Origin of the sequence: Mesorhizobium sp. M0991 (assembly GCF_040318915.1) — a bacterium.
Taxonomy (GTDB): Bacteria; Pseudomonadota; Alphaproteobacteria; order Rhizobiales; family Rhizobiaceae; genus Mesorhizobium.
Map to the genome: position 1 here is coordinate 1 of NZ_JAMYNE010000002.1, position 227,156 is coordinate 227,156.

Below are 227,156 nucleotides of genomic sequence, written 5' to 3' on the forward strand. Positions count from 1 at the left end.
CTGGCCTCCACTCCAGCCAGCATCTTGAATCACAAAACAGATAAATCTGGAATCCCCTTTGATTCCGTCAAAGGGGGAACCGCTCTAGCTGTGAAAGCAGTTTGTGGATCAGCAAACGAGCCATCCATCCAGCCGACGGCTTGTCGCGGCTGCACGTAGCACTCGCGCGAAGGCCCGCTTCGACCCTGGATGGATGGACTGCTGGATTTAGGCGGCATAAGGCACCGTCGTCCAGGTCAAATCCTGAGCCTGGCGCAACGGTTTCGCCGGTCAGGCCGCCTGCAGGATCTGGATTCCGTGGCGTCCGGTAAGCTCGATCACGCGGTTAATCATGTCAGCGGTCGGCGGGCCGGAGGGCGCGTCCTTGGATGCAGCCTCTTCGAAGAATGCGATCATCTCGTCGTCGACGATCGCCATGAATATAACCGGCACGGGACCAGCATTGCGATAGCCATGGGGCGCGTTGCCCGGAATGGTGACGACATCACCGGGTTCCACCTCATATTCTTGCGCGACACCATCGATCACCGTCCACATCGTGAGAGTGCCCTCGAGAATGCGGAAAATTTCCGCGGAAGGATGCGTGTGGGGCGGCGTGCCGCTTCCAGGAGGTACCGTGACGTCGATCACGTTGAGTGCCGTCCCAGCGAGCTTTGCCCGGACAGCGACCTGATCGCCCATCACCCAGAAGCCTTGAACCGAATCGGCCGGATGGACCGTCGCTTTGGTCTTATGCCAAGTCACTTGCTTTTTCCCTTTCGAACAGCGCCCTGCTGCGATTTTGCCGCATTGAGCAAGGCGCGAATTGCCCAGGCGGCTGCCTCTCCGGCCTCACGGCCGGTAAGACCCCAGTAGTCTTTCATCGTCTGCCAGGCAGTGGCGCTGAACAGGAGCTGGATCACGGCCTCAAGCTGGCGCGCCGCCTTCGGGTCCATTCCGTTTGCGACTTGCGAAAGGCTGCTCCGAAAGGCACGTTGCCGCTCACCATTGGCTTGCAGGCGCATCTCGCGCCCGGTAGCGCTCGCATGCGAGGCCCTGACTACGCCTTCGATTGCGTCCAACGAAGCGAAAAGGTCGGGAGGAAGATCGATCAGATCCTGCTCCCGCTCAGGCCAGAACCGCACTCCCAGCGAGGCATTGGTGCTGGCCCAAAAGGCTTCCAGAAGCGCTTCCTTCGTCGGGAAGTGGCGGAAGATCGTCCTTCGGTTCACGCCCGAAACCTCGGCAACCTCATCGAAGCCAAGGAGGCTGTATGGATTTTGCTCCAGGATCGTTCGAATGGACGCGAGGATGCGCTCGCGCGTCGCCTGCGCCTGCTCTGCCCGCAGCGGGCTCTCGTATTTCTGAGTCATCATTTGTGAATTCATGTCACTGCTAGTGACACAAAGCTTCCCAGTCGTCAATGGACATTGCGAAGGCTACGCACCAGTCCGTTTCCCGCTGCGAGAAGCCAGCTGACGCTCAGCGAGGCGAGCGGGAAGGCTTGCGTGGCCAGGCTGGCTGAGGCCGGAAGAGCGCCAATGTCATGCAGGATCGACAATCCAGAAATTCCTCTTGTTAGATTGTCGACAATCTGCTTGTGTCGCTTTTGGTCTCCTGGAGCAGCCGGATGGCAAAGCTGGATTTCAATCCGATCGCCGATACGACACGCAGGGCAGAGATCGTCGCGCTGCTCCGGCGGGCGATCCTGACCGGCCAGCTGGAGCCGGGGCAGAAGCTCAACGAACTCAGGATTTCCGAGCAGATGCGGGTGAGCCGCGCGCCGCTGCGCGAGGCGATGCGCGAACTGGTGCAGGAAGGCATCCTGACCAGCATCCCCTACGCCGGAACCTTCGTCATCGACGTTACCGCCAAGGATATCGACGATGCCTATTCGCTCAACAAGGTGCTGGACGAATTCGCCATCGCGCGGACCTGGTCGCTTCGCGACCAGCGCTTCTTCGACGAACTCGACCGGCGCCATGCGGCGGTGAAGCAGGCGACGCGCGAACTGGACACGACGCGGCAGATCGAAACGGCGCTGCAACTGCATGGCCTGATCCACGAATGGGCCGACAATTCGGTGCTGCTTGAAACGTGGCAACGGCTGACCAGCCGGCTGCAGATGTACTTCGCGTTGCACCAGCGGGCGCGCAACGAGCCGGTGCCTGCCGAAGATGCTCACGAGACCTATGTGCGGCTGCTCAAGGGCACCGACATGCGCGCCGCCCAGCGCCATGCCAAGGAGCACATCGATTTCGATTTCGAGGCATTGCTCGCCTATGCGCGCGGGCTGGAGCAACGCGGCTCAAATGACGCTAGTCGTGCAAGTCTGACCCGCGGCCGGCCCGAAACCGCCTGATGAGCCCGATAAGTTTGGTGGGCCACCCTTAATATCGCAGATAACGGACAGAAAACGTGCAGATCAAAACCATTGAAGCCTACCATGTCGTCCAGCCCTTCGTTGACGGGCCTTATCGTATGTCCAAGGGGCGCGTCGCCGATGCGTTCGACGCGGTGATCGTCGCCGTCACCGCCGATAGCGGGCTCACCGGCTGGGGCGAGATGGCGCCGCTCGGCAATTTCTATTCGCCGGCCTTCGCCGCCGGTACGCGCGCCGGTGTCGTCGAGATCGCGCCGTATCTCATCGGCCATGATCCACGCGGGCTTGCCAGTATCAACAGGCTGATGGATACCGTGTTCAAGGGCCATCCCTACATCAAGTCGGCGCTCGACATGGCGTGCTCGGATCTTGCGGCGCGCGCCGCCGACGTGCCGCTGGTGACACTGCTTGGCGGACGCGAAAGCGAGACTGCCGAACTCTACAAGGTCGTCACCCACGGCACGGTCGACGCGATGGCAGCACTCGCCAAGCACATCGTCGACCAAGGATTTCACCGGCTGCAGGTCAAGGTCGGCGGCAACGTCCATGACGACATCGAACGCGTCACAGCCGTTGCCGCCGCGGTGCCGAAAGGCACCGTCATCTTCTGCGACGCCAATGCCGGCTGGACCCCTTACCAGGCGCGCCAGTTCGTGGATGCGACGCGCACCATCGACTATACGTTCGAGCAGCCCTGCACGACGATCGACGAATGTCTGTCGGTGCGCCGCTCGCTCGACAAGCCGATGGTGCTCGACGAATCCGTCGCCTCGCTGGATGATATGCTCGACATCCATCGCAAGGGCGCCGCCGACGGGCTGACGCTGAAGATCTCGCGGCTCGGAGGAGTAACCAAAACGCGCCAGATCCGCGACCTTGCCGTCGACCTGGGCTTCATGATCACGGTCGAGGACACTGGCGGCGCCGAGATCGACACATCGGCCATGGCGCATCTGTCGCTGTCGACGCCGGAGGAGCGCCGGCTGCACGCCATCGCCTTTCACGAATGGGTGACGGTGCGCACCGCATCCAACATGCCGCCAGTTTCGGGAAGCCGCATGGGCATTCCGGACGGGCCGGGACTTGGCATCGATGTCGTTCCCGACCTGCTCGGCGCGCCCTTCTTCGAGATCGGCAGCTGAGCGCAATAAGGCTGCACCCAATCGACCTGAATATGCCGCGTCCTTCTGACTGCAGAGGCACGGCCGTGTGGATTGACCGCTCATCCAATCGTCTTCGGCCGATTGCAGAGCGACAATGCCCAATTGCCGGTTGAAATATTTTTCATTTGGAAATAGAAATGTTCAAAACTGATTTGGACGCTGCGGCGCGTCAGGAACTGGAGGAAGCGACATGTCCCATCCGCAATTTGCAGCGGAACTTCTGCAGCGCGCTGAACAGCAGGGACCGATCACCATCGGGCTTGCCGGCGCCGGGCAGATGGGCACCGACATCGTCGTCCAGGTCGCGCTGATGCCGGGCATGCGGATCGGCGCCATCTCCGAAGTCAGGCCGCAGGCAGCGATCGACGCGGCGCTGCTCGCTGGCCACGACCGTTCCGACATCGTCCAGGCCGGCAATGCGGCGGCGATCGACCGCGCCATCGAGGCCGGCAAGATCGCGGTGACCGAAGATTTGCATGCGCTGGCGGCGGCCGGCCGTATCGACGTCATCATCGACGCGACGGGCAATCCCAATATCGGCACGCTGTTCGCGCTCGAAGTGATGAAGAATGGCAAGCACATCGTCATGCTCAATGTCGAGGCCGACATCACCATCGGCCGCTTCCTCAAGGAGGAGGCACGCAAGGCTGGCGTCGTCTATACCGGTGCGGCCGGCGACGAGCCCGCCTGCACGCTGGAGATCATCGGCTTTGCCAAAAGCCTCGGCTTCAACATCATCGCCGCCGGCAAGGGCAAGAACAATCCGCTGAAGATCGACGCCATGCCGGCCGACTACGAGAAGGAGGCGGCCGAGCGCAACATGAATGCGCGCATGCTGGTCGAATTCGTCGACGGCTCGAAGACGGCGATCGAAATGGTGGCGATCGCCAATGCGACCGGGCTGGTGCCCGACGTGCCGGGCATGCACGGCCCAACCGCGACGCTGGAGGAACTGGCCAGCGTGCTCTGCCCGCGCGAGAATGGCGGCGTGCTGCATCGCAAGGGCGTGGTCGACTATTCCATCGGCAAAGGCGTCGCGCCCGGCGTGTTCTGCATCATCGAGACCCGGCATCCGCGCGTGCTGGAGCGCATGATCGACCTCAAGGTCGGCAAAGGCCCCTATTTCACGATCTTCCGGCCCTATCATCTGACCAGCCTGGAAGTGCCGCTGTCGGCGGCGCGCGCGGTGGTCTACAAGCGCGCCGACATGGAGCCGCTCGACCGTCCGGTCGCCGAGGCGGTGGCGGTTGCCAAGAGCGATCTTGGTGTTGGCCAGTCGCTCGGCATGATCGGCGAGAACGACTATCGCGGCTTCGCCATGACGTGGGACGATGCTCGCGCCCGCGGCGCCCTGCCGCTCGGCCTTGCCGAACGCGCCAAGGTGGTCAAGCCGCTCAAGACCGGCGACTTCCTGACCTATGAAAATTGTGTACCCGACGATTCGATGGTGATAACCCAGATCCGCCGCCGTCTCGACCAATCGGACGGACGGTTCGCTACCAACGCAGCCTGACCCCGCCGGATCTCCGCCTGATGGACGATGTCGTAATCGGGATCGATGCCTCGACCACGGCCGTGAAGGCAATTGCCTTCACGCGCGACGGCGAAGAGCTGTTCCAGGCGCGCGAAGCCTATCCGCTTTCAAATCCGAAGCCTGGCCATTTCGAGCAGGACGCCGAACATTGGTGGACCGCGCTGCTTGGCGCATTGAAGCAGGTCACCGAGGCGGTCGGCGCTGCGCGGGTGGCGGCGATCTGCATTGCCCACCAGCGCGAGACCTTCACGCTGGTGGACAGCGCCGGCAACCCACTTATCCCTGCGATCCTGTGGCTCGACGAACGCGCCCGGCCTCACGTTATCAGGCTTTCGGCCGAACTCGGCCGCGAGGCGATCCGCGACTGGAGCGGCAAGCCGCCGGACCCGACGCCGGCGCTCTACGCCATTGCCTGGCTTGCCGAACACCAGCCCCAGGTGCTTCACCAGGCAGCGGCGGCGGTCGACGTGCACGGCTTCTTCGTTCAGCGGCTGACCGGGCGATTGGTCACCAGCACCGCAAGTGCGGATCCGCTCGGGTTGCTCGACGTCGAGAAAGGTACCTGGCATCCCCGTCTCGTTGCGGCCGCCGGACTGCAGATGGAGCAATTGCCCGAGCTGGTCGCGCCGGGCGCAATTTGCGGCGGGCTTTCCACAACCGCGGCGCAGCTGACCGGCCTGGAGGCTGGCACGCCGGTTGTGGCAGGAGCGGGTGACGGGCAAGCTATGGGCCTCGGCATGGGTGTCTATGGCGAGGGCAAGAGCTATCTCTCGCTCGGCTCCGGCGTGGTCAGCGGCTGCTATTCCGGCAAGGTGAAAACCTCGGACGCCTTTCGAACGCTGGTCTCGCCGACCGGGTCCGGTTTCATGCTGGAGACCGTGCTGCGCTCGGGCATGCAGCTGGTCGACTGGATCGTTCGCACGACCGGTTCGCCGTCGGCGGCAGCGCTGGAGAAAGCTGCGCTGGATGTTGCCGCGGGCAGCGAGGGCCTGCTCATCATGCCCTATTGGGCCGGCGTCATGAGCCCGTATTGGGACGGTGCGGCACGCGGCGCCATTGTCGGCCTGTCGCTGGACCACCGGCCGGAGCATCTCTTCCGCGCTGTCCTGGAAGGCATCGCCTTCGAGCAGGCCGTTGCCACCGAGGCCATGGAAGCCCGGGCCGGCGGCAGACCGGCAGCGATAATTGCCGCGGGCGGCGGCACCAATTGCGCGCTGCTCATGCAGATCATGGCAAGCGTGCTCGAGCGGCCGCTCTCGGTTTCGCCGGTCAACGAGGCCGCCGCACTCGGCGCTGCCATGCTGGCGGCTGCCGCCGTCGGCTGGTTTGCCTCGCCGGAAGCCGCCGCGAAGGCAATGGCCGCCACTCCCACCAGGCATGTCGATCCGGTCGACGGACTTGTCGCCGGCTATCGCGACCGCAAGGCAATCTACCGCGATCTTTATCAGGCGACGCGCGACATCCACACCCGCCTCGGCGCTCTCAGCCGGATCTAAAGCGCGTCGCGTTCGACCGGCCTCATGCGATGCGCTTTAGATTCTTGTTTTGATGCATGTCGTTACCGCAAAACCGCTGCACACTTTTGCGCGACATGCATTAGCGGTTGAGCAGGCCCTTGGCCGCGTCTTCGTCGGTGATCAGAACCGATACCTTGGTGTTGGCGAGTGCAGCCCGCATCACCGCAACCTTCTCGCTGCCTCCCGACACCAGGATGATGCTCGGGATATCCGATAGATCCTGCAGCGGATAGGCACAGACGCGGCGGTTGACCTCGTGGTCGACCGGGCGGCCCTCGGCGTCGATGAAATGACACAGAATATCGCCGACGGCGCCGGCCGCCTGCAGTTCCTCGAGTTCGCTGGGCTTGATGAAGCCGTAATTGGCGATCGGGCTGTCGTTGGAAAACGAGCCGACGCTGAGCACGGCGATGTTTGCCCGGCGTGCTCGGAAGACGACGTCCTGAACGCTGCGCTGGCTCATGAAAGCGTCGCGCTGCTCCGGCCTGTCGGCATAGACCGGCACCGGCAGCAGGAAGCACTCCGCACCGATCTTTTCGGCGAAATCCCAGGCGCTTTCTGTCGGGTTGAGCGGCTGGGCATGGGTCAGGCCGCCAAGCATCGAAACTACCGTCGTCCTGGCGATGGGCCGCCGCGGCAATTCATTGATGGCGAATTTCAGTGTCCGCCCCCAGCCCAGTGCGATAACATCGCCGGCATTCACGTGGTCGGCCAGGTAGGCGGCGGCGGCGTGGCCGATCATCAGCGGCGCGTTGCTTCGGTCGGCCGCCGACGGTACCACAACAGCTTGGCTGAGGCCGAACCGCTGCTTCAGGCTTTCCTCCAAAATCACACATTCGACGACGCTGTCGCGGATGCGGAACTGGACGACACCCTCTTCGCGGGCGGCGGAGAGAATGCGATGCACCTTGATGCGGCCGACGCCGAGAATTTCGGAAATCCGCTCCTGTGTAAGGCCCTCGACATAATAGTGCCAGGCGGCGCGGGCCTTGAGTTCGGCGTCGGGGAAGCGCGAGGCTCTTTCGTTCTCTACGATCGTCATCTGTTTGCCTTGCCGCAGCCGCCGGCTCTGCTCACGATATTCCAATCCGGCGACTTCGAAATGCCCAAGATTTCGGAGACCTTGCGTAAGGCAAACCGGCGGACAGCGCAAACCCGTCGTCGAATGAAGCGGCAGGCCTTGACAATTTTCCGACGAACAGTTTAGCTGAACAAAATTGCATACTAAAGATAAATTGTTCACAGGGAGGGGCCTGGTGAACAAAGTGGCCCGGTGATGCAGCGCCGGATTGCTGTGGAGGAGACAAAGTGGCTGTGAGCAACGACGCAAGCGAGTTGAAGGCAGGCTCTGGCGCGCAGGCTACGGCGGGCACAAGGTTTTCGGCTGTCTTTGCCGGAACCATGGGCCCGCTGATCGGGCTGGTTCTGCTGTGCCTGGCGCTCTCGCTGACTACCGACACCTTCCTGACTGTCCGCAACATCCTCAACGTGCTCGACCAGGTCACCGTGCTCGGCATCATGGCGATCGGCATGACGCTGGTCATCCTGATCGGCGGCATCGACCTGTCCGTCGGCTCGGTGCTGGCGCTGGCTTCCATGGTGATGGGCTTCGTCGCCCATCCGGACTATCTCAATCTCGGCCTGCCGGTCGGCATCGCCGCAGCCCTCGTCGTCGCTGGTCTTTGCGGGCTGGTTTCGGGCCTGCTGGTGACGGTCACCAAGCTGCCGCCCTTCATCGCCACGTTGGCGATGATGTCGGTGGCGCGCGGTCTCGCCAACATGATCACCGACGGCTCGCAGATCGTCGGCTTTCCCGACTGGTTCACCAGCCTGTCGATCATCCGCCATTTCGGCTTCCTGTCGGTCACCGTCGGGCTGATGATCGTGCTTGCCGTCATTTTCGCGATCTTCCTGAATTATCGCGCCACCGGACGCAGCCTCTACGCAATCGGCGGCAGCGCCGAAGTCGCCCGGCTTTCCGGCATACCGGTCAAGTCGCTGACCAACTGGGTCTATGCGATCTGCGCCGTGCTCGCCGGTCTCGCCGGCATCGTGCTTGCCGCCCGGCTCGATTCCGTCCAGCCAAGCTCCGGCCTCGGCTACGAACTCGACACGATCGCGGCAGTGGTGATCGGCGGCGCCAGCCTGTCGGGCGGCGTCGGTTCGATCGGCGGCACCGCCATCGGCGTCCTCATTATCGGCGTGCTGCGCAACGGGCTGAACCTGCTCGGCGTGTCGCCCTTCATCCAGCAAGTGGTTATCGGCGTGGTGATCGCGCTGGCGGTGGCCACCGACACCTGGCGCCGCCGAGCACAATGAAGAATGGGGCACAATGAAGAATTGGGCTCAATGAGATTCACCCGGATATTCGGGCGAAAACGGATCGGTGATCCGAAACTGGGAGTTGTTCGGCCAAGGGGCGCCGCGATGCGCGGGCAGGACAGATTGAACATCAACGGAGGAATAAACATGCTGACCAAACGTTCATTGCTGCTTGCCGCCGCGGCCGTCATCCCGCTGCTTGGTCTGTCCGACATGGCCTCGGCCAAAGAGGCCAAGAAGCTCGGCCTCGCCGTCGCCAATCTGCAGGCCGACTTCTTCAACCAGATCAAGCAGTCCGTCGAAGCCTACGGCAAGGAAAAGGGCATCGAGGTCGTCACCGTCGACGCCAAGGGCGATTCGGCGACCCAGGTCAGCCAGGTGCAGGACCTGATCACGCAGAACATCGATGCGCTGATCTACATTCCGGCCGGCGCCACAGCCGCCACCGTGCCGACCAAGACCGCCAAGGCTGCCAGCATCCCGGTCATCAATGTCGACCGCAACGCCGACGGCGCACCCGGCGACACCTTCATCGCCACCAACAGCGTGGCATCGGCCAAGGCGGTTTGCGACTACATCGCCAAGCAGGCCGGCGGCAAGGGCGAGTTGATCATCATCCACGGCCAGAAGGGTACGACGCCCGAGGTCGACCGCTCGAAAGGCTGCGGCGAAGCGTTGAAGGGCTATCCCGACATCAAGGTGGTCGGCGAATTGTGGAGCGAAGGCTGGCACCAGGACGAAGGCTTCAAGCTGACGCAGGATTTGTTGCAGTCGCATCCCGATGTGTCGATCGTCATCGGCCAGGCCGATGCGCTGGCGCTCGGTGCGGCGCAGGCCGTCAAGGTCGCCAATCCCGGCCACAAGGTCTGGGTTGCCGGCTTCGACGGTGACGTGGCGGCGCTCAAGGCACTGAAGGACGGCGTCTTCGACGTGACCGCGACGCAGCAGACCCAAGGCATGGGCCGGCTTGCCGTCGATGCAGCAATCAAGCTGGTGGCCGGCGAGACCATTCCCGCCGAACAGCTGCAGGATGCGACGCTGACCACCAAGGACAATGTCGAGCAGTTCATCGCCAAGCATCCCTGATTGAGACCAGTCCGGCAGTCGACGAGCGCAACGATGTCCACCGATCCTCGCCACACGCACAGCCTCCATAGCGGGCTCGTCGTCAGCGGCCTCTGCAAGAGCTACGGGCCGGTACAGGTCCTGGCCGATGCGAGCTTCGAGGTGCGGCCGGGCGAGGTCGTGGCGCTACTTGGCGAAAACGGCGCCGGCAAATCGACTGTCTCAAACATCATCGCCGGGTCGACCAAGCCCGATGCCGGCACCATCACCTGGCGGGGGAACCCTTATTCCCCCGCCAATCCTGCAGCGGCGATCGACGCCGGCATCGGCATGATCCATCAGGAGCTGAAGCTCTTGCCCGATCTGTCGGTCGCCGAAAACGTCTATGTCGGGCGCCTGCCGATGCGTGGCGGCCGCATCGACCGCGCGGCAATGAATGCACGGGCATCGGCCCAGTTGAAGCGTCTCGGCCTCGATGTCTCGCCCGAGCGCAAGGTGCGCACGCTGCGTATCGCCGCCCAGCAGCAGGTCGAGATCGCCAAGGCGCTGACGCTCAATGCCGAGCTGCTGATCTTCGACGAACCAACGGCAGCCCTCGGCGGCGAGGAGACGGAACTTCTGTTCCAGCAGATCCGCAAGCTCAAGGCGGAAGGCATGTCCTTCATCTATATCAGCCACCGGCTGGACGAGATCGCCCAAATCGCCGACCGCGTGGTGGTGATGCGCGACGGGCGCATCGTCGCCCGGCACGAGCGCGCCGACATTCCGGTGCGCACTGTCGTCGAGCAGATGGTCGGCCGCAGTGTCGAGCGGATGTTCCCTACGGTATCGGCGCCGGGCAACGACACGCTGCTCGAGGTCGAGAACCTGTCCTCGCCGGAACGCAGCTTCCAAAATGTCAGCTTTTCGGTGCGGGCCGGCGAAATCCTCGGCATTGCCGGGCTGATCGGCGCCGGACGCACGGAGCTGGTGCGGGCGATCGCCGGTGCCGATCCGATCTCATCGGGATCGGTGCGCGTCGCCGGCAAGCCGGTGCATCTCAATGGCCCGGCGGCGGCGATCAAGGCCGGCGTCGTTCTGGTACCGGAAGACCGCAAGGCGCAAGGCGTGGTGCTCGACCAGACGATCGGCGAGAACCTGGCGATCGGCAATTTCGACCATGTCGCGCCGAATGGCTGGGTGTTCCCGAAGGCGGTGCAGAAATTCGCCGAGGCTGGTATTCGCCGGCTCGGCGTCAAGGGACGGCCGAACCAGGCGGTCAGCAAGCTCTCCGGCGGCAACCAGCAGAAAGTGATCATTGCCAAATGGGTGTCGCGCCCGCCCAAGGTTTTCATTCTGGACGAGCCGACGCGCGGCATCGACGTCGGTGCACGCGCCGCGATCTATGATGTCATCGCCGACCTTGCCCGTTCCGGCATGGCGGTGGTGGTCGTGAGCTCCGACCTCGAGGAAGTGCTCGGCCTGTCGCATCGTGTGCTGGTGCTGAGCCGCGGCCGGCAACGCGGCATTCTTGACCGCAGCGAAGCAAGCAATGTCGCTGTGATGGAACTCGCCACGAGCTAGGACAGCCCATCGAAACAAAGCGCAGCAGGTGGTATCCTCCCAGGCACCAGACCGCGCGGGGCGCCAGCAACAGAGTTGGCGCCCCTTTATTTCCGGAGGACGGCGGTTGGAGCAAAGGGACCGACGATGAAACTATTCGAACTTCATGGTGACGTGGCACTTGTGACAGGCGCCGGCAGCGGCATCGGGCAAGCAATCGCCATTGGGCTGGCCGAGGCCGGCGCCGACATCGCTTGCTTCGGCCACGCCTCCAAAGGCGGGCTGGAGGAGACCGCACACCAGATCACCGCATTGGGCCGCAAAGCACTGGTGCTGACCGGCACGGTGACTGCAGAGGCCGATCTCGCGGCCGCGATCGAGCGTACGGAGGCGGAACTCGGCGCGCTGACGGTCGCCGTCAACAATGCCGGAATCGCCGGAGCTGAGCCGGCAGAGACGCTGTCGCTGGAAAAATGGCAGAAGCTCTATGACGTCAATGTCAGCGGCGTGTTCCTGTCCTGCCAGGCCGAGGCCCGCGCCATGCTGACGCGGCGCAAGGGCTCGATCATCAACATCGCCTCGATGTCGGGCTCGATCGCCAATCGCGGCCTGACCCAGGCGCATTACAATTCGTCGAAGGCCGCGGTCATCCACATGTCGAGGAGCCTCGCCATGGAATGGGCCGATCGCGGCCTGCGCGTCAACGTCGTCAGCCCCGGCTACACGCTGACGCCGATGAACAAGCGGCCGGAGGTCGCCGACCAGGTCAGGATCTTCGAGCGCGATACGCCGATGGGCCGCATGGCGGCGCCGGAAGAGATGGTCGGCCCGACCGTGTTCCTGGCCAGCCGCGCCGCGAGTTTCGTCACCGGCATCGACCTGATCGTCGATGGCGGCTTCGTCTGCTGGTAGGAGAAAAGATGCAGAAGCGATTCCAGGGAAAAACGGCGGTCATCACCGGCGCCAGCGGCGGCATCGGCGCGGCAATGGCCAGGCGCTTCGCGGCGGAAGGTGCCGCGGTCGTCGTCAGCGCCATCGACGCGCGCGTCGACGAGGTTGCCGCCGATCTGAAGGCTGCGGGCGCCAGGGTCGCATCGCTGCGCATGGACGTGACCAGGAAGGACGAGGTCGTTGCCCTCTACGACCTGGCCGAGCAACAGTTCGGACGCGTCGACATCTCCGTACAGAATGCCGGTGTCATCACCATCGCCAGGATCGAGGCGATGACCGAGGCCGAATGGGACAAGGTGATGGCGGTCAACACCAAGGGCGTGTTCCTGTGCTGCCAGGAGGCGATCGCGCGCATCCGCAAGCATGGCGATGGCGGCCGGCTGATCAACACCGCATCCGGCCAGGCGCGGCAGGGTTTTATCTACACGCCGCATTATGCGGCCTCGAAATTCGGCGTCGTTGGCATCACCCAGAGCCTCGCCAAGGAAGTGGCCAAGGAGAAGATCACCGTCAACGCGATCTGCCCCGGCATCATCGACACCGACATGTGGGCCTATAACGATGCCGCATGGGGCAAGTTGATGGGCGACTACAAGCCCGGCGAGCTGATGGCCGAATGGGTGAAGAACATCCCGATGGGCCGCGCCGGCAGCGGCGAGGATGTCTCCGGCCTGGTCAGTTTTCTGGCCAGTGACGATGCAGCCTACATCACCGGCCAGACCATCAATGTTGATGGCGGCCTGATCATGTCGTGAGCGGCGGCGCGGGCCAACGTACCATCGACCGGGATATGAAAGCCGCTTCGCTGCGTTCAGGCTGCTCGGCCCGCCCGTGCCAATCCATGTTCCACGAGCCGGTCGATGATTTCGGAATAGCTGACGCCGCTTGCCGCCATTGCCTTGGAATACATGCTGATATCGGTGAAGCCGGGGATGGTGTTGATTTCATTGACCAAGAACTGCATGTCCGGTATCAGGAAGAAGTCGATGCGCGCCATCCCGTCACAGCCGACGGCTCTGAAAGCCCTTGCGGCTACATCCCGCATGCTTGCCTCGACCTCCGGCGGCAGTTCGGCCGGCACTTTCAGCACCGCGCCGTTCTCGTCGATGTATTTGGCATCGTAGCTGTAGAAACCGTGGCTTTCCGCCGGCACGATCTCGCCTGGCCGCGAGACGAACAGGTCGCCTGCCGGGTCCTCCAGCACGCTATATTCGACCTCGCGCCCACGAATGAATTCCTCGGCCAACAGCTTGCAATCGTGCCGGAAGGCTTCAGCAAGCGCTCCATCGAATTCCTGGCTGGCATTGATCTTTCTGACGCCGACAGACGATCCCTGACGCGCCGGTTTGATGAAGAACGGCAGGCCGAGTTCGCTTTCCAGTGTAGCGAGGGCGGGTGCCGCACCTTCATGGATCGTCACTGAGCGCGCGATTGGCAGCCCCGCCGCTTTCAGGAGCCGCTTGGCGATATCCTTGTCCAGCGCGGTTGCTGAACCCAGGATGCCGCAGCCGGCGAGCGGCACCAGAGCCACCCCGGCCACCCCCTGTACCGAGCCGTCTTCGCCATGAGGGCCGTGCAGGACGGGAAACAGGATGTCGATCTTTGGCAGATCATAGGGCGTGCCGTCGGCCGGGATCGCCATCATCCGTCCGCGCCCACCCGGAACGAGGCAAACTTGCGTGCGGCCCGCAGGTTTTGCGAGCGTACCATCCTGGAAGCTGCTCAGCAGCCACTGTCCTTCGCGCGTGACGAAGATTGGGACGGCATCGTATTTGGCGGGCAGCAGAGCCCGCATGACATTGGTTGCTGAAAGCACCGAAACGTCATGCTCGGCGGAACGTCCACCAAAGAGCACGGCGATGCGCAGTCTGTTCAGGGTCATGAAAGCCTCGGATATGATCTGGTGTTGAAAAGGTCAGAAGCCGGTGGCGATACCGCGGTTCGCAAAGAAGTAAGGCGCTTTGGTCTGCTGCATTGTATCGGTACCCTGGCCTCGCGGCTCGCATAAGGGATGACTGGCAACCTTGGCTTTTTTCAAACCCATCTACGGGTCCATGCAAAAAGACGGGCCGTGAAATTGGCACCGGCGTTAATCGTTGCGCGACATGAACGTTGGTATATATAATTTCATCTCATGAAAGTGGCTCTGGGCGAGTTGCCGAGCCAACAGCCGAGATCATGGGACTTTGATGGTTTTTACCTCAAGACCGGCGATCGATCCGCGGATGACTGCTTCGGCAGCAATCCTTCAGCAGTCATGACGCGGCCGGTCCCGCGCCACATCTTCACCAATTTGGGCACCACCCCGTTTTGCGCCGGCATCCGCTTCGGCAGCATTGTGGCGCCTACGGCCTTGCGCAACGACCAGCTTTTCCAACACAATCAAAAAAAGACGCAAGAAGGGAACTAACGATAATTTCCACCAGAGCTTGACAGGAGAACAAGCATGTCACTTCGGAGCATGATTTCGAATTTCTCAATGGGAGCCTTAACACTTGTCGCCGCAAGTGCACTGACACCTTCGGCCTATGCGGCGGCGCCGGAATCCAACGACCCGATCAAGATCGCGCTGTTCGACTGGACCAGCGTCAATCTGAACGCCAAGATCCTCGGCGGCATCCTCGAAAAGCTCGGCTACACCGTCGAGTATCCGACCGCCGACTATCTCTCCAGCCTGACCACCGGCCTGACCAATGGCGACATCGATGTCGGCCTGGAATTCTGGGACACGACGGCCGGCGAGGCGATGAAGGCCTCGGACGCGACGGGCCAGACCGAACGCCTCGGCAAGCTCGGACCCAAGGCCAAGGAAGAATGGTGGTTTCCCGAATATATGAAAGAGAAATGCCCCGGCCTGCCGAACTGGGAGGCGCTGAAGGACCCGAAATGCGCCGAGGCCTTTTCGACGGCCGAAACCACACCGAAGGGGCGCTATCTCGGCGGCCCGGTGACATGGGAAGGTTTTGACGACGAACGCGTCGAGGCGCTGAAACTGCCCTTCACCGTCATCCATGCCGGCACCGATGCGGCGATGTTCGCCGAACTGGACTCGGCCTATCAGCGCAAGGCGCCGATCATGCTGTGGATCTATTCGCCGCATTGGGCGCCGGCCAAATACAAGGGCGAATGGGTCGAATTCCCTGACTATACGACAGAGTGCTACACCGACCCGAAATGGGGTGTGAACCCCGACGCGAAATATGACTGCGGTAAGCCGCATGGCGAGATCTGGAAATATTCCTGGGCCGGGATGAAGGACAAATGGCCGGTCGCCTACAAGGTCGCGAAAAACTATACGGTCGATACCGACGAGCTCAACAAGATGAGCGGCCAGATCGATCTCGAAGGCAAGACGCCGGAAGACGTCGCCGCCGCCTGGATCGCCGCCCACGAAGCCGACTGGAAAGCCTGGGCCGAGTGACCGTCTGACTGGAAATCCGACGACCCGGCCATTCGTGGCCGGGTCTCGATCCCGTGTTCCAGAAGGACGATCGCATGACCGATACGATTGAACAGGCGGCGAAAGCGGGCAACGATGCCCGCCCGATAAAGCTTGCCTGTCGCAATGTCTGGAAGCTGTTCGGGGCGGACGCGGCCAATTTCATCCGCCGGCGCGACGGCAAGGCCAGCACGGCGGACATCGCCGCGGCCGGACTGGTTGGCGCGGTGCGCGCGGTCGATCTCGAAATCCGCCAGGGCGAGATCTTCATCATCATGGGACTTTCCGGGTCCGGCAAATCGACGCTGGTGCGCTGCATGTCACGGCTGATCGAGCCGACCCACGGCAAGGTCGAGTTTGAAGGCAAGGACCTGCTCAAGATTTCCGATGCCGCGCTGATCGAGCTGCGACGCCATCGCATGGGCATGGTGTTCCAGAATTTTGCCTTGCTGCCACATCTCGACGTACTGGAGAACATCGCCTTTCCCTTGGGCATCCAGGGGCAGGACCGACCGACGCGCGAAAAGCGGGCTCGCGAGGTCATCGAGCTGGTCGGCTTGCGCGGCCGCGAGCATTTCTATCCGCGCGAGCTTTCCGGCGGACAGCAGCAGCGTGTCGGCATCGCCCGCAGCCTCGCCACGAAGCCGGAAATCTGGTTCCTCGACGAGCCGTTCTCGGCCCTCGATCCGCTGATCCGCCGCGAGATGCAGGACGAGCTGATGCGGCTGCAGACCATGCTGCACAAGACCATCGTCTTCATCACCCATGATTTCGACGAGGCCATCCGGCTGGCCGACCGGATCGCCATCATGAAGGACGGCGAGGTCATCCAGATCGGCACGCCGGAAGAGCTGGTGGTCAACCCGGCGACCGACTATGTCGCCGAATTCACCCGCGACGTCGATCGCGCCAAGGTGATATCGGCGCGCAGCCTGATGCGCGCCTGCGACGGCGCCGAACATGGCGGTGTGGTCGCGCCGGATGCCAAGGTATCAAGTTTTTCGGCTGATATCGTCTCCGCCGGCAAACCGTTCGCGGTGGTCAACGGCACCGGCAAGCCGATCGGCGAAGTCACGCCTCAAGCGGTGATCGATCTTCTGGCAGGCATCGAGCGTCGTGGGTCCGGCGCATGACGGTCACGGCAAGCGCCAGCGCAGCGAGGCCCCGGCCGGTTCAAACCTGGCTGGCGATCTGGGCCTGCGCGCTCGCCGCCGTGCTTATTGTCTTCCTGCTGCAGGAAAGCCTGCCCTGGGCGGTCAATTACCCGGCCGACTCGACCGTTCCTGTCGCCGACTGGGTCAGTGCGCTCATGAACTGGGTGAAGTCGAACTTCTCCTGGCTGACCCGCTCGATCACCGCGGTGCTCGGCGTGCCGCTCGATTTCGCGCTCAGTCTTCTGGCCAAGAATTTCAAGATCGGCCATGGCGGGAATATGATCGTCTTGCCGCGGCTGTCCTGGGTCGGCGTCTGCGCTGCCGCCTACCTTGCGGGGCGCGCCGCCGGCGGCTGGAAGCTGGGTGCGCTGGTCGGCGGCTGTTTTCTCTACACCGCGCTGTTCGGGCAGTGGACCAGCGCCATGCTGACGCTGGGCTTGATCTCGATCGCCGTACCGTTTTGCATTGTCACCGGGCTGTTCGCCGGCATCTGGGCATGGCGCAAGCCTTGGGTGGAGAGGCTGTTGATCTCCCCTGCCCTCGATCTGATGCAGACGATCCCGACCTTCGCCTATCTCATCCCGATGCTGCTTCTGTTCGGCAACAGCCCGGTTTCGGCAATGATCGCGACGGCAATTTTCGCGACACCGCCAATGGTGCGGGCGACGATGCTGGGCCTGTCGCGGGTGCCGTCGGAGATCGACGATTTCAGCGAGATGGCCGGCTGCACGGCACGGCAGAAACTGTGGCGGGTGCTGTTGCCGTCGGCGCGGCCGACATTGATGGTCGGCGTCAACCAGGTCATCATGCTGGCGCTCAATATGGTGATCATCGCCTCGATGATCGGCGCCGGTGGGCTCGGCTATGATGTGCTTTTGGCGTTGCGCGCGCTCAAGGTCGGCGAGGCGATGGAAGCTGGCCTCGCGATCGTCGCACTGGCAATTGCACTCGACCGGCTGAGCCAGGCGATCGCCCACAATCACGCCAAGGGCAATGTCCGCCATCAGCCCGGCACCAGCTTCTGGCGGCGCTATCCCAACCTGACGCTGGCCGTCGCCATCCTCGCCGTCACCACGCTGCTCGGCCTGTTCGTGCCGGCCTTCGCCGCGGTGCCGAAGGCGATCACCTTCACCACCGCGCCTTTGTGGAAGGCGGCGGTGAACTGGATCACCATCAACTTCTTCGACACGATCGAAGCGTTCCGCGTGGCGCTTATCCTCAACGTGCTGAACCCGGTGCGCGCCTTCTGCGAGGGCTTTCCGTGGCTGGGCGCGGTGTGTCTCCTCGGCCTTGCCGGCTACCAGCTCGGCGGCTTGCGCCTCGCCGCCCTGGTCGCGGCATTGACAGCGTTCTGCGCCGTCACTGGCCTTTGGGAAAAGACCATGGCGACGGTCTATCTGTGCGGCATCTCGGCCTTTATCGCCTGCCTGATCGGCATCCCGATCGGGCTGATGGCATCGCGCAGCGACCGCTTCGAAAAGATCGTCACGCCGGTCATCGACACGCTGCAGGTGCTGCCGTCGTTCTGCTTCATCATTCCGGTGGTCATGCTATTTAGAGTCGGCGACGTCACCGCGATGATCGCCACCGTCGCCTTCGCCGTGGTGCCGGCCATCCGCTACACCAATCACGGCATCCGGCAGGTGCCGCCGGCGCTGATCGAGGCGGCGAAGGTTTCCGGCTGTACCAGGCGCCAGACCTTCTTTCGCGTGCAGCTGCCGCTGGCGTTGCCCGAGATAATGCTCGGCGTCAACCAGACCATCCTGATGGCACTGGCGATGATCATCATCTGCGCCATGGTCGGCACGCGCGATCTCGGCCAGGAGGTGTTCATCGCCCTGTCCAAGGCCGATTCCGGTCGCGGCATCGTCGCCGGCCTGGCCATCGCCTTCATCGGCATCGTCGCCGACCGGCTGTTCAACGCCTGGACGGCGAAGGCTCGGGCAAGGCTGGGATAGTCCGGGACGTCGCTAATGGCGCGCCGGTGATGAGTTACCGATCCCTATGCCTAAAGACATAGCCCTTCGGGATTATTGCTCGCTCTAGCCTCACATCGTACGGCTGTCATGGGACGGGCAGGCTCAACAGGAGAGCGAACAATGTCTAAACGCGTTCCCTTTACTCCCGGTGATCTAACGGATCGTCAATGGGGCACTGATGACACCCTCGCAGGCGATCTAAATACAAATATCTTGATCGGCGATGCTGGCGGCAGCCTGCTAGATTTCTCGAGGGGCGGCAACGACACCTTCACGGGGCCGCCATCCTCCACCACCACTGCTTACGGCGATGCCGGCGAGGATAGCTCGGACCACAGCAAGGGCGGCAATGACACTTTCACAGGCGCCTCGCTAGGCACCTACATCTTCTTCGGTGACGTCGGCGGCAACATGTTCGTCCATGCTCAGGGCGGCGACGACAGTTTTAGGGCCGAGGGCGACTCCTTCAACACTTTTTACGGCGATGCCGGCGGCGACATGTCGGACCACAGCAAGGGCGGCAACGATACCTTGAGCAGTGAAGTGGGTAGACGGGTAGACAACACGTTCTACGGTGACGCCGGCGGCAACATGTTCGGCTTTGCTCAAGGCGGCGACGACATTTTCGTGACCAGCACTCGACAAGGAGCCGACCACACCTTTTACGGTGACGCGGGCGGCGAGATGTCCGATCATAGCAAGGGCGGCAACGACACCTTCCAGGGCTCGATAGAAGCCAATAACATTTTCTACGGTGACGCGGGCAGCAACATGTCCGGCAATGCGCAGGGCGGCGACGACAGTTTCACGAGCCGGACCGACTCCTTCAACACTTTCTACGGCGATGCCGGCGGCGATATGTCGGCCTACAGCAAGGGTGGCAACGATACCTTCACGGGTAGCTTCTTTTCCACCAACACCTTCTTCGGTGACGCCGGCGGCAACATGTCTGACCATGCTCAGGGCGGCGACGACCACTATACGGACCTGGGTGGGGAGATTGGGAGCAAAACTCTTTATGGCGATGCGGGTGGCGATCTTTCCGGTTTTGCCGCGGGCGGCAACGACAGCTTCACGAGCGCGGGTGGCTCGGAGATAACTTTCTACGGCGACGCGGGCGGCAGTATGTTCGACCATGCGCTTGGGGGCGACGACGTGGCCGTGCTGCAAGGCACTCATAATTTGGGGTACGGCGATGCGGTCACGATGCTCGGCAGCGCTGTGGGCGGCAATGATTCCCTGACTGGCGGCGACAGGAGCTCCGGTCCGGATGTTCTAAGCGAGTTGTACGGCGACGCCCTCGCTATGTCCGGTTCCGCCCAGGGCGGCAACGACATTCTTACCGGGGGCGACAACAACGAAAGCGGCCAGGTCCATAACTTCCTGTGCGGCGACGCTCTACAAATGTCCGGTTCGGCCAAAGGTGGAGATGATACCCTGTACGCCGGGAGCGCGGCACCTGGCTGCACGGTCATCAATGACATGTGGGGTGACGGACAACTGAGCGAGTTGGCTCAGGGCGGCGCAGACCAATTCATATTCAAGGACGATGGTTCAATGACGGTCGGAACCCAAAACACCATTTACGACTTCAGCCAGACCCAAGGCGACACTATCGTGTTTAGTGGCGTGGAGGGCGTCCAATCGTTCGATGATCTCACTATTTCGCAAAATGGAACCAGCACCATCATTACCGCGGGAGTCGATCAAGTTACTCTCGCAAACTTTACAAGCCCGCTGACGACGAGTGACTTTTTGTTCGTCTGAAAGCGAAGCTCTTATCGCATTCGAAGAGGGGGAATGGGTGAGAATTCGTTGAGCATCGTCGCGCGGCCGGTCGCCCCAATTCTGCTCGACCGGCCGATCGACAATCCAAGCCGCAGGTATGGCTCAAGCGGCCAGAAATCTCTCGGTCAATCGAGCCCAGAGCGCTGCGCCGACGGTCAAATTGCCGTCGTTGAAATCATATTTCGAGCTGTGCAGGATGGCTGAATCCTCGCCGTTGCCGAGGCGGAGGAAGCAACCAGGTTTGTGCTCAAGGAAATAGGAAAAGTCTTCGCTGCCGGGGATCAGCGGGCAGACGGACACCTTGTCCTGACCGACGAGTTCGACAGCGACGTCTGTCGCGAAGGACGTCTCGCCCTCGGAATTGATCAACACCGGGTAGCCGCGCTCGTAGTCGATCTCGACCGTTGCGCCATGTGCCTGCGCCACAAGTGCTGCGATACTGCGAATGCGCTTCTCAAGCGTGTCGCGAATCTCGGCCGAGAAGGAGCGGACGCTCAGCGTGATCTCGGCGTGTTCCGGGATGACGTTGGAGGCCGTGCCGCCATGAATGGTGCCGACGGTAACGACAGCCGTCTCGATCGGGTTGACGTTGCGCGACACCACCGTCTGCAGGGTCATCACGATGTTGGCGGCAGCGACGATCGGGTCAACCGTCAGGTGCGGACGCGAGGCGTGGCCGCCACGCCCGGTGATCTTGATCGTGACGGTATCGCTCGCCGCCATCAGCGGCCCGGCGCGCATCAGGAACGAACCCGTCGGCGCGCCCGGATGGTTGTGCAGCCCGAATATCGCATCGCAGGGAAAGCGCTCGAACAGGCCGTCGGCGATCATCGCCTGCGCCCCGCTTCCCTTGCCGGCTTCCTCGGCCGGCTGGAAGATAAGGTTCACCGTGCCGTTGAAATGCCGCGTGCGCGCCAGGTATTCGGCCGCGCCGAGCAGCATCGTGGTGTGGCCGTCATGGCCGCAGGCGTGCATCTTGCCGCTGGCTTGGCTGGCATAAGGGAGATTGGTCGCTTCGGTGATCGGCAGGGCGTCCATATCGGCGCGGATGGCGATGCTGCGGCCGCTGCCCTGGCGCAAGCGGCCGACGACCCCGAGCCCGCCGACATTGCGCGTCACCTCATAGCCCCAGCTTTCGAGGCGTTCGGCAACGTATGCAGCGGTTTCGTGCTCCTGGAAGGAAAGCTCGGGATGCGCGTGCAGGTGCTGGCGAGCCGCCGCAAGCTCGGCGGACTTGTCGGCGAAGTCGGAAACATCGGCGAACTGGTTGGAGGTCTTTGGCATCGAAGGTCCTTTGCCGGCCGAGCAGGTAATCGCGCCGGCTTTGCTTTAGATGAAACGGCTCAAGAAAGCCCGCGTACGCGGGTGCCTGGGTTTGGCGAGAACCTCGTCCGGAGGCCCGGCCTCGATCACATTGCCGTCGTCCATGAACACCACCCGATCCGCCGCTTCGCGCGCGAAGCCGATCTCATGCGTGACCACGATCATGGTCAAGCCCTGCCTGGCGAGATCACGCATGGTGGCGAGCACCTCGCCGACCAGCTCCGGATCGAGCGCCGACGTCGGCTCGTCGAAGAGCATCAATTTCGGGCGGATGGCGAGCGCACGGGCGATGGCGACGCGCTGCTGCTGGCCGCCTGAAAGCTGGCGCGGATAGGCGTCGATCTTGTCGGCGAGACCGACACGGGTCAGCAGTTCGCGGGCGTAGCCGATCGCCTCCTTGCGGTTCTCCCGGTGAACGCCGACCGGAGCCTCGATGACGTTCTGCAGGGTCGTCATGTGCGGATAGAGATTGAACTGCTGGAACACCATGCCGATCTTGCGCCGCTGCGCGGCGATCGCCCGGTCGGAAAGCTTGTCGAGGCGGCCGTCGTGCAACCGGTAACCGAGCTGCTCGCCGTCCACCTCGATCGACCCTTGGTCGATCGCCTCGAGATGATTGATGCATCGCAGGAAGGTCGACTTTCCGGAGCCGGACGGTCCGAGAACGACCACCACCTCGCCAGGCGCGACGTCCAGGTCAATGCCTTTCAGCACCTCGAGCGGGCCGAACGCCTTGTGAACGTTGCGCGCCCGGACCAGGGGCGTGTCATGCGCGCTCATTGGCGGCCTCCAGGGTGGCGGTCGCCGTCTTCTCGCGGTCGCCGCGGCTGTAGTGGCGTTCGATCGCGCCCTGCGCGACGTTGAGAATGGAGGTGATCAGCAGGTACCAAAGCACCGCAACCATCAGCAGCGGAATGATTTCGAAGGTGCGGTTGTAGATCGACTGCACCGAGTAGAGCAGGTCGGCCATGGCGATGACGCTGACTAGCGACGTCGCCTTGATCATGCTGATCAGCTGATTGCCGGTCGGCGGGACGATCGACCGCATCGCCTGCGGGATGATGATGCGCCGCAAGGCCCGCGGGCGGGTCATGCCGAAGGCTTCAGCCGTTTCGGCCTGTCCCTTGTCCACCGACAGCAGCCCGCCACGGATGATCTCGGCCATGTAGGCGGCCTCGTTCAGCGCCAGACCAAGAACCGCGGCCGTCAAAGGCGTGATCAGGTCGTTGGTGTTCCAGCTGGCGAAGCCGATGGAAATGCGCGGAAACAGCGTCGAAAGGTTGTACCACAAGATCAGTTGCACCAGCAGCGGCGTTCCCCGGAAGAACCAGATGAACAGGCCGGAGAGGAAGGATGCCAGCCTGTCCTTCGACATGCGCGCGATGGCGAGCAGCAGGCCGAGCACGATACCCAGGATCATCGCCACGACCGTCAGGCCGAGCGTTACGGAAAGCCCCTGCATGACCGTGGGATCGAAGAAATACTGGGCGACGACCGGCCAGCCGAAATTCGGGTTGACCGCAACGATATAGGCGAAGCCGGCCGCCACGGCGACGGTGAACGCCCAGAGCGCCAGCCGGACGAGCGGAAACGGCCGGTGGGCTCGTTTGACGTCGCGCAGCGCGTCGTCGGGACGTCGCGGCAGCCCGGCCGCGTAGGCAGCGGTCGCGTCGGTCATGGCAGCCTCTACTGGCCCTGGTTGATGCCGGGTGCATCGATCATGTTCTTCTCGAGACCCCACTTCTTCATGACCGCGGCATAGGTGCCGTTCTTCATCAGGATTTTGAAGGCGTCGAGCAGCACACCGCCCAGCGGCGAGCCCTTCTTGACGACGGCGCCTTGATAGATGTCCTTGAAGCCGTTGGCCTGGCCGACACCGGCGAGTTCCAGCTGGCCCTTCGCCTGCTCGACGAAATAGGTCAGCGGCGCCTGCGAGGAGAAGAATGCGTCGGAGCGCTTCGACCGGACGGCCAGTATCGAACTCGGCTGGTCGGTGAAGGATTGCACCTCGACGGCCGGCTTGCCGCCCTCGGTGCATTTCTGCGCCTGCTGCTTGATGACCTTTTCGGCCGACCCGCCCGACATGACGGCGATGCGCTTGCCGCAAGCGGTGTCGAGCGAGGTAATGTCTTGCGGATTGCCCTTCTCGACGGCGAAGACGACGTATTCGCGCACCCAATCGACGAAGTCGTTGGATTTCTGCCGGTCGGGATAGTCGCCGACAGGCCCCATCGCGAACTGATAACGGCCGGCATTGATGCCACTCAGCAACGCCGGCAGGCCGGCGACCGAGGCATGATCGACTTCGACGCCGAGCAGCTGGCCGATGGCGTCCGAAATGTCCTTGGTCGCCCCCGACAGTTCGGTGCCGGTGACGATCTCATAGGGCGGGAACGAACCGTTGTTGACGGCCGTGATCTTTCCCGCCGTGCGGATCTCTTCCGGCAGCCGGGCCCGCAAGTCTTCGTTCACCGATTGCTTTTGGACGTCCTGGGCAAAGCTGGCCTGCGCCAGCATGGTGACGAGCGAGGCGAATATGAAGCTGATTGTCCTCATGGCATTCTCCTTCGTGTTCTCCGTTGCGCGTTGTCAGGCTGCAGTGGCCCGCGACCTGGCCTCGAAAGGAAACAAGGCTTCGGCGGAAATCGGTTCCGTCAGAATGCCCTGGGCATGTAGCTCGGTGACGAAATCCTCGATCATGCGCCAGTTGGCAGGCAGGCCGCTGGCGTTCCAGGAGGCAGGCAGGTCGCGCCCCGCATGAAGCAGCTCCTCGAGGACCCAGGGCGAGGTATCGGCATATTTTCGGCGCTTTGCCGTCCAGACGCGCTGGCTTTCGTCGATCAGCCTGGCAAGTTCCTGCGGCAGCCAAGAGTGCTCCCTGGCTATTGCGGCCTTGACGGCGACCAGATGCATGCCCGGCACATAACCGACGTCGGCGAAATAGGCGCGTTCGGCCGCGCGAAAATCGCGCAGCACTTGCCGGAAGCCGGAAGCCGGGCCGAAAAAGCCGTCCGGCATGAAGGGCGTGAAAACGGCGTCGAGCTCGCCTTGCGCCAGCAGTTCCATCATCGGGCGCTCGCCCGGTGCCGCTTCGATGCGCCCCGGCCTGCCGAATCCGTCGAGGCGGTCGGCGACCGGGTGCTCGGATGTCAGCCTGCCGGCAAACCAATAGGCATCCTCGATGCCGACACCTTCCCGGCGAAGTGCTGCTCGCGTCCATGTGTTGCCGGAATCGCGCCAGCCGGTCACGCCGATGCGTTTGCCGGCAAGGTCGGAGAGCCGCTCCAGCGGGCTGGTCTCGACCGTTATGATGCAGCGATGGCGAAAGCCGCGCATGATGAAGCACGGTATTCCAACCACCGTATCCCGGCCCGACTCCATGGCCGACACATAACGGCTGAATGAGACCTCCGCCGCATCGTAGTTCGGATCGGTGCCGAGATCCGCGATCAGCGTGGCGACACGATCAACCTTCACCGACAAGCGGCTGGAGGCGACGTCACCCAAGACCAAGGGAGTGAGATAGTCCCAATCGCGGGTGGCTATAGTGATGGAGACGGGCATCGGCATGAACTTCAAAGCTATGTTTGACCGGCGATTGGTAAATGTTTATTTTTGGCCGATCAAATGTTATTATGTTACTGAACATTCACCCTGACAGTTGTTGATTCGATGGACTTCGATGCAGGATGGTTCGCTGAACGCCTTGGCGACCGCACGACGCGGGGCATCGCGCGCGAGACCAGTGCGCTGATCAGAAGCGGCGCGCTGCCTGTCGGCGCAAAACTTCCGCCGGTGCGCGATCTGGCCTATGTGCTTGGCGTCAGCCCGGCGACTGTCTCGCAGGCGTGGAGCGAGCTTCGGCGCTACAAGATCATCGGCGGCCGTGGGCGCAACGGCACCTGGATCATGGGCAACCGCTTTGCCGCCCGGCCCGAGCGCCACATGAGCGGCGGCAATTACGGTGCGGACGTTCTGAACCTGGCGATCGCGGAGCCCGATGTGATGCTGTTGCCGCCGCTCGACATCGCGCTGGCGCATGGCGCGCGCGCCGAAAAGCTCAACAGCTACGAGCGGGTGCGCATTCTGCCCGAGCTGGAGGCCGCCGTGCGCCCGTCATGGCCGTACGATCCTGGCGCGTTCCTGGCCACCAATGGCGGCTACAACGCCATCTACACCTTGCTGCATGCGCTGGTCCCGTCGGGGGCGCCGGTGGCTATCGAGAACCCGACGGCGCTTCGCCTTCTCGACATCCTCGAAGATCTCGACGTGCCGATCATCCCGGTGGACTGCGACAGTGAAGGTCCCTTGCCGGATGCACTTGCCAACGCTCTGCGGCAGCGGCCCGTCGCGTTCCTGTTCCAGCCGCGCGTCCATTCGGTGACCGGCGCCTGCATGTCGTCGGCGCGGCTGGAAGTCATCGGCGACCTGCTCGCCGGCACCGACGTACTGATCGTCGAAGATGACGGCGTCGGCGATATTGCCTCGGCGCCGCGCATTTCGCTGGGCCGGCGCTTTCCCGATCGCGTCGTCCACATCCTGTCCTATTCCAAGACCCATGGCCCGGACCTGCGGCTCGCCGTGCTGTCCGGATCGGCGACGATCGTCGAGCAGATCCAGTCCTATCGCAGCTTCAGCTCGGGATGGACCAGCCGTATCCTGCAGGCGGCCACCGCCTGGCTGCTACAGGATCCTGCCACGGCTGACCTCGTTGAGCAGGCGAAGGAGGTCTACCGCCGCCGTCGCGCACGGCTCGCCGGCGAACTGGCGAAACGCAATGTCGCGATCGACGCCGGACACGGTCTCAGCGTCCTCATTCCGGTTGCCTCGGAACCTTACGCGATGGTCACGCTGGCCGCGCACGGCATCGCGGTCCATGCCGGGGCGAAGTTTTCGACCGGAAAAACGAACGCCGTCCGCGTCGCGACCAGCATCCTGGACGAGGAGCACCTCGAGCACGTCGCAAATTCCCTGGCGCTGGCAGCCGACCCGGCGCGGGAGGTTAGCTGAAGGCAGGCCTCCGATGGATAGTCGCCGACTTGCTATATACAGGCCCTGTCCTCCGTCGCGCTCAACTGCCACTGGCGCTTCTCGAGATCATGCTCGGCGTCAACCAGTCCCTCGTGATGGCGCGGCGATGATCAGAAGATCTCACTAATCCGCCGTTCACCGAGACGAGGCTGCAGGTCTAGGCGGGGCCGTTTCCACGGCCCGCGGTGGAGCTTTCCACGCTGACGCACACGCCTGCTTCCATATCGCTGGCCGATGACAGCTTCGAAGAGATCCTTCGAGGGGCAAGAACATGTCGAATCGTCAAATATCACCAACTGCAGGCAGGGAGGTTCGGGACAGCACAATACGGCTGCGCGGCCTATTGGCCGCGGCCGGCGCCACGATCGCCATGGCTTTCGGATTTGGCAGCCTGGCACTCACATCCGTTTTCATCAGACCGCTTGAGGCGGAGTTTGGCTGGTCGCGAGCCGACATCAGCCTTGCCTACACGCTATCGAGCGTCGGCATGGCCCTGGGCGGGCTGTTCTGGGGCCGGCTTGTGGACCATTTGAATATCAGAACACTGCTATTCATCGGCTCGGCTGGCATGGTGGTCGCGCTCGCCGCGCTTTCCTTTGCCACTTCGCTCTGGCAGATCTATGCCGCCAACTTCGCTTTAGGCGGGCTAGGCTTTGCCTGTCTCTATGCGCCGGTACTTGCCGTGACCGGGCTCTGGTTCGACCGCCGCCGCGGCCTGGCGATAGGGATCGTCACAGCAGGCGGAGCCCTGGGCCAGGGCGTACTGCCCTACGCCGCAAATGCATTGATCGATGGCGTCGGCTGGCGCCTCGCATACGCGATCATGGCTGTGGCGACGACGGCTGCGCTGGCGATCTTCATGCCGGCGGTTCAGGCGCCGCCCGTCAATCGGATCCTTGCCGCACCGGCGCATTTTTCAGCGAGGCCAGGCTTCCAAGGTGGCCATCTTTCCCCGGTGACGCTGCTATCTGCCGCAGCCTTCCTCTGCTGCGCCTGCATGGGCGTCCCGCTGATGCACCTCACGAGCTTCGTCACGGCCGTGTGCGGATCTTCGGATGTCGGATCGCTCAGCCTGCTGATCGCCATGCTGTTCGGCGCCATCGGGCGGATCGTATTCGGGCTCCTCGCCGACCGGGCAGGCAACATTTCTGCCTACGCCCTGGCGTCGTTTATTCAGACGGCATGCGTTGCGATTTTTCCCGCGCTGGACCAGCAGCTGAGCCTGCTGGCGCTGTCGGCGGTTTTTGGCTTCGGCTTTGCCGGAAACATGACATGCCTGATCCTTTGCGTGCGCCAATTTGCGCCAGCCGAACGCTTTGGCCAGTCACTCGGCATCGTCATGCTGATCGCCTGGGTGGGGATGGGCGTGGCCGGATATTTCGGCGGCTTTGTCTATGACAGCTTCGGCAGCTATGGGCCCGCTTTCCTGGCGGCATTTGTCGCAGGCGCGGCCAGTCTCGTGGTTCTGGGCGCATTGGCGGCATCATCCAGCGCAAGAGCGCAGGTCCCATGCAGCCGCGTTCCGGATCCTGCGATGTGCCGCTGATTCAAACGTCGAAATCCATTTACTTCAACGTTGGTTCGAACGCTGCAAACCACGGCCTTCCTGCCAACCTCAGAGATCGAACGGACCGGCGGAGCACCGTCGTCACCAAGCAAGGACCAGCTGAGATGAGCAGTATCTACGACAGCATTCTCGACACGATCGGCAATACGCCGGTCGTCCGCCTTTCCCGCATCAACAACGGCGCCGCTTCGCTCTATGCCAAGCTCGAGGCGTTCAATCCTGGCGGCTCGGTCAAGGACCGGCTTGCCGCCGCGCTCATCGAAGAAGCGGAGAGTTCCGGCGCACTTCGGCCTGGCCAGACGGTGATCGAGGCGACGAGCGGCAACACGGGCATAGGACTCGCCATGGTTTGCGCGAGGAAAGGCTACCCTCTCGTCATCGTCATGCCGGAAAACGCCAGCCTCGAACGCCGCAAGCTGATGCGTTTTTTCGGGGCCAAGGTCGTGTTGACCCCTGCCGTCGAGCGCGGCAGCGGCATGCTCGCCAAGGCGGTCCAACTGGCCGGAGCGCACGGCTGGTTCCTGTGCCGGCAATTCGAGACGCCCGTCAACGCCGATATTCATGCCCGCACGACAGCGCTTGAAATCCTCGCGGCGTTCCAGAACCGTCCACTCGACTACTGGGTCACCGGCACCGGGACCGGCGGAACACTTGCCGGTGTGGCGCGAGTGCTCAAGCGCGAGCGGCCGGAAACGCGGATCATAGTCTGCGAGCCCGACAATTCGGCGCTGCTGTCGAGTGGCATTCCCCAAACTTTCGACGAACAGGGGCTGCCGACTCGGGCGCACACCCGCTTCCGGCCACATCCGATGCAGGGGTGGAGCCCTGATTTCATTCCGCAGATCGTCGGCAACGCGATGGCTGACGATCTTGTGGACGAGATCCTACCCGTTTCAGGCGCCAGCGCTCTGGAAGCCGCGCGCCGGCTTGCGACGGAAGAAGGAATACTGGCGGGCATCTCCGGCGGGGCAACCTTGAGCGGGGCACTGGAAATCGCTCGACGCGTCGGCCCGGACCGAAACGTGCTCTGTATGTTGCCTGATACGGGTGAGCGGTATCTCAGCACGATCCTGTTCGATCACATCAGCGAGGAAATGTCGCCCGCCGAAGAGGCGATCTCTCACTCCACACCCGGCTACCGCTTCGACCGGCCGCCATCCTTCGCCCTTTCATCGGCACCTGTAAACGAAATCCAAATCGATCAGTCGGCGCATGCGATGGTCGACAAGGCGATCCGTGATCCGGAGCGTCCGGTGGTCATGTTCGCGCTGACATGGTGCGAATTCTGCTGGACGGTAAGAAAGCTCTTCGACCGCGCGGGAATCGCCTACAGGTCCATCGAAATCGATGCTCCAGAATTCCAGAAGAACGGCCTGGACGGGGAAATCCGGAAGGCCCTGAGGGCCCGGATCGGTTCGCCTACAATTCCGCAGGTCTTTGTCGGCGGCGAGCATATCGGTGGCTGCATGGATACGCTTGCGGCCTGGCGGGACGGCACGCTCGCCGCCCGGCTGGAGTTCGTCGGGGCAAGCTACACGTCCAGCGCATGCGCAAATCCCGAGAGCCTGCTGCCTCGATGGGTGCGCGCGGCAGCGTGAGATCCCGCCTACGGGCTTTTCAGAGTGCCGTTACCAGCACTAGCCGAGCCGGAACGGGCGTGATCCCGTTTCCGGCTCGGCTTTCATCCGCACCTGTCCGTCCCGGCTCTCTCACGAAGAGAAGAGCAAATCAGCGCAGGCGGAAACCTCGCGCTCCGGAAACGAACGCTTTCGGCAGCGGCACGGACTTGATACAATCCATCGCTAATTTAGCAGGCGCACTAGGATCAACAAAGTGTCGCTCGAAATTCGCGTTCTCGGAGATCTGACCGTCCTTCGCCTTGGCGAGGTCGTTTCCTTGCCGCCTTCGAAAAAGACGCGGGCGCTGCTGGCCTATCTTGCCCTCGTAGAGCGCCCGCAGCGGCGCGAGCGCCTTTGCGAGATGTTCTGGGAGGTACCGGACGATCCTCGCGGCGCCCTGCGCTGGAGCCTCTCGAAGATCCGACAGGTTGTCGAGCTCGGGGACGGCGGGATCCTGGAAGCCGACCGTAACGCAGTTCGCCTGAACACCAGCGAAATCGTGCTGGACGTCGCGCCGCTCCGCGGCCTTGGCGCTCGCGACATAGAGGCTCTCGAAGGGGAGAAACTGGAGGCACTCGCCGGAGCGTTCCGCGGAGGTTTCCTGGATGACCTCTCATTGCCGCGCTGTCCGGAATTCGAAGCCTGGCGCATTGCGACCGCCGACGAACTGCACGTGACGCATCTGCGCATCCTTCGGGTGCTCGTCGACCGGCTGGCGGATGAGCCGGCGCGGGCGCTTCCGTACGCCCATGTCCTTCACGGGTTGGAGCCCGAAGACGAGGCTCTTCGAGCGGACATCCGCCGGCTGAGCGAGGCAGCACGGCAATCCGCCATGGTCCAGAGCCGCGCTTCGAGAACCGAACCCGCGGCCGCTCCCAGCGGAGAGACCGTCACTCCGCAGGTTTGGCCTGCAGCGGAGATACAGCTCCGTCCTCCGCCGGAGCGAGTCCTCGCGCAGGAGATCCGCCGGTGCACGACGCCCGATGGCGCGCGCCTGGCCTATTCCTTGAGTGGTCAAGGTCCCCCTTTGGTAAGGGCCGCGCACTGGATGTCCCATCTCGAGCTCGAATGGGACAGTCCGGTGTGGAAGCATTGGATCGAGGGCCTCTCGGCGCACTACCAGCTGATACGCTACGACCAGCGCGGCAACGGTCTGTCGGACCGGTATCCCGCCGACCTATCCTTCGAAGCCATGGTCGCCGACCTGGAGAGCATCATCGATGCGGCCGGTCTGCGCCGCGTTTCCCTGCTTGGCATTTCCCAAGGGTGCGCCGTTTCGATAGCCTATGCCGTCCGGCATCCCGAGCGCGTGGCCGGGATGGTGCTGTATGGCGGATTTACCAAAGGCTGGCGCAAACGGGGCAATCAGCGCGAAATAGCGCGCCGCGAAGCGATGGGATCGCTGATACAGGAAGGGTGGGGCCAAGACGACCCTGTGTTCCGGCAGATGTTCACCTCCCTCTTCATTCCTGAAGCAACGCCGGAACAGAGGAATTGGTACAACGAGCTGCAACGCAATACCGTCTCGCCGGAGATTGCCCATCGCATTTTCGAGGAAGGCGCCGTCATCGACGTGGACGAGCTGTTACCACGGGTCCGCGTTCCGACTCTGGTGATGCATGCCACGCGGGACGCAGTCATTCCGTTCGACCATGGCCAAGCGATGGCAGGGAAAATTCCCGGCGCGCGTTTCGTCGCGCTCGACAGCGCCAACCACGTGCTGCTTGGCCATGAACCGGCATTCGCGACCTTCGTGGAGGAAACGCGTCGTTTCCTTGCCGACCCTGAACAGACGCAGCAATTGGCCGGCCCTCCGGCGTCCTTGGGAATCAACCGCTCCCGGCAGTACATAACCGTACTAGCCACGGAAGTGGTCAGTCCCATGCATCTCCTCGAAACGGAGGATCCGGAAGTGGCGATCCGCGAATTCCAGCCCGTCGAGGATCGGGTGATAGAAGTCGTGGAGAGTCATGGCGGCGTCGTCACGTCGGCTGCTGACGGGACAATCACCGCAGCATTCGGCCTCGCTCGCGCCACGGAGGATCACGCTTATCTTGCATGCCGCGCCGCGCTTGCGGCCAAGCTGGCGGTGGAGGAGCTTTCCCAGGGCGGGATCCAGTTGAGGGTCGGAATAGACACCGGCGAGGTGATCGTACGGCAGCAATGGACGACCCAAGCCAGCAAGGTTGAACTGGCCGGAGCCGCGCCGCGTGCAGCCAACCGGCTGATGCGTGCCTTGCACCGTGCGACGATCGCCGCGACAGGCCGGGCGCGCGCAGCAGCCGGGGGCTATGTGCAGATGCACCGCTTGGCGCATTCGGAGCATCCACAACTTGGCCGCGACGAACGCGTTTACGAGCTGTTGGGCGAAAATCACGCTCTGTCGCGCTGGCACTTGAGGGCCAACCGCGGCCTCACCGGACTGGTGGCCCGCGAGCTCGAGCTCAAAATCCTTCTTGCAACCTGGCGCAGGGTCAGGGAGGGCCACGGCCAGGTCGTCGGGATCGTCGCGGACCCCGGCATGGGCAAGTCGAGGCTTGCCCATGAATTTCTCTCCCTCGACGAGGTGGCCGGTTTTACTGTGCTTGAATGCGGCGGTCTGGAATTTGATTCGTCAGTTGCTCTCGGGGCTGTAAAGAAGCTGCTGCTCTCGGCCTGTGGCATTCGCGGCGAAGACGGCTTGGCGGAAGCCGAGCGCCTGTTTGCCTTCAAACAGGCGGAGTTGAACCTGGATCCACGTCACACGGCGCCGCTCTCCTTCCTCGCGGACCTGCCGGTCAACGATTCTTCCTGGCGGCATCTCGATGCGCGGGAGCGGACCTCACGCGTATCCGAAGCGATGAGCGCTTTTCTCGTTGCCTTGAGCCGAGCCGCACCCGTCGCCGTGCTTATCGAGGATCTGCACTGGATCGATGCCGAGAGCGAGGCTGTAATGAACAGGCTGGTCGAAGTCATGGGTGCCAACCGCATCATGCTGCTCGCCACCTACAGGCTGCAGTATCGGCACGAATGGAATCGCCGCGGCTATTTCCAGCAGATAAGACTGGAGCGGTTCGCGCGAGATGAAATGGAGCAGTTCCTCACCGAATTGCTAGGATCCGATCCCAGCCTGGGGGAACTGCGGAAATCGCTTGCCGAGCGGGCCGAGGGCACACCGCTATTTCTGGAAGAAATGGTGCGCGGACTGGTGGCGGACGGCGTCCTTGCCGGCCAGTTGGGCCGCTACGAGCTCACGAGACCGGTGGAATCCATCACCGTCCCGTCGACGGTTCAATCGCTCATCGCCGCACGCATCCAGCAGCTAGGTGACTCGGAAAGGCAAGTACTCCAACTGGCTTCGGTTATCGGCAAGAATGTTCCGTTTCCGCTGCTGAGGGCGCTCTCGCCGCTCTCGGAGGCGGAGTTGGAGGCATGCCTGGCCAAACTGCAGAGTCTGGAATTCCTGTTCGAGGTCCAGAGCTATCCTCACGTGGAATATACCTTCAAGCACGCGTTGACGCTGAAGGTGACCAACGAATCTCTGCTGGCGGAGGACCGAAAGAGGCTGCATCGGGCTGCGTTGGTTGCGACGGAAAGACTCTATGCCGGGTCGCTGAACCACCACATCGAGCAATTGGCCGAACACGCTCTTCGTGCCGAGGCATGGGAATCTGCCGCGGATTATCTGCTGCAAGCGGCGGGTCGGGCGGAGGAACGTTCGGCCTATTCCGCCGCGGTCCAGTTCCTGGAAAGCGCCCGCAAGGCGGTCGCCGCGCTGCCCCGAAATCCGACAACCCTGGCCCAGGCGATCAACCTGCGGGTGCGGATGCGACCCGCCTACGGCGCCCTCGGGGCCTACCGGAAGGTGCTGCCGCAGCTGTTGGAAGCGCGCGAACTGGCCATGGAACTGGGCGATCCGCAACTCATTTCCGACGTGTTGCTCCACTTGAGTTATCTTAACAGCTCCCACGGCCGCTACGAGGAGGCGCTGGAACCGGCCGATACACTCAAGCGCGGCGCCACGGCAAACGGCGTGCAGCGCTGCATAAGCGAGTCGGATCTGGCCGCCTCACAGGCGCTTCTGATCCGCAGCGAGGCCCGGCAGGTGCTGGAGCGGCTTGTTCCGCATGAGGAGAGATTCACCAAAGCTTGGCGTCTGGAGCGTTTCGGACAGCTCGGTGCGCGTGCGGTTTGGTACCTGGGGCACCGTGCGCAAGCGGAAGCGCGCCTTGGCCGGTTTGACGATGCGGAGCGTTCGCTTGCCGAACTGCATAAGGTCGCCGCCGAAGTGGCGCGCCCGATCGACAGCTGCGCGGCCGCCTATTTCACCGGTGTGGTGGGCGTCCTGCGCGGACCCGAGCCGACGCTTGTCGAGGCGCTGCAATTGTGGTCCTCCGAAGCCGCGACCAGCGGATCTATCCTACTCCGGCCATGGCTGTTGACGGTGCTCGGGCATGCGGAATTCCTGCTGGGCCGCAACCACGACGCGGGCGCCACCTTGGAGATGGCGGTGACCGAGTCTGAGCGGCTCGATCTTGCCCAGTTCGAATGTCACGCGCGCGCTGTGCTCGCATGCGTGCGTGCGCGCCTCTGTGAGCCGGAAGCTGCGGCCAATCTCGGCCATGCGCTCGAGTTAGCACGGGGGCGCGGCGATCCGTGGAGCCAGATCATCGTACTGCGCGGCCTTGCCGAGCTGAAACCTTCCAGATCGGCGATTGGCTGGCTCGAACAGGCCTGCAATCTTGCCAGGCGGGTGGAATTGCGGCCGGAGCTTGCCCGCTCCTTGCTAGCTCTCGGGCTTGCGAAGCGGCGCGGCAAGATCGCTGGCGCGGATGCCACTCTCGCGGAAGCGGCCAAGCTCTACACAGAAATGCAGATGCGGGACGATTTCTTCGACACGGAGGAGCCGGCCGGAAATATGATACGCGATCGCATAGAAGCTACGGTGTGAATTCTCCGCACCCACGGATCTGCTTCGAAGGGTCGTGCTGCCTGTGGGACAGGCAAGTTGCGGTCATGCAGCTCGCGATCCCGCGGTGTCATGGGACAAAATCTGCCGGACCAAACGATCCGCCACCAGATCTGCGTGGGTCAGCGGCCCCATGTGTCCCGCGCCAGGAACAATCGTACCGATTGCGCCCTGAACGCGGGAAATGAGTTCCCGGGCGATGAGCCGCGTCGGAACTGAAGCAAATTCGCCGCGCAATACCAAGACCGAAAAGCCAAATCGGGCATATTCGCTTGCTGACATCGACTCATGGATCAATGCGTGGAAGTCGAGGCTGGCCTTCGGCAGAAACTGCACCAGTGCCGCCTGAACGCGTGCGGCGGCTGGGGTCACGCCCGGCAAACCAGGTGATCGAGTTGATCTCGAAGCGGGTGATGCCGACGTCGCGCAGGATGTAGTCCGGCAGCTCATTAAGCTGTCGACGGTCCCGCTGGATGCGAATGAAATGCCAGACTGCGGCCAGCATCGTTCCGCCGGCCCAGCGCAAACCTCGCGTTGTGGTGAGGGACAGGGAAGGGTTCATCATTGTACTCATTTCGATTTTCTCCATGGTTGCGGGCGCTAACTATGGCGCCAGTGGAGCCCTTGTCGTGGTCGGGCGTGAGCGTCAGCGTTGATGGCAACGTCGATTTTTGCCGCACCAGCGTTGTATTCGGCGGTCAGGCCGCGGCTCGGCGAGAGGCGTCGAGAAACATTGCCATGTGAGCCGCCAAAGCCTCGGCATCGCGGCCGACGCCGTCGAGGAAGCTGGAGCTTCGATGGCGCATGAAATTCAGGCCTAGCACGTAAAGTCCCGGATACGCGCAGACGCCGCCATCGTTCAGGATTTCGCCCCGGGCGTCGAACACATCCAACTTCAGCCATGGGTATTCGCGGCGATAGCCGGTGGCCCATATGATGGTCTCGATACCCTCGTCGATGAGGTCGATTTCGGTCGGTTCGGCGCTCAGGATCAGGCTCGGAATGGAACCGGGATCGATTGAGTAGCGGCCCTCGCCGGCGGCCGCGCGGTCTATGTTGGCCAGCACGCGCCTCAGTGTGCGTTCCGCCGCCGCGGTCGTGTCGGCGAGATCGCCATTGAACCGAATGCGTGTATCGCAAGCGGCAATGGCTCGACCAACAAGACGAACGCCTTGCTGCCGAAGGCCGGCGAGATCGAGCGACCTGCGCTCGGGTGTACCTATGAGCTGTAGCGAGGGCTGCCGCCGTGCCGCGGCGAGATCCGAGACTTCGGCGACGGGCTTGGCAAGCATTCCCAGCCGGTCGAGCCACCACAGGATGTCGTGCCCGCGGTAGAGCCTCGGCAGGCGTGTATGGCTGCCGACCGACAGGGTTACCGGGCGGCCGGACCGATTGATCTCCTCCGCAAGTTGTATGCCGGTCGCCGAGGCCCCGGCCACGAGAACGCCGCCCTGAGCCAGTTGCCGGGGATTGCGATAGTCCCGCGGCACGATCTGCCTGATGCGGGAGGAGATCTCCTTTGCCAGTGGCGGAATGCGTGGCCTGTCGCTGTATCCGGTCGCGATCACGACCGCACGCACGCTCCATTGGCCGCGATCGGTCAGCAGCCGGAAGCCTCCGTCGATCGTTTCGACCGAAAGCACCTCCACACCGTCCTCCACCGGCGCGGTGATCGAGCACGCGTAATCCTCCAGGAACCCGACGGTCTCAGCCATTGTCATGAAGCCGTTGGGATCGGCGCCGCGATAGCCGCCGCCGGGCAGGCGCGTCATCCAGTTGGGCGTCAGCAGGCGGAGCGAGTCCCACCGTTCGCTGCGCCAGCGCTCCGCGATCCGGCCGCGCTCCAGCACGACGTGGTCGACGCCGCGCTCGGACAGGCATCGGCTCATGGCTAGACCCGCCTGTCCGGCGCCGATAATGGCCACGTCTGTACGCTGCATGGAATCCGCGCCTTGCAAGCAGGGGCAACAGATCGCCGGCGCCATCCTTTTCCAGGACGAGGCCGGCGATATTGCTCTTCCGGACCGAAGTCAGCCTTTCACGACAACCGAGACCGGCACGCCGTTGGTCAGCACGTCGAACACGGCGGAACGGGCACGCGACTGCGTCACGATTTCCTCGAGCTTCTCAGCGGGAGCATCGCCCTTGATCTTGAAGGAGATACGGATGCCTTGGTAGCCGTTGCGGACCTCGTTCGAGATGCCGAGGATGCCGCGAAGGTCGATGTCGCCTTCGACGGTCGATTCCACCTCATGCAGCGTCACCCCGCGCACGCCCGCGATGTTCGCGATGCCGGCCGTGAGGCATGAAGCAAGCGCGTGGAGAAGATATTCGACCGGCGTCGGGCCGTTGTCTGTGCCGCACAGCACCGCTGGATGGTCGCTGTCAGCCTGGTAGGCCATCTTGTGAGACTGCTCGGTGCCAGCGCCGAAGAAATTGGCCATGGTGCTGCTGCTGTGCGTGCCGGCAATCCAGCGGCTCTTGGCACGGAACTGGAACTTGGCAAGCTCGGGCTGCCCCGCGACTGCGTTGATGGTGGCCAGAAGGGTGGGCGTGTCAACGCCGTTCCTTGGCTCCCGCGGCGCCTTCTTAACGGAAGACTTCTCCATGACCATTGTATCGTCCTGCATGTCATTCACTCCTGGTTCGGATGTTGCTCGACCGGGATTGCCCGGACGGCTAAACCTCGGCCGGCAGCGTTTGACGTGCAGTGGGAACAATAGTGGGAAAACGAGAGGTTTTTTGCGTCAGCCGGTAGTGAAGAGCGCCAGGACCGTAATCAGCGAAACGACGGGCCTTCAAACGCTTGCTTCCCGCGACACCGCGATCTCACGCAGCGCCGAGAAGGCGTCAAAACCGAAACCACAGGGTCAACTTGCGTCGTCCGGACCTCTGCGACGACGCAGCCCGTCCAAACGATTTGGGTATTCGACCCCTGGCCTACTCCGCCGCGACCCCCTTCACCTCGAGATAGCTTTCCATTGAATCGTCCATCGCCTGCAGCCAGGGCGTATGGTGCAGCGGCGCCATCGTGCCGGTCATCAGCGAGCGATAGGAATGGTCGCGGAAGCCCATGATGTCTTCCGCCTTGTGGTGCTCCCACTCCATGAAGGTCTGATTGACGGCCTCGACATCGAAGCCGGGATAATCGGTCTGCTCCATCAGCTTCCTGGTGTAGTCGCCCTGGAACCAGATCATCTGCTCGGCGTCTTCCAGCGTTTCCTCGCGTGCCCGCCACTTTTTGCCGTGCTCGGCCATCGCTTCGGCCGAGGGCAGCTTGATGCGACCCATGATGACGTCGCGGGCGAACCAGGCCTGCGCGTCGAACATGTTGAAGGTGTAGAACTGGTCCTGCATGCCGATATAGGACAGCTTGGGGTTTTTCTCCCAGACGACGCCTTCGTAAAGCCCGTCGGGCCACATGCGGTTGGCGGTCTTGAGCTTCAAATCCTCGGTGAGGAACGGGAAGGAATGGAGATAGCCGGTGCACAGAATGATGGCGTCGACGTCTTTGGTGCTGCCGTCCTTGAAATGCGCCGTCTTGCCGACGACCTTCTGCAGCAGCGGCACTTCCTTCCAATTCTCCGGCCATTTGAAGCCCATCGGCTTCGAGCGGTAACTGGAGGTGATCGATCTGGCGCCGTATTTGTAGCATTGCGAGCCGATGTCCTCGGCCGAATAAGAGCGGCCGATGATCAAAATGTCCTTGCCCTTGAATTCCATGGCGTCGCGGAAATCGTGGCTGTGCAGGATACGGCCGTTGAAGGTCGAAAAGCCCTCGAAATAGGGAACGTTGGGCACGGAGAAATGCCCCGAAGCGACGACGACATTGTCGAACTCTTCCGAATAGGTGAGGTCGTTGGTGCGGTCATGCGCGGTGACGGTGAATTTTTTTGTCGTTTCGGAAAAGGTGACCATGCGCACCGGGCTGTTGAAGCGTACCCATTGGCGCACGCCGGACTTTTCGACGCGGCCCTTGATGTAGTCCCACAGCACGGCGCGAGGCGGATAGGAGCCGATCGGCCGGCCGAAATGCTCCTCGAAGGTGTAGTCGGCGAATTCGAGGCATTCCTTCGGGCCGTTCGACCAGAGGTAACGGTACATCGAGCCATGCACGGGATCGCCGTGTTCGTCGAGGCCGGTGCGCCAGGTGTAGTTCCACAGGCCGCCCCAGTCGGACTGCTTTTCGAAGCAGACGATTTCGGGAATGTCGGCGCCCTTGTCGGCGGCCGACTTGAAGGCCCGGAGCTGGGCCATGCCGGACGGCCCGGCTCCGATGACGGCAACACGATCTTTCATTGCGGGCCTCCCGATCTCATTTCCCTAACGAAACAAATTTCACTGACAGGACAGTAATTGCCCCTTCGATGCTGTCAACAGGTCTTGTCGCGAAACCCTCGTTTCACCAAGCTGGATTTCCAAGCGACGTGGTAGCTCGGGCGAAATCCGGACATTGCGCAATTCGACACGGGTGGCTTGCCGTGAGAGTTGCGCTTCTGTATCGGCACCGAATATGTTCACCGTGAGTGAAATGAATCGGCAAGGTCCGGGGTGGCAACATGGCGAAAAAAGCATCCAGTCTAAAGCCTGCTGCAGCCGCCGCGGGCAAAGCCAAGCCGTCGGTTGCTGTAATCGATCCGCGCAAGATACGCGCGCCGCTCACACAAAACCCGCACGCCATTCGCGATACCCGCGAAAAAGTCCTGGAGGTCGCGATCGGCCGCGAGGTGCGGGCATTCCGCAAGAAGCTCGGCATTACGGTGGCCGATCTGGCTGCCGCCACCGACATTTCGTTGGGCATGCTGTCGAAGATCGAGAACGGCATCACCTCGCCGTCGCTGACCACGTTGCAGGCGCTGTCGCGGGCGCTAGGCGTTCCTGTCACCGCTTTCTTCCGCCGCTTCGAGGAAGAGCGCAGTGCCGTCTTCGTCAAGGCCGGCGAAGGGCTCGACGTCGAACGCCGCGGCACGCGCGCCGGCCACCAGTACAATCTGCTCGGCCATATCGGCTCCAACACCAGCGGCGTCGTCGTCGAACCCTATCTGATCACGCTCACCGAGGATTCCGACGTGTTTCCGACCTTCCAGCACGAGGGCATGGAGTTCCTCTATATGCTCGAAGGCGAAGTGGTTTACCGGCACGGCAGCAATCTCTACCCGATGAAGCCCGGCGACAGCCTGTTCTTCGACGCCGACGCGCCGCACGGACCGGAAGTGCTGAGCGTTCTGCCGATGCGCTATTTGTCGATCATCTGCTACCCGCAAAGCGCGGGTTAGCGGAGCTCGATCTCCCCCTTGGTCGCCTCGTGAGGGAGATCGGCGGCTTCGCGACGGCTACTCTTTTGCAGCATTGGGGATTGGCGAAAGCCGAAGTGACATTCGATCTCCCCCCTTGAGGGGGAGATGTCCGGCAGGACAGAGGGGGGCGAACCGCGATGACGCATAATCTAGTATCCGCCAACAACCGCCGCAATGCGCGCAGGATGCGCAAGGCGATGACCGATGCCGAACTCAAGCTTTGGAATGAGATCAGGGCACACAGGTTGATGGGACTGGGATTTCGACGCCAGATGCCTATCGCCGGCCATGTCGTCGATTTTGCATGCCCGGACAAAAAGCTGATCGTCGAGCTTGATGGTTCCCAGCATGGCCAGGCCGAAACGTCGGAATCGGACGCTGCAAGAACCGCGAAGTTCGAAGCGCTGGGCTGGACGGTCCTGCGCTTCTGGAACGACGATGTCATTCGCGATATCGACAATGTCTGTCAGCATGTCGTGATCGTGGCTGGGCTGGGCGGCGCGGCGTGAGCTTCGCGGAGGCGCTGGGGTGGGAGATTGGGCAAGGCCGGCGCTCCACGGCGCCCCCCTCTGCCCTGCCGGGCATCTCCCCCCTAGGGGGGAGATTGGCTGCTTTAGGGGCAGCGCCAACAGGGGCGAGAAAAACTCAATCCGGCCCGAACCCAGGCGACGTCGGGCTGCCATCATCCAACCTCGACAGCCACTCGACCAGTGTCGGCCGATAGCGCGTCAGGCCTTTGTAATTGGCGAGTTCCTCGGGCAGGTCGCGGATGACGCGGTGCAGGCGCCGTGCCCATTTCGGCTGCGTCACCAGCTCGTCCATCTTGATCAGGTAGCAGCGGATCGGGAAGACGATCGCGTTCGAGCGCGGCAGCCGCCAGAAGCTCTGCAGCTCAACGCGCAGATGCACTTTTTCGCCGACATTTTCCGGCGTCACCGTGGCGCGGTCCGAGCCCCATTTGTGGTAATTTTCCGGGCTGGTGTCGAGGCGCGGATTGATGGTCATCGTCCAGTTCAGCCGGCGCGCCGGCTTGCCCTGCTGAATGTTGGTGAGGAACTTCAGCGCCCGGACGAATATCCCCTTCTCATGCGCCAGCGGCACCGGCGCGTGCCATTCGAAGAAGTTCATGCCGATGTCGAAATCGAGCGACCAGTCGGCCTGGGTGGTGACCATGCCGGCATCCATCCACAGATTGCCGTCGCGCTGGTCGAGGATGCAGAAATCGCCCTGGCTCTGGCGGGTGATATATTCCATCGGCCCATAGGGCAGCGTCGAGACGTCACCGAAGGTGAAGCTGTCGTCGATGCCGAGCGGCCGGTTGATCCAGCGCCAGCGGTCGCCGTCGCGCGTCAGCGTGAAATGCTCGGGATAGCCCAGCGCCTGCTGCTCCATCAAAAGCTCGAGCAGATCCCAGCCGGCCAGCGTCATGTGCGGCAGCGACTGGCAGCGCAGCGGGTCTTCGGCCAGCACCAAAGCGCGGTCCTGCATTTCGGCGACATAGTGCTCGTCGACGTCGATCAAATTCTCCAGCACGCTGCCCTTCGGCCCGACGACATGCGGCTCGATATTGACCGCATACATGTAGCTGTCTTCATGGAACGGGAAAGGAAACCGCCTGATGTGCTCCGGGCTGTTCCTGAAGGTGAAGTCGTCGCGGAACGTTTCCTTGCGAAAGGTGATGCCCAAGCTCGCCTCCTATCTTTCCAGCACCAGCGACCGACCCTCGAAGCGCGACACGCAGGGCATGATCTTGCAGCCCGAACGGTGGTCTTCTTCGCTCAGCCAATGGTCGTTGTGGATGAATTTGCCGTCATGCGAAATGACGTTGGTCTCGCACTGGCCGCAGACGCCGCCACGGCAGAGATAGGGCGGATCGACGCCGGCCGCCTCGATTGCCTCGAGCAGGCTCTGCTGCTCGTCGACACGGATTGTCTTGCCGCTGAGCGCCAGCGTCACGTCGAAAGGCGCGCCGGGCTGCGGCGCCGCGAAATGCTCGAAATGCACGGTCTCGGGAGGCCAGCCGAGCGCCGCGGCACGCTCGCGCACCCAGCCGATCATGCCGGACGGGCCGCAGACATAGAGATGCGTGCCGAGCGGCTGCGACGACAGCAGCCGGTCGAGATCGACGCGCTCGTCGCGGTCGTCGTGATAGAACCTGACCCGGCGGTCGTAGCGCTCTCTCAGCAGATCGGCATAGGTGCCGAGCGAGGCGGTGCGGCAGGTGTAGTGCAGCTCGAAATTGCCGCCTTCCGCCGCCAGCTGCGCGGTCTGCGCCATGAACGGGGTGATGCCGATGCCGCCGGCCAGCATCAGATGCTTCCTGGCGCGCAGATCGAGCGAGAACAGGTTGACGGGATAGCTGACCACCATCTCCGTGCCCGGCCTGACCTGCCTGTGCATGAACAGCGAGCCGCCGCGGCCGGCGTCGTCGCGGCGCACCGAGATGGTGTATTCGCGGGTGTCTAGCGGCGAGCCCATCAGCGAATAGGGATTGAGCCTGGTGCGTTCGCCATCGCGCATCTCGACGACCACATGGGCGCCGCCGGAAAAGGTCGGCAAAAGCTCGCCGTCGCGCCTGCGGAAATGAAAGCGCGTCACCAGCTCGTTGACCGGAACGACATCGCTGACGACAACGTCGAGCTTGGTGGTGCCGGTGCTCATCGAAAGACCTCCTCGGTTGGAGGAATTTCGCTGCGGTCCTCGGCATTGATGCAGACGCCCTGGAACGCGGCGAGGCGCCGCGAATAGTGGTCGCGCACCAGAAGCAAGAGGCCGCAATGCGAACAGGTCGCCGGCTGCGTCGTGACGTTCTCGGTGATGCCCTTGCAATGGACGCACTGCATGCGGCGCGCCAGCGAGCCGCGATGCTCGGTCTGGATCGAGGTGTGGTCGATGCCGGCTTCGAGCGCCGCCTGCATGGCCTGGCCGATCAGGCCTTCGGTGCCGGCAAGATAGAGCCTGAGCCCCATATGCGCGTTGGCCAGCGTCTGCTTCAGCCGCGGCAGGGCGCTGGCAAAGGAATGGCCGAGGTAGAACTGCGCCGGCTTCAGTGCTTCGAGCACATCGGCATATTTGCCGTCGCGGCCGGGAATGAAGATGATGTGGGCGCCGCCGAAGAAATCCGCCGGGGCCTTAGCGGCCAGATCGGCAATCGCCAGCGCTCCCTCTGCATCCGCTATGAAAAGATGATGCTTGCCAGGCTGCGGAGACAGGGTCCCATAGACCGGGCGGCTGATGATGCTTTTCGCTGCCATACCCGCAGTATGCCTCAGCCTTTCGCCGTGCGCTTGGTCTTCTTCGGATCGTCGAAGGGAAGCGGCTCGGCCGTTGCGCTGATGGCGCCGCTCTTGTTGCGAATCTCAAGCCTGGTGCCCTGCACCGCGCAGTCGACGTCGAGCCGGGCGATGCCCATCGATTTCCTGACCAGCGGCGAATACATGGCGCAGGTCACCACGCCGACTTTTTTGCCGTCGCGATAGACCGGTGCGCCCTCGTCGGCTGGCTCCTTGCCTTCGAGCAGCACGCCGAAGATCTTGAAGCGTTCCTTGCCCTTGAGGCGATAGTGCTCCTCGGCGCCGCGAAAGCCCGTCTTGCCGGGGCTGACGGTGAAGTCGAGACCGAGCTCCCACAGCGTGTCGCCCGGGCCTTCGTTCTCGAACGGGTATTTCTGCGAATTGTCGTAGGGGTAAAACAGCAGGTAGCTCTCGACGCGCAGCATGTCGAGCGTGGTGAAGCGGCACGGAATGATGCCGGCGCTCTTGCCCTCGTCGAGGATCCTGTCCCAGATCGTGCCGGCGTCCTGGCCGCGGCAGAAGATCTCGTAGCCGCGCTCGCCGGTATAGCCGGTGCGCGAGATCATCACCGGAAAACCGAACAGTTGCGTCTGCATGTGGTGGAAATAGTTGAGGTCGCGAATGCCGGGCACATGCTTTGCCAGATAATCGATCGCCGTCGGGCCTTGCAGCGAAAGGTCGTGCAGATTGTCGTCGAAGCGCAGCGACACGTCACGACCGACCGATGCGCGCTGCAGCTCTTCATGGCCGGTGCCCGAGCCATGCACGACCATCCAGGAATTCGGGCCGGTGCGGTAGAGGATGCAGTCGTCGGTGAACTTGCCGGCCTCGTTGAGCATGCAGGCATAGGCCGACTTGCCGGGATAGATCTTTTCGACATCGCGCGTCGTCGCCAGGTCGATCAGGTGCGAGGCGTGCGGCCCGGTGATGTGGACCTTCTTCAAACCGGACACGTCCATCAGGCCGGCCTTGGTGCGGATGGCGATGTACTCTTCGTCGGCGTCCTTGTCGTAGGTCCAGGCGGTGCCCATGCCGCTCCAGTCCTCGAGCTTCGAGCCGAGCGCCCGGTGGCGGTCCGCAAGGGCCGAAAATCTCCAGGATGCCGTCATCCGCTGGTCCTCCGTTCGACAGAACTTTTTGCTTTCCCCTGCTCCCGGCACACAGGCGGGAGCGTTGCCGAATATTGATCGCAAACGCCGGGAGCCTGCAATACCCGTAAGCAAATAATTTCATTGTCAGGCAAATCCGCGGACCAAACAAACGGTTAACGCTGTGTAAAATCGTCTTGACAATTCCAAAATTCGGCCGGATTTTATGAAAAAAATTTCACTCTCTTGAAAGAGGGCAATGACCGGCCAATCCGGACCGGGCGTTGAAAAAGGGGAAAGCCGATGTCCGACCTGCAACAGCGCGTCGAAGCGTTGTACCGTTCCGACGTGCGTGGATCCATGCTCCTGATCGTCTGCCTGTGGGCGACGATCCTCTTTGTCCTGTTCATGACATGGCCGTACATTCCCGACGCCGGCATCAAGCTCGTTGTCGCGGTCGCCGCCGGCGCCGTGCTGATCTTCAACACGGCCGCGATCCTGGCGATGGTCAACCACTACAAGGAAGACAAGGACTTCATCTACGGCCTCGACATCAAGAATGCCGACGCCTACCGCAACCGCAAGTCCTGAGGGGGAGACGCATGGCCCGCTATACACCGCCCGAACAGAGCAAGGCCGGACAGGTTTTCGATATCGCCGTCGTCGTGGTCGCGATTTTCGTCGCGCTGTGGCTGCCGCTGAAACTAGGGCTGGCAGGGGCGGCAAAATCCATCGACGCGCTCGACGCCAAGACGTGGGAAGCGCTCGGACAAAACCCGACCATGGCCTCGATCTGGGAAAAGCTCGGCTACACGCCGGAAACCGCGCACGACATCATCCAGAACCGGTTCCACTACATCATCGACTGGCCGACGCTGATCATCATGGCCGCGGTGCTGATCGGCTATTTCATCTTTCTGTTCCGCGCATCGGACCGCGAATACCGCGACGTCATCGACGAAAAGTTCGGCGACAAATAGATAGGGAAGCATCGTCATGTGGGTGGCACTCTCTTACGCATGCTGGGGCATCTCGATCGTGCTCGCGCTGTGGATGCTCTACGACTGGTTCAAGATCGATACGACCTATTCCGAAGAGATGCTGACCTCGTCCAGGGAAGGCGAACTTGAAGCCGTGTCCGAAAAACACCGGATCTGAGTGGGGGATTGAACGATGACGATCACGGCTGAACCAGCGGTGCAAGTGCAAGGCGACAGGGTTTCGCTGCTCAGGGTGCTTGGCCCCGCCCATGTCTGGGCGCTCGGCGTCGGCATCGTTCTGGTCGGTGAATTCACCGGCTGGAATTTCGCGGCGGACAAGGGCGGCGCGCTGGCCGCGCTGATCGTCTGCTGGATCGTCGGGCTGCTCTACACGTCGGTGGCGATGATCGATTCCGAAGTCACCTCGACGGTCGCTGCCGCCGGCGGCCAATATGCCCAGGCAAAGCACATTGTCGGGCCGCTGATGGCCTTCAACGTCGCGCTTTTCCTGGTCTTTGCCTATACCATGCTCGAAGTGTCGGACGCGATCCTGCTCGGCGACACGATCGTCGCCAAGGCCGGCGTCGAGGGCCTCAACCACAATTCCTTCATCGCAGCGACCATCGTCGTTCTGGCGTGGCTGAACTATCGCGGCGTGCTGATGACGCTCAACGTCAACTTCGTCATCACCGCCGTCGCCTATGTCTCGATCGTCATCCTGTTCTTCTCGGTCAGCCCGTGGACGCAAGGCGCCGTGCTGAAGCTGAACGAGTTGGTGACCCCCGGCAACGCCCTGCCCTATGGCTGGATCGGCGTCATCGCCGCCTTCCAGTTCGGCATCTGGTACTATCTCGGCATCGAGGGCACCACGCAGGCCGCCGAGGAAGTGCGCTCGCCGGCGCGCTCGCTGCCCTACGGCACGATGGCCGGTATGATCACGCTTTTGATCGCCGCCGCCATGACCTGGTATGTCTGCGCCTCGCTGATGCCCTGGGAATATCTCGGCATCACCTACTATCCGCTGTGGGACGCAGGCAAACTGACCGGCAGTGCGCTGCTGGAGAACCTGTTGTTCATCGCGACGCTGCTTGCCGCACTCGCCTCCGCCAATGGCTGCATCAACGACGCCGCGCGCGCCTGGTTCTCGCTCGGCCGCGACCGCTATCTGCCGACCTGGTTCTCGGCGGTGCATCCGAAATACCGCACGCCCTACCGTTCGATCCTGTTCCTGCTGCCGATCGCGCTGGCCTTCGCCTTCATCGCCGACCTCAACCAGGCGATCACCTTCTCGATCCTGTCGGGCGTGCTGCAATACACCTTCATGAGCATCAACATCATCATGTTCAGGAAGAAGTGGCCGCTCGGCTCGATCCGCCGCGGCTACACCCATCCGTTCCATCCGCTGCCGGCGATCGTGCTGTTCTGCCTTTGCGTGGTCACCTTCTTTGCGATCTTCCTCGGCTTCGGTTCGCAGCTGATCGCCATGGTCGCTTTCTACTTCCTGATCTCGCTGTGGTTCCACTTCTACCGCTACAAATTCGTGCGCCGCGGCGCCCAGTTCACCATGCCGTGGCCGAAGCCGCAGGGGTACTGACGGGAGGCGCGCCCTGTCGGGCGGACATTTGCGTGACAAGGTGCGTTAGGTGATCTCAGCATTGCTCGCCGGGGCGGTTGCCCTGGCTCTCGTCCTTCATTTCGCCTGGCTTGCGCGCGCCAGCCGCATCAAGGCCTTGGCCGCGCTTGCCGCCGAGGAAGCCGGAATCCGCGCCGTCATCCCCGACGTCGCCAATATCTCGGACGGCACTACCGGCGTCGTCACCTTCGCCGGCTCGTGGAACGGCCGGCGGGTGCAGGTGCGGACCATCGTCGACACGCTGGCGATCAGGAAGCTGCCGGCGCGCTGGCTGAGCGTTTCGATCACCGAAAAGGTCGCGATACCAGGCACTTTCGACATGATGATGCGGCCAGGATCGCCGACGACTTTTTCCAATTTCGATCATCTCGACCATACGCTGCCGAAGGCGGCTGGATTTCCGGCCGAGGCGGTGCTGCGGAGCGACCGCAAGGGCGTGCGCTTCCCCGAAGCCGTCATCGCCGATCACCTCGATGTCTTTGCCGAGGGGCGCGCCAAGGAATTGCTGATCACACCGAACGGCGTGCGCATCGTCTGGCTTCTGGCCGAGGCCGAGCGGGCGCGCTACGGCGTATTCCGGCAAGCCGAATTCGGCACGGTCAGGCTCGATCCGGTGCTGATCGAGAGGCTGCTGTCGTCGGCTTCGGCGCTGCGCGATGCCATCAATCAAAGCGAACGGCAAGCGGCATGACCAGCCAGATCACCACCTCCCCCGCACCACCGAGCCCATATCTGGTTCTCGGCGCTGCGATCGTCTTGCCGGCGAGCGGGCATGTCGTTCTCGGCGTGCCGGTGCGCGGCCTGCAATTTCTGTTCTTCATGGTGATCTTCGCCTGGGTCACCGCCAAGATCGCGCCGCCCGACGCCAGCTTCATCGGACGCCATGCCGGCGGCTTCCTGATCTATGCCCTGTCGATCCTGGATGCCTACAAGATCGCGCGCATCCGCTATGCCAAATGGGTTCACAATGGCGGCGCGCGCGGCGATAGTGCGGTTGGCGGCGCCTCAGCCGATATATAACGACAGGAAAATTTTTTTCATACCAATTGAATTCCCCGGACGCATTCGATACATCTCCAAGGGAACAAATCTCGGGAGCCTGACATGTGCGGAATCGTCGGACTGTTTTTGAAGGACAAGTCGCTCGAGCCACAGCTTGGCGCGATGCTGTCGGAGATGCTGATCTCCCTCAGCGATCGCGGTCCCGACAGCGCCGGCATCGCCATCTATGGCGCGCCCTCCAATGAAGCCAAGATCACCATCCAGTCGGCTAAGCCGGAGCACGATTTCCGCGGCCTCGACGCCGAACTCGCCAAGGCGATCGGTGCGCCGGTGAGCATTGCTGCGAAGTCGACGCATGCGGTGGTCCGGACGACGCCTGCCAAGATCGACCAAGCGCGTGAGGCGATCCAGGCGCTGCGCCCCGACATCCGCATCATGGGTGCCGGCGACGTCGTCGAGATCTACAAGGAAGTCGGCTTGCCCGAAGCGGTCGTCGACCGTTTCGGCGTCCGCGAGATGACCGGCACGCACGGCATCGGCCATACCCGCATGGCGACCGAATCGGCGGTGACAACGATGGGCGCGCATCCGTTCTCGACCGGCGCCGACCAGTGCCTGGTGCATAATGGCTCGCTGTCCAACCACAACAATGTCCGCCGCGAGCTGATCCGCGAAGGCATGACATTCGAGACCGAGAACGATACCGAGGTCGCTGCCGCCTATCTCTCCTCGCAGATGGCGCATGGCAAGAATCTGGGCGAGGCGCTGGAAGGCACGCTGAGCGATCTCGACGGCTTTTTCACCTTCGTCGTCGGCACCAAGAACGGTTTCGGCGTGGTGCGCGATCCGATCGCCTGCAAGCCTGCCGTAATGGCCGAAACCGACCAGTATGTCGCCTTCGGCTCGGAATATCGTGCGCTCACCAAACTGCCCGGCATAGACAATGCGAAGGTCTGGGAACCCGAGCCCGCAACCGTCTATTTCTGGGAGCATTGAACCAATGCCGGCAATCAACCTCTCCAAGGCCGCGCGAGAGCCGGGCCAGGCATCGAGGGTCTTCGACCTGGCCGAAATGTCATTGCGCGAGCTCAACCAGGCGCTGCACGATCTGGCCCCCGGTTCAAATGAGACCGCCTGGGAGGTGCTGCACCCGCGAGGCAGCCATTCGGTCGCCGTCGGCGTCGACCAGCCTGTCGCCATCGATGTGCGCGGCAGCGTCGGCTATTATTGCGGCGGCATGAACGACGGCGGTACCATCACCGTGCATGGTTCGGCCGGACCCGGCGTCGGCGAGAACATGATGTCCGGCCAGATCATCGTCAAAGGCGATGCCAGCCAGTATGCCGGCGCCACCGGCCGGGGCGGGCTGCTGGTTATCGAAGGCAACGCGTCATCTCGCTGCGGCATCTCGATGAAAGGCATCGACATCGTCGTCCATGGCAATATCGGCCACATGTCGGCCTTCATGGCGCAATCCGGCAACCTCGTGGTGCTGGGCGACGCCGGCGATGCGCTCGGCGATTCAATCTACGAGGCGCGGCTTTTCGTGCGCGGCAAGGTCGAAAGCCTCGGTGCCGACTGCATCGCCAAGGAGATGCGGCCCGAGCATCTCGAATTGCTGCAAAACCTGCTCGACCGCGCCGGCGTGACCGGCGTCAAGGCGGCGGAGTTCAAGCGCTACGGCTCGGCGCGCACGCTTTACAATTTCAATATCGACAACGCCGACGCGTATTGAGGCTCAATGACCTATCGCAACCCGCCGACGACGCCGCGCAAATCCGCGACCTTCGACGACTACACGCTTTCCGAGATCCGCCGCGCCGCGGCGACCGGCATCTATGACATCCGCGGCGCCGGCGCCAAGCGCAAGCTGCCGCATTTCGACGACCTTCTGTTCCTCGGCGCCTCGATCTCGCGCTACCCGCTCGAAGGCTATCGCGAGCGCTGCGACACCAGCGTCGTGCTCGGTTCGCGCTATGCGAAAAAACCGATCGAATTGAAAATCCCGATCACCATTGCCGGCATGAGCTTCGGCTCGCTGTCCGGCCCGGCGAAGGAAGCGCTCGGCCGTGGCGCGACGCTGTCGGGCACCTCGACCACCACCGGCGACGGCGGCATGACCGAGGAAGAGCGCGGCCATTCGAAGACGCTGGTCTACCAGTATCTGCCGTCGCGCTACGGCATGAACCCGCGCGATCTGCGCCGCGCCGATGCGATCGAAGTCGTCGTTGGCCAGGGCGCCAAGCCCGGCGGCGGCGGCATGCTGCTTGGCCAGAAAATCTCCGACCGCGTCGCCGAAATGCGCACGCTGCCGAAAGGCATCGACCAGCGCTCGGCCTCGCGCCACCCCGATTGGACCGGGCCGGACGACCTCGAGATCAAGATCCTCGAACTGCGCGAGATTACCGACTGGGAAAAGCCGATCTACGTCAAGGTCGGCGGCGCGCGGCCCTATTACGATACCGCGCTTGCGGTGAAATCGGGCGCCGATGTCGTCGTCGTCGACGGCATGCAGGGCGGCACCGCCGCAACCCAGGAAGTGTTCATCGAAAATGTCGGCCAGCCGACGCTTGCCTGCATCAGGCCGGCGGTGCAGGCGCTGCAGGATCTCGGCATGCACCGCAAGGTGCAGCTGATCGTCTCCGGCGGCATCCGCAACGGCGCCGACGTCGCCAAGGCGCTGGCGCTCGGCGTCGACGCGGTGTCGATCGGCACGGCAGCGCTTGTCGCGCTCGGCGACAACGACCCGCGCTGGGAAGCGGAATACAACGAGCTCGGCACCACCGCCGGCGCTTATGACGACTGGCATGAGGGACGCGACCCGGCCGGCATCACCACGCAGGATCCCGAGCTAATGAAACGGGTCGATCCGATTGCGGCCGGACGACGGCTGGCGAATTATCTCAAGGTGATGACACTTGAGGCTCAGACAATCGCCCGCGCCTGCGGCAAGAACAGCCTGCACAATCTCGAGCCCGAGGATCTTGTGGCCTTGACGATCGAAGCCGCCGCCATGGCCGGCGTGCCGCTGGCCGGCACCAACTGGATACCGGGCAAGAACGGCTTCTAAGACAAACCAAAAATGCCAGTAAGCGAGGAATTATAATGGGGAACGATCTCGCCGCCTTCGCCAAGGAGAAGGGCGTCAAATATTTCATGATATCCTACACCGACCTGTTCGGTGGGCAGCGTGCCAAGCTGGTGCCGGCGCAGGCGATCGCCGACATGCAGCGGGACGGTGCCGGCTTTGCCGGCTTTGCCACCTGGCTCGACCTGACGCCGGCGCATCCCGACATGCTGGCGGTGCCGGATCCTGATTCGGTGATCCAGTTGCCGTGGAAGCCCGAAGTCGCCTGGGTCGCCGCCAACTGCATCATGGACGACAAATCGGTCGAGCAGGCGCCGCGCAACACGCTGAAGCGGCTGATTGCCGAGGCGGCCGGCGACGGCATGCACATCAAGACCGGCGTCGAGGCCGAGTTCTTCCTGATCTCGCCGGACGGCAAGACGATTTCGGACGAATACGACACGGCGTCGAAGCCCTGCTACGACCAGCAGGCGGTGATGCGCCGCTATGACGTCATCGCCGAGATCTGCGACCACATGCTGGCGCTCGGCTGGGGCGCCTATCAGAACGACCACGAGGACGCCAACGGCCAGTTCGAGATGAACTGGGCCTTCGACGATGCGCTGGCGACCGCCGACAAGCATTCCTTCTTCAAATTCATGGTGAAGTCGGTTGCCGAAAAGCACGGCCTGCGCGCCACCTTCATGCCGAAACCCTTCCAGGGCCTGACCGGCAATGGCTGCCATGCCCACATCTCGGTGTGGGACAGGGACGGCAAGACCAATGTCTTTGCCGACAATGCGATGGAGCTCGGCCTGTCGGCCAAGGGCAGGAATTTCCTTGGCGGCATCATGAAACATGCTTCCGCGCTTGCCGCCATCACCAACCCGACGGTCAATTCCTACAAGCGCATCAACGCACCGCGCACCATCTCCGGCGCCACCTGGGCGCCGAACACGGTGACCTGGACCGGCAACAACCGCACCCATATGGTGCGTGTGCCCGGCCCCGGCCGCTTCGAGCTGCGCCTGCCGGACGGGGCGGCAAACCCCTATCTGCTGCAGGCCGTCATCATCGCCGCCGGCCTTGACGGTGTCCGCTCGAAGGCCGATCCCGGCAGGCGCTACGACATCGACATGTACCAGTTCGGCCATACGGTGGAGGGCGCGCCGAAGCTGCCGCTCAACCTGCTCGACGCATTGCGCGAGTTTGACAACGACAAATCGCTCAAGGCGGCGCTGGGTGAGGAATTCTCGTCGGCCTATCTAAAGCTCAAGCAGCAGGAATGGAATTCCTATGCTTCCCACTTCACCCAGTGGGAGCGCGACCACACGCTCGACATCTGATCCGGAATTGTTGCACGCCCGGCGCGAAACAGGTTCATGAAATACTCGATCTTCTCCCTCGCCCGGGCGGCATTTTCCGGCCACAGGAACTGGCAGCGCACCTGGCGCGACGCCAGCCCGAAGAGCCACTACGACGTGGTGATCATCGGCGGCGGCGGCCATGGCCTGGCGACGGCATGGTTCCTCGCCAGCGAATACGGCATCAGGAATGTCGCGGTGCTGGAAAAGGGCTGGATCGGCTCCGGCAATGCCGGCCGTAACACCACCATCATCCGCTCCAATTACGGGCTGCCCGGCAATACCGGTTTCTACGAGCTTTCGATGAAGCTCTGGGAGCGCATGGAGCAGGACCTCAACTACAACACCATGGTCAGCCAGCGCGGCGTCATCAATCTCTACCATTCCGACGCGCAGCGTGACGCCTATGCGCGGCGCGGCAACACCATGCGCATCAACGGCATCGATGCCGAACTGCTCGATCTGGCGGCGGTCAGGAAGATGATGCCGTTCCTGAACTTCGACAATGCGCGCTTTCCGGTGCAGGGCGGGCTTTTGCAGCGACGCGGCGGCACGGCGCGCCACGACGCCGTGGTCTGGGGCTATGCGCATGCGGGGAGCGCGCTCGGCGTCGACATCATCCAGAACTGCGAAGTGACCGGCTTTGTCCGCGAGGCCAACGGCAAAGTGACGGGCGTCGAGACGAGCCGCGGCAGGATCGGTGCCGCCAAGGTCGGCATGGCCGTCGCCGGCTCCTCGTCGCGCGTTGCGGCGATGGCCGGCATGCGGCTGCCGATCGAAAGTCATGTGCTGCAGGCCTTCGTCTCGGAGGCGATCAAGCCGCTGATCCCCAATGTCATGACCTTCGGCGCGGGCCATTTCTACGTCAGCCAATCCGACAAGGGCGGGCTGGTCTTCGGCGGCGACATCGACGGCTACAATTCCTACGCCCAGCGCGGCAATCTGCCTGTGATGGAAGACGTCTGCGAGGGCGGCATGGCGCTGATGCCGATGATCGGCCGGATACGGCTTCTGCGCCAGTGGGGCGGCATCATGGACATGTCGATGGACGGCTCGCCGATCATCGACAAGACGCCGGTCGACGGGCTCTATCTCAACGCCGGCTGGTGTTATGGCGGCTTCAAGGCAACACCCGGCTCCGGCCTGGTCTTTGCCCACCTTCTGGCGCGCGACGAGCCGCACAACGAAGCCACCCGCTTCCGCCTCGACCGCTTCCGGCGAGGTGCGATGATCGACGAAAAGGGCCAAGGCGCCCAACCGAACCTGCATTGATGGCTGGCTGAAGAAGCATGCGTATTGTCTGTCCCTTCTGCGGCGAACGCGAACTCGGCGAGTTCACCTATCTCGGCGACGGCAAGCCGGCGCGCCCGGCAGCCGAGGCCTCCGAAGACGAGGTCTTCGACTACGTCTATCTGCGCGACAATGTCGCCGGGCCGATGAGCGAATTCTGGTATCATGGCGGCGGCTGCCGGGCCTGGCTGAAGGTCGCCCGCAACACGCTGACGCACGAGATTTCGGCGGTCGAACCGGCTGCAGGCGTTGGTGCCGCCGAGGTTGGGGCCTGATGGTTGGCCCCGCGCAGACACACCGGCTGGCGAGCGGCGGTCTCATCGATCGCGCCGCGCCGCTGGGCTTCCGCTTCGACGGCAAGAGCTTTGCCGGCTTCCAAGGCGACACGCTCGCCTCGGCGCTGATCGCCAATGGCATCAAGCTGGTCGGCCGCTCGTTCAAATACCATCGGCCGCGCGGCATCCTGACCGCTGGATCCGAAGAGCCCAACGCACTGGTTGAGTTGCGCACGGGAGCGCGGCGCGAGCCGAACACCAAGGCGACCACGGCCGAGCTTTATGACGGGCTCGAAGCCGCGAGCCAAAACCGCTGGCCATCGCTGCGCCACGATCTGATGGCGGTCAACCAGCTGTTTGCGCCGATCTTCGTCGCCGGCTTCTACTACAAGACCTTCATGTGGCCGGCGAAATTCTGGGAAGCGGTCTACGAGCCGGCGATCCGCCGCGCCGCCGGCCTCGGACGCGCTGCTGGCGTTGCTGATCCCGACCATTACGACAAGGCGTGGGCGCATTGCGACGTGCTGATCGCCGGTTCCGGCCCCGCCGGGCTCGCGGCGGCATTGGCGGCCGGGCGCAGCGGCGCCCGTGTCATCTTGTGCGAGGAAGATTTTGCGTTTGGCGGTCGCCTGCTCGCCGACGGCGGCATGATCGACGGCGAGCCGGCAGCCGAATGGATTTCACGCACGCTGGGGGAACTCGCAGCGCTCCCCGATGTCCGCATCATGAACCGCACGACACTGTTCGGCGTCTATGATGGCGGCACCTATGGCGCCATCGAGCGGGTCAACGACCACCTGCCCTCGCCGCCCGAGCACCAGGTGCGCCAGCGGCTGTGGCGGATCGTGGCCAAGCGCTGCGTCGTTGCCGCCGGCGCCATCGAGCGGCCGATCGTCTTTGCCGGCAACGACACGCCCGGCGTGATGATGGCTTCGGCTATGCGGACCTATGTCGCGCGTTACGCGGCGACGCCGGCAAAGCGGATCGCGCTGTTCACCAACCATGAGGACGGCTGGCGCACCGTCGAGACCGCACTTGCCGCCGGGTTGCAAATCGCGGCGGTCATCGATGCGCGCCCGGACGTGTCCGCCGCGCATCGCGCGCTCTCCGCCAAGGGCGGCTTTGCCGTGCTTAACGGTTCCGTCAGCGGAGTCGAGGGCGGCAAGGACGGCGTTCGGAAAATCGCGGTGGCGCTCACCGGCGGCGCACGGGCCGAGGTCGAGGCCGACGGGCTTGCCGTCTCCGGCGGTTGGAATCCGGCGGTCGGGTTGACCTCCTATCATCGCGGCCGGCCGAAATGGCAGGACGATATCGCCGCTTTCGTGCCCGATTGCCCGCCTCCGGGCATGGTGGCCGCCGGCGCCGCCAACGGCGCCTTCGGACTTGCCGAGTGCCTGCGCCAGGGCTTTGCCGCGGGTGCTGCGGCAGCGCAGAACGCTGGACGCAGCGGCAATGCCGGCACATCGCCGGTCGCCGACAGCGAGGCGTTTTCGCTAACGCCGCTCTGGCATGTGGCCGGCAAAGGGAAAGCCTTCGTCGATTACCAGCATGACGTGACAGCGTCCGACATCGAACTGGCGCAGCGCGAAGGCTTCGAGTCGGTCGAGCATCTCAAGCGCTATACGACGCTCGGCATGGCGACCGACCAGGGGAAGACCTCGAATGTCGCCGGCCTCGCCATCATGGCAGCTGTGTCAGGCAAGTCCATTCCCGAGACCGGCACGACGATCTACCGGCCGCCCTATGTGCCGGTCGCCATCGGCGCCTTCGCCGGCCATCATCGCGACGAGAACTTCCATGCGACACGACTGACGCCGTCGCATCACTGGGCAGCCGAACAGGGCGCGGTGTTCGTCGACACCGGCTTGTGGAAGCGGGCGCAATGGTATCCGCGCGCCGGCGAAAAGGACTGGCTGGACTCGGTGACGCGCGAGGTCAGGGCGGTGCGCTCCGGCGTCGGCTTCTGCGACGTCTCGACGCTCGGCAAGATCGACGTGCACGGCCCGGATGCCGGCGCCTTCCTCGACCGTGTCTACATCAACACCTTCTCCAATCTTGCTGTCGGCAAAGCCCGCTACGGGCTGATGCTGCGCGAGGACGGCATCGTTTATGACGACGGCACCACCTCGCGGCTGGCCGAGGATCACTATTTCCTGACCACCACCACCGCCAAGGCCGGGCTGGTGATGCAGCATCTCGAATTCTGCCGGCAGGTGCTGGTCCCCGAATTCGACGTGCAGCTGACCTCCGTCTCCGACCAGTGGGCGCAATTCTCGATCGCAGGGCCGAAGACGCGGGACCTGCTTCGCGAAATCGTCGATCCGGCCGAGGATCTGTCGAATGAAGGTTTTCCGTTCATGGGGGCGCGGGAAGTCGCGCTTCGCGGCGGCATCAAGGCGCGGCTGTTCCGCATCTCGTTCTCCGGCGAGATGGCGTTCGAGATCTCGGTCCCCACCCGCTATGGCGACGCGCTGGTGCGCAATTTGATGCTGGCCGGCAAGTCATTCGGCGTGACGCCCTACGGCACCGAGGCACTCGGCGTCATGCGCATCGAAAAGGGGCACGTCGCCGGCCCGGAGCTGAACGGCACGACGACCGCCGCCGACCTCGGCCTCGGCAAGATGATGTCGACCAAGAAAGACTTCATCGGCCGCGTCATGGCGAGGCGCGAGGCGCTGATTGCGCCGGACCGGCAGGTCGTGGTCGGCATCAAGCCGGTCGACAAGACACGCCGCCTGCGCTCCGGCGCGCATATCATCCCGAAGGACAAGACACCCGATCCCGATAACGACCAGGGCTATGTCACCTCGGTCTGCTTCTCGCCGGTGCTCGGCCAATGGATCGGGCTTGGCCTGGTCGAACGAGGGCGCGAGCGCATCGGCGAGATCGTCCATGCGCATGACCCACTGCGCGGCGAAGACTACGATGTCGAGCTGTGCAGCCCGGTTTTCTACGATCCGGATGGAGGGCGCCAGCGTGGCTGAGTTTTCCTGGATTGCCCGCAGTCCGCTGGAGAAAACGCTTGTCGTCGGCGCCTATGGCGCGCGCCGCACGGCGGCCAGCGTATCGCTCACCGAGATCCGCAATTTCGACCTGATCCAGGTGATGGCGCGGCGCGGCAAATGGGCCGAACTGGCAAAGGCTGCCAAAGCGCGTTTTGGCATGGCCGCCCCGGAAACGCCCAAGGCGGTCCGAGCTCCCGACGCTACGCTGATCTGGTCGGGACCGGATCAGTTCCTCGTCCTGTCCAATGGCGGCAAGCACGCGAGCGAACCGCTGAGCCAGGCGTTTGCGCAATCCGCCTCGCTGTCCGACCAGTCGCATGCCCGCGTGCTGATCAGCGTTTCGGGAGAAAAGGCACGCGCGATGCTGGCCAAACTGTCGTCGCTAGACCTGCACCCGGCGGCGTTCCCGGCCGGCACCGCTGCCGCGACCTCGGTCGATCACACCAGCATCAATCTCTGGCGCGGCAATGACCGGCCGGACGGACAGGCGGTGTTCAATCTTCTGGTATTTGCGACGTTTGCCGAAAGCCTGTGGCATACGATGCTCGATGCCGCCGCGGAGTATGGCGTCGATATCGGGCATTCCGAGGAATTGGGGTAAACTGTCTGCGTCGGCGCCGCCCCTCATCTGCCTGCCGGCATCTTCTCCCCGTATAGTGACGGGGAGAAGGGGGCCTGCCGCGACGGCTGCGCCTTTCCTGCAACGCCGATAATTGGCGAAATCGTTGGTGACAGGATCTTTCTCGCCGTCACTATACGGGGAGAAATGCCCGGCAGGGCAATGAGGGGCAGCGCCGACAATCGGAAGGATAAGGCCGAGCTGCTCCACCTTCACTTGCCAACTCCGGCTCTTCTGCCCTATTCTTCCCGCTAAAATAATTTCACACACAGGCAAACTTGTTTCTCGAAACCAGGGTTGAGATGAGCCAGTCGCCCTACCCCGCCGTCGCCGCCGGACCGCCCCGGCCAAGCCTGATCCTGCGGCCAGGCCAGATCGCGCTGCCGGCCGGGATGGAGCGCTATCCGGTTCAGGGCAATGGCGCGGTGCTGATCGAGGTCGAGGCCGGCGATACGATCACCGTGCGCGATGTGGAAGGCGGGCAGGCCTGCGAGCTGCTGGCATGGGACAGCAGCGGCGCGACCGATCCCGGCATTCTCGGCGAGAAATCGAACAGCAATGCCGCCGGCATCAAGGCGCTGCTGGCCGAAGGCGACGACAGCCTCGCTTCCTTGCGCCGGGGGATCGAGCGGCGCCAGGTGCAGCTCGACCAGGCAAAGGCGGTTCGCGTTTTCGGCGGCACCACCCCTGCCGGTACCCAACAAGTTTTTACCGTCGCCCGCGATGGGTCGATGCTGATTGCGGCGCCCGGTGGTCCGATGCTGGTCGACGGCCACGATACGGCGACGCCGCTTAGCGTCATCGTCCGCCGCGCCACCATCCGCCCGGCGGCGGAGTCGCAACTTGCCGACCCGCTGGCCGATCCCGTGCTAGACCTGCGCGTCCATTCGGCGACGGCGGAAGCCTATTTCGTCAAGGCGGGCGACTATCTGCAGATCATCGATGTCGACGGGCGCCAATGCACCGACTTCCAGTGCTTTTCGGCGCGCAAGCTGGACAGGGGGCGCGATCATCCGCTCGACGTGACCACGACCCGCACACTGATGGGCTCGAGCTATCCGATGCCCGGCCTGCATTCGAAATACTACGACCAGGACATGGAGCCGCTGGTCGAGGTTATCCAGGACACTTGCGGCCGCCACGATGCATTCGCGCTCGCCTGCGCCGCCAAATATTACGACGACATCGGTTATCCCGGCCATCCCAACTGCTCGGAGAATTTCAACCGGGCGCTCGCCGATAAGGGCGTCACGCCCCGCGCCGGCTGGATGGCGATCAACTTCTTCTTCAACACGTCAATCGACGCGCATGGCATCGTGGTTTCTGACGAGCCGTGGTCGCGGCCGGGCGACTATGTGCTGCTGCGGGCGCTGACCGACATCGTCTGCGTCTCGTCCGCCTGCCCCGACGACACGACGCCGGCCAATGGCTGGAACCTGACCGACATCCATGTGCGAACCTATTCCGGCCAGCATAAATTCTCGCGAGCGATCGCCAGACGCATGACGCCCGATTCGGAACCGAAAATGACCCGCGAGACCGCCTTTCATTCGAGCTTTGCCAAGCACACCCGCAACTTCGTCGAGTACAAGGGCTATTGGCTGGCCAATTCCTTCGCCAGGCAAGGCCCGATCGATGAATACTGGGCCTGCCGGCAGGACGCCGTGATCATGGACCTGTCGCCGCTGCGCAAGTTCGAGGTCACCGGCCCGGATTCGGAAGCGCTGCTGCAATACACGCTGACCCGCGACATCAAGAAACTCGGCGTCGGTCAGGTGGTCTACTCCGCTATGTGCTACGAGCATGGCGGCATGATCGACGACGGCACGCTGCTCAGGCTCGGCAAGGATAATTTCCGCTGGGTCGGCGGCGACGATCTATCCGGCGAATGGCTGCGCGAGACGGCGCAAAAACTCGGCCTCACCGTGCTGGTGCGCTCATCGACCGACCAGATGCACAACGTCGCCGTGCAGGGACCGAAAAGCCGTGACATCCTGCGGCAGATCATCTGGACCTCGCCGCTGCAGCCGTCGATCGACGAGCTTGAATGGTTCCGTTTCGCGGTCGCCCGCATCGGTGGCGGCAACGGCATTCCCGTCGTGGTTTCGCGCACCGGTTACACCGGCGAGCTCGGCTACGAGATCTGGTGCCATCCGCGCGACGCCGAAAAGGTGTTCGACGCGATCTGGCAGGCCGGCCAGCCGCACGGCCTGAAGCCGATGGGGCTACAGGCGCTCGACATGGTGCGCATCGAGGCCGGGCTGATCTTTGCCGGCTACGAGTTCTCCGACCAGGCAGATCCGTTCGAGGCCGGCATCGGCTTCACCGTGCCGCTGAAGACCAAGAGCGACGATTTCATCGGCCGCGAGGCGCTGATCCGGCGCAAGGAAAACCCGCAGAGGAAGCTGGTCGGCCTCGACATCGACGCCAATGTCGCGGTAGGCCATGGCGATTGCGTGCATGTCGGCCGCGCCCAGATCGGCATCGTCACCTCCGGCATGCGCTCGCCGGTGCTGAACAAGACCATCGCGCTGGCCAGGCTCGAGGTCGCGCATTCGGCGATCGGCACCGAGGTGGAGATCGGCAAGCTCGACGGCCACAGCAAGCGGCTGCCGGCGCGCGTCGTCGCCTTCGCCCATTACGATCCGCAAAAGACCAGGCCGCGCTCCTGATCGATCGCCCCCACGGGAGGCTTAGTCCGGCCTTTCGGCGATGCGGCTGCTTGTCCTGTCTTTCACAGCAATGTGCACAGCGTCACAAAGCGCTTGACGTGAAAGCGCGTTGGGTCAATCTTCACTGCTAAGAATAAAATACTACTGAGCGGAAAACGCCTGGGCCGTTCAACGTGAGCGTCGATGACGCCTCGCGAGATTGCGGCTGTTGCCGATGGGGAACATCAAAAATGGGGAATCCACGTACATGAGCACGATAGTCACCACCTTGGTGCCGCCTGCCGAAGGGCAGCTGCACCGGAACATCGATTGGCGCGGCGCCTTCTGGGTCGCAAGCGGCGTTCCGGCCCTTGTCCTGTTTTCGATCGGCGGCATTGCCGGCACCACCGGAACGCTGGCCTTCCTGATCTGGACAGTATCCATGATCATGGGCTTCCTGCAGTCCTTCACCTATGCGGAAATCGCCGGCCTGTTCCCGAACAAGTCCGGCGGCGCCTCGATCTACGGCGCCACCGCCTGGCTGCGCTATTCGAAATTCATCGCGCCGCTTTCTGTGTGGTGCAACTGGTTCGCCTGGTCGCCGGTGCTGTCGCTCGGCTGCTCGATCGCCGCCGCCTATATCCTCAACGCACTGGCGCCGGTGCCGCTGTTCACCCACACTTCGCCGGAAGTCGCCGCCTATATCGCAGCCCATGCCGGAACCAGCGCCGCCGATGCCATCACCGCGGTCACCGCGGCGGCGACGCCGGCGATCCGCAACTGGACGCTCTACGGTCACACGCTTGGCCCGGTTTCCTTCACCTTCAACGCCACCTTCTTCATCGGCGCGGTGCTGATGCTGATCATCTTCTCGATCCAGCATCGCGGCATCCTGGGCACGGCCAATGTGCAGAAATATATCGGCCTGCTGGTCATCATCCCGATGCTCATCGTCGGCGTGGTGCCGATCGTCACCGGCCAGATCAACTGGGCAAACTTCTCGCCGCTGGTGCCGCTGGCGGCAGCCTATGCGCCGGAGCCCGGCGCATGGAACATCGCCGGCTGGACGCTGGTGCTCGGCGGCATGTTCATCGCGGCATGGTCGACCTACGGTTTCGAGACCGCCGTCTGCTACACCTCCGAATTCAAGAACCCCGGCACCGATACCTTCAAGGCGATCTTCTACTCCGGCCTGCTTTGTATGCTGCTGTTCATCCTGGTGCCGTTCACCTTCCAGGGCGTGCTCGGCTTGAACGGCATGCTGGCGACGCCGATCGTCGACGGCTCCGGCGTTGCCGATGCGCTGGCCGGCATGGTCGGCGGCGGCCAGCTGATCCACAGCCTGCTGGTCATGCTGATGATCCTGGCGCTGGTGCTCTGCATCATGACGGCGATGGCCGGCTCTTCGCGCACGCTCTACCAGGGTTCGGTCGACGGCTGGCTGCCGCGCTACCTCAGCCACGTCAACGAGCACGGTGCGCCGACGCGGGCGATGTGGACCGACCTGATCTTCAACCTGATTGTGCTGGCCATCGCTTCGGCCGACGCGACGAGCTTCTTCTTCATCCTCGCGGTGTCGAATTGCGGCTACATCATCTTCAACTTCCTCAACCTCAATGCCGGCTGGATCCACCGCATCGACAATGGCCACATCGCGCGGCCATGGAAGGCGCCGAGCTGGCTGCTCGGCCTCGGCGCGATCTTTGCCTATGTCAACGCGGTCTTCATGGGCGCCGGCGCCAAGGTCTGGAACCCGATGGCATTGTGGGCCGGGCTGATCACTGCAGCCTTGATCATCCCGGTGTTCTGCTTCCGGCATTACATCCAGGACAAGGGCAAGTTCCCCGACCACATGCTGGCCGATCTCGGCATGAACTCGTCCGACCTCGCAGTGCGAAAGGCCGGGATGCTGCCCTATCTGACGCTGGTCGCTGGCGTCGCGGTGATGCTGCTCGCCAACTGGCTGTTCGTCATCTGAGGCTTGCCTTGAGGGATCGGGCGCGCGATGCGCCCGGTCCCTGCATTTTGTTCTTGCTTTGTGCCGGCAGCTATGCTATTAATTTCGCTATGGTGCTGATTCGCCCCGAGACCCGCCGCTGAGGCGGGTTTTTCGTTTCTGGGCTAAAAGCGCGTCGCGTTCGATCGGCCTCATGCGACGCGCCTTAGATTCTTGTTTTTATGCATGTCGTTATCGCAAAACCGCTGCACACTTTTGCGCGACATGCATTAGCGGGCTCAATCGATCTTGATGAACACGCCCTTGGTGTTAAGATATTCGTCAAGGTGTTCGGCGCCGCCCTCGCGGCCGTAGCCGCTCATCTTGTAGCCGCCGAAGGGCACGGCCGGATCGATGGCGTGATAGGTGTTGACCCAGACCGAGCCGGAGCGGATCTTGCGCGACAGCTGATGGGCGGTGGCGAGATTTTGGGTGAAGACCCCTGCAGCCAAGCCGTAAGGCGTGTTGTTGGCCCGCTCGACCGCCTCGTCCAGCGTATCGAACGGCAAGGCTGAAATCACCGGCCCGAAGATCTCCTCACGGGCGATCTTCATGTCGTCCGAGACACCGGCAAAGACCGTCGGCGCGACGAAATTGCCGGCGGCAAGCGCGCCTTCCACAAGCCGTTCGCCGCCGGTGACGAGTTTCGCCCCTTCCGCAGTGCCGGCCTCGAGGTAACCGGTGACCCGTTGCAACTGCTTTTCGGAGACGAGCGGACCGATCTCGGTCGCGGGGTCGATGCCGTCGCCGACCCTGAGACCCTTGGCATATGCCGCCAGTCGCTCGACGAACTCGTCATGGACGGCGCGTTCGACAAACAGGCGCGAGCCGGCAATGCAGATCTGGCCGGAATTGGCGAAGACCGACATTGCCGCCACCGGCACCGCTTTGTCGAGATCGGCATCGGCGCAGACGATGACCGGCGACTTGCCGCCGAGTTCCAAGGAGACGCGCTTGAGGTTGCCGGCCGAGGCCCGCACGATCGACTGGCCGGTCGCCGTCGAGCCGGTGAAGACGATCTTGTCGACACCCATGTGCTCGGCGAGTGCCGCGCCCGCCTCGGTGCCGGTGCCGGTGACGATGTTGACGACGCCTTGCGGGACGCCGGCTTCGTTCATGATGTCGGCGATCAAAAGCGGCGTCAGCGGCGCCTCTTCCGATGGTTTCAGCACGATAGTACAGCCGGTCGCCAGCGCCGGGCCGATCTTCCAGATCGACGCTGCCGTCGGTGCGTTCCACGGGATGATGGCGCCGACGACACCGACCGGCTCCTTGCGGGTGAAGGAGACGATTTCGCCGGACAGCGAATTCTCGATGGTCTCGCCGTGCAGCGCCGTCGCCATGCCGGCATAGTAACGCAGCATGCCGATGACGCGGTTGCGGTTGGCGCGGGTGCGCACGATCGGCATGCCCATGTCGGTGGTGTCGGAGCGGCTGATCTCTTCCCAGTGCTTTTCGAAGAGGTCGGCGATCCTCAGCAGCAGCACCTGCCGCTCATAAGGCTTGAACCGGCTCCACGGGCCCTCGAACGCCTTGCGCGCAGCAGTCACCGCCAAGTCGATGTCCTGGCGGTCGCCGCGGGGAACCGTGGCGATGACCGCGCCGGTGGCGGGATTGCGGCTCTCCATGGTCCGGCCGGAGCGGGCATCGACCCAGCCACCGCCGATGAACATCTGGCGATGGCGCCCGTCGATCGGCAGCCGCAGCGGTGCCTTTGTCTGAGCTATGGTCATGACGGTCCTCCTCCGGCGCCTACGCCTGGTGGGCGGATTAAACCGCCGGAGGTCACATTTGCCAACAGCTCTATTCGGCCGCCAGGGCCAGTTGCGGCCTTTCGTTCTTTTCTTCCGTCTCGGCCGCCTGCTCCACCACCTTCTTGGGCTCCCTGCCGAAGAACAGCGCGTAGGCTGCCGGCAGGACAAGGATGGTCAGCACCGTGGCGACGAGAATGCCGCCCATCATGGCGTAGGCGAGCGGCCCCCAGAAGACGCCGCGCGAGATCGGGATCAGCGCCAGCACCGCAGTCAACGCCGTCAGCACGATCGGCCGGAACCGGCGGACCGCCGAGCCGATGATGGCCTCGGAGCGCTCCACACCGGCGGCGATGTCCTGATCGATCTGATCGACCAGGATGATCGAGTTGCGCATGATGATGCCGAGCAGGGCGATGACACCGAGGATGGCGACGAAGCCGAACGGGGCGCCGCTGATCAAGAGTGCCGCCGCCGCGCCGATGATGCCAAGCGGACCGGTCGCCAGCACCAGCATGGCTTTGCCGAAATGCTGCAGCTGGATCATCAGCAACACGACGATGACGGCCAGCATGATCGGCGCTTTCGCTGCAATCGAGGCCTGGCTTTCGGCCGCATCCTCGGCGCCACCCTGGATCTCGATCTTGTAGCCGGGTGCGAGGCTGGCGCGCAGGCCCTGCATGTCGCTGTACATTTTCATGGCGACATCGTTCGGCTGCACGCCGTCCGGCAGCGTGGCGCGTACGCTGATCGTCGGCAAGCGGTCGCGCCGCCATTCGACGCCTTGCTCCAGCACCGGAACGATCTTGGCGACCTGCGACAGCGGCACGGAGCCACCGAAATCCGTCGGGATATAGACGGAATCGACCGCCGACAGCAGGTGACGGCTTGCCTCCGGTTCGCGGGCGACGATCGAAACCGTCTCCTCGCCGTCGCGGAAATCATCGAGCGGCGCTCCCGACATGGTCGCCTGCAGCATCTGGCGGATGCGCTGCGAGGTGACGCCGAGCGCACGGGCACGATCCTGGTCGATCACCAGCTTCATCGCCGGCACCGGCTCCAGCCAGTCGTCGTGGATGGCGCCGAGCAACGGATTTGCCTGGAACTTCGCCTTCACCTCGTCGGCGATGCGGCGCACTTCCTGGCGATCCGGACCCATGACGCGCATCTGCACCGGCCAACCAGTCGGCGGACCGAGGAACAGGCGATCAACCTTGGCGCGGATCGATGGGAAATCCTCGGCCAGGACGGTGCGCAGCTTGACGATCAGCCGCTCGCGGGCCGGTTCGTCATTGGCCATGACCAGAAGCTGGGCGAAGTTCGGGTTGCGAAGCTGCTGGTCGAGCGGCAGGAAGAAGCGCGGCGCGCCTTCGCCGATATAGGTGGCGATGAAGCGCTTGTCCTTGTCGTCCATCATCCTGGCTTCGAGCGCCTTGGCCTGCGTCTCGACTTCCTTGATGCTGGTGCCTTCCGGCAGCCAGAGATCGACGAGGATTTCCGGACGCGACGATTGCGGGAAGAAATTCTGCGGGATGAACTGGAACGCCCACAGGCTGGTGGCAAAGGTCATCAGCGTCATCACCAGGACGATGATGCGATGGCGCACCGCCCATGACACGGTCGAGCGAAGACGGCGGTAAAAACCCGTGTCGAAGACATCGTGATGGCTGCCGGCGTGCTTGCGCTGCTTCAGGATCATGTGGCCGAGCCATGGCGTGAAATAGACCGCAGCGAACCAGGACACGACCAGCGCGATGCCGACGACGTAAAACAGGGTGCGCACATATTCGCCGGCCGTCGAGGCTGCGAAACCGACGGGGATGAAGCCGGCTGTGGTGATCAGCGTGCCGGTCAGCATCGGGAAAGCGGTCGAGGAATAGGCGAAGCTCGCCGCCTCGACCTTGACCAAGCCTTCCTCGAGCTTTCGCTCCATCATTTCGACGACGATCATCGCGTCGTCGACCAAGAGCCCAAGCGCGATGATCAGCGCGCCGAGCGAGATGCGCTGCAGGTCGATGCCGAGTTCGTACATGATGGCGAAGGTGGCTGCCAGGACCAGCGGAATGACGATGGCGATCACCAGGCCCGAACGCCAGCCGATCGACAGGAACGAGACGACAAGCACGATCAGCAGCGCTTCACCGAGCGCTTCCATGAACTCGGCCACCGCATCCTTGACGACGCCCGGCTGATCGGAAATCTGATTGACCGAGACGCCATAGGGCAGCGCCTCCTCGAAGCGCTTGTAGGTCGCTTCGACGTCCTTGCCAACGTCGGTGACGTTGAAGCCCTTTGCCATGACGACGCCAAGCTGGACGCTGTCGTGACCGTTGATACGGTATTTGCGCTGATAGGGATCCTCGAGGCCGGAGGTCACCGTGGCGATGTCGCCGAGGCGCGTCACCTGGTTGCCGGCGCGCAGGCGAAGCTCGCGGATGTCGGCCGCCCTGGTGACGTCGCCTTCGACCGAGATGCGCACGGAACGCTGGCCGGTGTCGACCGAGCCCGCCGGGTCGACATTGTTTTGGCCCCTGATCGCATTCTGCAGGTCGGTCAACGTCAGGCCGCGTTCGGCAAGTACCTTGGATGAAACGTCGATGTAGAGCTTTTCCGGCTGGTCGCCGATGATCACGGCTTTCTCGACGCCGGGCGTCGTCAGCAGCATGTCGCGTGCCTGGATGGCGAATTTCTTCAGCTCGGGATAGCTGTAGCCGTCGCCGCTGATCGAATGCAGGGTGATGAATGTGTCGCCGAATTCGTCGTTGAAGTAGGGCCCGAGCGAGCCCTGCGGCAGTTCATTCGAGATATCGCCGACCTTCTTGCGCACCTGATAGAACGCATCCGCGACCTGCGCGGGATTGGTGTCGCCCTTGACCTGCAATGTGATGATGGCGCTGCCGGCGCGGGTGTAGGAGCGGACGAAATCGAGATGCGGCGTTTCCTGCAGCTTGCGCTCGATCTTGTTGACGACCTGGTCCTCCATCTCCTTGATCGAGGAGCCAGGCCAGATCGCCTGGACGACCATGACGCGGAAGGTGAAATCGGGGTCTTCCTTCTGGCCCATGCGCATCAGGCCGAGCGCACCGGCGACGATGATCAGCCCGAACAGGAAGCGGGCAATGCTCGGATGGCCGATTGCCCAGCGCGAAAGATTGAAAGATCGCTTTTCATTGGTGTCGGTGGTCATCGGCGTCAGTCCGTTTCAATTTGATCAACAGAGCACGCGCTTTCGCATGCCCAAGGAACTTCCGATGTGGGCTTCCGGGCGGCGAGGCTTTCCGAGTTGAGAGATCTACATCGCGGTGGGACGCGAGGATCGACGTGGGGGTTACATCGACCTGAGATCTCGAAAATCGGGGGGCCGCCTGCCGCCCGGAAACTGTGGATTGCCTGGCCGTCAGCGCAAGCGCCTTGCGGCGTCGTCATCGGCCGACGCCGACTGTTGCGCTGCATCACCGGTCAGCTTGACTTTCAGATTCTCGGTCATGAACTGCGTGCCGGCGGCGACGACCACGTCGCCCGGCTTCAGCCCATCGGCGACGCTGACGCCGTCGGGGGTGAAGGCGGCGACCTTGACCGGATGCGCATGGACGGTCCCGCCATTGCGGTCGACTGTCCAGACGATCGATTGGCTGTCCTTTTGCGCCAACGCGGCCAGCGGGATCGACACCAGCTGCTGCCGGTTATCCGCCGCGGCTTCGATGGAGGCGGTCATGCCTAGCAGCACGCGCGGATCGTTGGGCAGGCTGACGCGGACGGCAAAGGTGCGCGACTGCGGATCGGCGCTGCCGGCGACTTCGCGGACCTTGCCGTCGAGCGTCAGCGCCTCATCGGACCAGAAGCCCGCCTTGACGGTCTTGCCCGGCTTGAATTCGGCGATATCGGTTTCCGGAACAGCGATCAGCACTTCCTTCTCGCCGTCGATGGCAACGGTCACCACCGGCGTACCGGAGCCGACGACCTGGCCGACATCGGCGGCAACGGCGGTGACGATGCCGTTCTTGTCCGCCTTGAGATCGGTATAGCGGACCTGGTTCTGTGCCTGGGCAAGCTGTGAGCGGGCGGAGTCTCGCGTGGCGACCGCCTGATTATAGGCGAGCGTTGCCTGCTCGAGCTGCGACTTCGGCGCGAAATTCTTGGCGTAGAGCTGTTCGGCGCGCTTGCGCGTAAGCTCGACTGTCTCGACCTGACGGTCGGCAGCATCGAGGCTGGCCTGAGCGCTTCTCACCGAAAGCTCGTAGTCGGTGGGATCGATGCGGGCGAGAACGTCGCCGGGCTTGACGCGGTCACCGATGTCGACAAGGCGCTCGGTGATCTTGCCGTTGATGCGAAAACCGAGATTCATCTCGGTCCGAGCACGCACCGATCCGGAATAGGAGAGCTGACGGGTATCGCTCGCCTTAGCGATCTCGACCACCTTGACCGGGCGGATGATCTCGGTGACCTCGGCTTTCTCCTGCGAGCAGCCGGCGAGGCCGAGAGCGGCAACGATAATCAGTGCCAGGCCGGCGGCCGGTCGCCTGTAGGTGATGGACTTGGACAAAGACACTTTTCGTACTCCCGAACTGTGGGGATGAATTGCCGACATCACCGCCCGACGGGCGGCAACGGTCATTTCTTCAAGGCTCTGATGGCAAACTCGGTAAGCTCGTCCGGTGTCGCCCGGTTCTTCTTGGCGAGGCACTGGGCCATCATCTGCGGATGACAGAGGCTGATAATAGCAGCACCGAAACACCGGGACGCGATCACCGGATCCTGATCGACGAACTCGCCGGTGGCGATGCCCTCGCGGATCACTTCCGCAACCAGTTCGTGGATGCTGTCGATGTGCTTTTCGATGACATGCCAGTCGCGCTCGATGGCGACGATGACCATCTCGTGCACCTTCTCCTGGTCGATCATGGTCTCGAGCGTCCACTGATAGTGCGTATGCACGTAGCGGCGGAGCTTTTCGCTGGCGGTGCCGGGACTATGGCAGGCTTCGTAGGTCAACCGGTAGCAGGTCTCGAGCATACGGCCGCAAACCGCCTGGTGGATTTCCACCTTGGAGGCGAAGAAGCGGTAGATATTGGCGGTCGACATGCCGAGTTCGCGCGCTATGTCGGCGACGTTGGTCTTGCCGTAGCCGTAGTGGCGGAACAATCGCTCCGCGCAATCCAGGATGCGTGTGACATTTTCCTGGCGGGCGGAATCGGCGGTGGTGTCTAGAGTTTCCAGCATCTTGTTTGCCAAATTTACGACTGACGAATTTAGAATTTCGTCACTCGTAAATTGAAAACCATCACCTGTCAAGGCCGATTTTGGCCGCTGATGACAGATGGTGACATCTCTGGACGGAGTTGGACCATGAAAAGCATGTGGGTCCCGCCGGGCGCGCCTGCAACGCCGCCCCGTCTGTTCGACGCAAAGGATTTTGAATTGATGTTTTCAGATCAGGCGTTAAGGCTGCTTCGTCATCTCCCGCAGCCGGAACTTCTGGATCTTGCCCGTCGAAGTCTTCGGGATTTCCGCGAAGATCACCGCTTTCGGCACCTTGAAGCGGGCGAGCAGCGCGCGGCAGTGCTCGATGATTTCGGCCTCGGTCGCCGCCTTGCCCGGCTTCAGCTCGACATAGGCGACCGGCACCTCGCCCCATTTGTCGTCGGATCGGGCGACAACGCCGCAGGAGCCGACGGCGGGATGTTTGTACAGTGCCTCCTCGACCTCGATCGAGGAGATGTTTTCGCCGCCGGAGATGATGATGTCCTTGGAACGGTCCTTGAGCTGGATGTAGCCGTCAGGATGCATGACGCCGAGGTCGCCCGAATGGAACCAGCCGCCGGCAAAGGCCTCGTCGCTCGCCTTGCGGTTCTTGAGATAGCCTTTCATGACGATGTTGCCGCGGAACATTACCTCGCCGATAGTCTCGCCGTCGGCCGGCGTCTCTTGCATCGTCTGCGGGTCCATCACCATCAGGCCTTCGAGCGCGGCGTAGCGTACGCCTTGCCTGGCCTTCTTCGCCGCCCTCGCCCCCTTCTCCAGCCGGTCCCACTCGCCGTGCCATTCGTTGACGACGGCCGGGCCATAGGTTTCGGTCAGGCCGTAGAGATGCGTGACGGCAAAGCCCGCATCGGCCATGCCCGACAGCACCGCCTCAGGCGGCGGCGCTGCGGCGGTGTTGAAGCTGACGGTCTGCGGGAACTGCCGCTTGTCCTCGTCCCTGGCGTTGATCAGCACCGACATGACGATCGGTGCACCGCACAGATGGGTGACGCCGTGATCGGCTATGGCGTCGTAGATCGGCTTCGGCCGCACCCAGCGCAGGCAGACATGCGTGCCGGCCTGCACGGCAAGCGTCCAGGGAAAGCACCAGCCGTTGCAGTGGAACATCGGCAACGTCCACAGATAAACCGGGTGCTTGCCCATTCCGGCATGGATGGTGTTGGCATAGGCCATGAGTGCCGCACCGCGATGGTGACAGACGACGCCCTTCGGATTGCCTGTCGTGCCAGAGGTGTAGTTGAGCGAGATAGCATCCCATTCATCGTCCGGCATCGACCAGGCGAAATCCTCGTCGCCGTCGGCGACAAACGCCTCATAGTCCAGCGTGCCGATCCGTTCCCCCTTGGGATAGGGCGCATCGGCGGCATAGTCGGGATCGTCGTAATCGATCAGCAGCGGCTTGACCTTGGCCAGCGCCAGCGCTTGCCGAACCACGCCGGCGAATTCGCGGTCGACGATCAGCACCTTGCTTTCGGCGTGGTCGAGCTGGAAGGCAATGACCGCAGCGTCGAGGCGGGTGTTGAGCGAATGCAGCACCGCCCTGGTCATCGGCACGCCGAAATGCGCTTCCAGCATCGGCGGTGTGTTGGACAGCATAACGGTGACGGTGTCGCCCTTGCCGATACCGCGCTTCGCCAGCGCCGAGGCAAGCCTCAGCGAGCGCTTCCAGAAATCGCGATAGGTCGTGCGCTGGCGGCCATGGATAATGGCGGTCTGGTCGGGAAAGGTTTTTGCCGCCCGCTCGAAATAGGTCAGCGGCGTCAGCGGCTGGTGGTTGGCCGGGTTCCTGTCGAGGTCCTGTTCGTAAGGATTGCCCATCCCGTCCTCCGCAATGTGTTATTAGGCCTTCTTACCACCAGGCTTTGAACACGGTGTAGGATTTGTGCATCGCCGGTCTGTTGCGACCGTCTTTTCGCGATGCAAGTGCCCGCCGTTGGTGAATATCTCATCGAAGCCACCTCAACGGTATGCGGCTTCGCCTATCCACCTGGGCGCCCCTACTCGCCTTCACCCTCTGGCCACAAAGCATCGATGTCCCGATGTCCTTCCACAATGTTCGCCACCTCGAAGAAATCGCCATAGTAACGGAAGAAAATCACGTACCCCCTGAAAGCGAAACTTCGGACGTCAGGCCGGAGTTCGGGACGAGCACGACCGATCGTCGCAGGCAAGCTCGCCAGATCGCGGCATTTCTGACGCAACGCATCCACAAAGCGCCGGCCGATCAATAGGCTGCCGCTTTGGCCGGTGATGTATTCAAGGATATCGACCAAATCTGTCTGTACCGACGGCAGCATGCGCAGCCGCGGCACTCCTAAAAACCTTCCTTTGCGAGCTGCTTGGCCTTGGCTTCCAAGGCCGCGTCAATATCTTGCTCCGAGGCTTCGCCGCCTTCGGCAAACGACTTGTCCACCATGGCACGCAGCGCCTTCAACTTTTCCTCGCGCTCTTCGACCAGGCGCAGGCCCTCACGCACGACTTCGCTGGCAGAGCCGTAGCGGCCGCGTTTGACAATATTGGACACGAAGGTTTCCCATCGCTCTCCCAATGATACATTCATTCTCGGATCTCCTGTCTGATCAAATGGTACCGCAATAACAATAAATGTGCAATTACTGACATCGGCAATGCTCCAATGCCATATCATGCCTCCTCTCTTAATTTGACTTTTGTCGAGAGCCGTGAATAATGTCAGCGAGGAGATGGCATGGCGATCCGACCGGCAGAACAGCTTATCCACAAGGCCGCCTGGCTTTACTACGCACACGGCCTGCGCCAGGACCAGGTGGCCAGCCAGCTCAAGATTTCCCGTGCCTCGGTGGCGATGTATCTGCGCAAGGCGCGCGAGACCGGCATCGTCAACATCTCGACCTCGACCCAGCTTTTCACCGACGACGTGCTGGCACGCAAGCTGGAAGACGCGCTGAGGCTCGACGCGGTCTGGATCGCGCCGGAAAACGGCTATGTCGCCGACCCCTCGACCGATATCGCGGTGCTGGCGGCAAGCGTCTTTCTCGAGCTGATCAGGAAGGGCGACCGCATCGGCGTCGCCTGGGGACGGACGATCTACACCATCGCCGACATCATGTCCTATGCCGATCTGCAGGACGTCACCGTGGTGCAGCTCTGCGGCAATCTGGGCGCCCCCTATTCGTACCGGCCGGACCAATGTACGATGGAAATCGCACGCCGGCTCAATGCCAAGGGGCTGAATTTTTACGCGCCGCTGGTGCTGACGACGGAAGAACTGGCACGCGGCCTGCGCGCCGAGCCGGTGATCCGCGAGCAGTTGTCGGGCATCGGCGAATGCGACCTGGCGCTGTATTCGGTAGGCTCGGTGGACACCGACAGCCATCTGGTCAAATGCGGCGCGCTGACGCCAAGCGAAATGGCTGTATTGCGCAAAGCGGGTGCGGCCGGCGTCATTGCCGGGCAGATCATCGACGCCCAAGGCCAGGCGCTCGACTGCAGCTACAACCGCCGGCTGATTTCGGCAGAGCTGTCATCGTTGCGCAGCATCGAAAAGCGCCTTGTGGTGGTGCAGGAGGAGAGCAAGTTCGAACCGCTCGTCGCGGCGATCGCCGGCGGGCTATGCACTCATCTCGTCGTCGACGCACGGATGGCGCGACGGCTGCTCGACCATGCCGGAGCGGCAGCAGAAAAGGTCGCCTAGACAGTACATTTCCAGCCGCCGGCGCGTTGTCATCAATTTGTCGCGGCATTCCTGTTCACAACAAAGAGAAATCGGACGAAGCTGACATGAAGAACCTGTGGAATGACGACGAGGCGGAGAAGCTGGTCGCCGACTATGCAAAGAAGGGTGTGGCCCGCGATCTGGCGCTGCGCGTCTACACGACCAGGCTGCTGGGCGGCGAGCCGCGGCTCGTCCTGCATGGCGGCGGCAACACCTCGTGCAAGACCAGGGCCAGCGATCTTGTCGGCGACGAATGGGACGTGCTCTGCGTCAAGGGCAGCGGCTGGGACATGGGCGTCATCGAGCCGCAGGGCCTGCCGGCGGTCAAGCTCGGCGCGCTGTTGAAGGCGCGGTCGCTGAAGAAGCTCTCCGATGAGGACATGGTCGCGCTGCAGCGGGCGAACCTCATCGATCCGTCCTCGCCCAATCCCTCCGTCGAGACGCTGCTGCACGCCTTCCTGCCGCACAAATTCGTCGACCACACGCATTCGACCGCAATCCTCGCCATCGTCGACCAGGAGGACAGCGAGGCGCTGAGCCGGAAGGTGTTCGGCGAAAAGATGGGCTTTGTGCCCTACATCATGCCGGGCTTCGATCTGGCGAAGGCGTCCGCTGATGTTTTCGACGCCGATCCGACGGTCGAAGGCCTGATCCTCGACAAGCATGGCATTTTCACCTTCGGCGACGATGCCAAGCAGGCCTATGACCGGATGATCCATTACGTGAACGTCGCCGAGGATTTCATCGCCAGCCACGGCAAGCCGCGCACCGAAAAAGTGGCCCTGCCGGCCAGGCTTGCGAAGCCCGCGGAGATTGCGCCGATGCTGCGCGGCGCGGCGGCGGTGGCGCGCGGCGAAGGCCGCTTCGACCGGATGATCAGCGATTTCCGGACCTCGGATGCGATCGTCGACTTCATCAATTCGGCAAAAATTGCCGACTATGCCGGGCGCGGCGTCTCGACACCCGACCTGTCGATCCGCATCAAGACCGGACCGATGGCACTGCCGGCGCCCGACGCTGACAAGGTCGGCGACTACAAATCCGTCATCCGCGAGCATGTCGAGAAATTCGCCAAGGACTATCGCGCCTATTTCGAGACCAATGATGCGCTCGACGATGTGAAGCGCACCATGCTCGACCCGATGCCGCGGCTGACGCTGGTGCCCGGCCTTGGCATGTTCGGCCACGGCCGCACGCTCAAGGACGCGAAGATCGCCTCCGACGTCGGCGAAATGTGGATCGAGGCAGTGCGCGGCGCCGAAGCCGTCGGCGATTTCCGCCCGCTCTCCAAAGCCGACCTGTTCCCGCTCGAATACTGGTCGCTGGAACAGGCCAAGCTCGCCGCCAACAAGCCGAAGCCGCTGACCGGCCAGGTGGTGCTGGTCACTGGCGGCGCCGGCGCGATCGGTGCGGCCACGGCAAAGCTATTCGCCGACAACGGTGCCCATACCGTCGTCGTCGATCTCGATGCGTCAAGGGCTGCCGAGGCGGCAAAAAAAGCTGGCAACGGTTCGATCGGCATTGGCGCCGACATCACCGATCCGGCGCAGATGCGCGCTGCGTTCGACAAAGCGGTCGCCGTCTACGGCGGCCTCGACATTCTCGTCTCCAATGCCGGTGCTGCCTGGGAGGGCCGGATCGGCGAGCTCGACGACGCAACCTTGCGCAAGAGCTTCGAACTCAATTTCTTCGCCCACCAGTCGGCGGCGCAGAATGCCGTGCGCATCATGCTGGAACAGGGCACCGGCGGCGTGCTGTTGTTCAACACCTCCAAGCAGGCGGTCAATCCGGGGCCGAAGTTCGGCGCTTATGGAATTCCCAAGGCGGCAACGCTGTTTTTGTCCAGGCAATATGCGCTCGACTACGGCGCGAATGGCATCCGCTCCAATGCCGTCAACGCCGACCGCATCCGTTCGGGGCTGTTGACCGAAGCCATGATCGCCAGCCGCTCGGGCGCGCGCGGCGTGTCGGAGAAGGAGTACATGTCCGGCAACCTGCTCGGGCAGGAAGTGACGGCCGAAGACGTCGCCCAGGCCTTTCTGCATCAAGCGCTGGCCGAGCGGACCACCGCCGATGTGACGACGGTCGACGGCGGCAACATCGCAGCGGCGTTGAGGTAGATCTAAACACCGGACCAACAAAAAGAGCGGCCCGCGAGCCGCTCTTTTTCTTTGCCGATAGCGAAAGACTACTTCGCGTTCGGGTTCGGCATCCAGGCCGGCATTGCGACATCGGCATGGGCGAACTGCGGCAGCTTGGCCGAGAGATCCTCCATGTTCTTGATGTCCTTGTCGAGCAGGTCCTTCTGGGTGATCAGCGTCGGCGGCACGATGACGTTGTGGCCGGGATCTTCGCCGGCCAGAAGCTGCGCCAGCGCACGCACGGATACCTGACCGACGACGGCCGGGTTGGTAGCGGCGGTTGCCGCCCAGGCGCTGTCGGGCTCGCGCATCGCGGCGATGTCCGAGGTCGAGATGTCGGCCGAATAGATCTTGATGTCCTTGTTCAGCCCGGCCTCGTCGACGGCGATCTTCACGCCCTTGGCGAATTCGTCATAGGGCGCGAACATCACCTTGATGTCGGGGTGGGCCGACAACACCGAGCGGGCCTGGTTGGCGACCGAATTGGCGATCGGGTTGTCGAGCGTGCCGAACATGGCAACTTCGTCGATGCCTGCATACTTCTTCTTGAATTCGACCCAGGTCTCGTTGCGGCGGTCGAGCGGCGCGATGCCGGCGACATAGACATAGCCGGCCTTCCAGCTCTCGCCATTGTCCTTGACCGCCTGTTCGAGTGCGAGGCGCGCGAGGTCGCGGTCGGATTGCTCGATCTGCGGGATCTTGGGGTTTTCGACATTGACGTCGAAGGCGACGACCTTGATGCCGGCGTCGACCGCGCGCTGGGCGGCGTCCTTCATCGATTCCGTCAAGCCGTGCTGGATGATGATGCCCTGGACGCCGAGCGCGATGGCCTGGTCGACCATGTCCGCCTGAAGCGCCGCGTCCTGGCGGCTGTCGAGCACGCGCAGGTCGACGCCGAGCGCCTTGGCCTGCGCTTCGACACCGGACAAATACGCCTGGAAGAAGTCGCCGGTCGAGAGATAGCGGACCAGCGCGATCTTGACGGCACCCGGCTTGTCGAACGGCGCCGGCCTGTCCTGCGCCATCGCCGGCATCTGCATCAGCAATGTTGCGCCGGCAAGCCCGAGCGCTGCCTTCCCCAAAAGTCTTCTTGTGATGTTCACGTCGCTTCCTCCACTTGTTGAACCCAAAATGTGACCCGGTCGAACCCTATCTCCTGCCCCTGCCGGACAGGGCGAAGGTAAAGACAAGGGCGACCACGAGAACCACGCCCTTGACGAAATCCTGCGTGTAGTAAGGCGCGTTCATCATCGTCAGGCCCTGCAGCAGCACGCCGACAAACACCGCGCCGACGGCCGTGCCGAAGGCGTTTGGCTTGGCGGCGCCGAGAACCGCGTAACCGATGAGTGCAGCAGCCACCGCGTCGAGCAACAGATTATTACCCGAGGCGATGTCGCCGCGTCCAAGCCGGGCGGCGAGCAAAATGCCGCCGATCGAGGCAAATACTCCCGAAATAACGTAGGCCCAGATTTTGTATGCCTTGACAGGCGCGCCGGCGAGTTCGGCAGCGCGTTCGTTGCTGCCGACCGCGTACATCATGCGCCCGAAACGGGTGTATTCGAGAAAGAACCAGATCAGTACCGCCAGCACGAGCAGGACGACGACCGACACCGGAATGAGGTTCGGGATGAAGAAATCGAAGCGATGGCGGCCAAGCGCCAGAAAGGCGGCGCCGAAGCTGCCGTTGGCGACCGAGCCGTCCGGCATGGTCATGCCGGTGGCGATCGAGCGGCCTTCGGTCGGGATGCGTTGCAGACCGACAAGCAGGAACATCATGCCGAGTGTCGCTAAGAGGTCCGGCACCCGCATATAGACGATCAGCCAGCCATTGATCAGGCCGACGACGGCGCCGATCACGAGACAGACGACGACCGCCACGACGGCGTTCTGTTCCAGCACCACCATGACATAGGCAGCCGCCATCATGGCGCTGGTGGCGACGGAGCCGATCGACAGGTCGAAGCCGCCGACGACCAGCGTGGCGGTGACGCCGAGCGCCAGAACGCCGGTGATGGCGACCGACTGGAAGATGAAGACAGCACTTTGCGGCGAGACGAAGCCGTCGGCGGCGATGGCGAAATAGGCGATCAACCCGAACAACAGAACGATGAAGCCGTAGCGAATAGCATTGTCGCGCAGGATCATTCGGCGCTCCCGCACGCTGACGCCGTCTTTATCCAACCCGAACTCATGCCCTCTCCATTCCAATTCTCTTTGTCTTCCCGCCGTCAGGCTGCGCTGTGCAACGGCCCGCCCGCTACTTCGGCCAGCAGACGCTCGAGATCGACATCGGTATTGCGGTGCTCGCCGACGATCGTCTGCTCCGACAGCACCAGAATGCGATCGGCCGTCTCCAGGGCCTCGTCGAGTTCGGTGACGAACAGCAGCGTCGCGCGGCCGCTGGCGCTGGCCCGCAGCTTGGCGGCGATATCGCGCCTGGCCGAAATGTCGACGCCCTGAAACGGCTCGTCGAGGATGAAAAGCCTTGCGCCCTGCGACATCCAGCGGGCGACCATCACCTTCTGCTGATTGCCGCCCGAAAGGGTGGACATCTCGTCCTTTTCCGAGCGGCAGACGATGCCCAGTTCCTGGATCTGCTGGCGGGCAACGGCGCGTTCGATGCGGCGCTTGAGGACGCCGAGACGCGACATGCGCCTGTGGAACGGCAGGCTGATATTCTCCTGGATGTTGAAGTCGCCGACGATGCCGTTTTCGCCCCGGTCCTTGGCGACGAGAAACACACCGGCGGCAATCGCTTCCCCCGTCGACTCCGGCGCATAGGGTTTCCCGTTCAGCATCATGGTCCCGGCCAGCGGCTGGCGCAGGCCGAACAGCGTCTCGGCGAGCGCGGTCTTGCCGACGCCGACAAGGCCGGTGATGGCAACGACCTCGCCGTCGCCGAGCGTCAGCGAAATCGGCCGGGCGCCTTCTGCAATCCGCAACCCGTCCGTGGCAAAAATTGCTTTGGCCGAATTCCTGGCGACGATCCGCTCGAGCTGGATCTTGCGGCCGAGCATGGCGTTGACCGCACCTTCGTAATCCAGCGGCTTCTTGTCGAAGATGCCTGAGATAACCCCATCGCGCATCGAAATGATGCGATCGGCAAGCCGCCTGATGTCAGACATACGGTGCGAAATGTAGAGAATGGCCACGCCTTGCTGGCGGAGCCGGTCGAGCAATGCGAACAGCCGGTCGGCCTCGGCACTGGACAGCGAGGAGGTCGGCTCGTCGAGGATCAGAACTTTCGGCCGGTGTGCCATGGCGCGGGCGATCGCCACCATCTGGCGGTCGGCAAGAGAGAGATCGCTGATCCGGGCCTTGAGGTCGATGACCAGTCCCATGCGGTCGGCAACCGCCTTGGCCTCGCGACGCACCCGGCCTGGATTGAACAGCATCGGCACGCCGCTGCCGCTCAACCTGTCGAGGGTAAGATTGGTGGCGACGTCGAGGTCGGCGACGACACCGTCATTGATGTTCTGGTGGACGGTAACGACGCCGGCGCGGATCGCCTCCGCCGGCGTTTTCGGGGCGAAATCCTGACCGGCAAGCGACATCGAGCCGCCGCCATGGTCGTAAACACCGCTGATGATCTTGACGAGGGTGGATTTGCCGGCGCCATTGGCGCCCATCAGCACGGTCACTTCGCCGGCATGCAATTCGAGCGAGACGCCGCCAAGCACCTCGATATGGCCAAAGGATTTCCTCAGGCCGTCGACGCGGAACACGGCATCATTGCCCATTCGTTCCTCCCTGACCGTGACGCTATGGGCTATATCGGCAATTGTCAACACGATTGACAATTGCCAGCAGGCTTCCTAGCTTGGCCCGACCGCGTTGGCTCCGCTATCATCGGAGCACATGAGCGGGAGGTGAGGATGACTGGGAAATCGCCGTTCGAAGCACTGTCGGTCGAGACATTGGCGGGCCGTCTCCGTGCCAACGAGGCCCTGCGTTCGCAGATCGGCAAGGACACGAGCCAGTGGAAGGTTCGTGAAGTCGGCGACGGCAATCTGAACCTGGTGTTCATTGTCGAAGGCGCTGAGGGTGCGGCCGTCGTCAAGCAGGCCCTGCCCTATGTCCGGCTGGTCGGCGACAGCTGGCCGCTGCCGCTAAAACGCTCCTTCTTCGAATATCATGCGCTGACGCGGCAACAGGCACGGGCGCCGGGTTCGGTGCCGGATATCTACCACTTCGATGAAGGCCAGGCGCTGATCATCATGGAGTATCTGTCGCCGCACATTATCTTGCGGCGGGCGCTGATCGAGGGCCGGCAACTGCCCAACATCGCGAAAGACATCGGCCTGTTCATGGCCCGCACGTTGTTTCGCGGCTCCGACCTGCATATGGCGACCAAGGCCCGCAAGGCCGATCTGGCGCTGTTCGCCGACAATGTCGAACTCTGCGACATCACCGAGAACCTGGTTTTCTCGGATCCGTATTTCGATGCCAAGATGAACCGGCACACCAGCCCGCAGCTCGATGGCATTGTCGCCGAGCTGCGCGCCGACCGCGACCTCAAGGTCGAGGCGCAGCGCATGAAGCACATCTTCGCCGCCAATGCGGAGACGCTGCTGCATGGCGACCTGCATTCCGGCTCGATCATGGTCACCGACACCGAAACGCGGATGATCGATCCCGAATTCGCCTTCTACGGCCCGATCGCCTTCGACGTCGGCATGCTGCTCGCCAATTTCTGGATGGCGTTCTTCTCGCAGCGCGGCCATGAACAGGGCGGAAGCCGCGACGCCATGCGCGACTATCTGCTCGGCGTTACGGTCGAGACATGGTCGGTGTTCCGCAGCGAGTTCTCGCATCTGTGGCGAACCGAGCGTACCGGCATGCTCTACCAGAAGAGCCTGTTCGAAGATCAGGGCGACAGGCTTGGCGCCGAGCAGGCGCTCGACCACATGCTGCATTCGATCTGGACCGATCTGCTCGGCTTTGCCGGCGTCGAGGTTCACCGGCGCATTCTCGGCCTTGCCCATAATGCTGATTTCGAGACCATTGCCGATCCGGATCTGCGCGCCAGATGTGAAGCAAGGGCGCTGAAATTCGGCCGTCACCTCGCCGTCAACCGGCGCCAGATCCACAGCATCGACGAGGTCAATCAATTGGCCGCGCTGATCGAACGGGAGAGCAGGATTTGAACGTCGGCGACCGCCACTACCGTACCATCTGGCCGAGCGACGACGGGCGTTCGGTGGAGATCATCGACCAGCGCTGGCTGCCGCATGATTTCCGCATCGAAAAGATCGATACCGTCGCCGGCATCGCCACGGCAATCCGCGACATGTGGGTGCGCGGGGCGCCACTGATCGGCGTCACCGCCGCCTATGGCGTAGCCATGCAGATGGCCGACGATCCGTCGGATGCGGCGCTCGACGCGGTCTGGGCAACCTTGCACGAAACGCGCCCGACGGCGATCAATTTGCGCTGGGCGCTGAACGAAATGCAGCGCTTCCTGCTGACGCTTCCCCTGGCAGAACGTGCCGCGGCTGCGTATCGACGTGCCGGCGAGATCGCCGACGAGGATGTCGGCCTCAACCGCGCCATCGGCGCCCATGGGCTCGAAATCATCAAGGCGATCGCGGCGCGCAAGCAGCCGGGCGAACCAGTCAATATCCTGACCCACTGCAATGCCGGCTGGCTGGCCACCGTCGACTACGGCACCGCCACTGCGCCGATCTATCTGGCGACGGAAGCCGGCATTCCAGTCCATGTCTATGTCGACGAAACGCGACCCCGCAACCAGGGTGCCCAATTGACCGCCTGGGAGATGGCCGGCCACGGTGTGCCGCATACGTTGATCGTCGACAATGCCGGCGGCCATCTGATGCAGCGCGGCCAGATCGACATGGTCGTCGTCGGCACCGACAGGACCACCGCCAACGGTGATGTCTGCAACAAGATCGGTACCTATCTCAAGGCGCTCGCCGCCGACGACAACGACGTGCCGTTCTATGTAGCGCTGCCGTCGCCGACAATCGACTGGACCGTGGGCGACGGGCTGGCCGAAATCCCGATCGAACAGCGCTCGCCCGACGAGGTCTCGCTGGTCTGGGGCAAGACGGCTTCCGGCGAGATCGCCCAGGTCCGCGTATCGCCGGAAGCCACGCCGGCGGCCAATCCGGCCTTCGACGTGACGCCGGCGCGGCTGGTCACCGGCTTGATCACGGAACGCGGTGTCGCTACGGCCTCACGCGAAGGCCTGAGGGCGATGTTTCCCGAGCGCGGATGATCTCCCTCTTGAGGGGAGATGTCGCCGGAGGCGACAGAGGGGTCGCAGCGTGTGGAGCGCCCGCGCCTTCTAGGCCGAGAAGATGTTGGCGCTCTACGTGAGACGACCCCCTCTGGCCTGCCGGCCATCTCCCCCTCAAGGGGGGAGATTACAGCTCCAGCCACGGCGTCGATTGACATCGGTAATGCGGCCTTCCATACAAACGCCGTCAATGTTCTCAGGGCGGGGTGAAAGTCCCCACCGGCGGTAAGGGTCTCGGCCCAAGCCCGCGAGCGCTTTCCGGTTAGCCGGAAGGGTCAGCAGATCCGGTGTGATTCCGGAGCCGACGGTCACAGTCCGGATGGAAGAGAACGAACGGAAGACGGTCCGCTTTCGCGGTTCGGATTCCGTATCGTGCGTCCTGATTCTGGATCGAAACGGAAAGATGGACCCATGAATCAGCATTCCCACAACGACTATGAAACGATCCGCTTTGCCGTCATTCGGGCGCGCTGGCACGCCGATATCGTCGACCAATGCGTTGAAGCATTCGAGGCGGAACTGGCGGTTCTCGGAGAGAAACGCTTTGCCGTCGATGTCTTCGATGTGCCAGGCGCCTATGAGATTCCCCTGCATGCAAAAACGCTTGCCGAGACCGGCCGCTATGCCGCTATCCTCGGCGCCGCGTTCGTCGTCAATAGCGGCATCTACCGGCATGAATTCGTGGCAAGTGCGGTCATCGACGGTATGATGACCGTGCAATTGTCGACTGGCGTGCCGGTGCTTTCGGCGGTGCTGACGCCGCACAACTACCATGACAGCGCGGACCATCACCGCTTCTTCTTCGAACACTTCCAGGTCAAGGGCAAAGAGGCAGCCAATGCCTGCGTGCAGATCCTGGCCGCGCTGGAACGCATCGCCGCGTGAAATGTCCGTCCCCGGGTGGAAATCCCGGTAACACGCTGTACTATCTGCGAAAATACCGAAATCGGGAGGATGCAGGTGCAGACCAAGAAGATCATCAATGACGGCAACCGCACGGTCGACGAGATGCTGGAAGGCATCCTGGCCGCGCATCCCCGCCAGCTTAAAAGCGCGGACGGAAGCCCCCGCTCCATCATCGCCCGCGACGGCCCACGCCCCGGCAAGGTCGGCCTCGTCATCGGCGGCGGCTCGGGCCACGAGCCGACCTTCCTCGGCTTCGTCGGCAAGGGGCTGGCCGACGCCGCGGCCATCGGCAATGTCTTCGCCTCGCCGCCGCCGGACCCGATCCTTGAATGCGCCAAGGCGGCCAGCGGCGGTGCTGGCGTGCTGTTCATGTATGGCAACTATGCCGGCGACGTGATGAATTTCGACATGGCCGCCGAAATGGCGGCAATGGACGACATCGAAGTGCGCACCGTGCTGACCACCGACGACGTCGCCTCGGCGCCACGCGACCAGAGGCAGAAGCGACGCGGCGTCGCCGGCAATTTCTTCATCTTCAAGGCCGCCGGTGCCGCCTGCGACCGGATGCTGTCATTCGACGAATGCGAGCGCATCGCCAGGAAGGCCAACGATTACACCTTCACCATGGGCGTGGCGCTGTCGCCCTGCTCGCTGCCGCAGACCCGCCGGCCCAATTTCGAGATCGGACTGGACGAGATGGAGATCGGCATGGGCATCCATGGCGAGCGCGGCATTGGGCGCGGAAAACTGATTACTGCCGACGAGATCACCGACGAGATGCTGGACAATATCCTCGACGAGATGGCGCCGGCGCGAGGCGACAAGGTCGCTGTGCTCGTCAATTCGCTCGGCTCGACGCCGCTGATGGAACTTTACGTCATGAACCGACGGGTCAAGCACAGGCTCGATGACATCGGTGTCGCTGTCCATGCGACCTGGGTCGGCAATTATTGCACCTCGCTCGAAATGGCCGGCGCCTCGGTGACGCTGATGCATCTCGACGGCGAGTTGCAGGAGATGCTCGACCATCCCTGCGACTGCGCCATGTTCCGTGCCGGCTGAGAGGGCATCATGACCTCGATCGACACAGCCGGCTTGAAAAGAATGTTCAATGCGATCGCCGCGGCGATCGATGCCGACAAGGACCGGCTCTGCCGGCTCGACGGCGTCATCGGCGATGCCGACCACGGCATTGCGATGGCGCTCGGCTTTGGCGCTGTGCGCGACGCGCTGGACCAGATCGATGCGTCGACCGAGCCGACGGCATTGCTCAACACCGCGGCAAAGTCGTTCCTCAACGCCGTCGGCGCCTCGTCAGGCCCGCTCTATGCGACGGCCTTCATGCGCGGTGCCGTCGCCGTCAAAGGCAAGGCAATTCTGGAGGACGCTGACGTCATCGCCATGCTCCGGGCGATGGCGCAAGGCATCCAGGATCGCGGCAAGGCCGAGCTCGGCGAAAAGACCATGGTCGACGCCTGGCTGCCGGCGGCGCAAGCGGCCGCCGCAGCCCAAGGCGCCGGCAAGACGCTGGCCGAAAGTCTTGACGCTGCGTTCGCCGCGGCTGAGCGCGGCGCCGAGGCGACCAAGGACATGATCGCCGCGAAGGGCCGCTCGTCGCGGCTCGGCGAGCGGTCGCTCGGGCACATGGATCCCGGCGCCGCGTCGGCCGTGACGATCATCAATGCGATGCGGAACAGTCTGGTCTAACCCCGCTTCGCCGCGTCGAGCCTGTCGATGGCCTGGACATTGCCTGCCGATGGTCCCTTCTCATCGAATTCCGATGCGAGCCATGCGTCGACGATCGACTTGGCCAGTTCCGGGCCAATGACGCGGGCGCCCATGGTAATGATCTGGGCGTTGTTGGATTTTGCGGCGCGCTCTGCCGAATAGGTGTCGTGGGTGAGTGCGGCGCGAATGCCGGGCACCTTGTTGGCGGAAATGGATACGCCGATCCCGGTGCCGCAAAACAGGATGCCGCGATCGTTCTCGCCGTCCAGGATGGTCTGGGCGAGCTTCTGCGACAGGTCGGCATAGTAGCCCGCCTGGCTGAGGTCATTGACCGTGAGGCCGGGCTTGGTGGCGAGGTGAGAGGCAATGACGTCGAGCAGCGGCTTGCCGGCGCTGTCGGCTCCAATGGCTATTTTCATGTTCGGTTTCCTTCTTGTTCGATGCTTAGATCGCCGCCGAGGCGCGTTTGAGGATGTCTATATAGCCTTCCGCCTGCCAGGCGGAACGGCCGATGAACAAGCCGTCGATATGAGACTGTCCGATCAGTTCGGCGGCATTTTGCGGATTGACGCTGCCGCCATAAAGCACCGGCGGTATGGCCGGCAGGAGGTCGCCGGCGATTTTCTTGATCAGCGCCTGCTGTCGGCCGGCATAGTCCGAGCTTGCCGGCACACCCTTGTCACCGATCGCCCAGACCGGCTCATAGGCGAACAGGATAGTCGCCGCCTTGGCCGCGCCTTCGAGAAACTGCAGCGCGCCGTGCACCTGCAAGGCCAGCACCGCATCGGCCTGGCCGCTGTCGCGTTGAGCCAAGGTCTCGCCGACGCAGATCAGTGGCACGAGACCGTGCTTCACCGCCGCCGCAGTCTTCAGCCCGACAGCCTTGTCGGTCTCGCCGAAATGCTCGCGCCGTTCGCTGTGGCCCAACTCTACCATATCAAGTTCGCAGTCTTTCAGCATTATCGGCGAGATCTCGCCGGTCCAGGCGCCAGCGTCAGCCCAATGCATGTTCTGCGCGCCGACCTTGATGCGCGCCGGCGACAGCGCTTTCTTGACCTCGCGTATCGCCGTGAAGGGCGGGATGACGAAGGGCTGAATGCGCTCGTCGAAACCGGGGACGAACTCGGCCAATGCATCGGCGAAAGCCATCGCCTCGGCGAGCGTCTTGTTCATTTTCCAGCTGGTGCCGACCCAGTAAACCATGCGTGCTCTCCTACTCTGCGATCACTGTCAGCGAAACGCCAGCACCATCCAGCGCCGCGCGCATCTGCGGCTGCGGCTCGCGGCCGGTGAAGACGGTATCGAAAGCCTTGAGATCGGTCAGGAAATGCAAGGCGGTGCGGCCGAATTTCCCATGATCGACCAGCAGATATTTGCGCGCGGCTGCGGCCATCATCAGCCGTTTGGTCTGGACCACTTCCTGATCTTGGTGAAAGGCAGAGGCACCATGTATGGCCGATGACGACAGGAAAGCGACATCGGCGCGCAATGATTTCAGCGTGTCCTCGGCGAGCAGGCCGAAGAAGCCGTGGAACTTCTTGCTGTACTGGCCGCCGAGCGCAATCAGGTTAATCCCGGCAACGCCCGCCAAATCCTGGATGACAGCCAGGTTGTTCGAGATCACCGTCAGCGGACGCAGATCGGCAAGGTGCCGAGCAACGCCGCCCGCGGTTGAGCCATCGTCGATAATCACCGTCTGGCCCGGTTCGATCATCGTCACGGCGGCGGCGGCGATGCGCTGCTTTTCATCGCCGGCCAGCCGCTGGCGGTAACGGAAATCGCTCTCGAAAAGGCTGCTCGGCTGGATCGAGGCGCCGCCGCGCACCTTGCGCAGAAAACCGCTTTCCTCGAGCTCGTCGAGATCACGGTGGACGGTCATCTTGGAGACGCCGAAGCGCGAGGCAAGATCGTCGACACTGGCGGTGCCGGTGTCCATCAGAAAATCCATGATGCCTTGCCGGCGGCCGTCGCTCTTCATTTCCGCGGATTCCTCGTGCAACCCGAACGCACGTTCCGAGATATAACAGGAAACGTCGCACAGCCACCAAATTTTTTGTGATAATGTTATGTCTCTATGAGATATCATGACGCTTCTGGTCGCGTGCTGTAACAAGAATTGCTGCCGGCCGAGCGCCCAGCGGTTGCGGTGCCGCGGAAATGCGGCCAGAAGCATCAGGGGCTCGACGACAACCGAACAGCCCGCAAACACTGGCTCGAAACCGGATACGGGAGACTACTGAGTGGCTCGCATCACACTGAGACAATTGCTCGATCATGCCGCCGAATACGGCTATGGCGTGCCTGCCTTCAACATGAACAATATGGAACAGGGCCTCGCTATCATGGAGGCCGCCGAGGAGACCAAATCGCCGGTCATCCTGCAGGCGAGCCGCGGCGCGCGGGCCTACGCCAACGACGTCGTGCTTGCCAAACTGATCGATGCGCTGGTCGAAATCCATCCCGATATCCCGGTCTGCATGCATCTCGACCATGGCAACAACGAAGCCACTTGCGTCACCGCGATCCAGCACGGCTTCACTTCGGTGATGATGGACGGATCGCTAAAGGAGGACGGCAAGACACCCGCCGACTACGCCTATAATTCCGGCATCACCCGCCGCGTCGTCGACATGGCGCATTGGGGCGGCGTGTCGGTGGAAGGCGAGATCGGCGTTCTTGGATCGCTTGAGATGGGCGGCGGCGAACAGGAAGACGGCCATGGCGTCGAGGGCGTCATCAGCCACGACCAGTTGCTGACCGATCCGGTACAGGCCGAACAGTTCGTGCGCGACACCCATGTCGATGCGCTGGCAGTCGCCATGGGCACCAGCCACGGCGCCTACAAGTTCAGCCGCAAGCCGGACGGCGCTGTACTGGCCATGAACGTCATCGAGGAAATCCACCGCCGCTTGCCTAACATGCATCTCGTCATGCACGGCTCGTCCTCGGTGCCGGAGGAGTTGCAGGAGATCATCAACAAATATGGCGGCCAGATGAAGCCGACATGGGGCGTGCCGGTCGAGGAGATTCAGCGCGGCATCAAGCATGGCGTGCGCAAGATCAATATCGATACCGACAACCGCATGGCGCTGACCGGCGCGATCCGCAAGGTGCTGACCGAGAATCCGAGCGAATTCGATCCGCGCAAATATCTGACGCCGGCAATGGCAGCCATGCGGAAGCTGTGCAAGGAGCGCTTCGAGCAATTCGGCACCGCCGGCAACGCTTCCAAGATCAAGCCGCTGCCGCTGCCGGAAATGGCCAAACGCTACAAGTCCGGAAGCCTCGATCCGAAATTTGGCTGACATATTCCGGTTCTGAGCAGGAGCCGCCTCGGCTCCTGCTCATCCCATCATGCTCGCGGCAACAGATCGGCCCTGCCGGTCTCGATGAAGGGCGCCCAGTAGTCGACCGACTCGCGGATCATGGCGACGACCTGATGGTCGACCGGCTCGCGTTCGCGGAACGACAATTCGAGGCAGATCTCGTTGCCGATGCCGCCGCCCCGGCGAATCGTCTCCAGCAGCTTTTCCGGCGTGATGCGGCCGTCCTTGTTGTGGGCGGCAATGAACGGCCAATGGCCAGCCTTGTTCATCGACGATTGCTTGATGTGGATGATCGGCGATTCCTTTGGAAAAGCTTCGGCCCAGGCATAAGGGTCAATGTCGTCCGGATTGCTCGACGTCACGTCGCCATGGTCGATGTCGACCATCATCTTGAGCGGGATCGCCGTGCCGGTCGCATTGATTTCGCGCTGCAGCGCGCGGCAGCTCTCGATCGTGTGGCCGAATTCGCGGCCGACCGACATCGGCTCCCAGAACAGGTAGGTCAAGCCGGCGGCCCGGGCATGCTCGGCAACCTCACGCCAGCATTCCAGCGCGATGTCGAAAAGCCGCGCGCGACGCTCAGGATCGTCGTAGTCACGATGGGTGAAGATCGCGAATTGCGTGCCCATGCCGGCAGCGCCGAGTTCGGCCGAAATTTCGGCAAAAGTCTTGAACCAGTCGACATAATAGCGCCGCACGTCGGCGTCGGGATGGCCGAAATGATTGAGCCTGCCGTAGGGGCCGGTCATCGCCGATGTTACGCGCACACCGGTGCGGGTGAGAGCGGAGCGGAACAGGCGGATGAATTTGGCGATCGTCGCCGCCGGCCAGCCGGGATTGACGAACTCATGCGTGAGCTGAACGTCTCGGATGCCGATCGCGTAGGCGATCGTATCGATCAGGTCGTCCGGCTCGGCAAAACGGTTGACCAGCGGATTGGTGTTGAGGGATAGCGCAAAAGCCATCAGCCGGCCTTCGCCAGCCGACTCGAACACCAGTCTTCGAACGCTTCTCTTTCCGCGCCGGACAGATGCAGGCCATGCTTGGTGCGTCGTTCGAGAATATCGGCCGCGGTCTCGGCCCATTCGTGCTCGAACAGGTAGTTGGCTTCGCGCTCGAAAAAATCCTTGCCGAAGCGCCGGCCCAGTTCGGCGAGCGAACCAGCCGTGCCGACCAGATCACGCGTCCTTGTGCCGTAGAGTCGGCCATAATGCTTGACCAGCGATGCCGGCATCCAGGGATATTCGTGGCCGAGGTCACCGAGGAACTGCTCGAAATCGGCATTGGCGATATCGCCGCCCGGCAGATGCCCTTTCGAGGTCCACGGCTTGCCCATCTTCGGAAAGAACGGGGCGATGCGGTCCAGCGCGTGCTCGGCCAATTTACGGAAGGTGGTGATCTTGCCGCCGAAGACGGAAAGCAGCGGCGCCTGCCCTGCCGAAGCGTCGAGTTCGAAAATATAATCGCGGGTCACCGCGCTCGGATTGTCGGCATTGTCGTCATAGAGCGGCCTGACGCCGGAAAACGAACGAACGACGTCGCTGCGCGCAAGCTGGCGCTTGAAGTAGCGGTTGACCACCTTGATCAGATAATCGATCTCGCCGGCATCCGCGGTCACGTCCTCCGGCCGCCCGTCATAGGGAATATCGGTGGTACCGATCAGCGCGAGATCGTTTTGATAGGGATTGATGAAGATCACGCGCTTGTCGCTGTTTTGGACGAGATAGGCCTGTCGCCCTTCCCAGAATTTTGGCACGACGATGTGGCTGCCCTTGACCAGGCGCACGTTCCGCTTGGAGTTCTGGCCAGCCACGCGGTTGATGACGTCATTGACCCAGGGACCGGCGGCATTGATCAGCGCCCGTGCCCGGACTGTGGTCCTGACGCCGGTTCGACCGTCGCGCATCTCCACCGACCACAGGCCGTTTTCGCGACGGGCGGCAATGCAGGCGGTGCGGGTGAATATCCTGGCTCCGCGCTCGGCGGCGTCGAGCGCGTTGATGACGACCAGGCGGGCGTCGTCGACCCAGCAGTCGGAATATTCGAAGCCGCGCTTGAAGGCGTCCTTGATCGGCGCGCCTTCTGGCGCGGTGCGCAGGTCGAGCGTGCGCGTGGCCGGCAGCCGCTTGCGGCCGCCAAGATGGTCGTAGAGGAACAGGCCGAGCCGGACCAGCCAGGCCGGCCGGTCATCGGGGCTGTGTGGCAGCACGAAGCGCATCGGCCAGATGATGTGCGGCGCGGATTCGAGCAGCACCTCGCGCTCGATCAGCGCCTCGCGCACCAGGCGGAACTCGTAATATTCGAGATAACGCAAACCGCCATGAACGAGCTTTCCCGATCGCGAACTGGTGCCCTCGGCGAGATCGTCTTTTTCGCAAAGAATGACCGACAGGCCCCGGCCTGCCGCATCGCGCGCGATCCCGGCGCCATTGACGCCGCCGCCGATGACGAAGAGGTCGACGATTTCGGTTTCACCGCTCATCTCGCTCTATGCCCTGTCGTCAGCATGGATTGACCGGAGGCAGACCGGCGATGAAGCGGCGCACTTCCTCGGCCGCCTGCTCGGCCGCATAAGTCACCGTGCGCACCGACGCGCCGGCGATATGCGGCGTCAGTGTCACGTTCGGCAGCTGCAGCAAGGGCCAGTCGGCAGGCACCGGCTCGACGGCGAACGTTTCCAGCATGGCGCTGCCGATGTGCCCCGAGACGAGCGCCTCATAAAGCGCATCGTAGTCGACCAGCGGTCCGCGCGCGGTGTTGACGAAGATCACGCCCGGCTTCATCCGGGCAATGGCGTCCTTGCCGATCAGACCGCGCGTCTCTTCGGTGACCCGGGAGTGCAGCGTGACCACATCGGAGCGCGACAGCAGATCGTCCAGCGCAACCAGCTCGACGCCGGTATTGCGGTCCTCGGCGCTCAATTGCACATAGGGATCGCAAACCAGGATGCGGCAGCCGAACGCGCGCAGCAGCCGAACCAGCCTGGTGCCGATATTGCCGTAGCCGATGACGCCGACGGTCATTTCGTTGAGCTCGCGGCCGGTGCGGTCGGCGCGGTAGAGATCGCCGCGCCACTCGCCCTTGCGCAAGGCTTCGTGGCCGACGCGGATCAGCCGCGTCTCGGCGAGAATGGCGCCGATGGTGAACTCGGCCACGGCGCTGGCATTGCGACCGGGCACATTGACCACCGTGATGCCATGGGCCTTGGCGGCCGCCATGTCGATGTTGATCGGCCCGCCGCGCGATACCGCAACCAGCTTCAGCGTCGGCAGGCGCTGCATCATGGCTTCGGAGAGCGGCGCAAGCTGGGTAACAAAAATTTCGGCATCGCCGATAAAATCGACCACCTCGTCAGGATCACCGAAATACTCCTTGACCTTGTCGAGGCCGAGCGCAGCATTGCCGAATTCCATCGGCTCGTCGGGCCATGCAGTCTCAATGGTGCGGATGTCGAGATTATCGCCGCAGGCCGCCTCGATTTTCTCGCGAAACACGTCCGGAAGCATGAAGCGGTCACCGATGATCGCAATTTTTTTGCGCATGCTCTTCTCAATTCACGTCAGTTTGTCTGGATGCGGCCATCGAACGCCAGACCGGCCGCAGCGCCTCATGCGCCAATGCGTAGGACGGAGCAATCGCCTCATAGGCGGCGGCAAGTTTCCGGTCGCTGGGCTCGGCCGCACGGAGCAAAGGCGTGACCCATTCACTGACGCAATCGTCCATCGATACGTACTGGCCGACGCAGACCGCAGCAATCATTGCAGCGCCCGCAGCGCCGGCCTCCTCGCGCTCGCTGGTGCGAATGTCCGCGCCGACCGCAGCACCCAGGATCTTGCGCAGAGCCGGGCTCCTGGCCGCTCCGCCGGTCAGGCGGATTTCCTTGGGCAGCGGCCCCATCGCGGCGTAGCAATCGCGTGCCGCGAAAGCCAGCCCCTCGAACACCGCGCGGACCATGTCGGCATAGCCGTGCCTGGACGAAATGCCAACGAAGCCGGCCCTGGCATTGGCATCGACGAACGGCCCGCGCTCGCCGGCCTCCGAGACATAGGGCTGGTAGAGCAGCGAGCCTGGCTCGGACGACGATATCCACTGGTCGACCAGCGCGATCATCTCGCCATTGGTCCGCGTGATACCTTGCGAGGCGAGAATGCCGGAGGCGAGGCCAAGGACCCAGTCGATATTGAGCGTTGCCGCCATGTTCGACTGCATCTGCGCAAAGACGCCCGGTGCCGGCATCGTCATCGTGTAGCCGGTTGCAGCCTCGTTGAGCAGAACCTCGTCCGGCGTTTCGGCAAGCCGCATATGCATTCCGGTAGAGCCGATGATCGAGCATCCCGGCTTGCGCTCGCGATCGAACAGGCCGGCGCCGAGCGCCGTGCAGGCGACATCGACATAGGCCAGAACGACCGGTGTGCCGGCGAGCAGGCCGGTCGCATCGGCTGCTGCTACCGACAGCGAGGTGCTTTGCCTGGTGCCATCGACGATGGGCGGCAGTAGATGCCTGAGATCGGTGACGCCGAGTACCTCGAGCACATCATCTGAATAGCCGCGCGTGCGGAAGTCGCCGAAGGTAAAGGTGCCCTCGGACGGGTCGGTGGCACGGTGACCGGTCAACTTGAAATAGAGCCAGTCCTTGCAGTGGAAGGCCGTCGCTGCATTGGCAAGCATCGCGGGCATGTGGCGCTTCATGAAGACGAACTGCGATCCCTGCTGGCAGGCAGCGAGCCCGCTGCCGGTCTTTTCGAAGCGCAGCCGGTCCTCTGGCCGCGCGCGGATCTCCTCGACGACCGCAGCAGCGCGCGCGTCGAGCCACAGCCAGCCCTTGGCTACCGGCTCACCATCCTTGTCGATCAGCCAGGTGCCGTCGCCTTGGCCGGTCACGGCAACGGCAATGGTCCGGCTGGCTAGGTTCGGCACCTTGTCGGCGAGCTGGCGCAAGGTCGTCGCGGTATCGGCCCAGGTGCGCGTCAGGTCCTGCTCGGCGCCGCCGCCCGGCAGTGTCTCGTATTTATTGGGCAGCGCGGCGGACGCGATCTGCCTGCCCGCCGTGTCGAAGGCGACGGATTTTATGACAGACGTGCCGGCGTCGATGCCGATCAGCACATCCTGCATCAAGCAAGCTCCGTGCCGTGCGAAATGGCATTGCCGCTCGCCTGATCGAAGACGTGAAGGTTTTTCGGATCGATGCTGATCTTGATCGGCGCGCCAAGCTCCAAGCGGGTTCGGTCATGTTCGACCAGGACCAGCGAACCGCCGGCGAAATCGGCGGCGATATGGGTCTGGTCGCCGAGCCATTGATTGGCCGAAACCGTCGCCGGCACACCATCCTTCGAGCGGCGGACCGCATAGGGCCTGACGCCGATGACGACGCGCTGCCGGTTGAGCAATTCGTCGCGAACCGGGCCGCTGAACGCATCCTTGTCGTAGTCGAGCGAAAGCCCGTCGGGCAGCTTGAGATTGATCTTGCCGTCAGCTGTGCCGACATAGGCCTCGAAGACATTCATCGGCGGCTCGCCGACGAATGTGCCGGTAAACAGGTTTGCCGGCCGCTCCTTGAGCCTGTCAGGCGTGTCGAACTGCTGCAGCACGCCGCCCTCCATGACGGCGATGCGGTCGGCAAGCGCGTTGGCCTCAGTCTGGTCGTGCGTGACCAGGATCGCGGTCAGGCCGCGCTCCTTGATGAAATGCTTGATGCGGCCGCGCAGCACGGCGCGAAGCTGCGGCTCGAGCTGGCCCATCGGCTCGTCCAGCAGATGCAGGTCGGCCTCGCGGATCAGCGCCCGGCCGAGGCTGGCGCGCTGCTGCTGGCCGCCGGAGATCGAGCTCGGATAGCGCTCGAGAATGTCCTCGATCTCGAGAAGCTTGGCGATGTTGGCAACCTTTGCATCGACCGCACTCTTCGCCAGCCTGGCGGCCTTGAGGGCGAAGGCGATGTTCTCACGCACGGTCAGCGGCGGGTAGAGCGAATAGCCCTCGAAGGCCATTGCGACGTTGCGCCTGACCGGCGGCAACGTGTGCACTTTGCGGCCGGCAACCGCGATGGTGCCGCGCGAGACCTCTTCGAAGCCTGCGATCATGCGCAATGTCGAGGTCTTGCCGCAGCCGGACGAGCCGAGCAGCGCCACGATCTCGCCCTTGGCGATTTCCATCGTCAGGTTCTTGACGGCGTGTACGCCGCGGTCGATCGGACCGTAGAACTTGTCGACGCCCGAAATGGTGATTGCGGTCGGGCTCATGCCGCTTCTCCACTGCGCAAATTGACGACATTCTTCGAGCCGATACGCTCGCCGCTTGCCCGATCGAACAGCACGGCGCTTTTGCTATCGACGGCGATATGCGCCCGGCCTTCGGATTGGCCCGGCGTCCCGGACGGACGCGAGACCAGGATTTCACGGCCGCGCACGGTTCGCACCAGCGTGACGATCTTCTCGTTGAGCGGCGTCTCAGCCTCGACCGTCACCGGGATGGCGCCGGGCGTGCCTTCATCGACAAAGGCCAGTGCCTCCGGCCGCAAACCGATCACGCAGTCGCGGCCGACCACCGCCTCATGAGCGCCGGCAAGATGGACCTGGACGTTGGACAGGCCGACATAGATGCCCTTGGCGTCCCGCGACGGCTTGACGTCCAGAAGGTTGATCGTCGGGTCGCCGAACAGCCGGGCAATCTCGACATTGGCCGGCTCGCGATAGATCTGCTCGGGCGTGCCGAGCTGTTTGACGACGCCCTGCGACATCACCGCGATGCGGTCGCCGAGCGCCATCGCTTCCTTGTAGTCCTGGGTGACGTAGATGACGGTCGCGCCGCGATCGGCGAGCAGCCTTGGCAGTTCGAGGCGCATTTCGAAGCGCAATTTGGCATCGACGTTGCGCAAGGGATCGTCGAGCAGGAGAAGCGGCGGCGAGCCGACCAGCGCGCGGGCAAGCGCGGTGCGTTGCTTCTGGCCGTTGGACAGCGCCCGCGGCTTGTGGCTGAGCACATGGCCGATTTTCAACAACTTGGCGACGCTCTCGACGCCGGCCTTGATCGTGCCCTGCGATGAGTGCTTCGCCTGCAGCGGCGTCGCGATGTTATCGAACGCCGTCATATGCGGGAACAGCGCGAAGTTCTGGAATGCCATGCCGACGCCACGGAACTCGGCGTCGAGATCGGTCATGTCCTCGCCGCCGATGAGGATCTTTCCCTCGTCGGGGTCGATGACGCCGGCGACCAGCCGCAGCAGCACGGTCTTGCCGGCGCCGGACGGTCCGAACAGGACCAGCGTTTCGCCGTCGGCGACGGTCAACGACAGATTGTCGAGAACGGTCTGGCTTTTATAGCGCTTGACGATGTTTCGCAGTTCGAGGCTTGCCATCGGACTATCCTTTCACCGCGCCAAGCGACAAGCCTTCGACGAGATAGCGTTGCGCATAGAGCGCGAGCGCCAGCGTCGGCGTGATCGACAGCACGATCGCCGCCGAGATCTGGCCGTACTGGATGCCCGAGGACGTGATGAAGGCGAGCGCGCCGACCGTCACCGGCTGCTTGTCGGCCGAGGCGAGCACCAATGCAAAAACGAAATTGTTCCAGGCAAAGATGAAGGCGAGCAGACCGGCAGCGGCGATTCCCGGACCGGCGAGCGGCAGCGCGATCTTGCGAAAGGTGGCAAACCAGGAATGTCCGGCAATGCGGTAGGCGTATTCGATATCGGCGGGGATATCCTCGAAATAACCGCGCACGATCCACAGGATCAACGGCAGGCAGATCAGCTGGTAGACCCAGATCAGCCCGATATAGGTGTTGGCCAGCCCGAGCTTCTGGAAATAGAGGGTGAGCGGCAGGAGCACCAGCAGCGCCGGCGCGAACCGGAACGACAGGAGCGTGAAGGCAATGTCCTCCGAGCCGCGGAATTTGTGCCGCGCAAAGGCGTAGGCCGCGGGAACGCCGAGCAGCAACGCGACGGCAACCGAGGTGACCGACAGAAAGACGGAATTCCACAGATTGCGCATGAAGGCGATATCGAGCGTGCCGGCTGCCGTCATCAGCTTGCCGGTGATCAAGGCAGTGTAGTTGGCGAGCGTCGGCTCGAAGACAAGCTGCGGCGGAATCCGCAGGATTGTCTCGTTGGTCTGGAACGACATCATCAGGATCCAGACGATCGGGAACATGAAGAAGATCACGACCAGCGCCAAGGCAATGCCGCGCAGGATGCGTTCGAGAAGGGAGGTGTGTTCCATGCCAGCCTCCTATGCCTGTCCGCGGGCGCGTTCGCGCAGCCGCAGCCAGTTCTTGATGAAAATATTCGAGAGGAAATAGGTGATCGCCCACAGAATGATCATCAGCGCCGCCGAGCGGCCGACATTGGTCGACTGGAAGAAGTTGAGATAAGCCTCAACCTGGAACACGGTCAGCGTATCGCCCGGACCGCCCTGCGTCATGGCATAGATGATGTCAAACTGCTGGATGGAATCGAGCAGGCGGAACAATGTCGCCGTCAGGATATAGGGGGTCAGCATCGGCAGGGTGATGCGGAAGAAAACGAAGCTCCTCGGCACGCCGTCGAGTGCTGCCGCCTCGAATGGCTGCGTGGGCAGGCTGCGCAGGCCGGCAAGCAGCAGGATCATGATGAACGGCGTGTAGACCCAGATGTCGACAAGCACGACGGTGAGCAGTGCCGTGGACGGAGACGAGGCCCAGCGGAAATCCTGCAGCCCGATCAGGCTGGCGAGATAGCTGAGCACGCCAAAGCCGGGATTGGTCATCAGCTTCCACATCAGCGCGGCGAGCGCCGGCGCGGTCATCAGCGGCATCAACAGCATGATCGAGATAAAGTTGTTCAGCGTCGAGCGCTTTTGTAGCAGCATGGCGATGCCGAGACCGAGAAGCAGCTCGAGCACGACGGTGATGCCGGCGTAGAGCAGCGACACCTGCAGCGTGTTCCAGAACTTCGGGTCAGTGAAGAACGAGATGTAGTTGTCGCCCCAGTTGAACTGCCGCGCCCAAGGCTGGCTCAATCGGTAGCGCTGGAAAGAATAGACCACCGATGTGAAGAACGGGATCAGGATGCCGATGCAGACCAGCAGGGCCGGCAAGCTGAGGAGATAGGGCAGCACCCGCTTGCTGATCCTGAAGCCCGACGGCCTGTTTCTTTGTGTTGTCGCCGCAGTCATCTGCTGCTCCGTCATCCTGTTGCTTCGCCGTCCCGGCCGCCCAAGGGAGCAAGGCGGCCGGTCGGGCGAGCAGGCGGTACCGCTCGGCACCGCTTCGCAAACGTGTCACATCCTAAAGGCTGGCCCGCGGGACGGGCCAGCCCTGGCCGCGGCTTAGCCGAGCCCGGCTTCCTTGAGCTGGCCGTTGATGCTCTCGGCCAACTTGTCGAGGCCCTCGTCGACTGGCACTTCCTTGGCCACCATCTTCTGCAGCGTCGCCGCCCATTCGGTGGTGAGATCGAAGAACAGCGGCTGCGGAGTGAACTTGATGCTGGCGCCCGGTGCCGAGACGTCGAACATCTCGACATAGCCCGGATAGCTCTTGTTCAGTTTGTCGCGGAACATCTCGTCCTTCCAGACCGACTGACGGACCGGATTGACGAAGTCCATCTTGGTCGCACCGAACAGACCGTGCTCGGGTCCGGATGCCCATTGCATGAAGTACCAGGTGGCGTCCTTGTCCTTCGAGAAATTGGACATCGACAGCGACCAGATCCAGATGTTGGGCGTCGGTGCCTTGGCGGCGGGATTGGCCTTGAAAGCGGAAAAGGCGAGCTTGCCGGCCATTTTGTTGTCGCCGCCATTCATGAAGTAGCCGAGGATATCGGCGTCGAAAATCATCGCCGAGGCGCCGGCACCGAGATCGGTACCGACTTGGTACCAGGTGTAGGTCGACCAGTCCTTGGGGCCGCTCTCCTGGATCATCTGGACCCACTGTTTGTGGAAAGCCTTGGATTCGGCGGTGCTCATCGCGGCCGACAATTTGCCGTCGGCCGAGACGTTCAGGTCCTTCTGGTCGAAATTGGCGTAAGCCGACAGGAAGCCTGGGTGGATCGTCGCCCAGGAGCGCGAGCCGCGCACGCCGATGCCGTAGACACCGCCACCGACGTCCTTGGTGAGCTTCGCTGCCGTAGCTACCATCTCATCCATATTGCCGGGAACGCTGACGCCGACTTTGTCGAACATGCCCTTGTTGTAGGTGATGTTGTTCTGCTCGAAGCCCCACGGAATGCACCATTGCTTGGCGTCTTCCGACCCGAGCACGCCGCCGGGCTGCCCGTTCCAGGCGCAAGAACTCCTGACGCCAGGCAGGAAGTCGTCCCAGGCATATTTCGGGTTGGTCTTAGCCGGATCCTTGATCCATTCGTTGAGGTCGGTGATCCAGCCGGCCGGACCGTAGGTCCAGGTCATGTAGGCGCCGGTCATGAAGGCATCGTATTCGGGTGAGCTGGCCGACAGTGCCGCGGTGACCTTGTCGAAATAGACGTCTTCCGGAAATACGTCGTAGACGACTTCCATGCCGGTCAGCTGCTTGAAGTTGTCGAGGTCGGCAATCATCGCATCGGCGTAGGGATGCTTGTTGAGCAGCAGCTTGATGGTCTTGCCCTTATGGGCCTGCCAGTCGAAATCAGCCGCCAGGGCGCGGGTCTGCCCGAGGTTGAGCAGGGTGCCGGCGGTGCTGGCGGCAAGGCCCATTGCACCGAGGCCCTTGATCAGCCCACGGCGGTCGACTTGTCCACGCAGGAACGCGTCGATGAGGTCTTTCTCTTTCTCATGCATTTCTCTTCTCCTCCACAGGGTAGTTTCAACGAAATGGTTGCCGGCTACCCGACCGGCGTCTGTTCCACGAGCGATCGCGCCGTCCGCTCGTCGGTTATCAGGCCTTTGAGATAGCGGCCCTCCAGCACTGACTTGATGGCGCGAACCTTCACCTTGCCGCCGGCAACGGCGACAATCCTGCGGTTGCTGATGTCTTCGCGCGCCAGTGCCAGCGCCCGGTCGGAAAGCGTCGTCGCAACAGCCTTTCCGGCATCGTCGAAGAAATGGCCGAGCAGTTCGCCGACGCCGCCATTGCTGCGGATTTCCTCCATTTCGCCCTTCTCGATCATGCCGGTTGCGACAAGCGAGGCCTCACGCTCGGCAGTTCCGATGCCGGCGATGAGCAAGTCGGCGGACTTGGCGAGGTCGAAGACATCGCTGACGCCTTTCTGCCCGAGCAACACGGTTCGATCCTCGACCGTGTTGGCGAACATCGGTACGGGCATCACATAGGCCTCCGCACCAGTCCGCTCGGCGACGCGGTGGATGACGTCATGCGGATTGGCCGAGAACTTGCGCGTCAGGCCGCCAAGCAGCGAGACGAAACGGATCCTGCCGGCCGATATGCGCGGCAGATATTCCACGCAGGCGGCAAGCGTGCGGCCGTGGCCGACGCCGATCAGCGCCTCTTCGCCGCGTTCGATCTCGCGCTTGAGAAACTGCGCGCCGGCGATGCCGAGCGCCTTGAGCGGCAGGTCTTCGGCATCGAAGTCCGGAACCACCTCGCAATAGTCGAGGCCGTACCGGCCGGACAATTCGTCCTCGAGCTCCACGCATTCGGAGACTTCGCCGTCGATGTAGACTTTGACCAGGCCTTCCTGATTGGCCTTGGTGATGAGGCGATGCGCCTTGAGGCTGGTCAGGCCGAGCCGCTTGGCGACCTCGGACTGGGTCAGGCCGCCAGCATAATGAAGCCAGGCGGCACGGGCTGCCATCCCGGTCTCATCATCGCGCAGCAGGCCGTTGCCAAAACCAACCATTTCCGCCCTTTGATATTTTTATCAGTTGTTGCAAAATTTTTCACAAGGCGTCGCCCGAGTCAAGCAACCGCTGCGTTTAAATCTCCATCCGGGAGCTTGCTGGCTTGGTCGAACAAGGGCCAAGCGGATCAACGGGCAAGAATCAAATACCGCTTGCGCGCATTTAAAACGTTTGCAATTTGACCTGGACTGATTACAAACGTTTCAAACTTCGTTCGGGAGGAAACGATGCCGACCCGCGTTACCACCCTCAAGGAACTTGCTGCGCAGCTCGACCTGTCGATTACCACCGTTTCGCGCGCGCTTGCCGGCCACGAGCAGATCGCCTTGAGAACGCGCCAACGTGTCGCCGAGGCCGCGCGCCAGGCCGGCTATGTGCCGAACACGGCAGCCCGCACGCTGGTCTCCGGCCGCAGCGGTTTTGTCGGCATGGTGCTGCCGATCCGCGGCCCCAATCTGGTCGATTCCTTCCTCGGCGAATTCGTCACCGGGCTCGGCGAAGGGTTGGTTTCGCACGGGTCCGACCTGATTCTGGCCGCAGCGGCGCAGGGCCAGTCGGAACTTTCCGTGCTTCGCCATGTCGTCGAATCCGGACGCGCCGATGGGGTCGTCGTCACCCGCATCGCCGAGGTCGACGAGCGGCTTGCTTATCTGCGCCGACGCAATTTCCCGTTCGTCGCGCATGGCCGGCTGCTCGACGGCGACTTTGCCTACCATTGGCTCGATACTGATGGCGCACATGCTTTCGGCGAGGCCTTCGACATGCTCTACGATCTCGGACACCGCCATTTCGGCCTGGTGACGATTTCCGAGCCGATGACGTTTCGCCATCTCAGACAGGACGGGCTCGCTGCCGCGATTGCGCGCCGGGGCGATCCGTCCGTCAGGCTCTATGTGGCGACGGCGCCGCGTTTCGATCGCGGTGCCCGCATCCAGGCAATCAACCGGCTTCTGCACGCCACCGAGCGGCCGACGGCGATTATCGCGCTGTTCGACGAGCTGGCGCTGACGGTGATGGAAGAGGCGGGGCGCGCCGGACTTGCCGTTCCTCGCGACCTTTCGGTGATCGGCTTCGACAACATAGCCGCCTCAGCCTATGCCCCGCCGGGGTTGACCACTTTCGACGCTTCGATCCGGCAGTGCGCGCGCGAGATCGGCGAGATGCTGCTGACCGTCATCCGCAACAAGCCGGACGCGCCACTGACCCGGCTGGTCCGGCCGACACTTGTCTCGCGAGCAAGCCATGGCTCGGTACCCACAGGACAGAACTGATGTCCGCTTCGCGGCGCAACCCAGGGAGGAAGATGACGATGAATGCTTTGAGGATATTGGCAGGCGCCGTGCTGGCGCTGTCGCTCGCTGCCGGCGCAGCACAAGCCCAGCAGGTGTTGTTCTGGTCGACACAGGCGCGACCTGTGGAAGAGACGCAAAAAATGCGCGGTGAGGTGCTGAAGGGGTTTGACGGCCAGGTTGACTATCAGGTCGCCGAGGACGGGCCCTGGCTCACCCGCCTTCAGGCCGAACTGCAGGCCGGCTCCGGCACCATAGGCGTGCTCGGCGGCCTGCACGGAGACTTCTCCACCGTCGGCGCGAACCTTGTCGATCTCTCTGGCGTCGATCTCGGTGGCGTCAAGGTCAACGAGACCTACAAGAAGCTCGGCATGCTCGGCACCGGAGAGCAGAAGTACCTGCCATGGATGCAGGCCACCTTTCTGATGGCGGCCAACAAGCAGGCGCTGCAATACCTGCCGGCCGGCGCCGATCTCAACACCATCACCTATGACCAGCTCATCGAGTGGGCGAAAAACATCGCAGAGAAGACCGGCTCACCCAAATTCGGCTTTCCGGCCGGCCCGAAAGGGCTGAAGCACCGTTTCTTCGAGGGTTTTCTCCTTCCATCGTATACCGGCTCGATGGTGACCAAGTTCCGCTCGGCGGAGGCCGAGACGGCGTGGAACAAGTTCAAGGAATTGTGGCAATACACCAACCCGAATTCGACCAACTATGCCTTCATGCAGGAGCCGCTGCTAACCGGCGAAGTCTGGGTGGCATTCGATCACGTCGCGCGCCTCGCCGACGCCTTCAACCAGAAACCCGATGACTTCGTCGCCTTCCCGGCGCCGGCTGGCCCGGCAGGCCGCGGCTACATGCCGGTGGTGGCCGGCGTCGCTATCCCGAAGACCTCGCCTGACATGGACGAGGCCAAGGCGCTGGTCGCCTATATGCTGAAACCGGAAACCCAGATCGCGACGCTGAAGGCGACAAACTTCTTCCCCATCGTCGACGTCAAGCTGCCCGACGACATGCCGGCCTCGGTAAAGGCCTTCAGCCCAGTGATCGCCACCATGACCGGTGCCCCGGATGCGCTGCCGGCGCTGCTGCCAATGGGACTTGGCGGCCTCGGCGGCAAGTTCAATCAGATCTACACCGACAGCTTCGAGCGCATCGTGCTCGGCGGCGAGGATGTGCACGGCGTGCTCGACGAACAGGCGACGGCGCTGAAGGCGATCATCGACCAGGCGAAAGCGCCGTGCTGGGCGCCCGACAAACCCTCGCAAGGCGCCTGCCCGGTCGATTAAGAATCCTCCCCGGGCGTCCGGACCTAGCGCGCCGGGCGCCCACCCTTTCAAACGCCGAACAGAGAACGCTCCATGCACGGCAAGGCCCTGCCCTATCTGCTGCTGATGCCGGCGACGCTGTTCCTCTGCGTCTTTTTCCTCTACCCGTTCGTGTTGGTCGCCTTCGAGGCGTTCACCCGCGACGGCAGCTTTACGCTCGACAATTTCCGCACCATGGCGGGCAGCTGGAAATTCCCGGTCACGGTCCGCAACACGCTGCTGTTGAGCGCCGTCGTCGTGCCCATCCAGCTGGTCATGGCGCTGCTGATGGCAACGGTGGTGTCGCGGCTTGAAACCGGGCGCAGCGCCGCGCTTTACATCTTCGCTATTCCGCTCGGCATCTCCGATCTCGCCGCCGGGCTGATCTGGCTCGCCATCTTCGACCAGTCCGGCTTCCTCAACACCTTGCTCTCCAATCTCGGCGTCATCGACAGGCCGGTCATGTTCCTCGGCTACCAGAGCAAGCTGACGATCTTCATTGCCGTGGCGCTGGCCGAGATCTGGCGCGCGACCGCCATCATGATGGTCATTCTGGTCGCCGGCATGGGGCTGATCCCCCGGGAATATTACGAGGCAGCCGAGGTCTTCGGCGCTAGCCCGTGGAAGCGCTTCATCAAGATCACGCTGCCTCTGTTGCGCCCAAGCCTGCAGACGGCGATCATCCTGCGCGTCATCCTTGCCTTTGAGGTCTTTGCCGTGGTTGCAGCACTCGGCGGCACCAATCTGCCGGTGCTGATGGGCGAGACCTACAATTGGCAGTTCACGCTGCAGGACCACAATGTCGCCGCCGCCATGGCGCTGTTCATCCTCGCCATCTCGATCGGCTTCACGCTGTTCTTCCTGCGGGTGCTGCGTGTGCCGAAGGAGGCTCGCATATGAGCACCGTCGCGGAGCTCTCGATCGCCGCGCCTGAGGCCCGCAAAGCGGGCAACTGGTTGCTGGTCGCAACCGTCATCCTGCTTTGCGCCTGGGTGCTGCTGCCGATCTATCTGTTGATCGTCAACACGCTGTCGTCGCCGGAAGAGGTGACCGCCTTTCCCAAGCGCTTCTTCCCGTCATTCGATTTCGGCAGCCTTTCTTTCTTCATCAATTTCGCCGGTGTCGCCAAGGCGCTGTGGAACTCCGTCCTCGTCGCCACGCTGACGATGCTCCTCTCGATCGGCTTCGGCGCACCCGCCGGCTACGCGCTGTCGCGGTTCGAATTCCCAGGCAAGGAAACGTTCCGTTTCCTTGTGCTGATGACCCGCGCCTTCCCGCTGCCGCTGCTGGCGCTACCGCTGGCGGTGATGTTCATCCGCACCGGCCTCGACGATACCGCGATCGGGCTGGCGCTGGTCCACACCACGCTGGCGCTGCCATTCGCGGTGCTGATCACTTTCTCGCTCTTCTCCGGCATTCCAGTTGAGCTGGAGGAAGCGGCCTGGACGCTCGGCTGCACGAGATTGCAGGCATTCCGAAAAATCATTCTACCGCTGGCGCTGCCGGGCATCGCGGCGTCGGCGGTATTTGCCTTCACCATCTCCTGGAACGAGGTGTTTGCCGCCGCCGTGCTCACCATCGAGAACCGGACGCTGACCGCCTTCCTGCTTCAGAGCCTCGGCGAATCGCCGCTCTACCTCAAATTCGCCGGTGGCGCGGCACTGGTCATCCCGGCGCTGATCTTCATCTTCGCCGTTCGCAAATATCTGTTCGCCATGTGGGGGATCGCCAACCGATGACGCGCACAAAAGAGAACGCCGATGGCTGAGATCGCCATCAAGCAGGTCGCAAAACGTTTCGGTGGCTTCACCGCGCTGCATTCGATCGACCTGACCATCGCCGACCAGGAATTCATGGTGCTGCTTGGCGCCTCGGGCTGCGGCAAGACCACGCTGCTGAGGATCGTCGCCGGGCTGGAAACGCCAAGCCAGGGCGAGGTCTGGATCGGCGGCCGTCGCGTCGACCATCTGCCGCCGCGCGAGCGCGGCATCGCCATGGTGTTCCAGAATTACGCCGTGTTTCCGCACCTGACCGTGTTCGAGAACATCGCCTTCGGCCTGCGGATGAAGAAGCTGCCGCAGCAGGAGGTCGAGGGGCGCGTCAACCGCACCGCGGAGCTCATGCACATCGAGCAGCTTTTGAAGCGCTATTCGGGCCAGCTTTCCGGCGGCCAGCGCCAGCGCGTGGCAGTCGCTCGGGCGCTCGCGATGGAACCTGACGTGATCCTGATGGACGAGCCGCTGTCGAACCTCGACGCGCTGCTGCGGCTCGAAATGCGCGCCGAACTCAAGGGCGTGCTCGCTGCGTCCAAGACCACCACCATCTACGTTACCCATGACCAGGTCGAGGCGATGAGCCTCGCCGATCGCATCGCCGTCATGCACCAGGGCCGTATCGTCCAGGCCGCCTCGCCGGTAGAGGTCTACCGCAATCCAGCGGCCCGCTTCGTCGGCTCCTTCATCGGCAACCCGCCGATGAATTTCATCCCGGCGACCAAGGCGGCAGACGGCAGTTGGACCGTCGCCGGGCTGACGCTGCCTGGCCCCAAATCCGACAAGCCGACGATAGAATTCGCCATTCGCCCCGAGGATGTCGACGCCGGCACCGAAGGGCTGCACGCCACCGTGCGCGTTGTCGAGCCGCTCGGACCGCACACGCTGGTCACCTGCGATGTCGAGGGCGGCCTGTTCCGCGCCATCCTCGAATCGAATGTCACGGTCGCTGTCGGCGATCACCTGCGGCTCTTGCCCAAACCCGACCGCATCCGCTGGTTCGATCCCGAAACCACCAACGCCCTTTGATCCACCTTCGATCCTGAAAGTACGAACGCCCCGATGATATCTCTTGCTGTCGACGAAACCATCGCCCGCGCCGTCGAGGTGCTCAGGGAAAACGACCAAGGCACCTACACCATACCGACCAAGGGCCTCTACCCGTTCCAATGGAACTGGGATTCCTGCCTGACCGCGCTCGGTCTTGCCCACTACGATGAGGCTCGGGCCTGGACCGAGATCGACACGCTGTTCGCCCACCAGTGGCCGGACGGCATGGTACCGCACATCGTCTTCCATGTCTGGAGCGATGGCTATTTCCCCGGGCCGGAGGTCTGGCGAACGGACCGCCCGACCGCCACGTCGGGCATCACCCAGCCGGCGGTCGCCGGCTTTGCCGTGCGCCGTCTGTTCGACCGGGCCAAGGACAAGACCCTGGCGGCCGAGCGCGCCCGTGCGCTGTTGCCGAAAATCGATGCCTGGCACCGCTGGTTCTACGAACATCGCGACCCGAATGGCGAAGGGCTGGTCGCCATAATCCACCCATGGGAGTCCGGCCGCGACAACTCGATCGACTGGGACGAGGCGTTGGAGCGCGTGCCGACCGAAGGCGTCGAGCCCTACACCCGCCGCGACATCCTGCACGCCGATCCGGCGCATCGTCCAACCGAGGCACAGTATGACCGCTATATCTGGCTGCTGCAGCATTTCCGCGGGCTTGGTTGGGACAACGCCCGGCTGCACGACGCCTCGCCATTCCAGGTCGTCGATCCCGGCTTCAACGCCATCCTGATCCGTTCCGCCGCCGATCTTGCCGATCTCGCCGAGGCACTTGGCGAAACCGAAATCGCCAAGGCCAACCGCGCCCGTGCCGAAAAGGGGCTTTCAGCAATAGAACGGCTGTGGAGCGACGCGCATGGCCAGTACATTTGTTTCGACCGAGTGGCCGGAAAGCACGTTGACAGCGCATCGGTCGGCGGCATTCTGCCGGTGTTTTCGGCCATTCCGGAAAGCCGGGCAGCGGCCATCGCTGCAACGATCGAGCGCATCGCTGGCAAAGCGCGTTACATCGTCCCCTCGCATGAGCTCGATGATCCCCGCTTCGATGCCAAGCGCTATTGGCGCGGCCCGGTCTGGCTGGTGGTCAACTACATGATCGCCGACGGCCTTGCTGCCGCCGGCCACAGCCAAATCGCACAACGGATCACGCAATCCAGTCTCGAGCTGATCGCCGAGAGCGGTTTTGCCGAATATTACGATCCCCTTAGCGGCGAGCCGCTCGGCGGCAGCCGCTTCACCTGGACCGCGGCAATGGTGATCGAGTTCCTGAAGGGCAGAGCCTGAACGCTTCCGCCTAGGCCGCCGGCTATCAAAGCCCGTTCTGTCTGCCGAATAACAGTCGACACCATTTGCGTCTGAGGCATGTCCTGGCCCGTCAAAACAGGGCCAAGGCATGCCGATCTTCACCATGCCAGAGCTATAATAATTCTTCACAAACCGCTATCTATACTGCGTCGGGGCGGGGAGAAACGCGGCTTGGAATTCGATCTGAAAACCATTGAGGCGCTTGCTCCCGATCAGGCGTCGCTGAGCGCCGCCTCCAAGCTCACCAAACGAACGAACTGGCCGCGGCTCGAAAAGCATGAGCAGCAGGCGCTCATCTGGGGCGAATGCCAGGGCTCCGGCTCCAATCCTTATCGAGTGGTGGTCGACACGGGCGATCACGGCTACAAATGCACCTGTCCCTCGCGCAAATTCCCATGCAAGCACACGCTGGCCCTGATGTGGATTGCTGCCACCGCGCCAGCCAGTTTTGCCGCTGCCAATACCACGCCGGAATGGGTGAATGACTGGCTTGGCCGACGCAGGAAGACAACGCCACAGCCGGCGCAACCGGTACCCGGCGCGGAAGCCAAGCGCATCGGCGAAGCCGCACAAGCAGACGAGAGCACCGCCGTTGAAGATATCGCGGCGCTGGAGCGTCGCGAGGCGGCGCAGCGCAAGCGGGCGGAAAGCACACGAGAAGCAGTGTCGGCTGGGCTCGATGAGCTTGACCAGTGGATTGCCGACCAGTTACGGCTCGGTCTGTCCGGGTTTGTCGACGCCAGCAGCGACCGTTGCCGGCGGATTGCTGCGCGGCTGGTCGATATGAAGGCAGCCGCGCTCGCCGGCCGTATCGACGAGATTCCGTCGCGGCTGATGGGGCTGCGCAGCGAGGAACGGTCTGATGCGGCAATCCGCGAGCTCGGCAAGCTCGTGCTGCTGGCAAAGGCGTGGCGGGCGGCGCCCGACGACCCCGAGCTGAAGCGCCTCGTATCGACGTCTGAACCCCGCGAACAGGTTCTCAGCAGTCCGGATGCAAGACAGGTTGAAAGCCTCTGGGAAGTTCTCGGCGAGAAGATCGAGAGCCGCCGCGATGGTCTGGTCAGCCATTCGACCTGGCTGCTCGATTTGAAGAGCGCCACCCCGCAATTTGCCGTGCTGCTCGACTTTTTCCCGGCTTCGGCCGGGCGCCGGTCCAACGCTTTTGCACCAGGCGACCGTTTCAATGCCCGACTGGTGTTTTATCCATCACGCATGCCGCTCCGCGCCCTGGTGGCGGAGCGCATGGGGGAAGTTGCGCCCGGCGCGTGGCCCGATTTTGCTTTTGGCACCGCGAAGGATCCGCTCGCCACGCATGCTTCCCATCAGGACGCCGCGCCCTGGATCGCCGATTGTCCCCTCATGCTGCCGCCCGGCGCTATCCTGCTCGACGATCGGGGCATGGCATGGTGGCAGGCGGAGGATGAACCGCAGGAGATCGCCTTGCCGATCGCCGGCGCGGTAGATCAAACCTTGCTCGGCCTCGACCTTGCGGCCACGGCAGCGCTCTGGAACGGCGCCCGGCTTGAGCTTCTGGCGGCGCAAAGCGAGTTTGGGAGGCTTGATCTGGCGTGAACGAAAGCGAGCAAACAGGCCTGGCGGCAATGCGCGATTGCTGGATCACCGGCGGTGCTACGTTCGATCTGGCTCCGGCCGGATGGAAGGCAATCGCCGGCAGTGCAAGTCCCGACGAACAGGAGCGCCGGCTCCTGGCAATCGCAGCACAAGCGCTCGACGTCGCGCTGCGGCCGGCCGCGCCGACGACACTCAATCGTCGTCCGCCGCTGCCCAGACTTGTCCTGCCCATTCTGCCGGCACGATTTCGCCCGTTGTTGAGAGCCGCTCTGAAGCACGCCGCCGACGCGAGGCGAAAGACACGCGTGGCGGCGCTCGTCGCCAGCCGCGGCTTTGTGCTCCATCCCATGGACTGGATGCCCTCGGATCAGACCTGTCCTGACGTCTACGCACCATGGGTAGACTGGCAAGCAAGCGTGGACGGGGAAAGACATGCCCCACGAGAGAAACTGACGGCGGAAAACTGGGATGAGTTCTATCCCGCCGCGCGACGCTTGGCCCTTGCCGATATGCGCCGTACCGACCCGACATCGGCTCGAATGTTGATCGAAGCCAAGGCGTCGGGCGAACCGGCGGAAGTCAGGCTTGCGCTGGTCGAGCTTATGCGCTTCGGCCTGAGTGCCGAGGACGCGCCTTTCCTGAAAAGCCTTTCCGTCGACAGGTCCGGCAAGGTGCGCGAACTGGCTGGCCGGCTGCTGGCAAGATTAGGAGAGCACGTTCGCCCGAGCGACGGTGGACCGGACGATCCCGTAGCCGAGCTCGCCGCCCTTATCACTGAAGGCAGATCGGGCTTCATCCGCCGCCGGACGATCTACACTCCGGCAAAACTAAAATCCCAAGCGCAGGAGCAACGCCGCGCCGAACTGTTCGAGATATGCAACCTCGTCGACCTTACCGAACGGTTCAACACTACGGAAGCCGAATTCATAGGAGGCTGGCAATTCGGCGCCGACAATAAAGCCGACATCCTGATCGCACGAATGGTCGCCGCCTCAGGGAGCGAAGCCGCCCTTACGCAGATGGCGGATACGCTTATCGCCGAAGGCGGCAAACCGGCACTGTTCGTGCTTCACCTCATTCCCCGCCTGGACAGCCGCAGAAAGCGTGTCCTCATCAGGCTGATCCTCAAGGAGACGACTTATCTTGGCATGATCAACCTGGCGGAAGGCATCGATGCCGACTGGTTGGAATGGGACGACCTGACGAATGGACAGGCGCTCGCCGCACTGCGTTCCGCCGCCGGCGGAAAAGACGACGCCGCGCGGCGGGGTCTCGACGATGTACTGGAGACGATCGGCTTCCTTGCCACCGCGACCACGGCAGCGAAATTGATCGACGACATGGCCGCGGCGGGCGTGCCGCCCGCGGCTCCTTCACTCGGGCTTCTACGTCTCAACACATCACTGGCGGGGCCTGGAACCAACACATGACCAATCCGGAGAACAGCAAAATGAACGCAGCCATCCGCCTCCCGGTCGAGCAGGCCTACGCTTCGGAATTGCAGGCGCTGGCGCGCGATGACGATCGGCAGAGGCCTGCCGGCTGGAGCCTGTCGCCACAGGCTGTGCTGACCTATCTGCCAGGCGGGAAGGCCGGTGACGGCACCTTGGTAACGCCAAAATATGTCGGTCGCCGCCGGTTGATGGAAACCGCGGTAGCGACGCTCGCCACCGACCGAGCACTCTTGCTGCTCGGCGTTCCCGGAACCGCCAAGTCCTGGGTGTCGGAACATCTTGCCGCCGCCATCATGGGCGACTCGACGCTGATCGTGCAGTGCACGGCCGGCACCGACGAGAACCAGATCCGCTATGGCTGGAACTATGCGCAGCTACTGGCAAAGGGCCCGAGCCAGGAAGCGTTGGTGCCGACGCCGCTCTACCGAGCCATGTAGAACGCCAAGCTCTGCCGGCTGGAGGAACTGACCCGCATGGGCTCGGACGTGCAGGACACGCTGATCACCGTGCTTTCCGAAAAGATGATGCCGATCCCGGAATTGAACACCTCGATCTACGCCCAGCGCGGCTTCAACATTATCGCCACGGCAAACAACCGCGACAAAGGTGTCAACGAGCTCTCCTCGGCGCTCAAGCGTCGCTTCAATGTCGTGGTGCTGCCATTGCCGGAAGACATGGCCGAAGAGGTGGCGATCGTCTCCAAACGGGTCGACGAGATGGCTGGCGGACTCGACCTGCCGGTGCCGAAAAACGTCGGCGAGGAGATCGCCCGTGTGCTGACCATCTTCCGCGAATTGCGCTCCGGCGCGACTGCCGACGGCAAGGTGACGCTGAAGACGCCTTCCGGCTCGCTGTCGACCGCAGAAGCGATCGCCACGATGGTTGGCGGGCTCAGCCAGGCGGCGTGGTTCGACAGTGGCAAGCTCGGCGCCGAAGGTCTCGCCGCCAGCCTTGTCGGCGCGATCGTGAAGGATCCGGTGCAGGACAAGGTGGTGCTGGAGGAATATCTGGAAACGGTGCTCAAGAAGCGGCCCGACTATGCCGGCTATTACGCGGCGCTGAACGCAGCGATCTGACGCCATGGGCCACGGCGACATTGCCTATTTCGGGATACGCCATCACGGGCCGGGTTCCGCCGACAGCCTGGTGCAGGCACTGCAGGATTTGAACCCGGTCGCCGTGCTGATCGAGGGGCCGATCGACGCCTCTGAGCTTCTGCCCATGCTGGCCCGCCCCGAAATGCAGCCGCCGGTGGCGCTCCTTTGCTATCCGGAGGAGGATCCGGCTTCGACAAGCTTCTGGCCTTTCGCCGAGTTCTCGCCCGAATACCAGGCGGTGCTTTGGGCTGTGGGCAATAAGGCGACGTTGCAGTTTATCGACCTGCCGTCATCGGCACGGTTCACCACTGCTGCGATCGGTGGCGCGGAGGACGCCGATGCGACCGAAGCTATCCAAGCCCCCGAGAATGGTGACGCGGCTCCGCTACCGCGTGATCCGATAGCCATGCTGGCGCACGCCGCCGGTTATGAGGATGGAGAAAGCTGGTGGTCGGACATCATTGAACAGAACCCGGAACCCGGCCCCATATTTGCCGCCATCGCCGATGCGATGACGACACTGCGGGATGGCGAGGGTCCGATCGCGCAGCTCGAAGCAAAACGCGAGGCGCATATGCGGCTCGAAATCGCCGCGGCGCGCAAGGAGTTCGACGGGCCGATCGCCGTCGTCTGCGGGGCATGGCATGTGCCGGCGCTGCAGACCACCCACACTCAAAAAAACGATCAGGTCTTGATCAAGGGAATTGCGCGGCGCAAGACCACAATGACATGGGCACCGTGGACGGGACCGCGCCTGGCGCTGGGATACGGCTATGGCGCGGGCGTCGTCGCACCGGGCTGGTGTAAGCATCTCTGGCGCACGCGCGGCCGGCGCGATGTGGCGACCCTGTGGCTTGCGACGATCGCCGCCGTGCTGCGGGCGAAGGGTCACCTGATCTCGACCGCCTCGCTGATCGAAGCGGAGCGGCTCGCCCGGACGCTTGCCGCCATTCGCGAGCGGCCGAAACCCGGGTTTGAGGAATTGCGCGACGCCGCGATTGCGGCCCTCTTCAACGGCGAAGCGTTGCTGTGGAGGCTGGTTGAGGCCGAGCTGCTTCTGGGTTCGGACGTCGGGGAAATTCCGCCCGACACACCGCTGGCGCCGCTGATCGAGGATCTCCAGCGTAACCAGAGGGCGGCGCGCCTGAAGCCTGAGGCGCTGAACGGGAACTGTCGGTCGACCTGCGAAGCGAAAGCGGGCTGTTCCGCTCGACATTGCTGCATCGGCTGAACGTGCTCGGTGTGCATTGGGGCAGACTGACCGATGCCGGTCGCAGCCGTGGCACCTTCCGCGAGCGGTGGACCCTAGCGTGGGAACCGGAATATGCCGTTCGTCTGGTCGAGAACCTGATTTACGGTCCGATCATCGAAAAGGCTGCCAACGGTCGCCTGATCCAGATGATCAATGCTGCGGCGACGCTCGATACGCTTGCGGGACTGGTCCAGAGCGCCATCACGGCAAACTTGTCGGAAGCATCTACTGCCGGCCTCACGGCGTTGGAGGCACGCGCGGCGCGCAGCAGTGAATGCCTGGAGATCCTGGCGTCGGTGCCGCCGCTCGCCGAAATCATCCGCTACGGCGAGGCCCGCAAAACGCAGACGGACCGGCTGTCCGGCCTCATGGAGCGGCTGATCGTCGAAGGTGCGATCGCGCTTCCCTATGCTGCGCGCGATCTGGACGAGCAGGCCGCCGCGACACTGGTTGGTGCGATGCGCAAGGCCAATGAGGCGATCAGGCTGGTCGAACCCGGCCAAGACGTACTGGATGGGTGGCGCAACGGGCTGGCGGTCGTGCTGGAGGCGTCACGGTCGACGGCGCTGCTGGCCGGGTGCGCCGCACACCTGCTGTATGAAGCCGGTCGCCTGTCCGCCGAAGCCGCTGCCGGGCTGCTCGGGCGACGCCTGTCACCGGGGACGCCTGTCACTGAAGCGGCCGGGTTCTTCGAAGGCTTCTTCAGCACAGCCGGTCAACGGCTGATTTATGACGAGGGTCTGCGCAGTGCGGTCGATGGGTGGCTCAGATCCCTGGACGAAGATGCTTTCATCGCGCACCTGCCGTTGCTGCGCCGCGTCTTTTCCAATCTGGACAGCATGGAACGCCGCCGGCTGATCGAAGCGGTCCTCGGCCGCGCCGCGCGCTTGCCGGCTGGCCTGACGCCGACGCCGGATGGCGGCGAGGCATGGCGCCGGCACCTGGGGCTGCTTGGATCATTGCTCAACGGAGAAACCGGCAATGGATGACGAGGCCGAAATGAACGAACCCGGCCCGCTCACTGCTGATGGCGGAAGGGAGCGCCGCTGGCGACTGGCGATCGGCGCCGATGACGAAACGTCTGGGGCACTTTCCAGCGACGACAAACGGCTTTCGGCGGCACTCGACGCTCTCTACGGCGACGGCGTTAGCGCCGCTTCTGCCGACCCGCGCAAGCGGCGTGGCGGCCTTGGCCGGTCGGCGCCGCGCGTCGCGCAATGGATGGGCGACATCCGCTCCTTCTTTCCGGCGCAGGTCGTCCAGATCGTCCAGAAGGACGCCTTCGAACGGCTGGACCTGAAGCAGATGCTGATGGAACCGGAATTCCTCAAGGCGATCGAGGCGGACGTCAATCTCGTCGCCGACCTGATTTCGCTGCGCTCGGTCATGCCGGCCAAGACCAAGGACATTGCCCGGACGATCATTGCCGATATCGTCGCCAAGCTGATGCAGAAGCTGGAGCAGAAGACCGCCGAGGCGATACGCGGCGCGCTCGATCGATCGAGACGAACCAACCGCCCGCGTGCACGCGATATCGACTGGCAGCGCACTATTTCGGCGAACCTTCGCCACTATCAACCCGAGCACAAGACCATCGTGCCGGAGAAACTGGTCGGCTTCATGCGCAAGCAGCGCCGGCTTGTCGATCTGGATGAGGTCGTTCTCTGCGTCGACCAGTCCGGCTCGATGGCAAGCTCGGTGGTCTACGCCTCGATCTTCGCGGCGGTGATGGCCTCGCTGCCGGTTGTGCGCACGAAGCTTGTCTGCTTCGATACGGCGATCGTCGACCTGACCGAAGAGCTCAGCGATCCCGTCGAGGTGCTGTTCGGCGTGCAACTTGGCGGCGGCACCGACATCAATCAGGCGGTCGCCTATTGCGCCGACCGTATCGAACGGCCCACCAAGTCGCATCTGGTGCTGATCACCGACCTCTATGAAGGCGGTGATGGCCAGGAACTGCTGAGGCGACTGGCAGCGCTGGTTCGATCCGGCGTAAATGTCGTCGTGCTTCTGGCGCTGACTGATCAGGGCCGGCCCGGCTACGATCCCACAATGGCAGGCTCGGTAGCAGCCGTTGGTATTCCCGTCTTCGCCTGCACGCCGGATCTGTTTCCGGACATGATGGCTGCGGCCTTGCGCCGTGCGGATATCGGAGTATGGGCGGCGACCGCCGATATCAAGCTGGTCCGCGCCGAGGCGGAGGCGTCACCAACTGCCATAGTTTGACAAAACGCGGTCCCCGCCTATGGTCGACCTGTTACAGGAGCGGCGCATGGCGACAGCAACTGACTGTATTTTTGGCGGGTTTTCCGCACTTTTTCTTTCCAGCGAAATTCGCGTCAAGCCGCTCCTGCAATCCTCGCCGGTCTTCGCGTGCGTCGCATCGCTATCTGCGCGCCAATAGCATCCGTGAGCGCCCTCTCCTCGCGAACCGCCGAGCTTCTCTCGCGACTTGAGGGTCGGCTGGACCGGTCGGCGATCGTCTCGGCCGATGAGGCCGGGCCGCGTTACAGGGAAGACCCCGACGGCAAGACCGGTGCGCGGCCGGAGGTCGTGCTGCGACCGCGCACGCCGGCGAGGTGTCGGACATACTGCGCCTCTGCAATGAGGCGGGGCAGAGGCTTGTGATCCAGGGTGGCCGGACCGGGCTCGCCGGCGGCGCTCGCATCCAACCCGGCGAAGCTGTGCTGTCGCTGGAGCGCATGACTTCCGTTGAAGCTCTCGACCGCGAGGCGGCGACCATCATCGCCGAGGCCGGCGCGCCGCTGCAAACGGTGCAGGACGCCGCCGATGAGGCCGGCTTGCTGTTCGGCGTCGACATCGGAGCGCGCGGCACGGCCACGGTCGGCGGCAATGTCGCCACCAATGCCGGCGGCATGCGCGTGCTGCGCTACGGTATGTACCGGGCCCAGGTGTTTGGCCTGGAAGCGGTGCTTGCCGACGGCAGTATCCTGACCTCGCTCAAGGGTTTGGCGAAGGACAACTCCGGCTACGACCTCAGCCAATTGTTCATCGGCAGCGAGGGCACGCTCGGCGTGGTCACGCGCGCATGCCTGCGGCTGCATCCGAAGCCAGCCACCGAGATCAACGCCTTCTGCGCGCTTGCTTCGCTGGACGCAGCGATCACGTTGCTGGCGCTGCTCAGGCGGAAGCTCGGGCCCTTGCTGTCGGCCTATGAGGTGAATTTCGCACCGCTCTATGGCGCCATGATCGCCGGAATGGAGGCGCCGGCGCCGCTGCCCGCCGGCTCGCCCGTCTATGTGCTTGCCGAGATACAGGGCAGCGAGCCCGATCGCGACGGCGAACGTTTTGCCGCGGTGCTGATGCAGGCGGTTGAAGATGGCGTGATCGACGATGTGGTCGTCTCGCAATCGCCGCGCGAATTCCGGGCGCTCTGGGCGGTGCGAGAAGAGGCCAACCGTTTCCTGTTTTCGATGGCGGGCCTGATTGGCGTCGATGTCAGCATCCCGCTGGCGAAAATGGGGACTTTCCTGCGCGAAACAGAAGCCGCCATCAAGGCCATCGACTGGGGCGCCGACATCTACGTCTTCGGCCATCTCGGCGACGGCAATCTGCATTATCAGGTCCGCACCGTGGATCCGGCGGCCGCATACAGCGTCGTCTACCGCGGTGTCGCCGGCGCTGGCGGTGGCGTTTCGGCCGAACATGGCATCGGCCTCGACAAGAAGGAATGGCTGCATCTGGTGCGCAGCGATGCAGAGATCGCGGCTATGCGCCGCTTGAAAGCAGCCTTCGACCCGAACAACATCCTCAATGCCGGGCGCATCTTCGACCTCGCGCCGGGCTGAAATCGAAGGCCGGTAGCGCTGGCGGGGTGCTGCCTCTATCTGGTCGCGCTCTTCAATTCCGCATGCGCCACCGCGATGCGGGCGGCGAGCGCGGCGTTGTTGCGGACCAGCGCGATGTTGGCCCTCAGGCTGCGGCCTTGCGAAAGCTCGTTGATGCGGGCGAGCAGAAACGGCGTTAGTTCCTTGCGCCCGATGCCGCGCTTCTCTGCCTCAGCCACGGCCGCTGCGATTGTGCCGTCGATGAACGCCGGATCGAGCGCGTCCGCTTCGGGGATTGGGTTGGCGACGAGAATGCCGGTGCCGGATTCCATCTCATCATGCAGCAGCATCGCTCGCGCGATCTCGTCGGGCGTGTCGAGGCGATGATCGGCCTTGAGCCCGCTGGAGCGGGTGTAGAAGGCCGGAAAATCGTCGCTCCGGTATGCGATAACCGGTACGCGCTGGGTCTCCAGGTATTCCAGCGTCTTCGCAATATCGAGGATCGACTTAACTCCGGCGCAGACGACGGTCGTGCCGGTCTGGCCGAGTTCGGTCAGGTCTGCGGAGATATCGAAAGTGGCTTCGGCGCCGCGATGCACGCCGCCGACACCGCCGGTCGCAAAAATGCCGATGCCGGCTAAAGCGGCGATCCGCATCGTCGCCGAGACGGTGGTTCCGGCCGAGCCACCACGCACCATTATGGCGGCGAGATCGCGCCCGGAAGCCTTGACCACGCCCTTTGCCGCTGCCAGCTCTTCCAGTTCACGGTCATCGAGGCCAACCTTAATCTTGCCGGCGACTACCGCGATCGTGGCGGGCACGGCGCCGTTTTCACGCACCACCGTCTCGACACCACGGGCAGTTTCCAGATTGGCCGGATAGGGCATGCCATGGGTGATGATAGTCGATTCCAGTGCCACCACCGCGCGGCCTTCATCAAGCGCGGCAGCGACTTCGTCGTTCAAGTGGACAAGGGAAGGTTTCATATCATCTCGCTTTCAGGCAGGAATGCGGTACATGCCGGCGGCAAGGAAGCGCGGCGACAGATCAGGATGGACGCTGGATTCGCTCTCGGTAGTCAGCGTGGCAAGCAGCGCGCCGGTGCGCACGGCATGAGCGAGCGGCTCACCCGAAAGCACCTTGTACAGAGTGCCGGCGATCATCGCGTCACCGGCGCCGGTGATGTCGACGGGCTGGGCCGGGACGGAGTGCATGGTCGTCACACCGCTCTCGGTCGCAACGGCAAATCCATGCGCGCCTACGGTCACGATCACCTCGCCAGCGCCGGCCGCGCGCAGCGCTGCCGCTGCCTCCTCCGGCGTCAGCCGCTTGTCGGCATCCGTCATGCCGAGCATCGTACTGGCCTCGTCATGGTTGGTGAACAGAAGGTCGATGCCGGTCAGGTCCTTCGGCAGCCGCGCTGATTTCGGCGACGAGACCGTGTCGACGGCGAGCTTGAAGCGCGCGCCCTGCTTGCGCGAGATCAGTGCTGCGAGGGTCGCAGCCGGCAGATTGCAGTCGATGAACACCCATGTCGCTGAAGCCAGATGCGGCCAGAAGCGGTCGAGATAGGACGACGAAAACAGATCGAAGATCTCCATGTCGGCAATGCCGAGCACGAGATCATTGTTGCGGTTGAGGATGGCCGCATATTCGGCCGTCGGCCGTTCCGTGGTGGTGATGACCTGACTGACATCGGCGCCAAGATCGCGCAGGTGCCGCACCAGCGAGCGGCCGGTTTCATCGTCGCCGACGATCGAGACGAAGCTTATGTCGACGCCGAGGCGTGCAAGGTTTTCGGCGACGTTGCGGGCAACCCCGCCGAAGCTGCGATAGCCGTCGACCGGGTTCGACGTCTCGAAAATCAGATCCTTCTTGGCGTGGTATTTGCGGTCGAGCACCGCGCCGCCGACGCAGACCATGCGCTTGGACGTCGGCAAGACGTAACCACGGCCGAGAATGTAGCCCTTGTTGACGAGTTGCACGATGTGGGCCGCGACCGTCGAGCGGGCGATGCCGAGCACCGTTGCTATGTCCTGCTGACCGGCGAATGGGTTCGCCGCAATGAGGTCGAGAACCGCTTGTTCCTGTGCTCCAAGGTCGTCCATTGTTTTATCCGGCCGTCAAATTCAAGGCTTTCAATATTCAGACAACAGATGCTGTTGTCAACATTTGTTTGTTCCGCCGCATTGGCCACCGGCGCCCGCCAGCGGACTCCGTGGCCGCCTGACGAGGAGAGCGGTTGCGACGCATTGAAGAAAGGTACTTCACCAAAGAGGGCGAAACTTGCTCTTGGCGGCGTGCAGGACCAGGGGAGGACTGAGTGCCTTTACGCGAAACTGCGAAGGCCGCTAAGCCTTCAGCACCGAGACGGCCAGTTCGCTGTTGTGGACGTATTCGTTGGCGTCAGGCTGCTTCTGCACGAGCAGGATGAACAGCAGGTCGGTTAGCGTCAGTTGTGCATCACGCGCGGTTATCGATGAGGAGCGCGCGCGCTCTTCATCGGCGATCGTGTGGAGGCGAATGTCGGCAACCCGGCTCAGCGGATTGTCGCGAAGTCCGGTGACGGCGATAACGGTGGTGCGACGTTTGCGGGCAAGTTCAGCTATCCGCAGGGTTTCGATGCTCGCCCCGGAATAGGAGAGCGCGAACAGCACGTCACCTCGTCCAAGCGTCGAGACATTGGCCATTTGCACATGGCTGTCGCTGTCGTGCAGCACGTTGCGGCCGAGCTTCATCAGCTTGTAGGAAAAATCGCGCGCCACTAGCGAGGATGCGCCGACGCCGGCCAAATGAATGCGGCGCGCACCGTTCAACGCTTCCAGGGCCTTGCCGATTTCCTGCTCGGTGTTGGCCGCGACGGTCTGTTGCATCGACAAAAGCTTGCTGCCGATCAGCTTGCGCAGGATGACCAGATAGCTGTCGCCGACCTCGATCGAACCGTGGATCATGCCGGCCGGCACGTGCCATTCCTGCGACTTGGCCTCGCTGACGGCGAGCTTAAGCTCCTGATAGCTGGCATAGCCGAGCTTCTGGCTGAACTTGACGACGCTCGACTGGCTGCGGCCGATCTCGGCGGCAAGCCCCGCCGTCGATAGGCGGAGCATCTGGTCGGGATTATCGACGATATACCGCCCGATCTCGCGGTCGCCGGGCGCCATGACTTCGAGCTTGGCCTCGATCTTCTTCAGGACGGACATGCGTTCCCCAGTTGCCTGTCATCGACAATGCAAAGCCAAGGAATAAATTATTCCGTCTCTGATTGACAGCCAAGAATGAACCATCAAATCTCGACCGGTGCGGTTTCGGCCCAGCCTTCGGCATGTCGACGATTCGGCCATGAAAGATCGTAGACTCGGCGACAGCTCGGGATTAGGTCAGAGCCATGGACAAATTGCGGATCGTCGGCGGGCACAGGCTTGAGGGCGCGGTGACGATCTCCGGCGCCAAGAACGCGGCCTTGCCGCAAATAGCGGCGGCGTTGCTCAGCCCCTATTCGCTGCAGCTGACCAACCTGCCTGACGTGACCGATGTCGAGAACATGCTTGGCGTCGTCAGGCTCCACGGCGCCGAGATCACCCGATCGGCGCATGCTGCCACGATCGCCACGAGCGCTGCCGTGTCCAAGGAAACCACGTACGATACAGTCAGGCGCATGCGCGCGACGGTGCTGGTTCTCGGCCCACTGCTTGCCCGCTTCGGCCATGCCCGGGTCTCGCTGCCTGGCGGCTGCGCGATCGGCGCACGGCCGGTCGACATGCATGTCGCCGCACTTGCCGCACTTGGCGCCGATATCGCGATCGAAAACGGACTGATCGTCGCGTCTGCGCCGAGCGGACTGAAAGGCGCGCGCATCGTCTTGAGTTCACCGTCGGTCGGCGCGACCGAAACTGCGATGATGGCGGCGACGACTGCAAACGGCGAGACCGAGATATTCAACGCGGCCCGCGAGCCGGAGGTGGCCGATCTTGCCGCCTGCCTGAACGCCATGGGCGCGCGGATCGAGGGCGCCGGCACGCACCGCATCCTGATCGAGGGCAGCACCGACTGGCGCGCCGCCACGCACGACATCATCCCGGACCGGATAGAGGCCGGCACCTATGCCGTCGCAGCGGCTATCACCGGCGGTCAGCTTGAGCTGACCCATGCCCGGCTCGAGCACATGGCATCCGTCGTCCAGCTGCTCGAAGCAGCCGGCGTGAAAATATGGCCAGGCGACCGCGGGCTGATCGTATCGAGAGACGGGCCACTCAAAGCCGTCGATGTGACGACGGAGCCCTATCCGGGCTTTCCGACCGATCTCCAGGCGCAGTTCATGGCGTTGATGTGCTGTGCCGAGGGCGCTTCGCTGTTGCGCGAGACTATCTTCGAGAACCGCTTTATGCATGTGCCCGAACTGATGCGGCTCGGCGCCAACATCAAGCTGCAAGGCACCATGGCGCTCGTGCGCGGAGGCGAGAAGCTGAAGGGCGCGCAAGTGATGGCGACCGACCTGCGCGCCTCCGTCTCGCTCGTGCTGGCAGCGCTGGTGTCCGAGGGCGAGACGACGATCAACCGTGTGTACCACCTCGACCGTGGCTATGAGCAACTGGACCGCAAGCTCCGGCTGTGTGGCGCCCAGATCGAGCGGATAAGTGGATGAGTTCCGGCGCGGCGTCTCCGCATTATTTCCTGGGCGTCGATGGCGGCGGAACCGGCTGCCGGGCGCGTATCGAAGACGAAGCAGGAATCGTGCTCGGGCAAGGGCTGTCGGGCCCGGCGACAACGCGGCTCGGTATAGAGGCGGCCTGGGCCTCCGTTGCCAAGGCCTTTGGCGCGGCTATCGAAGAAGCAGGGTTCGCGGCGGCGGAAATCGCCGGGATCCGCGCCGGCGTCGGTCTTGCCGGCATCGGCCGTAAGGGTGCGCTTGAGGCGTTTCGCGGCATTGGACATCCCTTTGCGAGCATCGACTTCGTCAGCGACGGCGTCGCGGCTTGCCTTGGCGCGCATTCGGGTCAAGACGGCGCCATCGTCATAGCCGGGACCGGTTCGATCGGGCTCGGCTTTGTCGAAGGGCGCGACCTGCGCGTCGGCGGCTACGGTTTTCCGATTTCCGACGAGGGCAGCGGCGCTGATCTCGGACTGAAGGCAGTGCAGCTTGCCTTGCGAGCCCATGACGGCCGGCATGAGCGGACGGCGCTGCTGGCCGAGGTGATGCAGCGCTTCAAGGACGATCCGTTCGAGGCGGTGGCCTGGATGGACCGCGCCAGCGCGACGGACTATGCCGCCATGGCGCCCATGGTGATCCGCCATGCCGACCAGGGCGATCCGGCCGGTCGGCGGATCGTGCAGGGCGCTGCCGAGCAGATCGACACGTTCGTGCGGGTGCTGTTCGAAAAAGGCGCGCCGCGGGTTACGCTGCTCGGAGGTTTGTCCAGCCCGCTTGAGCCATGGCTCGCTCCCGACGTCCGCCGACGGCTGAAGCCGGCCGACGGCGATGCGGTTTCGGGAGCCATAATCCTGGCCAGAAAATCGCTCTGCCGCCAGTGATGCCTTGCCCGGCAAGGAATATAATATTCCTGCTTTCCGTTGACAGAGGGAATATCGAATTCTAAAAAGTTAACGAAACAGAACCGGCACGGCCGGTACGGAGCCGACGGCCAGGTGCAGGCACTGGACGCCGCTTGCCGCGGGCATCACAGTCCTGCTCGCAGTCGCACTTGAAAGTAAGCGAAGTGGTCGAACAAGGGTTGATGTCGGAGCTGGAGCGGCTGGTTTCCGAGGACCGGAACCCGAAGACGATGGACATCGATCTGTTGCCGACCCTCGAGGTGCTGCGCAAGATCAATGACGAGGACAAAGGCGTTGCGGCAGCCGTCGAGAAGGTCATCCCCGATATTGCTGCGGCCGTGGACCGGATCGTGAGTGCGTTCCAGAAGGGGGCACGTCTTGTCTATATGGGCGCCGGCACCAGCGGCCGGCTCGGCGTCCTCGACGCCTCGGAATGTCCGCCGACCTTCGGCGTACCCGAGGACATTGTGGTGGGCCTGATCGCCGGCGGCGTCGACGCGCTGATGCACTCTGCGGAAGGCGCCGAGGACGATCCGAAACAGGGAATAAAGGCGCTGCAGGACATCAAGCTGACCGCCGGCGACGTGGTGGTTGGCATCGCTGTCAGCGGACGCACACCCTATGTCATCGGCGGCTTGACCTATGCCAAGGAGGTGGGAGCCACCACCGTGGCGCTGTCCTGCAATCCTCGATCGACCATTGCCGGCATTGCCGATATTGCCATCTCTCCGGTGGTTGGCCCGGAGGTTCTCACCGGCTCGACCCGGCTGAAATCGGGAACCGCGCAAAAGCTGGTGCTCAACATGCTGTCTACCGCCAGCATGATCCGCATCGGCAAGAGCTATCAGAACCTGATGGTTGACCTCAATCCGAGCAACAAGAAGCTTGTCGCCAGGGCGATCAGGATCGTGATGCAGACGACCGGCTGCGCGGCGCAGCAGGCACGACAGGCACTCGATCAGACCGGCAATGATGTAAAACTGGCAATCCTGGTGACGATCACCGGCGTGGGCGTCGAAGAAGCACGTAAGGCGCTTGCCAACGCGGGAGGTTTCCTGCGCAAGGCGATAGGCGAAAAGACGGTGTAAGACCGCATGGATACTGGGCCGATGTTCCGGGGCGTGTGTCCCTTTGAAGCGGTCCGGCGAACTGCAAGGCATCAGGTTAACGATAATGGGAGACGACAATGGTACGGCACATTGGCAAGAAACTGCTTTCCGGCATGACGCTCGCGGCAATGATTGGAATCGCCGCGCTACCGGTGCGGGCGAGCGCGGCGACGCTGCATATGGCGTGGTCGCAGGACGCCACAGGTCTTGATCCGCACAAGCAGACGGCATTCTCCTCACTGCGGCTGCTGGAGCTGATCTATGAGCCACTGGTGCGGCTCGACGCAAACCTGCAAATCACGCCCGCGATTGCCGATTCTTGGCAGTTCTCGCCGGACGGCAAGGAGCTGAGCTTCAAGCTCAATCCGAAAGCAAAATTCCAGAACGGCGCCGCCGTGACCTCGGCCGACGTCAAGGCATCGTTCGAGCGCATACTCGACGAGAAGACGGGTGCTGCCGCCCGCGCCAACTTTCTCTCGATCGCCAGCATCGACACGCCCGATCCAGCCACCGTCGTGTTCCACCTCTCGCAGCCGGACGTGCCGATCCTGACGGCGATGAGCGACGTCAATGCGGCGATCGTCCCGGCAAGCGAAATCACGGCCGGCTCGATCGGCACGACGACGGTCGGCTCGGGTCCGTTCAAGCTCGAGAAATGGGATCCGAATTCCAAGGAAGTGCTTGTCGCCAACAAGGATTGGGCGGGCGGCGCGACTGGTGTCGACGGCATCGAGATCAGCGTGCTGCCGGACGAGACGGCGATCCTGGCCGCGATGCGCACCAAGCAGATCGATTTTGCCCTGCTCAACGATCCGCTTGTCGCCACGCTGGTGCCCAAGGAAGCCAGCCTGCAGTTGAACCGCGTGCCGGTGCTTGCCTATCACGTGCTGCAGCTCAATCCTTCCCGCAAGCCGATGACCGAACTCAAGGTGCGTCAGGCGATTTCCTGCGCCATCGACCGGCAGGAAGTGCTGGACACCGCCTCGCTCGGCGAAGGCAAGATCACCGGCCCGCTGACCATCCCGGCGCTGGCGACCGATCCGAACCAGTTGTTCTGCTATAAGCGCGACATTGGGAAGGCCAAGCGGTTGATGGCCGAAGCCGGCTATGCCAACGGCTTTTCGGCGACCGTGATCGGCGCCACCGGCGAGCCGCCGACGGCAGCGGCGGAAGCCCAGGTCATCCAGTCGCAACTCGCAGAAATCGGCGTGAAGCTCGATATCAGGATGATGGAGCTCAACGTCTACGTCGACGCCTGGCTGAAGGGCGATTTCGACATGGCCGTCGCGCTGAACGGCGGCAGGGCCGATCCCTACACTATGTACAACCGCTACTGGACCAAGACCGGCAATCTGCAGAAGGTGGCGAACTATATCGACGATACGCTGGACAGCCTTATGCAGAAGGGCCGCACCGAGACCGACCCGGCAGCACGCAAAGCGATCTTCGCCGACTTCGAGAAGCACATCACTGAGATGTCGCCCTGGATCTGGCTCTACACGTCCTACAGCTACACGGCACAGCAGAAGAATATCGCAGGATTCGAACCGGTGCCGACAGGTTCGCTGTTCAGCCTCGCCAAGGTGACGATCCAGTAGCTGCTTCGATGCCGGACGAGAGGACATTCTTCGCGTGAACTATCTGATGCGGCGACTGGCGACCTTCCCTCTCGTCCTGCTTGGCGTGTCCATCGTGGTGTTCCTGGCGATCCGGATGGTTCCGGGCGATTCGATCACGGCAATGCTGGGGACCGAAGCCGGCCTGCTGACGCCGCAGCAGCGCGATGCGCTTGCAGCTTATTTCGGCATCGACCAGCCCTGGTTCATCCAGTACTGGCGCTGGCTGCTTGGTCTTTTCCAAGGTAACCTCGGCATTTCGTCCACCTATGGCAGGCCGGTGCTCGACGTCATCCTCGAGCGTTTCCCGCTAACGTTGGAGCTCGCCCTGCTGTCGATGGTCATCGCCCTGGTTGTCGGCATGCCGGCCGGGATCTTTGCCGCCACTCATAATGAAAAGCTGTCCGACCTCGGCGTGCGCGTTGTCGCAATGATCGGGCAGTCGACGCCGAACTTTGTCCTTGCCCTGCTGATCATCTACACGCTGTCGGCGGGGTTTGGCGTTTTGCCGGCGATGGGTGAGTTTTCGCCGCTGTGGCAGGATCCGCTGCGCAATCTCGGCCAGCTGTTGCTGCCCGCCGTGACGCTCGGCTTTGCCTTCGCGGCTTCGGTGACCCGTATATCGCGTTCGGCGATGCTCGATGTGCTCAGCGACGATTATGTCAGGACGGCGCGCAGCAAGGGCGTTTCGGCGCGCGACGTCATCTGGCGGCATGCTTTGCCCAACGCGCTCATCCCGGTCGTGACGCTGAGCGGCATAGAGTTCGGCTATCTCCTGGGCGGAGCAGTCATCGTCGAGCAGATCTATGCACTGCCCGGTCTCGGCCGCATGGTGCTGGATGCCATCCTGCAGCGCGACTACGCGCTGGTGCAGGGAAGCGTGCTGTTCATCGCCTTCAACTTCATGATCGTCAATCTCCTCGTCGACCTCGCCTATGTCGCGCTCGACCCGCGTATTCGGCTAAGCGAGCACTGATGGCGACATTGCGGGCTATACTTGCGCACACCAGCGGCCGCATCGGCGGTGCCATCGTTGCGCTTTATCTGCTGCTTGCCATGCTTGGCATGCTGGGACTGACGCCGGACAATCCGCTGACGCAGCACCGGGTCGAGCGGCTGCATGCGCCTGACGGCACCTACTGGATGGGCACGGACCTGTTCGGCCGCGATGTAGCAAGTCGGCTGATGACCGGGATCGGCCAGTCCTTCATCGTGGCCTTCTTTTCGGTCGCCTTCGCGACACTGGCCGGCACCGTGCTCGGGCTGGCGGCAGCCTGGTTCGGGCGCCGCTGGGACGGCCTGGTGATGCGCATCATGGACGTTCTGCTGGCGTTCCCGGCGATCCTGCTGGCGCTGCTGATCGTCGCGGTTGCGGGACCGGGAATCTCGACCAGCGTCATTGCCATCGCCATCGTCTACACGCCGATCTTCACGCGCGTCGTGCGAGGTCCGGCTCTGTCGCTCAAGGCGCGCGAGTTCGTCGACGCGGCCCGCACGTTCGGCAGCAGTGCGGGCTATATCGTAACACGGCATCTGCTGCTCAATCTGGTGGCGCCACTGACGGTTCAGGTGACGCTGGCGCTGGCCTGGGCACTGCTGACCGAAGCCGGCTTAAGCTTCCTCGGGCTCGGCACGCAGCCGCCCGCTGCGTCGCTCGGCCTGATGCTGAGCGACAGCCGCAATCTGATGGAGACAGCTCCCTGGCTGATGATCTTCCCGGGGGTAGCGATCATGATCAGCATCCTCGGTTTCAACCTGCTCGGCGATGCGTTGCGCGATGTCCTCGACCCGAAGATGCGGAGATCGATCGCATGATCCCGCTGCTGTCCGTCAGCGGATTGCGCGTCGGCTTCGGCCGCAACCCGAAAGCCAATGAGGTCGTGCGCGGCGTCAGCTTCGAGCTCGCCGATGGCGAAACGCTGGCTATCGTCGGCGAAAGCGGTTCGGGCAAGTCGGTCACCGCGCTGTCGATCAATCGCCTCGTCGATTATGGCGGCGGCCGCATCACCGCGGGCTCGATCAAGCTGAGACGGGCCGACAACAGCATTTTCGACCTGACCGCCGCGGCCGAGCCGCAACTGACGAAGATCCGCGGCGGCGAAATCGGCATGATCTTCCAGGAGCCGATGAGCTCGCTCAATCCGGTGCTGACCATCGGCAGGCAGATCGAGGAATCGTTTCGCCTGCATCGCGGCCTGACCGGTCGGCAAGCGACGGCGGCGGCCAAGGACGCGCTCGACCGCGTGCGTATTCCCGACGCTGCACGGCGGCTGAAATACACGCCCAACCAGCTTTCGGGCGGCATGCTGCAGCGGGTGATGATCGCCATGGCGCTCGCGTGCAACCCGCGCCTGCTCATTGCCGACGAGCCAACGACGGCGCTGGATGTTACGGTGCAGGCGCAGATCATGGCGCTGCTCGCCGAGTTGAAGCAGGAAACCGGGATGTCGATGATCTTCATCACCCACGACATCGGTCTGGTTGCGGGCATCGCCGACAAGATCATGGTGATGCAAAGCGGAGAAGCTGTCGAGCAGGGCGCGCTGAACCAGATATTGGACGATCCGCAGCATCCCTATACGCGGCATCTGCTGCATGCGGTGCCGCATTTCGCCGGCGGCAGTGCGACACGCAGGGACGCGCAACGCGAAAAGCAAAAAGCTGCCGAGCCGGCGCTGAAGGTCGATGGCCTCGTAGTGCGATTTCCGGTCAAGGCTGGGTTTTTCAGCCGTGTCACCGGTGCCGTGCACGCAGTGGACGGTGTGGATTTCGAGCTGATGCCGGGCGAGACATTGGCGGTCGTCGGCGAGAGCGGTTCCGGAAAGTCCACCACCGCCCGCGCGATTCTGGGGCTGGTGCGCTCGACGCGCGGCACAATCTCGGCCAGCGCGCGCAAGGCCGCCGCCGGGCAGAGCGCCCTTCCCGTGCAGATGGTGTTCCAGAATCCCTATGGCTCGCTCAATCCCAGACTCACCATCGAAAGCATCCTCGCAGAGCCGGTGATCGCCACCGGCGGACGGATAACTGCTGAAACGCGGGCGAAAATGGCCGCGCTGTTGAAACGCGTCGGCCTTCCGGAAAACAGCCTGCAGCGCTATCCGCACGAATTCTCCGGCGGCCAGCGGCAACGCCTGTGCATCGCTCGCGCGCTGATGCTCAATCCTTCGGTTGTCGTCCTCGACGAAGCGGTTTCGGCGCTCGATGTGTCGGTGCAGACCAGGGTGCTGGAGCTCTTGATCGAGCTGCAGCGTGAATTCGGGCTGGCCTATCTGTTCATCTCGCATGACATGGCTGTCGTCGAGCGGATCGCCCATCGCATCGCGGTCATCTATGCCGGCCAGATCGTCGAGATCGGCGATGCCAGATCGGTGCTCTCGGAGCCGAAGCACTCCTATACCAAACAGCTTATCGCGGCCGTTCCCTCCATAGACCGGCGGCATGAACGTTTCGAGCTGGACACGCGCCAGGTCCCCTCGCTTGTACGGCCGCTGGGATTTGAGCCGGGCCCGGCCAATTGGCAGCAATTCGGGCCGGATCATAGAGCACGGTTGGACGTGTGATGATTATCACCCGAAAGCATGCAGAGTCAGACGGACAGCCCCCTCGCTGCCTTTCAGACGGAGGCCGCAATTGATCGACCATGATCTCTTCGACCGCGCATTCGCCCCGCTCGAAGCGGCCGTGGCTGCGTCGCGCATTCCGGGCGGCGTGCTCGGCATAGTCGACCGGGACGGCGAACGCATCGTCCGGGCAATCGGCTCAGCCCAAGTCGTGCCGAAGATAAGGCCGATGCATGTCGGGACATGGTTCGACCTGGCATCGCTGACCAAAGTCATCTTCACCACGCCGCGTATCCTGGCACTGGCGGAAGAAGGCGTCATCGACCTCGACGCGCCGCTGATTTCGGTCCTGCCCGACTTTCGCCAATATGACGAAAAAGCCTGGGAACGGAACGTAACGTTTCGCCGGTGTCTCGGCCATCAGACACCGTTTCCCGCCGTCGCGCCGATCTACACCTACGGCCGCGATCCCGAGCTGTTGCGCGCCTTTGTCCTGCAGCGCGAGTGGCAGGTCGGGGAGCCGGTCTATTCCGATATCAACTTCATCCTGCTCGGCTTCGTGCTGGAGCGCCTGTCCGGCAAGACCATTCGCGAAATGGATCCCGGTCCGGGCTTCGCGTTCTCCGCCGAACCGGATCAAGCGGCGGCGACCGAAGATTGCACATGGCGCCGTCGTGTGCTCTGCGGCGAAGTCCACGACGACAATTGCTCGGCATTGCAAGGGGCCGGTCACGCCGGGCTGTTCGGAACGGCAGCTTCGGTCCTCGACTTTGCGCGAGGGCTGCTGGACGGGACCGGCGCATCCGCGAGTTCGATAGCGCTGATGCGCACGCCCTTGTCGGCAACCCGCACCCATGGCTGGGAGCGACCCTACGAAGGCTGGTCCGGCGGCGGGCTGTGCAGCCCCGAAACCTTCGGGCATACCGGCTTCACCGGCACCGGGCTTTGGGTCGACTTCGACAAAGGCAGAGCGTGGACCTTGCTCACCAACCGGATCCATCCGACACGTCATTTCAACAGCGGGATCGCAGCGCTTCGCCAAGCGGTCGGCGATCTCGTCAATGGAGCCTGAGAGTCATGAATCCGAAAAATGGCGAACCAATGTGGGCCGTCGGCCTGATGACCGGCACCGTGCTGGACGGCAATATCGACGTCGCGCTGATCAAGACTGACGGCGAACGGATCGCGGATTTCGGCACCTACACGCTGGCCCCCTACCCGCAGTCGATCCGGACCTTGCTGGAAGAGACGCTTGGCCAGGCAAGGAGCTGGAATTTCACCGGGCCGGAACCGGCAATCTTCCGCGAGGCCGAAGAGGCGCTGACGCGTGCGCAGTCTCATGCGGTCAAGGATCTTGTCGAAAGCCACGGCCTGATCATGGCCGACATCGGCGTCGTCGGCTTCCACGGCCAGACCGTGCTGCACCGTGCCCCGCATGCCGGCCGGCTCGGCCAGACTCGCCAGCTCGGCGATGGCGAGCTGATGCATGCCATCCTTGGCACCAGGGTCGCCTATGACTTCCGTTCGGCCGACATGCGCGCCGGCGGCCAGGGCGCGCCGCTGTCGGCCGCCTATCACGCCGCGCTACTGCGCGAAGCCGACGCCAGCGGCGACACGGCGGTGCTCAATCTCGGCGGCGTCGCCAACATCACCTGGTGGGACGGCAAGGACAATGTTGTTGCCTTCGACACCGGGCCCGCCAACGCACCGCTGAACGATTTCATCAAATCGAAGGGGCTCGGCGAAATGGACCGCGACGGCGCGCTGGCGCGCGTCGGGACGGTCGACGAGGCACGGCTGGCCAAGCTCCTGCAGCATCCGTATTTGACCAAACCCTACCCGAAATCGCTGGACCGTTTCGATTTCGGCGCCTCGATGGCGGACGGGATGAATGCCGAGGATGGCGCTGCCCTGCTGACGGCCTTCACCGCGGCCGCCGTCGGCAAGGCGCTCGATCTTCTGCCGCGCCGGCCGAAGCGGCTGGTGGTCAGCGGCGGCGGTCGCCACAATCCAACGATCATGGCCATGCTTGCCAGCCGCGCTGGCGTCGAAGCGGTTCCGGCCGAGGCGCTCGGCTGGAAGGGCGATGCGGTGGAGGCGGAGTGTTTTGCGTTCCTGGCAGTGCGCGTGCTCAGGGGCTTGCCGATCAGCTTCCCCAGTACGACCGGCGTGGCCCGGCCGATGCGCGGCGGACGCCTTGCCGGCTAACTAAGCCGACAATTTCTTCTGCAGGAAGATACGGCTGCGGCCAATGGGGAAATCGGCAAGCACGCCGAAGGGCAGATAGCCCTGGCGCTCATAGGCCTTGGCAGCCTTGGGATTGAACGTGTCGATCCAGGCGCCGTGACAGCCGCGGGCGATCGCCTCCCTCTCGGCCGCCTCGAGCATCCTGCCGGCCATATGCTGGCCGCGCAGTTTTTCATCGACCCAGAGCCATTGCACATAGAGCCAGCCCCAGGCGGTGTATCCCGAGATGCCGGCGACAATAGCGCCGCGCTCATCGCGCACGAACACGGCGAGTGTCTTCCTGCCGGAGGCACCGACATCACCGTCGTTGAACGCCGTAAGCCGCTCTCCAAGAAAAGCCAGCTCGTGCGGCAAGGGATCGCCGGTTGTCTCAAGCGTTGTATTGTCCATCCAACGAGCATCTATCGAAGGACCGGACCGAGACGCAAGCCTTGCTGCGCTACAGCTTCGGTGAACGCCACGCCGCTGCCGCAGCAGCGATCAGCATGAGCAAGGCTGCAACCACCGCCGATGCCGCAAAACCGAATGTGGAATAAAGCGGTCCGAACGCCGTGGTGCCGACGAACACCGCAAGATAGGTCACCGCGCTGTTCAAACCCATGATCGTGCCGCGGCGCGCAGGGTCGAGCGCCGACAGGCGCATCACCAGGACGTTCAGCCCGAAATGATTGGCAAGGCCCCAGACGGCTATCATCGCTATGGTCAGGCCGAAGCTGCCACTTGCCGCAGCAATCGCGACATAGACGACCGCGACGAGCAGGTAGGCAAACGGCATGACACGCCGCGCGCCCAGGCGGTCGATGACGCCGTCGAGAAGTGCCGCCGCACCAAAGCCGGCGCCATAGGCGAGCGCGGCAAGCCCATTGGCACTGACCGGCCGTCCCAAGCCGTTGTGAAGGTGATCGCCGAGATAGCCATAGACACCGTAGAACGCGGTCATGAAGGCGGCGCAGGCAACCAGAAGCGGCACTATGCCGGGAACGGCCAAAGCGCCCAGTGGCGTCGGCGCCGAACCGCTCTTCCTGACATCGCTGAGCGACGTCAGAGACAGGCTCGCCAATGCGAGTGCTGCCAGCACCGCGACCGCCGCGAAAACGGCGCGCCAATGCACCAGATCGGCAAGTACGGCCGACAGCGAAACGCCGGCGACCATGCTTAGCGTCCAGCCGGTCAGCACGACGCCTATGGTGCCGCTTTCACGACCGGGCGGCGCAATCGCGGCAGAGCTGGCGTAGATCGCCGGCATGGCGACACCTGCTGCGATGCCGGCGAGAAGCTGGGCCGCGACCAGCGCCGTCACGGTCGGCGCAGCGGCGCTGGCGACGAGCGCAATTGCCAGCAGCAGCAACGCCCCTTGCAGCATGCGGCGGGCGCCGAGCCGGTCGATGTAGCGCGCCAGGAACAAGGCGCTTGCCGACGTACCGAGCCCGAAGGCAGCGGACGCTATCATGACTGCCGGCACGCTTGTGCCGAAGGATGCGGCCACAGCCGGTGCGATCGGACCGAGCACCAGCGAGTTCGAGCCGATCACGGCGATGCACCCAGTCAGCAGGTAAGCGAGTGCCGGAATTGGCGGCTTGGGGGCCGCTGCGAATGTGGCGACTTGATCACTGTTCGACATATGGCAATAATGGCCGTATTAAATTCTGTATCAATCGGGAATTTTAATATGGATGAAGAAACAGATGGCATTCCGCAGAACAGGCCTGCCGCCCGCGATATCGATGCAACCGACCGAAAAATATTAGGCGTTCTGGTCGACGACGCCACGATCAGCTATGCCGAGCTCGGCGACCGCGTCGGCCTTTCACCGCCGGCAGCCCATGAACGCGTCAAGCGCCTGCGGCGCAGCGGCGCCATCCGCAACACCGCGGTCATCATCGATCCCAAGGCGGTGCACAAGCCGCTGCTTGCCTTCGTCCATATCGACACCAAGGGGTGGGGAAAGACGCCCGAGCTGATGGCAATCTCCGAACACCCCGAAGTCGAGGAGATCCATTCGGTGGCCGGCGACACATGCATGCTGATCAAGGTCCGCACCGAGGACACGCGGGCACTCGAAGGCCTGCTGTCGCGCCTCTACGAAACACCCGGCGTCACCTCGACGCGAAGCTACGTCGTGCTCTCGACCTATCTCGAGCGGCCGGTGCAGCCGGGGATTACGACGGAGTGGCCGACGCCCCGGCACATGGCCAAGCCACTCTATTAACTCAAACGATCCTAACGCGTATCCAAAGTCGAACCGGGAACGTCTTAGACACTGCATCCTGTGGTCATCCATCGGGTCGGTTTCGTTTTCGCCGGTTCCTTGGGTGCGACGGGATGTCTGTTGCGCAACCGGAGACACGCGATGAGAAAATTGATCGTGGGCAGCTTCATTTCGCTGGACGGCGTCATCGAGGCACCAATGGAATGGGCGTCACCCTTCTTCGACGAGGAGATGAAGGAGCACTCCTATGAAAAGGCCGGCGAGGCGGATTTTTTCCTGCTCGGCCGCGTCACCTATGAAATGTTTTCGGCGCGCTGGCCGCAGGTCAAAGGCAGCAAGTACATGGACCGCATGAACGGGCTGAAGAAGCTCGTCGCGTCGCGCAGCCTCAAGGCAGTGAGCTGGAACGCGTCGCTGATCGAAGGCGACGTCGCTGCCGAAATCGCCAGGATCAAGCAGCAAACCGGCGGCAACATATTGAAGTATGGAGTGAGCAATCTCGACCAGACGCTGCTCGCCAACAGGCTTGTCGACGAGTATCAACTCTCGATCGTGCCGACCCGCGTCGGCCAAGGCAAACGCGCTTTCCAGGATGTCGACCCGTCCCTGGTCAAGCTGGAGCTTATAGATACGCACCGTTTCAAGAACGGCGTGATTACGCTGACCTATGTCCCGCTATGATCGTGTACCATGAAGATGCAGCCAAGACTTGACCCGACCCGGCTTTTCGACGTCCGCTACGCCGGCTTCCTGGAGACGGTCGCGCATTTGCGTGGACGGCTGCACCGCTACTGCGCACGCATGACCGGTTCGGCGCTTGACGCCGAAGACGTCATGCAGGAAGCGCTATTCGAGGCCTATCGGAAGATCGAGAAGCTGGACGATGCGAGCGCCCTTCGCCCCTGGCTGTTTCGCATCGCGCATAATCGCTGCATCGATTTCCTGCGAAGCCGGCAGGTCCGCCAGCAGGCTGAGGCCAATTTCGTCGAGGACGAGATCATCCTGCCGGTCGAGCCGGCGGGCCAGGGCGCGGATCGCGCGATCGAGCGGCTGGTGATCCACCTGCCGCCCAAGGAGCGCGCCTGCGTCCTGCTCAAGGATGTATTCGACTATTCGTTGGACGAGATCGCCGATCTCGTCGGCTCGACCGTGGGTGGCGTCAAGGCTGCGTTGAACCGTGGCCGCTCGAAATTGGCCGCCTTGTCGGGCGAGCCAATCGTCCGTTCGGAGCCCAAAAGCGATCCGGAACTTCTGGAATTGCTCAGGCGCTACGTCGAACTGTTCAACCGCCGCGACTGGGACGGGGTACGGGCGTTGACCAGCGCCGACGCACAATTGCGGGTCGCGGATTGCTTCAAGGGCAGGCTGTCGGAATCACCTTACTTCGTCGAATACGAAAAAGCCTCGACGGCCTGGAAAATAGCGATTGGCGAGATTGATGGCGAGGCGGTGCTGCTCGTGCTCCACCATGGCGAAGACGGTTGGAAGCCGGCCCATCCCGTTCGGATCGAAGCCGCCGGCGGGATCATAAATCGCATCACTGATTACTATGCCTGCCCCTGGATCATGCCGGCGGCTGGTGCGGTAGTCGTTTCCAGGCCGGCCTAACCGGCAGCAGGACCTGCAAGTGTCCGGCATCAACCTCAATGAAATGGGATCGATGCCGGACAAGACATAGGCAGTCTACTGAAGCTTCGCCTGCAAGGCGTTGACGTCATCCGTCGTCATTTCGCCGTCGGTCGTCACCTTGCCGTCGACGATCTTCCAGAGCCGGAACGGGCCGGTGATGTCGCCATACTTATCGAAGGCGACCGGACCGATGACGCCTTCGTAGCGGATCGGCTTGCCCTCCTTGATCAGGCCGAGCGCCTTGGCGAACTCGTCCTTGCCGGCATAGATCGGCGTGCCGGCCGGGTCGACTGCCTTGTACATCGCATCCTTGATCTTGGCCGGATCCTCGGAGCCGGCAATGGCGATGGCCAAGCCGACAATGGCGCCGGCATCATAGGATCGGTCGGCCGCCGGGTTCGAAGGTTCGATGCCCGAAAACGCCTTGTAGTTCTTGGTGAAATATTCGGTCGATGCGGTCGGGCTGGTGCCCGAGGACGTGCCATAGGCGTCCTTCAAATAGTCAGCGCCAACGGATTCGATGAAGTCCGGGCTGTTCATGCCGTCATTGAGCAGGAATTTCTGGACACCGCCCTGCGAAATCCAGGTACGGGCGATGGTCGCGCCGTCGACAGGCGTGCTGACGAGATAAAGCCCATCCGGTTCGCCGGCCATCGCCGCGGTCACCTCCGAGGCATAGCTCGACTGCTTTTCATTGTAGGGCGTGTCGGAGACGATGGTGCCGCCGAGCGCCTTATAGGCGCGCGAGAATTCTGCCACCATGTTGACGCCGAAGTCGTTGTTGACGTGGATGACCGACAGCTTCTTGAAACCCTTGTCGATGGCGTATTTGGCGGCGGCGACGCCCTGCAGCGCGTCCGAGGTGATGGTGCGGAAGAAAATGCCGTTGGTCTTGCCGTCGCGTCCGAGCGCGGTCAGCGTCGGCGACGAAGAGGCTGGCGAGACCTGGACGATCTTGGCCGGAGCGGTGACCGAGGTCAGGATCGGGATCGACACCGAGGAGATGATGCCGCCGATGATCACTGGCACCTTCTTGACCTGCACGAGTTGTGTCGCGGCATCGACGGCGATGTTGCCCTGGCTCTGGCTGTCGCGGGTATCGGTCGCGAGATCGCAGCCGCGGACGCCGCCCGCATCGTTGATGTCGCGGAAGGCCATCTCGACCGACTTGGCGCCTGCCTGGCCGTATTCGCCGGCCGGGCCGGTCAGTTCCATGACGAGGCCGACGGTGATCTTGCAGTCGGCGGCTTGCGCTGCGCCGGCCGCTGTCAGCAGAGCCAGCGCGGTGGTGATCTGAAGTATGGTCTTTTTCATTGTTGTTCCCCTTTCGTTACACGACTCTCATTGATGTCTTGAGCCTGTTCAGCCTTCAGGCATCTGCAGCCAGGTTTCATGCAGATGTCGCCATTCAACGCCGTTGGGCGCCGATGAACTGGTGGTGAAAACAACACTCGAGCGACGGCGGCTGTGCTTGCCGGCGCGCTGCTGTGTTTCGACGTAGCAGACGACGATCGCGTCGTCGGCCTGCCAGCCGGCCCGGATATCCTCGATCGAAATAGTGAAGTCGTCATCGCAGGTAGCGCGGCTTGCCCTGACGTGGTCGAGCACTCCGTCGCGATCGAGGATCTGGCCGTCCGGCGCAACCATGCAGAAACCCTCGTTCATGACGCGTTCGAAGCGGCTGAAATCCGCCCTGTCCGCGCTCCCTGCAACGAACCAGTCGACGAAGAAGCGGTGGAGATCGACGACCTCGGCGCTCGCGCGGGAAAACAGAGAGGACTTCTCGTCCATTGCCGCGCTCATATCCGGCCCGCGTTCAGATTGTAGTGCATGATCGAGCCGTGGCGGCCGTGGCGGTCGCGCTCCAGCGTGTAGACATCGCCCAGGGGCCCGCGGCTTTGCGCGATCACGGCAGCGATCCGCGCCCGGTCCTCGGCATCGAGCGCGACGTCCATGATTCTGGCATTGGCAAGGGCGTGCGCCTGGTTGCGGGCGCCGACGATGACGGCCGCCACTTGCGGCTGCTCCAGCACCCAGGCGCTGGCGATGGTGGCGATGTCGACGCCGTGGCGGTCTGCGATGGCCTTCAGTGCGCGAAGCAGCTCCTGAAAAAGCTCCCAGCCGCCGAAATCATCGATGATCAGCTTGTATTTGACCAGCGATCGGTTTTCGAGCGGCGTCTGCGGCTCAACGACATCAAGCCATCTTTCGCTGAGGAAGCCGCCCGCCACCGAACCATAGCAGAGGAAACTGACGCTGTTTTGCTTCGCGAGTGCTGCAAGGCTGTTGGCCGGCCGCTGGTCGAGCACGGAATATTGCAGCTGCTGGCTGACCAGCGGCACGCCAGCGGCCAGGATGTCGGCCAAATGTGGCGTGTCGAAATTTGTGGTGCCGACATTGCGCACCTTGCCTTCGAGCCGGAGGTCGTTGAGCCAACCCATCGCATCGACGTAACCGGGCAGCGCATAATCCCACCAGTGGAACTGGACCAGATCGAGCCGCTCCGTCTTCAGCCGCCGCAGCGACTGGTCGACGATGCCTCTGATGTAGTCACGGCTGATGCTGGAAAGCCTTTCGAGGTCAGGCACCAGCTTGGTGTGAACCTTCATTTTGGCGGCTGCATCAAGGCCGCGCTCATTGGCAAGCCGCAGCCGCGCCGCACCGATCAGTTCCTCGACGCCGGTATAGATATCGGCGCAATCATAGGTCTGGATGCCGGCGTCGAACGTGGCGATCAGGTCGGTCACTGCCTGTTGGCGGTCGATCGCGCCGTGCCCGCCGGCAAGCTGCCAGCCGCCGCGAATGACGCGCGAGATCGTGTAGCCGGGGCTGAGCTCGAATGCCTTGGCGGTCATCTTTGGTCACTCTCCCTGGGCAGCGGCACCGCCGTGGTCTCTGAATGACTGAACCGCCGCTTGCCGGTCCTGACGATTCGCAGCCGGCTGGCGCAATTGGGATCGGGACAGGCGATCTCGGCGTCCGACGTCATCCAGTCGTTCCTGTGGGTCGGGCGCTGCTTTGCTGCTAGAAGCGGCAACACAGCCGCGATGGAATAGATCGAAAAACCCTGCCCCGCCGGCATCGACAGCATCTCACCCTTGAGCTCGAAATAATCACCTGATTTGGCGCCGCAATAGATCGGCTTGCCCTCAGGAATGACCGCCTCGACGCGAAGGTCGAAGAGTTCAAAACTGTCGTCTGGTCCGGCCATTCAGATCTCCACACGCGTGAAGGTGATATCGCAAGCGCCGTTGCGGCGGATCACACCGCAGGTGGCGGCGAACCGGTCGCGCTCCTCGGGACGCACCTGCGCGACCACGCTGCCGGCAAGCCAGCCGATCGGGAACAGCAGGCGCGCCCCCTGGCCATAAAACAAGCCGATGTCGAAAATCGCATTCGGACTGCCGCCCCACATGCGGGGCGGCACGTAGGATAGCACGATGTCGCCCGGCTGCGGCGTCAGCGTTGCATTCTCCGCCGGCAACGGCCTGGCATAGGCTTGGCCCTCAATATCCGCTGATGGAACCGGGCAGGAGATTTCCGGCCCCGTCCACATCGCATGGATGCCGGCAACGACGCGCGGCTTGTCGAGATAGGCCAGCAGGAAGGCAGCGTTGTCGGGCGCCTTTTCAGGCAACAGCAGCGCCGTCACCGAAAGCTCCGAGCGTGGCTCGGTGATCCTGATAGCGGGCATGGTCATGTCTGGCCTTTCGCCGATTGCAGCTTGTCGCGCAGGAAGGCGAAGGGCCGGCTGATGTCGGCCACCAGCGCCTCGCGCGCCGCTTGCGCATCCTGCCTCGCAAGCGCTGCGACGATGCTGCGATGGTAGTGGGCGGTATCGACTTCGCCGGCATCCGAAAAGGCATAGATGGCAACGCGGATGCAGGGTCCTGATTGCAGCCACAGGCTCTCGATCATCGGGATCAGCACGGCGGAACCGCAGCAGCGGTAAATCTCGAAGTGGAAGCTCTGGTTGAGCGTCGCCTCGCGGTCGATGTCCTTCTTGTGCTTCAGCGCCCGCATCTCGTCCCACTCGCCGAGCATGGCCTCGACCGAAGCAATCTGGCGCGGGTTCATGCGCGTGGCGGCCAGCGCGATCGCTTCGCCCTCGATCAAAGAGCGGGCGCGCAAGAGATCGTCGATACGCTCCAGCGTGATCGGCGGCACGCGCACGGAGCGGTTGGGAAGCGCCTCCAGCGCCTTTTCCGTGATCAGCCGTCCGAGCGCCTCGCGCACCGGCATGGTGCTTGTGACCAGCGCATCGGCGAGGCCGCGGATGGTCAGAACCTGGCTCGGCTCAAAAAGGCCGCCGATCAAGGCGCGACGCAGCTCCGAATAGACGCGATCCTGCACAGTCTCGCGGCCGACCGGCGTAAGCTGGGCTGCGAGCGTTTCGTTGTTCCGTTCGATGGCGGCCTTCTGCATGGGCAGTCCCGGTCTTGGCCGTTTTCGGCTTGCGGAAGAAATTAAAGCCGAATAGCGTGATCAAAGCAAGTGTGATCACAAATCAAAACCAGAAGGCGGCGACGATCGCTTTCGGCCAGAGGGTTCCATGAGTGACACAACCGCACAACAGAGGGCGGACACCCGTACGCCGGTTCTGACAGCCAGAAATGTCGTCCGGCGTTTTGGCGGCCTTGTCGCGGTCAACAATGTCTCGTTTGACGTCCAGCCGGGCGAAATACTCGGCCTTATCGGCCCGAACGGTGCCGGCAAGACGACGATGTTCGACCTGCTGGCCGGCAGCATCCTGCCGACCAGCGGCGAAATCTTTCTCAATGGCGTACTCGTTTCGGGAGAGGCAGCCCATCGCCGCATCGGCCGCGGCCTTGGCCGCACCTTCCAGATTCCTCGGCCGCTGCCCAACTTGACGCTGATCGAAAACGTCATGCTGGCCGCGCAGGGACAGGCCGGCGAAAGACTGCTCGCCAACTTCCTGACACCTCGGCGGGTCGCCGCCGAAGAGCGGACGGCCGAGACGAGGGCCATCGAGCTGCTCGAACTCGTGACGCTTGCCCGCCTCGCACATGAACCGGCGCGGGTGCTTTCCGGCGGCCAGCGCAAGCTGCTCGAACTCGCCCGCGTCATGATGGCCGACCCGGCGATCATCCTGCTCGACGAGCCGGCGGCCGGGGTCAACGCAACCCTGCTCGAGATCATTATCGACCGCATCCGCGACATCAATGCGCGCGGCATCACCTTCCTGCTGATCGAGCACAATATCGACATGGTGACGCGGCTGTGCCACCGCGTGCTGGTCATGGCGAGCGGGCAACTGCTGTGCGAAGGCACCCCGGACGAGGTGGCGCGCGACCCGCGCGTCATCGAGGCCTACCTCGGGGGCGCGGCATGAGACAAACGGTACTTGATGTCCGCGATCTCGAAGCCGGCTACGAGCCTGGCGTTCCGATCGTGCGCGGCGCTTCGATCACCGTCGACCAAGGCGAGATCGTCGTCGTTCTCGGTCCCAACGGCGCCGGCAAGTCGAGCCTTATCAAGGCGATCGCCGGCCTTGTCCCTGTCACCGGCGGCACGGTTCTGCTGGACGGCAAAGATATCACGGCGTCGCCCGCCCACACCATGGTCCGCCTTGGCCTTGCCTTCGTGCCACAGACAGAGAACATCTTCCCGCTGATGTCCGTCGAGGACAATCTCAAGGTCGCCTGCGGCATCCTGAAGCCGCGCGAGGTCCCTGCCCGCATCGCGGAAATGTATGCGGCCTTTCCCGATCTCGCCCGTCAGCGCAGAACGGCCGCGGGCAATCTCTCGGGCGGACAGCGGCAGATGCTGGCGGTCGCGCGGGCGTTGATCGTCCATCCCAAGGTGCTGGTGCTCGACGAGCCGTCGGCCGGCCTGTCGCCGAAATTCGTGGCGATGGTGTTCGAGATGCTGGCCGGCATCCGCAAGTCCGGCGTCACCATCCTGCTGGTCGAACAGAACGCCAAGGCAGCGCTTACCATTGGAGACCGCGCCTATGTGCTGGTCGAGGGCAAGGACTGGCACCAGGGCATCGCCTCCGAGCTCTGGAACGATCCTGTCGTCGCCGAGCTCTACCTTGGCCAGCGCCGCCCCAAACTTGGGAAAGGAGGCGCGGCATGAACCTGCAATTTGTCGTTGACGGACTGCTTGCGGGTTCGATGATCGGCCTCGGCGCCATCGGCGTGACACTCACCTATTCAATCCTGCGCTTCTCGAACTTCGCCCATGGCGACTTCATGGCCTGGGGCGCCTATGCGACGCTCGCCGTGGTTGGCGCCATCGGCGCGATGTTCGGCAAGATCGCGCCGATCGCTCCCCTCTCCTTCGGCTGGCCGCTGATCGCCGCGCTCATCATCGGCATGGCGGCCACCGGCCTGCTGGCGCTAGCGCTCGACATGGTGCTGTTCGCGCGGCTGCGAGCCAAGGGCCAGGCGATCATCGTGGTGATGGCGAGCTTCGGCGCCTCGATGGCGCTGAGAAGCCTGCTCGAATTCATCTTCACCTCGCGTCCGACCTATTTCAGCCGGGCCATCCAGATCGCGATGCCGATAGGCTTCGGCATTCGCATTACCCCCGACCAGATCGCGCTGCTGCTGCTGACCGCCGTTCTGGTGCTCGGCGTGCATCTCCTGATGACGCGGACCCAGACCGGCCGCTCGATGCAGGCGTTGAGCCAGAACGCAGCACTTGCCCGCATGGTCGGCATCGACGTCGCCAGGGTGGTGCGCGTCACCTGGATCATCGGCGGAGCGCTGGCCTGCGTCGCCGGCGTCATGATCGGCATTCTCATCCAGATCCGCCCATTCATGGGTTTCGAGATGCTGCTGCCGATGTTCGCGGCCGCCATCCTCGGCGGCATCGGCAGCGTGCCCGGGGCCGTTCTCGGCGGCCTGATCATCGGTCTGGCCGAAGCGGGTGCCGTGCAATTGATCGGCGCCGAATGGCGGGCGGCCGTCTCGTTCATCATCCTGATGGCGGTGCTGTTCGTGCGGCCCATCGGCCTTTTCGGAGTGAGGGAACGCTGATGGATCTGCTCGGCTACGGCGCCTTCTTCCTGACCACCGCGCTGATCTTTTCGCTCATCACGCTCGGGCTCAACCTGCAATGGGGGCTGACCGGGCTTTTCAATGTCGGGGTCGCCGGCTTCGTTGCCATCGGCGCCTACACCTCGGCGTTGCTGACCACGCCCGACGATGCCGCGCGACTGGGCGGCTTCGGTCTGCCTATCCTTGTCGGCTGGCTCGGTGCAATGGTCGTTGGCGGCGTCGCGGCCGCCATTACCGGCATTGCCACGCTGCGCCTGAGATCGGACTATCTGGCGATCACTACTTTCGGCGTCGCCGTCGTCGTGCAACTGGTAGCGCTCAATGCCCAGACGCTGACCGGCGGCCCGTTCGGCATCGGCTTCATCCCGCGTCCCTTCGGCGACCTCGCCGAAACGCCGTTGCTGTTCAATCTGTCGAACCTTGCCGTCGTCTCGGTAGTGACGCTGATCGTCTATCTCGCGCTGGAGCATCTGTCGCGCAGCCCGTGGGGGCGCGTGTTGAAGGCGCTTCGCGAGGATGAGCGGGCCGCGATATCCCTGGGCAAAAGCGCGCGGTTCTACCGCGTCCAGGCCTTTGCCGTCGGCGGCGCCATCATGGCGCTTGCCGGTGCGCTGCAGGCGCATTTCACCGGCTTCATCGCTCCGGACAATTATTTGCCGGCGCTGACTTTCCAGGTCTGGGTGATGCTGATCGTCGGTGGCTCCGGCAGCAATATCGGCGCCGTCACCGGCAGCATCCTGGTCTGGGCGATATGGGCCGGATCAGGAGCCTTGACCAGTATGTTGTTCTCGCCCGAACAACAGGCCCGCGCCGCCTCGCTGCAGATCGTCGCCATCGGCGTGATGCTGTGCGTCATCCTGCTGGTCAGGCCGAATGGCCTGTTCGGCGGCAGGCCGCGGCGTCCAAGCTTCGGCAAGCGTGTCCGAGTGACTACGGGTGAGAGCGGAACAACGTCATGATCGACGTTGCCGGGTCTTCCGGCCTTTCCCTCTGGCACGCCGTCGGCCGCAATCGCCGCGAACGGCCCGCCCTCGAAGGCCCACTCGATGTCGATCTGGGGATTGTCGGCGGCGGATTCTTGGGCCTTTCCACAGCGCTGCACACCGCCGAAAAAGGCATCTCGGTCGTCGTCCTCGAAGCGGAACTCATCGCCTGGGGCGCGACCGGCAGGAATGCCGGCTTCGTGGTGCCGAATTTTGCCAAGCGGGACCCGGACGATATCATTGCCCAGCTCGGACCCGAACGCGGCGAACGCCTTGTCGATTTCGCCGCCGGCAGCGCCGACCTCGTCTTCGACCTGATCAAGCGGCATGCCATCGAATGCGATGCCGTCCAGAGCGGCTGGATACAACCAGCCCATTCGCCGGCCGCTTTGCAAAAGACCAGATCGCGCGCCGAGCAATGGGCACGACGCGGAAGACCGACTGTTGGGCTGGATAGTCAGGCGGTCGAAGAGCTGACCGGTGTTCGCGGCTATCTCGGCGGCTGGATGGACAGGTTGGGCGGTGTCCTCAACCCGGTCGAATATGCGCGCGGGCTGGCCGACGCGGCGGAAAAAGCCGGAGCACGCATCTTCGAGCATACGCGCGTTGCATCGATCGGTCGCACAGGGGATGGCTGGGTTTTGAAGACGGCCTCCGGCTCGGTGCGCGCCGGAAAAGTGTTGATCGCCACCAACGCCTATGGCGGACATCTCGAGCGCACGCTGCAGCGAACCTACATCCCGCTGAAAATCTTCCAGATCGCGACGGCGCCGCTGCCGCGCGAAGTACGCACCCGGTTGCTTCCGGGCGGGCAAGGCGTCGGCGACACCAGGCGCAATCTTTTCACCTTCCGCTTCGACAGCGGAAACAGGCTGATCACCGGCGGCATGCATGTTTTTGGCCCCGGTGCCGACACGCGGGTGCCGCGGGCGATCTGGCGGCGGCTAGCGAAGCAGCTCCATCTCCAGGAAATCCCGCCGCTTGAATACAGCTGGTCGGGGATGGCTGCAGTCGAGCCCGACTTCCTGCCACACCTCGTCGATCTCGGCCCCGGCCTGATCGCGGGCTTTGCCTGTAATGGGCGCGGAATCGCCATGACCACTGCCATGGGCAAGGTGCTTGCGGATTGGGCTGATGGAACAAAGCCTCAGGATTTGCCGCTACCGTTTGGACCGCCGTCGCCAATCCCGTTCCGTAGCCTGATGCGGCATGCGCCAAACGTGTTGCTCCCCTGGAGCATGCTGCGCGACCGGCTGGACGAGGCAGGCTAGCTCGCCCTCGCCGCGCGCTTAGGATTACCGGGCTGATCGTGCGTGTCCGTCCGCCGTCCTGATCTCGAACTGCTAGACTCGCTCAAATCATGTTGTTAACGACAGCGGATGAAGCAGAACTATCTTTATCTCATCATCGGCGCTTTGGTCGTCGCCGTCATTGCCTTGGGCATTTACGTTTATCGCGAGGAGACTAAGCCGAAAGGCGTGGAACTTCGTATCGACGATACCGGCATTTCAGTTCAGGAAAAATAGACCACGTATTCCTGTTGCTCGACCTTGCGCGCTAGACGTCGGCTGCACCGCCTCACCCCAACTCCAGCGTCGTTATCGCAAAAACCCCGGACTGCATGAGCTGCGGCGCCCTTCCCTTGTACATTCGAGCGGTCTCGAAGCCCGGTTGAAGGCCGGCGGACGACAGCAAATCTGCAAATTGTCCGCTGGTTTCGGGAACGTCGAGATGGACGTTTCCAGGACCGGACATGTGCGCGAGCGCGGTAAAGAGATGGCTTGCCGCGTCCAGATCGTCGGCAAAGAGCGGGCCGATCTTGTAGCCGTCCCGGCATTGGCGCGCGACACCGTATCCCGCAATGGCGCCGTCCTTGATGATCGCAAGCGCCATATGCGGCGGGCGCAGCCAGTGTTCCAGGAAGGATCGCCTCGGGCCGGGAAAGAAGCGGCGGTCATAGTCCAGTATGTCCGGCACGAGCTCCGGCCCTATGGCGCGAATGTCGTTGCCGGCAGCTGCCGGGACATTGGGCGACCCCATGCACCGGACCGTCCGGTAGGCCGATGCAAAACCCATGCTGCGGTAGTTGGCCTGCTGTTCGACGACACCGTCGAGGCCGATCGTGCGGTTGCCGAGCCGCGCCATGCCGGCATCCCAGACGGCCTTACCGTGGCCTTGGCCACGCCTGTCCGGCCGGCAGATGTAGAGGCCGATGAAGCCGAAATCGTCGCCATAGGCAACGGCCGAAATACCGGCCGCCAGTTCGCCGTCGACAAAGGCGCCGATGAAGCCTTGCGGGTCGGCTGCCTGGAACAGCGCGGCGTCGCCGAGGCCGGGGTTCCAGCCTTCCGCCGCCGCCCAATCGACAAGGGTTTGCACTTCTTCAAGCGCGAGCGTTCGGATCGTTCGGGGCATTGCGATCACTCGGCGGCACCAGGCGCGAAGGATTTCAACGCGCCATGATAGGGCTTTGCCAATGGGCTTGCATAGGCGCCGCGCTTGGATGTCGTCAGGCCAAGCGCGATCAATGCCTCGGCCTGTTTCACCGCCGCGCCGACGCCGTCGACGACTGGAAGCCCGAATTCCCGCTGCAGCGCCGCCGCCAGATCGGCCATGCCGGCGCAGCCGAGCACGATCGCCTCGGCGCGATCCTCGTCTATGGCGCGCGCAATCTCGTTGCGCAGCCTGGGGAGTGCGCCGGACGCCGGATCTTCGAGGGCAAGAACCGGGATATCGGCAGCGCGCACGCGCGCGCGCCCCGCCATGCCATAGCGCTGCACCAGCCCTTCGACCGGCACGCGCGAACGTCCAGTGGTGGTGACGACGGTAAAGCGCTGGGCGATGAACGAGGCCGTGCTGAGCGATGCCTCGCAAATGCCGATGACCGGAATGTTGGCCATGGCGCGCGCGGCATCGAGGCCGGTGTCGTCGAAACAGGCAATGATCGCAGCCTGTGCGCCCGAGCGTTCGCCGGCAGCGATCTCCACCAGCAGGCCGGGCACGGCAAGTGCTTCATCGTAATAGCCTTCGATCGACACCGGTCCCATCGACGAGGTGACGGCAACGATCGTCGTCGATTGAGCAGCGACCGATCGGGCCGCCGCCGCAATAGTCTCGGTCATGCTGGCGGTGGTGTTCGGATTGACGACGAGGATCTGCACTGTCAGGCACGCTCGCGGCGGCGGCCGACATAGACGATCGCGCCGAGCGTCAGCAAGATCACCAGGAAGGAAAACACGGTCGTCACTGTGCCCAGCGCATAGAGCACCGGTGTCGTCACATTGGTCGTCATGCCGTAGATTTCGAGCGGCAGCGTGTTGAACGTGCCCGAGGTCATCAGCGTGCGGGCGAACTCGTCATATGACAGAGTGAAGCCGAACAGGCCGACGCCGATCAGGCTGGGTGCGATCATCGGCAACACGACATGGGCGAAGGTTTGCCAGGACGATGCTCCGAGATCCCGCGCGGCTTCCTCATAGGCCGGCGAGAACCGGTTGAAGACAGCAAACATGATCAGCACGCCGAAAGGCAAGGTCCAGGTCAGATGGGCGCCGAAAGCGGACGTGTACCAGGCGGGGCGGAAGCCGATCTGCTGGAAGACGACGCCAATGCCGAGGCTGATGATGATCGAGGGCACGACGAGGCTGGCGACGGCCAGATAGAACAGTGCGGTTGCGCCGCGAAATTTCTGCCGGAAGGCGAGGCCGGCAAGCAACGACACGACAACAGTCACCACCATCACCATCAGGCCAAGGACGAGCGAGCGCCTGAAGCTGCCGCCGAAGTCGCCGACCGCCTGGCGCTCGAACAGGTTGGCAAACCAGTGCAGCGAGACGCCGTTCAGCGGGAATGTCAGACCGCCATTCTCGCCCTGGAAAGAGAGGATCAGGATCGCCGAAAGCGGGCCGTAGAGGAACAGCACGAAAAGCGCGAAGAACGCCGCCAACACATAGAATTCAAGGCTGCGCTTGTCGCGGCTCATGGCCTCACAGCTCCTTGCGAATGTCGACGATGCGCAGGATACCCGCGACCATCAGCAGCACCAGCACCAAGAGCACGACGGCGTTGGCAGCCGCCGCCGGATACTGCAGCAGCGACATCTGGTTCTTCATCATTAGCGCGACGGAGGCGCTCTGCCCGCCGGACATCACCTGCACCGTCGAAAAGTCGGCCATCACCAGCGTCACGACGAAGATGGTGCCGATCGCCATGCCGGGCTTGGCGAGCGGAATGACGACGTTCCAGAGAACCTGCCAGCCGGAAGCGCCGGCATCGCGTGCGGCTTCGATCAGCGACTTGTCTATGCGCATCAGCGTGTTGAAGATCGGCGTCACCATGAACAGCGTGTAGAGATGCACCATGGCCAGAACCACGGCGAATTCGGAATAGAGCAGCCACTCAATCGGCTTCGGGATCAGCCCCATTTGCACCAGCGTCGAGTTGACCAGGCCGTTGCGGCCAAGCACGGGAATCCACGAGATCATGCGGATGATGTTGGAGGTCAGGAACGGCACCGTGCAGACAAGGAACAGCACCATCTGCATGGCCGTGGTCCTGATGTGGAAGGCGAGGAAACAGGCGACCCAGAAACCGATGAACAGCGTCAGCGCCCAGACGATGGCGGCGTATTTCAGCGTGTTCAGGTAGGTTTTCCAGGTGACCCAGGAGCCGAGCGTGTCGGCGTAGTTGGTGGTCAGGAAATCCGGATACATCGCCGCGAAATCGTAGTCCCAGAATGAGACCACGGCGATCATCAGGATCGGCAGCAGGAGGAACGCGCCGAGGATCAGCGCCAGCGGTGCCGCCTGGAGATAGGGTGCGACGCCGGCAAAGGAGCGCTTATGTCTGGCCGGCTTTGTGGCAATGGTTGCGGGCTGATCGAGTGCCACTGTCATCTGGAACAGCCCAAAGGTGTCGCACAAGGCCGATAATCTGGCAAACCGTGATCCTTCCCACCCCCCTCTGTCCTGCCGGACATCTCCCCCGCAAGGGGGGAGATCAGCAATTTCGCCGCTGGCTCTCCTTTTGAAACCTTGGAGATTGGCGAAAGCAGAAATGACGGCGCAATCTCCCCCCTTGCGGGGGAGATGTCCGGCAGGACAGAGGGGGGTGGGAAGGAATGAGGCATCTCAGTTGTTGCCCGGCTGCATCAAGCAGCGATGAACTCGTTCCAGCGCTTCACCATGTAGCGGTCTTCGTCCATGACCGAGTTCCAGCAGGCGACCTTGCCCATGCGCTCTTCGAACGAGCCGCCGTCACGCACGGCGCCGGCCTTTTCCATGACCTTGCCGTCCGGCGACAGGATATCGCCCTTTGCCGGCTTGCCTTCGATCCAGTAGCCCCACTCGTCCTCGGACATGAACTTCTTGGCCGACACCATGTTGGCCGAGTAATAGCCCTGGCGGTTGAGATAGCCGCCAACCCAGCCGGACGTGTACCAGTTGATGTATTCATAGGCGGCATCGAGTTCGGCGCCGGAGAGATGGGCTGCCAGGCCAAGCCCGCCACCCCAGGACCGGTAGCCTTCCTTGAGCGGCTGGAACCGGCACGCGATGCCCTTGGAGCGGACCGCGGCCACGGCCGGCGACCACATCGACTGGATCACCACTTCGCCTGAAGCCATCAGGTTGACGCTTTCGTCGAAGGACTTCCAGAAGGCACGGAACTGGCCGTCCTGCTTGGCCTTGATCAGGAAGTCGATTGTCTTGTCGATCTCCTCCTTGGTCATGTTGCCCTTGTCGGCATATTTGATATTGCCTGTGGCTTCCATGATCATTGCCGCATCCATGATGCCGATCGACGGGATGTTGAGGATAGCGGTCTTGCCCTTGAAGGCAGGATCCATGATGTCGGCCCAGGTGGTGATGTCACGGCCGACGAGGTCGGGGCGGATGCCAAGCGTATCGGCATTGTAGATCGTCGGCACCATGGTGAACCAATTGGTCGGTGCCTTGGCGAAGACCTTGCTGTCCTGCGCCTCGACGTAACCGACCGTATGCGGCGCGGTGCCCTGGGCGATGACGCTGTCCGGCGTCAGCTTGCCGGTTTTGAACAGCGGCACGAGCTCGTCGTAATATTTCAGCTTGGTGACATCCATCGGCTGCAGGACGCCTGTCGGGAACACCTTCTTGCAGATCCAGTATTCGATGTCGGCGATGTCGTAGCTGTCGGGCTGCGTCACGGCGCGCTGCGCGGCGGCGTCGGAATCGGTTGCCGTCATCTCCAGCGTGATGCCGAGGTCGGCTTTGCACTTGTCGGCGATGGCATTGAGGTTGGACACGCCGGTGCCGAACTGGCGCAGCGTGATGTTCGATTGCGCCCAGATGGTCGGAAAGCCTGATATGGCGCCGGAACCGGCGGCGAAACCGACGGCGGCGGCACCTGTCTTGAGCAGCGAACGACGCGATATTCCAGTCTTCTTGTCGGTGGTGTTGGTCATGTTCAGTTCCCCTGTTTTGATTGGTTATGCTGGGTTTCAGGAATCGAGACGGCCAAGGACGATCGCGTCCTCAGCGTCCCAGGCGATCGGCACGGCGTCGCCGACAGCAACCGGCCTGGCGAAGAAGCTGGTGTCGTCGACGATCACCGTGAAATCCTCGATGCCGGCGCCATTGACCGAGAGCTTCACGGTCGAACCGCGGTACTCGACGTTTGAAACGATGCCGGTGAAGCCGAGCCCGGCTGCCGGCGGCTCACCGATGCGCACGTGGTCGGTGCGAATGGCGATGTCGATGGGTTCCCCGGTCTCCCTGCCCTGCCCGCTCGCGGCGAGCGCGACGCCGCCGGGCACGTCGAAAACGACCATGCCGTCGCGACTGCCGCTGACGCGGCCGGAGATGACATTGTGGTCGCCCATGAAACGAGCGACGAAGGCGGTGGCCGGCCGCTCGAACACGATGCGGGGATGCGCCGCCTGCTCGATACGGCCGTCGTTCATGACCACGATCAGGTCGGCCAGTGCCATCGCCTCTTCCTGGCTGTGGGTGACGTGGACGAACGTGATGCCGAGCGACGTCTGCAGCTTCTTCAGTTCGGCCCGCATGCGGATCTTCAGGAACGGATCGAGTGCCGAGAGCGGTTCATCGAGCAACAGCGCCTCGGGATCGGTGATCAGCGCGCGGGCGAGAGCAACGCGCTGCTGCTGGCCGCCGGAAAGCTGCACCGGACGGCGGCCGGCATAGGCTTCCATCTGCATCAGCTTCAGCATGTCGAGTGCCTTGGCGCGGCGCTCCTCCTTGCCGACGCCTTTCATCTTCAGGCTGAACGCGACATTGTCGATCAGGTCGAGATGCGGAAACAGTGCGTAGGACTGGAACATCATGGCGGTGCCGCGCCTGGCCGGCGGCAGGTCGGTGACCACTGTGTTGCCGAGACGCACGTCGCCGCTCGATATGCTCTCGTGCCCGGCGATCATGCGCAGCGTCGAGGTCTTGCCACAGCCGGAGGGACCGAGCAGGCAGCAATAGGTTCCCGCAGGGATTTTCAGGCTGATCCCTTCGACAGCAGTCGTCGCGCCATAGACTTTCGAAACGGACACAATGTCGATTTCGGCGGCTTTGGACATCCAGCTTCCCCTTTGGTCGGATTAGCCAAAGCATCATGCGTGCCAGTTGCGCGCCGCCGCACCAACCGACTGAATCCTCGAAGAAATCGGGGCTGCATCTACGTGGCTGCCGATACGGCATCCTTGTGCAATGCACAAATTATAGGCGATTGCCGCCGATCCTCGCAAAAATCGTATGCAATCTTTTTCATCCCTGTATTCACTTTGTCTCTCGTCCAAGCGATGCGATTCAGGGTAGAAGTACGCAGGATCACCGCCATGAACATTGCCGACCAGACTTTCCCTGCTATCGAGGCCGCCAACGAGGATCGCGCGCAGGCGATCCGCGACCAGTTGCGCGACGCGATCGTCGATCGCCGGCTGGCGCCGGGAACCAAGCTTTCCGAAGGCGAAGTCGGCACGCTGTTCGATGTCAGTCGCACCGTGGCGCGCGCCGCACTGCAGATGCTTTCCTTCGAGGGATTGGTGCGTACCGAGCGCAATCGCGGCGCCTTCGTCGCCAATCCGTCGCCGGAGGAGGCGCGGCAGGTTTTTGCTTCGCGCCGCCTCATCGAACCAGGCATCGCGATTGCCGCCGCCGGACGGATGACGCCGGCACATGTCGCCGCGTTCAAGGCCCAGCTCGACGAAGAAGGCCGTTTCATCGCCGAACGCGGACCGAACGCAAGGCGATCGGAGATCAAGGCGTCGGGGGATTTTCACCTGCTTCTGGCGTCGGTCGCGGGAAACGTCATCCTGCAGCGCTTCATGGAGGAGCTGGTCGCTCGTTCATCGCTGGTGATCGCACTCTATGGCCGCTCGGGCATCTCGAGCTGCGGCCACAACGAACACACGCAGATCCTCGAGGCGCTGGAAAATGGCAATGCCGAACGCGCCAGCGCGCTGATGCTGCACCACATCGACCATATCGAAGCCGACCTCGATCTGCGCGTCAGGAGCGGCCCGGCACTCAGGCAGGCGCTCGAGTTCTGAGATCACGTCAACGCACGATCCTCACGCACATCGGTGTGCCGATGTCGATGGAGCGGCCGGTGTCGCTCAGCCGGCCGGTTGCGGCATCACGGGCGAAAATCGAGATGCGGTCGGCATTCTGGTTGGCCGAGAACAGATGGCCGCCCGAGGGCGTCAGTGCCAGATTGCGCGGCGTGGCACCGCCGCAAGGCGTATAGCCGACAAGGGCAAGCCTGCCGGTTTGCTGGTCGATCGAAAACACCACTATGCTGTCATGGCCGCGGTTGGAGCCGTAGAGAAAGCGGCCGTCAGGCGAGATCTGGATGTCGGCGCAGTGATTGCCGTCGCGCGCCTCGGGCGGCACGGCCGGCTTGCTGTCGATCACCGTAAGCTTGCCTGATCCTTCGTCCAGCGCAAGCGAGACGACCGTCGAATCCAGCTCGTTCATGACGAACACGAAGCGGCCGCCCGGATGCAGCGCCAAATGGCGCGGACCCGCGCCCGGCGCAAGCTCCGACTCGGCGAGCTTCGTCAGGCTGCCGTCTGGCCCGATGCGGTAGGACACCAGCCGGTCGATGCCGAGGTCGGCGACGATCGCCATGCCGCCGGAAAGCGTCTCGGTTACGCTATGGGCATGCGGCCGCTCCTGGCGGGCCGGGTCCGGTCCGGTCCCGCTATGGGCAACGCTCGACAACGGCGCTGTCAGGCCGCCATTCTCACCCAACCCATAGACCACGACCGAGCGATCGGGGCCGCCCTCGCCCATGCCGTAATTGGCGACCAGCAGCTTCGTCCGGTCGCGCGTGATGGTGTTGTGCGCCGTGATGCTGCCCAGCGTCGGCTGCTTGTTGATGTAGGACAGCGTGGCGGTCTGCCTGTCGAAACGGTAGGCCGAGACCACCCCTTCGCGCCAGGTGAACACTTCTGAATTGGGATAGATGTGGGAGCCGTCCGGCGTCACCGACAGGAAGGTGGGATTGTCGATGTCTCCCGTCTCGGCCAGTTTCTTCGTCTGCAGCGTCCCTTCGTCGAAACTGTAGACACCCAGCCCGATGCCGCGCGCGCCCTGAAAATACGGGGCGTCGCGATTGAGGCTGCCGACGAAAACCAGACAGGCATTCTGCATCACTTCCTCCCTTGTTCCGCCGGCATTGGCCGCGACGGAGCAGGCAAAATTTCGCCGAGACTCGCTTGCAACACAACCCCATATGTGAAAATACTATTCACAAAAGAAGATTGACGGGAGGATCGATCATGCATTTCGCTGGTCTGCGGCGCGCCCTGATGGACGATTCCCGCTCCCAGAGGAAGTCGTCATGAGCGGCTTCGCGCCGACCGTTGGCGTGGCATCGACACACCCCGCCAACATGCCTAGGGATCACGCCGACCTTCCCGTCTGGAACGCGGAGAACTGGTTCTACGAAGACTGGCCGGTCGGCCAGAAGATCCGTTCGCTGCGCCGGACCATTGCCGAGGGCGACAGCCATCTCTTCAACACGCTGGTGCTCGACATCCATCCATACGTGCAGGACCAGATGTTTGCCGAAACGGAAGGCATTTTCGGCAAGCGGCTGGTCGCTGGCGCCTTCGTGTTCTCGGCCGGGCTCGGGCTCGTCGCCACCAATTGCATCAACGCCTTTTCGTATGGCTACGACAAATTGCGCTTCATCAAGCCGGTGTTCATCGGCGACACGATTTATTCGATCCGCTCCAACCTCGACAAGAAGCCAAAATACAAGGAGATGGGGCTGATCCGCGCCAGCTATGAAGTCTTCAAGGGTGAAGGCGAGCTCGTGCTTTATTGCGAGCACCTGCAGACGGTGAAGTACCGCAATCCGGCCGATTTCGCCGGCAAGACGGAGAAATAGGCAATGGCTGCCATTGCCGAACTGCCGCTGACCGGGCTCATCGTTGTCGATATGAGCCAGTTCCTGTCCGGGCCCTACTGCTCGCTCAGACTGCTCGACCTCGGCGCCCGCGTCATCAAGATCGAACGGCCGGATGGCGGCGACCTGTCGCGCCGGCTCTATCTCAGCGACACCGAGATCGGCGGCGATTCCACCATTTTCCATGCGATCAACCGCGCCAAGGAAAGCCTTGCAATCGACTTGAAGGACGAGGCCGATCTTGCGGCACTGCGCGGCCTGCTGGCCAAGGCCGACGTGCTGATCCAGAATTTCAGGCCCGGCGTCATCGAACGACTGGGCTTCGATTACGAGGCGGTGCGCAAGATCAATCCGCGCCTGGTCTATGCCTCGATCAGTGGCTACGGCGAGGAAGGCCCGTGGGTCAAGCGGCCCGGGCAGGATCTGCTGGCGCAGGCCCGCTCCGGCGTGATGTGGCTGAACGGCGACGAGGACCAAGGGCCGGTGCCCTTCGGCCTGGCGATCGCCGATATGCTGGCGGGCTCCGCCGCCGCGCAAGGCATTCTCGCGGCACTGGTGCGGCGCGGCGTGACCGGCAAGGGCAGCCATGTCGAGACCAGCCTGCTCGAAGCGCTGGTCGACTTCCAGTTCGAGGTGCTGACCACGCATCTCAATGACGGGCGCCGGCTGCCGCGGCGGTCGAGCTTCCGCAGCGCGCACGCCTATCTCTCTGCGCCCTATGGCGTCTATCCGGCCAAGGGCGGTTATCTGGCGATCGCGATGACACCGATCTCGAAACTCGCCGATCTCCTCGGGCTCGAGGAGCTTGCGCCCTATCGCGACCAGCCGTCGACCTGGTTCACCGCCCGCGACGAGATCAAGGCGATCATCGCGCAAAAAATCGCGACCAGGACGGTCGATGAGTGGCTCGGTATCCTCGAGCCCGCCGACATCTGGTGCGCCAAGGTTTTGACCTGGCCGGAAATGATGGCCAGCGAAGGCTTCCAGGTCCTCGACATGTTGCAGACGGTGACGCGCGAGGATGACGTTTCGATCCTCACCACGCGCTCGCCGCTCAGGGTCGACGGCATCCGCGCCAAGGTCGAGCGGGCCGCGCCACGCATCGGCGAGCACAGCGCAAAAATCCGCGAGGAATTCGGGCTGTGAGCGACGTCACGCTCAAAGGCATGACCTGGAGCCATCCGCGCGGCTATGACCCAATGGTCGCCTGTTCGGCGCTGTGGAAGGAACGGACCGGCGCCACTATCGAATGGGACAAGCGCTCGCTGCAGGATTTCGAATCCTTCCCGGTCGAGGAACTGGCCCGTACCTATGATCTGATCGTCATCGATCATCCGCATGTCGGCCAGATCACCGCCGAGAATTGCTTGGCGCCGCTCGATGTCGCCGGCCGGGAAGCCGAACGTGCAGCACTTGCGGCGGGCAGTGTCGGCCGGTCCTTTCCGAGCTACAACTGGCAAGGCCGGCAGTGGGCGTTTCCGATCGACGCGGCCAGCCAGGTGCAGGCATGGCGGCCCGACATGCTTTCGGCTGCGCCGGCGAGCTGGGCCGATGCGCTCGATCTGGCGCGGCAAGGCCGCGTGTTGTTGCCGCTGAGGCCGCCGCATTCGCTGATGGTGTTCTACACGCTTGCCGGCAATCTCGGCCGGCCCGCCGGTGAAGGCCCTGGCGACCATGTGGATCCGGCAACGGGCAAGCAAGTCTTCGAGATGATGCGCGAGATCGCGGCCCTCGTCGACCCGGCCTGTCTTGACATGGATCCGATCGCGGTTCTGGAGCAAATGGCCGGATCCGTCTCGCGGATCGCCTGCGCACCGCTGATCTATGGCTATGTCTCCTATGCCATCGCCGGGTTTCGAGCCAACCGCCTCGCTTTCGCGGATATCCCGGCCGCGGGCAATGCCGGCCCCAAAGGCTCGGCGCTCGGCGGGACCGGCATTGCCGTGTCGGCGTTTTCGAAGGCCAGGCAGGCAGCAATCGACTTCGCTTACTGGATCACCAGCGGCGAGGTGCAGCGCGGCCCCTATGCGTCGGCCGGCGGCCAGCCCGGCCACGCCGCGGCCTGGGAGGATGCCGCCGTCAATGCAGCCACCGGCAATTTCTACAAGGACACGCGGGCCACGCTCGAAGGTGCCTGGGTCAGGCCGCGGCACGACGGCTACATGGCGTTCCAGCAGGCGGCGTCCGATCGCATCAATCTCGGCCTGAGCGAAGGGCACAATGCCGCTCGCGTCGTTGCCGATCTCAATCGCCTGTTTCGGGAAAATCTTTCGACGCAGGTGTCCGGCGTTGCCGGCGGAGGAGCCTGAAACAACCGAACGGAGGAGAACATGAACAGCCTGATCCGCGGCCTTATGGCCGCAACCGCACTTGCATCGGTCACGACCATAGCCTGCGCTCAAGACGTTTCGGGCGTGATTGCTGGATTGCCGACCGAACTGAAGGCACAATATGACGGCGCGCCTCAGAAGGTGCTGCCGTCGGCCTGGGATAATTTCACGCCGCCGCCAAAGCCGTGGAAATGGTGTCACTCCGAGTCCTACCAGGGCAATCCGTGGCGCGTCACCGTCACCAAGGACTTGAAGCGGCTGGTCGACGGGCTGATCGCCGACGGCACCGTGGCGAGCTTCGAAGTGTCGGATTCCAACAACGACGCCAGTCAGCAGATCAACCAGATCCGCGCCTTCATCGACAAGAAATGCTCGATCATCACCTCGATCCCCGGCTCGGCGACGGCGCTGGACGATGCCATCGATGCCGCAGCCAAAGCCGGCATCCCCTTCATCACGGCAGCCGGGTCGGTGACCAGCCCGAATGCCATCAACGTCGATTCCAACTATGCGCGCTGGGGCTACGACATGATGACGGCGATCGGCAAAGCAATGCCGGACGGCGGCAGCGTGCTTCTGGTCGAAGGCATTGCCGGTCACCCGATCGTCGTGCAGGAGCGCCAGGGCGCCGACAAGGCACTGGCCGAGAACACGAAGCTCAAGGTCTCGCGCAGCGTCAACGGCAACTGGACTGCGAACGTCACCAAGACGGCGGTTCTGCAGGCGATCGCCACCAATCCGGCGCCGATCGATGCGGTGTGGACGACGGGCAGCGAAAGCCGTGTCGTTGCCGAGGCCTTTGCCGAGGCCGGCCGCCCCGCCCCACTGATCACCGGCTCGATCACCGGCGATGCGCTCGGTTACTGGAAGGCCAATCCCGACAAATACCGCTTCGAAGGCCATGCGGTGCTGCCGCACTGGACGGCCGAGACGCTGTTTCGTGTCGGCGTGCGCATGCTGGATGGACAGAAGCCCAAGCTCAACACGCTGCTGATCCCGATTCCGCCGGTGCACAATGCCGACCTCGGCGCCTGGTACAAGGACTGCATGACGCCAGACGCCGTCTCGATCTTCCCGGTCCCGCCGAAGGACCCGATGCCGGAGGAATGGCTCGATGCCTACTTCGCCAATCCGGCACCGACCAAGGGCTGGGATTATTCGAAGGTGCCGGACGCCTGCGCCAAGTAGGATATGAAAGCCGGCTCCGCACCAGCGGTGCCGGCTTTCTCCATCAGGATTGCTCATGCTGGAAGTCCAGGCCATCTCGAAACGCTACGGTGAGACGATTGCGCTGGCCGATGCCTCAATCGCATTCCGCGCCGGCACGATCCACACCATCCTGGGCGAGAATGGTTCGGGCAAGAGCACGCTGGTCAAGCTGCTGTCGGGAATCGTCCAGCCGGACAACGGCGCGATCCTGCTCGACGGAGTGCCCTTTGCCGGCCTCTCGCCGGCGGCGTTCCAGGCCGCCGGGTTCGCCACCGTGTTCCAGGAAGTGCTGATCGCGCCTGACCGTTCGGTCACCGACAACATCCTGCTCGGCCTCGACGGCCTGCTGACGCGCACCGTGCCGCGCGCCGAGCGGCGGCGATGCGCGCAAGCGGTGCTGAAGCGCTTCGCTGTGACCGAGATCCCGCTCGACCAGTTGACCGGGCAATTGCCGCTTGCGGTTCAGCAATTGGTGGTGCTCGCCCGCGCCGTGGTCCGTAGCCCGCGCATTCTCATCCTCGACGAGGTTACGGCGGCGCTCGACTTTGCCGACCGCGAGGCGGTCTTTGCCATGATGCGCAAGCTTGCCTCGGAAGGCTGCCTGATCCTGTTCATCACCCATCGCATGGACGAGGTGATGGCGCTTTCGGACCGGATTTCCGTGCTGCGCGGCGGCAGCGTGGTGACGACTGAGGAACGCGGCACGTCCACCGCATCCGAGCTTCTCAAGGCGATGGCGCCACGCACGGCGGCGGTGCTGGCGCATGGCTGATCGCGCCAGCCTTTCGGTGCGCGGCCTGGTGATCGCGCCGGGCGCAAGCCCCATGACGCAAACCATTGCGCCGGGCGAGATCGTCGGCCTTGCAGGTCTCGACGGCCATGGACAGGAGCGGTTCCTGAAAGTGCTAGCCGGTCTGGAACGCTCGGCTGGCGGCGAGGTGACCGTCGAGGCGCCAACCGGAGCGCGCGCGATCACCAATTTCCGCAAGGCGGTCGCCGGCGGCATCGCCTATTTGCCGCGCGACCGGCGCACCACCGGCATTTTTCCGACCCAATCGGTGCTCGACAATTTTGCCGTCTCGACGCTGTCGCGCGATATGCGTTTTGGCCTGCTCAGCTTCGCCGCGCGGCGGCAGCGCTATGAGAGCTATCGGGACAGACTGTCGATCATCGCGCCACGGCCGGACGCCCCGATCACCACGCTTTCCGGTGGCAACCAGCAGAAAATCCTGCTGGCCCGTGCACTGGCGCTGGAACCGGCGATCCTGCTGCTCAATGATCCCACGCGTGGTGTCGACGTGGCGACGCGCCATGTCCTTTATGACGTGTTCCGCAGCCTTGCGGCGGACGGGATGGCGCTTGTCATCCTGTCGAGCGAGATCGAGGAGATCCTGCTGCTTTGCCATCGCGTGCTGGTGTTCCGCGAACAGCAGGTGGCGGCTGAAATCACCGGAGACGCGATGAAAAGCGATGCGGTGATCGCCGCCATGTTCGGTCGCGCCGCATGAGCGGGTTGCGGCGCATGGCGGCGCGATGGCGCGGCGCTGGCTTTGCGACAGTGCTGCTGGCGATCCTGATCGCGGTCAATCTGCTGCTCAATCCGGCGCGCTTCCAGCCTGCCGCCTGGGGCGCGCTGATCGGGCTCGCCGCGCCGCTGATCGGCGCAGCGCTCGCCTCGGCTCCTGTGATCCTCGCCGGGCGCGGCGGCATCGACATTTCCGTCGGGCCGCTGATGGGCTTCGTCAATGCGATGGTGATCCAGCTGCTGTTTCTCAGGCTTGGCATGTCTTCGCCGCTGGTCATCGTGCCGGCGGCGCTTCTGATCGGCGCGATCGTCGGCGCCGCCAACGGCGTTCTGGCGACCATCGTCCGCATCCAGCCGATCGTTGCGACGCTCGGCACCTATCTGATCCTCACCGGCATGACGCTGACCATCCTGCCGGCGCCGATCGGGCCGGCGCCGGGCTGGCTGAAGGCGATGGCTGGACCCTGGTCGGCACTGCCGCTGGCGCTGATCTTCCTGTTCTGGTGGCTGGTGCGGCAGACGCCTTATTACGACCAGCTGATGGCGGTGGGCAGCGACGACCGCGCCGCTTACACGGCCGGCGTTCCAGTCACCAAAGTGCGTTTCATCGCCTATGTCATGACCGGCATACTTGCCGCCTGTGCCGGCCTGATGCTGACCGCCTTGATCGGTTCGGCCGACCCCAATATCGGGCCAACCTACACGCTGATAGCGATTGCCGCGGTGGCGCTCGGCGGCGTCAGTCTTGCCGGCGGACGCGGCGGGCTCGCCGGGGCCGCGATCGGCGCTATCGACATCTTCCTGCTGCAGAGCGTGCTGACCGCCTTCAACGTCTCCACCTATGTGCTGCAGATCGCCTATGGCGCGATCCTGGTTGTGGCCGTGATCATGACGGCGCTGCAGGAGCGGCTATCAGGGCGGAAAGGCTGAGAAGCATGCGCCAGACCTGGTTCCAATCCACCAATGCCCGCGTCGCCGGTGCCTTTGCCGTCGCTGTCGCCTTGCATCTCCTTGGCACCTTGCTCATTCCGGGCTACTCCCAGCCCTTCGCCATTCGGGCACTGTTGGTGATCGCCTCGCTGCTGGCGGTGGCATCGATCGGCCAGACCCTCGTCGTCATTCTCGGCGGCATCGATCTGTCGATCCCGTTCATCATCGGCTTTGCCAATGTCGTTGCCGCACAGCTCTACGGCGGCGGCTGGAATTTTGCTCTTGTCTGCGCGGTCGTCGTCGCGCTCGCCATACTGATCGGGGCGCTGAACGGCCTGATCTCGCGCGGGCTCGATATCCACCCGCTGATCGTGACGCTCGGCGTCGGCATGATCGTGCAAGGTGCTGTCCTGTTGTGGACCGGCGGCTTTCCATCCGGATCGGCGCCTGCAGCGGTTTCCGCCTTCGTTTCGATTGGCGGTTCGGTCGGACCGCTGCCGGTGCCGGGGCTGGTGCCATGCGTCGCGGTGCTGACCTTGCTGGTGGCGCTGGTGCTGGCGCGCACGCCATACGGCCGCCGTCTCTATGCGCTGGGCAGCAACCCAGGTGCTGCGCCGCTGGCGCTGATCGATCCAGTCCGAATGTGGACGGTCACCTATGCCGCGAGCGCCTTCTTTGCCGCCGCGGCCGGCGTGCTGCTGCTCGGCTTCACCGGCTCCGCCTATGGCGATGTCGGCCAACCCTATCTGTTCCAGACGATTGCGGCAGTGGTGGTCGGCGGCGCCGCCCTTGTCGGCGGCCGCGGCAGCTATTTCGGCACCGTTGCCGGCGTGCTGGTGCTGACGGAGATCAACACGCTGCTGATCGGCCTCGGCTTCCGGCCCTCGACGGTGCAGGCGGCACTTGGCCTGGTCATCGTGCTCCTGGTTTCGCTCTACGGCCGCGAGCGGCACGTGTCGGCGACCATCTGAGCCGGCCTACAAACTCCACAGCCGCTTGGCGTTGCCGGAGAGCAGCTTTCGCCGTTCATCGGTGCTGGTGCCGGCAAGCAGCGCGTGCGTTGCCGCAATCCAGGTCGCAAGCCCGCCGCCGAGCGTGCAGACCGGCCAGTCGCTCCCCCAGACGACGCGGTCCCAGCCGAAACATTCGATGGTGTGCTCGACATAGGAACGCAGCGTTTCGACAGTCCAGGATCCGGCATCCGCATAGGCGACCACACCGGAAATTTTGCCGACGACGTTCGGTCGCCGCGCGATCTCTGCCATATGCTCGCGCCAGGGGTGCTCGGCACCACCGTTGATGTCGGGCACGCCGCAATGGTCGAGCACGAACTGCACGTCCGGCGCGAGGTCGGCGAGTGCGATCGCCTTGGGGATCTGGTGGGGCAGAACGACGAGGTCGAAGGTCAGGCCGCTGCCGGCTAGCCGCTTGATGTTTTCGCGGAACAGCGCGCCTTCCGAGAGCTCATCCGGCATGACGTGCAGCACCCGGCGAAAGCCTTTGACGAAAGGATCGGCGCGCTGGCGCTCGAGATAAGCGGCAAAGCCTGGCTCTTCCGGACGGCAGGAGGCAATCGCTCCCCTCAGCAAACTGCCCTTTTGCTGCGAGAGCGCTTTGACATGGCCGGTTTCGGCCTCGATGTCTGCTGGATCGACATCGACCTCCATATGCAGTGCGCCCTCGATGCCTGCGCGGCGGGCCTGGACTGCATATTCGTCGTAGGAGAAATCGCGGTTGAGCGCCGGCACGCCGGCCAGCCAGGGATAGCGCAGCGCGGACTGGTCGATCAGGTGCAGATGAGTGTCGAAGATCATGGTGGCGCTCTCCTCCTTGGCGACGTCGAGATCATCTCACGGAGAAATTGTTCATTCAAATAAGAATTTATCTCGATTGCTTGACGGTCGATCCCGCCAGTTGCGACAGCTTTTCGGTCGCTGCCAGCAACAGCTCTATCGTCCTGGTGATGTCGGGCGCCTTGAGTGCGTTGACCAGGGTTATGTACGGGATCGACAGTGCGGCGATCGCCTTGCCGTCTGAGCCGAGAACGGGCGTCGACAGGTTGAACACGCCGGCCGTCTGCATCGACGCCATCATCTCGTAGCCGCGTTCCCTAATCTGGTCGAGGCGAGCAAAGAATTCCGGCGACTGCGGCGGCTTGTCGGTGCTGCGCAGATGTTCGGAGATCATCATCTGCCGCTCTTCCGGCGGGCGGAACGCCAGCAATACATGGCCGGACCCGGTGTCGAACAGGCTGATATGCGAGCCGACGCGGATAGAGATGCCCCAGTAATCCGGCGCTTCCTGCTGGGCAATGACCACGGCGGAACCGCGATCGAAGACGACGAGCTGATTTGCCTGCTGTGTGGTTTCGGCCAGTTCGCGCATCAGCGGCGTCGCATAGGAAACCAGCCGGCGCACCGGCGCGTGCAGCTGCGTCAGGCCAAACAGCTTGAGCGTCAGCGAATAGCGGTCGCCATCGGGACGCGTGACGTAGCCGCGCCGCACCAGCCGATCCAGCATGCGGTAGAACTCATTCGGGCTGCGGTCGAGTTTCTTGGCGATTTCCGCCTGCGTCAGGCCGCCGTCGACGCCGGCCAGCAGCTCGAGGATGTCGAGCCCCTTGTCCAACGCCGGGGCTCGATAGCGCTCGTCTTCCTCGTCCTCTGCCATTGGGCTTCTCCAGTGAATTTCACATTTCATATACGCATAACGGTTGCTTCCGGAAGAACTTTCGGCTTGACGATCCTATAAATGTTTTGTTTGTATATGAATGAAGCTGCCGATCGACCCCACTATGGATCGACGCAGACACTTGGGAGGATACCAATGACGAAACTGTTTTGCGGCCTGTCGGCCGGCGCAACGCTGCTCGCACTGGGTGCGAGTGCCCTTGCTGCCGACCTGCCCGGCAAATTCGACGGCGTCACTATCGACGCCAAGCTGATCGGCGGCCAGCAATATGAAGGGCTCTACGCGCGCATCGGCGAATGGGAAAAACTGACCGGCGCCAAGGTCAACGTGATCTCGAAGAAAAACCACTTCGAGCTCGACAAGGAGATCAAGTCGGACATCGCCTCCGGCAGCATCAACTGGTGCGTCGGCTCCAACCACTCGTCCTTCGCGCCGCAATATCCTGATATCTACACCGATCTCAACAAGCTGCTGCCGAAGGAGGAGATCGACGCCTTCGTGCCGTCGACGATCAAGGCCTCGACGCTCGAGGGCAAGCTGGTAATGCTGCCGCGCGCGCAGTTCGACGTCTCGGCGCTCTATTACCAGAAGAGCCTCTACCAGGACGAAGCCAAGAAGGCCGCCTACAAGGCCAAATACGGCAAGGACCTGACACCACCCGACACCTGGGACGAGGTCGCCCAGCAGGCGGAATTCTTCGCCAGCCCGCCCGATTTCTATGGCACCCAGTTCGCCGGCAAGGAAGAGGCGATCAACGGCCGCTTTTACGAGATGCTCATCGCCGACGGCGGCGAATACCTCGACAAGGATGGCAAGCCGGCCTTCAACTCGGAAGCCGGCGTGCACGCGCTCGACTGGTTCGTCAATCTCTATAAGGCCAAGGCGGTGCCGGCCGGCACCACCAACTATCTGTGGGACGATCTCGGCCAAGGCTTTGCCTCAGGCACCGTCGCCATCAACCTCGACTGGCCGGGCTGGGCAGGCTTCTTCAACGATCCAAAGTCGTCGAAGGTCGCCGGCAATGTCGGCGTGAAGGTGGCGCCGAAGGGATCGGCCGGCATTCGCACCGGCTGGTCGGGGCACCACGGATTTTCGGTCACCGAAAACTGCGCCAGCAAGGAAGCTGCGGCGTCGCTGGTCTGGTTCCTGACCAATGAGGACAGCCAGAAGCTCGAGGCGGCAAGCGGCCCACTGCCGACCCGCACGGCGGTGTGGGACTGGGACATCCAGCAGGCGGCCAGCGATCCCTATAAGAAGGAAGTGCTGGCGGCTTTCCAGGAAGAGGCAAAGCACGCTTTTGCCGTGCCGCAGACACCTGAATGGATCGAAATCTCCAACGCCGTCTATCCCGAATTGCAGGCCGCCATCCTTGGCGACAAGACCTCCAAGCAGGCGCTGGACGACGCTGCCGCCAAGGCCACGCAAATCCTCGAGGACGCCGGCAAGCTTTGACCATTCTCCCAAGGGGCGCTGCGCTTATCGAAGAGCGGCGCCCCGCATTTTTTTCGGACCATGCGCAACACGCTTTGTCTTGATCCCAGCTCGCCAATGGCGGCCTTCGGTGTCCGGGCGCCAACCAGAACCGGATCGACATGAAAGGCTGGAGACCCTCGCCACCATTGCTGCTCCTGCTGCCGGCGGTGATCGTGCTGGCGGCGGTGGTGGTGGTGCCGTTGCTGCTTTCGCTCTACTCCAGCTTCACGCCGTTCCGGCTGACCAGGCCGGAGACGTTCTGGGTCTTCATCGGCGCGCGCAACTACGTCGCCATCCTGACCAGCCGCGCTTTCTGGGTCGCCTTTGCCCGCACCGTGGTGCTGCTGACCGTCGCGCTCAACCTGGAAATGCTGATCGGGCTCGGGCTGGCCCTGCTGGTGGAGAAGGCATCGCGCGGCCAGCGGGTTCTGCGCACCATCATGATGTTTCCGATGATGTTTTCGCCGATCCTCGTGGGCTTCCAGTTCAAATTCATGTTCAACGACAATATCGGCCTGGTGAACAATGCCCTGCAGGGGCTCGGCCTGACCGACCGCGCCATCCCGTGGCTGATCGACGGCAATCTCGCCTTCATCGCCATCCTGATCGCCGAGATCTGGTCGTCGACCTCGGTGTTCGCGATCCTCATCCTGGCCGGGCTGCTGGCGATGCCGCGCGAACCGGTCGAGGCGGCCCGCGTCGACGGCTGCACGCCGTGGCAGACATTCCGCTATGTCACCTGGCCGTTCATCATGCCGTTTGCCTTCATCGCCATGACCATCCGTTCTCTCGACGTCGCGCGCGCCTATGACATCGTCAAGATCATGACCGACGGCGGCCCCGCCGGCCGCACCGAACTGGTCTGGACGCTCGTCGCCCGCACTGCCTACAGCGACGCCAGGATGGGAATGGCCAATGCCATGGCCTATTTCTCGATCCTGCTGTCGATCCTGTTCACCGTCTATTTCTACCGCAAGCTCGCCGCGGCGCGCACGCAGATCGCGGCGGAGTGGTGAGGATGGACCAGAACAGCCTGCATCGCGTCGGCAACAAAGCGCTCGGCATCGTTCACGGCATCGGACTGTTCCTGGCCATGCTGGTCATCTGCCTGCCCGGCATCTGGATCGTGCTGTCGTCGCTCCGGCCGACCGTCGAGATCATGGCCAAGCCGCCGGTGTGGATCCCGCAGCAACTCTCGCTCGACGCCTACATCGCCATGTTCAGCGGCGTCGGCCAGGGCGGCATTCCGGTGCTCGACTACTTCCGCAATTCGCTGATCATCTCGGTGACCTCGACGGTGATCGCCATCGTCATCGGCATGGCCGGCGGCTATGCCTTTGCGCGCTATCGCTTCCGCGCCAAATCGGCGATGTTCCTCGGCCTGATGCTGACGCGCACGGTGCCCGGCATCGCACTGTCGCTGCCGCTGTTCTTCGTCTTTGCGCGGCTCGGCATCATCGATACGCATTTCGGGCTGATCCTGGTCTATGTCGCACTCAACGTGCCCTTCACCGTCTGGCTGATCGACGGCTTTTTCCGCCAGGTGCCGAAAGACCTCGCCGAGGCGGCGCAGATCGACGGCTGCACGCGCTGGCAGGCCTTCTGGCAGGTCGAGTTTCCGCTCGCCGGCCCCGGCATCGCCTCGGCCGGCATCTTTGCCTTCCTCACCTCCTGGAACGAGTTCGCGCTCGCCTCGCAGCTGACACGCTCGATCAACTCCAAGACCCTGCCGGTCGGCCTGCTCGACTATACGGCCGAATTCACCATCGACTGGCGCGGCATGTGCGCGCTGGCCGTGGTCATGATCATACCGGCGCTCACGCTTACCTTCATCGTCCAGAAACATCTCGTCGGCGGCCTCACTTCCGGCGCGGTGAAAGGCTGACATGGCAACTGTATCGCTCAAGAAACTCACCAAGAGCTATGGTCCGGTGGCGGTGGTGCACGGCATCGACCTCGAGGTCGCCGACCGCGAATTCATCGCGCTTGTCGGGCCGTCCGGCTGCGGCAAGTCGACGACCCTGCGCATGATCGCCGGCCTCGAGGCGATCAGCGACGGGGTCATCGAGATCGGCGGCCGCATGGTCAACGACCTGCCGCCGCGCTCGCGCAACATCTCGATGGTGTTCCAGTCCTACGCGCTCTATCCGCATATGACGGTGCGCGAAAACCTGGGTTTCTCACTAAAAATAGCCGGCGCCGCGAAAGATGAAATGGACCGCCGCGTCGCCGAGGCGTCCGGCATTCTTGGCCTCGACCAATTGCTCGACCGCCGGCCGTCGCAGCTGTCGGGCGGACAGCGCCAGCGCGTCGCCATGGGTCGCGCCATTGTGCGCGATCCCGACGTCTTCCTGTTCGACGAGCCGCTTTCCAATCTCGACGCCAAGCTTCGGACGCAGATGCGCACCGAGATCAAGAAACTGCATGCCAAGGTCCGGTCGACGGTGATCTACGTCACCCACGACCAGGTCGAAGCGATGACATTGGCCGACCGCATCGTCATCATGCGCGACGGTTTCATCGAGCAGGTCGGCACACCCGACGAGGTCTTCCGCCGGCCGCAGACACGCTTCGTGGCCGGCTTCATCGGCTCGCCGCCGATGAATTTGCACGAGGCGGTTGTCGACGACGGACAGCTGCTGTTCGCCAGCGGCGAGAGATTGCCTCTGCCCAGCCAGTTCAAGGCCAATGTCGGAACCGGCGACAAAGTCGTGTTCGGCCTCAGGCCCGACGACATCTATCCGACGGGACACGGCATCAGTTCCGGCGAAGAGGTCGACGTCCACCAGGTGGAACTGCCGGTGACCGTCACAGAACCACTCGGCAACGAGACGCTGGTGTTTGCCGAATTCAACGGCAGCGACTGGGTATCGCGCATGCTCAATCCAAAGCCGCTCAAAGCCGGCGACCGGGTCAAGATGAGCCTGGACCTGTCGCAGGCCCATCTGTTTTCTGCCGAAACGGGCAAGACATTGCGAGGTTAAAATCATGGCAAAGATCGAGAAAGTCGAACTGCGGATGGTCGACCTGATGCCTAAGGTCAAGCGCACCGATGCCATCCAGAGTTTTGTCTCGCAGGAAACACCGATCGTCACCATCACCGATGCCGACGGCGCGGTCGGCACCGGCTACAGCTATACGATCGGCACCGGCGGCTCGTCGGTGATGCGGCTGCTGGCCGACCACCTTGCACCGCGGCTGATTGGCCGCGACGCCGACATGATCGAGGCGATCTGGCACGAGCTGGAGTTCGCCACCCATGCCACGACGATCGGCGCGATCACGGCAATCGCGCTCGCGGCCATCGACACTGCGCTTTGGGATCTGCGGGCGAAGAAACAGGGCCTGCCGCTGTGGAAGCTGGCCGGTGGCGCCAAGGACCGCTGCCCGCTTTACACGACGGAAGGCGGCTGGCTGCATATCGAGAACGGGGCGCTGGTCGAGGATGCACTGGACGCCAAGGCCAAGGGCTTTCGCGGCTCGAAGGTCAAGATCGGCAAGCCGCACGGCTCCGAGGATCTTGCCCGCCTGACGGCGGTGCGCCGGGCGGTTGGAGACTCCTACGAGATCATGACCGACTGCAACCAGGGCTTTTCGGTCGACGAGGCAATCCGCCGGGCCGAACGCTTGCGTGAACTCGACCTCGCCTGGATCGAGGAACCGCTGCCAGCCGACGACATTGACGGCCATGTGCGGCTGTCGAATGCCACATCGACGCCGATCGCCATCGGCGAGTCGCTCTATTCGATCCGGCATTTCCGCGAATATATGCAAAAGGGCGCGTGTTCGATCGTGCAGGTCGATGTCGGCCGCATCGGCGGCATCACGCCGTGGCTGAAGGTGGCGCATGCAGCCGAGGCGTTCGACATACCGGTCTGCCCGCATTTCCTGATGGAACTGCATGTCAGCCTGACATGCGCCGTTCAGAACGGCAGATATGTCGAGTATATTCCCCAGCTCGACGAGCTGACCGGGAAGAAAATGCGTATCGAGGACGGGCACGCATTGGCGCCGGACGAGCCCGGCATCGGCATCGACTGGGACTGGGATGCGATCAAGGCGAAGAGCATCGCGGAATTCACCACGCCGATAGTAAAATAGGAGTCGGACATGCAGCGAATGGGAATGGTGCTCGGCCTCAAGCCGGAGAAAGTCGCCGAGTACGTGCGGCTTCACGCTGCTGTGTGGCCGGACGTCCTCAAGATGATTTCCGCCTGCAACATCAAGAATTATTCGATTTATCTGAGGGAGCCGGAGCACCTTTTGTTCAGCACCTTCGAGTACCACGGCACCGACTATGCCGCCGACATGGCCAAGATGGCCGCCGACCCCACGACGCAGGAATGGTGGGCGCTGTGCATGCCATGCCAGGAGCCGCTGCCGACCCGCAAGGAGGGTGAGTGGTGGGCGTCGATGGACGAAGTCTTCCATTATGACTGATGACATTTTCGATCCTTCCTCGCTCTCCCAGGCCTGGGCACAGCCGTCAAAGCCCAGGCCGATCGTGATTTTCGGCGCCGGCTCGATCGTCGGCGATGCGCATTTCCCGGCCTATGGGAAAGCCGGTTTCCCGGTTGCCGGGCTTTTCGACCCCGACCTGGCCAAGGCGGAAAAACTGGCGCAGAAATGGGGCGTCACCGCTTACCGGTCGCTCGAGGAAGCTGCGTCAATCAAGGACGTCGTCTTCGATCTGGCGACGCCGCCGGCCTATCATGCCGGCGTGCTCAGGGCGCTGCCCGATGGTGCGGTGGCGCTGATCCAGAAGCCGATGGGAAGTGACCTCAGCCAGGCGACCGAGATCCTTGAAATCTGCCGTTCCAAAAACCTCAAGGCGGCGGTGAATTTCCAGCTGCGCTTTGCGCCGATGATGCTGGCGCTCAAGGATGCTATCGCCAAGGGCTGGCTCGGCGACGTGGTCGATTTCGACGCATGGCTGGCGCTGGCAACACCCTGGCAGCTCTGGGAATTCCTGTTGCAGGCGCCGCGCGTCGAGATCGCCATGCATTCGATCCATTATCTCGACCTAATCCGGCAATTGCTCGGCGACCCCAAGGGGGTTCACGCCAAGACACTGGGCCATCCCGGCCATAAGGTTGCGCAAACGCGCACCAGCGCGATCCTCGACTATGGCGACACCGTCCGCTGTGCGCTGTCGATCAACCACGATCACAAATTCGGTCGAAAACACCAGGCCTGCGAATTCCGCATCTGCGGCACCGAAGGCGCCGCTTACCTCAAATTAGGCGTCAACCTCGACTATCCGCGCGGCGAGCCGGACATTCTCGAAATCTACCCCAAAGGCGGCACGGACTGGATTGCGGTTCCACTCGTCGGCGCATGGTTTCCGGACGCCTTTGCCGGCCGCATGGCCAATGTCCAGCGCTACGTGTCGGGCGAGGACGCCGAGCTTGTCAGTTCCGTCGAGGACGGCTGGAACACCATGGCGCTGGTCGAAGCCGCCTACCAATCGAGCGCGGCGCCGGCAACACCGATAGCGGCGAGGCCCTGACATGGAGCAGACGATCTACTTTGAGGACTACCAGATCGGCTCGTCGCGCATGACCAGCGGGCGCACCATCACCGAGACCGACTTCGTCGTCCATGCCGGCCATACCGGCGATTTCTTTCCCCACCACATGGACGCCGAGTTCATGAAGGCGACGCCGTTCGGCCAGCGCATCGCCCACGGCACGCTGGTCTTTTCGGTCGGCGTCGGGCTGACGGCAAGCGTCGTCAACCCGGTTGCCTTCTCCTATGGCTACGACAGACTGCGCTTCATCAAGCCGGTGTTCATCGGCGATACGATCAGGACCCGCACCACCATATCGGCCAAGGAAGACGACCCGAAGCGGCCCGATTCAGGCCGGGTCGTCGAGCGCTGCGAGGTGATCAACCAGCATGGCGACGTGGTGCTGGTCGCCGACCACATCTACATCGTCGAGCGTCGCGACAAGCCGAGCAGAGCCTCGACCGATCGCGCTGAAACCTAAAGACAAAAAAACCGCCTTGCGGCGGCTCCTCGGTGCGAATCAGCACCATACGCAAATTAGTAGCTGCCGGCACAAAGCAAGAACAAAATGTGGCACTGTCGGCAAAAAATGCGAATTCACATCACCCACTCCCGTCTTTATCCGCTTGCCGAGGTCGCGCTCAAGGGCGCCTGCCCCCGAACGTTAAGGTGGAACTGTCGACAGGCAGCGGATGGTGCCGACATCGGGAATTGGTCATATCCGGTTGACCGGATATACCGGCTTGCCGCCGCGCAGGACCGCTGCGACATCGGCAAACACCTTGTTGCGAACCTCCGCGTAAGACTGGGTCGAGTAGTGCGCCGCGTGTGGACTGACCAGGACGGCGTCCAGCGCCAGCAGCGGATTGTCGGGCGAAGGCGGCTCCTGCTCGAATGTGTCGATGCCGGCGCCTGCCAAATGGCTGCGCCGGATCAAATCCGCCAACGCGACCTCGTCAACCAGGCCGCCACGGGACACGTTGATGAGCATCGCCCCTTCCTTCATGCGCGAGAGGGCTTGCGCCGACATGATGTTTCTGGTTTCCGGTGTCGCTGGAACATGCAACGAGACGATGTCGGCCCTGGCAAGCAGCTCATCGAAACCGACCGGTTCAGCACCGCCGGCCGTAATGCGCTCCGCCGGCATATGCGGGTCGTATGCGATGATATGAAAGCCGAAGACCCGCGCCCGCTCGGCAGTCAGCCGCCCGATCTGGCCGAAGCCGATCACGCCGAGGATCTGCCTGTCGGGCCGCGTGATGCCGGCGCCATCGGTCATTGCAGCCCAGCGGCCGGCACGCACCGCGCTGTCGAACTGCTTCAGCCTGCGCGTCAAGGCCAGGATCAGGGCCATAGCGTGGGTGCTGACTTCAACCAGATTGGCGTCCGGCACGTAGGTTACCTGAACACCGGCACGGCTGGCGGCCTCGACGTCGATCGAGTCGAGCCCTACGCCGAACCGTCCGATGACCTTGAGCCTCTTCAGTTCCGCCAAGACGCGACCCGTGATCGGCTCCCGCAATACCATCAATGCGTCGGCGTCGCGGCAGTGTTCGATCAGGGCATCTTCCGTGAGCAGCGTCTTTTCGACAAACTCGACGTTCAAGCCGTCGAGGTAGCGCAGCTGCTCCTCCTCGACTGACAGCACACCGTCGGTCTTGATGATCTTCATGCCAGACTCTTGCTATGAGGCGCTGCGCGCCGAGACGACGCCGGCGGCAAGGCCGGCGCCGAGAAACATCGTATCGCTAGCCAGCATGTAGAAGCTGATGCCGTGCCGCGACCATTTGCCGACATCATCCGCCGAAGGGCGAAAGATGCCGACGGCCTTGCGGGCCGCACGCGCCGCGGCCGCGATCCTGATAATCGCGGCATTGAGCTTGTCCTGGCCGGCCGGCCCCATGGCGTCGATCGAGACCGACAGGTCGCCTGGGCCAATGAAGACCACGTCGACGCCGTCGACCTGGACGATGTCGTCGATGTTGGCGAGGCCTTCGGCCGTCTCGACCTGGATGGCGACCGTCAGGACCTCGTTGGCCGATTTGAGGTAGTCCGGAATCCTGTAGCCATAACCGGCGGCGCGGCCCGGGCCGACACCGCGTGCGCCGACCGGCGGGTAACGGCAGGCCATGACCGCCATGCGCGCTTGCTCGGCCGTCGAGACGCGCGGCACCAGGACGCCCGACGCGCCGGCGTCGAGCGCAGCCGCCATCCACTCCGGCGTGTGGCCGGGAACGCGCACCATCGCAGGAACCTTGTGGACATCCGCGGCGCGGATCAGATCCTCGATCAGCTCGCGGCCAATCTGCGAATGCTCCCAGTCGATGCACAGGAAATCGACCCCGCTGGCAGCCGCCACTTCGACCGCCACCGGATGCGGGATGGCGCAGAAGGTGCCGATGAGGCGATCGAGAGAGACACATTTCTTGCGAAAGTCGTACATGAAATCTCCAGAAATTTTTCGGCGTCGGCAAACCTGTTTGCGCTATGTGGCCCTTGACGAAGGATGCACGGCTTCCGTCGACATCGGGAAATGCCGGCTGCCGCCTGAAAACGGCGGGAAGGTCTTGTAGTCGGCGCGCATCTCCAGCCGCGCCGGCGACTGCAGCGCGTGCGTCAATGCCGCGGGACTGTCGAACATGACGCGATTGCGCTGCATATGGTCGATCCGCGGCCAGGGCAGCGAACCGCACCAATCCAGTCGCGACAGAACCTCGATGTGGCGAATGCCGGGGAAGCCCCGCATCAATTGCGGATGATGCGTCACATAGTGGTGGAGCCAGACATTCATGTCTTCGGCCGGCCCGGGATAGTGGACAAGATAGCTGCAGGGCAGCCCGGATGTCTTGACGCCAGCGTCATCGACGGGAAACGGGCGCACGCACATTGCCTGTTGCGTCGGCCTCGAAGCGGCGATGCTCGACAGCATCTCCGGCGCGGCAAGCGCCTGCAGATGGCCGGACGGCGCCAGCGCCGCCTCCAGGTCCGCCAATTCGTCGAAATAGAGCTGGAAGCCAAAGACCGGCGGTGGACCATCGTCGTTGAACATGTCTGTCGCCACTTCGGGCAGATAGATGTTTGCAAGCGCAAGGCCCGGCGTTGACGCGATCACACGCCGCACAGCGTCAACGTCTTCACGGGCGATGGCCAAATTTGCCTCGCGGTCATCATGGAAGAAAGCAAGATAGGCAAAGCGCATGTGGACACCTGCTGGATCGAGTTCGACTAGATCAAATTCGGAAGAAAGAGGGCGATCTGCGGAAAGAGGACAATCAGCAGGATCAGCAGAAGCGTCAGCGCGATGTAAGGCGCCGCAGCCATGGCAACCGTTTTGAGCGACGTCCCTTTCGGCGCGACACCGATCATGATGAACAGCAGCAGACCAAAAGGCGGCGTGGTGAAGCCGACCTCGTAGGCGAGCAGCAGGATCAGCCCGAACCATACCGGCTCGTAGCCGAATTGCTGGGCGATCGGCAGGAAGATCGGCAGCGTGATCAGCATCATCGAGACCTGATCCATGAACATGCCGAGCAGCAGGATGACGAGCACCATCATGAGCAGCATGGGATACGGTCCAAGATCGTAGCCCACGATGAACTGGATAAAGCCGTTGGAGGCGCCGGAGAAGGCGAATATCTGCGAGAACGTCGTCGAAGCCGAGATGATCAGGAAGGTCATGCCCGTGACCTTCATCGCATCGTCCAGCGACTTCCAGACCACCGACCAGCTGAACCGTCGGTAGACAAACAACAAGGCGAAGACGGCGGCACAGCCGAGCCCTGCCGACTCGGTCGGGGTCGCTATTCCAAGGATGATCGTGCCGACCACCATGAACACGATGACGCTCATCGGAATGATGTTGACGGCGACCGCCCTCACCTTCTCGGCCGCGGGGACGGCGGGCACCGGATAGTGGGGAGCGGCGTCTGGGTCGATCTTCGTCTGTGCGAAGATCAGCGCCGCGTACATGACGACGAGGAGCAGCCCGGGCAGAGCCCCCGCTATGAGCAGCGCGCCGACGTCGATCTGGGCCAGCGAGCCGAGCAAGACAGCCAACGAGGATGGCGGGATGATGACGGCAAGGCTTCCGGCGCCAAGCACGGGGCCGTAGGCCATGTGCGGCTTGTAACCTCGCTTCAGCATCTCGGGCACCATCAGCGAGCCCATCATGCCGGTATTGGCGAGGCTGGAACCTGACAGCGCGGAAAAGATCGTGCCGGCGGCGAGAACGACATAAGCAAGGCGTCCGCGCAGATTGCCGATGCACAGGTCGAGCGCGTAGATGACTTTCTCGCCGAGGCCGGAGCGGAAGAACAGGCTGCCCATGACGAGAAACATCGGCAGCGGGGCAAGCGCATAGGTCGAGACAGCGTCGGAGAAGTTGGCGACCATCTGCGTCACGCCGATCGAACCGCCAAAGAAGAGAAACAGCCCGATCACATTGGTGACGAAGAACGCGAAAGCGACCGGCAGCCCAAGCCCCATCAACACCAGGATGGTGCCAACAAGCACGGCGAATGGAAACAGCCAGGCCACTGGTCAGAGCCCTTCCATTTCCAGCGGATCGAGCGTGTACAGCGTGTCACGGCCGAGCAAATATCTGAGCCATTCCAGCGCGGAGAGATAGAAGGCGAGCATGATGGGCAGAAAGATCAGCCATTTCGGCATATCGAAACTGCGCGTTTCATATTCGCCGCCCGCAACGGCATTTGTCAGGGAAGACAGAGCGACGCTGCCGAGGTAGAGGCTGACCGCAATGCAGGCGAGATAGACCAGCTTTTCAAGCACCGCCCGTGCCCGCACGGGCAGCGCCTTGCGCAGGAACTCGACGAAGACATGGCCCTTGCTGTGGACCAGCCAGGGCATCGGCAGAAATGCCGCGTAAAGCAGGCCGTATTCCGTCGCCGATACTGCCCAGGCAAGCGGCCTCAGGCCCAGATTGCGGACGCATACATCAGCAACCACCGCGACGATGATGAGGCCAAGCACCACTTTTGCGCCCGCCGCCAGCGCAAGGCTCAGCTTCCCAATCGCTGCAAACAATCTGTCCATTCCCGACGACCCTCATGTCCACCTTTGCCCCCTCGGCCCAGCTTTGATGGAGGGCGCACAAGGCACCCTCGGCTCGGGCTACTGGAAGAATTTCTTCAACTGATCGATGTTGGTGGGATCGCGTTTGGCCATTCTCGCCCAGCTCGCCTGCGTGGCAGCCGCCAGGAATTTGTCGCGGCCGGCGCCGGTCAAGCTGATCACCTTCTGCCCGCCGTCGATCATCGCCTGTGCCTGCTTTTCGGACTCGGCAAGGTTGGCGTCATAGCTCGCGCGCTCGTATTCGACGGCCGTGTCGGCAAGCAGCTTCTGCGCCTCGGGCGACAGCGTGTCCCATTTCGCCTTGTTGATCGAGATCAGCACGTCGGTTTTGAAGAATTGCGGATCGACACGGTATTTGGTGAATTTGTCCCAGCCGAAGGACGCATAGCCAAATACCGTGTAGGCGTTGGCATTGACGACGCCGCGCTCGAGCGAGGTATAAACGTCCCCCGGCGCTTGCACGATCACCGTTGCGCCCAGGGATTCGAGGAAATCGCGATAGAGCGGCGACGAGCGTATCTTCAGGCCGCCCCAGTCAATGCTGCCTTCGCTGTTGAGCTTGGGTTCGTCGATGGTGAAGACGTTGAAGCCCGAGCCCGCGTCGACATGCGCCAGCAGATGGGCATTGGCCTTCTTCTCGAAAATCCCGCTGATGAAGTTCCAGCCGCCATTCTCGCGAACCTCCCACGGCGTCTTCGTCGATGCGGAGAAAACCTCGCCTTCGGGCACGAGCTCGAGGAACTGCCCTGCCGGTGTGTCGATCACATCGATCAGGCCGCTCCTGAGCGCCGCGCCCTGCTGGATCGGCGGAATGACCTCCGGCCCGCCACGGACGTTGATCTGGACCACGCCCTTGCCCTTTTCGTTCACCTTCTGAACGAACTTCAGGAAGCTCTGGGCGTAGCCGTTCTGCGTCGGCGTAAAATGCACGGCGTTGAGGACGACCTCTTCGGCCGTGGCGATACCCGCTACACCCGACATGAGTGCCGCCAGAACAAGGGATTTCCAAATGCGCATTGCCGTACTCCCTCTGATAGATTCACTTCGCCGGGGCCCATCATCGGGCCGATCTGAAATTGCACGCTGCGCCGCCACACGAACGGCGGTTAGTTGACATCATCTCCTACTGTCAGGAACCGCCCATGCGCGTAGAAGACCGGCGATCGGTCAGCGCGATCCAGCGCAACGCCTGAGACGATGCCGATGACGATCATGTGCGACGCCCGCACAATGATTTCGGCCACCCGGCATTCGAACATCGCCCGCGCGCCGACAAGCAAGGGCGCGCCGGTTTCGCCGCGCACCCATGATCCGGCTGAGAAGCGCGCGGCGCCCTTGGCTTTGGTCATGCCGCCAAAGGCACGCACAACGTTCTCCTGGTCGCCGGCGGGAAGATTGACCGAAAAAGGCAAACCTTCGCGAATGGCCGAGGCAAAGGTGCTGCTGCGGTTGACGCACGCCAACAGCGATGGCGGCTCGGCACTGAATGAGCAGACGGCCGTCGCCGTGATGCCGCAAAAGCCGATCTCGTCATGCTCCGACGCTAGAATGGCGACCGAGCCTGCCACCGCCCGCATCGCCTGCTTGAAGGCGCGCGGATTGATGGCGTCGTGCCCATCCACCCATGCCGTCGAAATGGCGGCCGCCGGCATCAATTTACCCGAAGCCCGGCCTGGCGCATCAGCGGCAACACGCGGTCACAGAAGAAGGGCAATTCGTAGGTGTAGTTGACGAATGTGAGGGCGGCGCCGGAATAACCCTGTTCCATGATCTTGGTGAGATCGTCGACGATCTTTTCCGGCGTGCCGATCAGCGGGAACGTTCCAGCACCGCCGGCGAACCTTTGCCGATATTCGGTGAAGGCCTTCGCGTCATGCGAGTTCGCGAATTCCTTCTTCTTGCGCATATGCTCGTCGACCGCACCCTCGTCCGCGCATTCCAGCGCGTAGTGCCGGTAATAATCCTCGGCTTCCTGCTGGGTCTCCCGGCAGACGACGTGGCAGACCGTGTAGACGCCGACTTCGCGTCCCACTTCAGCCGCCCGGTTGGTGATGTCGACCACATGCGCGCGGCCATCCGCAATTTCGGAAAAAGTCGAAAACAGGTAGTCGCAGTGGCGCGCCGCATAGTTGCGCCCCGGCGCGCCGAAGGCGGCGTTCATGGTCACCGGGCGCGGCACCTGCAGGCTTGGCGGGCGGCTGACGACCCCCTTCAGATCATAGAACTCGCCGCCGAAGTCGAACGGCTCCCTGGATTGGTAGGCACGCTCAATGATGTTGATCCATTCCTCGGCCTGATCGTAGGTCCGGTCGCCGACCGTCTGCCCGAACATGGCGAACTCGTCCGGGTTCCAGCCGCAGACAATGTTCAAGCCGGCACGCCCGTTGGAGATGTGGTCGACCGTCGCCAGGGCTTTTGCGGCCTGCAGCGGATGAACCAGCGGCACATGCACCGTCATGAACAGACCGATGTTCTCCGTGGCGACGGCGAGACCCGCCGCCCAGGTGAAAGTCTCGAACGACCATTCCCGCACATGCGTCAAACCGCCGAAGCCCCGCCAACGGGCGATCGGCAGCAGAAACTCGAGGCCGGCGCGATCGGCGATACAGGCGGAATTGAGGTTGTCTTCCCAGCGAGCGCGCCAGCGCTCGGGGACGGTGGTCATTGCCAGGCCGCCATCGGCGTTCATGGAAAAGACGCCGAGCTTGAACCTGTTCGGCCCTTTCAGCGGGTGCTGCTTCCTGATCATGATTTCCCCCGCCGCGACATGCTCTCACCTTCACCGCTGGAATGTTGAAGCGGTGGGCTCAGCTTCATGAAACGCTCCTCGGCGTTCTGAATGAAGTGGGTCATGCAGTCGTAAGCGGCGACGGCGTCGCGCTTGACGAATGCCTCGTAGATGGCGCGCATGCCGGCCACGACGACGGCCTGTGTCGGCTGGTGCGACAGCGTCCTTAAGCGGACGACGAGCACGTGGTCGGCGAAGCGGGCAATCGTTTGTGAAAGGCGCTCGTTCTCGACGGCACCGAGCCAACAATTCCTGAATGCCGAATTGGCCTGGAAAAAGCGGTCGGCATCGCCGGCGGCGGCCGCAGCCTCCGCCTCCCGAAGCGCGGCTGCAAGCGTCTTGAGGCTGGCGGCGTCGAGTGTCCGCGCAGCGTGCGCGGCGGCCCGCGGCTCGAGCAAGCGGCGGACCTCGAAGATGTCGGCGACATCCGTTGCGGTAAGTGTGGGCAGCGTGAAGCCGCGTGTGGTGCCGACGAGATAGCCCTCATGCACCAACTGCATCAAGGCGTCGCGGACAGGCATTCTGGAAATACCGAGCTGGGCGGCAATGTCGACATCGACGAGCTTCTGGCCAGGCGCCAATTCGCCATGCTGTATCGTCAGCCGGATTTGTTGATAGACCTGGGCACGCAGATTGCCATCGCCAACCCGTTTGAATTCTATCGTTTCCGTCATCCACGCCTTCCCATGCGAAGATTTCGTATATGGTTTGAGGCTGGTGTTCTCGCAGTCATCCGTTGAATGCAGCCCCATATCGATAGAATTCGACCTGCAGGCCCTGTTCCAATGCGAAGTGGAGCACAGGCTGGATCGCCTGGCAAGATGTTTTAAGTTTATAATGTATACTGTTTAGAGCTCGCTGTCCGGAGGGTGCGGAGCGCGCCATGCGTGCTGCCGCGCCGGGCGACGGCGGGGACAGCTAACGATCCGCTCGCTTCGGAAAAAACGTACAGACGTTTTTCCGTGACACATCCAAGCTGGCGGATTTAACTAAAATTACTTGCGATCTGCGCGCGCCGGCACGCCCACCCCCGATCCCCTCGCCGGTGCGCATTACTGGATCGCCCGCCGTATCGAAAGGTGCGGCGGGCTTTTCGTTGGCGAGGAGGCGCTTATGCGAGACTTGCCCAGGAATATCGACGCTGACCTCGTGATAGAGATCAGCAAGCTGCTCGACGACCGGGCGAAGTCGGTGCCGGTGCCAGTCCATAAACTTGCAGCGATGATCCGGCGGAGCGTCGAGACCCGTCTGACCGATCAATCCATCGAGGAGCTGATCGTGGAAATGGCCGCGACGCGGGGGCTTCCGATGCTGTTCGACTTGCCGGTGGTCCCGGTAGCAAAGGTCGACAACGTCGTGTCGATTGTCTCGGCGCGACGTCCCCGCTGACATTTCGCTCGAGCTCTACCGATCTCCGCGTCCCCATCCGATTTCACTTGTCCTGATGCGCGGGCCGAGTGTCGCCTTTCTTTTCGGGGTCGTGGGTATGGTGGCTGTCGCGTTCGCCACCGCCGCCGGAGACCTTGCTGTGGCTGCGACGGTCGGAGTCGGCCGGCGGCTTTTCGACGCTCAGCGCCTTCTTGGCGTTTTCGTGCGCGGCGCCAGGACCGCCCTGGCGGATGCTGGCAGGAGTTTTTTTCGACGTGGACATGGCCTAGCGATCTTGGACGTTGCCTTGATGAGTGGTGTTGACCTTCGTATTGCCTTGCTGGCCCTGCTTGTCGGGATCCGGAACGGCAGATTGCGGTGCCTGGTCGGCCGCTACCGATTTTTTGTCACCGGCGCCCTTTGGGCTCAGATTCTTCGGCGGCACAGGGGGAGGTTTTGTGCTCATGGCGTGTCTCCTTCCGCCACCCAAAACAAGCGGCTCGGGAGAAAGGTTCCCGAGGGTCCGATACGAAGGGCGGTTGCCGCAACGAGCCAGGTCCACAGGCCGTGGCATGACCGGCGGGAGGCCGGCACAATCCAGGACTATTTTTTGATGATGTTTCCGTTGTTCAGATCGAAGGCCTGGGCGCCGAAAGCCTGCCTGAAGAAGTCCTCCTGCAGATCGCCCCATTCGCCGAGATAGCCGCCGCAATTGCTGCAATAGATCGGCGTCGAATCCTTCGGGTTGTCGGGAATCTCCATCAGGATCGTCCCGCACGCCTTGCAATCGAGCTTGTCATCCAAACGGCGGCCCATTGGCACATGATCGCGCGTTTTCAGCCGCGCGCCAATCGTCGTTTTCGTACGCAGCCCCGAATGGCACGTTTTCCAACCAGCGAGGGGATCGAAAGCTAGCGTTCCGCCGGATTTCCGAAGGCCGGATCTCGCTGCCTCGAATACGTCCCCACCCGCGGCAGCTCATCTGGAAAGTCGACCCAGGGCAGCCTCATGTCCCAATATGCGTGGGCCTGTGGCGGAAAGCGTTCGGGGTGATCGAGAAAGCCGATCGCCAGATAGAGTTCGTCGGGCAGGCCCTGGTCGATATAGCCGATCGATGTTCCGCAATCCGCGCAGAAGGACCGGAGCACGCCGGGGGTTTTCGAAAAGGTCTTCGGTGTGCCGGTGAGCAATGTGAATTCAGAAGGCCGATAACCGACCCACACCATTAGCGGGCTCCCTATCGCCTTGCGACAGTCGTCATCGTGATCGGAGCAAACCCAGAACGGCTCGCCGCGCATTTGCGCCGTTATGGCGCCGCAAAAACAGGAACCCGTTTCAGTTCGTGGCATTGGCTAACTTCATTGCTGGACTCGCCTTCACTGCTGGCCTGGCATTTCGGTATTTTCCTTAGGGTTCTTCTTGATGCCGGCGGCAGGCGAGGTGTCGGCCGGAGCATTGCCACCCTGGTTCTGCTCAGGGGCTCTTTTGAGCGGCGAGGTTTGCCAGCCCATATCGCCGTACAAAAAACCTATGAGGAAGCCGACGATGATGATGGCCGAAATCACCATCGCAATTAACGCGTTACGTCGCTCCATTTCGCACGGCTCCTTTCTTTTAGCCGAACAAACGATGGCGGAAATGGTTCCGGGTAGACGGACGGCGTGACGGGACGGAGCCGGCCGGGAACATTCAGCCTCACGGCGGGTTCGTATGAGTGCTCTTCTACAGGGAGTGGCTCGCATGAAACCCGCCGTAACCGATCGCATCGAAACCAAGAAATACGACCACCCGACAGGCGGCTGGGGATCGCTCAAATCCCTGGTCCGCAAGGCGCGAGGCGAAGGCCTGCTATTGTCCGGGATATGGAGCACGCTGCTCAAGCAGAACAAGGCCGACGGCTATATGTGCATGTCTTGCTCATGGGCAAAGCCAGCCCAGCCGAGGCCTTTCGAATTCTGTGAAAACGGCGCCAAGGCGACGATGTGGGACCAAACCAAGCTGCGCTGCGAACCCGCATTCTTCACCGAGTACTCGGTGGCGGAACTGCTCGATTGGCCGGACCACGATCTGGAGAAGCAGGGCAGGCTTACGGAGCCGATGCGCTACAATGCCGCCGTTGACCGTTACGAGCCGGTCTCCTGGGACGATGCGTTCCGCGACATAGCTGCCGAACTGCGGCGGCTCGATCCCAAATCGGTGGTGTTCTACACGTCTGGCCGGGCCTCGCTCGAGGCCTCCTTCATGTACCAGCTTTTTGCGCGGATCTATGGATCTTCGAACCTGCCCGATTCGTCCAACATGTGTCATGAATCGACCTCGGTCGGCTTGCCGGAATCGATCGGTTCGCCGGTCGGGACCGTGCAGCTCGAAGACTTTGCGAAATGCGACATGATGTTCTTCTTCGGGCACAATACCGGGGTGACGGCGCCGCGCCTGCTGCATCCGCTGCAAGAGGCACGTCAACGCAACGTGCCCGTCTTCACTTTCAATCCCTTGCCCGAGCGGGGACTGAAGCGCTTCAAGAATCCGCAAAACCCCCTCGACATGCTGTCGCCCGGACCGGGCACCAAAATGTCCAGCGACTTCTTCCAGGTTCGTTCGGGCGGCGACATCGCCGCGATGACGGGTATCGCCAAGGCGTTGCTGGCCCTCGACGATGCCGCCCGCGAGAGCGGCAGGACGCGTGTCCTCGATACGGCTTTCATCGCCGAACACACGCATGGCTTCGCCGAGTTCGAAGCCTTCCTGCGCAACACCCAGTGGAGCGATATCGTCGCGCGATCCGGCATTGCGCAGGCCGATCTGGAGCATGTCGCCGAGGTCTACAGCCATTCCAACGCGGTGATCGGCAATTACGGCATGGGCCTGACCCAGCATCGGCACGGCACCGAGAACGTCCAGATGCTGTGCAACCTTTTGATGATGCGCGGCAATATCGGAAAACCCGGCGCCGGCATTTCGCCGTTGCGCGGCCATTCCAATGTCCAGGGGCAGCGCACCGTCGGCATATCGGAAAAACCCGAGCTCGTCCCGCTCGACAAGTTCGCCGAATTCTACGCCTTTGAACCGCCGCGCGAGAAAGGTCTCGATACGGTCGAGACCTGCGAAGGCGTCATCGACGGATCGGTCAGGGGCTTCGTTGGGCTCGGCGGCAATTTCGTGCGGGCCGTTCCGGAAACCGGCCTGGTCGAGAAAGCCTGGCGTGGGCTCGACCTGCATGTCGAGATCGCGACCAAGCTCAACCGCAGCCACCTGATCACCAGCCGGACAACCTATCTGTTGCCTTGCCTGTCACGGCTGGAAAGAGATCATCAGGCGAGCGGCGACCAAAGGGTGTCGGTAGAGGATTCCACCGCCTGTATCCACGGCTCATTCGGGTCGCGACCTCCGGCTTCGCCACATCTGCTTTCGGAGCCCAGGATCGTTGCCGAGCTTGCCAAGGCGACATTGCCGGGCAGGAGTTCGATCCCATGGGACGAGTGGGTTGGGGATTATTCCCGCATCCGCGACGAAATCGAGCGCTGCTACCCCCAACATTTCCGCGACTTCAACGAGCGTTTCCTGACGCCCGGCGGCTTCCATCGCGACATCAAGGCGAGCAAGCGGGTGTGGGAGACGCCGAACAAGAAGGCCAATTTCAAGCTGCCAAGTGGCCTTGAAACCGACCCTGACATCGATGTCGCCGGCCGCGATGTGCTGACACTGATCACGGTGCGCTCCAACGACCAGTTCAACACGACCGTCTACGGCTACAACGACCGGCTGCGCGGCATCAGCGGCACACGCATGGTGCTGTTGATGAATGAAAAGGATATCCAGCGCCTCGGTTTGAGCGCGGGACAGGAAGTCGATCTCGAAGCCAATGCGCAGGATGGTGTGGAGCGCCGCGTGCGCGGGCTGCGCATCACGCCTTTCTCGGTGCCGGAAGGAAATTGCGCCGGTTATTATCCCGAGCTCAACCCGCTGATTCCTTTGTGGCACAGAGCCGAGAAGGCCCATGTTCCGGCCGCCAAATCGGTACCGGTGCGGATTGTTGCATAGGCGTTCGTTATTCGCGGCGGGCACGCACCACGCCGATGTGACCTGGCGCGACTTTCAAAATCGTGACCTCAGCAGGCTCGCGCGAGTTCATCCACGGCATTCAGGATCGCACTCTGGCTCGCCGGCTTCTGCACGATCCTGCAAGTGCGGAACCCGGCCGGAATTTCGCGTTCGCCATACCCAGAGAGGAAGGCGAACGGAACACCGCAGGTCCGTAACGCTTCCGCGATCGGATAGCTGGTCTCGTCGTTCAACTGGATATCCAGTAACGCCGCGTCGATGCCGCCTTCGCCAACGAGCCGGAGTGCTGCCGTCACCGACGAAACAGGCCCGACCACCTGATGGCCGGCTTTGCGCAGGTAAGCCGCCGCGTCGTCGGCGATCAGCCATTCGTCCTCGACGATCAGCACGCGCATCTGTCCGGTCACGACGAGCCCTCGCGGGTCAGAGGGAATGCGATTTCCGCCTCCAAACCATTTGAGTGGAAAGTTGTTTCAACCTTTCCGCCCAGCCGGTAGCCGATTTCGCCACGTAGAAGGGTAAGGCCGAAGCCGCTGTCGGTTGGCTCCTTGATGCGGGGGCCGCCCTTCTCGCGCCAAGTGAGCCTGAAGGTTCCGTCTGCGACCGACCATTTTACGACTATCCGCCCGGCAGGTTTCGACAGTGCGCCATATTTAGCGGCATTCGTCGCCAGTTCATGGATTGCCATGCCGAAGGAAAGCCCTTGTACCGGCTTGAGGCTCACCCGTTTGCCATGGAGTTCGAACCGTTCGGCCCCGAAGGGATCGAGTTCCTGGCGCAGCAGTTCCTCGACGGAAGCTTCGGTCCAGCTTTCTCGCGAGAGCAGACTGTAGGCTCGTGACATCGCCTGCAGCCGGCCGATCAAGGCGTCGGCGAACTCGTCTTTCGACGCCGAGTTTTCACGTGTCCGGTTGGTGATGCTGGCGACGACCGCCAGCATGTTCTTGACGCGATGGTTCAGCTCCGAGATGAGCACCTGCTGACGCTCTTCCGCCTGCGCCAGTGTCGTCACGTCGATCAGGGTCACGACCACGCCCTGGATGCTGCCGCCTTTGTCCCGGTAAGGGTTGATGCGAACCAGGTAGAACCGGCCCTTGTCGTCGCGCGTGAGATGATGGTTCAGGGTCTCTCCCGTCTCGAACACCGCCTGGATGTGCCGCTTCAGCTCGGGGTAGTCGAGCCGGCTCGAAAGATCGGTCAGCGGTCGGCCGACATCGGATGGACGCAAGTTGAAGAACGACGACGCGGCGGGAGTGAAGGTCCGCACCACAAGGTTGCGGTCGAGGAAGATGGTGGCGATTTCCGTGCTTTCGAACAGGTTTCTGAGATCGCTGTTGGCGCGATCGAGTTCCTCTATCTTGCCAGTCAGCTCCGCGTTGATGGTGTTGAGCTCTTCATTGAGCGACTGCATCTCCTCCTTCGAGGCCTCAAGCTCCTCATTGGTCGACTGCGCCTCTTCATTGACGGAGACGAGTTCCTCGTTCGAAGACTTTACTTCCTCCAGCGCGGTTTCGTATTCCTCGATGGTCGACTGCAGCCGCTCGCGTGTGTCGCGCAACTCCCGTTCGAGATCGGCCGCATCGTCGGTGCCGCGGCTTTCGCGTGCCCGCTCGGAGCGTAGCTGGGCCTGTCCCACCGGATTGAACAGGACGAGGTAGAGGGGCTCGCCATTGCCGCGCTCCGTGTACGGTTCGACCGTCAGTGTAATGAACTGAAGCTGTCCGTCGTCTTCGTCGACAGCTATGTTCTCCCGCACGACCGTGCGGCGCGTCGTGGCTGCTTCCCGCAACGCGGCGCGCAGCTCAAGTCTCAGCCCGCGGCGGGCCAGGGTCAGCAGCTGCCGGCTCGGGGCGCCTTGCGGCGCTTCCAGATATTTGCCCGTCCGTGCCGAATAGTAGACGATGTCGCCATCGCCATTGACCAGCACGTGAGGCGGGGCGAACCGCTCCAGCACCTGAGCCTCGATCGCCTGGCGGAGCGAATGACTGGCGGCATCGTTCTTCGAGCCGCCGCGTCCGACCGGACGGACATCCGCGCGGCCATTGCCGATAAGGACCGGCGGCCGCGGCGTGGCATGTTCCCGCGCCTGGAATATCCGGTGCTTCTTGTCGACCGTGGCAAACAGGTCGCCGTGCTGACCGACGCTTTCCGACGTGCCGAGGAACAGATAACCGCCCGGCCTCAGCGCGTAATGGAAGATCGGAATGGCCCGGTTCTGGATGTGCGGGCCGAAATAGATCAGCAGGTTGCGGCACGAAATCATGTCGATGCGCGAGAAGGGAGGATCGCGGATAACGCTGTGCGGCGAAAAAATGCAGAGTTCGCGCACCTCTTGGCCCAGCACATAGCTCTCGCCGTCGCTGTGAAAAAAGCGTTGCCTGCGCTGTGCCGATAGCCCGTGCAGCAGCGCTTCGGGATAACGCGCCGCACGCGCCACGGCGAGCGCCGGCTCGTCGATGTCGGTCGCGAATATCTGGACGCGCGGCGCCGCGGAAAGCTTCTCCATGCGCTCGCGCATCAGCATGCCGATCGAGAATACCTCCTCGCCAGTGGCGCAGCCGGGCACCCAGACGCGCACCGCATCGGAGGCGCTCTTGCCTTCGAAAATCTGCGGTATGATCTTGTCCTCCAGCAATTTGAACGCTTCGGCGTCGCGAAAAAAGCTGGTGACATTAATGAGCAGGTCGCGAAACAGCTTCGCCACCTCGTCGGGATCCCTCTTCAGCCGCTCTATGTAGGTGGTGATCGACTGCAGCTGCGTGATCTGCATGCGCCGCTTTACGCGACGCAGGAACGTCTTGGGCTTGTAGCCGGAAAAGTCGTGCCCGGAATGGCTGCGCAAAATGGCGTAGATTTCATCGCGGGCCCGATCCATCTCGGCCTTGTGCTCGTCGTCCGCTTCGGCCAGTCCGCTCAGCACCTCGAAGCCGCGGGCAAACGCCTGAAGCTTTGCCCCGATCTGCTCGGCGGGCGCCGCTATGTCGATCAGGCCGCTCGAAATCGCACTCTGCGGCATGTCCGGATTGCGCGGGGCGGAACCATTGGACGCCTGGGCAATCGTCAGCCCGCCATGCTCCTTGATTGCCCTGGCGCCGAGCGTGCCGTCCGAATCGCCACCCGACAAGATAATGCCGACGGCATACTCGCCCTGGTCCTCGGCCAATGCGCTGAAGAAGATGTCGATCGGCTTGCGCTCGCGGTTGAGCGTGTTCGGCCGGCGCAGCGAAAGCGCGCCCTTGCGGATGGTGAGGACGACGTTTTGCGGCATCACATAGACCTGGTCCGGTTGGACCGCCACGCCCTCCTCGGCCACGACGACCGGCATTTCGGTGTAACGTCCGATGACCTCGTGCAGCAGACTTTCCCGCTCCGGGCTGAGATGCGTGACGACGACGAACGCCATGCCGGTGCCGCCGGTCAGTCCTTTGAACAAGGCCTCCATCGCGGGAATGCCGCCGGCCGATGCGCCGACGCCGACAACGGGAAATCTTCCATTCTGGAATGCCACGCCACGCCTCTGGTAACAGCCGCGAACACGAGACCGTCAAATCGGGCCTTAGGTTAAGACCGGGCCGAGCCTCAGGCCAGCGAATAGTCTACCAACGGAACAAAGCACCGCCGGTGGGCATTAACATTTGACTTTGGAGGCGGTTCCAATGGCAAAACGACCACCTGAAATAAAGCGGGCTAAGCAAATCCTGTTGCCCTCGCCGGATCTGACCAAGTTCCCCGTATCTGAAAACATTCCGCCTCGCCTGCTCGCGCTCGCGGAACGATTGCAAGAGCTCCTGGCCAGCCACTTTGAACAAGTCTGCGCCGACGGCCGTAAAACCCGCAGGAAGAAGGAACAATGAGGTGCGCGACCTGCAAGGCTTGCATATCCTGATCGTCGAGGACGAATGGATGCTGGCGGGCGATCTTGCACGTTATTTCAGCAAGATGGGCGCCGTCGTGCTTGGCCCAGTGGCGACGATCGAACAGGCATCGAAACATACGGATGAGGCGGAAGCCGCGATCCTGGACGTCAATCTCAACGGCCGACGAGTGTTCCCGATCGCCGACGAGTTGATGCGCCGTGGCGTGCCGTTCGTGTTTTTCAGCGGCGACGAAGACATCGTTATTCCTGAGCGCCTCCGGTATGCCAGCAGCCTCCGAAAATCCTCGGACGGCCAGGCTGTTTTCGATGCTCTTTTCCCAGCCGAGACGACGGCATCGAAGGGAGGCCGAGCGTCCGAGCCCTCAGACGACGTATTTTCGCTGCTGCCTAAGCTCCGGCTCGCGGCACGTCTGCTGCTGGGAGACATGGATGCTTCCGACCGGCTGGTCGAGCGAACGCTCGAGCAGGCCATCGGCGAAATCGACAAGAGACGATCCGGCTCCTCCACCGAGGACTGGCTCAACGGCATCATGCGAAACATCGTCAGGGCACGCGGGCCAAGCCTGCTGCACTGACCGCAGCCGCTGTTTGTCGCGACTCTACTTCCGGCTGCGTTCGACGAATTTGTTGAAGCGGCTGGTTTTTCCGCCGCTGGTCTCATCCTGGTAGAGGAAGGCCAGTTCGTTCTCATCGAATATCCTGAAGAACTCGTCCCACTCGACGGGCTCGAACGTCTCTTCAGGCTCGCCGAAATCGATGCGCAGTATGCCGCCCTCGCCCTTGGTGCGCACCACCGCTGGCCGCCCCTCGCGGTCCTCGGCCCAACGGCGGATTTCGTCGTGATCGGTGGTCGTCTTCGATTCAGACATCGCAATCTCCCTTCGATTCCACCGCGAGATCCCCCGCGTTGCACAACCAGCAAATGCATCGCTGCCCGGCATGTGCGCGCGGTTGGTCGAACATGGCTCCTAACACCAAGCAGCCTTCGATGTTCCCACGCCTGGTTGAAACCTACCCCGGCGAGCCTCCTGAACTTTGTTGAAGCAAGGGAACAAACCTTTCGCCCGGAAGTTTGGGGCGGCAAAGCCATTCGTATGAGGAGTTGTCGTGAAACGTATACTGGTCACGGGAGGCTGCGGTTTTATCGGCCGCCACGTCGCCCAGGAACTCGTTGAACATGGCTATGGGGTTTCAATTCTCGATGCACTGCTGGACCAGGTGCATGGCGGCGAGGCAATCAGCCTGCCGCCAGGCGCCAAGCTGATCAAAGGCGACGTTCGCGATCGCGACGCCATCACGGAGGCGGTCGACGATGTCGACGCGATCATTCACCTGGCGGCTGAAGTGGGCGTCGGCCAGTCCATGTACGAGATCGCCCGCTATGTCGGCGCCAACGACCTCGGCACCGCCACGTTGCTGGAGGCACTGATCAAACGGCCGATCGAACGGATCGTCGTTGCGTCGTCGATGAGTGTCTATGGCGAGGGTCTCTATGCCACGCCGGACGGCCGGCGCATCGACAATGCAAGACGGCAGCCGGACGACATCCGCAGCGGCCAATGGAATCCCCTGTCGCCGGAAGGTGAAGTCCTGTCGCCGCTGCCGACCGACGAGCAGAAACCGGTCGATCTCGCCTCGATCTACGCACTGACAAAATACGCCCAGGAACGCGCCGTACTGATCTTCGGCGAAACCTACGGCGTCGACGCGGTGGCGCTGCGCCTGTTCAATGTCTTCGGCGCCGGACAGGCGCTCTCGAACCCGTATACCGGCGTGTTGGCGAACTTCGCCTCGCGCATCGCCAATGGCCAGCGGCCGCTGATTTTCGAGGACGGCGAACAGAAGCGCGATTTCGTGCATGTGCGCGACGTTGCCCGCGCCTTCCGGCTGGCGCTGGAACAGCCCCAGGCGCGCAGCCATGTCATCAACATCGGCAGCGGGCGAGCCTACGCGGTCAGCGACGTCGCCCGACTGCTCGCCGAAGCAATGGGCGTGCCTGGCCGCCAGCCGGAAATCCTCGGCAAGGCACGCTCCGGCGATATCCGCAACTGCTTTGCCGACATTTCGAAGGCGCGCGAACTGCTCGGCTTCCAGCCGCAGTACCGGCTGGAGCATTCGCTCGGGGATTTCGTCGCGTGGGTGCGCAACACGGTCGCCATCGATCGCAGCGCCGAGATGAAGCGGGAACTCGAAGCGCGAGGGCTGGTGTCATGAGACCGGATTCACCCGATTTTCGCGAAGCGCCCGTCGCCATTATCGGCGGCAGCGGCTTTATCGGCTCCAACCTCGCCGACAGTCTGTTGTCGGACGGCGAACCGGTGCTGGTCATCGACAATCTGAGCCGTCCCGGCGTCGAGCAGAATCTCGAATGGCTGACGCAAAAGCACGGCAACCGCCTCGCCGCCGAAATCGCCGATATCCGTGACACCGAGGCGCTGATGCCGCTGGTGGCGCGTTCGAAGGCGGTTTTCCACTTTGCCGCGCAGACCGCCGTCACCACGAGCCTGGTTCGGCCGGACGAGGATTTCGACATCAACCTGCGCGGGACATTCAACGTCCTGGAAGCCGCTCGCCGCGGCGGCAAGCGCATCCCCGTCGTTTTCGCCAGCACCAACAAGGTCTATGGCCGCCTCGCTGACCTCGCCATGCGCGAAGAGGATGGCAAATACGCGCCTTGCGACGCGGGCATCCGGGCGCACGGCGTCGACGAGACGCGCGGCCTCGATTTCTGCACGCCCTATGGCTGCTCCAAGGGCGCGGCGGACCAATATGTCCTCGACTACGCCAAGTCATACGATCTGCCGACGGCGGTGCTGCGCATGAGCTGCATCTATGGCCCGCGCCAGTTCGGGACGGAGGATCAGGGCTGGGTCGCCCATTTCCTGCTCAGCGCCTTCTCCGACCGGCCGATCACCATCTATGGCGACGGCAAGCAGGTGCGCGACATCCTCCACGTTGCCGACGCGGTTGCGGCTTACCGCGCGGTGCTCGACCGGATCGAGGCAGTCAAGGGCCTAGCATTCAATCTCGGCGGCGGACCGGACAACGCCGTCAGCCTGCGCATGCTGCTGAAGGAGATTCGCGACATAACGAAACGGGACGTTCCGATCCGTTACGACCGCGAACGCACCGGCGATCAACCGTTCTTCGTCGCCGACACACGCGCGATCGAGGCGGCGCTGGGATGGAAAGCGCACGTCTCGTGGCGAAACGGCATTCGCGACCTCGCCGACTGGCTGCAGCGTCATCGCCTCGACCCGCATCCCGAACCGGCGAGGTACGTGGCATGAAGGTCGCTCTGGTCAATCCGTCCTGGACCTACCAGGACAGCATCTATTTCGGCTGCCGGCAGCCGCATCTGCCGCTCGAACTCGGCTATTCGAAAGCCTTGCTCGAAGCCGCCGGCCACAAGGTGCTGATGCTGGACGGGCAGATCCAGAAGCTCGATAACACCGCGCTTGCCGATCGCGTCGCCGCCTTCGAGCCTGGCATGACCGTCGTCAGCACCGCGCCGACCTACCTGTTCTGGCGCTGCGCACCGCCCGAGTTGCGCGTGCCGGCTGATTTCCTCAACCATCTTGCCGGGCGCGGCGGCCGCACCGTCGCTATCGGGCCACATGGCTCGGCGACGCCGACGCCGACTTTGCGCAAGCTTGGCGTCGACATCGTCGTGCGCGGCGAATGCGAGGAAGTGGTCGCGGAACTTGCCCGGCGCGACGACTGGAGCGCAGTGCCGTCCACGGCCCATTTCAAGGATGGAGAACTGGTTTCGAACGGCGGCGTGCATGCGAGCTCGTTCATCGATCACCCAGCGCTCGAATGGCCGTCGGACTGGATTGCCGCCCATCAGCACCATCATCACCGCTTCGACGATGATCAGGTCGGTTTTGGCGCGGAGGTCGAGGCGTCGCGCGGCTGCCCGTATAATTGCAGCTTCTGCGCCAAGATCGATTTCCGCGATGCTTACCGCCGCAGGAACCACGAGGCGGTGATCGCAGAGATCGACCGGCTGATCGCACAGGGTGTCGGCTACATCTACTTCATCGATGAGATCTTCCTGCCGCAAAAGGCGCTGCTGGAGGCCTTGGTCGATCGCGATGTGAAGTTCGGCGTGCAGACCCGTATTGACCTCTGGAAGCCGGAACTGCTGAAGCTGCTCGGTGCCGCCGGTTGCGTCTCGATCGAGGCGGGCCTCGAAAGCCTGACGGTGGAAGGCCGCGCCATGCTGGCAAAACGCTGCCGGCTGGGCACCGAGGAACTAGCTGCGTTGCTGGTCGACGCAAGGCGCCACGTGCCGTTCGTGCAGGCCAATCTGATCGGCGTGGTCGAGGACGACCCCGCGCTGGTCGACTATTGGCGAAAGCACCTGATCGACAACGGCGTTTGGGCCAACGAACCGGTGCCGCTTTATCCCTATCCGAGTTCGCCGAGCTACCGCGAACTTTGGGGCGAGCCCGATGACCTCGCCTGGGAGCGCGCGCATGAACATTACCTCGCATCCTTCCGAACGTTCAGCGACATCCAGGAGAAGCGTCCGCGTCCGCTGGCCGAATTGGAGGCCACATGTTGCGGACACTGAGCCCGCCACGGCGTATCCTGATGACTGTCGATGCGGTTGGCGGCGTCTGGCGCTATGCGCTCGATCTGGCCAGGCAACTGGTCGCCGGCGGCGACAGCGTTGTGCTTGCCGGGCTTGGTCCGGAACCGTCCAGGCAGCAGGCCGAAGAGGCCCAGTCGTTCGCGGCGCTGACGTGGCTCAACACGCCGCCCGACTGGATGACCCGCAACGAGCACGACCTCGACGCATTGCAGCAGGGGCTGCACCCACTCATCCGTGACTACGCCATCGAAATCGTCCATCTAAACGCGCCGACGCAGGCGGCGGGGCTCGACGTGCCCTGCCCAGTCGTGGCGGTGTCGCATTCCTGCGTGGTGACATGGTTCCACGCCGTCAAGGGACAGGCGGCGGACGGCGAATGGGCCTGGCAGAAGGAGCGCAACCGGCGCGGTTTCGACAAAGCAGGCATGGTCGTTGCACCGAGCCGCAGCCATGCCGACATGCTCGAAACCTGCTACGGGCCGATCACGCGGCTGAGCGTCGTCGGCAACGGCGCGCGGCCCGGCGCGAAGGGCGAGAGGCGGGAATCGGTCGTTTTCGCCGCCGCGCGTTGGTGGGATGAAGGAAAGAACGCGGCGGTGCTTGACCAGGCCGCCTCCCTGACGCAATGGCCGGTTTTCGTTGCCGGCTCCTTGCAAGGCCCGGACGGCCAGCATGTTGGCTTCAGTCATGCGGTTCCCGTCGGGCCGGTGCCACATGAAGAGGTACGCTCATTGATGGCCCGGGCCGGCATTTTCGTATCGCCGTCGCTCTACGAACCGTTCGGTCTGGCCACGCTGGAAGCCGCGATGTCGGCGACGCCCCTGGTGCTCGCCGATATTTCGACCTATCGCGAACTGTGGGACGGCGCGGCCATGTTCTACGACGCGCGCGATCCGGGCGATCTCGCCAGATGCATCAATAGCCTTTGCAGCGACGCGCAGCGCCGGCGAGAGCTCGGTGAAGCAGCCGCCCGCCGAAGCCGCAGATTTTCATTGGCAAGACAGGCGACCGCCATGCGCGGCGTCTACGACAAGGCGGCCCTGGCCACCGTGGCGGATAGTTGATTATGCGGTTTTTGTTCTACACCCATTCGATCGTTTCCGATTGGAACCACGGCAACGCACATTTCCTGCGCGGCATCATGCGTGAGCTGGTCGCGCGCGGGCACCAGGCTATTGCGCTGGAGCCGGCCGACGGCTGGAGCCGGTCGAACCTGCTGGCCGAGAAAGGGTCCTTCGCGATCGAGCGATTCCGGAAGGATTTTCCCGAGTTGATGCCGGTCACCTATGACACCGCCTTCGACCACGAAGCCTGGATCTCCGATGCCGATGTGGTGATCGTGCATGAGTGGACCGAGCCGGACCTTGTCGCGCGGCTGGGAAGGGCGAAAGCAATTGGCGGCCGTTTCACGCTGCTGTTCCACGACACGCACCATCGCGCCATCTCGGCCACGCAAGCGATTTCCGCCTTGCAGCTTGAACATTATGATGGCGTGCTCGCCTTCGGCGAGGCGCTGCGGGAAAGCTATCTTCGCGCCGGATGGGGCAAGCGGGTCTTCACCTGGCACGAGGCAGCCGATGACCATCTGTTCCAGCCCCATCCTGAAATCGAGCGTAGCGCCGACCTGATCTGGATCGGCAATTGGGGCGACGACGAGCGCAGCACCGAAATCAGGGAATTCCTGGTCGACCCGGTGCATGAGCTTGGCCTGAGCGGCACTGTCCACGGCGTCCGCTATCCACGCGAGGCGCTCGCCGACCTCGCCGCCGCCGGCCTGCGCTACGAAGGCTGGATCGCCAATGCCGACGTGCCGAAGGCATTCGCGGCGAACCGCATCACGGTTCACATCCCGCGGCGTCCATATCGCGAAAGCCTGCCCGGCATCCCGACCATCCGCATGTTCGAGGCGCTCGCCTGCGGCATCCCACTCGTTTCGGCGCCGTGGTCCGATGTCGAACGTCTGTTCAGGCCGGGCACCGATTTCCTGTTTGCAAACACCGGCTTCGAGATGCGGCATCATCTTCGCGCCGTGCTGCGTGACGCGGATCTCGCCGCATCTCTGGCGACATCGGGCCTCGAGACGATCCGCTCACGGCACACATGCCGGCACCGGGCGGATGAATTGTTCGGCGTGCTCGCCGAATGCGGGCACCGCCAAGCCGCCGACACGATCCTTGCAAAGGAGGCCGCCGAATGAAGATCGCATTTTACGGATCGAGCCTGCTGTCGACCTATTGGAACGGCGCGGCCACCTATTACCGCGGATTGCTCAAGGCCCTGGCCAAGCTGGGCTATGACATCACCTTCTACGAGCCGGACGTCTACGATCGCCAGAAGAATCGCGACATCGAAGCGCCGGACTGGTGTGCCGTCGTCGTCTACGAGGCCACCCCGCATGCCATGATGCAGGTGGCGGCGCGGGCGGCGGAGGCGGATATCGTCGTCAAGGCGAGTGGCGTCGGATTCGCCGACGACGCGCTGCTGCGGGCGGTGCTCGATCACGCCCGTGCCGATGCGCTCACCGTATTCTGGGATGTCGATGCGCCGGCGACGCTTGGCCAGTTGCGCGACGAGCCCGACCATCCGCTGCATCGCGCGCTGCAGGAAATCGACCTCGTGCTGACCTATGGCGGCGGCGACCCGGTGGTCTGGGCTTATCGGGCACTGGGGGCGGCCGAATGCGTGCCGATCTACAATGCGCTCGATCCGGAAACGCATCATCCGGTCGGCAAGGATAGGCGCTTCGCCTGCGATCTCGCCTTTCTCGGCAACCGGCTGCCGGACCGCGAGGCGCGCGTCGAGGCTTTCTTCCTCGACCCGGCCAGCCGCTCGGCCGATCAGCGCTTCCTGCTCGGCGGATCGGGCTGGGGCGACAAGCAGATGCCCGCCAATGTCCGATGGCTCGGCCATGTCGGCACGCGTGACCACAATGCATTGAACGTCACGGCCAAGGCGGTCCTCAACATCAGCCGCGACAGCATGGCGGCCAACGGCTTTTCACCTGCGACGCGCGTTTTCGAGGCGGCGGGCGCCGGCGCATGCCTCATCACCGACGCCTGGCTCGGTGTAGACCTGTTCCTGAAATCCGGCGAGGAAATCCTGGTCGCGCGCGATGGCGAGGATGTCGCCGAGATCACGCAAAGCCTTAGCGCCGAACGGGCCAAGGCGATCGGGGCATCTGCGCTTCGGCGGGTGCTTGGTGAACATACCTATACGACACGGGCCGTTTTGGCCGACGCCATTTTCAGGCGCCATTTCGAGCGTCCGACCGTGGAGGCGGCCGAATGACGAAGCCGCTCGACATCGTCTTTCTTGGCCTGTCGCTCTCCTCATCCTGGGGAAACGGCCACGCCACCACCTTTCGGGGGCTGCTTAAAGGTCTCCACGAACTCGGCCACCGCGTCACCTTTCTCGAACGCGACGTGCCGTGGTACGCAAGTCATCGGGATCTGCGCGATCCCGATTTCTGCGCGTTACGCTACTATGAAACGATCGACGATCTTCGCCGCAATTTTGCGCGCTGCCTGCGCGATGCCGATATCGTGGTCGTCGGCTCCTTTGTTCCGGAAGGCCCTAAAATCATCGACGTCGTGGCATCGCTGTGCACGGGTCAGTTCTGCTTTTACGACATCGACACGCCGGTCACGCTGGCAAAGCTTTCAACCGATGATTGCGAGTACATTGCCAGGCGGCAGGTCCCGTATTTCGACGTGTACTTCTCCTTCACCGGCGGGCCGACGCTTGCCCGTCTGACGGCGGAATTCGGCGCGAGGCGGGCCGAGCCGCTCTACTGCTCCGTCGACCCGGAACGGCATCACGGAACCGGTGATCCAATCCGCTGGGATCTCGGCTATCTCGGCACCTACAGCCCCGACCGCCAGGCGACGCTGGAGGCCCTGCTGTTCGAACCGGCGCGTCGCATGCCGGAGCGCCGCTTCGTCGTGGCAGGTTCGCAATATCCGCGCGAAATCGTCTGGCCGGACAACGTCGATCGTATCGAACACCTGCCGCCGGCAGATCACGCGGCCTTTTACAGCCGCCAACGCTACACGTTGAACGTCACGCGCAGTTCCATGATCGCGGCCGGATGGTCGCCCAGCGTGCGACTCTTCGAGGCAGCCGCCTGCGGCACGGCGATCATCAGCGATCGCTGGGCCGGACTGGACAGCCTGTTTCCAGAGCGGACGATCCACACCGCGCGCAGGACCGAGGACGTAATCGGAATCCTGTCCGGGGAGTCCGATGGCGCCCGGCTTGCCATGGCCAAGCAGGCGCGCGTGCTCATCCTGGCAGCCCACACAAGCATCGCAAGAGCCCGCGAATTCGTTTCGCTGCTGGCGCAGGCCAAATCGCCACGTTCTGTTCTCGATCTGGACGTCGAGAGCGCAGCATGACCCGCAGACGGGAGAAGATAGAGATGCAGCTATCAAGAAAGGCGCAACGGACCAAGACCGTGCTTGTCGCCGGCGGCGCAGGCTTCCTCGGTTCGCATCTTTGCGAGACAATGCTCCAGGCCGGCTGGCGCGTGATCTGCGTCGACAATTTCCTTACCGGCCGCATGGAGAACATAGTATCGATCGCCGATCGTCCGGATTTTCGGCTGATCAAGCAAGACATTTGCCGACCGTTGGAGCTTGGCGAACCTGTTGACCGCATCTTCAACATGGCGTGCGCGGCCTCGCCGCCGCGTTACCAGGCCGACCCGGTCCACACGACGCAGACTTGTGTCATCGGGACGCTCAATCTGCTGGAGCTCGCCGCCCGTAATGGCGCCCGGTTCCTGCAGGCGTCCACCAGCGAAATTTATGGCGATCCCGAACAGCATCCGCAGAAGGAAGACTATGTCGGCCACGTGAACTGCATCGGCCCCCGCGCCTGCTATGACGAAGGCAAGCGCACCGCCGAAACCCTGTGTTTCGACTATTTGAGAATGGGAAAAGCCGATATCCGTGTCGCGCGCATCTTCAACACCTATGGTCCCAGGATGGACCCTGCTGACGGACGGATCGTTTCCAATCTGATCATGCAGGCACTCGAGAGACGGCCGCTGACGATATTCGGCGACGGGCTGCAGACCAGGTCGTTCTGCTACGTTTCCGATCTGGTCGACGGCTTGATCCGGTTGATGGAGGTCGATCCCAATCCGCGCCAGCCGGTCAATCTGGGCAATCCGGGGGAGTTCACCATCCTGCAACTGGCGGGCCTGGTGAGGCGCATGACCAGCACCGAATCCGCCTTGAAATTCCTGCCGCTGCCGCAAGACGATCCTCGTCGTCGGCAACCCGACATTTCCCGTGCAAGGAAGCTTCTCGGCTGGTCGCCAAAAGTGCCGCTCAGGCAAGGTTTGATGCGCACGATCGGATATTTTGCCGAGCTTGAGACGGCGCAGATGGTCGATAGAAGACGTCGAATTGCCGCCACCGCGCGTTCCGCATCAGGCCGGCTGCAAAACCTGCCGGCCTGATAGCGGGGAGCGTCTGGCCGCTGCATGATCGCGCGGTCGTTGCGGATTTGGTCACTTTTTCTCGTCGCGGGAACAACCCGTCCAGCTTCTGGTTCTGCCAAGGTACCGGCATGGAGACGATTGTGCATCCCAAACGATCCGCCAAAGACATCGAACAAATGGCCGCAAGAGAGACGGCTGCCTTCCTGCGGCGCGCCTCCATCACCTATCTGGAATGTTGCGTGAGCCTGATGCTGACGCATCTTCAGAGGGAGGAGGTAGCGGCCATCCTCGAAAAGGAAGCGGATATGCTTCGCCGGCTGGACTGATCCTGGTCGAAGGGCCGCAGGTCCCCTTGGTTATCCAGGAAACGAAGCAACATCGCCGTATAACGTCTTGCCGCGGCCGCCAGCCGGATCTGTTCCCGATCATCGCCAGATCGTGCAGCCATGCTCCACAAGCCAAGCTGGAAGGCGAGATAGCAGGGCTCGTAGTAGTGGACCAGATTGGCATCGACGGGACGAGACGTAGTCGCTTCCACAGCCTTGCAGAGCGCCGCAGTCGCCGCATTGGAGAGGCTGTATTCAACGCGGGCGCCGGCAATGTCCCAGGCGATGTCCTGGCAGCCGATCAGATCGTGCGATCGGCAATGGTCGAGGGCGTCCGTCTTGACCAGCCTTCCACCGCGCGAAAGGATGAACTCCCACGGATGAAGCCGCCCGTCGATCTCGACCCGCTGCATGGTCTTGGGTGGAGCCTGTCTCGAGAACCAGTTCCGCAACTCCGTGGCGCGGCTTTCGCCTAAAGCCTCGCTTGTATTCTGCACGGCCATGTCTGCAAGCGCCTCCAGCGAGGCACCCGGCTCGGAGGCGGGCAGATTGGCTGCGCGCCAAGACAGATAGCGCGCGAGATGAGCGACCACCTTTTCTTTCGAATGCCTTGCCCGGTCCAGCGTTGTACCGTCGATCCAGCGCTCGACGAGAAAGCCATGGCACAGCCCGGCGACGTCCGGGCCAAAGCCTGCATCGTGCAGCCTCCTGGCAGTCTCGGCCTTGTGCATTCCGATTTCACCGAGGCCGACGAATTTGACCGACCATTTTTCCCGGCCCGCAGAAGCGACGAACTTCCGCCGCTCCAAGCCGCGGTGAACGGGTGGCCAATGGTCCTGCGAGCCATAGTGCAGGCGACGCCACTCTCCGCCGGATGTTTCTATCAGGCTGACCTCCGTGCTGCCGATCGTCCTGGCGACCCAATCCCGCAACGTCGGGACAGCGGATCCAGCGGGGAAAGTCCGTTCGAAATCCGCGGTGTGTTTTTGGCAAACCGTCCATGCCTCACGACTGTCCGCCGATGCCTCGGGACCCGGCCCACCCGAATGGCTTGGGAACAGATGGATGCGCCCGGCATCGATGCCCAGCGCTTGCAGCCATGCGACGACGGCGTGAAACGAACTGCCTGACAGGCCCGGGCCTTCGTCGACGACAGCGAAATCGGCCGACGGCCTTGTCCTCCAGCCGCCGATCAGTTCCGGATCGGCGGCAAGCCGCCTGCGAAACGGATGATCGGTCGGACGGACGCTGACGGGTGCCGGTGCGCCGATGGCTGCCGCCACCATCGCTGCCAGCCCCAGGCCGATGCTGCGGATGCCGATCACGCATGTGTTCGCATCGAGACCCGACTGCCGCGCGGCGACGAAATAGCTCTCCGGATAGAGCGCGTAATGGGCAAATCCTTCAGCCGTGCCGGTCAGGATTTCGCCATCGCAATCGAGTTCGGCCAGCATTCGCGGCACTTCAGCATCGATCGGGCCGTCGATGGCGAATCCGGCCCCCCACGATCTGCCAACGTCCCGGGCCAAGCCGACCAGGAGATTTGCGCCCGCGATCCGCTGTAGGGAATTCCTGTCCATGCCGTTGGCCTCGAATTCAGCATCGGCGAGGCCCTGGACCAGTTCCGAAGCCCTGATGAACAGGCCGACCAAGGCTGCGTGGCGTTCGATCCCACTTGGCATGTCCGCAATGTGCCCGGCCGCGTCGCAGGCCGAGCCGCGAACATGTCGCGCGCTCTCAATTCGCTTGTGGTCGCCATAGACGATCATTGTCCCGTCCCGGTTTGCCTCACCCCTGGCTGCACAACTCGGCGGGCGCTACTTTGATCCACTATCGGTTGCACGATTTTTGCAGCCGGCAAGGAACAATCCGGGAGGAAGGCGGTTTGGCACGAAGAACTTACCTTCAACAGCATAGGCAGCGGTTTCGTGGGATCGAAGAAAGTTCGAATCGGTATAGTCGGCGTCGGCAACTGCGCCTCCTCCCTTGTTCAGGGCATCACCTATTACCGCGACGCAAGGAGCAATGAGCCCATACCCGGGCTGATGCATGCCGATCTTGGCGGCTATCATGTCAAGGACATCAAGGTGGTCTGCGCTTTCGATGTCGCCAAGGGCAAGGTCGGACGCGATGTGGCAGACGCGATCTACAGCGCGCCGAACAATACTTTCCGCTTTGCCAATGTGGCGCCTACCGGCGCTCGCGTCGAACGCGGACCGACGCTGGACGGCATCGGCAAATATCTGCGCGACGAGATCGAGGAGGCCGACGAGCCGGTCGCCAACGTCGGCAAGATCCTCGCCGAAAGCGGCGCCGAAATCCTGGTGTCCTATCTGCCAGTCGGTTCGGAGGAGGCAACGCGCTTTTATGCCGAGTGCGCGCTCGAGGCGGGCTGCGCCTTCGTCAACTGCATACCAGTCTTCATCGCTTCGCGGCCGGAGTGGCGCCGGCGCTTCGAGCAGCGCGGCCTGCCGCTGATCGGCGACGACATCAAGAGCCAGGTCGGTGCGACGATCGTCCACCGGCTGCTCGCCAACCTGTTCCGTGAGCGCGGCGTGCGCATCGATCGCACTTACCAGCTCAATTTCGGCGGCAACACCGACTTCCTCAACATGCTTGAGCGCGAGCGGCTGGAATCGAAGAAGATCTCAAAGACCCAATCCGTCACTAGCCAGATCGACGTTCCCCTGGAGCCCGGCAACATTCATGTCGGGCCAAGCGACCACGTTCCATGGCTGACCGACCGCAAGTGGGCCTATATCCGGGTCGAAGGCACGACCTTCGGCGGTGTGCCGCTGAATGCCGAGCTCAAGCTGGAGGTGTGGGATTCGCCCAACTCGGCCGGCGTCGTGATCGATGCGGTGCGTTGCGCCAAGCTGGCGCTCGACCGCGGTATCGCGGGCGCGCTGACCGGTCCCTGCAGCTATTTCATGAAATCGCCGCCCGAGCAGTTCACCGACGCGGAAGCCCGCCAGCGCACGCTCTCTTTCATCGCCGGCAAGGACGAGCCGATGCTCGATGCCGCGGAATGACGACGACGTTCTTTCTGGTGCGCCACGCCGCGCACGACAATGTCGGCTGTTATCTTGCCGGACGGATGGCCGGCGTGTGCCTTGGCGAAGCCGGCAGGGCACAGGCCTCGCATCTGGCTGACCGCATGGCACGCGAGGCGATAGCGGCAATCTTTTGTAGCCCGCGCGAACGCACGCAGGAGACGGCCAATCCGATCGCGCTCGCCTGCAATGCCGGTGAAATCGTGATCCGCGAGGAACTCGATGAGATCGACTTCGGCACCTGGTCGGGAAAGACCTTCGAGGAGCTGAACCAGGATGCCGACTGGCGAGCGTGGAACGACCAGCGTCAGCAGGCGAGAACGCCGAGCGGCGAGACCATGCTGGACGTGCAGCAACGCGTCGTCTCGCTGATCGAGCAGGTCCGCGGAACATACCAGAATCAGTGCGTCGCACTGGTCAGCCATGCCGACGTCATCAAGGCCGCCGTGTGCAAAGTGCTCGGCCTGTCGCTGGGAAACTGCTTTCGCTTCGATATCGACCCAGCGTCGATCACCACGGTTGTTTGGGGGGACTGGGGGTCGAAGCTGATCAGACTCAACGAAGCTGCCTGACGGGGAATTGCCGGATGCGCATGGTCATTTTCGGTCTTACCGTGACATCGTCGTGGGGCAACGGCCACGCCACGCTGTGGCGCGGATTGATCCGGGCGATGGCCGGGCTGGGCTGGTCCATCACCTTCTTCGAACGCAACACTCCCTATTATGCCGGGACGCGCGACCTCGACCAGTTGGATGGCGGCAGCATTGTCCTTTATCCGGACTGGCAGGACATTCAGCACGTTGCCGAGCAGGCAATGAATGAGGCCGATGTTGTCATCGTCACCTCCTATTGCCCCGATGCCGTGAGCGCGTCGCGCCTTGCCCACCAGGCCTGTCGCGGGCTGAAGGTCTTCTACGATCTGGACACGCCGGTGACGCTGGCCCGGATCGAACAAGGTGAGCCTCCGGCTTATTTCGGGCCGGAAGGGCTTCGCGATTTCGATCTCGTGCTGAGCTACACGGGAGGAACCGCGATCGACGCATTGAGGTCGATGCTGGGTGCACGCCGCGTCATGCCGCTCTACGGCCATGTCGATCCAGAGCGACACCGGCCCGCCCCGCCCAGGCCGGAGTTTGCCGGCGACCTTTCCTATCTCGGGACCTATGCGGCAGACCGCCAGGCCGGGGTCGAAAGGCTGCTGGTCAATCCGGCTGCGCGCCTGCCGGATCGCCGTTTCATTATTGGCGGCGCACAATATCCGCAAGAATTCCCGTGGAGCGACAATATCTTCTTCGTCCGGCATCTGCCGCCGGCCGACCACCCCGCCTTCTTTTCATCTTCACGACTGACCCTGAACGTGACCCGCGAGGCGATGGCCGAACGAGGCTGGTGTCCTTCCGGCCGGCTGTTCGAAGCCGCCGCTTGCGGTGCTGCGATGGTGAGCGACACATGGCCCGGACTGGAGGCCTTTTTCCGGCCCGGTGAAGAGATCGTCGTGGCCAACAGCACCGACGACGTGGTCGCCGCGCTCGACCTGTCCGACGCCGAGCTTGACGCGATCCGCCGCCGTGCGCGCGAGCGGGTGCTGGACGAACACACCTCGGCGCGGCGGGCGAAGGAATTCGACCGCATCCTGTCCGATGCACTGCACGGCTCCACGCATGGCGAGCCGTTGAAGGAGGCAGTTTGATGTTGGGCATCGTGCCCGCAGCCGGACGGGGAAGCCGCATCCAGCCGCTCGGCTTTTCGAAGGAGCTTCTGCCGGTCGGCAGCCGCATCGACGGCAATACCGAGCGGCCTTGCGCGGTCAGTGAATACCTGGTGCGCCGCATGGTGCGCGCGGGGGCCGACAAGATCTGCTTCGTCATCGGCTCGGGTAAGTCGGATATCCTCGAATATTATTCTGCAGGCTATGCCGATGCGGCCGCTCTGTTTGTGGTGCAGCCCTCTCCGGTCGGCCTTTGCGACGCCATCTTCCGCGCCGCACCGCTCGTCGCAGCCGATGAGACCGTTCTGGTCGGGCTGCCCGATACAATCTGGTTTCCCGAAAACGGCTTCCTGGCCCTTCCGGACGACGGCCTGTCCTTCCTGTTGTTTCCGGTGGACCAGCCGGAATTCTTCGATGCCGTCGTTGTCGATGAGGACGACCGGGTGAAGCAAATCCAGGTCAAGCAGCAGAATGCCCAATCGAACTGGATTTGGGGTGCGTTCAAGATGCCCGGCCGCACCCTTCACCAGCTCGCCGCGCTGTGGCGGGAACGGGACCGGAGCGACGAATATATCGGCACGTTGGTCAATGCCTATCTCGCCGGCGGCGGCGAAGCCTATGGCATCAAGGCTGGCACCGCCTATGTCGACGTCGGCACCTTCAACGGCTACCGCACCGCACTTCGGCTGCTTGAAAGCGCCGCCGGGACCAAGGACGATCAAGCCGCCATTACGCTGCCCGGCCACCAGCACGTTCCTATCCTCGCAGGCGAAGGAGGCTAGCCATGCTGCATTCCGATGCCGAAATCCGCCGCCGTATCGATGCGCTCGGCCCATGGTTCCACAATATGGAACTGGCCGGCATCGAAACCGCTCCCGACCATTTCCTTGGCAACTATCCGCTGATCAAATGGCGCAAATTCGCCGACGCGATTCCCGCCGATCTTTCCGGCAAGGCGGTGCTCGACATAGGCTGCAATGCGGGTTTCTACTCGATCGAGATGAAACGCCGCGGCGCCGGACGCGTGCTAGGCATCGACTTCGATGAGGCTTACCTGGCGCAGGCGCGCTTTGCCGCTGAGGTAGCGGACTGCGACATCGAATTCCGGCAGCTCTCGGTCTACGACGTTGGCGCCCTGCATGAGCGGTTCGACATCGTGCTGTTCATGGGAGTGCTCTACCATTTGCGCCATCCCTTGCTCGCACTCGATCTGATCCGGGAGCACGTCGCCCGGGACCTGATGATCTTCCAGTCGATGCAGCGCGGCAGCACCAACGTGCCGGCGCTCGAGCAGAATTATCATTTCTGGACCCACGACCTGTTCGACCGGCCGGAGTTCCCAAAGCTGCATTTCATCGAGCATCGTTACGCTGACGACCCCACCAACTGGTGGATTCCCAATCGCGCCTGCACCGAAGCCATGCTGCGCAGCGCCGGCTTCGAGATTGTGCTGCAACCGGAGCAGGAGGTCTATTTCTGCCGTACCGCCGACGCGCCGGCCGGCGGCGGCGCCGTCTACCCGTTGAAAGGACAGATAAATGATTGAAGCCGCGATGATCTGGAACGAGCCCAACAACAAATCCCACTGGGATCCCGAGCTCGACCCCGACTGGAGCCGCTTCGCCACTACGGCAATCCTGGCCGCCGACGCGATAGCGTCGGAGAATCCCGCCTTGATCAAGGTGCTGGGCGGCATCTCGCCGATCGATGCCGGTTTCATGACACGGATGAAGGAATTCGGCGTGCTCGATCATGTCGACGCGGTCGCGGTGCACGGCTTTCCGCTCGACTGGAACCTCTGGCAGATCCACGAATGGCCGCAGAAGATCGGCGAGATTTCGGCTGTTACCGATCTCCCGGTATGGGTCAGCGAGGTCGGCGTATCGACCTTCGGCGCCGAGGAGGTACAGGTCTGGGGCCTGCGCCGGACCGCGGAATTGCTGATCGGCAACGCACCGCGCATCCAATGGTACAGCCTCTACGACCTGCCGCGCGAGTGGGAAGCGACGACGCGCCATCGCGAGTCGGAAGGCTCTTCCTATTACCGCCATTTCTACATGGGCCTGCTTCGTCAGGACGGCACGCCAAAGCCCGCGTTCGAGGAGTTTCTGCACCACGCGCCGGCAATGGGACTGGTGCAGTGGTTCCATTTCGAAGATCACCGGCTGGACGACGCCGTCGCCTGGATGAAACGGCTCGGCGTCACCAATCTGCGCACCGGGCTTTCCTGGGCCGACAGCTTCAGGCCCAACGCGCTTGACTGGTTCGACCGGCAGATGGAGGCTTTGGCCGACTTCGACGTGACGGTCACCTTCTGCTTCACGCCGGAACACCGCGGATTGATGCCGCACCACAGCAGTCCGCCACTGGTGCCTGAGGAATTCGCCGAGTTCTGCGCGGCAATGACGCGCCGCTATGCCGGCAGCATCGCTGCCCCTTCGGTCGGCAGGCTGCGCGCCTCTGCAGCGTGAGGAGCTTTGGCTCTCCAGCCATGACGCTCACCGTCCTCAACGTCGCCTATCCCCTCGCTCCCGTCGGGCCGGATGCGGTCGGTGGTGCCGAGCAGGTGCTGTCGATGCTCGACCAGGCGCTCGTACAGGCCGGACACCGCTCGATCGTGATCGGCTGCCAGGGATCGAGCGCTGCGGGTGTCCTCATCGAGACGCCGGCCGAGCCGGGCGTGCTCGATGAAGCGGCGAAGCGCCGGGCGCAGCGTGGTCATCGCGCCGCAATTGCTACTGCGCGCGCGCGCTGGCCGATCGACGTGGTTCATTTGCACGGCATCGATTTCGACGCCTATCTGCCGGGCGACGGGCCGACATTGGTGACCTTGCATTTGCCGCTCGACTGGTATCCGGCCGACGCTCTCAATCCGGCGCGGGGGGATCTGTGGCTGCATGCGGTATCGGCGGCTCAGCAAAGGACCGCGCCACCGGGAGCCAGGCTGATCGGGCCGATTCCCAACGGAGTGGACATCGACGCGCTGAGCGAGCCGCAGGCCAAGCGCGACTTTGCGCTCGTGCTCAGCCGCGTCTGCCCGGAAAAGGGCATCCATCTGGCGCTGGACGCAGCCAAGAAGGCCAGCGTGCCGCTGGTCATCGGTGGCAAGGTCTACCCCTATGAAACGCACACAGCGTATTTTCGCGACGAGGTCGAACCCCGGCTGGACGACCGGCGCCGCTTCCTTGGTCCGCTCGGCTTTGTCGCCAAGCGGCGCCTGCTGAACACAGCCCGCTGCCTGGTCATCCCGAGCCTTGCCGCGGAAACCAGTTCGCTCGTCGCCATGGAGGCGCTCGCCTGCGGCACCCCCGTGGTGGCCTTCCCGAATGGCGCACTGCCGGATGTGGTCGAGCACGGCAAGACCGGGTATCTGGTCGGGGATGTCGACGAGATGGCCGAAGCCATCGCTGCCGCACCCGGCCTGGACCCCGAGACCTGCCGGGCCGAGGCGCGGCGGCGCTTTTCACTCGACCGCATGGTTTCCTCCTACATGGACGCCTATCGGGCGCTGGCACAGCTCGGCACAAACAGCGGGCAGTTCGCGACGGCGAGGTGAGCGGGACATGCTCCGCAGTGAGATCATCGACGATCCGGCGGACCTCGAAGCCCTCGAGCCGCACTGGTGGGAACTCTGGTCGCGCAGTCCCTCGGCGACGCCGTTCCAGTCTCCCGCATGGTTGCTGCCATGGTGGCGGACATTCGCTCCCGGCGAGCTAGCGACGGTCGCCGTCTGGCATGGCGACGATCTGGTCGGCCTGGCGCCACTTTATCTGGAATGCCAGGTCGCCGGGGCGCGGCTGCTTCCGCTCGGCATTTCGTTGAGCGACTATCTGGATGTCCTTTGTATTCCCCAAACCGCCGAACCGGTCGCCGTCGGCATCGCCGACACGGTTCTTTCCCTCGGCTGGTCACAGTGGATCTTGCAGGACCTGCCTCCCGGCAGCGCCGGCCTTGCCATCAGGCATGCCGCGCTCGAATCGTGCCAAGCCGTCGATCACGCCGCTTGCCCGGTGCTCGCCCTCGCCGGCGACCAGACGCTTCAAGGCTGTGTTCCGGCGCGGCGGAGGCGCCAGTTGCGCCGCGCCCACAGGGCCGCGTCGAGACGCGGCAGGGTCTCCATCGAACCCGCTTTGTCCGATCCGCAGACATTCCTCGATCACCTGATCCGCCTTCACCGCGCGCGCTGGGCCGGACACGGCGACGGCGTTCTGTCCGATACCCGCGTGGAAGAATTCCACCGTCACGCGCTGCCGAAGCTGGCTGCTCAGGCACTTGCTCGATGCTGGCTTGTCGCCATCGGTGGCGCGATCGTGGGCGCCTACTACGGGTTCCATCATCGTGGCCGCGCTTACGCTTATCTCGGTGGCTTCGATCCGGGCTATGCGGAGGAAAGTCCCGGCGCGCTGCTCATTGGCCGGGCGATAGGGCAGGCGATCTGCGAAGGCGCGGAAGAGTTCGATTTTCTGCGCGGACAAGAGGCCTACAAATACAGCTGGGGCGCCGTCGACCGGTGGACGATGCGCAAGATCTGGACGCGGAGCAAAGGGCGATGAGCGCGAGCCAGCCGGGATCTCGGCGGTCGACATCAGCAAGGCGGGTGCTGGAGGACTGCATGGCAGACGGTGCCGGCGTCGAAGCCGTCATCGCCAGGCTGGCTCTCCGTTTCGAGACAGGAATTGATGCCGCAGAATTGGCGAAGATCGTGCAAAACACGCACTCGGCCGACCCACGAAAGACGGCAAAACTACAACGAATTGCGGACCTGCTTCAGCGCAGGCCCGAGATCTTCCCCACGCTGTGCAAAACGGGTGGTGCCGTTCGGCACGAACGCGGTGAGGGAGAGACCGACGATGCGGTCGTCAAGCGGCTGGCGGCCGGGTTTGACGCGGCGGCGGCGATCTCCCCGGCGGCGAGCGTCCAGCTGTCGTCGCTGGGCAATGAGGAAAAGCTCTCTGCCGCTACGGCTGAGATCGTTGCATGGCTGGAGAGCCGGGGCTTTACCGGCAGCAGCCGCGACATACTGGATATCGGCTGTGGTATCGGTCGGTTCGAACAGGCGCTCTCCGCTCTGTCGCACCGGATCGTCGGCAGCGATATATCCCCGGCGATGATCTCGATCGCCCGTCGGCGATGCGCCGGGCTCGGTAATGTAGAATTCCGCCCTACCCGCGGTTTCGATCTTGCCGATTTTCGCGATGCCAGCTTCGACCGCGTGTTGGCCGTCGACAGCTTTCCCTATCTGGTGCTGGCCGGCCTCGCGGAACGACATTTCGTGGAAATCGCACGCGTGCTGAAGAGGCCAGGCATGGCCGTGCTTTTGAATTACTCATATCGCGGATCGCCGGCGCTGGATCGCGCCGACGTTCATACTTTCGCCAATGCAAATGGCATGCAAGTCCTCGTCGACGGCGAAAAGCCGTTCCGGCACTGGGACGGCGATGCCTTCCTGCTTACGATTTCCGGCGGAACATTGCGGCCCACCGCTGGTTCGGATGCCGAACGGGAAAAGCCGCTATTCGACAGTATGAAGGAGGACAAGATGGCGTCCGGCAGCAAGAAGCACATCGGTCGCGGCGGTCACGGCAAAGGCGCTGGCGCTGGCGCGATGACCGATCTTCCCAAGGACAAGATCGAAGAGAACGCCGTTCTGTCCAACAGAGATAAGAAGCAGCACACCAAGGAGCGTGGGCTCGACGGCAATCGGGTCAAATCCGAGCAGTACCAGGATCATTCAGCGGATCGGCGGCCTGAAGACTGATCGTTGCGGCAGCATGTGGCTTGCAGCCGGCGAGCAATTGAAACGCAGCGAGAGCCCAACTGCTGACCAAGCTGTGCAAGGACCGAAGCCGGTCGCATGGATGGCCTGCAAATTCTTGCAAACTCGCACTGTTGCCACCAGAGTGAGGTGAAGGGACCAACATTTGCCAAGAGAACGCGATGTCTCGCTCAAGGGAAGATTCCGTCAGCACGCGTGCCGATCTGACGATAGACCGGGAAATCGCTTCCTTGCTTGCGGCCATCGAACAGGAATGGGTTCCTGACCGGCTGACCAAACTTGCGATCGAATTGCAGAACGCGCTTGTGAAAAGACGATTGCGCGAAACCAGTAATTAACGTGACATGTATTAGCGGCGCCTCTCGGCTTCGAAGTCCAGTTGTCCTTCGGACAGATAGCTGCGCCTTTCCATCAGCGTTTGCGAGGAACTTTCGCCAAGGTATTGCAGCACTCCGGCGCGTGCCCTGTTGAGCCGGCTCTTCACGGTTCCCACCGCGCAACCGCATATTTCGGCCGTTTCCTCATAGCTGACGCCCAGCACGCCTATTAGCATCAGAACCTCGCGCTGGTGCTCGGGAAGGCTCTGGATGGCCTGGTGGACTTCCTTGCCCTGTACGGACCATTCCTGTGTCGCTTCCGAGATCGGCCGCAGCGAAGCGCAGTCGAGCAGGCCGGGCGCTTCCCTCACTGCGGCCCTGACACGCGTGTAGTAGGTGTTGCGCATGATCGTGAAGAGCCATGACTTCATGCGCGTTCCAGCTTCGAACTTGTCAATGTTGGCCAGTCCCTTGGTCAGCGTCTCCTGGACCAGGTCGTCGGCATCATCGGGAGTGCGGCAGAAAGTACGCGCGAAAGCCCTTAAAGCGGGTATGAGGTGGACGATGGAAACTTCTTCGGTTTCGCGGGTCGCGAAGGCGTAGGCTGTGGGTGGCAATGGTCCAGCTCCCGTCCAGAATGAGTTCGTGAGCGCAGACCTGTTAAATGCATTGATCGAAAGATCGTTCCGGTGGGCGAAATCACCCGACCAAGAACCGGAGCGGCTTGGCTGGGCAACCCGGCCGGCGGCGATATTTTTGACGGAACAACCACCGGTATCGCGGAGTTCGAATCGAGGTCGTCCGAAATCCGGGGCGCCGCCATTGGCGCGTCGAAACGCGATTTCGCAGCGAGCCTTGGCCGCCACCTCAAGGACAGTCCGCCACGTCAAAACAGGAGGAATTCATGACAGGAAACAAGCACGCCAAAGGCAAAACGCCGGCCGATAGCGATCTTGCCAACGATCCCGGCATCGGCAGTTCCAAGGGCACGATCAAGGAGGGCGACCGGCTCGATCAGGGCAACAACACGTTCGAAGGCGACGTCGAGAACGACACCACGCCGCAAGGCGGTATCAATCCCCGGCAAAAGATACGGACCAACAAATAATGCCGGGGCCGGGCGCTGCGCTATCGAACAAACCCGCTGCAACTCGTGCAGCAATCCCGCGTTAAAGAGCATCGGCGTCGTGTCCGCCTTGCGCGTTGACCCGGCGGCTCTTTCGTGGAGATACAGATGACAAAAAAATCCTTTGGCCGCCCCGTTCCAATTCTCGTCGGCCTTGGTTTCCCTCGCCACGTCGAAAATATTTGGCAGGCCTATGACGTTCTGAACGAATGGCCGAGCCGCGGCCCGGCGCACAAGGGAGCGTTCGACGCCTGTCGCGCCGGACTGGCTGACGAGATCGATGCTGAGACGGTGCGAGCGGCGTTCGAAGCATTTGCCCGCAAGGCCGGAATTCTGGCGCACGATATGGTAGCCGAAATGCCAGCAGGGACTAAACCAAGGGAAGCCCACGATCTAGGCTGAACCCTGCCGGGCGCTGCAAACCATAGAGGCTACTGTTACTTGATAAGTCGGAGTACCGCCATGCTGAGGATAGAGTTCGATGTCCCGGTTTGCATCTACTTCGGTAAGCCGGGGCGATCGCGAACGGTCAGTTCGGTTTTCGAAGCCGCATACTGCCTCAAGAGCGAAAAATGGCCGGCGCGCAACGCCCCGTTGTCGCTGATCGCGACAGCAGCATTGGATGGCGCCCAGATCGGCCAAATCACGGCGGCGGAGGCTCGCGAAGCATTCGTCAATGCTGCTTGGGAGGCGAGAATCCTCGTCGAAGATCAGTCGCATCCTAGACCTGCCCCGACAGCAGCCTTCGCATCGGACGCGGGGTGAACAGGGGTACCTCAATGGCGTCCAAAACGCGGCATATCACGATTGGCTCGCGCCCTCGGCGTCCTTCTCCCGCTTTTGCCTGAGGATCTCGTCGGTTCCGACGAGCTTCTTCGATCCGCCGGGGATCGCGGTGGAGACGACCGCCGGCGGGTCGCTCGCCGGGAAGGAATCTTCCAGGCCTGCCTGCAACTGGTCTTCCAGCGTTTGCGGCTCTTCAGAGCGGCCGGGGGTCCTTCGGGTATCTACGTTCTCCAGCGGCTGTGTCATATCCGGTGAAGACTTGACGTCTCGAATCCAGCCATAGAGCTGTTCGATGGCAAATTCCTTCATTGCATCGAAATCGGCTTTGTCGTCACGCGATGCCTCGATTTGATCCACCATCGTCTTCTCGAAACGTTCAAGGCTATCGCTTCCGCAGGCCCGGCATAGACGCACCAACGCCTCTCGCAATATGAGCGGCGCAAAGTGCGCCGTCGCCTCAAGCCTGAGCTGCTGCAAACGCTCCGGGGTGGCGGCTTGGAAGTTCGACATGTTCGACCTCTCGCCTTGTGGAGCATGTCAACGAAAATTGTCGATGGATGTTCCATCGGTGACGGCCGGTGCATCGCTCGATCCTCAGCGGTGCGCTCCACCACCGACTGCCATGCGGATACCGAGACCGACAACGAAGCATCTGTGTCGGGATGACCATCCCGGCCGCCCGCTATGTAGAACCCATGCGGCTACTTCGGCCCGGATTCGCCAGACGCCTTCGCGCCGTCCTTCAACCGGCCGGCATCTCGCATCATCTTGAGCGCTTCGTCCCTCGTCAGGCCGCACCTGCGGGCAAAAAAATCGATCTCATAGACCTGCTCGGCCGACAGGTCGTGTTTGGCATGCATTCTTCGCTTGTGTTTGCGTCCGCTCATACAGGCGTGGTCCCGTATAACTTAGCCTCCTCCAAACTCACATCGGGCCAACCGGTTCCCACTGCGTCGTCACTTCCGCAGGTTTTCAGTCGGTGTCTGGTCGGCCGACCTTATCCTTGAGTTCGTTCAGGAATGCGAGCAGCGCGTCCTCTGGATCGTCGGCATCCTCGGTCAGCATATCGATGCCCCAGCGTCCGAGGACGGCCTCCTGGACGATGCTTGGCTGCGGCATGAAGATGAAGGACTTCGGACGGTTCTTCTCGTAACCGGACCTGCGCCAGGTCTGCCAAAGCCGATGCAGCAGCAGACGGATGTTCATGTCGGACATGCTGTAGCCGATGAACAGGATGGTGCGCCCTAGCGCGTCGGCTCGAAATTTCACATCGAGCGGCGAATCGAACGATAGCCGTTCAAAATAATCGGTCTCCGCCAGGACCAACGATTTATCGTCGTCGAAATCGCCGTGGAATTTGATGATCTGCGTCACCTCGCCGGTGGCCTTTGGCAAGTCCTTCGCGTTGGCGACTTTGACAAAGGGCCGGCCATGGATCTCGAAGGCGACTTCGAGGTTGCGATCATAGTTGGTGGTGTAGATGATCGGAAAATCGAGCGACACGATGAGCTTGTGGATCGCCGAGCCCTGCACTTTTTCCGGTGAGACGCTCCATTCGCGATCCATCCAACTGCGCAAAGGGCCGAGGCTCCCCTGCTTCAGCCGGTAGTATTCGGCAAGGGCCTGATAACTGGCTTCAGGTGCGCCGATCATGTTCTCGTCGAGACCGAGCTCGTTTTGCATGTGCTCGATGAGCTTTTGCCAGGACGGCAAGCCGACGCTCATCGACACCCCGGCTCCAACGAACAGGATCGCTCGCCGCTCTTTCACCGATTGAGCCAGTTGCTCGACTGCAGACAGCATTCGACACAACTGCGATAGGTGCCGCTCCGTTCCAGCCGAGCCCGGACCACCGGGAATAGATTTACTTCCGACTTGAGTGCGAACATTCGGATCGACTGTCCCGAGCGCCCGGCCGCCGACTCTTGGCCAACCGAATCCGACATTTATTTCGTTGCATTTGGCACTTCTGCGCCGCTCACGCGTTGGAGAGTGTTCAACAAACAGGGCGCAGTTGCAGCTACTGGAGCTCTCCGCCAACGTCGGCAACTCGACAGCAAATGAGGCAAGCGCGACTGGTGGCGGCGAAAAATAGGGTGCCTGGCAAAAGGGGAAAGAGGCCAATGGCTGCGAGGCTGGGATGGACGCTGCTGGCAGGGTTTGCGCTGATCGCCGGGGCGGTTGCGCAGCCCGAATCAGGCCCTCCGATAAATCCGCCGGCCGCAGCTGCTCCGCCCGACGACGGCCAGTGGGCGATGCCGGCAAAGAACTACGCCTCGACCCGCTACAGCGAACTTGCGGAGATCACCGAAGACAACGTCAAAAACCTGCAAGTGGCCTTCACCTTCTCGACCGGCGTCAACAAGGGTCAGGAGGCTGCGCCCCTGGTCGTCGGCAACACGATGTACATCGTGACGCCGTTTCCCAACATTCTCTACGCCCTTGACCTTACCAAGCCCGGCGCGCCGATGAAGTGGAAATTCGAGCCCAATCCCGAGCCTGCCGCGCAGGGCGTTGCCTGTTGCGACGTGGTCAACCGCGGTGCAGCCTTCTTCGACGGGCGCATCTATTTCAACACGCTCGACGGCCATGCCATCGCCGTCGATGCGGCCACCGGCAAACCGCTCTGGAACACCCATATCGGCAACATCAATATCGGCGAGACCATCACCATGGCGCCGCTGGTGGTGAAGGGCAAGGTGCTGGTCGGCAATTCCGGCGGCGAAATGGGCGTGCGCGGCTGGATCAAGGCGCTCGACGCCGGCGACGGGCACGTCGTCTGGACAGCCTACAACACCGGCCCTGACGCCGAGGTGCTGATCGGCCCCGATTTCAAGCCGCATTACGACATGGACAAGGGCAAGGATCTCGGCGTGACGTCGTGGCCGCCCGACGCCTGGAAGATCGGCGGCGGCAATGTGTGGGGCTGGATCTCCTATGACCCGGACCTCAACCTGATCTTCCATGGCACCGGAAATCCCGGTCCGTGGAATCCGGATCTGCGGCCTGGCGACAACAAATGGACCGCCGGCATCTTTGCCCGCGATCCCGACACCGGCGCAGCCAAATGGTTCTATCAATGGACCCCGCACGATTTGCACGACTACGACGGCATCAACGAACAGGTGCTGCTCGACATGACCTGGCAGGGCAAGCCCCGCAAGGTGCTCGTGCGGCCGGAACGCAACGGCTATGTCTATCTCTTGGATCGCACCACGGGCGAGGTCCTGTCGGCGGTCCCGTTCGGGCCAGTCAATTCCAGCAAGGGCGTCGACCTCAAGACCGGCCGGCTGATTGTAAATCCGGACAAGAAGACCGGCACCGGCAAGGTCGTGCGCGACATCTGCCCGACCGCGTCCGGCCTCAAGGACTGGCAGCCTTCGGCGTTCTCGCCCAAGACCGGCCTGCTCTACATCCCGCACAACAACATGTGCATGGATGAAGAAGGCGTCGAGGTGAATTACATCGCCGGCACGCCCTATGTCGGCATGAACGTGCGCATGATTCCCGGGCCGGGCGGCAATCGCGGTGCTTTCACCGCCTGGGATGTCGCCGCCGCCATGCCGGCGTGGAGCCTGAAGGAGAACTTTCCGGTGTGGAGCGGCGCCGTCGCCACCGCCGGCAACGTCGTGTTCTATGGCACGATGGAAGGCTGGTTCAAGGCGGTCAGCGCCAGGACCGGCGAACTGCTTTGGCAGTTCAAGACGTCGTCCGGCATCATCGGCCAGCCGATCACCTATCGCGGCCCGGACGGGCACCAATATGTCGCGATTCTTTCGGGCGTCGGCGGCTGGGCCGGCGCGATCGTATCCGGCGATCTCGATCCGCGCGACGCCACCGCCGCGCTCGGCTTCGTCAACGTCATGAAGGATCTGAAGGATGTAACCACGCCGGGAGGTACGCTGTATGTGTTCCGGCTGCCTTGAGATGATCGGCCGAGTTGCGCGCGCACGGAGAAAATCTTCCCGGCGGTTTGGCGCCGCGGTCGGCGCACTGGCGCTCTCGCTCGTCGCCGCCGTCGCCGATGCGCGCGAGCTGAGGATCTGCGCCGATCCCAACAACATGCCGTTCTCCAATGCCGCCAGGCAGGGCTTTGAAAACAAGATTGCCGAACTCGTCGCGACGGAGCTTGGCGCAACGGTTTCCTACACATGGTGGGCACAGCGGCGCGGCTTCGTCCGCAACACGCTGAAAGCCGGCCTGTGCGATCTGGTGCCCGGCACGCCCGCCAATCTCGAGATGCTGCGCACCACCGCGCCCTACTACCGGTCTTCCTATGTGTTCGTGACACGCAAGGATGCGCCGGAAATCACGTCCTTCAACGATCCTCGCCTGCGCGATCTGAACATCGGCGTCCAGCTGATCGGCGACGACGGCGCCAACTCGCCGCCCGTCCAGGCGCTTGGCCGTCGCGGCATCGTCGGCCATCTCACCGGTTTCCCCGTCTATGGCGACTATTCGGCGCCGAACCCGCCAGCACGCATCATTGAGGCGGTCGCGAATGGCGACATCGATATGGCCGTCGTCTGGGGACCGTTGGCCGGCTACTTCGGCGCCAGGCAAAAAATACCGTTGCGGATTACGCCGGTTGCGCCGCGCATCGACGGTCCGCTCCTGCCGATGGTCTACGACATCTCTATGGGTGTGCGCCACGACGACGATGCGCTGCGCGGCGAGGTAGACGCCGCCCTGACCAGACACCGCGCCGAGATCGACGCGATCCTGGCGGCCTACCAGGTGCCCCGCCTCGATCCTGTCGGAGCGCCTTGAAATGAAGCGCGGTCTTCCCTTGCTGGTGTTCGCAATCCTCGCGGTTGTCGGGTGCCAGCGCGAGGAACGCGATACCCGTCCTCAGTCCGCGCTCGGTGCCGGCGACCAACCGACGGCGGTCACGGTCCTTGCGCCGGGCGGCGAGCGACCGGCTTCCTCCGACACCAAGGCCGGCGTGTTCGAGGCCAACGCCTTCCACCTCAGCGAGGGCAAGCGTCTGTTCAACTGGTTCAACTGTTCCGGCTGCCATGCCAATGGCGGTGGCGGTATGGGCCCGGCCCTCATGGACCAGAAGTGGCTCTATGGCAGCTCGATCGAAAGCATCCACGCCACGATCAGGGACGGCCGGCCAAACGGCATGCCGAGCTTCCGTGACACGATCCCGGATGACCAGATCTGGGAGCTTGCTGCCTTCGTCCGGGCACTGAGCGGCAACGCACCGTCCTCCGCCGCGCCGGGCCGCGACGACGACATGATGCCTCATCCATCCGAGAATCGCCTGCCGGACGCCGCGACGCTGGGGAAGTCGCCGTGAGCCGCGGTGTCTGGACGGTGTGCGGGTGCACGGCCTGCATCCTGCTCCTCGCAGGATGCAGCGGCTGGCAATCCGCGCTCGACCCAAAGGGCCCGGCTGCGGGCGAACTCGCATGGCTGATCTGGTTCTTCACCGCGCTGTGCACGGTGGTCTGGCTTCTAGTGATGGCCGTGCTGATCGTGCCATTGGCCCGGCGCCCGGCGCCAGTCGGCGATCCGCTTGTCCTCGACGCTGCCGCCGAGCGCAGCAAGATGCGAATTGTCGTCGCCGCACTCGCCGCTACCGCCCTGATTCTGGTCGGCCTGACGCTGCTGAGCTTCTTCGCTAACCGGACGCTCGCTGCTATCGGCTCGGACGCGGCGCTGACGATCCGGGTGACCGGGCATCAATGGTGGTGGGAGGTGCGCTACGAAAGCGATCAGCCGAACCGCATCCTGACGACCGCCAATGAAATCCACATCCCGGCGGGCGAGCCGGTGCGGCTTGTAGTGACCTCGACCGATGTTATCCATTCCTTCTGGGTACCGAACCTCTCGGGCAAGCTGGACCTAATGCCAGGCCACGAGAACGTTCTCGATCTGAAGGCGGACAAGCCCGGCGTCTATCGCGGCCAGTGCGCCGAGTTCTGCGGCGCGCAGCATGCTAATATGAGCACCTTCATCATCGCCGAACCTCGGCCCGTCTTCGACGCGTGGCTGAACGACCAGCTGCGGCCGGCGGCCGCCCCCGTGTCGGCCGAGGCCAAAACCGGCCACGATCTGTTCCTCAAACGGCCATGCGTGATGTGCCACAAGATCGGCGGCACCATCGCCGGCGGCACGGTCGCCCCCAATCTAACCCATATCGCAAGCCGGCAAACGCTCGCTGCCGGCACGCTGACAATGAGCCGCGGCAATCTCGCAGCCTGGATAGCCAATCCGCAGGGGATCAAGCCAGGCGCCCACATGCCCGTGGTGCGACTGGACGGGGACGAACTGAATGCGATCGTCGCCTATCTCGAGGGCCTGAAATGAGCAGCGCCGACGTGGCCCGTGAGCGTCGGCTCGCCGGCGCCGGCAAAGGAGACCTGGCCCCCGAGCGCGACGGTCCTCGCGATACCGGCCTCGACACCGCCAGCCTTGACCGCTGGCTGGCGCGGACATGGCAGACGGCGCCGGGCATCATCGGTGCGCTCTCGAGCGTCGACCACAAGATCGTCGCGCGGCGCTACCTGATCACCGCTTTCGTCTTCCTGTGCCTCGGTGGCCTCAGCGCCGTTGCTATGCGCATCCAACTGTCGGGGCCGGAGCGTGGGCTGATCGGGCCCGACCGCTACAACCAGCTGTTCACCATGCATGGCGTAACCATGATGTTCCTGTTTGCAGTGCCGATCGTTCAGGCGACCGGCATCTACCTCGTGCCGCTGATGGTCGGCACCCGCAACATCGCCTTTCCGCGCCTCAATGCATTCAGCTTCTGGATTTATCTCTCCGGTGGCCTCTTCGCCTGGGTGTCGTTTGCACTCGACATGGCGCCCGACGTCGGCTGGTTCTCCTACGTGCCGCTGTCCGGTCCTGAATTCGGGCCAGGCAAGCGTTCCGACGTGTGGGCGCAGATGATCACCTATACCGAAGTGTCGTCGTTGGCGGTCGCGGTTGCCACCATCGTCACCGTGCTGAAGCAGCGTGCGCCGGGCATGTCGCTGGACAAGATCCCGCTCTACGTCTGGGCGATGCTGGTCACCTCCTTCGTGATCGTGTTCGCGATGCCGGCGGTCATGATCGCGTCGACGTTCCTGATCCTCGACCGCCTGGTCGGCACCCATATCTTCAATCCCGCCGAGGGTGGCGACGTACTGCTGTTCCAGCACCTGTTCTGGTTCTTCGGCCACCCCGAAGTCTACATCATTTTCCTGCCGGCCACCGGCATGGTGTCCTCGATCATCGCCGCTTTCGCCCGGCGTCCGGTATTCGGCTATCTGGGCATGGTTCTGTCGCTGATTTCGGTCGGCTTCCTGTCGTTCGGCCTGTGGGTTCACCACATGTTCGCAACCGGCCTGCCGAAGCTCGGCGCGAGCTTCTTCACCGCCTCGAGCATGCTGATCGCCATCCCGAACGGGCTGCAGATCTTCTGCTGGCTGGCGACATTGTGGGACGGACGCCCGATATTCAGGACGCCGCTGCTGTTCGTGTTCGGCTTCTTCTTCACGTTCGTCGCGGGCGGCCTGACTGGCGTGATGCTGGCGTCGGTGCCATTGGACCTGCAAGTACACGACACCTATTTCGTGGTCGCGCATTTCCATTACGTGCTGATCGGCGGGTCGGTATTCCCGCTGCTCGGCGCGACCTATTTCTGGTTCCCCAAGATCACCGGCCGGATGATGAGCGAACGTCTCGGACGCTGGCACTTCTGGCTTGCCTTCATAGGCTTCAATGCGGCGTTCTTTCCGATGCACATTGTCGGCCTGTGGGGCATGCCGCGCCGGGTCTACACCTATCCGGTGGAGCTCGGCTGGGGCAACATCAACCTGTTCATCACAGCCGGCGCGGTCGTCCTGTTCCTAAGCTTCGTTCTGCTCACGATAAACTTGGTGTACAGCGCGTCGAGGGGCGCCCCGGCCGGGGACAATCCCTGGAATGCGGGCACGCTGGAATGGGCGACGAGCTCTCCGCCGCCGAGCTATAATTTCGCTCGGATCCCGGTGGTTACCCACGCCGAGCCGCTCTGGGCCGAACGTGACACGCTGCCTGTCGCGACCGGGCTTCGCGTCGACGCGCGCGAACTTGTTATTTCGACCGTGGCGGAGGCGCATCCCGATGTGCGCGAGAAGTCGGCGACGCCGTCGATCTGGCCATTGTTCGCCGCGCTCGCCGTCGGCGCCACCTTTCTCTATTCGATCTTCAGCCCGTGGGCGGTGGTCTGGGGAGCCGGGCCGATCGCCATCACTTTGATCGGTTGGTTCTGGCCGAAAGGCGATCCGGAGGATGAGGAGTGAAACAGCGTCCTGCCGCCGATCTTTCCGAACTCCCGACCTTCGGACTCGGACCGCGCAGCCCGACCTGGTGGGGCACTCTCGCCTTCATGGCGCTGGAGGGCACCGGCTTCGCGCTCGCCGCAGGCACCTATCTTTACCTCGCCTATCTGTCGCCCGAATGGCCATTGGGCGTGCCGCCGCCCAACCATTGGCCGGGCACCATCGTCACGCTGTTGCTGCTCGCCAGCGTGGTACCCAATCACATACTGAACCGCTACGCCGAAGCCTGTGCCATGGTGCCCGTGCGCATCGGCCTGATCGTCATGTCGCTGCTCGGTATCGCACCGCTTGTCGTGCGGTGGTTCGAATTTCCGGCCCTCAACATCTATTGGGATACCAATGCGTACGGCTCAATGCTGTGGGTCCTGCTCGGCCTCCACACCACACACCTGATCACCGACGTCGGCGACACGCTGGTGCTGACGGTCCTGATGTTCACGCGCCATGGCTATAGCGGCCGGCGTTTCGGGGACGTTGGCGACAACGTCTTCTACTGGGATTTCGTGGTCGCGACCTGGATCCCGATCTATCTGTTGATCTACTGGATGCCGAGGCTTGACTGAGATGCGTGCGCTTCGCTTGGGCACATCATGGGGCGGGCTGTTATCCGGGCCTTTGGCCTGGGCGGTGTCGACGCAGCTGAATTACGCGTTCGTGGAGTGGCAGTGCGCCCACGGTATTCCCGTCATACCGGCCATTGCGCTGGTGCTGACAGTGCTGGCCTTGCTTGGCGGCGCGCTGTCGTGGCGGGCGCGACAGCAAGGAGGCGCCGCCTTCAAACCGGATCGTACGCGCAGCACAGAGGATTTCGTCGCCAATATCGGCATTCTCAGCGCGGTGCTGTTTGCGCTGGTAATCGTCATGCAAGGCGCCGCCTCGCTCATTCTTGACGGCTGCCTACGATGAGCTTCGACGCGCTCTTCTCGACCTCGGTCTGCTACGGTGCCGGCGCTCCGCAGGCCGGCTGGACGCTGGCGTTGCCGATCACGCTGCCGCTAACCGTGGTCGCACTGCTTTACGCGGCAGGCGCCTTTCGGCTGTGGAGGCGGAGCGCCCGCAGCCGCCCGTTGCGAATGCGGCAAGCCCTGCTGTTTGCGACCGGCTGGGCCATCTTGGCGACAGCACTGGTCAGTCCGCTCCATGCATTAGGCGAGCGCGTCTTCACCGCCCACATGATCGAGCACGAACTGTTGATGGCGGTGGCGGCACCCCTGCTGGTCGCCTCCCGTCCGGCGGCGGCGATGATGTGGGCATTGCCGATCAAGCTGCGGCTGGCATTTGGCGCAGCCGGGAACGCGAAGGTGCTTCGAATCGCTTGGGCCGCCATCAGCCGCCCTTTAGCCGCCACCTTCCTGCACGGGGTCGCGATATGGGCGTGGCACGTTCCGGTGTTGTTCGAGGCGGCGCTTGCACAGGGTGTCCTGCACTATGCGCAACATGCCAGCTTCTTCGGTACGGGGCTGCTGTTCTGGTGGGTACTGCTGCCGCGTTCAGGCCGCGAACAAGCCTATGGAAGCGCCGTCATGCACCTCTTCTTCACCTCGCTGCACACCGGCCTGCTCGGGGTGCTGCAGCTGGTCTCGCCAAGGCTGTGGTACCCGGTAAACGCAGCCGGTGCGGAATTGTGGAACCTTAGCCCGATCGAGGACCAGCAGCTCGCCGGCTTGGTGATGTGGGTTCCGGCCGGCCTGATTTATGGCGGAGCCGCGTTGCTGCTGGCCGGTCTGTGGATTCGCTCTAGTGGACGGAGAAGATGGGAGACGTCGCATGCGCTCCACGCTGTCTAAGCTGGTCATTGGTGCCGGGACGGCAATTGCTGTGCTGGCCGCAGCTCGGGCGGCGCTGACGTTGTGGCCGGAGCGCCTCATCAGGGTCGCGCATAAGTCGGACAATGCCACCAGCAGCATCGGCGTGCGCGCCACATCGCGCTTCACTCCGTCCGGACCCATCCTCGGCGCCGCGGCAATTGTCGTGCTCGTTGCAGCCATGGCCGGGATCGCGTTGTACTTCGAGCAAAGCCGTCGAGTGGAGCAGAAGGCCGACAATGCAACCGGCGGTGTTGGCGCCCGCGCCATACCCATCATGATGGCCAATGGCTGTGCTGGATGCCACACGATCACCGGCGTTCCCAGCGCGCAAGGGTTGGTCGGTCCACGCCTCGACGCCAGCTTGGCCACCCGGGTCTATATCGGCGGCGTATTGTCCAACAACCCGCGAAACATGGTCCGTTGGATACGCGCCGCAAGGGAGATCAATCCGCACACGGCAATGCCTTCGACCAGAATTTCCGAGCAGGAGGCGCGGGATATCGCGGCCTATCTCTATTCGATGAAATGACATCGTTGCTCGCTAGTCGAGATCAAACCCTGCCGGCGGTCTACGATGCCGGTTTGCCGGGACCGGCATTCGTCACCGCCTTCGGCTCGATGCCTTACTTGCCGACGAACCTTTCGGAACCGGCCCGCATCGGCGAGGCTGCGCGCGATCACGTCGGACATCGCGGCAACGCGAGCGCCCCTATGGCCCGGCAATCTGCTGTGCGGATTGTTTCGCGGGCATCTCGGATATGAGCTTCTTTGGCGAGGCAACCGCGAGGCGACCCGCGGTCGGAATCGCCACGAACGACCGCAGCGCTATCACGTCGTTTCGGGAGACTCGTTCGATTTGGGAGCCTCGTCGGTCTCCGGCAAACGATCGCGAATGGCTTCCTCGGTTTTGCTTGCCGTCTTTTTCACGACTTTCTCGACGCGGTCGACCAACGTCTCGGCGTCGCCGCTGGAACCCTGTCGGTCAGCCTCTTCCTTTACAGTCTCATATGCTTCGGCGGCGACCTGCTTGGCTTGCTCCACGCCTTCTTCAAAGACTTCCTCGGCACTGTCACGAAGCTTGTCGCGGTAGGGGCCGAGTTGCGCGTCTTCAGCGGCGGTGTGAGGCAGCATTACGCCGATGGCTGTGCCCACGGCAAGGCCCACCGCGGCCATTGCCAGAGGTTCGCGCTGGAACAGGTCCTGCGCCGACTGACGCACCCGCCCCGTGATATCGGTGGCGGCCGAGCCGACCTGCCCGGCCGTGCTTGTCAATCTTTCTTTGGCGCCGCTCGCAACGTCTGCCACAGCCTCAGTCGCACCGCCTGCCACGGAAGCAACCGAACGAGCGGCATCGGAGAGCATGGAGCCGGCGGAACCTTCGCCCTCGGCACCGTACTCATCGCCGCTTGAGTCCTGCCAGGCCCCGCCCAAGCCCCTCTGGTCAGAGAAGTTTCGGGTGCCGTCAGGTTCCCTGCCGGTCGAATAGGCACCAATTGCTGAACTGTCTACCGACGTGCCCTTGCCAAGCATCAGCCAGGCCAGGCCCGCGCCGACCAATGTAAGCGGCAACGGATTGTCCCTGACCTGAGTCTTAAGATTGCTGAGCATGGCGGATCCCTCGCCGCTGAACATCCCGGTGAATTCGTCGATCAGTTGGCCCGGTGTCATCTTGCTGCGGATCGAGTCTGCGGTATCTGCCACTCTGGCGCGAGCAATATCAGCATCGCGTTCCAACTCGGCTGCGGATTTGTCGGTCATCTTATCTGTTCCTTGATCACGCGTGCGTCGCGTTTAAGTTGGTCTTGTGTCCGGTCGGGGGTCAACTCTGAGGGGGCCATGCTTGCCTTGCCGGAGCGCAAGAGTATGACGCCCAGTACTGCCACCACGACGCCGACGAGCAGCGAGGACCATCCGGCTCCCAGCCCGGCGCTCGCCAAGGCAATCACCAGCGCCTGCAAAAGCACCATCAGGGCGGCGAGCAGGCAAATGGCGCCTCCCATTACCTCCACGGCGCCGGCGCCGGCCTTGCTTACCTTTTCCGACATTTCAGCCCGCAACAGCCTGCTTTCGGTTTGAAGCAGTGTTGTGACCTGCTGTGCCAGATCGCTGACAAGGGTTGTCAGGCTGCGAGTGTCCTGATTGTCAGTCATGGGTTTCGCTCCAGGCTTGCATTGGCCCAGTCATCGCCGGACTGATCGGATCCTAGCGGGGCCGGCTCAACTGCCTCTGCCGATCGCCATCCGAACTCATTCGAGCTAGGACCCGTCTCGGGCGCCCGGCCTGTTCCCGACTGGCCCGGTGCTCCGGTTTGGGCAGAGGGTGGCGAGCTCTTGATGAACCGTCCCAACGCCAGGCCTGCCAATACCGAACCGGCGATCAGCGCCCCCGAGTTTTCGCGGCCGAACGACTGAATTTCGCCAAGCACCTCGTCGAACGGTTTATCCTTCAGGGACGAGGAAAGCCGCTCGAGCCCGCCTGCGGCGTCAAGGGCGAATTTCGAAGCGGTCCGTTGATCATTGTTGGCAAGATGCTCGCTTGCCGCGCGCAATGCGCCGCTGAAGGCCTTGAGATTGGCGCTCACGTCGCGCTGCGTTCCCTCCGCCTTGTTGAACAATGCTTGCTTTGCTTCCGAAGCGTAATCTCCGGCTTTCCTGGTGATCTCGTCACGCGCATCGTGGAGCGCTTCCGTCGCGGTCTGCTTTTCCCGTTGTAGTCTTTCCGAGAGCTCGCTTCTGGCGGTCTCGAAATCGGCCGTCTGACGGCCCTGATCGTCCTGGTCCTGCATGGTATCTCCTAGTGGAATCCGAGGAAGGAGAGGATTGCAAGCACGACGACGACGAGGCCGATGAGATAAATAACACTGTTCATGGCGCAATCTCCTCCACTGCGCACCGAACTTGCCTGTGCTTCCCGTGTTCCCTCAGACGTCATCTTTTTTGGTAAGCGAAGCCTAACCAGCCTCAAGACGGGATCTTGTCCTGTGCCGATGGCGGTGAGCGCGCGGTTGGAAATGATACGGGACCGGACTCCGGTGCGACTTACAGGTCGAGGCGCAGGTCCGCTCCGGGCAGATATTCGCGCTGCATGGGCCGGAATTTTTCCGCAGTGCTTTGACTGGGCATTATCGCAGGGGGACCTGCCTGCGACCTACCATTCGATTGCTGGCCGAGCGATCATCACCCAGAAAATCCCGAGTACCGCAGCGAAGGCGGGGAAGCCGAAGGCGAACCACAGCCAGAAGAGCCGATGATAGCGCGGCGGCAACGGCGCGCCTGCAGCGGCGGCTTGAGATGCCAGCTTGCGCATCTCCATTTGCATCCAGACGACCGGGAGCCAGAACATTCCGGTGAAGATATAGAGCGCGATCGAAAGTACGATCCAGCCCTCCGACAGCGAGTAGCCTGCCTGCCAGGCGAGCGCGGCTCCCGTCAAAGGGTGCGCGACCACGGCCGTCGCTGTGAAAAGGAAGTCGGCGACGACGACGATACGCGCCACCGCCGCAACCGCCGCGGCATTGCCGGTCCTGTGGGCGAGCAGCATGAAGAAAGCGATACCGGCGCCGGTGCCAAGCAGCACGGATGCGCCGATGACATGCAGAAATTTCAGCAGGAAATAGAGCATCAACGCTCCTCCAGCACCGCCAAGGCCACAAAGTGCAGCACCAGGATCGGTAACACCTTGAGGAACGGCCCAAGCGGGTCGTTCCACAGCTCTGGGCGCAGGAAACTTCCGACGGCCAGGTAGAAGAGCGAGAGCGCGATGCCGCCATAGAGGCCTTTTCGCGTCGCCGGCCGCCAGGCTATGAGCGCGCCGACGGCGATGTCGGCAAGAGCGCCGGCGAGCACGGTCGGCGCCGACAAGATGCCGGCCCCCGTGCTTTGCATCAGATCGACGCCGCCGACGTAGCCGGTGGTCAGCGACACGATCCCCGTCACGATCCAGAAGACGGGCAGGACCACGAATATCGCCGGCTTGATGAAGTACAGCCGGGCAAACCATTTTTCCTGCACCGTTGCCGGATTGAGCGCGAGGAAGCCCGCCAGGGTTTGCGGGCGTATGCCGGTCGCGGCGGTCCAGTCCGAGGGATCTCCAACCGCTCCTCGGGCGATCTCCCTGGCCGCGTTGGTGCGCATCGGTGGGCGCCAGCCGAACATCGCGGCAAGGTCGCCGAAGCGGTAGAGAAGCCTTGCAACAGCCACTGGCAAGACAAACCTGGCTGCCGGAGCCCAGCCGAGCCATCGGCGATAGCTGCCGACGACCTCGTCCATGCTCAGCTGTTCGGGACCGACAAGTTCCAACACGATGCGAGACGGACTGTCGGGATCGAGAAGGAAGACGACTGTTGAGACCACATCGTCGAGTAGTACCACCTGGAGCCGGCCGGTGCCGGGCATGGACGGCAGCACCGGCAGCGAAGCGAGACCCCGAAACAATGCGCTGGCTCCGAAGACCGGCCGGCCGAGCACCACGGACGGGCGCAGGACCACCCAATCCAGATCAAGCGCCATAAGCGCTTGATCGCCGGCCAGTTTCGTCGCCGAGAACGTCGAAGGCTGCGCCCGATCGACGCCTATCGCCGAGAAGTGGATCACCCGGGCAACCCCTGCCCGCGCACAGGCGAGGAAGAGTGCTGCCGCCGCATCGCGATGGACTTCGCGCGTCTTTTCGCGAGGGCTGTCCTGCAGGACGCCCGCGCAATTCACGACGGCGTCGATACCCCTGAGATGCGGCAACCAGTCTTCTGGCTGCAGCGCCACCGCCATGTCCAGCACCAGCAACTGATAGTTGCCGGCCCGGTTTGCGCCGGGGCTGCGGACCAATCCGATCACCTCATGCCCATCGGAAAGAAGACGTGCGACGACGGAGGCACCGATCAGGCCGGTGGCGCCGGTAACCAGGACTTTCACTGGACCCCATTCTCCGACGGCGGGAAAGTATCGTTCATTCCGGTTTATCGCCCTCGATACGCCCCTTCATACCGGAAAGTTCTTTCTTCGTGCATAACAGTCGCGGCTGCGCCGGGTCGGAGATGTCGAGCTTGTCCCAGGGAATGCGGTACATGCTGTCGCGACTGCGCAGTCGAAAGGCGTCGAGGACCGCAATGCCGATGGCCGAGGCGGACAGACGCTCGAAGGCCGCGTGGATGCCGACATGGTACTCGGTAACTACCAGGTCGTCGCCATCCGGTTCGGCGCGTATCTCCTCGATACGGCCGATGCTTTTGCCGCGCTGCGAAAGCACAGTCCTGCCAGCCAATTGCTCAAGATTGACGGTGGCCATCATCCAGCTCCCGGAATACGCCCAATGACATGATCGCGCAGCCAGTCCTGCCAGTCGAAAACCGCCGTTTCGCGGACGTCGATATCGAACTCGATGTCGACGCCGATGTCGCGCACCTTGTTCCAGGCAATGCGGTGCGGCTCGGCATGGCGCTTGCCGCCGAGCCTTGCCGCAAGCAGGGCCATCCAGCGCCCGGGTCGCTCGCCAAGCCGACGCGCCAGCGTGATCGAGCCGAGCTCGACCGCAACGATTTTAGGCGGCTTGCCTGGCCTGAGCTCGGCCACCAGCCCGTCCACCTTGCCGATCTTGACCTGCTCGCGGTCGACCACTTGCTTGTCCAGGATGTCGCGCAGCAACTCCATCACGTGCCTCCGAATATCTGCAAAGGAATGGTCACGATCGCGAGCACGAAACCGAGCGCGATGATGAAGATGACCGCGGCATTCGCTATCATGCCATTGCGGTGCTCGCCGACATAACGCTCGTCATTCAGCAGGAAGAGGAACGGCACCACGGTCAGCGGCAGGCTGGCGGCCGTCAGCGCCATGGAAAAGATGGTGAGCTTCAGCGGATCGAGGCCCAGTGCGATCGGAATGGCGGCGAGAACCAACAAGATCGTATAGACGGTGCTGAAACCCGGGTCGTCGCGCGGTTTCAGGTTCTCGCCCCAGGTCCAGCCGAAACCCTGCGCCACAAGGTAGGCTTGCTGCAGGCCGATTTCGAGCGCGGCACCGAAGCAGGCAATGCCCAGTGAAGCAACGAACAGGACAAATCCCCAGAAACCGAAGATCGGAATCAGCATCAGCGGCAGTTGGTGGTAGTCATCGACCTGCTCTATGCCGTGCGCGGCCAGCACGAGCGCCGCCACAATCAGCACACCGATAGCGATTGTGCCGCCAAAACTCATGCCCAGGCCGGCAGTGGCTCGATTGGCTCCGAGATAGCTCTTGTCCCACTTGTCCTCGATCGCTCCCGACGAATAGAACATGAACAGATAGGGCGAGATCGACGCACCAAGAATGCTGACCGCCATGAACCAGTAGTTGGCCGCGTCGTGATCCGGCAGTGTGGGCAGGGCCCCGGCCGCGACCTGCCCCCAATCGGGCTTCAGCATGACTGCGCCAACCACGAAGCACAGCGTGACCAGCCCGAGGATCGCGACGCCTTTTTCGATGAATCCGAACGTGCCTTTCCAAAGGAACAGCCATGCCAGAAACGCGACCGGCAGCGCCCACCACTGAAAGCCGATGCCGGTGGCGAGCTCGAGCGCAATGGCAACACCGCCGATTTCGGCTGCCATGACCAGGAAGTTGACCAGCAAGGTCGCAAGCAACGGCCACAGAAAGGCGTTGAAGCCAAACCGTTCCCGAATCCCGTCGGCGATGGTGTGATGGCTAACGGCGGCGAACCGGCCGGCCATCTCGACCAGGAAGATGATGCAGATCGTGCCCAGGACGACGGCCCATATCAGCTGGAACCTGAACGCCGCGCCGGCCTGAGCGGCTGTCGCCATTGATCCGACCTCGAGAAAGCCGCCAACGCTGGTGACGACGCCCAGCGATATTTCGAGCAGCTTCTTCATGATTTCGGCGTGAAATATTTCGCGTAGGACGTTCTCAGATCGGCGGCGGCGGCCCGCAGATCCTGCTGCGCGTGTTCCACTTCCGAGCGGTTGCCGTTCTGCACGGCCGTCGCCGCGCGCATTACCACTGCCGAAAGCCGTCCAACCGCCATCGTCAGACCGGCTTGCTCGCTGGGCTCAGGCGACTTGGCGGACTGGATTTGCGCACCGGCATCGGCGAGCGCCTTGCCGACGGATTGCAAAGTGCGCGACGTGTATTTCGACGGGGCTCCCCCAGCGATCCAGCTCTCCAGGACCAGCGAAGCAGTCTGTGTGGCGGAAGCGGCGGTTTTCGACTGCTGCTCAACCTGGCCGGAAGGCGAGCATGCCGTCAGTACAAATATTATCGGCAGCAAGCACGGGCGGTCCGGTCGAAGACCGACGGCTGTAACGGCATTTACAATACGTGCTTGTAGCGTTGCTGCCACACGATTGTTCTCCCCGCACCAAGCGACTTCGGCGTGAAGTTTGATCTAGAGCGCCCGGTGATCACGTCAACTGAACCGCAATGAACGGCGCTGGCAGCGCGGAACAAACCAGCGATCGCCGGATTAGGGGATGAGGAGGCAAAGGCCATGGACAGGGAAGAGCGTATCAGGCAGCGAGCCCATGAGATCTGGGAGCGCGAAGGCCGTCCGCAAGGACGCGAGCGCGAGCATTGGGATCAGGCCGTGCAGGAGATCGAAGCTGAGGGTTCCGAGGCCGAGCGCGGTCCGGTCGTGCCCGATCCAACGGTCGGGGCCGGCTCCGATCCGGAGGCACGCGGCAGCAAGCGGCGGCGAGGGACGTGAGGCCGATGCCTCGCCTCGTCGCCTGGATCGCGGTCGTACTGGTCGTGCTGTTCGCCGCCTGGCTGATGATCGGGCGCGACAGAACCGGCGGCGGAGGTCAGCCCACGCCGCACGCCATTGATCAAAATGGATAGGAGCCGACATGACGGGAGCCGATACTCATCCTGAACAAGACCCGGCGGAAGGATCGCGATCGATAGTGGAAAAGCAGCTCCGCAAGGAGCAAGGCGGCGAGGGTCGAGATCGCAAAGCCGAGCCAGCTTCCGACAAATCCGGCAGCAAGACCAAGACGCCTTCGGAAGCGCGCAAGAAAGGCTCAGGCTTGGATTGAGCCGGCCGACGGTGGGCTCACACTGCCGTTTGCCTCGAAATAATAGGGGTAGCGCTCCTGGACGATTTCGAGCACCTCGAAGATGCGGCGAAGATGCGTTCGCATTGCTTCTTCCGCCGCAAGCGCGTCGGCCTGCTCGAGCGCATCGACAATCCGCCGATGCTGGCCGAGGACCACCGACATGGTGTCGAGGCGCGGGAAAGACAGGAAGCGGAAGCGGTCCATGGGCAGCTTCGCCGCGCTGATGTCGGCCCAGATTCCGGGGAACCCTGCATGGCTGGCGATGTGCTGGTGGAACAGCTCGTCCGACTTGAAGAAGCGCCTGTCGTCCGCGATGGAGGCGAACGTCTCCTGGACCGCCAGTTCGCCTTTGAGCACGGCAAGCAGGTCGGCACGGCGCGGGCTCTCGGCCGCGCGCTTGATCAGGCCGACTTCGAGCGATTCGCGCAGGAACTGCGATTTCTCGAGATCGGCAATACGGAGCGGCGCCACCATGCTGCCGCGCTGCGGATAGATGTCGATCAGGCCAAGACCGGCCAACCGGGCGAGCGCCTCCCTGACCGGCGTGCGGCTCACGCCAAGGGCTTCCGACATCGCCTTTTCAGAAATCAGCTCGTGCGGCTTCAGGCGGAAGGTCAGGATCTGGTCGAGCAGAACCTCGAACGTCCTCGCCGCGACCGATGCGCCGGGGCCGGTTTCGCCCAACCGCCCCTCGGTGATGGTCCGCATTCCCAAAAGCGCTGCCATCGGCAATCCCCTTAAAGGCTCTGCAGTTTCAAGCCGTTCATGAAATGCCTGCGCAAGCAGCAGCGCCGGCGTTACTCCTTGCGCGGAGAACCGCCGATGCGCGCCAGCAGCCCGCCATCGACGCGCACGACCTCGCCGGTGACGAAGGAGGCATCGTCGGACAGCAGGAAGGCAACGACTGCGGCAATCTCTTGCGGCCGGGCGGTACGGCCGAGCGGATGCATGTTGTCGAGGATGCGCAGGATCTCGTCGGGCTTATCGTTGAGCTTGACCGCATCCCGCAGCATCGGTGTGTCGACCGCGCCCGGAGCGACGGCATTGACGCGCACGCCGAGCGGCGCATAGTCGA

At 63.1% G+C, this 227,156-nt stretch carries 218 protein-coding genes, 4 pseudogenes and 1 riboswitch (1 of these 223 running past the window's edge); of the genes and pseudogenes, 127 read left to right on the top strand and 95 right to left on the bottom strand.

What is annotated here, in order from left to right; all coding sequences use genetic code 11:
- Window positions 1-270: 270 nt before the first annotated feature.
- Window positions 271-681 carry a cupin domain-containing protein gene (locus NKH70_RS03845; RefSeq protein ID WP_292653907.1) on the bottom strand — a complete coding sequence of 137 codons (411 nt, stop codon included), beginning with the start codon at window positions 679-681 and terminating at the stop codon, window positions 271-273.
- A 59-nt stretch (window positions 682-740) separates the two neighbouring features.
- Window positions 741-1,403 carry a TetR/AcrR family transcriptional regulator gene (locus tag NKH70_RS03850; protein ID WP_352717984.1) on the bottom strand — a complete coding sequence of 221 codons (663 nt, stop codon included), beginning with the start codon at window positions 1,401-1,403 and terminating at the stop codon, window positions 741-743.
- Between the two features lie 206 nt (window positions 1,404-1,609).
- Here NKH70_RS03850 and NKH70_RS03855 point away from each other — a divergent pair, with 206 nt between their 5' ends.
- From NKH70_RS03855 to NKH70_RS03870, 4 genes are all read left to right on the top strand, one after another.
- The gene (locus tag NKH70_RS03855; RefSeq protein ID WP_352717982.1) at window positions 1,610-2,341 is read left to right on the top strand and encodes a GntR family transcriptional regulator; all 732 of its coding nucleotides are present in this window, start codon (window positions 1,610-1,612) and stop codon (window positions 2,339-2,341) included.
- A 56-nt stretch (window positions 2,342-2,397) separates the two neighbouring features.
- Window positions 2,398-3,504 carry a mandelate racemase/muconate lactonizing enzyme family protein gene (locus NKH70_RS03860; protein WP_352717980.1) on the top strand — a complete coding sequence of 369 codons (1,107 nt, stop codon included), beginning with the start codon at window positions 2,398-2,400 and terminating at the stop codon, window positions 3,502-3,504.
- A 211-nt stretch (window positions 3,505-3,715) separates the two neighbouring features.
- Window positions 3,716-5,038 carry an NAD(P)H-dependent oxidoreductase gene (locus NKH70_RS03865; RefSeq protein WP_352717978.1) on the top strand — a complete coding sequence of 441 codons (1,323 nt, stop codon included), beginning with the start codon at window positions 3,716-3,718 and terminating at the stop codon, window positions 5,036-5,038.
- Window positions 5,039-5,058: 20 nt separating this feature from the next.
- The gene (locus NKH70_RS03870) at window positions 5,059-6,555 is read left to right on the top strand and encodes a xylulokinase (RefSeq protein WP_352717976.1); all 1,497 of its coding nucleotides are present in this window, start codon (window positions 5,059-5,061) and stop codon (window positions 6,553-6,555) included.
- Between the two features lie 100 nt (window positions 6,556-6,655).
- Here NKH70_RS03870 and NKH70_RS03875 read toward each other — a convergent pair whose 3' ends face one another.
- A complete protein-coding gene (locus NKH70_RS03875) occupies window positions 6,656-7,618 on the bottom strand; it encodes a sugar-binding transcriptional regulator (protein WP_031211026.1) in 963 nt (320 codons plus the stop codon).
- A 266-nt stretch (window positions 7,619-7,884) separates the two neighbouring features.
- Here NKH70_RS03875 and NKH70_RS03880 point away from each other — a divergent pair, with 266 nt between their 5' ends.
- The 5 genes from NKH70_RS03880 (at window position 7,885) to NKH70_RS03900 (ending at window position 13,211) form a co-directional block, all read left to right on the top strand.
- The gene (locus tag NKH70_RS03880; protein ID WP_352717974.1) at window positions 7,885-8,895 is read left to right on the top strand and encodes an ABC transporter permease; all 1,011 of its coding nucleotides are present in this window, start codon (window positions 7,885-7,887) and stop codon (window positions 8,893-8,895) included.
- A 150-nt stretch (window positions 8,896-9,045) separates the two neighbouring features.
- Window positions 9,046-9,984, top strand: a complete 939-nt coding sequence (locus tag NKH70_RS03885; protein ID WP_352717972.1) for a sugar ABC transporter substrate-binding protein — start codon at window positions 9,046-9,048, stop codon at window positions 9,982-9,984.
- Window positions 9,985-10,017: 33 nt separating this feature from the next.
- Complete coding sequence (locus NKH70_RS03890) at window positions 10,018-11,526, top strand: sugar ABC transporter ATP-binding protein (protein WP_352717970.1); 1,509 nt, start codon at window positions 10,018-10,020, stop codon at window positions 11,524-11,526.
- Window positions 11,527-11,652: 126 nt separating this feature from the next.
- Entirely contained in the window at window positions 11,653-12,417 is a 765-nt protein-coding gene (locus tag NKH70_RS03895; protein ID WP_353024825.1) for an SDR family oxidoreductase, read from the top strand.
- Between the two features lie 8 nt (window positions 12,418-12,425).
- Window positions 12,426-13,211, top strand: coding sequence for an SDR family oxidoreductase (locus NKH70_RS03900; protein ID WP_352717966.1), 786 nt, complete (start codon window positions 12,426-12,428; stop codon window positions 13,209-13,211).
- 56 nt (window positions 13,212-13,267) lie between these two features.
- Here the strand turns inward: NKH70_RS03900 and NKH70_RS03905 are convergent, their stop codons facing one another.
- A complete protein-coding gene (locus NKH70_RS03905; protein WP_353024826.1) occupies window positions 13,268-14,338 on the bottom strand; it encodes a D-alanine--D-alanine ligase family protein in 1,071 nt (356 codons plus the stop codon).
- A gap of 33 nt (window positions 14,339-14,371) precedes the next feature.
- Entirely contained in the window at window positions 14,372-14,500 is a 129-nt protein-coding gene (locus NKH70_RS03910; RefSeq protein WP_352915767.1) for a hypothetical protein, read from the bottom strand.
- A 90-nt stretch (window positions 14,501-14,590) separates the two neighbouring features.
- Between NKH70_RS03910 and NKH70_RS03915 the strand changes: the two genes are divergently transcribed.
- The 5 genes from NKH70_RS03915 (at window position 14,591) to NKH70_RS03935 (ending at window position 20,795) form a co-directional block, all read left to right on the top strand.
- Complete coding sequence (locus tag NKH70_RS03915) at window positions 14,591-14,866, top strand: hypothetical protein (protein ID WP_352717962.1); 276 nt, start codon at window positions 14,591-14,593, stop codon at window positions 14,864-14,866.
- 36 nt (window positions 14,867-14,902) lie between these two features.
- Window positions 14,903-15,877, top strand: a complete 975-nt coding sequence (locus NKH70_RS03920; protein WP_352717960.1) for an ABC transporter substrate-binding protein — start codon at window positions 14,903-14,905, stop codon at window positions 15,875-15,877.
- Between the two features lie 74 nt (window positions 15,878-15,951).
- A complete protein-coding gene (locus NKH70_RS03925; RefSeq protein ID WP_352915764.1) occupies window positions 15,952-17,028 on the top strand; it encodes a quaternary amine ABC transporter ATP-binding protein in 1,077 nt (358 codons plus the stop codon).
- Window positions 17,025-19,007: an ABC transporter permease gene (locus tag NKH70_RS03930; RefSeq protein WP_352717956.1), complete on the top strand. Its 1,983-nt coding sequence runs from the start codon at window positions 17,025-17,027 to the stop codon at window positions 19,005-19,007. Before NKH70_RS03925 ends, NKH70_RS03930 begins: the two co-directional genes overlap by 4 nt.
- A gap of 141 nt (window positions 19,008-19,148) precedes the next feature.
- A complete protein-coding gene (locus NKH70_RS03935; RefSeq protein WP_352717954.1) occupies window positions 19,149-20,795 on the top strand; it encodes a hypothetical protein in 1,647 nt (548 codons plus the stop codon).
- Between the two features lie 123 nt (window positions 20,796-20,918).
- On the opposite strand, the gene NKH70_RS03940 is transcribed toward NKH70_RS03935, so the two are convergent.
- From NKH70_RS03940 to NKH70_RS03960, 5 genes are all read right to left on the bottom strand, one after another.
- Window positions 20,919-22,100: a M20 aminoacylase family protein gene (locus NKH70_RS03940; RefSeq protein ID WP_352717953.1), complete on the bottom strand. Its 1,182-nt coding sequence runs from the start codon at window positions 22,098-22,100 to the stop codon at window positions 20,919-20,921.
- Between the two features lie 45 nt (window positions 22,101-22,145).
- Entirely contained in the window at window positions 22,146-22,919 is a 774-nt protein-coding gene (locus NKH70_RS03945; protein WP_352717951.1) for an amino acid ABC transporter ATP-binding protein, read from the bottom strand.
- Window positions 22,906-23,817 carry an amino acid ABC transporter permease gene (locus tag NKH70_RS03950; protein ID WP_352717949.1) on the bottom strand — a complete coding sequence of 304 codons (912 nt, stop codon included), beginning with the start codon at window positions 23,815-23,817 and terminating at the stop codon, window positions 22,906-22,908. Before NKH70_RS03950 ends, NKH70_RS03945 begins: the two co-directional genes overlap by 14 nt.
- An 8-nt stretch (window positions 23,818-23,825) precedes the next feature.
- The gene (locus tag NKH70_RS03955) at window positions 23,826-24,656 is read right to left on the bottom strand and encodes an ABC transporter substrate-binding protein (RefSeq protein ID WP_502908318.1); all 831 of its coding nucleotides are present in this window, start codon (window positions 24,654-24,656) and stop codon (window positions 23,826-23,828) included.
- A 72-nt stretch (window positions 24,657-24,728) separates the two neighbouring features.
- Window positions 24,729-25,703 carry a substrate-binding domain-containing protein gene (locus NKH70_RS03960; protein ID WP_352717945.1) on the bottom strand — a complete coding sequence of 325 codons (975 nt, stop codon included), beginning with the start codon at window positions 25,701-25,703 and terminating at the stop codon, window positions 24,729-24,731.
- A gap of 108 nt (window positions 25,704-25,811) precedes the next feature.
- On the opposite strand from NKH70_RS03960, the gene NKH70_RS03965 reads away from it, so the two are divergent.
- The 4 genes from NKH70_RS03965 to NKH70_RS03980 all read left to right on the top strand — a co-directional run bounded on the left by NKH70_RS03965 (window position 25,812) and on the right by NKH70_RS03980 (window position 35,286).
- The gene (locus NKH70_RS03965) at window positions 25,812-27,149 is read left to right on the top strand and encodes an aminotransferase-like domain-containing protein (RefSeq protein ID WP_352915758.1); all 1,338 of its coding nucleotides are present in this window, start codon (window positions 25,812-25,814) and stop codon (window positions 27,147-27,149) included.
- 292 nt (window positions 27,150-27,441) lie between these two features.
- Window positions 27,442-28,716, top strand: coding sequence for an MFS transporter (locus tag NKH70_RS03970; RefSeq protein WP_353024827.1), 1,275 nt, complete (start codon window positions 27,442-27,444; stop codon window positions 28,714-28,716).
- A 125-nt stretch (window positions 28,717-28,841) separates the two neighbouring features.
- The gene (gene cysK / locus NKH70_RS03975) at window positions 28,842-30,335 is read left to right on the top strand and encodes a cysteine synthase A (RefSeq protein ID WP_352717939.1); all 1,494 of its coding nucleotides are present in this window, start codon (window positions 28,842-28,844) and stop codon (window positions 30,333-30,335) included.
- A 520-nt stretch (window positions 30,336-30,855) separates the two neighbouring features.
- The gene (locus NKH70_RS03980) at window positions 30,856-35,286 is read left to right on the top strand and encodes an alpha/beta fold hydrolase (RefSeq protein ID WP_353024828.1); all 4,431 of its coding nucleotides are present in this window, start codon (window positions 30,856-30,858) and stop codon (window positions 35,284-35,286) included.
- A 63-nt stretch (window positions 35,287-35,349) separates the two neighbouring features.
- Here the strand turns inward: NKH70_RS03980 and NKH70_RS03985 are convergent, their stop codons facing one another.
- The 5 genes from NKH70_RS03985 to NKH70_RS04005 all read right to left on the bottom strand — a co-directional run bounded on the left by NKH70_RS03985 (window position 35,350) and on the right by NKH70_RS04005 (window position 39,603).
- Window positions 35,350-35,640 carry an alpha/beta fold hydrolase gene (locus tag NKH70_RS03985; protein WP_352977859.1) on the bottom strand — a complete coding sequence of 97 codons (291 nt, stop codon included), beginning with the start codon at window positions 35,638-35,640 and terminating at the stop codon, window positions 35,350-35,352.
- Window positions 35,591-35,866, bottom strand: a complete 276-nt coding sequence (locus NKH70_RS03990) for a DUF1127 domain-containing protein (protein WP_353024829.1) — start codon at window positions 35,864-35,866, stop codon at window positions 35,591-35,593. The genes NKH70_RS03985 and NKH70_RS03990 overlap by 50 nt, the downstream gene beginning before the upstream one ends.
- A 136-nt stretch (window positions 35,867-36,002) precedes the next feature.
- Window positions 36,003-37,244, bottom strand: coding sequence for an NAD(P)-binding domain-containing protein (locus tag NKH70_RS03995; protein ID WP_352915754.1), 1,242 nt, complete (start codon window positions 37,242-37,244; stop codon window positions 36,003-36,005).
- 90 nt (window positions 37,245-37,334) lie between these two features.
- Window positions 37,335-37,919 (bottom strand): OsmC family protein, encoded by a 585-nt coding sequence (locus NKH70_RS04000; RefSeq protein ID WP_353024830.1) that lies wholly within the window; start codon window positions 37,917-37,919, stop codon window positions 37,335-37,337.
- Window positions 37,920-38,244: 325 nt separating this feature from the next.
- Entirely contained in the window at window positions 38,245-39,603 is a 1,359-nt protein-coding gene (locus tag NKH70_RS04005; protein WP_352717930.1) for a trimethylamine monooxygenase, read from the bottom strand.
- Between the two features lie 260 nt (window positions 39,604-39,863).
- Between NKH70_RS04005 and NKH70_RS04010 the strand changes: the two genes are divergently transcribed.
- Together NKH70_RS04010 and NKH70_RS04015 are read left to right on the top strand one after the other, a co-directional pair.
- Window positions 39,864-40,580, top strand: a complete 717-nt coding sequence (locus tag NKH70_RS04010; RefSeq protein WP_352717928.1) for a helix-turn-helix domain-containing protein — start codon at window positions 39,864-39,866, stop codon at window positions 40,578-40,580.
- A 158-nt stretch (window positions 40,581-40,738) separates the two neighbouring features.
- Window positions 40,739-41,110: an endonuclease domain-containing protein gene (locus NKH70_RS04015; protein ID WP_352717926.1), complete on the top strand. Its 372-nt coding sequence runs from the start codon at window positions 40,739-40,741 to the stop codon at window positions 41,108-41,110.
- A 136-nt stretch (window positions 41,111-41,246) separates the two neighbouring features.
- Here the strand turns inward: NKH70_RS04015 and NKH70_RS04020 are convergent, their stop codons facing one another.
- From NKH70_RS04020 to NKH70_RS04035, 4 genes are read right to left on the bottom strand one after another with little or no spacing between them, the layout of a single operon-like run.
- Complete coding sequence (locus NKH70_RS04020; protein ID WP_352717924.1) at window positions 41,247-42,287, bottom strand: heme-dependent oxidative N-demethylase family protein; 1,041 nt, start codon at window positions 42,285-42,287, stop codon at window positions 41,247-41,249.
- 9 nt (window positions 42,288-42,296) lie between these two features.
- A complete protein-coding gene (locus NKH70_RS04025) occupies window positions 42,297-43,262 on the bottom strand; it encodes a PDR/VanB family oxidoreductase (protein ID WP_352915745.1) in 966 nt (321 codons plus the stop codon).
- Window positions 43,259-43,855, bottom strand: a complete 597-nt coding sequence (locus tag NKH70_RS04030) for a dimethylamine monooxygenase subunit DmmA family protein (protein ID WP_352717920.1) — start codon at window positions 43,853-43,855, stop codon at window positions 43,259-43,261. The genes NKH70_RS04025 and NKH70_RS04030 overlap by 4 nt, the downstream gene beginning before the upstream one ends.
- Window positions 43,856-43,869: 14 nt before the next feature.
- A complete protein-coding gene (locus NKH70_RS04035; RefSeq protein WP_352717918.1) occupies window positions 43,870-45,003 on the bottom strand; it encodes an aminomethyl transferase family protein in 1,134 nt (377 codons plus the stop codon).
- 282 nt (window positions 45,004-45,285) lie between these two features.
- Here NKH70_RS04035 and NKH70_RS04040 point away from each other — a divergent pair, with 282 nt between their 5' ends.
- The 16 genes from NKH70_RS04040 to NKH70_RS04115 all read left to right on the top strand — a co-directional run bounded on the left by NKH70_RS04040 (window position 45,286) and on the right by NKH70_RS04115 (window position 62,846).
- Window positions 45,286-45,573: a hypothetical protein gene (locus NKH70_RS04040; protein WP_292653877.1), complete on the top strand. Its 288-nt coding sequence runs from the start codon at window positions 45,286-45,288 to the stop codon at window positions 45,571-45,573.
- An 11-nt stretch (window positions 45,574-45,584) separates the two neighbouring features.
- Window positions 45,585-45,962 carry a hypothetical protein gene (locus tag NKH70_RS04045; RefSeq protein WP_023673992.1) on the top strand — a complete coding sequence of 126 codons (378 nt, stop codon included), beginning with the start codon at window positions 45,585-45,587 and terminating at the stop codon, window positions 45,960-45,962.
- A 16-nt stretch (window positions 45,963-45,978) separates the two neighbouring features.
- A complete protein-coding gene (locus NKH70_RS04050) occupies window positions 45,979-46,140 on the top strand; it encodes a hypothetical protein (protein ID WP_023673991.1) in 162 nt (53 codons plus the stop codon).
- A 15-nt stretch (window positions 46,141-46,155) separates the two neighbouring features.
- Entirely contained in the window at window positions 46,156-47,556 is a 1,401-nt protein-coding gene (locus NKH70_RS04055; RefSeq protein ID WP_352717916.1) for an APC family permease, read from the top strand.
- 49 nt (window positions 47,557-47,605) lie between these two features.
- Window positions 47,606-48,286, top strand: coding sequence for a hypothetical protein (locus tag NKH70_RS04060; protein ID WP_352717914.1), 681 nt, complete (start codon window positions 47,606-47,608; stop codon window positions 48,284-48,286).
- Window positions 48,283-48,615, top strand: a complete 333-nt coding sequence (locus NKH70_RS04065; protein ID WP_352717912.1) for a hypothetical protein — start codon at window positions 48,283-48,285, stop codon at window positions 48,613-48,615. The genes NKH70_RS04060 and NKH70_RS04065 overlap by 4 nt, the downstream gene beginning before the upstream one ends.
- A gap of 84 nt (window positions 48,616-48,699) precedes the next feature.
- Window positions 48,700-49,593, top strand: coding sequence for a class II glutamine amidotransferase (locus tag NKH70_RS04070; protein WP_352915739.1), 894 nt, complete (start codon window positions 48,700-48,702; stop codon window positions 49,591-49,593).
- A 4-nt stretch (window positions 49,594-49,597) separates the two neighbouring features.
- Window positions 49,598-50,332 (top strand): GltB/FmdC/FwdC-like GXGXG domain-containing protein, encoded by a 735-nt coding sequence (locus NKH70_RS04075; RefSeq protein WP_352915737.1) that lies wholly within the window; start codon window positions 49,598-49,600, stop codon window positions 50,330-50,332.
- 6 nt (window positions 50,333-50,338) lie between these two features.
- Window positions 50,339-51,667, top strand: a complete 1,329-nt coding sequence (locus NKH70_RS04080; protein WP_023673984.1) for an FMN-binding glutamate synthase family protein — start codon at window positions 50,339-50,341, stop codon at window positions 51,665-51,667.
- A 35-nt stretch (window positions 51,668-51,702) separates the two neighbouring features.
- The gene (gene glnT, locus NKH70_RS04085; protein ID WP_292653869.1) at window positions 51,703-53,010 is read left to right on the top strand and encodes a type III glutamate--ammonia ligase; all 1,308 of its coding nucleotides are present in this window, start codon (window positions 51,703-51,705) and stop codon (window positions 53,008-53,010) included.
- Window positions 53,011-53,046: 36 nt separating this feature from the next.
- Window positions 53,047-54,300: a sarcosine oxidase subunit beta family protein gene (locus NKH70_RS04090; protein WP_352717905.1), complete on the top strand. Its 1,254-nt coding sequence runs from the start codon at window positions 53,047-53,049 to the stop codon at window positions 54,298-54,300.
- A 17-nt stretch (window positions 54,301-54,317) separates the two neighbouring features.
- The gene (locus tag NKH70_RS04095) at window positions 54,318-54,593 is read left to right on the top strand and encodes a sarcosine oxidase subunit delta (RefSeq protein WP_352717903.1); all 276 of its coding nucleotides are present in this window, start codon (window positions 54,318-54,320) and stop codon (window positions 54,591-54,593) included.
- Window positions 54,593-57,577, top strand: coding sequence for a sarcosine oxidase subunit alpha (locus tag NKH70_RS04100; protein WP_353024831.1), 2,985 nt, complete (start codon window positions 54,593-54,595; stop codon window positions 57,575-57,577). Before NKH70_RS04095 ends, NKH70_RS04100 begins: the two co-directional genes overlap by 1 nt.
- Window positions 57,570-58,199, top strand: coding sequence for a sarcosine oxidase subunit gamma (locus tag NKH70_RS04105; protein ID WP_352717899.1), 630 nt, complete (start codon window positions 57,570-57,572; stop codon window positions 58,197-58,199). The genes NKH70_RS04100 and NKH70_RS04105 overlap by 8 nt, the downstream gene beginning before the upstream one ends.
- 320 nt (window positions 58,200-58,519) lie before the next feature.
- Entirely contained in the window at window positions 58,520-60,889 is a 2,370-nt protein-coding gene (locus NKH70_RS04110; RefSeq protein ID WP_352717898.1) for a trimethylamine N-oxide demethylase, read from the top strand.
- A 247-nt stretch (window positions 60,890-61,136) separates the two neighbouring features.
- Window positions 61,137-62,846: a trimethylamine N-oxide permease gene (locus tag NKH70_RS04115; protein ID WP_352717896.1), complete on the top strand. Its 1,710-nt coding sequence runs from the start codon at window positions 61,137-61,139 to the stop codon at window positions 62,844-62,846.
- A 257-nt stretch (window positions 62,847-63,103) separates the two neighbouring features.
- Here NKH70_RS04115 and NKH70_RS04120 read toward each other — a convergent pair whose 3' ends face one another.
- The 7 genes from NKH70_RS04120 to NKH70_RS35770 form a co-directional block, all read right to left on the bottom strand.
- A complete protein-coding gene (locus NKH70_RS04120) occupies window positions 63,104-64,597 on the bottom strand; it encodes an aldehyde dehydrogenase family protein (protein WP_352717894.1) in 1,494 nt (497 codons plus the stop codon).
- A gap of 70 nt (window positions 64,598-64,667) precedes the next feature.
- Window positions 64,668-67,802, bottom strand: coding sequence for an efflux RND transporter permease subunit (locus NKH70_RS04125; protein WP_352915726.1), 3,135 nt, complete (start codon window positions 67,800-67,802; stop codon window positions 64,668-64,670).
- 210 nt (window positions 67,803-68,012) lie between these two features.
- A complete protein-coding gene (locus tag NKH70_RS04130) occupies window positions 68,013-69,164 on the bottom strand; it encodes an efflux RND transporter periplasmic adaptor subunit (protein WP_352466059.1) in 1,152 nt (383 codons plus the stop codon).
- Window positions 69,165-69,226: 62 nt separating this feature from the next.
- The gene (locus NKH70_RS04135) at window positions 69,227-69,835 is read right to left on the bottom strand and encodes a TetR/AcrR family transcriptional regulator (protein ID WP_352466058.1); all 609 of its coding nucleotides are present in this window, start codon (window positions 69,833-69,835) and stop codon (window positions 69,227-69,229) included.
- Window positions 69,836-70,054: 219 nt separating this feature from the next.
- Window positions 70,055-71,695: an acyl-CoA synthetase gene (locus NKH70_RS04140; RefSeq protein ID WP_352717890.1), complete on the bottom strand. Its 1,641-nt coding sequence runs from the start codon at window positions 71,693-71,695 to the stop codon at window positions 70,055-70,057.
- Window positions 71,696-71,874: 179 nt separating this feature from the next.
- Window positions 71,875-72,189, bottom strand: a complete 315-nt coding sequence (locus NKH70_RS04145; protein WP_352717889.1) for a type II toxin-antitoxin system RelE/ParE family toxin — start codon at window positions 72,187-72,189, stop codon at window positions 71,875-71,877.
- Window positions 72,190-72,191: 2 nt separating this feature from the next.
- Complete coding sequence (locus NKH70_RS35770; RefSeq protein ID WP_352977862.1) at window positions 72,192-72,437, bottom strand: type II toxin-antitoxin system ParD family antitoxin; 246 nt, start codon at window positions 72,435-72,437, stop codon at window positions 72,192-72,194.
- A gap of 147 nt (window positions 72,438-72,584) precedes the next feature.
- Between NKH70_RS35770 and NKH70_RS04155 the strand changes: the two genes are divergently transcribed.
- Together NKH70_RS04155 and NKH70_RS04160 are read left to right on the top strand one after the other, a co-directional pair.
- On the top strand, window positions 72,585-73,550 hold the full coding sequence (locus NKH70_RS04155) for a sugar-binding transcriptional regulator (RefSeq protein WP_352717887.1): 966 nt from the start codon (window positions 72,585-72,587) through the stop codon (window positions 73,548-73,550).
- Window positions 73,551-73,636: 86 nt separating this feature from the next.
- Window positions 73,637-75,691 (top strand): bifunctional aldolase/short-chain dehydrogenase, encoded by a 2,055-nt coding sequence (locus NKH70_RS04160; RefSeq protein ID WP_353024832.1) that lies wholly within the window; start codon window positions 73,637-73,639, stop codon window positions 75,689-75,691.
- Window positions 75,692-75,759: 68 nt separating this feature from the next.
- On the opposite strand, the gene NKH70_RS04165 is transcribed toward NKH70_RS04160, so the two are convergent.
- The 3 genes from NKH70_RS04165 to NKH70_RS04175 form a co-directional block, all read right to left on the bottom strand.
- Window positions 75,760-76,815, bottom strand: coding sequence for a substrate-binding domain-containing protein (locus tag NKH70_RS04165; RefSeq protein ID WP_352717884.1), 1,056 nt, complete (start codon window positions 76,813-76,815; stop codon window positions 75,760-75,762).
- A 46-nt stretch (window positions 76,816-76,861) separates the two neighbouring features.
- On the bottom strand, window positions 76,862-77,857 hold the full coding sequence (locus NKH70_RS04170) for an ABC transporter permease (RefSeq protein ID WP_292653853.1): 996 nt from the start codon (window positions 77,855-77,857) through the stop codon (window positions 76,862-76,864).
- An 83-nt stretch (window positions 77,858-77,940) separates the two neighbouring features.
- Entirely contained in the window at window positions 77,941-79,452 is a 1,512-nt protein-coding gene (locus NKH70_RS04175) for a sugar ABC transporter ATP-binding protein (RefSeq protein WP_352717882.1), read from the bottom strand.
- Window positions 79,453-79,587: 135 nt separating this feature from the next.
- Between NKH70_RS04175 and mtnK the strand changes: the two genes are divergently transcribed.
- The 5 genes from mtnK to dhaL all read left to right on the top strand — a co-directional run bounded on the left by mtnK (window position 79,588) and on the right by dhaL (window position 84,584).
- Window positions 79,588-80,859 (top strand): S-methyl-5-thioribose kinase, encoded by a 1,272-nt coding sequence (mtnK, locus tag NKH70_RS04180; protein ID WP_352717881.1) that lies wholly within the window; start codon window positions 79,588-79,590, stop codon window positions 80,857-80,859.
- Entirely contained in the window at window positions 80,856-81,950 is a 1,095-nt protein-coding gene (mtnA, locus tag NKH70_RS04185) for an S-methyl-5-thioribose-1-phosphate isomerase (RefSeq protein WP_352717879.1), read from the top strand. Before mtnK ends, mtnA begins: the two co-directional genes overlap by 4 nt.
- 209 nt (window positions 81,951-82,159) lie before the next feature.
- Window positions 82,160-82,306: riboswitch (FMN riboswitch) on the top strand.
- Window positions 82,307-82,382: 76 nt separating this feature from the next.
- Window positions 82,383-82,856: a 6,7-dimethyl-8-ribityllumazine synthase gene (locus tag NKH70_RS04190; RefSeq protein ID WP_352717878.1), complete on the top strand. Its 474-nt coding sequence runs from the start codon at window positions 82,383-82,385 to the stop codon at window positions 82,854-82,856.
- Window positions 82,857-82,925: 69 nt separating this feature from the next.
- On the top strand, window positions 82,926-83,939 hold the full coding sequence (locus tag NKH70_RS04195) for a dihydroxyacetone kinase subunit DhaK (RefSeq protein ID WP_353024834.1): 1,014 nt from the start codon (window positions 82,926-82,928) through the stop codon (window positions 83,937-83,939).
- Between the two features lie 9 nt (window positions 83,940-83,948).
- Window positions 83,949-84,584: a dihydroxyacetone kinase subunit DhaL gene (gene dhaL / locus NKH70_RS04200; RefSeq protein ID WP_352717876.1), complete on the top strand. Its 636-nt coding sequence runs from the start codon at window positions 83,949-83,951 to the stop codon at window positions 84,582-84,584.
- On the opposite strand, the gene derI is transcribed toward dhaL, so the two are convergent.
- Genes derI through NKH70_RS04215 form a run of 3 tightly spaced genes read right to left on the bottom strand, consistent with a single transcriptional unit; the run spans window position 84,581 to window position 86,583 of the window.
- Window positions 84,581-85,024, bottom strand: a complete 444-nt coding sequence (derI, locus tag NKH70_RS04205; RefSeq protein ID WP_352717875.1) for a D-erythrulose-4-phosphate isomerase — start codon at window positions 85,022-85,024, stop codon at window positions 84,581-84,583. The genes dhaL and derI overlap by 4 nt on opposite strands.
- Before the next feature lie 25 nt (window positions 85,025-85,049).
- Entirely contained in the window at window positions 85,050-85,808 is a 759-nt protein-coding gene (locus tag NKH70_RS04210) for a triose-phosphate isomerase (protein ID WP_352717874.1), read from the bottom strand.
- Between the two features lie 10 nt (window positions 85,809-85,818).
- Window positions 85,819-86,583 (bottom strand): DeoR/GlpR family DNA-binding transcription regulator, encoded by a 765-nt coding sequence (locus NKH70_RS04215; protein WP_292653840.1) that lies wholly within the window; start codon window positions 86,581-86,583, stop codon window positions 85,819-85,821.
- A gap of 262 nt (window positions 86,584-86,845) precedes the next feature.
- Between NKH70_RS04215 and fba the strand changes: the two genes are divergently transcribed.
- On the top strand, window positions 86,846-87,910 hold the full coding sequence (gene fba / locus NKH70_RS04220; protein ID WP_352717873.1) for a class II fructose-bisphosphate aldolase: 1,065 nt from the start codon (window positions 86,846-86,848) through the stop codon (window positions 87,908-87,910).
- A gap of 47 nt (window positions 87,911-87,957) precedes the next feature.
- Here the strand turns inward: fba and NKH70_RS04225 are convergent, their stop codons facing one another.
- The 10 genes from NKH70_RS04225 to NKH70_RS04270 form a co-directional block, all read right to left on the bottom strand.
- Window positions 87,958-88,896 (bottom strand): sugar phosphate isomerase/epimerase family protein, encoded by a 939-nt coding sequence (locus tag NKH70_RS04225; RefSeq protein WP_353024938.1) that lies wholly within the window; start codon window positions 88,894-88,896, stop codon window positions 87,958-87,960.
- Window positions 88,896-90,413 (bottom strand): glycerol-3-phosphate dehydrogenase, encoded by a 1,518-nt coding sequence (locus tag NKH70_RS04230; RefSeq protein WP_352717872.1) that lies wholly within the window; start codon window positions 90,411-90,413, stop codon window positions 88,896-88,898. Before NKH70_RS04230 ends, NKH70_RS04225 begins: the two co-directional genes overlap by 1 nt.
- Before the next feature lie 19 nt (window positions 90,414-90,432).
- A complete protein-coding gene (locus tag NKH70_RS04235) occupies window positions 90,433-91,473 on the bottom strand; it encodes a 2-hydroxyacid dehydrogenase (protein ID WP_352717871.1) in 1,041 nt (346 codons plus the stop codon).
- 7 nt (window positions 91,474-91,480) lie between these two features.
- Window positions 91,481-93,043, bottom strand: coding sequence for an FGGY-family carbohydrate kinase (locus NKH70_RS04240; RefSeq protein WP_352717869.1), 1,563 nt, complete (start codon window positions 93,041-93,043; stop codon window positions 91,481-91,483).
- Window positions 93,043-94,167 carry an ABC transporter ATP-binding protein gene (locus NKH70_RS04245; protein WP_352717867.1) on the bottom strand — a complete coding sequence of 375 codons (1,125 nt, stop codon included), beginning with the start codon at window positions 94,165-94,167 and terminating at the stop codon, window positions 93,043-93,045. The genes NKH70_RS04240 and NKH70_RS04245 overlap by 1 nt, the downstream gene beginning before the upstream one ends.
- On the bottom strand, window positions 94,164-95,282 hold the full coding sequence (locus NKH70_RS04250; RefSeq protein ID WP_352717866.1) for an ABC transporter ATP-binding protein: 1,119 nt from the start codon (window positions 95,280-95,282) through the stop codon (window positions 94,164-94,166). The genes NKH70_RS04245 and NKH70_RS04250 overlap by 4 nt, the downstream gene beginning before the upstream one ends.
- Before the next feature lie 4 nt (window positions 95,283-95,286).
- A complete protein-coding gene (locus NKH70_RS04255) occupies window positions 95,287-96,144 on the bottom strand; it encodes a carbohydrate ABC transporter permease (RefSeq protein WP_023676025.1) in 858 nt (285 codons plus the stop codon).
- A 9-nt stretch (window positions 96,145-96,153) separates the two neighbouring features.
- Window positions 96,154-97,077: a carbohydrate ABC transporter permease gene (locus NKH70_RS04260; RefSeq protein WP_352717864.1), complete on the bottom strand. Its 924-nt coding sequence runs from the start codon at window positions 97,075-97,077 to the stop codon at window positions 96,154-96,156.
- Between the two features lie 153 nt (window positions 97,078-97,230).
- Window positions 97,231-98,676 (bottom strand): ABC transporter substrate-binding protein, encoded by a 1,446-nt coding sequence (locus NKH70_RS04265; RefSeq protein WP_352717862.1) that lies wholly within the window; start codon window positions 98,674-98,676, stop codon window positions 97,231-97,233.
- A gap of 44 nt (window positions 98,677-98,720) precedes the next feature.
- Window positions 98,721-99,695 carry a sugar-binding transcriptional regulator gene (locus NKH70_RS04270; protein WP_352717860.1) on the bottom strand — a complete coding sequence of 325 codons (975 nt, stop codon included), beginning with the start codon at window positions 99,693-99,695 and terminating at the stop codon, window positions 98,721-98,723.
- A gap of 228 nt (window positions 99,696-99,923) precedes the next feature.
- Here NKH70_RS04270 and NKH70_RS04275 point away from each other — a divergent pair, with 228 nt between their 5' ends.
- The 12 genes and pseudogenes from NKH70_RS04275 (at window position 99,924) to NKH70_RS04330 (ending at window position 115,612) form a co-directional block, all read left to right on the top strand.
- Window positions 99,924-100,967: a substrate-binding domain-containing protein gene (locus NKH70_RS04275; RefSeq protein WP_352717858.1), complete on the top strand. Its 1,044-nt coding sequence runs from the start codon at window positions 99,924-99,926 to the stop codon at window positions 100,965-100,967.
- A gap of 38 nt (window positions 100,968-101,005) precedes the next feature.
- Window positions 101,006-102,274, top strand: a complete 1,269-nt coding sequence (locus NKH70_RS04280; protein WP_352912846.1) for an ABC transporter substrate-binding protein — start codon at window positions 101,006-101,008, stop codon at window positions 102,272-102,274.
- A 72-nt stretch (window positions 102,275-102,346) separates the two neighbouring features.
- A complete protein-coding gene (locus NKH70_RS04285; protein WP_352977868.1) occupies window positions 102,347-103,192 on the top strand; it encodes a carbohydrate ABC transporter permease in 846 nt (281 codons plus the stop codon).
- Window positions 103,189-104,031: a carbohydrate ABC transporter permease gene (locus NKH70_RS04290; RefSeq protein WP_353024836.1), complete on the top strand. Its 843-nt coding sequence runs from the start codon at window positions 103,189-103,191 to the stop codon at window positions 104,029-104,031. Before NKH70_RS04285 ends, NKH70_RS04290 begins: the two co-directional genes overlap by 4 nt.
- A 21-nt stretch (window positions 104,032-104,052) precedes the next feature.
- Window positions 104,053-105,093, top strand: coding sequence for an ABC transporter ATP-binding protein (locus NKH70_RS04295; protein WP_352912848.1), 1,041 nt, complete (start codon window positions 104,053-104,055; stop codon window positions 105,091-105,093).
- 33 nt (window positions 105,094-105,126) lie between these two features.
- Window positions 105,127-106,407 (top strand): amylo-alpha-1,6-glucosidase, encoded by a 1,281-nt coding sequence (locus NKH70_RS04300; RefSeq protein ID WP_352717851.1) that lies wholly within the window; start codon window positions 105,127-105,129, stop codon window positions 106,405-106,407.
- Between the two features lie 192 nt (window positions 106,408-106,599).
- Window positions 106,600-108,000, top strand: coding sequence for an SWIM zinc finger family protein (locus NKH70_RS04305; RefSeq protein WP_352717850.1), 1,401 nt, complete (start codon window positions 106,600-106,602; stop codon window positions 107,998-108,000).
- Window positions 107,997-109,430: a DUF5691 domain-containing protein gene (locus tag NKH70_RS04310; RefSeq protein ID WP_352717848.1), complete on the top strand. Its 1,434-nt coding sequence runs from the start codon at window positions 107,997-107,999 to the stop codon at window positions 109,428-109,430. The genes NKH70_RS04305 and NKH70_RS04310 overlap by 4 nt, the downstream gene beginning before the upstream one ends.
- Before the next feature lie 20 nt (window positions 109,431-109,450).
- A pseudogene (locus tag NKH70_RS04315) lies at window positions 109,451-110,530 on the top strand (ATP-binding protein).
- Window positions 110,531-110,534: 4 nt separating this feature from the next.
- Window positions 110,535-112,792: pseudogene (locus NKH70_RS04320) on the top strand (DUF5682 family protein).
- Window positions 112,785-114,029, top strand: coding sequence for a VWA domain-containing protein (locus NKH70_RS04325; protein ID WP_352717847.1), 1,245 nt, complete (start codon window positions 112,785-112,787; stop codon window positions 114,027-114,029). Before NKH70_RS04320 ends, NKH70_RS04325 begins: the two are co-directional and overlap by 8 nt.
- 183 nt (window positions 114,030-114,212) lie before the next feature.
- A pseudogene (locus NKH70_RS04330) lies at window positions 114,213-115,612 on the top strand (FAD-binding oxidoreductase).
- A 35-nt stretch (window positions 115,613-115,647) separates the two neighbouring features.
- On the opposite strand, the gene NKH70_RS04335 reads toward NKH70_RS04330, so the two are convergent.
- The 3 genes from NKH70_RS04335 to NKH70_RS04345 all read right to left on the bottom strand — a co-directional run bounded on the left by NKH70_RS04335 (window position 115,648) and on the right by NKH70_RS04345 (window position 118,791).
- A complete protein-coding gene (locus NKH70_RS04335) occupies window positions 115,648-116,577 on the bottom strand; it encodes a pseudouridine-5'-phosphate glycosidase (RefSeq protein WP_352717845.1) in 930 nt (309 codons plus the stop codon).
- Window positions 116,578-116,589: 12 nt separating this feature from the next.
- A complete protein-coding gene (locus NKH70_RS04340) occupies window positions 116,590-117,699 on the bottom strand; it encodes a carbohydrate kinase (RefSeq protein ID WP_352717844.1) in 1,110 nt (369 codons plus the stop codon).
- A 243-nt stretch (window positions 117,700-117,942) separates the two neighbouring features.
- On the bottom strand, window positions 117,943-118,791 hold the full coding sequence (locus NKH70_RS04345; protein WP_352717842.1) for a MurR/RpiR family transcriptional regulator: 849 nt from the start codon (window positions 118,789-118,791) through the stop codon (window positions 117,943-117,945).
- Window positions 118,792-118,976: 185 nt separating this feature from the next.
- Here NKH70_RS04345 and murA point away from each other — a divergent pair, with 185 nt between their 5' ends.
- The 9 genes from murA (at window position 118,977) to NKH70_RS04390 (ending at window position 129,634) form a co-directional block, all read left to right on the top strand.
- Entirely contained in the window at window positions 118,977-120,233 is a 1,257-nt protein-coding gene (gene murA, locus NKH70_RS04350; protein WP_352912849.1) for a UDP-N-acetylglucosamine 1-carboxyvinyltransferase, read from the top strand.
- Window positions 120,230-121,120 carry a glucosamine kinase nucleotide-binding domain-containing protein gene (locus NKH70_RS04355; protein ID WP_352717838.1) on the top strand — a complete coding sequence of 297 codons (891 nt, stop codon included), beginning with the start codon at window positions 120,230-120,232 and terminating at the stop codon, window positions 121,118-121,120. The genes murA and NKH70_RS04355 overlap by 4 nt, the downstream gene beginning before the upstream one ends.
- 185 nt (window positions 121,121-121,305) lie before the next feature.
- Window positions 121,306-122,229 (top strand): N-acetylmuramic acid 6-phosphate etherase, encoded by a 924-nt coding sequence (murQ, locus tag NKH70_RS04360; RefSeq protein ID WP_352912930.1) that lies wholly within the window; start codon window positions 121,306-121,308, stop codon window positions 122,227-122,229.
- A gap of 98 nt (window positions 122,230-122,327) precedes the next feature.
- Entirely contained in the window at window positions 122,328-123,848 is a 1,521-nt protein-coding gene (locus NKH70_RS04365) for an ABC transporter substrate-binding protein (RefSeq protein ID WP_352717836.1), read from the top strand.
- Between the two features lie 34 nt (window positions 123,849-123,882).
- On the top strand, window positions 123,883-124,842 hold the full coding sequence (locus tag NKH70_RS04370; RefSeq protein WP_352717834.1) for an ABC transporter permease: 960 nt from the start codon (window positions 123,883-123,885) through the stop codon (window positions 124,840-124,842).
- Window positions 124,842-125,681, top strand: a complete 840-nt coding sequence (locus tag NKH70_RS04375; RefSeq protein ID WP_352717833.1) for an ABC transporter permease — start codon at window positions 124,842-124,844, stop codon at window positions 125,679-125,681. Before NKH70_RS04370 ends, NKH70_RS04375 begins: the two co-directional genes overlap by 1 nt.
- On the top strand, window positions 125,678-127,426 hold the full coding sequence (locus tag NKH70_RS04380) for an ABC transporter ATP-binding protein (protein ID WP_352717831.1): 1,749 nt from the start codon (window positions 125,678-125,680) through the stop codon (window positions 127,424-127,426). Before NKH70_RS04375 ends, NKH70_RS04380 begins: the two co-directional genes overlap by 4 nt.
- 70 nt (window positions 127,427-127,496) lie before the next feature.
- Window positions 127,497-128,498 (top strand): serine hydrolase domain-containing protein, encoded by a 1,002-nt coding sequence (locus NKH70_RS04385; RefSeq protein WP_352912850.1) that lies wholly within the window; start codon window positions 127,497-127,499, stop codon window positions 128,496-128,498.
- A gap of 5 nt (window positions 128,499-128,503) precedes the next feature.
- Complete coding sequence (locus NKH70_RS04390) at window positions 128,504-129,634, top strand: anhydro-N-acetylmuramic acid kinase (RefSeq protein WP_352717827.1); 1,131 nt, start codon at window positions 128,504-128,506, stop codon at window positions 129,632-129,634.
- Here NKH70_RS04390 and NKH70_RS04395 read toward each other — a convergent pair whose 3' ends face one another.
- Both NKH70_RS04395 and NKH70_RS04400 read right to left on the bottom strand, forming a co-directional pair.
- Window positions 129,635-130,063 carry a GNAT family N-acetyltransferase gene (locus NKH70_RS04395; protein ID WP_352717825.1) on the bottom strand — a complete coding sequence of 143 codons (429 nt, stop codon included), beginning with the start codon at window positions 130,061-130,063 and terminating at the stop codon, window positions 129,635-129,637.
- 49 nt (window positions 130,064-130,112) lie between these two features.
- Window positions 130,113-131,294 (bottom strand): MFS transporter, encoded by a 1,182-nt coding sequence (locus NKH70_RS04400; protein ID WP_352717823.1) that lies wholly within the window; start codon window positions 131,292-131,294, stop codon window positions 130,113-130,115.
- Between the two features lie 48 nt (window positions 131,295-131,342).
- On the opposite strand from NKH70_RS04400, the gene NKH70_RS04405 reads away from it, so the two are divergent.
- From NKH70_RS04405 to NKH70_RS04415, 3 genes are all read left to right on the top strand, one after another.
- Complete coding sequence (locus NKH70_RS04405; protein WP_352452390.1) at window positions 131,343-131,882, top strand: Lrp/AsnC family transcriptional regulator; 540 nt, start codon at window positions 131,343-131,345, stop codon at window positions 131,880-131,882.
- A gap of 141 nt (window positions 131,883-132,023) precedes the next feature.
- Window positions 132,024-132,563: a dihydrofolate reductase family protein gene (locus NKH70_RS04410; protein WP_352717821.1), complete on the top strand. Its 540-nt coding sequence runs from the start codon at window positions 132,024-132,026 to the stop codon at window positions 132,561-132,563.
- A 9-nt stretch (window positions 132,564-132,572) separates the two neighbouring features.
- Window positions 132,573-133,490 carry a sigma-70 family RNA polymerase sigma factor gene (locus tag NKH70_RS04415; protein ID WP_352912852.1) on the top strand — a complete coding sequence of 306 codons (918 nt, stop codon included), beginning with the start codon at window positions 132,573-132,575 and terminating at the stop codon, window positions 133,488-133,490.
- 75 nt (window positions 133,491-133,565) lie between these two features.
- Here the strand turns inward: NKH70_RS04415 and NKH70_RS04420 are convergent, their stop codons facing one another.
- The 6 genes from NKH70_RS04420 to NKH70_RS04445 are packed head-to-tail and all read right to left on the bottom strand — an operon-like array spanning window position 133,566 to window position 137,936.
- A complete protein-coding gene (locus NKH70_RS04420) occupies window positions 133,566-134,825 on the bottom strand; it encodes an ABC transporter substrate-binding protein (protein WP_352717817.1) in 1,260 nt (419 codons plus the stop codon).
- 48 nt (window positions 134,826-134,873) lie between these two features.
- Window positions 134,874-135,302 carry a DUF4440 domain-containing protein gene (locus tag NKH70_RS04425; RefSeq protein WP_352717815.1) on the bottom strand — a complete coding sequence of 143 codons (429 nt, stop codon included), beginning with the start codon at window positions 135,300-135,302 and terminating at the stop codon, window positions 134,874-134,876.
- Window positions 135,303-135,310: 8 nt separating this feature from the next.
- Window positions 135,311-136,366 (bottom strand): aldo/keto reductase, encoded by a 1,056-nt coding sequence (locus NKH70_RS04430; RefSeq protein WP_352717813.1) that lies wholly within the window; start codon window positions 136,364-136,366, stop codon window positions 135,311-135,313.
- The gene (locus NKH70_RS04435; protein WP_352717811.1) at window positions 136,363-136,722 is read right to left on the bottom strand and encodes a TIGR04076 family protein; all 360 of its coding nucleotides are present in this window, start codon (window positions 136,720-136,722) and stop codon (window positions 136,363-136,365) included. The genes NKH70_RS04430 and NKH70_RS04435 overlap by 4 nt, the downstream gene beginning before the upstream one ends.
- On the bottom strand, window positions 136,723-137,211 hold the full coding sequence (locus NKH70_RS04440) for a DUF3830 family protein (RefSeq protein WP_352717810.1): 489 nt from the start codon (window positions 137,209-137,211) through the stop codon (window positions 136,723-136,725). It lies immediately after the preceding gene.
- Entirely contained in the window at window positions 137,208-137,936 is a 729-nt protein-coding gene (locus NKH70_RS04445) for a GntR family transcriptional regulator (RefSeq protein WP_352717809.1), read from the bottom strand. The genes NKH70_RS04440 and NKH70_RS04445 overlap by 4 nt, the downstream gene beginning before the upstream one ends.
- Window positions 137,937-138,063: 127 nt before the next feature.
- Between NKH70_RS04445 and NKH70_RS04450 the strand changes: the two genes are divergently transcribed.
- The 6 genes from NKH70_RS04450 (at window position 138,064) to NKH70_RS04475 (ending at window position 143,045) form a co-directional block, all read left to right on the top strand.
- Window positions 138,064-138,864, top strand: coding sequence for an ABC transporter ATP-binding protein (locus tag NKH70_RS04450; RefSeq protein WP_352717807.1), 801 nt, complete (start codon window positions 138,064-138,066; stop codon window positions 138,862-138,864).
- Window positions 138,861-139,610 (top strand): ABC transporter ATP-binding protein, encoded by a 750-nt coding sequence (locus NKH70_RS04455; RefSeq protein WP_352717806.1) that lies wholly within the window; start codon window positions 138,861-138,863, stop codon window positions 139,608-139,610. Before NKH70_RS04450 ends, NKH70_RS04455 begins: the two co-directional genes overlap by 4 nt.
- The gene (locus NKH70_RS04460) at window positions 139,607-140,515 is read left to right on the top strand and encodes a branched-chain amino acid ABC transporter permease (RefSeq protein WP_352717805.1); all 909 of its coding nucleotides are present in this window, start codon (window positions 139,607-139,609) and stop codon (window positions 140,513-140,515) included. The genes NKH70_RS04455 and NKH70_RS04460 overlap by 4 nt, the downstream gene beginning before the upstream one ends.
- Window positions 140,512-141,495: a branched-chain amino acid ABC transporter permease gene (locus NKH70_RS04465; protein WP_352717998.1), complete on the top strand. Its 984-nt coding sequence runs from the start codon at window positions 140,512-140,514 to the stop codon at window positions 141,493-141,495. The genes NKH70_RS04460 and NKH70_RS04465 overlap by 4 nt, the downstream gene beginning before the upstream one ends.
- Complete coding sequence (locus tag NKH70_RS04470; RefSeq protein ID WP_353024844.1) at window positions 141,492-142,790, top strand: NAD(P)/FAD-dependent oxidoreductase; 1,299 nt, start codon at window positions 141,492-141,494, stop codon at window positions 142,788-142,790. The genes NKH70_RS04465 and NKH70_RS04470 overlap by 4 nt, the downstream gene beginning before the upstream one ends.
- A gap of 108 nt (window positions 142,791-142,898) precedes the next feature.
- On the top strand, window positions 142,899-143,045 hold the full coding sequence (locus NKH70_RS04475; RefSeq protein ID WP_352717802.1) for a hypothetical protein: 147 nt from the start codon (window positions 142,899-142,901) through the stop codon (window positions 143,043-143,045).
- A 52-nt stretch (window positions 143,046-143,097) separates the two neighbouring features.
- On the opposite strand, the gene NKH70_RS04480 is transcribed toward NKH70_RS04475, so the two are convergent.
- From NKH70_RS04480 to NKH70_RS04505, 6 genes are all read right to left on the bottom strand, one after another.
- On the bottom strand, window positions 143,098-143,934 hold the full coding sequence (locus tag NKH70_RS04480; RefSeq protein WP_352717800.1) for a GNAT family N-acetyltransferase: 837 nt from the start codon (window positions 143,932-143,934) through the stop codon (window positions 143,098-143,100).
- A gap of 5 nt (window positions 143,935-143,939) precedes the next feature.
- Window positions 143,940-144,680 carry an aspartate/glutamate racemase family protein gene (locus NKH70_RS04485; RefSeq protein WP_352717798.1) on the bottom strand — a complete coding sequence of 247 codons (741 nt, stop codon included), beginning with the start codon at window positions 144,678-144,680 and terminating at the stop codon, window positions 143,940-143,942.
- 2 nt (window positions 144,681-144,682) lie between these two features.
- Entirely contained in the window at window positions 144,683-145,501 is an 819-nt protein-coding gene (locus NKH70_RS04490) for an ABC transporter permease (protein WP_352717797.1), read from the bottom strand.
- A 4-nt stretch (window positions 145,502-145,505) separates the two neighbouring features.
- Entirely contained in the window at window positions 145,506-146,414 is a 909-nt protein-coding gene (locus NKH70_RS04495; RefSeq protein ID WP_353024847.1) for an ABC transporter permease, read from the bottom strand.
- A gap of 254 nt (window positions 146,415-146,668) precedes the next feature.
- On the bottom strand, window positions 146,669-147,958 hold the full coding sequence (locus NKH70_RS04500) for an ABC transporter substrate-binding protein (protein ID WP_023716671.1): 1,290 nt from the start codon (window positions 147,956-147,958) through the stop codon (window positions 146,669-146,671).
- A gap of 36 nt (window positions 147,959-147,994) precedes the next feature.
- The gene (locus tag NKH70_RS04505; protein ID WP_352717795.1) at window positions 147,995-149,083 is read right to left on the bottom strand and encodes an ABC transporter ATP-binding protein; all 1,089 of its coding nucleotides are present in this window, start codon (window positions 149,081-149,083) and stop codon (window positions 147,995-147,997) included.
- Between the two features lie 258 nt (window positions 149,084-149,341).
- Between NKH70_RS04505 and NKH70_RS04510 the strand changes: the two genes are divergently transcribed.
- Window positions 149,342-150,055, top strand: a complete 714-nt coding sequence (locus tag NKH70_RS04510; RefSeq protein ID WP_023676076.1) for a GntR family transcriptional regulator — start codon at window positions 149,342-149,344, stop codon at window positions 150,053-150,055.
- 7 nt (window positions 150,056-150,062) lie between these two features.
- Here NKH70_RS04510 and NKH70_RS04515 read toward each other — a convergent pair whose 3' ends face one another.
- Window positions 150,063-151,160, bottom strand: a complete 1,098-nt coding sequence (locus NKH70_RS04515) for a lactonase family protein (RefSeq protein WP_352912855.1) — start codon at window positions 151,158-151,160, stop codon at window positions 150,063-150,065.
- Window positions 151,161-151,350: 190 nt separating this feature from the next.
- Between NKH70_RS04515 and NKH70_RS04520 the strand changes: the two genes are divergently transcribed.
- Genes NKH70_RS04520 through NKH70_RS04555 form a run of 8 tightly spaced genes read left to right on the top strand, consistent with a single transcriptional unit; the run spans window position 151,351 to window position 158,885 of the window.
- A complete protein-coding gene (locus NKH70_RS04520) occupies window positions 151,351-151,902 on the top strand; it encodes a MaoC family dehydratase (protein ID WP_352660477.1) in 552 nt (183 codons plus the stop codon).
- Between the two features lie 3 nt (window positions 151,903-151,905).
- Window positions 151,906-153,066 carry a CaiB/BaiF CoA transferase family protein gene (locus NKH70_RS04525; RefSeq protein WP_352912856.1) on the top strand — a complete coding sequence of 387 codons (1,161 nt, stop codon included), beginning with the start codon at window positions 151,906-151,908 and terminating at the stop codon, window positions 153,064-153,066.
- Entirely contained in the window at window positions 153,063-154,229 is a 1,167-nt protein-coding gene (locus NKH70_RS04530; RefSeq protein ID WP_352717789.1) for an extracellular solute-binding protein, read from the top strand. The genes NKH70_RS04525 and NKH70_RS04530 overlap by 4 nt, the downstream gene beginning before the upstream one ends.
- Before the next feature lie 21 nt (window positions 154,230-154,250).
- Window positions 154,251-155,438 carry an ABC transporter substrate-binding protein gene (locus NKH70_RS04535; protein WP_353024850.1) on the top strand — a complete coding sequence of 396 codons (1,188 nt, stop codon included), beginning with the start codon at window positions 154,251-154,253 and terminating at the stop codon, window positions 155,436-155,438.
- 55 nt (window positions 155,439-155,493) lie between these two features.
- The gene (locus NKH70_RS04540; RefSeq protein WP_352717787.1) at window positions 155,494-156,231 is read left to right on the top strand and encodes an ATP-binding cassette domain-containing protein; all 738 of its coding nucleotides are present in this window, start codon (window positions 155,494-155,496) and stop codon (window positions 156,229-156,231) included.
- Entirely contained in the window at window positions 156,224-156,967 is a 744-nt protein-coding gene (locus NKH70_RS04545; RefSeq protein WP_352717785.1) for an ATP-binding cassette domain-containing protein, read from the top strand. Before NKH70_RS04540 ends, NKH70_RS04545 begins: the two co-directional genes overlap by 8 nt.
- Entirely contained in the window at window positions 156,964-157,914 is a 951-nt protein-coding gene (locus NKH70_RS04550) for an ABC transporter permease (protein WP_353016356.1), read from the top strand. Before NKH70_RS04545 ends, NKH70_RS04550 begins: the two co-directional genes overlap by 4 nt.
- A 5-nt stretch (window positions 157,915-157,919) precedes the next feature.
- Complete coding sequence (locus NKH70_RS04555; protein WP_352912858.1) at window positions 157,920-158,885, top strand: ABC transporter permease; 966 nt, start codon at window positions 157,920-157,922, stop codon at window positions 158,883-158,885.
- 6 nt (window positions 158,886-158,891) lie between these two features.
- Here the strand turns inward: NKH70_RS04555 and NKH70_RS04560 are convergent, their stop codons facing one another.
- Window positions 158,892-159,728 carry an amidohydrolase family protein gene (locus tag NKH70_RS04560; RefSeq protein ID WP_353024852.1) on the bottom strand — a complete coding sequence of 279 codons (837 nt, stop codon included), beginning with the start codon at window positions 159,726-159,728 and terminating at the stop codon, window positions 158,892-158,894.
- Window positions 159,729-159,795: 67 nt separating this feature from the next.
- Complete coding sequence (locus NKH70_RS04565) at window positions 159,796-160,584, bottom strand: IclR family transcriptional regulator (RefSeq protein ID WP_352912860.1); 789 nt, start codon at window positions 160,582-160,584, stop codon at window positions 159,796-159,798.
- Between the two features lie 156 nt (window positions 160,585-160,740).
- On the opposite strand from NKH70_RS04565, the gene NKH70_RS04570 reads away from it, so the two are divergent.
- From NKH70_RS04570 to NKH70_RS04605, 8 genes are all read left to right on the top strand, one after another.
- Window positions 160,741-162,057, top strand: a complete 1,317-nt coding sequence (locus NKH70_RS04570) for an ABC transporter substrate-binding protein (RefSeq protein ID WP_352912861.1) — start codon at window positions 160,741-160,743, stop codon at window positions 162,055-162,057.
- 140 nt (window positions 162,058-162,197) lie between these two features.
- Window positions 162,198-163,094, top strand: coding sequence for a carbohydrate ABC transporter permease (locus NKH70_RS04575; RefSeq protein WP_352660447.1), 897 nt, complete (start codon window positions 162,198-162,200; stop codon window positions 163,092-163,094).
- Window positions 163,095-163,096: 2 nt separating this feature from the next.
- Window positions 163,097-163,963 (top strand): carbohydrate ABC transporter permease, encoded by an 867-nt coding sequence (locus NKH70_RS04580; protein WP_352465970.1) that lies wholly within the window; start codon window positions 163,097-163,099, stop codon window positions 163,961-163,963.
- Between the two features lies 1 nt (window position 163,964).
- On the top strand, window positions 163,965-165,062 hold the full coding sequence (locus NKH70_RS04585) for an ABC transporter ATP-binding protein (protein ID WP_352912862.1): 1,098 nt from the start codon (window positions 163,965-163,967) through the stop codon (window positions 165,060-165,062).
- Window positions 165,063-165,066: 4 nt separating this feature from the next.
- Window positions 165,067-166,179: a mandelate racemase/muconate lactonizing enzyme family protein gene (locus NKH70_RS04590; protein WP_352912863.1), complete on the top strand. Its 1,113-nt coding sequence runs from the start codon at window positions 165,067-165,069 to the stop codon at window positions 166,177-166,179.
- Between the two features lie 9 nt (window positions 166,180-166,188).
- Window positions 166,189-166,518 (top strand): L-rhamnose mutarotase, encoded by a 330-nt coding sequence (locus NKH70_RS04595; RefSeq protein WP_023676093.1) that lies wholly within the window; start codon window positions 166,189-166,191, stop codon window positions 166,516-166,518.
- On the top strand, window positions 166,511-167,587 hold the full coding sequence (locus NKH70_RS04600; protein ID WP_352717774.1) for a Gfo/Idh/MocA family protein: 1,077 nt from the start codon (window positions 166,511-166,513) through the stop codon (window positions 167,585-167,587). Before NKH70_RS04595 ends, NKH70_RS04600 begins: the two co-directional genes overlap by 8 nt.
- A 1-nt stretch (window position 167,588) precedes the next feature.
- A complete protein-coding gene (locus NKH70_RS04605; protein ID WP_352717773.1) occupies window positions 167,589-168,068 on the top strand; it encodes a MaoC/PaaZ C-terminal domain-containing protein in 480 nt (159 codons plus the stop codon).
- 234 nt (window positions 168,069-168,302) lie between these two features.
- Here NKH70_RS04605 and NKH70_RS04610 read toward each other — a convergent pair whose 3' ends face one another.
- From NKH70_RS04610 to NKH70_RS04650, 9 genes are all read right to left on the bottom strand, one after another.
- Window positions 168,303-169,259 carry a C-terminal binding protein gene (locus NKH70_RS04610; RefSeq protein ID WP_352717771.1) on the bottom strand — a complete coding sequence of 319 codons (957 nt, stop codon included), beginning with the start codon at window positions 169,257-169,259 and terminating at the stop codon, window positions 168,303-168,305.
- Window positions 169,260-169,271: 12 nt separating this feature from the next.
- Complete coding sequence (locus NKH70_RS04615) at window positions 169,272-170,030, bottom strand: HpcH/HpaI aldolase family protein (protein WP_352717769.1); 759 nt, start codon at window positions 170,028-170,030, stop codon at window positions 169,272-169,274.
- Between the two features lie 42 nt (window positions 170,031-170,072).
- The gene (locus tag NKH70_RS04620; protein WP_352717996.1) at window positions 170,073-170,786 is read right to left on the bottom strand and encodes a hypothetical protein; all 714 of its coding nucleotides are present in this window, start codon (window positions 170,784-170,786) and stop codon (window positions 170,073-170,075) included.
- A 26-nt stretch (window positions 170,787-170,812) separates the two neighbouring features.
- Window positions 170,813-172,123, bottom strand: a complete 1,311-nt coding sequence (locus NKH70_RS04625) for a TRAP transporter large permease (protein ID WP_352912864.1) — start codon at window positions 172,121-172,123, stop codon at window positions 170,813-170,815.
- A gap of 3 nt (window positions 172,124-172,126) precedes the next feature.
- On the bottom strand, window positions 172,127-172,639 hold the full coding sequence (locus NKH70_RS04630; RefSeq protein ID WP_352717765.1) for a TRAP transporter small permease: 513 nt from the start codon (window positions 172,637-172,639) through the stop codon (window positions 172,127-172,129).
- A gap of 78 nt (window positions 172,640-172,717) precedes the next feature.
- The gene (gene dctP / locus NKH70_RS04635) at window positions 172,718-173,695 is read right to left on the bottom strand and encodes a TRAP transporter substrate-binding protein DctP (RefSeq protein ID WP_352912866.1); all 978 of its coding nucleotides are present in this window, start codon (window positions 173,693-173,695) and stop codon (window positions 172,718-172,720) included.
- Window positions 173,696-173,784: 89 nt separating this feature from the next.
- A complete protein-coding gene (locus tag NKH70_RS04640) occupies window positions 173,785-174,330 on the bottom strand; it encodes a flavin reductase family protein (RefSeq protein ID WP_352717761.1) in 546 nt (181 codons plus the stop codon).
- Window positions 174,330-175,424 carry an LLM class flavin-dependent oxidoreductase gene (locus NKH70_RS04645; protein WP_352717994.1) on the bottom strand — a complete coding sequence of 365 codons (1,095 nt, stop codon included), beginning with the start codon at window positions 175,422-175,424 and terminating at the stop codon, window positions 174,330-174,332. Before NKH70_RS04645 ends, NKH70_RS04640 begins: the two co-directional genes overlap by 1 nt.
- Window positions 175,424-176,140 (bottom strand): GntR family transcriptional regulator, encoded by a 717-nt coding sequence (locus NKH70_RS04650; RefSeq protein WP_352717759.1) that lies wholly within the window; start codon window positions 176,138-176,140, stop codon window positions 175,424-175,426. Before NKH70_RS04650 ends, NKH70_RS04645 begins: the two co-directional genes overlap by 1 nt.
- Window positions 176,141-176,579: 439 nt before the next feature.
- Between NKH70_RS04650 and NKH70_RS04655 the strand changes: the two genes are divergently transcribed.
- Window positions 176,580-176,855 (top strand): hypothetical protein, encoded by a 276-nt coding sequence (locus tag NKH70_RS04655; protein WP_352717757.1) that lies wholly within the window; start codon window positions 176,580-176,582, stop codon window positions 176,853-176,855.
- Window positions 176,856-176,898: 43 nt separating this feature from the next.
- On the opposite strand, the gene NKH70_RS04660 is transcribed toward NKH70_RS04655, so the two are convergent.
- The 5 genes from NKH70_RS04660 to NKH70_RS04680 form a co-directional block, all read right to left on the bottom strand.
- Window positions 176,899-177,117, bottom strand: a complete 219-nt coding sequence (locus NKH70_RS04660; protein ID WP_352717755.1) for a hypothetical protein — start codon at window positions 177,115-177,117, stop codon at window positions 176,899-176,901.
- A 3-nt stretch (window positions 177,118-177,120) separates the two neighbouring features.
- Window positions 177,121-177,300, bottom strand: coding sequence for a hypothetical protein (locus NKH70_RS04665; RefSeq protein WP_292657139.1), 180 nt, complete (start codon window positions 177,298-177,300; stop codon window positions 177,121-177,123).
- A gap of 137 nt (window positions 177,301-177,437) precedes the next feature.
- The gene (locus tag NKH70_RS04670; RefSeq protein ID WP_352717753.1) at window positions 177,438-177,596 is read right to left on the bottom strand and encodes a hypothetical protein; all 159 of its coding nucleotides are present in this window, start codon (window positions 177,594-177,596) and stop codon (window positions 177,438-177,440) included.
- Window positions 177,597-177,745: 149 nt separating this feature from the next.
- Window positions 177,746-178,183 (bottom strand): GFA family protein, encoded by a 438-nt coding sequence (locus NKH70_RS04675; RefSeq protein ID WP_352912867.1) that lies wholly within the window; start codon window positions 178,181-178,183, stop codon window positions 177,746-177,748.
- Between the two features lie 27 nt (window positions 178,184-178,210).
- Window positions 178,211-178,429: a hypothetical protein gene (locus tag NKH70_RS04680; protein WP_254818791.1), complete on the bottom strand. Its 219-nt coding sequence runs from the start codon at window positions 178,427-178,429 to the stop codon at window positions 178,211-178,213.
- 145 nt (window positions 178,430-178,574) lie between these two features.
- Between NKH70_RS04680 and NKH70_RS04685 the strand changes: the two genes are divergently transcribed.
- The gene (locus NKH70_RS04685) at window positions 178,575-180,875 is read left to right on the top strand and encodes an FdhF/YdeP family oxidoreductase (RefSeq protein WP_352717749.1); all 2,301 of its coding nucleotides are present in this window, start codon (window positions 178,575-178,577) and stop codon (window positions 180,873-180,875) included.
- Window positions 180,876-180,943: 68 nt separating this feature from the next.
- Here the strand turns inward: NKH70_RS04685 and NKH70_RS04690 are convergent, their stop codons facing one another.
- Both NKH70_RS04690 and NKH70_RS04695 read right to left on the bottom strand, forming a co-directional pair.
- Window positions 180,944-181,303, bottom strand: a complete 360-nt coding sequence (locus NKH70_RS04690) for a response regulator (protein ID WP_352717747.1) — start codon at window positions 181,301-181,303, stop codon at window positions 180,944-180,946.
- Window positions 181,300-184,404: a CheR family methyltransferase gene (locus NKH70_RS04695; protein ID WP_352717745.1), complete on the bottom strand. Its 3,105-nt coding sequence runs from the start codon at window positions 184,402-184,404 to the stop codon at window positions 181,300-181,302. Before NKH70_RS04695 ends, NKH70_RS04690 begins: the two co-directional genes overlap by 4 nt.
- A gap of 148 nt (window positions 184,405-184,552) precedes the next feature.
- Here NKH70_RS04695 and NKH70_RS04700 point away from each other — a divergent pair, with 148 nt between their 5' ends.
- Together NKH70_RS04700 and NKH70_RS04705 are read left to right on the top strand one after the other, a co-directional pair.
- Window positions 184,553-184,750, top strand: a complete 198-nt coding sequence (locus NKH70_RS04700) for a hypothetical protein (protein WP_352467976.1) — start codon at window positions 184,553-184,555, stop codon at window positions 184,748-184,750.
- A gap of 1 nt (window position 184,751) precedes the next feature.
- Window positions 184,752-185,348, top strand: a complete 597-nt coding sequence (locus tag NKH70_RS04705) for a response regulator (protein ID WP_352717743.1) — start codon at window positions 184,752-184,754, stop codon at window positions 185,346-185,348.
- Window positions 185,349-185,372: 24 nt separating this feature from the next.
- Here NKH70_RS04705 and NKH70_RS04710 read toward each other — a convergent pair whose 3' ends face one another.
- Window positions 185,373-185,642, bottom strand: a complete 270-nt coding sequence (locus NKH70_RS04710) for a hypothetical protein (protein WP_352912868.1) — start codon at window positions 185,640-185,642, stop codon at window positions 185,373-185,375.
- Between the two features lie 238 nt (window positions 185,643-185,880).
- Here NKH70_RS04710 and NKH70_RS04715 point away from each other — a divergent pair, with 238 nt between their 5' ends.
- Genes NKH70_RS04715 through NKH70_RS04750 form a run of 8 tightly spaced genes read left to right on the top strand, consistent with a single transcriptional unit; the run spans window position 185,881 to window position 194,837 of the window.
- A complete protein-coding gene (locus NKH70_RS04715; RefSeq protein ID WP_352717741.1) occupies window positions 185,881-186,987 on the top strand; it encodes an NAD-dependent epimerase/dehydratase family protein in 1,107 nt (368 codons plus the stop codon).
- Window positions 186,984-188,063 carry an NAD-dependent epimerase/dehydratase family protein gene (locus tag NKH70_RS04720; protein ID WP_352717739.1) on the top strand — a complete coding sequence of 360 codons (1,080 nt, stop codon included), beginning with the start codon at window positions 186,984-186,986 and terminating at the stop codon, window positions 188,061-188,063. The genes NKH70_RS04715 and NKH70_RS04720 overlap by 4 nt, the downstream gene beginning before the upstream one ends.
- Window positions 188,060-189,352 (top strand): TIGR04295 family B12-binding domain-containing radical SAM protein, encoded by a 1,293-nt coding sequence (locus tag NKH70_RS04725; RefSeq protein WP_352912870.1) that lies wholly within the window; start codon window positions 188,060-188,062, stop codon window positions 189,350-189,352. Before NKH70_RS04720 ends, NKH70_RS04725 begins: the two co-directional genes overlap by 4 nt.
- Entirely contained in the window at window positions 189,337-190,437 is a 1,101-nt protein-coding gene (locus NKH70_RS04730; protein ID WP_352912871.1) for a glycosyltransferase family 4 protein, read from the top strand. Before NKH70_RS04725 ends, NKH70_RS04730 begins: the two co-directional genes overlap by 16 nt.
- A 2-nt stretch (window positions 190,438-190,439) precedes the next feature.
- Window positions 190,440-191,570 (top strand): CgeB family protein, encoded by a 1,131-nt coding sequence (locus NKH70_RS04735; RefSeq protein ID WP_352717735.1) that lies wholly within the window; start codon window positions 190,440-190,442, stop codon window positions 191,568-191,570.
- Window positions 191,567-192,661 carry a CgeB family protein gene (locus NKH70_RS04740; RefSeq protein WP_352717733.1) on the top strand — a complete coding sequence of 365 codons (1,095 nt, stop codon included), beginning with the start codon at window positions 191,567-191,569 and terminating at the stop codon, window positions 192,659-192,661. Before NKH70_RS04735 ends, NKH70_RS04740 begins: the two co-directional genes overlap by 4 nt.
- The gene (locus NKH70_RS04745) at window positions 192,658-193,767 is read left to right on the top strand and encodes a CgeB family protein (RefSeq protein ID WP_352717731.1); all 1,110 of its coding nucleotides are present in this window, start codon (window positions 192,658-192,660) and stop codon (window positions 193,765-193,767) included. The genes NKH70_RS04740 and NKH70_RS04745 overlap by 4 nt, the downstream gene beginning before the upstream one ends.
- Before the next feature lie 23 nt (window positions 193,768-193,790).
- Window positions 193,791-194,837, top strand: coding sequence for a UDP-glucuronic acid decarboxylase family protein (locus NKH70_RS04750; RefSeq protein ID WP_353024862.1), 1,047 nt, complete (start codon window positions 193,791-193,793; stop codon window positions 194,835-194,837).
- A gap of 244 nt (window positions 194,838-195,081) precedes the next feature.
- Here NKH70_RS04750 and NKH70_RS04755 read toward each other — a convergent pair whose 3' ends face one another.
- Window positions 195,082-196,914, bottom strand: coding sequence for a hypothetical protein (locus tag NKH70_RS04755; protein ID WP_353024864.1), 1,833 nt, complete (start codon window positions 196,912-196,914; stop codon window positions 195,082-195,084).
- Window positions 196,915-197,073: 159 nt separating this feature from the next.
- Here NKH70_RS04755 and NKH70_RS04760 point away from each other — a divergent pair, with 159 nt between their 5' ends.
- From NKH70_RS04760 to NKH70_RS04805, 10 genes and pseudogenes are all read left to right on the top strand, one after another.
- Window positions 197,074-198,177 carry an inositol-3-phosphate synthase gene (locus NKH70_RS04760; RefSeq protein ID WP_352717725.1) on the top strand — a complete coding sequence of 368 codons (1,104 nt, stop codon included), beginning with the start codon at window positions 197,074-197,076 and terminating at the stop codon, window positions 198,175-198,177.
- Window positions 198,174-198,770: a histidine phosphatase family protein gene (locus NKH70_RS04765; RefSeq protein WP_352467989.1), complete on the top strand. Its 597-nt coding sequence runs from the start codon at window positions 198,174-198,176 to the stop codon at window positions 198,768-198,770. The genes NKH70_RS04760 and NKH70_RS04765 overlap by 4 nt, the downstream gene beginning before the upstream one ends.
- Before the next feature lie 14 nt (window positions 198,771-198,784).
- Window positions 198,785-199,888, top strand: a complete 1,104-nt coding sequence (locus NKH70_RS04770; protein ID WP_352717722.1) for a CgeB family protein — start codon at window positions 198,785-198,787, stop codon at window positions 199,886-199,888.
- Window positions 199,888-200,688 carry a nucleotidyltransferase family protein gene (locus NKH70_RS04775; protein ID WP_352717720.1) on the top strand — a complete coding sequence of 267 codons (801 nt, stop codon included), beginning with the start codon at window positions 199,888-199,890 and terminating at the stop codon, window positions 200,686-200,688. The genes NKH70_RS04770 and NKH70_RS04775 overlap by 1 nt, the downstream gene beginning before the upstream one ends.
- Window positions 200,689-200,690: 2 nt before the next feature.
- The gene (locus NKH70_RS04780; RefSeq protein WP_352717718.1) at window positions 200,691-201,452 is read left to right on the top strand and encodes a TIGR04290 family methyltransferase; all 762 of its coding nucleotides are present in this window, start codon (window positions 200,691-200,693) and stop codon (window positions 201,450-201,452) included.
- Window positions 201,445-202,377 carry a glycoside hydrolase 5 family protein gene (locus NKH70_RS04785; protein ID WP_352717716.1) on the top strand — a complete coding sequence of 311 codons (933 nt, stop codon included), beginning with the start codon at window positions 201,445-201,447 and terminating at the stop codon, window positions 202,375-202,377. The genes NKH70_RS04780 and NKH70_RS04785 overlap by 8 nt, the downstream gene beginning before the upstream one ends.
- 20 nt (window positions 202,378-202,397) lie before the next feature.
- Complete coding sequence (locus tag NKH70_RS04790) at window positions 202,398-203,462, top strand: glycosyltransferase family 4 protein (protein ID WP_352717714.1); 1,065 nt, start codon at window positions 202,398-202,400, stop codon at window positions 203,460-203,462.
- 7 nt (window positions 203,463-203,469) lie between these two features.
- Window positions 203,470-204,459, top strand: a complete 990-nt coding sequence (locus NKH70_RS04795; protein ID WP_352717712.1) for a GNAT family N-acetyltransferase — start codon at window positions 203,470-203,472, stop codon at window positions 204,457-204,459.
- Window positions 204,460-204,518: 59 nt separating this feature from the next.
- Window positions 204,519-205,223 (top strand): annotated as a pseudogene (locus tag NKH70_RS04800) (class I SAM-dependent methyltransferase); the annotation flags it as partial.
- A 222-nt stretch (window positions 205,224-205,445) separates the two neighbouring features.
- On the top strand, window positions 205,446-205,664 hold the full coding sequence (locus NKH70_RS04805; RefSeq protein WP_352912931.1) for a hypothetical protein: 219 nt from the start codon (window positions 205,446-205,448) through the stop codon (window positions 205,662-205,664).
- A gap of 367 nt (window positions 205,665-206,031) precedes the next feature.
- Here NKH70_RS04805 and NKH70_RS04810 read toward each other — a convergent pair whose 3' ends face one another.
- Window positions 206,032-206,616 carry a sigma-70 family RNA polymerase sigma factor gene (locus NKH70_RS04810; protein ID WP_352516484.1) on the bottom strand — a complete coding sequence of 195 codons (585 nt, stop codon included), beginning with the start codon at window positions 206,614-206,616 and terminating at the stop codon, window positions 206,032-206,034.
- A gap of 287 nt (window positions 206,617-206,903) precedes the next feature.
- Between NKH70_RS04810 and NKH70_RS04815 the strand changes: the two genes are divergently transcribed.
- The 3 genes from NKH70_RS04815 (at window position 206,904) to NKH70_RS04825 (ending at window position 207,890) form a co-directional block, all read left to right on the top strand.
- A complete protein-coding gene (locus NKH70_RS04815) occupies window positions 206,904-207,107 on the top strand; it encodes a hypothetical protein (protein ID WP_352717708.1) in 204 nt (67 codons plus the stop codon).
- A gap of 126 nt (window positions 207,108-207,233) precedes the next feature.
- Window positions 207,234-207,527, top strand: a complete 294-nt coding sequence (locus tag NKH70_RS04820; RefSeq protein WP_352717706.1) for a DUF982 domain-containing protein — start codon at window positions 207,234-207,236, stop codon at window positions 207,525-207,527.
- A 60-nt stretch (window positions 207,528-207,587) separates the two neighbouring features.
- Window positions 207,588-207,890, top strand: coding sequence for a DUF982 domain-containing protein (locus tag NKH70_RS04825; protein ID WP_352717704.1), 303 nt, complete (start codon window positions 207,588-207,590; stop codon window positions 207,888-207,890).
- A gap of 36 nt (window positions 207,891-207,926) precedes the next feature.
- Here NKH70_RS04825 and NKH70_RS04830 read toward each other — a convergent pair whose 3' ends face one another.
- The 3 genes from NKH70_RS04830 to NKH70_RS04840 all read right to left on the bottom strand — a co-directional run bounded on the left by NKH70_RS04830 (window position 207,927) and on the right by NKH70_RS04840 (window position 209,714).
- A complete protein-coding gene (locus NKH70_RS04830) occupies window positions 207,927-208,421 on the bottom strand; it encodes a hypothetical protein (protein WP_352717702.1) in 495 nt (164 codons plus the stop codon).
- 191 nt (window positions 208,422-208,612) lie between these two features.
- Window positions 208,613-208,771, bottom strand: coding sequence for a hypothetical protein (locus tag NKH70_RS04835; RefSeq protein WP_352717700.1), 159 nt, complete (start codon window positions 208,769-208,771; stop codon window positions 208,613-208,615).
- 112 nt (window positions 208,772-208,883) lie between these two features.
- Window positions 208,884-209,714 carry an SIR2 family NAD-dependent protein deacylase gene (locus NKH70_RS04840; protein ID WP_352912875.1) on the bottom strand — a complete coding sequence of 277 codons (831 nt, stop codon included), beginning with the start codon at window positions 209,712-209,714 and terminating at the stop codon, window positions 208,884-208,886.
- Window positions 209,715-210,034: 320 nt separating this feature from the next.
- Here NKH70_RS04840 and NKH70_RS04845 point away from each other — a divergent pair, with 320 nt between their 5' ends.
- From NKH70_RS04845 to NKH70_RS04885, 9 genes are read left to right on the top strand one after another with little or no spacing between them, the layout of a single operon-like run.
- Window positions 210,035-211,837, top strand: a complete 1,803-nt coding sequence (locus NKH70_RS04845; RefSeq protein WP_352912876.1) for a methanol/ethanol family PQQ-dependent dehydrogenase — start codon at window positions 210,035-210,037, stop codon at window positions 211,835-211,837.
- 1 nt (window position 211,838) lies between these two features.
- Window positions 211,839-212,681 (top strand): substrate-binding domain-containing protein, encoded by an 843-nt coding sequence (locus NKH70_RS04850; RefSeq protein WP_352912877.1) that lies wholly within the window; start codon window positions 211,839-211,841, stop codon window positions 212,679-212,681.
- Window position 212,682: 1 nt separating this feature from the next.
- Window positions 212,683-213,216: a c-type cytochrome gene (locus NKH70_RS04855; RefSeq protein ID WP_352717695.1), complete on the top strand. Its 534-nt coding sequence runs from the start codon at window positions 212,683-212,685 to the stop codon at window positions 213,214-213,216.
- Complete coding sequence (coxB, locus tag NKH70_RS04860) at window positions 213,213-214,229, top strand: cytochrome c oxidase subunit II (RefSeq protein ID WP_352717693.1); 1,017 nt, start codon at window positions 213,213-213,215, stop codon at window positions 214,227-214,229. Before NKH70_RS04855 ends, coxB begins: the two co-directional genes overlap by 4 nt.
- Complete coding sequence (ctaD, locus tag NKH70_RS04865) at window positions 214,226-216,190, top strand: cytochrome c oxidase subunit I (protein ID WP_352717691.1); 1,965 nt, start codon at window positions 214,226-214,228, stop codon at window positions 216,188-216,190. Before coxB ends, ctaD begins: the two co-directional genes overlap by 4 nt.
- The gene (locus NKH70_RS04870) at window positions 216,187-216,792 is read left to right on the top strand and encodes a cytochrome c oxidase subunit 3 (protein WP_352516479.1); all 606 of its coding nucleotides are present in this window, start codon (window positions 216,187-216,189) and stop codon (window positions 216,790-216,792) included. Before ctaD ends, NKH70_RS04870 begins: the two co-directional genes overlap by 4 nt.
- Window position 216,793: 1 nt before the next feature.
- Entirely contained in the window at window positions 216,794-217,135 is a 342-nt protein-coding gene (locus NKH70_RS04875) for a hypothetical protein (RefSeq protein ID WP_352717988.1), read from the top strand.
- Entirely contained in the window at window positions 217,132-218,016 is an 885-nt protein-coding gene (locus NKH70_RS04880) for a cytochrome c oxidase assembly protein (protein WP_352717689.1), read from the top strand. Before NKH70_RS04875 ends, NKH70_RS04880 begins: the two co-directional genes overlap by 4 nt.
- Entirely contained in the window at window positions 217,997-218,566 is a 570-nt protein-coding gene (locus NKH70_RS04885) for a c-type cytochrome (RefSeq protein ID WP_352717687.1), read from the top strand. Before NKH70_RS04880 ends, NKH70_RS04885 begins: the two co-directional genes overlap by 20 nt.
- Window positions 218,567-218,865: 299 nt before the next feature.
- On the opposite strand, the gene NKH70_RS04890 is transcribed toward NKH70_RS04885, so the two are convergent.
- From NKH70_RS04890 to NKH70_RS04930, 9 genes are all read right to left on the bottom strand, one after another.
- Window positions 218,866-219,795, bottom strand: a complete 930-nt coding sequence (locus NKH70_RS04890) for a hypothetical protein (protein WP_352912878.1) — start codon at window positions 219,793-219,795, stop codon at window positions 218,866-218,868.
- Window positions 219,792-220,187: a phage holin family protein gene (locus NKH70_RS04895; RefSeq protein WP_292657573.1), complete on the bottom strand. Its 396-nt coding sequence runs from the start codon at window positions 220,185-220,187 to the stop codon at window positions 219,792-219,794. The genes NKH70_RS04890 and NKH70_RS04895 overlap by 4 nt, the downstream gene beginning before the upstream one ends.
- Window positions 220,184-220,912 (bottom strand): hypothetical protein, encoded by a 729-nt coding sequence (locus NKH70_RS04900; protein ID WP_292657571.1) that lies wholly within the window; start codon window positions 220,910-220,912, stop codon window positions 220,184-220,186. The genes NKH70_RS04895 and NKH70_RS04900 overlap by 4 nt, the downstream gene beginning before the upstream one ends.
- Window positions 220,913-221,184: 272 nt before the next feature.
- A complete protein-coding gene (locus NKH70_RS04905; RefSeq protein ID WP_353024869.1) occupies window positions 221,185-221,658 on the bottom strand; it encodes a DUF2269 family protein in 474 nt (157 codons plus the stop codon).
- A complete protein-coding gene (locus tag NKH70_RS04910; RefSeq protein WP_352715253.1) occupies window positions 221,658-222,944 on the bottom strand; it encodes an SDR family oxidoreductase in 1,287 nt (428 codons plus the stop codon). The genes NKH70_RS04905 and NKH70_RS04910 overlap by 1 nt, the downstream gene beginning before the upstream one ends.
- A 34-nt stretch (window positions 222,945-222,978) precedes the next feature.
- A complete protein-coding gene (locus tag NKH70_RS04915) occupies window positions 222,979-223,320 on the bottom strand; it encodes a hypothetical protein (RefSeq protein ID WP_353024870.1) in 342 nt (113 codons plus the stop codon).
- On the bottom strand, window positions 223,317-223,679 hold the full coding sequence (locus NKH70_RS04920) for a hypothetical protein (protein WP_352715257.1): 363 nt from the start codon (window positions 223,677-223,679) through the stop codon (window positions 223,317-223,319). The genes NKH70_RS04915 and NKH70_RS04920 overlap by 4 nt, the downstream gene beginning before the upstream one ends.
- A complete protein-coding gene (locus NKH70_RS04925; protein WP_352715260.1) occupies window positions 223,679-224,899 on the bottom strand; it encodes an NRAMP family divalent metal transporter in 1,221 nt (406 codons plus the stop codon). Before NKH70_RS04925 ends, NKH70_RS04920 begins: the two co-directional genes overlap by 1 nt.
- On the bottom strand, window positions 224,896-225,294 hold the full coding sequence (locus NKH70_RS04930; protein ID WP_352715263.1) for a hypothetical protein: 399 nt from the start codon (window positions 225,292-225,294) through the stop codon (window positions 224,896-224,898). Before NKH70_RS04930 ends, NKH70_RS04925 begins: the two co-directional genes overlap by 4 nt.
- A gap of 219 nt (window positions 225,295-225,513) precedes the next feature.
- Between NKH70_RS04930 and NKH70_RS04935 the strand changes: the two genes are divergently transcribed.
- On the top strand, window positions 225,514-225,729 hold the full coding sequence (locus tag NKH70_RS04935) for a DUF2934 domain-containing protein (RefSeq protein WP_352715265.1): 216 nt from the start codon (window positions 225,514-225,516) through the stop codon (window positions 225,727-225,729).
- A 5-nt stretch (window positions 225,730-225,734) separates the two neighbouring features.
- Complete coding sequence (locus tag NKH70_RS04940) at window positions 225,735-225,863, top strand: hypothetical protein (RefSeq protein ID WP_352715267.1); 129 nt, start codon at window positions 225,735-225,737, stop codon at window positions 225,861-225,863.
- 182 nt (window positions 225,864-226,045) lie between these two features.
- On the opposite strand, the gene NKH70_RS04945 is transcribed toward NKH70_RS04940, so the two are convergent.
- Both NKH70_RS04945 and NKH70_RS04950 read right to left on the bottom strand, forming a co-directional pair.
- Window positions 226,046-226,807: a GntR family transcriptional regulator gene (locus tag NKH70_RS04945; protein ID WP_353024871.1), complete on the bottom strand. Its 762-nt coding sequence runs from the start codon at window positions 226,805-226,807 to the stop codon at window positions 226,046-226,048.
- 71 nt (window positions 226,808-226,878) lie between these two features.
- Window positions 226,879-227,156 carry the end of an SDR family NAD(P)-dependent oxidoreductase gene (locus tag NKH70_RS04950; RefSeq protein ID WP_352912882.1) on the bottom strand. Its footprint extends 505 nt past the window's final position, so the window shows 278 of its 783 coding nt (coding positions 506-783); its start codon lies off the right edge, out of view; its stop codon occupies window positions 226,879-226,881.

Bases quoted from the DNA above. Each gene is read 5' to 3' on its own strand.
- NKH70_RS03845 (WP_292653907.1), bottom strand. From the start codon at position 681: ATGGGCGATCAGGTCGCTGTCCGGGCAAAGCTCGCTGGGACGGCACTC.
- NKH70_RS03855 (WP_352717982.1), top strand. From the start codon at position 1,610: ATGGCAAAGCTGGATTTCAATCCGATCGCCGATACGACACGCAGGGCA.
- NKH70_RS03865 (WP_352717978.1), top strand. From the start codon at position 3,716: ATGTCCCATCCGCAATTTGCAGCGGAACTTCTGCAGCGCGCTGAACAG.
- NKH70_RS03870 (WP_352717976.1), top strand. From the start codon at position 5,059: ATGGACGATGTCGTAATCGGGATCGATGCCTCGACCACGGCCGTGAAG.
- NKH70_RS03875 (WP_031211026.1), bottom strand. From the start codon at position 7,618: ATGACGATCGTAGAGAACGAAAGAGCCTCGCGCTTCCCCGACGCCGAA.
- NKH70_RS03885 (WP_352717972.1), top strand. From the start codon at position 9,046: ATGCTGACCAAACGTTCATTGCTGCTTGCCGCCGCGGCCGTCATCCCG.
- NKH70_RS03890 (WP_352717970.1), top strand. From the start codon at position 10,018: ATGTCCACCGATCCTCGCCACACGCACAGCCTCCATAGCGGGCTCGTC.
- NKH70_RS03895 (WP_353024825.1), top strand. From the start codon at position 11,653: ATGAAACTATTCGAACTTCATGGTGACGTGGCACTTGTGACAGGCGCC.
- NKH70_RS03900 (WP_352717966.1), top strand. From the start codon at position 12,426: ATGCAGAAGCGATTCCAGGGAAAAACGGCGGTCATCACCGGCGCCAGC.
- NKH70_RS03905 (WP_353024826.1), bottom strand. From the start codon at position 14,338: ATGACCCTGAACAGACTGCGCATCGCCGTGCTCTTTGGTGGACGTTCC.
- NKH70_RS03910 (WP_352915767.1), bottom strand. From the start codon at position 14,500: ATGGGTTTGAAAAAAGCCAAGGTTGCCAGTCATCCCTTATGCGAGCCG.
- NKH70_RS03915 (WP_352717962.1), top strand. From the start codon at position 14,591: ATGAAAGTGGCTCTGGGCGAGTTGCCGAGCCAACAGCCGAGATCATGG.
- NKH70_RS03920 (WP_352717960.1), top strand. From the start codon at position 14,903: ATGTCACTTCGGAGCATGATTTCGAATTTCTCAATGGGAGCCTTAACA.
- NKH70_RS03925 (WP_352915764.1), top strand. From the start codon at position 15,952: ATGACCGATACGATTGAACAGGCGGCGAAAGCGGGCAACGATGCCCGC.
- NKH70_RS03930 (WP_352717956.1), top strand. From the start codon at position 17,025: ATGACGGTCACGGCAAGCGCCAGCGCAGCGAGGCCCCGGCCGGTTCAA.
- NKH70_RS03935 (WP_352717954.1), top strand. From the start codon at position 19,149: ATGTCTAAACGCGTTCCCTTTACTCCCGGTGATCTAACGGATCGTCAA.
- NKH70_RS03940 (WP_352717953.1), bottom strand. From the start codon at position 22,100: ATGCCAAAGACCTCCAACCAGTTCGCCGATGTTTCCGACTTCGCCGAC.
- NKH70_RS03945 (WP_352717951.1), bottom strand. From the start codon at position 22,919: ATGAGCGCGCATGACACGCCCCTGGTCCGGGCGCGCAACGTTCACAAG.
- NKH70_RS03950 (WP_352717949.1), bottom strand. From the start codon at position 23,817: ATGACCGACGCGACCGCTGCCTACGCGGCCGGGCTGCCGCGACGTCCC.
- NKH70_RS03955 (WP_502908318.1), bottom strand. From the start codon at position 24,656: ATGCTGGCGCAGGCCAGCTTTGCCCAGGACGTCCAAAAGCAATCGGTG.
- NKH70_RS03960 (WP_352717945.1), bottom strand. From the start codon at position 25,703: ATGCCCGTCTCCATCACTATAGCCACCCGCGATTGGGACTATCTCACT.
- NKH70_RS03965 (WP_352915758.1), top strand. From the start codon at position 25,812: ATGGACTTCGATGCAGGATGGTTCGCTGAACGCCTTGGCGACCGCACG.
- NKH70_RS03970 (WP_353024827.1), top strand. From the start codon at position 27,442: ATGTCGAATCGTCAAATATCACCAACTGCAGGCAGGGAGGTTCGGGAC.
- cysK (WP_352717939.1), top strand. From the start codon at position 28,842: ATGAGCAGTATCTACGACAGCATTCTCGACACGATCGGCAATACGCCG.
- NKH70_RS03990 (WP_353024829.1), bottom strand. From the start codon at position 35,866: ATGAACCCTTCCCTGTCCCTCACCACAACGCGAGGTTTGCGCTGGGCC.
- NKH70_RS03995 (WP_352915754.1), bottom strand. From the start codon at position 37,244: ATGCAGCGTACAGACGTGGCCATTATCGGCGCCGGACAGGCGGGTCTA.
- NKH70_RS04000 (WP_353024830.1), bottom strand. From the start codon at position 37,919: ATGGTCATGGAGAAGTCTTCCGTTAAGAAGGCGCCGCGGGAGCCAAGG.
- NKH70_RS04005 (WP_352717930.1), bottom strand. From the start codon at position 39,603: ATGAAAGATCGTGTTGCCGTCATCGGAGCCGGGCCGTCCGGCATGGCC.
- NKH70_RS04010 (WP_352717928.1), top strand. From the start codon at position 39,864: ATGGCGAAAAAAGCATCCAGTCTAAAGCCTGCTGCAGCCGCCGCGGGC.
- NKH70_RS04015 (WP_352717926.1), top strand. From the start codon at position 40,739: ATGACGCATAATCTAGTATCCGCCAACAACCGCCGCAATGCGCGCAGG.
- NKH70_RS04025 (WP_352915745.1), bottom strand. From the start codon at position 43,262: ATGAGCACCGGCACCACCAAGCTCGACGTTGTCGTCAGCGATGTCGTT.
- NKH70_RS04030 (WP_352717920.1), bottom strand. From the start codon at position 43,855: ATGGCAGCGAAAAGCATCATCAGCCGCCCGGTCTATGGGACCCTGTCT.
- NKH70_RS04035 (WP_352717918.1), bottom strand. From the start codon at position 45,003: ATGACGGCATCCTGGAGATTTTCGGCCCTTGCGGACCGCCACCGGGCG.
- NKH70_RS04040 (WP_292653877.1), top strand. From the start codon at position 45,286: ATGTCCGACCTGCAACAGCGCGTCGAAGCGTTGTACCGTTCCGACGTG.
- NKH70_RS04045 (WP_023673992.1), top strand. From the start codon at position 45,585: ATGGCCCGCTATACACCGCCCGAACAGAGCAAGGCCGGACAGGTTTTC.
- NKH70_RS04050 (WP_023673991.1), top strand. From the start codon at position 45,979: ATGTGGGTGGCACTCTCTTACGCATGCTGGGGCATCTCGATCGTGCTC.
- NKH70_RS04055 (WP_352717916.1), top strand. From the start codon at position 46,156: ATGACGATCACGGCTGAACCAGCGGTGCAAGTGCAAGGCGACAGGGTT.
- NKH70_RS04065 (WP_352717912.1), top strand. From the start codon at position 48,283: ATGACCAGCCAGATCACCACCTCCCCCGCACCACCGAGCCCATATCTG.
- NKH70_RS04070 (WP_352915739.1), top strand. From the start codon at position 48,700: ATGTGCGGAATCGTCGGACTGTTTTTGAAGGACAAGTCGCTCGAGCCA.
- NKH70_RS04075 (WP_352915737.1), top strand. From the start codon at position 49,598: ATGCCGGCAATCAACCTCTCCAAGGCCGCGCGAGAGCCGGGCCAGGCA.
- NKH70_RS04080 (WP_023673984.1), top strand. From the start codon at position 50,339: ATGACCTATCGCAACCCGCCGACGACGCCGCGCAAATCCGCGACCTTC.
- glnT (WP_292653869.1), top strand. From the start codon at position 51,703: ATGGGGAACGATCTCGCCGCCTTCGCCAAGGAGAAGGGCGTCAAATAT.
- NKH70_RS04090 (WP_352717905.1), top strand. From the start codon at position 53,047: ATGAAATACTCGATCTTCTCCCTCGCCCGGGCGGCATTTTCCGGCCAC.
- NKH70_RS04095 (WP_352717903.1), top strand. From the start codon at position 54,318: ATGCGTATTGTCTGTCCCTTCTGCGGCGAACGCGAACTCGGCGAGTTC.
- NKH70_RS04100 (WP_353024831.1), top strand. From the start codon at position 54,593: ATGGTTGGCCCCGCGCAGACACACCGGCTGGCGAGCGGCGGTCTCATC.
- NKH70_RS04110 (WP_352717898.1), top strand. From the start codon at position 58,520: ATGAGCCAGTCGCCCTACCCCGCCGTCGCCGCCGGACCGCCCCGGCCA.
- NKH70_RS04115 (WP_352717896.1), top strand. From the start codon at position 61,137: ATGAGCACGATAGTCACCACCTTGGTGCCGCCTGCCGAAGGGCAGCTG.
- NKH70_RS04120 (WP_352717894.1), bottom strand. From the start codon at position 64,597: ATGACCATAGCTCAGACAAAGGCACCGCTGCGGCTGCCGATCGACGGG.
- NKH70_RS04125 (WP_352915726.1), bottom strand. From the start codon at position 67,802: ATGACCACCGACACCAATGAAAAGCGATCTTTCAATCTTTCGCGCTGG.
- NKH70_RS04135 (WP_352466058.1), bottom strand. From the start codon at position 69,835: ATGCTGGAAACTCTAGACACCACCGCCGATTCCGCCCGCCAGGAAAAT.
- NKH70_RS04140 (WP_352717890.1), bottom strand. From the start codon at position 71,695: ATGGGCAATCCTTACGAACAGGACCTCGACAGGAACCCGGCCAACCAC.
- NKH70_RS35770 (WP_352977862.1), bottom strand. From the start codon at position 72,437: ATGAATGTATCATTGGGAGAGCGATGGGAAACCTTCGTGTCCAATATT.
- NKH70_RS04155 (WP_352717887.1), top strand. From the start codon at position 72,585: ATGGCGATCCGACCGGCAGAACAGCTTATCCACAAGGCCGCCTGGCTT.
- NKH70_RS04160 (WP_353024832.1), top strand. From the start codon at position 73,637: ATGAAGAACCTGTGGAATGACGACGAGGCGGAGAAGCTGGTCGCCGAC.
- NKH70_RS04170 (WP_292653853.1), bottom strand. From the start codon at position 77,857: ATGATCCTGCGCGACAATGCTATTCGCTACGGCTTCATCGTTCTGTTG.
- NKH70_RS04175 (WP_352717882.1), bottom strand. From the start codon at position 79,452: ATGGGCAATGATGCCGTGTTCCGCGTCGACGGCCTGAGGAAATCCTTT.
- mtnK (WP_352717881.1), top strand. From the start codon at position 79,588: ATGACTGGGAAATCGCCGTTCGAAGCACTGTCGGTCGAGACATTGGCG.
- NKH70_RS04190 (WP_352717878.1), top strand. From the start codon at position 82,383: ATGAATCAGCATTCCCACAACGACTATGAAACGATCCGCTTTGCCGTC.
- NKH70_RS04195 (WP_353024834.1), top strand. From the start codon at position 82,926: ATGCAGGTGCAGACCAAGAAGATCATCAATGACGGCAACCGCACGGTC.
- dhaL (WP_352717876.1), top strand. From the start codon at position 83,949: ATGACCTCGATCGACACAGCCGGCTTGAAAAGAATGTTCAATGCGATC.
- derI (WP_352717875.1), bottom strand. From the start codon at position 85,024: ATGAAAATAGCCATTGGAGCCGACAGCGCCGGCAAGCCGCTGCTCGAC.
- NKH70_RS04210 (WP_352717874.1), bottom strand. From the start codon at position 85,808: ATGGTTTACTGGGTCGGCACCAGCTGGAAAATGAACAAGACGCTCGCC.
- NKH70_RS04215 (WP_292653840.1), bottom strand. From the start codon at position 86,583: ATGAAGAGCGACGGCCGCCGGCAAGGCATCATGGATTTTCTGATGGAC.
- NKH70_RS04225 (WP_353024938.1), bottom strand. From the start codon at position 88,896: ATGGCTTTTGCGCTATCCCTCAACACCAATCCGCTGGTCAACCGTTTT.
- NKH70_RS04230 (WP_352717872.1), bottom strand. From the start codon at position 90,413: ATGAGCGGTGAAACCGAAATCGTCGACCTCTTCGTCATCGGCGGCGGC.
- NKH70_RS04235 (WP_352717871.1), bottom strand. From the start codon at position 91,473: ATGCGCAAAAAAATTGCGATCATCGGTGACCGCTTCATGCTTCCGGAC.
- NKH70_RS04240 (WP_352717869.1), bottom strand. From the start codon at position 93,043: ATGCAGGATGTGCTGATCGGCATCGACGCCGGCACGTCTGTCATAAAA.
- NKH70_RS04245 (WP_352717867.1), bottom strand. From the start codon at position 94,167: ATGAGCCCGACCGCAATCACCATTTCGGGCGTCGACAAGTTCTACGGT.
- NKH70_RS04250 (WP_352717866.1), bottom strand. From the start codon at position 95,282: ATGGCAAGCCTCGAACTGCGAAACATCGTCAAGCGCTATAAAAGCCAG.
- NKH70_RS04255 (WP_023676025.1), bottom strand. From the start codon at position 96,144: ATGGAACACACCTCCCTTCTCGAACGCATCCTGCGCGGCATTGCCTTG.
- NKH70_RS04260 (WP_352717864.1), bottom strand. From the start codon at position 97,077: ATGACTGCGGCGACAACACAAAGAAACAGGCCGTCGGGCTTCAGGATC.
- NKH70_RS04265 (WP_352717862.1), bottom strand. From the start codon at position 98,676: ATGCATGAGAAAGAGAAAGACCTCATCGACGCGTTCCTGCGTGGACAA.
- NKH70_RS04270 (WP_352717860.1), bottom strand. From the start codon at position 99,695: ATGGTTGGTTTTGGCAACGGCCTGCTGCGCGATGATGAGACCGGGATG.
- NKH70_RS04275 (WP_352717858.1), top strand. From the start codon at position 99,924: ATGCCGACCCGCGTTACCACCCTCAAGGAACTTGCTGCGCAGCTCGAC.
- NKH70_RS04280 (WP_352912846.1), top strand. From the start codon at position 101,006: ATGAATGCTTTGAGGATATTGGCAGGCGCCGTGCTGGCGCTGTCGCTC.
- NKH70_RS04285 (WP_352977868.1), top strand. From the start codon at position 102,347: ATGCACGGCAAGGCCCTGCCCTATCTGCTGCTGATGCCGGCGACGCTG.
- NKH70_RS04290 (WP_353024836.1), top strand. From the start codon at position 103,189: ATGAGCACCGTCGCGGAGCTCTCGATCGCCGCGCCTGAGGCCCGCAAA.
- NKH70_RS04295 (WP_352912848.1), top strand. From the start codon at position 104,053: ATGGCTGAGATCGCCATCAAGCAGGTCGCAAAACGTTTCGGTGGCTTC.
- NKH70_RS04300 (WP_352717851.1), top strand. From the start codon at position 105,127: ATGATATCTCTTGCTGTCGACGAAACCATCGCCCGCGCCGTCGAGGTG.
- NKH70_RS04325 (WP_352717847.1), top strand. From the start codon at position 112,785: ATGGATGACGAGGCCGAAATGAACGAACCCGGCCCGCTCACTGCTGAT.
- NKH70_RS04335 (WP_352717845.1), bottom strand. From the start codon at position 116,577: ATGAAACCTTCCCTTGTCCACTTGAACGACGAAGTCGCTGCCGCGCTT.
- NKH70_RS04340 (WP_352717844.1), bottom strand. From the start codon at position 117,699: ATGGACGACCTTGGAGCACAGGAACAAGCGGTTCTCGACCTCATTGCG.
- NKH70_RS04345 (WP_352717842.1), bottom strand. From the start codon at position 118,791: ATGTCCGTCCTGAAGAAGATCGAGGCCAAGCTCGAAGTCATGGCGCCC.
- murA (WP_352912849.1), top strand. From the start codon at position 118,977: ATGGACAAATTGCGGATCGTCGGCGGGCACAGGCTTGAGGGCGCGGTG.
- NKH70_RS04355 (WP_352717838.1), top strand. From the start codon at position 120,230: ATGAGTTCCGGCGCGGCGTCTCCGCATTATTTCCTGGGCGTCGATGGC.
- NKH70_RS04365 (WP_352717836.1), top strand. From the start codon at position 122,328: ATGGTACGGCACATTGGCAAGAAACTGCTTTCCGGCATGACGCTCGCG.
- NKH70_RS04375 (WP_352717833.1), top strand. From the start codon at position 124,842: ATGGCGACATTGCGGGCTATACTTGCGCACACCAGCGGCCGCATCGGC.
- NKH70_RS04380 (WP_352717831.1), top strand. From the start codon at position 125,678: ATGATCCCGCTGCTGTCCGTCAGCGGATTGCGCGTCGGCTTCGGCCGC.
- NKH70_RS04390 (WP_352717827.1), top strand. From the start codon at position 128,504: ATGAATCCGAAAAATGGCGAACCAATGTGGGCCGTCGGCCTGATGACC.
- NKH70_RS04395 (WP_352717825.1), bottom strand. From the start codon at position 130,063: ATGGACAATACAACGCTTGAGACAACCGGCGATCCCTTGCCGCACGAG.
- NKH70_RS04400 (WP_352717823.1), bottom strand. From the start codon at position 131,294: ATGTCGAACAGTGATCAAGTCGCCACATTCGCAGCGGCCCCCAAGCCG.
- NKH70_RS04405 (WP_352452390.1), top strand. From the start codon at position 131,343: ATGGATGAAGAAACAGATGGCATTCCGCAGAACAGGCCTGCCGCCCGC.
- NKH70_RS04410 (WP_352717821.1), top strand. From the start codon at position 132,024: ATGAGAAAATTGATCGTGGGCAGCTTCATTTCGCTGGACGGCGTCATC.
- NKH70_RS04415 (WP_352912852.1), top strand. From the start codon at position 132,573: ATGAAGATGCAGCCAAGACTTGACCCGACCCGGCTTTTCGACGTCCGC.
- NKH70_RS04420 (WP_352717817.1), bottom strand. From the start codon at position 134,825: ATGAAAAAGACCATACTTCAGATCACCACCGCGCTGGCTCTGCTGACA.
- NKH70_RS04425 (WP_352717815.1), bottom strand. From the start codon at position 135,302: ATGGACGAGAAGTCCTCTCTGTTTTCCCGCGCGAGCGCCGAGGTCGTC.
- NKH70_RS04430 (WP_352717813.1), bottom strand. From the start codon at position 136,366: ATGACCGCCAAGGCATTCGAGCTCAGCCCCGGCTACACGATCTCGCGC.
- NKH70_RS04435 (WP_352717811.1), bottom strand. From the start codon at position 136,722: ATGGCCGGACCAGACGACAGTTTTGAACTCTTCGACCTTCGCGTCGAG.
- NKH70_RS04440 (WP_352717810.1), bottom strand. From the start codon at position 137,211: ATGACCATGCCCGCTATCAGGATCACCGAGCCACGCTCGGAGCTTTCG.
- NKH70_RS04445 (WP_352717809.1), bottom strand. From the start codon at position 137,936: ATGCAGAAGGCCGCCATCGAACGGAACAACGAAACGCTCGCAGCCCAG.
- NKH70_RS04450 (WP_352717807.1), top strand. From the start codon at position 138,064: ATGAGTGACACAACCGCACAACAGAGGGCGGACACCCGTACGCCGGTT.
- NKH70_RS04455 (WP_352717806.1), top strand. From the start codon at position 138,861: ATGAGACAAACGGTACTTGATGTCCGCGATCTCGAAGCCGGCTACGAG.
- NKH70_RS04460 (WP_352717805.1), top strand. From the start codon at position 139,607: ATGAACCTGCAATTTGTCGTTGACGGACTGCTTGCGGGTTCGATGATC.
- NKH70_RS04470 (WP_353024844.1), top strand. From the start codon at position 141,492: ATGATCGACGTTGCCGGGTCTTCCGGCCTTTCCCTCTGGCACGCCGTC.
- NKH70_RS04475 (WP_352717802.1), top strand. From the start codon at position 142,899: ATGAAGCAGAACTATCTTTATCTCATCATCGGCGCTTTGGTCGTCGCC.
- NKH70_RS04480 (WP_352717800.1), bottom strand. From the start codon at position 143,934: ATGCCCCGAACGATCCGAACGCTCGCGCTTGAAGAAGTGCAAACCCTT.
- NKH70_RS04490 (WP_352717797.1), bottom strand. From the start codon at position 145,501: ATGAGCCGCGACAAGCGCAGCCTTGAATTCTATGTGTTGGCGGCGTTC.
- NKH70_RS04495 (WP_353024847.1), bottom strand. From the start codon at position 146,414: ATGACAGTGGCACTCGATCAGCCCGCAACCATTGCCACAAAGCCGGCC.
- NKH70_RS04500 (WP_023716671.1), bottom strand. From the start codon at position 147,958: ATGACCAACACCACCGACAAGAAGACTGGAATATCGCGTCGTTCGCTG.
- NKH70_RS04505 (WP_352717795.1), bottom strand. From the start codon at position 149,083: ATGTCCAAAGCCGCCGAAATCGACATTGTGTCCGTTTCGAAAGTCTAT.
- NKH70_RS04510 (WP_023676076.1), top strand. From the start codon at position 149,342: ATGAACATTGCCGACCAGACTTTCCCTGCTATCGAGGCCGCCAACGAG.
- NKH70_RS04515 (WP_352912855.1), bottom strand. From the start codon at position 151,160: ATGCAGAATGCCTGTCTGGTTTTCGTCGGCAGCCTCAATCGCGACGCC.
- NKH70_RS04520 (WP_352660477.1), top strand. From the start codon at position 151,351: ATGAGCGGCTTCGCGCCGACCGTTGGCGTGGCATCGACACACCCCGCC.
- NKH70_RS04525 (WP_352912856.1), top strand. From the start codon at position 151,906: ATGGCTGCCATTGCCGAACTGCCGCTGACCGGGCTCATCGTTGTCGAT.
- NKH70_RS04535 (WP_353024850.1), top strand. From the start codon at position 154,251: ATGAACAGCCTGATCCGCGGCCTTATGGCCGCAACCGCACTTGCATCG.
- NKH70_RS04540 (WP_352717787.1), top strand. From the start codon at position 155,494: ATGCTGGAAGTCCAGGCCATCTCGAAACGCTACGGTGAGACGATTGCG.
- NKH70_RS04545 (WP_352717785.1), top strand. From the start codon at position 156,224: ATGGCTGATCGCGCCAGCCTTTCGGTGCGCGGCCTGGTGATCGCGCCG.
- NKH70_RS04550 (WP_353016356.1), top strand. From the start codon at position 156,964: ATGAGCGGGTTGCGGCGCATGGCGGCGCGATGGCGCGGCGCTGGCTTT.
- NKH70_RS04555 (WP_352912858.1), top strand. From the start codon at position 157,920: ATGCGCCAGACCTGGTTCCAATCCACCAATGCCCGCGTCGCCGGTGCC.
- NKH70_RS04560 (WP_353024852.1), bottom strand. From the start codon at position 159,728: ATGATCTTCGACACTCATCTGCACCTGATCGACCAGTCCGCGCTGCGC.
- NKH70_RS04565 (WP_352912860.1), bottom strand. From the start codon at position 160,584: ATGGCAGAGGACGAGGAAGACGAGCGCTATCGAGCCCCGGCGTTGGAC.
- NKH70_RS04570 (WP_352912861.1), top strand. From the start codon at position 160,741: ATGACGAAACTGTTTTGCGGCCTGTCGGCCGGCGCAACGCTGCTCGCA.
- NKH70_RS04575 (WP_352660447.1), top strand. From the start codon at position 162,198: ATGAAAGGCTGGAGACCCTCGCCACCATTGCTGCTCCTGCTGCCGGCG.
- NKH70_RS04580 (WP_352465970.1), top strand. From the start codon at position 163,097: ATGGACCAGAACAGCCTGCATCGCGTCGGCAACAAAGCGCTCGGCATC.
- NKH70_RS04585 (WP_352912862.1), top strand. From the start codon at position 163,965: ATGGCAACTGTATCGCTCAAGAAACTCACCAAGAGCTATGGTCCGGTG.
- NKH70_RS04590 (WP_352912863.1), top strand. From the start codon at position 165,067: ATGGCAAAGATCGAGAAAGTCGAACTGCGGATGGTCGACCTGATGCCT.
- NKH70_RS04595 (WP_023676093.1), top strand. From the start codon at position 166,189: ATGCAGCGAATGGGAATGGTGCTCGGCCTCAAGCCGGAGAAAGTCGCC.
- NKH70_RS04600 (WP_352717774.1), top strand. From the start codon at position 166,511: ATGACTGATGACATTTTCGATCCTTCCTCGCTCTCCCAGGCCTGGGCA.
- NKH70_RS04605 (WP_352717773.1), top strand. From the start codon at position 167,589: ATGGAGCAGACGATCTACTTTGAGGACTACCAGATCGGCTCGTCGCGC.
- NKH70_RS04610 (WP_352717771.1), bottom strand. From the start codon at position 169,259: ATGAAGATCATCAAGACCGACGGTGTGCTGTCAGTCGAGGAGGAGCAG.
- NKH70_RS04615 (WP_352717769.1), bottom strand. From the start codon at position 170,030: ATGTACGACTTTCGCAAGAAATGTGTCTCTCTCGATCGCCTCATCGGC.
- NKH70_RS04620 (WP_352717996.1), bottom strand. From the start codon at position 170,786: ATGCGCTTTGCCTATCTTGCTTTCTTCCATGATGACCGCGAGGCAAAT.
- NKH70_RS04630 (WP_352717765.1), bottom strand. From the start codon at position 172,639: ATGGACAGATTGTTTGCAGCGATTGGGAAGCTGAGCCTTGCGCTGGCG.
- dctP (WP_352912866.1), bottom strand. From the start codon at position 173,695: ATGCGCATTTGGAAATCCCTTGTTCTGGCGGCACTCATGTCGGGTGTA.
- NKH70_RS04640 (WP_352717761.1), bottom strand. From the start codon at position 174,330: ATGCCGGCGGCCGCCATTTCGACGGCATGGGTGGATGGGCACGACGCC.
- NKH70_RS04650 (WP_352717759.1), bottom strand. From the start codon at position 176,140: ATGACGGAAACGATAGAATTCAAACGGGTTGGCGATGGCAATCTGCGT.
- NKH70_RS04655 (WP_352717757.1), top strand. From the start codon at position 176,580: ATGCGAGACTTGCCCAGGAATATCGACGCTGACCTCGTGATAGAGATC.
- NKH70_RS04660 (WP_352717755.1), bottom strand. From the start codon at position 177,117: ATGTCCACGTCGAAAAAAACTCCTGCCAGCATCCGCCAGGGCGGTCCT.
- NKH70_RS04665 (WP_292657139.1), bottom strand. From the start codon at position 177,300: ATGAGCACAAAACCTCCCCCTGTGCCGCCGAAGAATCTGAGCCCAAAG.
- NKH70_RS04670 (WP_352717753.1), bottom strand. From the start codon at position 177,596: ATGGAGATTCCCGACAACCCGAAGGATTCGACGCCGATCTATTGCAGC.
- NKH70_RS04675 (WP_352912867.1), bottom strand. From the start codon at position 178,183: ATGCCACGAACTGAAACGGGTTCCTGTTTTTGCGGCGCCATAACGGCG.
- NKH70_RS04680 (WP_254818791.1), bottom strand. From the start codon at position 178,429: ATGGAGCGACGTAACGCGTTAATTGCGATGGTGATTTCGGCCATCATC.
- NKH70_RS04685 (WP_352717749.1), top strand. From the start codon at position 178,575: ATGAAACCCGCCGTAACCGATCGCATCGAAACCAAGAAATACGACCAC.
- NKH70_RS04700 (WP_352467976.1), top strand. From the start codon at position 184,553: ATGGCAAAACGACCACCTGAAATAAAGCGGGCTAAGCAAATCCTGTTG.
- NKH70_RS04710 (WP_352912868.1), bottom strand. From the start codon at position 185,642: ATGTCTGAATCGAAGACGACCACCGATCACGACGAAATCCGCCGTTGG.
- NKH70_RS04720 (WP_352717739.1), top strand. From the start codon at position 186,984: ATGAGACCGGATTCACCCGATTTTCGCGAAGCGCCCGTCGCCATTATC.
- NKH70_RS04725 (WP_352912870.1), top strand. From the start codon at position 188,060: ATGAAGGTCGCTCTGGTCAATCCGTCCTGGACCTACCAGGACAGCATC.
- NKH70_RS04730 (WP_352912871.1), top strand. From the start codon at position 189,337: ATGTTGCGGACACTGAGCCCGCCACGGCGTATCCTGATGACTGTCGAT.
- NKH70_RS04735 (WP_352717735.1), top strand. From the start codon at position 190,440: ATGCGGTTTTTGTTCTACACCCATTCGATCGTTTCCGATTGGAACCAC.
- NKH70_RS04740 (WP_352717733.1), top strand. From the start codon at position 191,567: ATGAAGATCGCATTTTACGGATCGAGCCTGCTGTCGACCTATTGGAAC.
- NKH70_RS04745 (WP_352717731.1), top strand. From the start codon at position 192,658: ATGACGAAGCCGCTCGACATCGTCTTTCTTGGCCTGTCGCTCTCCTCA.
- NKH70_RS04750 (WP_353024862.1), top strand. From the start codon at position 193,791: ATGCAGCTATCAAGAAAGGCGCAACGGACCAAGACCGTGCTTGTCGCC.
- NKH70_RS04755 (WP_353024864.1), bottom strand. From the start codon at position 196,914: ATGATCGTCTATGGCGACCACAAGCGAATTGAGAGCGCGCGACATGTT.
- NKH70_RS04765 (WP_352467989.1), top strand. From the start codon at position 198,174: ATGACGACGACGTTCTTTCTGGTGCGCCACGCCGCGCACGACAATGTC.
- NKH70_RS04770 (WP_352717722.1), top strand. From the start codon at position 198,785: ATGCGCATGGTCATTTTCGGTCTTACCGTGACATCGTCGTGGGGCAAC.
- NKH70_RS04775 (WP_352717720.1), top strand. From the start codon at position 199,888: ATGTTGGGCATCGTGCCCGCAGCCGGACGGGGAAGCCGCATCCAGCCG.
- NKH70_RS04780 (WP_352717718.1), top strand. From the start codon at position 200,691: ATGCTGCATTCCGATGCCGAAATCCGCCGCCGTATCGATGCGCTCGGC.
- NKH70_RS04785 (WP_352717716.1), top strand. From the start codon at position 201,445: ATGATTGAAGCCGCGATGATCTGGAACGAGCCCAACAACAAATCCCAC.
- NKH70_RS04790 (WP_352717714.1), top strand. From the start codon at position 202,398: ATGACGCTCACCGTCCTCAACGTCGCCTATCCCCTCGCTCCCGTCGGG.
- NKH70_RS04795 (WP_352717712.1), top strand. From the start codon at position 203,470: ATGCTCCGCAGTGAGATCATCGACGATCCGGCGGACCTCGAAGCCCTC.
- NKH70_RS04805 (WP_352912931.1), top strand. From the start codon at position 205,446: ATGGCGTCCGGCAGCAAGAAGCACATCGGTCGCGGCGGTCACGGCAAA.
- NKH70_RS04815 (WP_352717708.1), top strand. From the start codon at position 206,904: ATGACAGGAAACAAGCACGCCAAAGGCAAAACGCCGGCCGATAGCGAT.
- NKH70_RS04820 (WP_352717706.1), top strand. From the start codon at position 207,234: ATGACAAAAAAATCCTTTGGCCGCCCCGTTCCAATTCTCGTCGGCCTT.
- NKH70_RS04825 (WP_352717704.1), top strand. From the start codon at position 207,588: ATGCTGAGGATAGAGTTCGATGTCCCGGTTTGCATCTACTTCGGTAAG.
- NKH70_RS04830 (WP_352717702.1), bottom strand. From the start codon at position 208,421: ATGTCGAACTTCCAAGCCGCCACCCCGGAGCGTTTGCAGCAGCTCAGG.
- NKH70_RS04835 (WP_352717700.1), bottom strand. From the start codon at position 208,771: ATGCATGCCAAACACGACCTGTCGGCCGAGCAGGTCTATGAGATCGAT.
- NKH70_RS04840 (WP_352912875.1), bottom strand. From the start codon at position 209,714: ATGCTGTCTGCAGTCGAGCAACTGGCTCAATCGGTGAAAGAGCGGCGA.
- NKH70_RS04845 (WP_352912876.1), top strand. From the start codon at position 210,035: ATGGCTGCGAGGCTGGGATGGACGCTGCTGGCAGGGTTTGCGCTGATC.
- NKH70_RS04850 (WP_352912877.1), top strand. From the start codon at position 211,839: ATGATCGGCCGAGTTGCGCGCGCACGGAGAAAATCTTCCCGGCGGTTT.
- NKH70_RS04855 (WP_352717695.1), top strand. From the start codon at position 212,683: ATGAAGCGCGGTCTTCCCTTGCTGGTGTTCGCAATCCTCGCGGTTGTC.
- ctaD (WP_352717691.1), top strand. From the start codon at position 214,226: ATGAGCAGCGCCGACGTGGCCCGTGAGCGTCGGCTCGCCGGCGCCGGC.
- NKH70_RS04875 (WP_352717988.1), top strand. From the start codon at position 216,794: ATGCGTGCGCTTCGCTTGGGCACATCATGGGGCGGGCTGTTATCCGGG.
- NKH70_RS04880 (WP_352717689.1), top strand. From the start codon at position 217,132: ATGAGCTTCGACGCGCTCTTCTCGACCTCGGTCTGCTACGGTGCCGGC.
- NKH70_RS04885 (WP_352717687.1), top strand. From the start codon at position 217,997: ATGCGCTCCACGCTGTCTAAGCTGGTCATTGGTGCCGGGACGGCAATT.
- NKH70_RS04890 (WP_352912878.1), bottom strand. From the start codon at position 219,795: ATGACCGACAAATCCGCAGCCGAGTTGGAACGCGATGCTGATATTGCT.
- NKH70_RS04895 (WP_292657573.1), bottom strand. From the start codon at position 220,187: ATGACTGACAATCAGGACACTCGCAGCCTGACAACCCTTGTCAGCGAT.
- NKH70_RS04905 (WP_353024869.1), bottom strand. From the start codon at position 221,658: ATGCTCTATTTCCTGCTGAAATTTCTGCATGTCATCGGCGCATCCGTG.
- NKH70_RS04915 (WP_353024870.1), bottom strand. From the start codon at position 223,320: ATGATGGCCACCGTCAATCTTGAGCAATTGGCTGGCAGGACTGTGCTT.
- NKH70_RS04920 (WP_352715257.1), bottom strand. From the start codon at position 223,679: ATGGAGTTGCTGCGCGACATCCTGGACAAGCAAGTGGTCGACCGCGAG.
- NKH70_RS04925 (WP_352715260.1), bottom strand. From the start codon at position 224,899: ATGAAGAAGCTGCTCGAAATATCGCTGGGCGTCGTCACCAGCGTTGGC.
- NKH70_RS04935 (WP_352715265.1), top strand. From the start codon at position 225,514: ATGGACAGGGAAGAGCGTATCAGGCAGCGAGCCCATGAGATCTGGGAG.
- NKH70_RS04940 (WP_352715267.1), top strand. From the start codon at position 225,735: ATGCCTCGCCTCGTCGCCTGGATCGCGGTCGTACTGGTCGTGCTGTTC.
- NKH70_RS04945 (WP_353024871.1), bottom strand. From the start codon at position 226,807: ATGGCAGCGCTTTTGGGAATGCGGACCATCACCGAGGGGCGGTTGGGC.